This is a genomic window from Sphingobacterium sp. UBA1498 (genome assembly GCF_002325125.1).
Lineage (GTDB): Bacteria > Bacteroidota > Bacteroidia > Sphingobacteriales > Sphingobacteriaceae > Sphingobacterium.
This window is the reverse complement of the sequence record NZ_DCRG01000004.1, coordinates 1-230,686: the sequence shown is the minus strand read 5'-3', so window position 1 is coordinate 230,686 and position 230,686 is coordinate 1. Positions and strand designations below refer to the sequence as shown.

The 230,686-nt window shown below is 41.0% G+C and carries 177 protein-coding genes (1 of these 177 cut by a window edge); 126 read left to right on the top strand and 51 right to left on the bottom strand.

The annotated features are described in order from the left end of the window. A protein-coding gene (locus B3139_RS03895; RefSeq protein WP_293879962.1) for a hypothetical protein crosses the window boundary here: on the top strand, window positions 1-72 show its 3' portion. It extends 324 nt beyond the left edge of the window; only the last 72 of its 396 coding nucleotides appear in the window; its start codon lies off the left edge, out of view; it ends in the stop codon at window positions 70-72. Window positions 73-82: 10 nt separating this feature from the next. On the opposite strand, the gene B3139_RS03890 is transcribed toward B3139_RS03895, so the two are convergent. The 5 genes from B3139_RS03890 to B3139_RS03870 all read right to left on the bottom strand — a co-directional run bounded on the left by B3139_RS03890 (window position 83) and on the right by B3139_RS03870 (window position 5,094). Then, on the bottom strand, window positions 83-1,711 hold the full coding sequence (locus B3139_RS03890; protein WP_293879960.1) for an ABC transporter ATP-binding protein: 1,629 nt from the start codon (window positions 1,709-1,711) through the stop codon (window positions 83-85). Between the two features lie 3 nt (window positions 1,712-1,714). Next, entirely contained in the window at window positions 1,715-1,984 is a 270-nt protein-coding gene (locus B3139_RS03885; protein ID WP_293879958.1) for a PqqD family protein, read from the bottom strand. Between the two features lie 168 nt (window positions 1,985-2,152). Next, the gene (locus B3139_RS03880; RefSeq protein ID WP_293879956.1) at window positions 2,153-2,617 is read right to left on the bottom strand and encodes a S24/S26 family peptidase; all 465 of its coding nucleotides are present in this window, start codon (window positions 2,615-2,617) and stop codon (window positions 2,153-2,155) included. Further along, a complete protein-coding gene (locus tag B3139_RS03875; protein ID WP_293879954.1) occupies window positions 2,617-3,537 on the bottom strand; it encodes a DUF5106 domain-containing protein in 921 nt (306 codons plus the stop codon). Before B3139_RS03875 ends, B3139_RS03880 begins: the two co-directional genes overlap by 1 nt. A gap of 78 nt (window positions 3,538-3,615) precedes the next feature. Further along, window positions 3,616-5,094, bottom strand: a complete 1,479-nt coding sequence (locus B3139_RS03870; RefSeq protein ID WP_293879952.1) for a hypothetical protein — start codon at window positions 5,092-5,094, stop codon at window positions 3,616-3,618. 205 nt (window positions 5,095-5,299) lie between these two features. Between B3139_RS03870 and B3139_RS03865 the strand changes: the two genes are divergently transcribed. From B3139_RS03865 to B3139_RS03845, 5 genes are all read left to right on the top strand, one after another. Continuing rightward, a complete protein-coding gene (locus B3139_RS03865) occupies window positions 5,300-5,821 on the top strand; it encodes a 3'-5' exonuclease (RefSeq protein ID WP_293879950.1) in 522 nt (173 codons plus the stop codon). A 367-nt stretch (window positions 5,822-6,188) separates the two neighbouring features. Next, the gene (locus B3139_RS03860) at window positions 6,189-6,653 is read left to right on the top strand and encodes an adenylyltransferase/cytidyltransferase family protein (RefSeq protein WP_293879948.1); all 465 of its coding nucleotides are present in this window, start codon (window positions 6,189-6,191) and stop codon (window positions 6,651-6,653) included. Between the two features lie 36 nt (window positions 6,654-6,689). Then, on the top strand, window positions 6,690-7,112 hold the full coding sequence (locus tag B3139_RS03855; protein WP_293879946.1) for an adenylyltransferase/cytidyltransferase family protein: 423 nt from the start codon (window positions 6,690-6,692) through the stop codon (window positions 7,110-7,112). A gap of 5 nt (window positions 7,113-7,117) precedes the next feature. After that, on the top strand, window positions 7,118-8,116 hold the full coding sequence (locus B3139_RS03850) for a mannose-1-phosphate guanylyltransferase (RefSeq protein WP_293879944.1): 999 nt from the start codon (window positions 7,118-7,120) through the stop codon (window positions 8,114-8,116). A gap of 227 nt (window positions 8,117-8,343) precedes the next feature. Continuing rightward, on the top strand, window positions 8,344-8,835 hold the full coding sequence (locus B3139_RS03845; protein WP_293879942.1) for a hypothetical protein: 492 nt from the start codon (window positions 8,344-8,346) through the stop codon (window positions 8,833-8,835). A gap of 62 nt (window positions 8,836-8,897) precedes the next feature. Here B3139_RS03845 and B3139_RS03840 read toward each other — a convergent pair whose 3' ends face one another. Further along, on the bottom strand, window positions 8,898-9,509 hold the full coding sequence (locus B3139_RS03840; protein ID WP_293879940.1) for a DNA-binding response regulator: 612 nt from the start codon (window positions 9,507-9,509) through the stop codon (window positions 8,898-8,900). Further along, window positions 9,506-11,419, bottom strand: a complete 1,914-nt coding sequence (locus B3139_RS03835; protein WP_293879938.1) for a 7TM diverse intracellular signaling domain-containing protein — start codon at window positions 11,417-11,419, stop codon at window positions 9,506-9,508. Before B3139_RS03835 ends, B3139_RS03840 begins: the two co-directional genes overlap by 4 nt. A gap of 175 nt (window positions 11,420-11,594) precedes the next feature. Between B3139_RS03835 and B3139_RS03830 the strand changes: the two genes are divergently transcribed. The 19 genes from B3139_RS03830 (at window position 11,595) to B3139_RS03740 (ending at window position 30,117) form a co-directional block, all read left to right on the top strand. Then, on the top strand, window positions 11,595-12,089 hold the full coding sequence (locus B3139_RS03830) for a hypothetical protein (protein WP_293879936.1): 495 nt from the start codon (window positions 11,595-11,597) through the stop codon (window positions 12,087-12,089). Window positions 12,090-12,285: 196 nt separating this feature from the next. Next, window positions 12,286-12,807, top strand: coding sequence for an ArsR family transcriptional regulator (locus tag B3139_RS03825; RefSeq protein ID WP_293879934.1), 522 nt, complete (start codon window positions 12,286-12,288; stop codon window positions 12,805-12,807). A gap of 47 nt (window positions 12,808-12,854) precedes the next feature. Next, on the top strand, window positions 12,855-14,237 hold the full coding sequence (locus tag B3139_RS03820; protein ID WP_293879932.1) for a nucleotide sugar dehydrogenase: 1,383 nt from the start codon (window positions 12,855-12,857) through the stop codon (window positions 14,235-14,237). Window positions 14,238-14,263: 26 nt separating this feature from the next. Next, complete coding sequence (locus tag B3139_RS03815; RefSeq protein WP_293879930.1) at window positions 14,264-15,442, top strand: galactokinase family protein; 1,179 nt, start codon at window positions 14,264-14,266, stop codon at window positions 15,440-15,442. A gap of 27 nt (window positions 15,443-15,469) precedes the next feature. Then, a complete protein-coding gene (locus B3139_RS03810; RefSeq protein ID WP_293879928.1) occupies window positions 15,470-16,228 on the top strand; it encodes a sugar phosphate nucleotidyltransferase in 759 nt (252 codons plus the stop codon). Beyond that, entirely contained in the window at window positions 16,218-17,258 is a 1,041-nt protein-coding gene (locus B3139_RS03805; RefSeq protein ID WP_293879926.1) for an NAD-dependent epimerase/dehydratase family protein, read from the top strand. The genes B3139_RS03810 and B3139_RS03805 overlap by 11 nt, the downstream gene beginning before the upstream one ends. Further along, on the top strand, window positions 17,255-18,385 hold the full coding sequence (locus B3139_RS03800; protein ID WP_293879924.1) for a glycosyltransferase: 1,131 nt from the start codon (window positions 17,255-17,257) through the stop codon (window positions 18,383-18,385). The genes B3139_RS03805 and B3139_RS03800 overlap by 4 nt, the downstream gene beginning before the upstream one ends. Then, a complete protein-coding gene (locus B3139_RS03795; protein WP_293879922.1) occupies window positions 18,385-19,626 on the top strand; it encodes an oligosaccharide flippase family protein in 1,242 nt (413 codons plus the stop codon). Before B3139_RS03800 ends, B3139_RS03795 begins: the two co-directional genes overlap by 1 nt. Beyond that, window positions 19,623-20,720 (top strand): EpsG family protein, encoded by a 1,098-nt coding sequence (locus B3139_RS03790; protein WP_349676333.1) that lies wholly within the window; start codon window positions 19,623-19,625, stop codon window positions 20,718-20,720. The genes B3139_RS03795 and B3139_RS03790 overlap by 4 nt, the downstream gene beginning before the upstream one ends. Next, window positions 20,710-21,882 carry a glycosyltransferase gene (locus tag B3139_RS03785; protein ID WP_293879920.1) on the top strand — a complete coding sequence of 391 codons (1,173 nt, stop codon included), beginning with the start codon at window positions 20,710-20,712 and terminating at the stop codon, window positions 21,880-21,882. Before B3139_RS03790 ends, B3139_RS03785 begins: the two co-directional genes overlap by 11 nt. A 5-nt stretch (window positions 21,883-21,887) precedes the next feature. Beyond that, window positions 21,888-22,784 carry a hypothetical protein gene (locus B3139_RS03780; RefSeq protein ID WP_293879918.1) on the top strand — a complete coding sequence of 299 codons (897 nt, stop codon included), beginning with the start codon at window positions 21,888-21,890 and terminating at the stop codon, window positions 22,782-22,784. A gap of 6 nt (window positions 22,785-22,790) precedes the next feature. Then, the gene (locus tag B3139_RS03775) at window positions 22,791-23,825 is read left to right on the top strand and encodes a polysaccharide biosynthesis protein (RefSeq protein ID WP_293879916.1); all 1,035 of its coding nucleotides are present in this window, start codon (window positions 22,791-22,793) and stop codon (window positions 23,823-23,825) included. A gap of 13 nt (window positions 23,826-23,838) precedes the next feature. Continuing rightward, complete coding sequence (locus B3139_RS03770) at window positions 23,839-24,261, top strand: WxcM-like domain-containing protein (protein ID WP_293879914.1); 423 nt, start codon at window positions 23,839-23,841, stop codon at window positions 24,259-24,261. 12 nt (window positions 24,262-24,273) lie between these two features. Further along, window positions 24,274-25,389, top strand: a complete 1,116-nt coding sequence (locus tag B3139_RS03765) for an NAD-dependent epimerase/dehydratase family protein (RefSeq protein WP_293879912.1) — start codon at window positions 24,274-24,276, stop codon at window positions 25,387-25,389. Window positions 25,390-25,420: 31 nt separating this feature from the next. Beyond that, complete coding sequence (gene wecB, locus B3139_RS03760; RefSeq protein WP_293879910.1) at window positions 25,421-26,560, top strand: non-hydrolyzing UDP-N-acetylglucosamine 2-epimerase; 1,140 nt, start codon at window positions 25,421-25,423, stop codon at window positions 26,558-26,560. A 4-nt stretch (window positions 26,561-26,564) separates the two neighbouring features. Beyond that, a complete protein-coding gene (locus tag B3139_RS03755; RefSeq protein WP_293879908.1) occupies window positions 26,565-27,758 on the top strand; it encodes a glycosyltransferase family 4 protein in 1,194 nt (397 codons plus the stop codon). Between the two features lie 3 nt (window positions 27,759-27,761). Further along, on the top strand, window positions 27,762-28,367 hold the full coding sequence (locus B3139_RS03750) for a sugar transferase (RefSeq protein WP_293879906.1): 606 nt from the start codon (window positions 27,762-27,764) through the stop codon (window positions 28,365-28,367). A 5-nt stretch (window positions 28,368-28,372) separates the two neighbouring features. Next, window positions 28,373-28,969 carry an acetyltransferase gene (locus B3139_RS03745; protein WP_293879904.1) on the top strand — a complete coding sequence of 199 codons (597 nt, stop codon included), beginning with the start codon at window positions 28,373-28,375 and terminating at the stop codon, window positions 28,967-28,969. Window positions 28,970-28,980: 11 nt separating this feature from the next. Beyond that, window positions 28,981-30,117 carry a DegT/DnrJ/EryC1/StrS family aminotransferase gene (locus tag B3139_RS03740; protein ID WP_293879902.1) on the top strand — a complete coding sequence of 379 codons (1,137 nt, stop codon included), beginning with the start codon at window positions 28,981-28,983 and terminating at the stop codon, window positions 30,115-30,117. A gap of 70 nt (window positions 30,118-30,187) precedes the next feature. Here B3139_RS03740 and B3139_RS03735 read toward each other — a convergent pair whose 3' ends face one another. Beyond that, a complete protein-coding gene (locus B3139_RS03735; RefSeq protein ID WP_293879900.1) occupies window positions 30,188-31,291 on the bottom strand; it encodes a nucleotidyltransferase family protein in 1,104 nt (367 codons plus the stop codon). Between the two features lie 337 nt (window positions 31,292-31,628). Here B3139_RS03735 and B3139_RS03730 point away from each other — a divergent pair, with 337 nt between their 5' ends. From B3139_RS03730 to B3139_RS03700, 7 genes are all read left to right on the top strand, one after another. Further along, the gene (locus tag B3139_RS03730) at window positions 31,629-32,411 is read left to right on the top strand and encodes a polysaccharide biosynthesis/export family protein (RefSeq protein WP_310078965.1); all 783 of its coding nucleotides are present in this window, start codon (window positions 31,629-31,631) and stop codon (window positions 32,409-32,411) included. An 8-nt stretch (window positions 32,412-32,419) separates the two neighbouring features. Continuing rightward, window positions 32,420-34,813 (top strand): GumC family protein, encoded by a 2,394-nt coding sequence (locus B3139_RS03725; protein WP_293879898.1) that lies wholly within the window; start codon window positions 32,420-32,422, stop codon window positions 34,811-34,813. Window positions 34,814-34,944: 131 nt separating this feature from the next. Further along, on the top strand, window positions 34,945-35,637 hold the full coding sequence (locus B3139_RS03720; protein WP_293879896.1) for an outer membrane beta-barrel protein: 693 nt from the start codon (window positions 34,945-34,947) through the stop codon (window positions 35,635-35,637). A 27-nt stretch (window positions 35,638-35,664) separates the two neighbouring features. Continuing rightward, window positions 35,665-36,960 (top strand): SUMF1/EgtB/PvdO family nonheme iron enzyme, encoded by a 1,296-nt coding sequence (locus tag B3139_RS03715; RefSeq protein ID WP_293879894.1) that lies wholly within the window; start codon window positions 35,665-35,667, stop codon window positions 36,958-36,960. A gap of 32 nt (window positions 36,961-36,992) precedes the next feature. Then, complete coding sequence (gldN, locus tag B3139_RS03710; RefSeq protein WP_293879892.1) at window positions 36,993-37,976, top strand: gliding motility protein GldN; 984 nt, start codon at window positions 36,993-36,995, stop codon at window positions 37,974-37,976. Window positions 37,977-38,241: 265 nt separating this feature from the next. Continuing rightward, entirely contained in the window at window positions 38,242-39,204 is a 963-nt protein-coding gene (locus tag B3139_RS03705; RefSeq protein WP_293879890.1) for a nucleotidyltransferase family protein, read from the top strand. Window positions 39,205-39,335: 131 nt separating this feature from the next. Next, window positions 39,336-41,249: a polysaccharide biosynthesis protein gene (locus tag B3139_RS03700; protein ID WP_293879888.1), complete on the top strand. Its 1,914-nt coding sequence runs from the start codon at window positions 39,336-39,338 to the stop codon at window positions 41,247-41,249. A 69-nt stretch (window positions 41,250-41,318) separates the two neighbouring features. Here B3139_RS03700 and B3139_RS03695 read toward each other — a convergent pair whose 3' ends face one another. Both B3139_RS03695 and B3139_RS03690 read right to left on the bottom strand, forming a co-directional pair. Then, window positions 41,319-41,501, bottom strand: a complete 183-nt coding sequence (locus tag B3139_RS03695; RefSeq protein WP_293879886.1) for a hypothetical protein — start codon at window positions 41,499-41,501, stop codon at window positions 41,319-41,321. A 277-nt stretch (window positions 41,502-41,778) separates the two neighbouring features. Then, window positions 41,779-42,150, bottom strand: coding sequence for a hypothetical protein (locus B3139_RS03690; protein ID WP_293879884.1), 372 nt, complete (start codon window positions 42,148-42,150; stop codon window positions 41,779-41,781). A 390-nt stretch (window positions 42,151-42,540) separates the two neighbouring features. Here B3139_RS03690 and B3139_RS03685 point away from each other — a divergent pair, with 390 nt between their 5' ends. Further along, a complete protein-coding gene (locus B3139_RS03685) occupies window positions 42,541-43,497 on the top strand; it encodes a hypothetical protein (RefSeq protein WP_293879882.1) in 957 nt (318 codons plus the stop codon). 41 nt (window positions 43,498-43,538) lie between these two features. On the opposite strand, the gene B3139_RS03680 is transcribed toward B3139_RS03685, so the two are convergent. Continuing rightward, window positions 43,539-43,817, bottom strand: coding sequence for a hypothetical protein (locus B3139_RS03680; RefSeq protein ID WP_293879880.1), 279 nt, complete (start codon window positions 43,815-43,817; stop codon window positions 43,539-43,541). Between the two features lie 38 nt (window positions 43,818-43,855). Here B3139_RS03680 and B3139_RS03675 point away from each other — a divergent pair, with 38 nt between their 5' ends. Then, entirely contained in the window at window positions 43,856-44,455 is a 600-nt protein-coding gene (locus B3139_RS03675; RefSeq protein ID WP_293879878.1) for a hypothetical protein, read from the top strand. A gap of 80 nt (window positions 44,456-44,535) precedes the next feature. Further along, the gene (locus B3139_RS03670; RefSeq protein WP_293879876.1) at window positions 44,536-44,862 is read left to right on the top strand and encodes a hypothetical protein; all 327 of its coding nucleotides are present in this window, start codon (window positions 44,536-44,538) and stop codon (window positions 44,860-44,862) included. Between the two features lie 448 nt (window positions 44,863-45,310). On the opposite strand, the gene B3139_RS03665 is transcribed toward B3139_RS03670, so the two are convergent. Then, window positions 45,311-45,760: a hypothetical protein gene (locus B3139_RS03665; RefSeq protein WP_145328111.1), complete on the bottom strand. Its 450-nt coding sequence runs from the start codon at window positions 45,758-45,760 to the stop codon at window positions 45,311-45,313. A gap of 881 nt (window positions 45,761-46,641) precedes the next feature. Between B3139_RS03665 and B3139_RS03660 the strand changes: the two genes are divergently transcribed. The 4 genes from B3139_RS03660 to B3139_RS03645 are packed head-to-tail and all read left to right on the top strand — an operon-like array spanning window position 46,642 to window position 52,214. After that, a complete protein-coding gene (locus tag B3139_RS03660) occupies window positions 46,642-47,019 on the top strand; it encodes a hypothetical protein (protein ID WP_293879871.1) in 378 nt (125 codons plus the stop codon). A gap of 1 nt (window position 47,020) precedes the next feature. After that, window positions 47,021-47,647: a TlpA family protein disulfide reductase gene (locus B3139_RS03655; protein WP_293879869.1), complete on the top strand. Its 627-nt coding sequence runs from the start codon at window positions 47,021-47,023 to the stop codon at window positions 47,645-47,647. Window positions 47,648-47,690: 43 nt separating this feature from the next. Continuing rightward, window positions 47,691-50,846, top strand: a complete 3,156-nt coding sequence (locus tag B3139_RS03650) for a SusC/RagA family TonB-linked outer membrane protein (RefSeq protein WP_293879867.1) — start codon at window positions 47,691-47,693, stop codon at window positions 50,844-50,846. A gap of 12 nt (window positions 50,847-50,858) precedes the next feature. Beyond that, on the top strand, window positions 50,859-52,214 hold the full coding sequence (locus tag B3139_RS03645; RefSeq protein ID WP_293879865.1) for a RagB/SusD family nutrient uptake outer membrane protein: 1,356 nt from the start codon (window positions 50,859-50,861) through the stop codon (window positions 52,212-52,214). Between the two features lie 44 nt (window positions 52,215-52,258). On the opposite strand, the gene B3139_RS03640 is transcribed toward B3139_RS03645, so the two are convergent. Beyond that, window positions 52,259-52,654 carry a hypothetical protein gene (locus B3139_RS03640; RefSeq protein WP_293879863.1) on the bottom strand — a complete coding sequence of 132 codons (396 nt, stop codon included), beginning with the start codon at window positions 52,652-52,654 and terminating at the stop codon, window positions 52,259-52,261. A 107-nt stretch (window positions 52,655-52,761) separates the two neighbouring features. Beyond that, entirely contained in the window at window positions 52,762-53,388 is a 627-nt protein-coding gene (locus tag B3139_RS03635; protein ID WP_293879861.1) for a Crp/Fnr family transcriptional regulator, read from the bottom strand. Between the two features lie 305 nt (window positions 53,389-53,693). Between B3139_RS03635 and B3139_RS03630 the strand changes: the two genes are divergently transcribed. The 10 genes from B3139_RS03630 to B3139_RS03585 all read left to right on the top strand — a co-directional run bounded on the left by B3139_RS03630 (window position 53,694) and on the right by B3139_RS03585 (window position 60,108). After that, complete coding sequence (locus tag B3139_RS03630) at window positions 53,694-53,819, top strand: hypothetical protein (RefSeq protein WP_293879859.1); 126 nt, start codon at window positions 53,694-53,696, stop codon at window positions 53,817-53,819. Window positions 53,820-53,898: 79 nt separating this feature from the next. After that, entirely contained in the window at window positions 53,899-54,822 is a 924-nt protein-coding gene (locus B3139_RS03625) for a hypothetical protein (RefSeq protein WP_293879857.1), read from the top strand. Between the two features lie 179 nt (window positions 54,823-55,001). Next, window positions 55,002-55,961, top strand: coding sequence for a histidine kinase (locus tag B3139_RS03620; protein ID WP_293879855.1), 960 nt, complete (start codon window positions 55,002-55,004; stop codon window positions 55,959-55,961). Window positions 55,962-55,988: 27 nt separating this feature from the next. Beyond that, entirely contained in the window at window positions 55,989-56,741 is a 753-nt protein-coding gene (locus B3139_RS03615) for a LytR/AlgR family response regulator transcription factor (RefSeq protein ID WP_286727192.1), read from the top strand. Between the two features lie 30 nt (window positions 56,742-56,771). Then, window positions 56,772-57,077, top strand: a complete 306-nt coding sequence (locus tag B3139_RS03610) for a hypothetical protein (RefSeq protein ID WP_286727193.1) — start codon at window positions 56,772-56,774, stop codon at window positions 57,075-57,077. A gap of 401 nt (window positions 57,078-57,478) precedes the next feature. Further along, window positions 57,479-58,123: a DUF6266 family protein gene (locus B3139_RS03605; RefSeq protein ID WP_293879848.1), complete on the top strand. Its 645-nt coding sequence runs from the start codon at window positions 57,479-57,481 to the stop codon at window positions 58,121-58,123. A gap of 82 nt (window positions 58,124-58,205) precedes the next feature. Further along, window positions 58,206-58,748 (top strand): DUF6266 family protein, encoded by a 543-nt coding sequence (locus B3139_RS03600; protein WP_293879846.1) that lies wholly within the window; start codon window positions 58,206-58,208, stop codon window positions 58,746-58,748. Window positions 58,749-58,776: 28 nt separating this feature from the next. Then, complete coding sequence (locus B3139_RS03595) at window positions 58,777-59,163, top strand: hypothetical protein (protein WP_293879844.1); 387 nt, start codon at window positions 58,777-58,779, stop codon at window positions 59,161-59,163. Then, window positions 59,082-59,636: a peptidoglycan-binding protein gene (locus tag B3139_RS03590; protein ID WP_293879842.1), complete on the top strand. Its 555-nt coding sequence runs from the start codon at window positions 59,082-59,084 to the stop codon at window positions 59,634-59,636. The genes B3139_RS03595 and B3139_RS03590 overlap by 82 nt, the downstream gene beginning before the upstream one ends. Window positions 59,637-59,715: 79 nt before the next feature. Then, entirely contained in the window at window positions 59,716-60,108 is a 393-nt protein-coding gene (locus tag B3139_RS03585) for a hypothetical protein (RefSeq protein ID WP_293879840.1), read from the top strand. 248 nt (window positions 60,109-60,356) lie between these two features. Here the strand turns inward: B3139_RS03585 and B3139_RS03580 are convergent, their stop codons facing one another. Beyond that, complete coding sequence (locus B3139_RS03580) at window positions 60,357-60,725, bottom strand: hypothetical protein (protein WP_293879838.1); 369 nt, start codon at window positions 60,723-60,725, stop codon at window positions 60,357-60,359. A 323-nt stretch (window positions 60,726-61,048) separates the two neighbouring features. After that, on the bottom strand, window positions 61,049-62,116 hold the full coding sequence (locus tag B3139_RS03575; protein WP_293879836.1) for an AI-2E family transporter: 1,068 nt from the start codon (window positions 62,114-62,116) through the stop codon (window positions 61,049-61,051). A gap of 193 nt (window positions 62,117-62,309) precedes the next feature. Here B3139_RS03575 and B3139_RS03570 point away from each other — a divergent pair, with 193 nt between their 5' ends. Next, window positions 62,310-63,221: a hypothetical protein gene (locus B3139_RS03570; RefSeq protein WP_293879834.1), complete on the top strand. Its 912-nt coding sequence runs from the start codon at window positions 62,310-62,312 to the stop codon at window positions 63,219-63,221. A 105-nt stretch (window positions 63,222-63,326) separates the two neighbouring features. On the opposite strand, the gene B3139_RS03565 is transcribed toward B3139_RS03570, so the two are convergent. Next, window positions 63,327-64,331 carry a hypothetical protein gene (locus B3139_RS03565; RefSeq protein ID WP_293879832.1) on the bottom strand — a complete coding sequence of 335 codons (1,005 nt, stop codon included), beginning with the start codon at window positions 64,329-64,331 and terminating at the stop codon, window positions 63,327-63,329. A gap of 436 nt (window positions 64,332-64,767) precedes the next feature. On the opposite strand from B3139_RS03565, the gene B3139_RS03560 reads away from it, so the two are divergent. Next, window positions 64,768-65,334 (top strand): hypothetical protein, encoded by a 567-nt coding sequence (locus B3139_RS03560; protein ID WP_293879830.1) that lies wholly within the window; start codon window positions 64,768-64,770, stop codon window positions 65,332-65,334. Between the two features lie 225 nt (window positions 65,335-65,559). Here B3139_RS03560 and B3139_RS03555 read toward each other — a convergent pair whose 3' ends face one another. Further along, entirely contained in the window at window positions 65,560-67,257 is a 1,698-nt protein-coding gene (locus tag B3139_RS03555; protein WP_293879828.1) for a hypothetical protein, read from the bottom strand. A 555-nt stretch (window positions 67,258-67,812) separates the two neighbouring features. On the opposite strand from B3139_RS03555, the gene B3139_RS03550 reads away from it, so the two are divergent. Beyond that, window positions 67,813-68,988 carry a TlpA family protein disulfide reductase gene (locus B3139_RS03550; RefSeq protein ID WP_293879826.1) on the top strand — a complete coding sequence of 392 codons (1,176 nt, stop codon included), beginning with the start codon at window positions 67,813-67,815 and terminating at the stop codon, window positions 68,986-68,988. Between the two features lie 174 nt (window positions 68,989-69,162). Here B3139_RS03550 and B3139_RS03545 read toward each other — a convergent pair whose 3' ends face one another. Together B3139_RS03545 and B3139_RS03540 are read right to left on the bottom strand one after the other, a co-directional pair. Further along, entirely contained in the window at window positions 69,163-70,845 is a 1,683-nt protein-coding gene (locus B3139_RS03545; protein WP_293879824.1) for a RagB/SusD family nutrient uptake outer membrane protein, read from the bottom strand. Window positions 70,846-70,861: 16 nt separating this feature from the next. Then, on the bottom strand, window positions 70,862-73,840 hold the full coding sequence (locus B3139_RS03540) for a SusC/RagA family TonB-linked outer membrane protein (protein ID WP_293879822.1): 2,979 nt from the start codon (window positions 73,838-73,840) through the stop codon (window positions 70,862-70,864). Window positions 73,841-74,136: 296 nt separating this feature from the next. Between B3139_RS03540 and B3139_RS03535 the strand changes: the two genes are divergently transcribed. Next, window positions 74,137-74,301: a hypothetical protein gene (locus B3139_RS03535; RefSeq protein ID WP_293879820.1), complete on the top strand. Its 165-nt coding sequence runs from the start codon at window positions 74,137-74,139 to the stop codon at window positions 74,299-74,301. Window positions 74,302-74,329: 28 nt separating this feature from the next. On the opposite strand, the gene B3139_RS03530 is transcribed toward B3139_RS03535, so the two are convergent. The 9 genes from B3139_RS03530 to B3139_RS03490 all read right to left on the bottom strand — a co-directional run bounded on the left by B3139_RS03530 (window position 74,330) and on the right by B3139_RS03490 (window position 87,683). After that, window positions 74,330-74,710, bottom strand: coding sequence for a response regulator (locus B3139_RS03530; RefSeq protein ID WP_293879818.1), 381 nt, complete (start codon window positions 74,708-74,710; stop codon window positions 74,330-74,332). Further along, window positions 74,685-76,952, bottom strand: a complete 2,268-nt coding sequence (locus B3139_RS03525) for a PAS domain S-box protein (protein ID WP_293879816.1) — start codon at window positions 76,950-76,952, stop codon at window positions 74,685-74,687. Before B3139_RS03525 ends, B3139_RS03530 begins: the two co-directional genes overlap by 26 nt. A gap of 240 nt (window positions 76,953-77,192) precedes the next feature. Next, on the bottom strand, window positions 77,193-77,735 hold the full coding sequence (locus B3139_RS03520; RefSeq protein WP_293879814.1) for a DUF3347 domain-containing protein: 543 nt from the start codon (window positions 77,733-77,735) through the stop codon (window positions 77,193-77,195). Window positions 77,736-77,749: 14 nt separating this feature from the next. Beyond that, window positions 77,750-80,263 (bottom strand): zinc-dependent metalloprotease, encoded by a 2,514-nt coding sequence (locus B3139_RS03515; protein ID WP_293879812.1) that lies wholly within the window; start codon window positions 80,261-80,263, stop codon window positions 77,750-77,752. A 19-nt stretch (window positions 80,264-80,282) separates the two neighbouring features. Continuing rightward, on the bottom strand, window positions 80,283-81,707 hold the full coding sequence (locus B3139_RS03510; RefSeq protein WP_293879810.1) for a RagB/SusD family nutrient uptake outer membrane protein: 1,425 nt from the start codon (window positions 81,705-81,707) through the stop codon (window positions 80,283-80,285). Window positions 81,708-81,719: 12 nt separating this feature from the next. Further along, on the bottom strand, window positions 81,720-85,328 hold the full coding sequence (locus B3139_RS03505; protein WP_293879808.1) for a SusC/RagA family TonB-linked outer membrane protein: 3,609 nt from the start codon (window positions 85,326-85,328) through the stop codon (window positions 81,720-81,722). A gap of 31 nt (window positions 85,329-85,359) precedes the next feature. Next, window positions 85,360-86,523 (bottom strand): FecR family protein, encoded by a 1,164-nt coding sequence (locus tag B3139_RS03500; protein ID WP_293879806.1) that lies wholly within the window; start codon window positions 86,521-86,523, stop codon window positions 85,360-85,362. A gap of 56 nt (window positions 86,524-86,579) precedes the next feature. After that, a complete protein-coding gene (locus tag B3139_RS03495; protein ID WP_209579346.1) occupies window positions 86,580-87,164 on the bottom strand; it encodes an RNA polymerase sigma factor in 585 nt (194 codons plus the stop codon). Window positions 87,165-87,341: 177 nt separating this feature from the next. Continuing rightward, the gene (locus tag B3139_RS03490; protein WP_293879802.1) at window positions 87,342-87,683 is read right to left on the bottom strand and encodes a helix-turn-helix domain-containing protein; all 342 of its coding nucleotides are present in this window, start codon (window positions 87,681-87,683) and stop codon (window positions 87,342-87,344) included. Between the two features lie 273 nt (window positions 87,684-87,956). Between B3139_RS03490 and B3139_RS03485 the strand changes: the two genes are divergently transcribed. The 8 genes from B3139_RS03485 to B3139_RS03450 all read left to right on the top strand — a co-directional run bounded on the left by B3139_RS03485 (window position 87,957) and on the right by B3139_RS03450 (window position 101,350). Then, the gene (locus B3139_RS03485) at window positions 87,957-88,511 is read left to right on the top strand and encodes an RNA polymerase sigma factor (RefSeq protein WP_293879800.1); all 555 of its coding nucleotides are present in this window, start codon (window positions 87,957-87,959) and stop codon (window positions 88,509-88,511) included. A 46-nt stretch (window positions 88,512-88,557) separates the two neighbouring features. Then, window positions 88,558-89,598: a FecR family protein gene (locus B3139_RS03480; protein WP_293879798.1), complete on the top strand. Its 1,041-nt coding sequence runs from the start codon at window positions 88,558-88,560 to the stop codon at window positions 89,596-89,598. Between the two features lie 159 nt (window positions 89,599-89,757). Beyond that, window positions 89,758-92,964 (top strand): SusC/RagA family TonB-linked outer membrane protein, encoded by a 3,207-nt coding sequence (locus tag B3139_RS03475; RefSeq protein ID WP_293879796.1) that lies wholly within the window; start codon window positions 89,758-89,760, stop codon window positions 92,962-92,964. Window positions 92,965-92,969: 5 nt separating this feature from the next. Continuing rightward, a complete protein-coding gene (locus B3139_RS03470; protein WP_293879794.1) occupies window positions 92,970-94,565 on the top strand; it encodes a RagB/SusD family nutrient uptake outer membrane protein in 1,596 nt (531 codons plus the stop codon). A gap of 12 nt (window positions 94,566-94,577) precedes the next feature. Beyond that, window positions 94,578-95,453 (top strand): endonuclease/exonuclease/phosphatase family protein, encoded by an 876-nt coding sequence (locus B3139_RS03465; RefSeq protein WP_293879792.1) that lies wholly within the window; start codon window positions 94,578-94,580, stop codon window positions 95,451-95,453. Between the two features lie 8 nt (window positions 95,454-95,461). Next, entirely contained in the window at window positions 95,462-96,262 is an 801-nt protein-coding gene (locus B3139_RS03460; protein ID WP_293879790.1) for an endonuclease/exonuclease/phosphatase family protein, read from the top strand. A 385-nt stretch (window positions 96,263-96,647) separates the two neighbouring features. Then, window positions 96,648-99,698, top strand: a complete 3,051-nt coding sequence (locus tag B3139_RS03455; RefSeq protein WP_293879788.1) for a SusC/RagA family TonB-linked outer membrane protein — start codon at window positions 96,648-96,650, stop codon at window positions 99,696-99,698. A gap of 5 nt (window positions 99,699-99,703) precedes the next feature. Then, on the top strand, window positions 99,704-101,350 hold the full coding sequence (locus B3139_RS03450) for a RagB/SusD family nutrient uptake outer membrane protein (protein ID WP_293879786.1): 1,647 nt from the start codon (window positions 99,704-99,706) through the stop codon (window positions 101,348-101,350). 160 nt (window positions 101,351-101,510) lie between these two features. On the opposite strand, the gene B3139_RS03445 is transcribed toward B3139_RS03450, so the two are convergent. Genes B3139_RS03445 through B3139_RS03435 form a run of 3 tightly spaced genes read right to left on the bottom strand, consistent with a single transcriptional unit; the run spans window position 101,511 to window position 107,505 of the window. Continuing rightward, window positions 101,511-102,437 carry a hypothetical protein gene (locus B3139_RS03445; RefSeq protein WP_293879784.1) on the bottom strand — a complete coding sequence of 309 codons (927 nt, stop codon included), beginning with the start codon at window positions 102,435-102,437 and terminating at the stop codon, window positions 101,511-101,513. Between the two features lie 2 nt (window positions 102,438-102,439). Continuing rightward, window positions 102,440-104,299: a RagB/SusD family nutrient uptake outer membrane protein gene (locus B3139_RS03440; RefSeq protein ID WP_293879782.1), complete on the bottom strand. Its 1,860-nt coding sequence runs from the start codon at window positions 104,297-104,299 to the stop codon at window positions 102,440-102,442. Window positions 104,300-104,310: 11 nt separating this feature from the next. Continuing rightward, window positions 104,311-107,505, bottom strand: coding sequence for a SusC/RagA family TonB-linked outer membrane protein (locus B3139_RS03435; RefSeq protein WP_293879780.1), 3,195 nt, complete (start codon window positions 107,503-107,505; stop codon window positions 104,311-104,313). A gap of 335 nt (window positions 107,506-107,840) precedes the next feature. Between B3139_RS03435 and B3139_RS03430 the strand changes: the two genes are divergently transcribed. Further along, the gene (locus tag B3139_RS03430) at window positions 107,841-108,866 is read left to right on the top strand and encodes an Rpn family recombination-promoting nuclease/putative transposase (RefSeq protein WP_293879778.1); all 1,026 of its coding nucleotides are present in this window, start codon (window positions 107,841-107,843) and stop codon (window positions 108,864-108,866) included. Between the two features lie 110 nt (window positions 108,867-108,976). Here B3139_RS03430 and B3139_RS03425 read toward each other — a convergent pair whose 3' ends face one another. After that, window positions 108,977-110,041 (bottom strand): glycoside hydrolase family 43 protein, encoded by a 1,065-nt coding sequence (locus tag B3139_RS03425; RefSeq protein ID WP_293879775.1) that lies wholly within the window; start codon window positions 110,039-110,041, stop codon window positions 108,977-108,979. Between the two features lie 242 nt (window positions 110,042-110,283). On the opposite strand from B3139_RS03425, the gene B3139_RS03420 reads away from it, so the two are divergent. Then, window positions 110,284-113,460, top strand: a complete 3,177-nt coding sequence (locus B3139_RS03420) for a ligand-binding sensor domain-containing protein (RefSeq protein ID WP_293879773.1) — start codon at window positions 110,284-110,286, stop codon at window positions 113,458-113,460. A 2-nt stretch (window positions 113,461-113,462) separates the two neighbouring features. Then, a complete protein-coding gene (locus tag B3139_RS03415) occupies window positions 113,463-114,227 on the top strand; it encodes a response regulator transcription factor (protein ID WP_209579360.1) in 765 nt (254 codons plus the stop codon). A gap of 89 nt (window positions 114,228-114,316) precedes the next feature. Here B3139_RS03415 and B3139_RS03410 read toward each other — a convergent pair whose 3' ends face one another. From B3139_RS03410 to B3139_RS03390, 5 genes are all read right to left on the bottom strand, one after another. Continuing rightward, window positions 114,317-115,855 (bottom strand): family 43 glycosylhydrolase, encoded by a 1,539-nt coding sequence (locus B3139_RS03410; RefSeq protein WP_293879770.1) that lies wholly within the window; start codon window positions 115,853-115,855, stop codon window positions 114,317-114,319. A gap of 70 nt (window positions 115,856-115,925) precedes the next feature. Then, window positions 115,926-116,927 (bottom strand): DUF4973 domain-containing protein, encoded by a 1,002-nt coding sequence (locus B3139_RS03405; protein WP_293879768.1) that lies wholly within the window; start codon window positions 116,925-116,927, stop codon window positions 115,926-115,928. Between the two features lie 79 nt (window positions 116,928-117,006). Further along, a complete protein-coding gene (locus tag B3139_RS03400; RefSeq protein WP_293879766.1) occupies window positions 117,007-119,025 on the bottom strand; it encodes a RagB/SusD family nutrient uptake outer membrane protein in 2,019 nt (672 codons plus the stop codon). A 10-nt stretch (window positions 119,026-119,035) separates the two neighbouring features. Continuing rightward, window positions 119,036-122,104: a SusC/RagA family TonB-linked outer membrane protein gene (locus tag B3139_RS03395; RefSeq protein WP_293879764.1), complete on the bottom strand. Its 3,069-nt coding sequence runs from the start codon at window positions 122,102-122,104 to the stop codon at window positions 119,036-119,038. 88 nt (window positions 122,105-122,192) lie between these two features. Further along, complete coding sequence (locus B3139_RS03390) at window positions 122,193-123,587, bottom strand: IPT/TIG domain-containing protein (RefSeq protein ID WP_293879762.1); 1,395 nt, start codon at window positions 123,585-123,587, stop codon at window positions 122,193-122,195. A 356-nt stretch (window positions 123,588-123,943) separates the two neighbouring features. On the opposite strand from B3139_RS03390, the gene B3139_RS03385 reads away from it, so the two are divergent. Further along, on the top strand, window positions 123,944-125,038 hold the full coding sequence (locus tag B3139_RS03385) for a PAS domain-containing sensor histidine kinase (RefSeq protein WP_293879760.1): 1,095 nt from the start codon (window positions 123,944-123,946) through the stop codon (window positions 125,036-125,038). Between the two features lie 147 nt (window positions 125,039-125,185). On the opposite strand, the gene gldM is transcribed toward B3139_RS03385, so the two are convergent. Beyond that, a complete protein-coding gene (gldM, locus tag B3139_RS03380; protein ID WP_293879758.1) occupies window positions 125,186-126,721 on the bottom strand; it encodes a gliding motility protein GldM in 1,536 nt (511 codons plus the stop codon). A 30-nt stretch (window positions 126,722-126,751) separates the two neighbouring features. Continuing rightward, on the bottom strand, window positions 126,752-127,564 hold the full coding sequence (gldL, locus tag B3139_RS03375; protein WP_209579368.1) for a gliding motility protein GldL: 813 nt from the start codon (window positions 127,562-127,564) through the stop codon (window positions 126,752-126,754). A gap of 323 nt (window positions 127,565-127,887) precedes the next feature. Here gldL and B3139_RS03370 point away from each other — a divergent pair, with 323 nt between their 5' ends. The 4 genes from B3139_RS03370 (at window position 127,888) to B3139_RS03355 (ending at window position 132,563) form a co-directional block, all read left to right on the top strand. Further along, entirely contained in the window at window positions 127,888-128,973 is a 1,086-nt protein-coding gene (locus B3139_RS03370; protein WP_293879755.1) for a mechanosensitive ion channel family protein, read from the top strand. Window positions 128,974-129,059: 86 nt separating this feature from the next. Then, on the top strand, window positions 129,060-130,142 hold the full coding sequence (locus tag B3139_RS03365; RefSeq protein ID WP_293879753.1) for an endonuclease/exonuclease/phosphatase family protein: 1,083 nt from the start codon (window positions 129,060-129,062) through the stop codon (window positions 130,140-130,142). A gap of 103 nt (window positions 130,143-130,245) precedes the next feature. Next, window positions 130,246-131,388, top strand: coding sequence for an acyltransferase family protein (locus B3139_RS03360; protein ID WP_209579370.1), 1,143 nt, complete (start codon window positions 130,246-130,248; stop codon window positions 131,386-131,388). Beyond that, window positions 131,385-132,563: an aminopeptidase gene (locus B3139_RS03355; RefSeq protein ID WP_209579371.1), complete on the top strand. Its 1,179-nt coding sequence runs from the start codon at window positions 131,385-131,387 to the stop codon at window positions 132,561-132,563. The genes B3139_RS03360 and B3139_RS03355 overlap by 4 nt, the downstream gene beginning before the upstream one ends. Here the strand turns inward: B3139_RS03355 and B3139_RS03350 are convergent. Beyond that, window positions 132,560-133,816 carry a tyrosine-type recombinase/integrase gene (locus tag B3139_RS03350; RefSeq protein WP_293879748.1) on the bottom strand — a complete coding sequence of 419 codons (1,257 nt, stop codon included), beginning with the start codon at window positions 133,814-133,816 and terminating at the stop codon, window positions 132,560-132,562. The two genes, B3139_RS03355 and B3139_RS03350, sit on opposite strands and share 4 nt — an antisense overlap. Before the next feature lie 470 nt (window positions 133,817-134,286). Here B3139_RS03350 and B3139_RS03345 point away from each other — a divergent pair, with 470 nt between their 5' ends. Continuing rightward, entirely contained in the window at window positions 134,287-134,733 is a 447-nt protein-coding gene (locus B3139_RS03345) for a response regulator (RefSeq protein ID WP_209579373.1), read from the top strand. After that, window positions 134,709-135,545, top strand: a complete 837-nt coding sequence (locus B3139_RS03340) for a helix-turn-helix domain-containing protein (RefSeq protein ID WP_293879745.1) — start codon at window positions 134,709-134,711, stop codon at window positions 135,543-135,545. The genes B3139_RS03345 and B3139_RS03340 overlap by 25 nt, the downstream gene beginning before the upstream one ends. A 10-nt stretch (window positions 135,546-135,555) precedes the next feature. On the opposite strand, the gene B3139_RS03335 is transcribed toward B3139_RS03340, so the two are convergent. Next, window positions 135,556-136,170 (bottom strand): helix-turn-helix domain-containing protein, encoded by a 615-nt coding sequence (locus B3139_RS03335; protein ID WP_293879743.1) that lies wholly within the window; start codon window positions 136,168-136,170, stop codon window positions 135,556-135,558. Window positions 136,171-136,513: 343 nt separating this feature from the next. On the opposite strand from B3139_RS03335, the gene B3139_RS03330 reads away from it, so the two are divergent. The 10 genes from B3139_RS03330 (at window position 136,514) to B3139_RS03285 (ending at window position 153,021) form a co-directional block, all read left to right on the top strand. Further along, a complete protein-coding gene (locus B3139_RS03330) occupies window positions 136,514-139,492 on the top strand; it encodes a sensor histidine kinase (RefSeq protein ID WP_293879741.1) in 2,979 nt (992 codons plus the stop codon). Between the two features lies 1 nt (window position 139,493). Next, the gene (locus tag B3139_RS03325; RefSeq protein WP_293879739.1) at window positions 139,494-140,246 is read left to right on the top strand and encodes a hypothetical protein; all 753 of its coding nucleotides are present in this window, start codon (window positions 139,494-139,496) and stop codon (window positions 140,244-140,246) included. A gap of 33 nt (window positions 140,247-140,279) precedes the next feature. Further along, a complete protein-coding gene (locus B3139_RS03320) occupies window positions 140,280-140,933 on the top strand; it encodes a response regulator (RefSeq protein ID WP_209579378.1) in 654 nt (217 codons plus the stop codon). A 108-nt stretch (window positions 140,934-141,041) separates the two neighbouring features. Further along, window positions 141,042-141,791: a response regulator gene (locus B3139_RS03315; protein ID WP_293879735.1), complete on the top strand. Its 750-nt coding sequence runs from the start codon at window positions 141,042-141,044 to the stop codon at window positions 141,789-141,791. A gap of 26 nt (window positions 141,792-141,817) precedes the next feature. Then, on the top strand, window positions 141,818-142,834 hold the full coding sequence (locus B3139_RS03310; protein ID WP_209579380.1) for a ParM/StbA family protein: 1,017 nt from the start codon (window positions 141,818-141,820) through the stop codon (window positions 142,832-142,834). 3 nt (window positions 142,835-142,837) lie between these two features. Beyond that, on the top strand, window positions 142,838-143,917 hold the full coding sequence (locus B3139_RS03305; RefSeq protein ID WP_209579381.1) for a HEAT repeat domain-containing protein: 1,080 nt from the start codon (window positions 142,838-142,840) through the stop codon (window positions 143,915-143,917). A 10-nt stretch (window positions 143,918-143,927) separates the two neighbouring features. Continuing rightward, window positions 143,928-145,436 carry a glycosyltransferase family 2 protein gene (locus B3139_RS03300; RefSeq protein WP_293879732.1) on the top strand — a complete coding sequence of 503 codons (1,509 nt, stop codon included), beginning with the start codon at window positions 143,928-143,930 and terminating at the stop codon, window positions 145,434-145,436. A 6-nt stretch (window positions 145,437-145,442) separates the two neighbouring features. After that, on the top strand, window positions 145,443-148,313 hold the full coding sequence (locus tag B3139_RS03295; protein ID WP_293879730.1) for a tetratricopeptide repeat protein: 2,871 nt from the start codon (window positions 145,443-145,445) through the stop codon (window positions 148,311-148,313). A gap of 20 nt (window positions 148,314-148,333) precedes the next feature. Then, complete coding sequence (locus tag B3139_RS03290; protein WP_293879728.1) at window positions 148,334-150,742, top strand: aminotransferase class V-fold PLP-dependent enzyme; 2,409 nt, start codon at window positions 148,334-148,336, stop codon at window positions 150,740-150,742. A gap of 11 nt (window positions 150,743-150,753) precedes the next feature. Then, window positions 150,754-153,021 carry a DUF4838 domain-containing protein gene (locus tag B3139_RS03285; RefSeq protein ID WP_293879726.1) on the top strand — a complete coding sequence of 756 codons (2,268 nt, stop codon included), beginning with the start codon at window positions 150,754-150,756 and terminating at the stop codon, window positions 153,019-153,021. A 400-nt stretch (window positions 153,022-153,421) separates the two neighbouring features. On the opposite strand, the gene B3139_RS03280 is transcribed toward B3139_RS03285, so the two are convergent. Further along, entirely contained in the window at window positions 153,422-155,374 is a 1,953-nt protein-coding gene (locus B3139_RS03280; protein ID WP_293879724.1) for a fimbrillin family protein, read from the bottom strand. A gap of 43 nt (window positions 155,375-155,417) precedes the next feature. Beyond that, a complete protein-coding gene (locus tag B3139_RS03275) occupies window positions 155,418-155,585 on the bottom strand; it encodes a hypothetical protein (RefSeq protein ID WP_209579387.1) in 168 nt (55 codons plus the stop codon). Window positions 155,586-156,889: 1,304 nt separating this feature from the next. Here B3139_RS03275 and B3139_RS03270 point away from each other — a divergent pair. The 20 genes from B3139_RS03270 (at window position 156,890) to B3139_RS03175 (ending at window position 180,890) form a co-directional block, all read left to right on the top strand. After that, window positions 156,890-157,720, top strand: a complete 831-nt coding sequence (locus B3139_RS03270; protein WP_209579388.1) for a helix-turn-helix domain-containing protein — start codon at window positions 156,890-156,892, stop codon at window positions 157,718-157,720. Window positions 157,721-157,970: 250 nt separating this feature from the next. Further along, window positions 157,971-160,214 (top strand): LruC domain-containing protein, encoded by a 2,244-nt coding sequence (locus tag B3139_RS03265; protein WP_293879720.1) that lies wholly within the window; start codon window positions 157,971-157,973, stop codon window positions 160,212-160,214. 118 nt (window positions 160,215-160,332) lie between these two features. After that, on the top strand, window positions 160,333-160,698 hold the full coding sequence (locus B3139_RS03260; RefSeq protein WP_293879718.1) for a response regulator: 366 nt from the start codon (window positions 160,333-160,335) through the stop codon (window positions 160,696-160,698). Further along, window positions 160,698-161,894, top strand: a complete 1,197-nt coding sequence (locus B3139_RS03255; RefSeq protein WP_293879716.1) for a sugar transferase — start codon at window positions 160,698-160,700, stop codon at window positions 161,892-161,894. Before B3139_RS03260 ends, B3139_RS03255 begins: the two co-directional genes overlap by 1 nt. A 20-nt stretch (window positions 161,895-161,914) precedes the next feature. Beyond that, window positions 161,915-162,655: a TolC family protein gene (locus tag B3139_RS03250; protein WP_293879714.1), complete on the top strand. Its 741-nt coding sequence runs from the start codon at window positions 161,915-161,917 to the stop codon at window positions 162,653-162,655. A gap of 4 nt (window positions 162,656-162,659) precedes the next feature. After that, a complete protein-coding gene (locus tag B3139_RS03245) occupies window positions 162,660-164,816 on the top strand; it encodes a hypothetical protein (protein ID WP_293879712.1) in 2,157 nt (718 codons plus the stop codon). A gap of 6 nt (window positions 164,817-164,822) precedes the next feature. Next, window positions 164,823-166,268, top strand: coding sequence for an O-antigen ligase family protein (locus B3139_RS03240; RefSeq protein ID WP_293879710.1), 1,446 nt, complete (start codon window positions 164,823-164,825; stop codon window positions 166,266-166,268). Next, window positions 166,249-167,163 carry a glycosyltransferase family 2 protein gene (locus B3139_RS03235; RefSeq protein ID WP_293879708.1) on the top strand — a complete coding sequence of 305 codons (915 nt, stop codon included), beginning with the start codon at window positions 166,249-166,251 and terminating at the stop codon, window positions 167,161-167,163. Before B3139_RS03240 ends, B3139_RS03235 begins: the two co-directional genes overlap by 20 nt. Next, window positions 167,163-168,344 carry a glycosyltransferase gene (locus tag B3139_RS03230; RefSeq protein ID WP_293879706.1) on the top strand — a complete coding sequence of 394 codons (1,182 nt, stop codon included), beginning with the start codon at window positions 167,163-167,165 and terminating at the stop codon, window positions 168,342-168,344. Before B3139_RS03235 ends, B3139_RS03230 begins: the two co-directional genes overlap by 1 nt. Further along, on the top strand, window positions 168,313-169,446 hold the full coding sequence (locus B3139_RS03225) for a glycosyltransferase family 4 protein (protein ID WP_293879704.1): 1,134 nt from the start codon (window positions 168,313-168,315) through the stop codon (window positions 169,444-169,446). Before B3139_RS03230 ends, B3139_RS03225 begins: the two co-directional genes overlap by 32 nt. Next, entirely contained in the window at window positions 169,427-170,032 is a 606-nt protein-coding gene (locus B3139_RS03220; protein WP_293879702.1) for an acyltransferase, read from the top strand. The genes B3139_RS03225 and B3139_RS03220 overlap by 20 nt, the downstream gene beginning before the upstream one ends. Continuing rightward, entirely contained in the window at window positions 170,029-170,970 is a 942-nt protein-coding gene (locus B3139_RS03215) for a glycosyltransferase (RefSeq protein WP_293879700.1), read from the top strand. Before B3139_RS03220 ends, B3139_RS03215 begins: the two co-directional genes overlap by 4 nt. Continuing rightward, window positions 170,963-172,411: a lipopolysaccharide biosynthesis protein gene (locus B3139_RS03210; RefSeq protein WP_293879699.1), complete on the top strand. Its 1,449-nt coding sequence runs from the start codon at window positions 170,963-170,965 to the stop codon at window positions 172,409-172,411. Before B3139_RS03215 ends, B3139_RS03210 begins: the two co-directional genes overlap by 8 nt. 111 nt (window positions 172,412-172,522) lie before the next feature. Further along, window positions 172,523-173,665, top strand: coding sequence for a hypothetical protein (locus B3139_RS03205; RefSeq protein ID WP_293879698.1), 1,143 nt, complete (start codon window positions 172,523-172,525; stop codon window positions 173,663-173,665). A gap of 27 nt (window positions 173,666-173,692) precedes the next feature. After that, entirely contained in the window at window positions 173,693-174,544 is an 852-nt protein-coding gene (locus B3139_RS03200) for a glycosyltransferase family 2 protein (RefSeq protein ID WP_293879697.1), read from the top strand. Window positions 174,545-174,582: 38 nt separating this feature from the next. Next, a complete protein-coding gene (locus tag B3139_RS03195; protein WP_293879696.1) occupies window positions 174,583-175,767 on the top strand; it encodes a glycosyltransferase family 2 protein in 1,185 nt (394 codons plus the stop codon). Between the two features lie 13 nt (window positions 175,768-175,780). Then, a complete protein-coding gene (locus B3139_RS03190; RefSeq protein WP_293879695.1) occupies window positions 175,781-177,598 on the top strand; it encodes a PAS domain-containing sensor histidine kinase in 1,818 nt (605 codons plus the stop codon). Window positions 177,599-177,608: 10 nt separating this feature from the next. After that, window positions 177,609-178,667 carry an endonuclease/exonuclease/phosphatase family protein gene (locus tag B3139_RS03185; RefSeq protein WP_293879694.1) on the top strand — a complete coding sequence of 353 codons (1,059 nt, stop codon included), beginning with the start codon at window positions 177,609-177,611 and terminating at the stop codon, window positions 178,665-178,667. A 120-nt stretch (window positions 178,668-178,787) separates the two neighbouring features. After that, window positions 178,788-179,918, top strand: a complete 1,131-nt coding sequence (locus tag B3139_RS03180) for a hybrid sensor histidine kinase/response regulator (RefSeq protein ID WP_293879693.1) — start codon at window positions 178,788-178,790, stop codon at window positions 179,916-179,918. Window positions 179,919-179,945: 27 nt separating this feature from the next. Continuing rightward, a complete protein-coding gene (locus tag B3139_RS03175; RefSeq protein WP_293879692.1) occupies window positions 179,946-180,890 on the top strand; it encodes a UDP-glucuronic acid decarboxylase family protein in 945 nt (314 codons plus the stop codon). Window positions 180,891-180,917: 27 nt separating this feature from the next. Here the strand turns inward: B3139_RS03175 and B3139_RS03170 are convergent, their stop codons facing one another. Next, a complete protein-coding gene (locus B3139_RS03170; RefSeq protein WP_209579406.1) occupies window positions 180,918-181,712 on the bottom strand; it encodes a tyrosine-protein phosphatase in 795 nt (264 codons plus the stop codon). 493 nt (window positions 181,713-182,205) lie between these two features. Here B3139_RS03170 and B3139_RS03165 point away from each other — a divergent pair, with 493 nt between their 5' ends. From B3139_RS03165 to rfbA, 5 genes are all read left to right on the top strand, one after another. After that, on the top strand, window positions 182,206-184,206 hold the full coding sequence (locus tag B3139_RS03165) for a polysaccharide biosynthesis protein (RefSeq protein WP_293879691.1): 2,001 nt from the start codon (window positions 182,206-182,208) through the stop codon (window positions 184,204-184,206). Window positions 184,207-184,403: 197 nt separating this feature from the next. Next, a complete protein-coding gene (rfbB, locus tag B3139_RS03160; RefSeq protein ID WP_293879690.1) occupies window positions 184,404-185,459 on the top strand; it encodes a dTDP-glucose 4,6-dehydratase in 1,056 nt (351 codons plus the stop codon). A 2-nt stretch (window positions 185,460-185,461) separates the two neighbouring features. Continuing rightward, the gene (gene rfbC / locus B3139_RS03155) at window positions 185,462-186,016 is read left to right on the top strand and encodes a dTDP-4-dehydrorhamnose 3,5-epimerase (RefSeq protein ID WP_293879689.1); all 555 of its coding nucleotides are present in this window, start codon (window positions 185,462-185,464) and stop codon (window positions 186,014-186,016) included. A gap of 5 nt (window positions 186,017-186,021) precedes the next feature. Then, window positions 186,022-186,882 (top strand): dTDP-4-dehydrorhamnose reductase, encoded by an 861-nt coding sequence (gene rfbD / locus B3139_RS03150; protein WP_293879688.1) that lies wholly within the window; start codon window positions 186,022-186,024, stop codon window positions 186,880-186,882. Between the two features lie 67 nt (window positions 186,883-186,949). Further along, complete coding sequence (gene rfbA / locus B3139_RS03145) at window positions 186,950-187,816, top strand: glucose-1-phosphate thymidylyltransferase RfbA (RefSeq protein WP_293879687.1); 867 nt, start codon at window positions 186,950-186,952, stop codon at window positions 187,814-187,816. A gap of 32 nt (window positions 187,817-187,848) precedes the next feature. Here the strand turns inward: rfbA and B3139_RS03140 are convergent, their stop codons facing one another. Further along, a complete protein-coding gene (locus B3139_RS03140; protein ID WP_293879686.1) occupies window positions 187,849-189,783 on the bottom strand; it encodes a tetratricopeptide repeat-containing sensor histidine kinase in 1,935 nt (644 codons plus the stop codon). Window positions 189,784-190,019: 236 nt separating this feature from the next. Between B3139_RS03140 and B3139_RS03135 the strand changes: the two genes are divergently transcribed. Continuing rightward, window positions 190,020-191,054 carry an acyltransferase family protein gene (locus tag B3139_RS03135; RefSeq protein WP_293879685.1) on the top strand — a complete coding sequence of 345 codons (1,035 nt, stop codon included), beginning with the start codon at window positions 190,020-190,022 and terminating at the stop codon, window positions 191,052-191,054. Window positions 191,055-191,100: 46 nt separating this feature from the next. Here B3139_RS03135 and B3139_RS03130 read toward each other — a convergent pair whose 3' ends face one another. Together B3139_RS03130 and B3139_RS03125 are read right to left on the bottom strand one after the other, a co-directional pair. After that, window positions 191,101-192,450, bottom strand: a complete 1,350-nt coding sequence (locus tag B3139_RS03130) for an amidohydrolase (protein ID WP_293879684.1) — start codon at window positions 192,448-192,450, stop codon at window positions 191,101-191,103. A gap of 114 nt (window positions 192,451-192,564) precedes the next feature. Further along, window positions 192,565-193,461: a helix-turn-helix domain-containing protein gene (locus tag B3139_RS03125; RefSeq protein ID WP_293879683.1), complete on the bottom strand. Its 897-nt coding sequence runs from the start codon at window positions 193,459-193,461 to the stop codon at window positions 192,565-192,567. Between the two features lie 284 nt (window positions 193,462-193,745). Between B3139_RS03125 and B3139_RS03120 the strand changes: the two genes are divergently transcribed. Further along, a complete protein-coding gene (locus B3139_RS03120; protein WP_293879682.1) occupies window positions 193,746-196,802 on the top strand; it encodes a beta-L-arabinofuranosidase domain-containing protein in 3,057 nt (1,018 codons plus the stop codon). 58 nt (window positions 196,803-196,860) lie between these two features. On the opposite strand, the gene B3139_RS03115 is transcribed toward B3139_RS03120, so the two are convergent. From B3139_RS03115 to B3139_RS03105, 3 genes are all read right to left on the bottom strand, one after another. Further along, a complete protein-coding gene (locus B3139_RS03115) occupies window positions 196,861-197,874 on the bottom strand; it encodes a DUF4625 domain-containing protein (protein ID WP_293879681.1) in 1,014 nt (337 codons plus the stop codon). Between the two features lie 44 nt (window positions 197,875-197,918). Next, window positions 197,919-198,395: a DUF4625 domain-containing protein gene (locus B3139_RS03110; protein ID WP_293879680.1), complete on the bottom strand. Its 477-nt coding sequence runs from the start codon at window positions 198,393-198,395 to the stop codon at window positions 197,919-197,921. Window positions 198,396-198,610: 215 nt separating this feature from the next. After that, a complete protein-coding gene (locus B3139_RS03105; RefSeq protein ID WP_293879679.1) occupies window positions 198,611-200,779 on the bottom strand; it encodes a TonB-dependent receptor in 2,169 nt (722 codons plus the stop codon). Window positions 200,780-201,013: 234 nt separating this feature from the next. On the opposite strand from B3139_RS03105, the gene B3139_RS03100 reads away from it, so the two are divergent. The 18 genes from B3139_RS03100 to B3139_RS03015 all read left to right on the top strand — a co-directional run bounded on the left by B3139_RS03100 (window position 201,014) and on the right by B3139_RS03015 (window position 230,405). Continuing rightward, window positions 201,014-203,491, top strand: a complete 2,478-nt coding sequence (locus B3139_RS03100) for a tetratricopeptide repeat protein (RefSeq protein WP_293879678.1) — start codon at window positions 201,014-201,016, stop codon at window positions 203,489-203,491. Between the two features lie 7 nt (window positions 203,492-203,498). Then, window positions 203,499-205,289: an HSP90 family protein gene (locus B3139_RS03095; protein WP_293879677.1), complete on the top strand. Its 1,791-nt coding sequence runs from the start codon at window positions 203,499-203,501 to the stop codon at window positions 205,287-205,289. A gap of 86 nt (window positions 205,290-205,375) precedes the next feature. After that, the gene (locus B3139_RS03090) at window positions 205,376-206,437 is read left to right on the top strand and encodes a hypothetical protein (RefSeq protein ID WP_293879676.1); all 1,062 of its coding nucleotides are present in this window, start codon (window positions 205,376-205,378) and stop codon (window positions 206,435-206,437) included. A 114-nt stretch (window positions 206,438-206,551) separates the two neighbouring features. Further along, window positions 206,552-207,025 (top strand): LIC11966 family surface protein, encoded by a 474-nt coding sequence (locus B3139_RS03085; RefSeq protein ID WP_209579428.1) that lies wholly within the window; start codon window positions 206,552-206,554, stop codon window positions 207,023-207,025. Between the two features lie 213 nt (window positions 207,026-207,238). Beyond that, window positions 207,239-207,970 (top strand): hypothetical protein, encoded by a 732-nt coding sequence (locus B3139_RS03080; RefSeq protein ID WP_293879675.1) that lies wholly within the window; start codon window positions 207,239-207,241, stop codon window positions 207,968-207,970. Between the two features lie 36 nt (window positions 207,971-208,006). Further along, window positions 208,007-209,584, top strand: coding sequence for a signal peptidase I (gene lepB / locus B3139_RS03075; protein WP_293879674.1), 1,578 nt, complete (start codon window positions 208,007-208,009; stop codon window positions 209,582-209,584). Between the two features lie 516 nt (window positions 209,585-210,100). Next, window positions 210,101-213,034, top strand: a complete 2,934-nt coding sequence (locus tag B3139_RS03070) for a SusC/RagA family TonB-linked outer membrane protein (RefSeq protein WP_293879673.1) — start codon at window positions 210,101-210,103, stop codon at window positions 213,032-213,034. 21 nt (window positions 213,035-213,055) lie between these two features. Beyond that, a complete protein-coding gene (locus B3139_RS03065; RefSeq protein WP_293879672.1) occupies window positions 213,056-214,573 on the top strand; it encodes a RagB/SusD family nutrient uptake outer membrane protein in 1,518 nt (505 codons plus the stop codon). 14 nt (window positions 214,574-214,587) lie between these two features. After that, window positions 214,588-215,259, top strand: coding sequence for a hypothetical protein (locus B3139_RS03060; RefSeq protein WP_293879671.1), 672 nt, complete (start codon window positions 214,588-214,590; stop codon window positions 215,257-215,259). A 1-nt stretch (window position 215,260) separates the two neighbouring features. Continuing rightward, complete coding sequence (locus tag B3139_RS03055; RefSeq protein ID WP_209579433.1) at window positions 215,261-216,298, top strand: DUF5007 domain-containing protein; 1,038 nt, start codon at window positions 215,261-215,263, stop codon at window positions 216,296-216,298. 29 nt (window positions 216,299-216,327) lie between these two features. After that, on the top strand, window positions 216,328-219,489 hold the full coding sequence (locus B3139_RS03050) for a SusC/RagA family TonB-linked outer membrane protein (protein WP_293879670.1): 3,162 nt from the start codon (window positions 216,328-216,330) through the stop codon (window positions 219,487-219,489). A 13-nt stretch (window positions 219,490-219,502) separates the two neighbouring features. Continuing rightward, window positions 219,503-221,005, top strand: a complete 1,503-nt coding sequence (locus B3139_RS03045; RefSeq protein WP_293879669.1) for a RagB/SusD family nutrient uptake outer membrane protein — start codon at window positions 219,503-219,505, stop codon at window positions 221,003-221,005. Window positions 221,006-221,016: 11 nt separating this feature from the next. After that, on the top strand, window positions 221,017-221,772 hold the full coding sequence (locus B3139_RS03040; RefSeq protein ID WP_209579436.1) for a hypothetical protein: 756 nt from the start codon (window positions 221,017-221,019) through the stop codon (window positions 221,770-221,772). A gap of 9 nt (window positions 221,773-221,781) precedes the next feature. Next, window positions 221,782-223,389, top strand: coding sequence for a DUF5008 domain-containing protein (locus tag B3139_RS03035; RefSeq protein ID WP_293879668.1), 1,608 nt, complete (start codon window positions 221,782-221,784; stop codon window positions 223,387-223,389). Window positions 223,390-223,409: 20 nt separating this feature from the next. Then, window positions 223,410-225,143, top strand: coding sequence for a LamG-like jellyroll fold domain-containing protein (locus tag B3139_RS03030; RefSeq protein WP_293879667.1), 1,734 nt, complete (start codon window positions 223,410-223,412; stop codon window positions 225,141-225,143). A 15-nt stretch (window positions 225,144-225,158) separates the two neighbouring features. After that, window positions 225,159-227,168: a M60 family metallopeptidase gene (locus B3139_RS03025; protein ID WP_293879666.1), complete on the top strand. Its 2,010-nt coding sequence runs from the start codon at window positions 225,159-225,161 to the stop codon at window positions 227,166-227,168. A gap of 9 nt (window positions 227,169-227,177) precedes the next feature. Continuing rightward, the gene (locus B3139_RS03020) at window positions 227,178-228,947 is read left to right on the top strand and encodes an alkaline phosphatase family protein (RefSeq protein WP_293879665.1); all 1,770 of its coding nucleotides are present in this window, start codon (window positions 227,178-227,180) and stop codon (window positions 228,945-228,947) included. Window positions 228,948-229,001: 54 nt separating this feature from the next. After that, window positions 229,002-230,405 carry a discoidin domain-containing protein gene (locus tag B3139_RS03015; RefSeq protein WP_293879664.1) on the top strand — a complete coding sequence of 468 codons (1,404 nt, stop codon included), beginning with the start codon at window positions 229,002-229,004 and terminating at the stop codon, window positions 230,403-230,405. Window positions 230,406-230,686: the final 281 nt, after the last annotated feature.

Sequence of the window (230,686 nt, the reverse complement as noted above, 5' to 3'; positions counted from 1 at the left end):
GTATTGATACAGCATGCCGAAGAGACCTATCAGATCGATATTCTTCCGGGGAAACAAAAGAAAGCCAAATGACTGCGCTGTTTTAATCCAGGTAAATGCGCTGCTGGCACCGCTCTGCCAGATGAAGGTCGTGTGTCACAAAGAGGCACAATTTATTTTTGCCATACTCCAATAGGCGCTGTATCAGTGCATCAGCTGTTGTGCGGTCTAAGGCCGAAGTGACCTCATCGAAGAGCCAAATATCGCCGTCATGCATCAATCCACGCGCGATAGCAATGCGTTGCGCCTGTCCTTCCGATAGGCCGATGCCAGATTCGCCGATGTGGGTGTTTATACCATCGGGGAGATCAAAGACAAATTCAGCCCCTGCAATGCGCAACGCCTCTTGCATATCTAAGGAACTATTTTCGTTGGCGTGCAGTAGTATATTTTCACGAATTGTGCCGCTAAAAAGCGAATTTCCCTGCGGTATATAGGCAAAGTTGATGCGGTGGCTGGCAGACAGCTGCCTTTCGCCATCCCCATCCCGAAGTGTAATCTGTCCCTTTTCCGCTTTCAGTAGAGCGAGCAGCAACCGGATCAAGGTTGTTTTTCCCTTTCCACTCGGCCCGATGATGGCGGTAGGTTCACCTGCTTTCAGGGAAAGATTTAAATTTTGCAGCACCCATTTATCTTCATAGCGGAACGACAGATTGTTGATGCGGAGCTCCTGCGTATGATGCAGACGTTGCTGTGGCACTTGCGGTTCCATTTCACCCGCCTGCAGTTCCAGTAGTCGATCCGCGGAGACGCGGAACCTGACAAAGCCCGGAATATAAGCGATCAAGGCGAGTATAGGCGATTGTATACGCGCCACCAATTGGAGGAATGCGGTCATTGTACCAAAAGAAATCAGTCCCGATTGCAAGCGGTATATCCCCCAGATAAAGGCGATGAGATACCCTGCGTTCATGGCCACCTTCATGGCGCCCTGTGTATACGTGGAGAAGTTGATCTGGCGCATTTTTAGCGCGAAAAGCTGTTGCTGGCTCTCGGTCAATTTTGCCCTTCTTTTCGGAAAAGCGCTCATTGCCCGGATGAGCAGCCGAAAGCGGAGATTTTCCTGCAGCACGTTCGCGAAGTTACTTTCCTCCGCTTTTACTTCCTGGCTGAGCTTGCGCATTTTGCGGAAATAAAGCTTCGAAAAGACAAAGAGCGGTGATATGGCGAGGATCATCAGGGCCAGCATCGGATCCATATACCATAGAAATCCGACCGAGGCCAGTAACTGTATTGCAGTTAATACAAAAGACAGTAGGGTATTGGCGATGGTATTGGCCACTTCCTCGCAGTCCGTCTGAATACGGATCTGTATATCGCCCGTATGCCAGTTTTTGATCAGCTTCCAGACGGATAGCATTTGTGCGTCGAGCATGTTGCGCTGCAGTTCGAGCGTCAGCATGAGCTTCATGCGTTCCATCAGTCGTCCGGAATAACCTTTGATGACAACGTTAAGGGCAATGGTGGCTATGATGCCGATCAGCAGCCATTTTAGCGGAAGCTGACCCGGCGCTGTTGCCGTATCGACCGCTTTTTTGGATAAGTACACAAAGAGCAAGGAGAGGACGATGCAGATCAGCTCCAATATAAAATAAAGAGACAAGCGGCTTCGATACCCTTTGCTGATGGACCATGCCCAGCGCAGGTGTTGTTTCAGGCTGCTGCTGTTCATTTGCTATTCTTCGAGCAATCCCTGTTTTTGAAAATCCTGGAGCAACACTGCTGCATCTGACTGTGCCTGTTCTTTACTGACGTCATAATTTTCACACAGCAGCTCTACGATGGTATCCGGGTTGAATTCTTTTCCCTTGAGTTCTTCCCAAAGCCAGGCCGCCGAACTGTTGAGTGTATATACGGTTGACAGGTCTACCATGTCCTGGCTGGGGTCAACTATCAAATGATCCGAACCTATGGTTCTTAAAATTAAATCTGATCTTAATTTCATAACTATTTATTTTGTATTCGCATAGCGAATCCAGGCAATTTAAGGCTTGTGCATACTTTATACCTGGATGCTGTTAATTAATTCTACTGTTTAAAGTAAGCATATTCATTCAAATATAGACGAATTTCGAAGCTTTTTTTGTTTTTTTTAAGCTAAAGTTAATGCTTTTTATATCATCCTTTTCAGTTTGGCAATAATTCGGCGTAGTAGGCGGATGTGATACCAGCCTAAGCCCCGCAGTCTTGGCCACGTGCTGTGGATTGGTATTGCTCCCTCTTTATCCTTTGGATAATGCATATAGGCAACTGCGATGATGTCGGATTCCGCTATGTATTCGTGGAGGGCAAGATTCCCATCCCCGGCCAATACATATTGGCCCTTTTTCTTTGCTACCAAGCGGTGAAAGACAAATTTTCCGTTGTCTTTGGCGAGTATATTACAGCCTAGAGGAAGCGATTGCCCCTGGTAGGCCCGTAGCATGACCGTATCTCCGTCATGTATAAATGGGTGCATACTTTGCCCCTTAATGCGGATGCGGACTTCTTTGCCCGCATGAAGCATACGTTGTACTTCAGCGAAATAATCTGCGTTGGAGACAATTTTTGATTTACTTTTTCCGGTCTGCTCTTCCATTACTTATGGGCATTGACAAAATACTGTATCACGGGTTCCAAGTAGGTATCTTTCAATAAGACCTTTTTGTTTTCATCCAACAGATAGATCGTTGGTGATGCTTTGAGGTCATATAAGTTGGCCGACAAAATCTGGCGATCAGTATCCAATCCATTGATCCATTGATACGACAACTCCGATTGGTATTGTTTCCATTTGCTGCGGTCGCCCCACGGATCGATGGCCAACACCTGTATCTGCAGCTGTGTAAACAGCTGCACGAGCTGCGGGTTGTCCCGAAGTTGGTGTATTGTTTCTTTACAATGCGAACAGTCCGGATCGTAAAACATTAGCAGCATAAATTTTGCATCCGTCTCCGACAGCTTTTGCTTTTGGCCGTTGGGCAGTTCAAAGCTGAAGTCGGTTGCTGTATGTCCAACGTTATTTTGGCGTACGAGTGTATAGATTGGGCGGTAAGCCTCTTTTTCCAGATCAGTGAGCCTATCTGTGCTGATCAGGTAGCGCAATACCGATTCATAGGCCCTATCGTTGCGCATGGGCGAATTGCCATCATACAGGTAGTGTTCGTATTGTTTGATGAAATAGTCAAAACTCGTACGGTTGACTTTGGCTTTGTCAAGCATCATTGCCACGGCCTTATCCCGCGTGGCCGAGTCAGGTGTTTTTGTCAAAAGTCCCAGAAAATCCGCCAATTGCTGTTCCCCTTTTTCCGGGTTCTTGACGAGCGCCGTATCCTGCATGTCAAATTGATCCCAAAAATGAAATAAGGCACTATCCGCCACACTGATTGATGTTACATTTTGGGCGCCTGCTTCCGTCTTTTCCTTGGTGGTACCTGTACAGGACCAAAATAATAGGGCGAGTGCGCCAATCGCTAGGAAGAGTGCGGTCGATAAACGTTTAAAATTAATGCTTTCCATGTATTTTAATCCCAATGCTATATCCGTTTAATACAATATAATCATAAATTTTCAGAGCGCCACAGTTGGCCCCTCTCTTTACTCAGCTCCGAGCGCGCGAAGCAGGCTTTTCTTTCCTTCCGAATCTTTTAGCAAATGGACATGATACTTTGCATCTAACAGGTTTGCGGCAGATTTTTTGGCGAGATAGCGATCCACATATTGTGTTGCATGTTGCCGTATAAATCTGCGGCAGTCTATATTAACGCTGATGCCCTTGTCAAAATTGCCATAGGTAAGCCCCGTTACAGCATCATTCGACGAGATGGATTTGATACTATTTTCGTTCAATCCGCTGATATTCAAGGTGAGCGCCGGGTAGTAGAAGTCCGATTGATTGGGAAATTTGACTTTCACAATCAACTTATTCCCTTCGATACGGCTGCTGATTCGGCTGTTTTGTCGGTTGTAATTGTATTCGTAATATTCCTCTTGCGAAGGAAACCACAAAATGTCTTTACCGTCTTTTCCATACGTATTGTTCAGCCAGAGCAGGAGCTGGGCCCAGTCATGATCCGTTTCGTGTACACCAATATGGACTGCCTCGCGGTGAGCCACATCTTTTGCTGCAGCATCGTTGACCAGTTTTTCTACCTCGGCGGCGCGATTGACAAATACCCGGGCCAAGGTCTTTTGCTGCAAGGGTGAGTTGACCTGATACGGGATGAGCTTATCGGCACCAGTCTGCGCTGTCATGGTCTGTATCGCCGGGAAGCCAAGTGCCGCCTGCAGGTATGATTTATTTCCATTGGGCTCGGCCAAAAACTTGATGTTTCGGCCATTCAATCTTTTTTTGGTGATTTGTTGTGCCAGGTCAAAATGCTTGATTAGCGAGTCGACATTGTTGACAGCGGCGGTATTGAGGTCGTGGAAGGCAATCGCATTGCCATCGTTAAGCATTTCGATCACATTGTTCCATCGAAGACCAGATTTCATGTAGAAGCGAAAGAAGTTTTCTGTAAAGCCTTTCTTTACGACAGTTGGGTCGTTCATAAACTCCCATTCCGGTGCCAGCGTGGTGGTAAAATGGAACCTGACCTCATTGCCAAAACCATCCGTGCTTCCCAGTGTTTTGCCGAGCAGGTAACTGTTTGGGGGCATATCATCTGCTTCCAGATGCTCAATGTCAAAATAATATTTCCTTTGTATGTCCGAGCGATCAATCGGTTTGCCATTGATGGCTGCCCAGGTCATGCTGAATGCCGATTGCTTGCAGTCGTCCTGTGTGAGCATAAACAATAAGCTCTTGTTATATTTCAGTGGCGGAATGTTTACAATTGGCGTTTCTGTTATCCCGTGTCCAGGTTGAAGTTCGATGATGATCTCCGCTTCTTGTCCGGTCTTTTCCTCACCAAAAGGATAGGCATACCGCTTTGTATTTCCGCTGTTATCTGGCGGTGATACCTCTTTTCCATCTCCGTTTTTACTGCCCGAGTAAAGATCTTTTTTTAGGCAAGAAGACAATAGGCCACATCCTAAAGTAAATAGGATAGCTTTTGTGTAAATAATTTGGCGCATATGCAAATATAGGCCTTCTTTTTGGATTAACTATTTCGTTAAATAAAAAAATAATAAAGTTAGTCCATTGGCAAAGTTTGATCCATTAGCGAAGCGTGAGCCTGTAGGAACATTACTGCACGGCGTACATGGACCGAATTGGAGCGGGGAGTTTTGGTAGAACGAAAAAAGTAGTAATTTTACCTTAACTTTAGAAGGAGCGATTATGCAATCAGGATTAAGTTTTACCGCAATAGATTTCGAGACAGCCACAGCAAATCAGAATTCGGCCTGTGCCATTGGGCTGGTGGTGGTTGAGCAGGGTATTATTGTAGATGAATTTTATTCCTTGATACAACCTCCCAATAATCAGTATATGTGGCAGACGACACGTGTACATGGTATTCGTCCCCGAGATACGGCGCAAGCGCCCACGTTTAAAGAACTGTTTCCCCAGATTTATCCACTTATTAATAATCGAATTATGGTGGCCCATAACGAGTTGTTTGACCGCGGTGTGCTCCGCAAAACGATGCATTTTTACAATTTGCCTTATGATCATTTGGGTTTGCAGGAAAAATGGGAGTGCACTTTTAAAATTTATCAAGGAAAAGGATTTAAGCCTGCGCGGTTAAATGCTTGCTGTGAGGTACTTGGTATTGAACTTAACCACCATGAAGCGCTTTCTGATGCGAGAGCCTGTGCGCAATTATACCTAAAACATGGAAATGTTGCATCGCTAGTTTAATCTAGTAAAAGTTCTTTTTGTTTAATTAGCTATTTGTCGCATTAGAACGCCCCGAAGCCGTAGCCGCTGGAACTGTGATCCTAGTTGGAACCGAAAAGATCAAAATAGTAGAGAACACGAATAATTTATTGCATAACAAGGCGATCTATCGAAAAAATGGGTGAATTACATAATCCCTAAGGTGATGGAAATGCTCCAACTCATATTATTAATTTTATTAAGAACCTTAATTAATGTTGTTAAATCTCCTCAAATCAATAAGTATATAATTTTCGAACCAAATCTTCCCGCTGTTTGTTATAAGATATATCTTATCTTTGATAGATGAATACAATAAATTTTCTATTCCATTAAAATCAATGTGACTATGATAAATATTCCAGAAAAAGGGATGCGTATAGGTATTACGTTCAGTGCATTCGATCTGCTGCATGCAGGGCATATCAAAATGTTGGAAGATGCAAAAAGACAATGTGACTATTTGATTTGTGGATTGCAGACAGATCCGACTCTAGACCGTCCAGAAAAAAACAAGCCTGTTCAGACCGTGGTTGAGCGTTATGTACAGCTTAAAGGATGTAAATATGTGGATCAGATTGTTCCTTATGCTACAGAACAGGATCTCGAAGATATCTTACGTTCCTTCAATATTGATGTACGTATAGTCGGTGATGAATACCGCGAGAAGAACTTTACCGGGAGAGCATACTGTGAGGAAAAAGGGATTGAGCTTTATTTTAATAGCCGAGATCACCGCTTTTCAAGCTCTGGCTTGCGACGGATTGTGGCAGATGCCAGCTCAGACCGTGAACCTGCACTCAAAACTATCTAATGCACGCGCATCAACCTTTTAAGAACAGATTGTAAGATGAAAATTGGAATTACCTTTGGCGTGTTTGATTTATTACACGCTGGCCATATTATGATGCTTGAAGAAGCAAAAAGAAATTGTGATTACCTGATTATCGGTTTAAATACGGATCCATCAGAAGTCTTTCCCGAGAAAGCAAAACCAACACAGACCATTGTAGAACGTTATGTGCAGTTGGAAGGCTGCCGTTATGTGGATGAAATTATTCCCTATGAGACCGAACAGGATTTGATTGATATCATCAAAGCTTTACCGATTGATATCCGTATTATCGGTGAGGAATATCGGGATAAAGATTTTACGGGGCGTTCTTATTGTGTGGAGGAAAATATCGATATCTATTACAATAAACGTACACATCGTTTTTCGAGCGCTGGTCTGCGCCGTGTGGTTGCTGCTAAAGAGGGTGAGAAAAAATAAATATTATGAGCAATATCATTCACGTTGTTTTAACAGGTGGTGTAGGGAGCCGTCTATGGCCACTTTCACGGAAAAGTTACCCCAAGCAATATCTTTCGCTTTTTAAGAATGGATCGTTGTTTGAAATGACTGTAAAGCGCAATCAATCGTTGTGTGGACAGGTCATAGTGGTTGGAAATCGCGACAATCATAACTTGAGTAGAGAAGTGATGGAAAACAATAAGATTGATTACATCGATATTGTTGAAGCGACTCCGCGTAATACCGCTGCTGCAATTGCCTTTGCTGCCTTTGCTGCGCAGCCAGATGATATTTTGGTCGTTACACCGTCCGATCATGTCATTGTTGGGGATGAAGCGTATGCTGCGGCCATAAAAGAGGGCGTTGAAAAAGCCAATAAGGGGTATATTGTTACCTTTGGTATTCAACCAACTCGCCCTGAAACGGGGTATGGCTATATCGAATATAAGGAGGACAAAGTATTGTCTTTTCGTGAGAAGCCAAACCAGGATACGGCGGAGGATTTTATTGAGCGTGGAAATTTTCTTTGGAATTCGGGCATGTTCTGTTTTCGGGCAGATACCTTCTTGGCGGAACTACAAAATTTTGAGCCTAAAGTGTATGCAACAGCCTACAACGCGTGGAAGCATCGGCAGAATGGCGAATTGGATCTTCAACTTTCAAAAGATATTCCATCCATTTCCATTGACTATGCAGTGATGGAGCGCTCCAAGAAAATTCGCGTTGTGGCTACAAGTTTCCAATGGTCAGATTTGGGCTCTTTTGAATCGATGTATGATTACTTGAAACAAACCGGTCACTCTGTAGATGAGAACGGTAATATGGTTATCGGTACGGATATCTATACTGCATTTGTAGGATTGCGCGATAGTATTCTTGTGCACACCAAAGATGCGATCTTGGTGTTGCAGAAGGAAAAATCCCAAGATGTTAAAAAGATTTACAATACATTGGAGCGTCATCAGTCGAAGTTGATTGATTAATGGGCGCCATTATTTTCAATTTCGAATTATACTCACGTTTTTTGTCAATTAGTTGAGCTAGTATAACATATTAAATCACTAAAAGGCCTGCCACACCGGTAGGCCTTTTTGCCCTGTTAAAGCCTAATTTGTAATTGTCCCTTTTTTGTCCCCTTTCCATTTTCGTGTGCTATAGGCGATTACCTTATTTTTGGGTTCACCTATTCCTATTCATAAACTATTTTATTATGGTAACTTTTATAGCACTTACGGTACTTATTTTGAGTTTCCTTTATCTAATCTTAAAAGCAAAACAAAGGCAGAAGCAATTTCACGATGCTGTTTCAATGGAGGTCCACTACCTGTTTCAGGATAGACCCGGTCAATATAGCGGCGACTACCGGACAAAAAGTGGCGTTTTTGTTTTTCGTACCGAATCGAAAGACGACGCACTCAGAAATTTGGTGATCAAAGCGGTCAAACCCAGTCATCCTGCTTTAGTTGTCAATCTGGAACAAATTGTCGTGGTGCCTTTTGAAAAGAAGAAGGAAGGGACCTCCGACGTGTCCGTACGATTTAAATTGCTTAAAAAGAAGGGTGAGCTCACCGCATTGGAAGGAAAAGGGATCCGCATCTCCGGGGTGTTGAATTTTGGTAACAGCAAACCAAAAACGTTTCGTACCGTATTGAAGATCGGTGCGCCTTATCAATCTAAAGACCACCTGCATCAGACGAAATAATTTGCGTAATTCTTATTTTATGGGAAAGGGTTTGCTTTATTGCAAACCCTTATTTTTTTGTCTCAGAATTTGAGTAGATGCTGATGTTCGATCGCCCAAGACAGGAGCGCATTGTTTTCTTCATTGAGATCCAGTTTTCGGCAGATGCGGTGTCTTGTGTTTTTGATGGTATATGGACTGAGAAATAGTGATTCGGCAATATATTTGGTGGTATGCCGCAGGGCAATCAGCTTCAGGATATTCAGCTCGGCCGGAGTCAATGTCTTGAGTTTTTCCACGGCCTGATTTTTAACCGTTTGTTGTTGCAGGCGCTGGATCACCATGTGGGTGCCTGCATAGAGCCGGTTTTCTCCTAGTGGTTTAATGATGTAATTTTCAGGGTGTAATGCTGCTGCGCGATCGATACTACTTTTGGACTGATAAGAAGTGATAAAGATTAGACTGAAATGCTTGGTTGCGGTATATTTCTCCATTAACTCAATGCCATCCAGTAGGTCGTTAAGCTGAATATCACAGAGTACCAGATGGGGCGAGTTTTGCTCCATGTATTGTTCCACTTCGTCAACGGTAAGCGCAATATGCAATTCCAGGCCGGTGTAGAGTGAATTAAGCTGATATTCAATAAATCGGGCAATGATCATTTCGTCTTCTACAATTAATACTTTTAGGCTCATATGATATTGTTAAATTCAAATAAATATTTAAATCCATTTTGCGGGTTGATGGTCACTGTTCCTCGTATCTGTCGTGTTAGATCCCTTACTAAACCAATTCCGAAAGACGCTTCAGAAACAACGGCTTTGGCGCCCACACCATTGTCCTCAAACCGCATGGACGTTCCAAATTCATTTTTGATTATACTCAAATGAATCGCGGGCGCATCGACAGCACCCTGAGGAAAAGCATATTTATAACTATTTGTCATAAGCTCTGTAATGATGAGCGCTAAGGGTATAGAGGTTTGGGTTGTAATCAGCCAATCTTGTCCAACATCGACATGGATAGCCACAGTGCCTTCGGGATCATGCATTTGTTTCAGGTAGTTAACAGTTTCAATCACTAAAATGTTCAATTTCAGCTGACTATTTTGATTGTATACCAGCAACTGGTTAACGAGCATCATGGCATGTATTCTATCCTGCATGGATTGTATGGGCTGCATACTCTGGTTGCCATGGTCGGACCGGTACAGGCTCCCCAAACTATACAGCAGCTGGAGGTTGTTTTTAACCCGGTGGTTGACCTCGTCAATGAGTGTTTCGATGTAATGGTTTTTCTGAAGCAATTGAATCTGCTGCTCGTAGAGCGCATCATTGGCCTTTTTAAGCTCGGCTGTTCGTTCAAGAACGATGGTCTCGGTGGTTTTATGGTGCTCCAGCTCTGATTTCCGTATTTTCAGCCGAATGCCGATTAAGAGGATCATCGTGATGCATAATACAAAAAACTGCGTCATTATGGAGACATATTGGATGGACTGTTCCTTTAAGATCAAACCACAATAGATCAATATGCCGATGCCGATAACGAGAAAAATACCCGAATAAATCAAGAAGCGCTGCATCCTGTCTATCTTTTTCCAGAGGGATATAAATAAACTCGAAAAAAAGAGGACATAGAGCATTCCCAAAAAGAGGTTAGTCCAATTGCTCTGTTTAAAATTGGCGAAGCAATAGTTGTTGATCAAGTTAGCTGCCGACATCACAAGTGCCAGCAGAATGAGGCCGAGCATGAGCCTATAATACTGATGGCTTATTTTTTTGAGATTTAAGAAGGCAATCGTCAACAGAGAGAAGCTTATTCCAGCCAGATTTCTAAATACCGATACCAGGCTCCATCCAAGTTGAGGGTTGTTGGGAAAGAATAGATCTATAAATTGATTTTGCAGCCCATAGCTATAAAATCCGATAAATAACAAAAAGCAAAAGATCCAGATATAAGGCCTGTAGCGCGAGACGAGCCATGCAAAAGCAATGTACAGCAGCAATACAATAATGGCCCCTTCCATAAACGCATGGATGAGATTGATGCCCTGCACCTTCTTGAGGTAGTCTTTCTGTGTTTGTAAGCGGAAATCATAAAATGGCGTATAGCCTTTAATATGTTGTACACGCAGTAAAAGGGTGTACATCGTATTGCTGTTCAGGTGGATGTTAAAATGGTCACGTCCGCCTTTAGGCGATAATGATGTATGCTTTCGAAATAGGCCGGCACTTCTGCTGTCGATGATATTTCCCTTTATGTCCAGTATGTTGAGGTCTACGAAAGTGAGGTTGTCAAATGACAGTACATAATCACCTGTCAATGCGTTGTTGTTAAGAAAAATCACCTTTTTTAACCAAAAGATATTTTTTTCCTGATTTTTTACCGGTTTGAACTGAGCGAGTGGTACAAAAAGGTGCCTATTGGCGTAGTAATAAGCTGGGTCGGTTTGCTGTGCTCTTTCCTGCGTTATTACAATGGGAGATTCCTTTGAAATGTAGGTGTCTTGAACCGCACTATTATGCGAAATGATAGCATTCATCCCAAAGTGGATTGCGACGGTGCACAGCAGCAGTATTAGGATGAAAATAATATTTGGCTTCATACAGCAAAACAAAAGTGCATTATTTTCAATAAATCTAATAAGCTTTTATTTTCCTAATTGTAAATAAGACCCTAGGGTCTCTGTTCTGATTGCAATTATGTCTTTATTTTTGCCCTACGCATTTAGTTACAGACGAGCGCAGTATATTTTGACCTAGACAACATTTGATTACTTGATGATGACTTATTTATATATAATTCTGTTTATTGCGATTGTGTATGCCCTATATAAGCTTTTTGCTTCGGGCAAAAAGCCAGCAGACATCTCCTTGCAAATGTATTACCGTTTTCAGGAACATCCGGGGCAGTACAGCGGGAGACTAAGTTCGACCCATGGCGCATTGATTTTTCGCGCAGAGCGGTATCACGATGATGTGCTGAATATTGTGGTAAAGGATGTGCGTTCGACCAATCAAAAGGTCGAGGTGAAGCTTCAGCAGCTGCTCGTGTTGCCCTTCAAATCAGATCAGAATTCTTCATCAGAAGTATCTGTCCGTTTTCGTATCGGTTCTGGCAAAGCTGGTCGTGTTGATTTGAAAGACTACATGGTAAAGGTGCATGCGCAGGTGACCTATCAGAATGGCGAGAAGAAAGCCTTTAGTACAACACTGCCCATGGAAGGTGTGTATGCGATCAGTCCTTCGGCCAGTCAAAACGAATTTAAAAGTTAGTTTTTACGTGTTTTTATTCCATATTACATACCTATTTAACCTGAAGAGACCCTACTTGCCGGGGTTTCTTTATTTTAAGTAACGTTCCACGTGGAGTTTTACATTTATTGTTAAGTTATCAAGTAGTTAATACTAATTTAATTTGGAGCGGTAAACTAAAATGAGTACTTTTGTTACTCAACTTAAATGCTATTCCATGTTGGATACCTTAATTACATCCAAGACACGTTTAAAGTTACTAATCAAATTTTTTGTTTCGGCAGGCAACCGGGGTTACCTACGAGGTTTGGCGGACGAATTCAAAGAATCGACCAATTCAATTCGCAAGGAATTGAATCAACTGACCGAAGCCGGCTATCTAATCCGGGAGGAAAATGATAATAGGATATTTTACCAGGCTAACATCAAGCATTCGCTATTTTCATCGCTTCAGGGGCTGATCCATAGTTTTTTGGGTATTGAAACGTTTGTGGACCAGATTTTAGAGCGAGCTGGCGATGTGCATGAAATTGCACTATTGGGCGACTATGCCAAAGGTGTTGATTCGGGGCATATTGAAGTGCTTGTTGCCGGCGAACAGCTTAATTTAACCTATTTAATGCAGGCTGCAGCCAAAGCTGGCACAATACTTGGTAAGAAGGTGACCGTGTACACAGAAGTACCCAAAAATGTACAAGGAGTCATTGTTCTCTATCAAAAAGTAGACACGCCTGTTTAATCATTGAAAGACATTGATATCAAAAAATAAGAATTAACTGCAATAAAATGAAAGAAATTAAAAAAATAACCTGTATTGGTGCAGGTTATGTAGGGGGGCCTACCATGTCGGTCATTGCACAGAAAAATCCCAATGTGCAGGTTACAGTAGTTGATCTCAATCAGGCGCGTATCGATGCCTGGAATGATGCCGATCTGGACAATCTTCCCGTTTATGAGCCAGGTCTTGATGCTGTGGTGGCAGAAGCACGAGGACGTAATCTTTTCTTTTCTACCGAGGTCGAGAAAGCGATCGACGAGGCCGATATGATTTTTATTTCTGTCAATACACCAACCAAAACTTATGGTAAGGGAAAAGGGCAGGCAGCCGATTTGAAGTATATTGAATTATGTGCGCGTCAGATTGCTTCTGTTGCTAAAAATGATAAAATTGTTGTTGAAAAGTCGACTTTGCCTGTGCGTACCGCAGCAGCATTGAAAAGTATTTTGGACAATACCGGTAATGGGGTCAATTTCCATATTTTATCTAACCCAGAGTTTTTGGCAGAAGGTACTGCGGTCACTGATTTGCACAATCCAGATCGCGTTCTTATTGGAGGCGAGGATGCAGAAGCGGTACAAGCTTTGGTGGATGTGTATGCCGAGTGGGTTCCGCGTGAGCGCATCTTAACCACCAATCTATGGTCTTCCGAGCTTTCAAAACTTGTTGCCAATGCGTTTTTGGCGCAACGTGTTTCCTCAATCAATGCCATTTCAGAATTGTGTGAGGTTACTGGAGCCAACGTGGATGAAGTATCCCGTGCTATTGGTCACGATAGCCGTATTGGACCTAAGTTTTTAAAAGCTTCCGTTGGTTTTGGTGGTTCTTGTTTCCAAAAAGATATTTTGAACTTGGTATATATTGCTCGCTCTTACAATCTTACTGCAGTAGCAGACTATTGGGAGCAGGTGATTATTTTAAACGATCATCAGAAAGCGCGTTTTGCACAGAATATTATCCAAACCATGTACAACACGGTCAATGGTAAGAAGATCGCGTTCCTGGGTTGGGCATTTAAGAAAGATACCAATGATACCCGGGAGTCTGCGGCCATTTATGTAGCCGATCATCTATTGGACGAAGAGGCACATGTAGTAGTTTATGATCCCAAAGTGCCTGCAGAACAAATTTACAAGGATTTGGATTATTTAGGTACACGCTCAACAGATGATAATCGACGCTTAGTAACGGTTGTTAATGATCCTTATCAAGCGTTACAGGGTGCCCATGCTGTTGCAGTATTGACCGAATGGGATGAGTTTAAAGGATACGACTGGGCTAAGATCAAAGAGGACATGAAAAAGCCTGCCTTTGTTTTTGATGGGCGCAAAATATTGGATCGTTCCCTGTTAAATAGTGTTGGGTTTGATTATTATGCTATTGGCGAATAATATATAAAAAAATTATTTCATAAGTCATGCACAAGGAAATCCAATCACTGTTCCCAGAAACCAAAGTTACTGATATTCGCCATGTATATAGCCCCTACCGGGTTTGTCCTGTTGGGGCGCATATTGACCATCAGCATGGACACGTGACCGGATTTGCGTTGGATCATGGTGTTGATTTTTATTATACACCGACGGAAACTGGTGTTATCAATTTGTTCAGCAGCGACTTTGAGGGGCAGGTTATTTTTCCCATAGATGCGATGCCTCCTAAATATGAGCATTGGGGGCGCTATATCCAGGCGGCTATTTATGTCCTGAAAAAGAATTATGAATTGCATGTAGGTATACAAGGCTTGGCGTCGGGATCTTTACCAGTGGGTGGATTGTCATCTTCATCTGCGGTGCTACTTTGCTATATTATGGCTTTGGCTGATGTCAATCATATTTCGCTGGATGAACATGCTTTGATTGAATTGGCATTTCAAGCTGAAAAAGAGTATATAGGTTTAAGTCTTGGAAAATTAGACCAGAGCTGCGAGGTGCTTTGTAAAAAAGATCATCTGTTGTATTTGGATACCAAGGATGACTCCTATAAGCTAATTCCTCAGCCTGCGAATATGCCCGAGTTTGATATTTTGGTTTTTTTCAGCGGATTGACCCGTACATTAGTAAATACAAGTTATAACACACGGACAGATGAATGCAAAGTTGCGGCTTATTCGTTGATGGCTTATGAAGGCTTACCGTATGGTGACTACGCTGAAATGCGTCTGCGCAATGTCGAAAAATCTATCTATGAGAAATGGAAGGATCAGCTTCCAGCTACCTTATCCAAACGTACTTTACACTATATGTCGGAATTTGAGCGCGTGGATCGCGCTGTGGAGGCATTTTCCCTAGGCGATTTGAAAGGATTAGGAGCGATTATGTTTGAGTCCGGTGATAGTTCCATTCACAATTGGGAAGCGGGATGTCCAGAAATGATAGCTTTGTATGATGCGATCAAACAAGCTCCGGGGGTCTACGGTGGACGATTTAGTGGAGCTGGTTTTAAAGGCTGTTGTATTGCGTTGGCTGATCCAGCCTATCGTGATCAGGCTATCCACGCCATTAGTGAAAGCTATTTGGCTGCATATCCGGAGATGGAAGGTAAGTATGAAGTGCGTGTCTGCAAGACGGCCGACGGTTTACGGCGGGTTAGTTAATGATGATGAAATCAAATAAGACTTAATATGAAAACGCTGATCTTAGCGGCTGGTTATGCCACACGCTTATATCCATTGACCAAAAATTTTCCTAAGCCATTGTTGGCTATTGGTGGACAGACAATTTTGGATCGTTTGGTTGCGCAGTTGGATAAGCTTGCTATTGTTACTGAGCATATTGTAGTAAGCAATGCGACATTTTATCACCATTTTGAGGATTGGCGATCTGTAAGCAACTATCAGAAAATAGTGACCGTACTAAATGATGGTACAACGAGTAATGAAAACCGTCTCGGGGCCGTAAATGATATTTTATTCGCTATTAAGGAATTATCTATTGAAGAAGATTTACTGGTTTTAGCTGGGGATAATGTTGTTACATTTTCTTTTGCGGATTTTGTCCAGTTTGCAGGGGTAAAAGGTACAAGTTGTATCACCTGTCATGAGGAGCCTTCAATTCATGCCTTACAAAAGACAGGCGTGTTAAAAATGAATGAAAATCAACTAGTCGAAGCCATTTATGAGAAACCGGAAGTTCCGCCATCCCATTGGGCAGTTCCACCATTTTATTACTATAAAGCTGGTGATTTGCCTCTAATTCAGACAGCTGTGGAGCAAGGCTGCGATTACGATGCACCAGGTAATCTGGCTGCATGGCTTTGTACTCATACAGATGTATATGCGTGGCCTATTAACGGCAGAAGGTTTGACATCGGCGATCTGGCTGCTTATGAATTTGCACAAAAAGAATTTGGAGAATTAACAAAAACAAGTGATGAATTATAAGAAAATATTGGTAACCGGTGCCGCGGGATTTATCGGCTTTCATCTGTGTAAACTTTTAGCGGAGCAAGGAAATGTTGTCGTAGGTTTAGATAACATCAATGATTATTATGATGTTAATTTAAAGTATGCACGTCTCCATGAATTGGGGATAGATCGCTCTCAAGCTGAACAGTTTAACCATAAAGCGACTTCAGGTATTTATACTAACTTGACATTTCTACGGATGAATTTAGAAGACAGAGAGGAATTACCAACGCTTTTTCAAGAAGAGTCTTTTGATGCTGTTGTTAATTTGGCGGCACAAGCGGGCGTTCGCTATAGCCTGGAAAATCCAATGGCTTACGTTGATAGTAATTTAGTGGGTTTTGTCAATATTTTAGAATGCTGCCGCCACCACAAGATTGGCCATTTAGTCTATGCTTCTAGTTCATCCGTTTATGGGGAAAATGGAAAAGTTCCTTTTTCTGAGGAGGACCGTGTAGACTATCCTGTGAGTTTATATGCCGCCACAAAGAAAGCCAATGAATTGATGGCCCATACCTACAGTCACCTTTATCAAGTTCCAACGACGGGTTTACGATTTTTTACGGTGTATGGACCTTGGGGTAGGCCGGATATGGCACCTATACTTTTTGCTTCAGCTATTAGTGATGGGCGCCCTATCAAAGTATTCAATAATGGCGATATGAGCCGCGATTTTACTTATATCGATGATATTATTGAAGGAATTATAATTGCGCTTAATAGCCCAAGGCAAATAGCAAAAGATCATTCCTTCTATCAAGTGTTCAATATTGGGAACGGCTTTCCAGTTTCGTTAATGGAGTTTATTGAAACATTAGAGTATAGTTTAGGAGAAATAGCTGAAAAGACTTTATTACCAATGCAGCCAGGAGATGTTCCGAGGACCTGGGCAGATACAAGGAATTTAAATAAATTAGGCTATCAAAGCACTATATCCATTAGCCTTGGTGTAAAAGAGTTTGTTAAATGGTATAAAGGTTATTACATTAATGAAAATAAAAAATGAGGATAATTATTAATACTGCTACTATACATTTAGGAGGTGCTTTACAAGTCGCGATTAATATTATCAAGAATAGCTTTTTGCAAAGTTCTTCCGAGATTTACTATATCTCAAATCGGGCCGTATATGATGCCTGTCCTACTGACATATCAAAGACTCTCATCGTTGATCAATCTCCTGCTTCTATTTTACGACTAAAACTTAAACGACAAATAAAATCTTTTGCAAATTCCTTAAATCCAGATATTATTTATTCTGTTGGGGCACCCTCATATATTAATTTTAAGCAAAAAGAGGTGCTCCGTTTAACAAATCCATGGATTATAAATAGTTTAGACTCCAGTGTATATCAGATTTATAACTTTAGGGAAAGATTGTTAATGAAATTAAAAGTAATTATTCAGCGATTTTATTTAGTAAATGCTATTTATTATATAACCCAAACTAATGATGCTAAAGATAAAATAGTCTCGAATCTAAAGAAGTGTGCCGATAATGTTTTTGTTGTAGAAAATACTTTTTCACTTACATTCAAGGAATATATTGGTAAGAACTTTGCTAGAAATTATGATTCTACAATTAACGTTCTATCAATCGCGGCTCCTTACCCACATAAGAATTTACTCTTACTTGTAAAAATCGCGAAGTTATTAAAAGAAAGTAACGACCATAAATTTCAATTCTTTATTACCTACCCAGTTGAAGAATTTATGCATTCCGCGTTATATAAAATGATAAAGAAGAATAATGTTGAGAAGTATTTTACGAATTTAGGTAAAGTAAGTCTATCAGATTTGCCGGATATATATAAAAAAACTCATATTTTACTTTTGCCAACTTTACTTGAGGTATTTTCTGCCTCTTTATTGGAGGCTATGGTTTTTAATTTACCAATAATTACAACAGAATTTTCATTTAATACGGAAGTGTGTGGCAATGGAGCTTTATATTTAAAAAACCCATTTGATGGGGAGGAAGCATTAGATAAACTACAAAAGCTGATGAACAAGAGCTTTAGGGATGAATTGTTGGAAAAGAGTAGAAAAAATTTTGAAGAAAAAATTACTTGGGAAAATGTTTATGATAAACATTTCAAAATATTGCAAAATATTTATAATTCAGACAATTGATGGGAACGATATTAAAGAATAAAACTTTAAATCAAGCATTTCTTTTATTTGGTTCCACAATTTTCGGAATGTTTTTTTTACTCGGGGCGAATTTTTTTCTAACGAAGCTAATCTCTCCACATTCATTCGGAGATTACTCTTTTATACTGAATCTTTTTAACTTTTTACAGGTTATTTTTAATTTTGGTTTTTTTTATTCGATAAATAGAACATTGTCTTTAGCAGATACCCAGGAGAAAGAACGAGAAATTTATGGTTTAGGAATTTTTTTTGTTGGTATTCTAGCTTTACCGTTAGGGTTATGCACAATGATCTATTGTCGGATTTCTTTAATTAATAACCCGCAAATATATAATTTGATAACAGGTTTGATACCATTTTCAGTGATATTTTTATTTACAAATTTTAACGAATTAATTTTACAGGGTGGGAATCGAATTGGGCAACTTGCATTTTCGCGATTTGTTCCTAGGTGTTTATATTTTCTTATTCTTTGTGGTATTTACTTTAAGGGTAAGCAATTGGGACTTACGACTCAAAGTTATTTGTTTTTGAATATCGCTTCAATGGCGATAGCATATATTTTAATCATTATTGTTGTCAAGCCCAGCTTTTTAAATCTTAAGAAGAATTTAATAAATATATTCAAAATAAATAAAGATTTTGGATTAAACGTATATTTAGGGGCAGTTGTATCTTTGGGAGCTTCATCTCTATCGGGAATACTAATTAGCTATTTTGGCGTGTCAAATTTGGAGGTTGGTTATTATGCAATAGCATTACAGTTTACTGCTCCACTGACTTTGATACCAAATGTTATTGCCACTTCATCATTTAAATCATTTACCCAAAATAAAAGCATTGATAAAAAGCTGTTCTTAATCACCATTTGTATTGCTTTCTGCTCATTAATTTTCCTATTCTTTTTTTCGGGGAAAATCATAGAAATAATTTATGGTAGTTCTTATCGTCATGCAATACCCTTAGTTAGGTTGTCGTCATTTGGAGCAGTGTTTTATGGATTGTCAGATTTTTTTAACAGATTTTTATTGGCAAATGGGCAAGGAAAAACTCTCCGAAATGCATCATTCTTTGTTGGTTGTACTTTATTAATTTGTAATATTCTATTTATCAAACTTTTCGGTGGAATCGGTGCTTCCATAGGATATGTTTCCGCAGGAGTTTGTTATTTAATTATAATAGTTTATTATTATAGGAAATTCTTAAGGAGTAATGTATGATAATTATATTTTCGATATTTATTATAATGGCTATTTTTTGTTGCATTAATCCTAAATCCAAAACTTTATGCGCCTTGTTTTTCGTATTTATGTGGATACTTTGGGGCTGGAATTGTTGGAATGGAGATTATGATGCATATAAAATGTTATTTGAATCGTCGGGGGATATGTATAGACGAAACATAGTTACCGAATATGGCTTCAATTTGTTAAATGAGTTTTTTTTATATTTAGGATTTACTTTTCAAGGTTATATGATCGTCATTTCCTTTGTGGTATTATATGTTTTCTATTTATTTACCCAACGGATATGCCCCTATCCGGCATTTTTCTCACTTATATACTTTGTTATATTTATAATGGAGTACGTTTTCACACGAAATTACATAACCCATGCGCTTCTAATCACTGCTATTATGGTAATTTTAGGAGATTCACCTAGAAAAAAGTTGATTTTTTTGTGCCTAGTTTTAGTTGGTGGATCATTCCATAGAACAGGTTTGTTATTTTTGCCTTTTTATTTTATAATTGATCGTGAAGAGTCTTTGAATATCAAAAAGGTAGGCTTGGCTAATGGGGTAGCTTTATTGCTGTCCGTTATTTTGTTTGGACAATATATTCTACCTCTGCTAGGAGACGTTGCACAAAATAAATTTGCTACTTATGAATCAGGAGGAGGATTTTCATCCATTTTCTTTGCTCATTTAATTCTTGTTATATTGACTGTAATCCTTTTAAAAAAGCTTTTACAAAAGATATCTTTCGGCGAGAAAGAGAGAAAGCAAATAGTTTTTATTATAAACTTTAACTTGGTGTCATTGTTTTATTTAAGTTTATATTATCATGTGCCCTATTTTGGGAGATTTATGAGATGTTTATTCTCAATTGACATTCTTTTTATGCTGTATGCAGTTTATTTCTTAAGTAAAACGAATTACATTGTAAAATCAAGAGTAATTTTGGTATCAGTATTGGTTGCTTTATTTATAATGTTTTCAAAAAGTACTTTGTCACTCACTTTGTATCCAATTCTGAAGAAGAATTTAATTTTCGGTGTTGAAAATTACATACCAGATTTGAATCATGTTAAGTAAAAGAAAGAAAAAGTATGCTATGATTTTCTTAGGCCCGTTTCCTAAAGGAAATGTATCGACACTAAGAATAATATCTTATTGTAAAGAGCTCGTTGAGCAAGGGCACTACGTCTGTGTTTATTTATTGGCACCGACTAAGGAGTCGGGTGTTAATACTGAAAGGAAAGGGCAATTTAATGGGATTGACTTTATTTATGTCTCAAAAGTTACTTGGAGAAGGAATAATGTATCTACCTTAATAAAAGGAGGGTATTATATGTATGGTGTTTTCGCTGCTTTATTTTTGCTTTCAAAAAATAAGACGGATTGTATTCTGACCTACTATTTTAGCCCAATATCGAATCTAGTTTTTGGCTTGTATGCAAAAATTAGGAGGATAGAATTTATCTTAGATAAAACTGAATATCCTAAGAATTTTTTTAATGCAAGTTCCCTAAAGAGGAAATTTATAGAATGTAATTTAAGAGCTTTTGATAAAATAATAACTATTTCTCACGAGCTAAAATCATTTTATGGTAGAATTGTAGGTAATAAAAATGTTTTTTTACTGCCAATGAGTATTGATCCTCAAAGGTATAGTGATATTATTCCATATAATAACTTACATCCTTATATAGCAGTAGTTTTCGGAACTCATAATCGAGATAACATATTGGATTCTATTAAAAGCTACATAGAGTTTTCAAGCTATAAACAGAATAGAAAGGTAGAGCTTTTTTTGATCGGAAATTATCAAAAGTTAATAGCCAATCACCCATCTTTAAGCGAAATGGATTGCCTTATCAAAAATACACCAAATATAAAAGTAATGGGTATGATTGATAACGCTCTTATTCCTTCTTTTCTAAAGGGAGCTTCTTGCCTTTTATCTACTCCCGTTAAGTATATTTCTGGGGGATTTCCAACAAAATTAGGAGAATATCTGCTCTCGGGTAAACCTGTTGTTATTACGAATGTTGGTGAAATACCATTTTATTTAAAGGATAATGAAACTGCGTTTTTATGTAATCCTGGTGATATTACTGGAATCGCCAAAAGGATAGATGATGTCTTTGAAAATTATAATAGGGCTAAGATTGTTGGGGATAATGGGCGAAATCTTGCACTTACTGTTTTTAATGCAAAAACATATATAAATGAATTAATTGACTTTATTAATTAGATAAAATGAAAAAAAAACTATTGTTAATTTTGTTCTTCTATTTTACTCAAGTTATTTACGGACAGACTAAAAGAGACTTTTTGGTCTTCGACGCTATAATGATTAAAGAGAAAGAAAACCTTTATAAATATGGATTTAGTAAAATAAATATGATTTATGAAGATTCTTTACTTGTGATCAATAGGTCTTCTCCTAATAATCCTAATATGCGACTATTCGATAACACTAAATTTAGGAGATCTCAACGTTATATTGATAGCAAATTTCCAATATGTGTTGATATTGAAAGATGGACACTTTATGAGAAAGATTTAGATACAAATATTCCCAAGTTTTTAAATGTCACTAATATATTTAAACAAAAATATCCGTCAACAGATTTCGGATTTTATGGTGTTTTACCTTTTGCGGATTTGTATATCTACGATAAAGTGGGACCACTGAAGAAGGATTTTTTGGGTAGAAGCTGGTTGAATAAGAAAGGCGAGGACTGGTGGAGTACTTGGAATAAAATAAACAACCAAATGAGTGCTATTGCCAGAAAGAATGAAATTGCATTTCCAAGTTGTTATACAAGGTTTAAAGATAAAGACTCATGGTTACAAGCCACAAAATTGCAAGTTCAGATGATAAGAAAGCTAAATCCTAAGATTAAAATCTATGCTTTTCTTTGGCCTCAATATTATGCTAAGGGAACAAGTGCAGATGAACAATATATCGAAGATGATTTTTGGAATTTTCAGCTAGAGAATATATATAAATTATGTGACGGAGCTGTAATTTGGATGCCACCTTTCAATAGTAGTGATAGAAAGAAAATTAATTGGAATAGAAATCAATCTTGGCTTGTCACAACGAAAAAGTTTTTAAATAAGTATAGTATTAAATCTAATATACAATAAATAGTAATGGAAATTAAAGATAAAGTTTTGTTGATAACAGGTGGTACTGGATCCTTCGGAACAGCTGTTTTAAATCGTTTTTTGAAAACGGACCATTTTAAAGAGATTCGTATCTTTTCTCGCGATGAGAAGAAACAGGATGACATGCGCAACCTTTATAGAAATGATAAAATCAAATATTACATCGGCGATGTACGAGATTTTACTTCGGTTGAGCCCGCTACTAGAGGCGTAGACTACATCTTTCATGCGGCTGCATTGAAGCAAGTTCCATCCTGTGAGTTTTTTCCAATGCAGGCTGTGAAAACAAATGTGGAAGGTACTCAAAATGTTATCCGGGCTGCTGCTTCTAACGGTGTGAAAAAAGTAATCTGTTTGAGTACAGATAAAGCTGCTTATCCTATCAACGCGATGGGTATCTCCAAAGCTATGATGGAAAAAGTCGCTGTTGCAGAAGCTCGTAATTTAACAGATACTGTAGTGTGTTTAACACGCTATGGGAATGTAATGGCATCTAGAGGTTCTGTAATACCTTTATTCTTAAATCAGATTCAAAAGGGCGAGCCTATTACCATTACAGATCCTAATATGTCTCGTTTCTTTATGTCTCTTGAAGATGCAGTCGATCTAGTATTGTTCGCTTTTGAGCATGCTAACCCAGGTGATTTATTCGTTAACAAAGCGCCTGCTGGTTCTATTGGGGATTTGGCAAAAGCTTTAATTGAGTTGACAGGTAAGGAGGTTCCAATTAAAATTATCGGTACCCGCCATGGAGAGAAGCTTTATGAAACGCTTTGTACCCGTGAAGAAATGTTGAAAGCGGAAGATATGGGAGATTTCTACCGCGTTCCAGCAGATAACCGAGACCTAAATTATGCGAAATATTTTTCGGAAGGCGAAGAGGACGTTTCGAAAATTGAAGATTACCATTCTCATAATACTGAACAACAGGGTGTTGAGGGACTGAAGAAACTTGTCTCAAAACTTCCTTTGATTCGTAAAGAAGTGTTCGGTGAAGACGTCATGCAATATCCATACTAAGTAGTTTTTAATTATGTTAGATTTTATTCAAGGGGGGATAGCTAAGGATCACCGTGGTCAGATTCGATTTGTCAATGACTTTGACATGTCCCAAGTAAAGCGTTTTTATATTATTAAAAATACGGATCTTGACCTTGTAAGGGGATGGAGGGCTCACCGGATAGAACAACGCTGGTTTTATGTGTTGTCTGGAAAATTCTCAGTTGACGTGGTTCAAATAGATGACTGGGATCAAGCCTCTACCGATCTTCCTGTGGAAAAAATCATACTTGACAATACAGAAAATAGGGTATTGCACTTGTCATCAGGTTATGGAACTGCATTTCAAGCTTTGGAACCAGAATCGGAGTTATTGGTTTTTGCTGATTATGGCATTGAAAATGCTAAAAATGACGACTATACATATCCTCTAGAATATTTTATAAATAGAAAGTAACTTGTTTTAAATATGAAAATCGGGATAACTGGCCAAAATGGATTTGTAGGCCGCCATCTATATAATACAATTGGATTGCTTGATACAGAATTTGAGCGAATAGAATTTGATAAAAAATTCTTTGAAAGCGATGCTGAGCTGGACAAATTTGTAGCGCAATGTGATGTGATTGTTCATTTAGCAGCAATGAATAGACACGAAAGCGAACAGGTAATCTATGAAACCAATGTTGCTTTGGTAAACAAACTGGTGGGAGCATTGGAAAGGACAGGATCTAAGGCGCATGTTTTGATTTCATCTTCTACACAAGAAGAACGTGATAATCTTTATGGACGTTCTAAACGAGAGGGACGCGAGGCATTAAGATCTTGGGCAGAAAAAAACGGTGGTAAATTGACCGGGTTGTTGATTCCAAATGTGTTTGGATCTTTCGGTAAACCTTTTTATAATTCGTTTATAGCAACTTTCTGCCATCAGCTTACGCACGGAGAAACACCTAGCATCGCCACTGACGGTCAGGTAGGTTTGATCTATGTCCAAGAGTTGGTCGATTTTATTATTGAAGAGATTCGTAAAGGAATGCATAGTCCTTTATGTATTGTCGAGCCAACTTCGTCAAAGAAGGTTTCTGAGGTATTAGAACTTCTGGAAAGTTATAGAAATTTATATCTAGAAAGAGGTGAAATTCCCACATTGAAGGATCGCTTTGAACTAAACTTATTCAACACATATAGATCTTTCATGGATCATCGTGCGGTTTATCCGCGCAAATTTCAGTTACATACAGATCCAAGAGGTACATTTGTCGAAATTATTCGGATGGGTATAGGTGGTCAATCTTCTTACTCCACAACAGTACCCGGGATTACAAGAGGTAACCATTTCCATACGCGCAAAATAGAGCGTTTTGCTGTAATACAAGGAAAGGCACGCATTCAGTTACGTAAAATGGACAGTGATGAGGTAATGGATTTCTACCTGGATGGAACTGAGCCTTCTTATGTTGATATGCCCATTTGGTATACGCATAATATAACGAATGTGGGTGAGGAAGAATTGATAACAATGTTCTGGATTAATGAACCTTACGATCCAGCAGATCCAGATACCTATTTTTTAGAAGTGTAGAAAAATAAAAGCTTTTTAGCTCAATTAGTATATGAAAAAATTAAAAGTAATGACGGTTGTGGGGACACGACCAGAGATTATCCGATTGTCAAGAGTGCTGTCAGCGTTAGACGCTTCAGATGCTGTAGACCACATTATTGTACATACGGGACAAAATTATGATTACGAATTAAATCAAATCTTCTTTGAGGATCTCGGATTACGCAAACCAGACTATTTTTTAGATGCGGCAGGGAAGACGGCTACTGAAACTGTCGGTAATATCCTAATAAAGATAGATCCGCTATTAGAGGAGCTTAAACCAGATGCATTTTTGGTATTAGGGGATACAAATTCTTGTCTATGTGCAATTCCTGCTAAAAAACGTCACATCCCTATTTTCCATATGGAAGCGGGAAATCGTTGTTTCGATCAGCGTGTGCCCGAAGAAACTAATCGCAAAATAGTAGATCATACAGCAGACATTAACTTGACCTATTCTGATATTGCAAGAGAATATTTGTTGCGTGAAGGTCTGCCGGCAGACCGGATCATAAAAACTGGTTCTCCTATGTTCGAAGTACTTAACCATTATTTGCCCCAAATCACTGCTTCTGACGTATTGACTAAATTGGGTTTAGAAGATCGTAAGTTTTTTGTTGTTTCTTCGCATCGTGAAGAAAATATAAATAACGAAAAGAATTTTAAGGGATTGATGGAATCACTGAATACAATCGCAGAGCAATATGGTTACCCTGTAATTGTGTCAACTCATCCGCGTACACGTAACATGATTGACAAAATGGGGATTCAGATGCGGCCTGAAATACAATTTTTAAAACCGTTGGGTTTTCATGATTATAATGCATTGCAAATGCGATCTTTTGCTGTTCTTTCAGACTCCGGTACAATCTCTGAAGAATCATCAATCTTAAATTTCAGAGCGCTAAATATTCGTCAGGCTCATGAAAGGCCAGAGGCTATGGAAGAAGCTTCGGTTATGATGGTCGGATTGTCTCCAGAGCGTGTATTGCAAGGCTTAGTTCAAGTACTAAGACAAGACGTGGATGGCCAGCGAAATTTCCGTCAGGTCGCCGATTATTCAATGCCTAATGTTTCTGAAAAGGTGGTAAGAATCATCATTTCCTATACGGATTATATTAAAAGAACGGTTTGGTCAGAAGAAATCTAATAAAATGAATATTGTCTTTTTAACGCTAGTAGAAATTAACTCCATAGAAGAACGTGGGATTTATCAAGATCTGTTACGGAAATTCCGTGATGAGGGGCACAGTGTTACCATAGTAACTCCTGTGGAAAGAAGACGGAATATTGCGACTAATTTCAAAAAAAAGGACGGAGTAGAAATTCTGCAGGTTAAGACGTTGAATATTCAAAAAACAAATATAATTGAAAAAGGTATTGGTACGCTTGCCATAGAATACCAGTACCTTTCTGCAATTAAGAAATATCTTTCCGATAGAAAATTTGATTTGGTTTTCTATTCTACTCCTCCTATTACTTTTGCAAAAGTCATTGAATACATTAAAAATCGAGACCATGCTAAATCTTACCTTTTGTTAAAAGACATATTTCCGCAAAACGCAGTGGATATGGGAATGTTAAAAAAAGGAGGTATTATACATCGCCAGTTTCTAAAGAAAGAAAAGAGATTATATCAGATATCTGATACGATCGGATGTATGTCTCCAGCAAATGTTAACTTCTTATTGCAGCATAACCCCGAAATATCTTATGAAAAAGTCGAGGTTAATCCAAATACGATCGAGCCTGTCACTGTGGATTATACAGATGAACAAAAGGTGAACATAAGAGAAAAATATGGAATACCAATAGATAAAAAGGTATTCGTATATGGGGGTAATTTGGGCAAGCCACAAGGGTTGGGTTTCTTGTTGGAAACAATAGAGGCTACAAAAAATGAAGAAGTGTTCTTTTTAATTGTGGGAGACGGTACCGAATTTCCAACGATGAAAGCTTGGTTTGATAATCGTCAACCAAACCATGCGAAATTGCTGCAAAGATTGCCAAAAGAAGATTATGATAAATTACTTGCTGCATGTAATATCGGATTGATTTTTTTAGATAGAAATTTTTTAATTCCCAATTTTCCATCGAGATTATTATCATATCTTGAAATGAAAATGCCGGTATTAGTGGCTACAGATCCAAATACAGATATCGGCGATATTGTAGAGAAGGCTAATTGTGGATACAAAGTATTGGCTGGTGATCAAATCGATATGCAGGTCAAAATTAGCAATTTATTAAAAGCTGATTTGAAAGAAATGGGATCTAACGCTGAAAAATTGCTAAGAGATGAATACCTAGTCAACCGGTCCTACCAATTAATCATAAAAAAAATATGAGATATGTATAAGCTATTTTTAAAAAGATTGATTGACTTTATTGTAGCATTTCTAGCGCTCTTGATTTTGAGTCCTGTTTTTATCATTGTAACTATAGGTTTGTATTTTGCTAACGATGGAAAACCTTTCTTTTTCCAATCTAGACCAGGCTTAAATGAAAAGATCTTTAAGATCATCAAGTTTAAGACAATGAATGACAAAAAGGATGCCGATGGAAATCTTTTGCCGGACGCTGACCGTCTAACTCCGATTGGCGCATTCGTTCGAAAAACTTCGCTGGACGAAATTCCTCAACTTATCAATGTACTTAAAGGAGATATGGCGATAATCGGACCAAGGCCATTATTGATACAGTACCTACCGCTATATAATGCAGTACAGCGGAGACGTCATGAAGTTCGGCCGGGGATCACGGGTTGGGCCCAGATTAATGGACGAAATGCAATTTCATGGAGTAGAAAATTTGAATTAGATATATGGTATGTTGATCATGTTAGCTTCAAAACAGATTTAAAAGTTTTCTTTTTAACCTTCAAAAAGGTATTTAAAAGTGAAGGAATATCTGCCGAGGGACACGTGACGATAGAACCCTTCAATGGAAAGAATTAAGTTTTATGTATTTATTTGGCGCAAGTGGACATGGCAAAGTAATTGCTGAGATTTTGGAGAGCAAAGGACTTGGGGTCGATGGTTTTATCGATTCAGACCCGAATAAGTCACTTGTATTAAATTATAACGTGGTAGATAGTATTCCATCGAAAGAAGTGGAGTTGATTATTGCCATAGGGAATAACCACATTCGAAAGAAAATTGTTAACGAAAACCCAGATCAGTTATATGGTATAGCTTTCCATAGAAATGCGAATATTTCGCCAAGAACGACTATCGGAAACGGGACCGTAATTATGGCGGGTGCAACTATTAATGTGGATGCTTTAATTGGAAAACATTGCATTATCAATACGAATGTGTCTGTTGACCACGACTGTATCATTGAAAGTTATGTTCATCTATCGCCCAATGTCGCTTTAGCTGGGAATGTTTCAGTGGGAGAAGGTACACATATTGGTATAGGAGCATGTGTCATTCAAGGCGTTAAGATAGGCTCTTGGTGTACTGTCGGCGCCGGAGCTGTCATCATAAGAGATATTCCTGACGGTTGTACCGTTGTAGGGAATCCCGGCAGAATTATTAAAAATAGCAAGAATTAATTTTATATATCATGTCAGATAAAATATGGTTATCTTCTCCTCATATGGGGGGGAATGAATTAAAATACATTCACGAGGCATTTGATGAAAATTGGGTTGCTCCTCTTGGACCTAATGTGAATGGATTTGAAGAAGATCTTGAACGATTCTTAAATGAAGATGTTAAAGTGGCCGCACTTTCTGCTGGAACTGCAGCCTTACATTTGGCTTTGATAGAGTGTGGGGTAGGGTATGGCGATGAAGTCATTTGCCAGTCGATGACTTTTTCTGCTTCGGCCAATCCAATTGCCTATCAAGGGGCGACTCCTGTATTTATTGATTCTGAAGAAGATACCTGGAACATGTGCCCAATCGCTCTGCGTGAGGCGATAGAAGATCGAATTAAATTAGGAAACAAACCGAAAGCAATAATAGTAGTTCATCTATATGGTATGCCTGCCAAAATGGATGAAATTATTGAAATAGCAAGGGAATTTGATATTCCTGTCATCGAAGATGCAGCGGAAGCATTGGGATCATCATATGACAATCGCTCTTGTGGTACGTTTGGACGTTTTGGTATTTTAAGCTTTAATGGGAATAAAATCATTACAACTTCTGGGGGTGGAGCGTTAGTTTGCCATACAAAAGAGGACAAAGATAAAGCGGTATTTCTTTCTACACAAGCACGTGATAACGCACCACATTATCAGCATTCACATATTGGATATAATTATAGAATGTCGAATATCTGTGCTGGAATTGGAAGAGGGCAAATGGAAGTGTTGAAAGATCGTGTGTCTGCGAGACGTGCAATGACAGCATTCTATTTGAATTTGTTTACTAATATAGATGGAGTGGAAGTATTATCTGAGCCAGATGATAAATTTTATTCTAATCATTGGTTATCGGCAATATTAATTGATCCTGATAAAACCGGTGTAACACGTGAAGATCTTCGCCTAGCCTTATTGGAAGATAATATAGAATCCCGTCCTTTATGGAAACCGATGCATCTTCAGCCTATTTTTGAAAATGCTCCTTATTATGGCGGACAAGTTGCTGAGAAACTTTTTGAAAACGGCCTATGCTTGCCGTCGGGTTCTAATTTGACAGATGAGGAAAAGCAACGCATACAGACAGCAATCTTAAAGGTGTTTTCTAAATAAAGATCGTTTTTAATTGAGGAAGGAGTTTTTGGACCATGATCAAAAACTCTTTCTTTATTTTATTGAACTATTAATCCTTGTCAATTCCAAACCATTTGGAATAAAGATACGTAGTTTGCATAAACAATGCCTCCTGAGGTGCATAGGGGAGGTAGCGAAAAAGGTTATTCCATAATCTCTTTAGTCCATTAGGATGACTCGATATAGCAGAAATTACTTTTCCATTACTATGGCGATCATCATAATAGCCAAAATTCCCGCCATGCCATATTTCTTCCAACATCCAGTCAGCCTCTTTTCCTTCAAGTAATGGAAATGGCAGTGATGATTGGGGTAGGCCTAAATATTTTACCAAGAGGATATGAAGCAAATGTATCCAATTCAATATGCCGGATCGTTTATAGATTGTTTTCAAAGCATCAGTGTCTATAGCAGATATCGTTTGCGCATAGAGGCGTGCAGAATCACAAAGTTGTCGTAACCCCACGCCATAAAAAAGTAAATGTTTTAATATGTGAGCATTAATTTGAAATAATTGGAGCTCCGGAGCGAGAATCTTAATAGGAGTTTCATTTATAAAAATAATCTGTTGTTTGTCACGAAATGAAACCTGTAAATTTTTCAAGTACCTACTCTTAAGTGGGCTTGAAATATCAAAAAGGTCTTTGTGATGTTCGATTGATACATGATTTAGGAAATAATCCAAGCTGAATCCAGATTTGTCATTTATAGTGATTTCTTTCTCTTTTAAGAATTTACGGGCTTTGTCGTAGGTGTTATTTTCAAAATACCAGTCGATGTCTCCGCAGATCCGATGCTTTGGATTGTTGTAAAAATAGGCCACGCCTTGGCCTTTCATCAATAGGGGATGGATATCTTTCGCGGTAAACTCCTTATATTGGGAAGATAAAACACTATTCATTCGCTCATTTTCCCGCTCGATTTGATCAATTCGAACGGTCCATTTTAATAGTAAACTTTGGGGCGGAAGCTGATCCTCATTTAAATAATTGAAACTGTCAAAAATAATTCCCTCTATGGTATGTTTACTAGCATAGAATAAAATTTGTGACCAATCTTCCTTTGTCAATGGTTTTTTAAGAGACAAGGTTCCTTTTTGCCATAATCCAATACGTAAAAGCTGAAACAGAATCTCTCTAAGCTGTTTATCCATCGGTGTAAGTAAAGTTTAGTCTCAAATATAAAGATAATTGTAAAATGAATGCTTGTATAATACTGAATTTATGTTGAGCTAATATAGTTTTGCAAAACCTTTCGTATATTTAAAAACAAATTCATGTATTTAGTATAACATTTGCAATAAATGATTAACCTCTAAATTTAGAAAAGTAAAAAATAAAAAGTATGAAAATATGAATTTAGGCATAAATATTGATGTCGTGATGCCATTCGTTAGATAGCTATTTAAAATTGGCTATTTTCCGTTGTTTAAAGGAAAATGTATATTTTTGTCCTGGGTGAAAAATCAATTTTGTAATTTAAAATAGAACATGCGATTATTTTTTAAGTATGGTTTTACATTAGCATTTTGTGTATTTATGCTAATGATGTTGAATTCCTGTGGATCACGCAGGAGTATGGTGTATTTTCAACCAGACTCGAGTCAAATTAATACCGTGTATGAGCAATACGTCCCAAAGATTCAACCCAATGACATCTTGACGATAGTAGTCACAGCAGCTGATCCAAAGGTGACTGCCCCATTTAATCCTTTAAGTACAATGATGTCAACGAATCTGACACAACAGACTGACTTAGCTCTTCGTCCAACATATACTGTAAATGAAAATGGAAACATTTCATTTCCCATTCTTGGAGAAGTTCACCTAGCTGGTATGACACGGACTGAAGCTATTGAAAAGTTACGTAATGACTTGGGGCAGTATATTAAGGACCCTGGGGTAAATATAAACTTCAATAATTTTAGAGTTTCAGTTTTAGGGGAAGTTGCAAGGCCGGGTTCATTTGTAATGCCTACTGAAAGAGTCACTGTTTTAGAAGCATTAGGCATGGCTGGCGATTTAACTATTCGCGGAGTGAGAGAGAATGTTTTGCTGATCCGTGAAGTTGATGGACAAAAGACTATGCATAGGTTAGATCTTACTCAACAGAAGACTTTAAGTTCACCCTATTATTATTTGGCTCAAAATGATGTAATATACGTTGAACCAAATAAAGCACAAATCAATAATTCTAAGCTAGGCAGTAATACAAATGTGATTATTTCTATTGCTGGACTACTAATTACTGTAATTTCAGTATTGACTCGTTAATCAAATTCATGGAACATAAAACTATACCTTCAAAAGAAAATCAAGAAGAAGATATTAATTTAAGACAGCTCTTCGAACAATATATGTACTATTGGAAATGGTTTATCATTTCAATAGTTGTTATGATTGGCTTGGCTGTAGTTTATTTGCGTTATGCTCAAAAGAGTTATAGCACAACTGCCAAAGTTCTATTGAAAGACGAAAAAAGTGCTTCTGCAGGTGAGCTTGCTGGAATAGCAGAGCTTTCTAGTAGTCTAGGTCTTGGAGGAACGAGAGCGGCTTTTGTCACAGATCAGATTGAGGTTCTTTCTTCAAGAAGATTAATGCGCAAAGTGGTTGATCAACACCATTTGAATATAATTTATGCCGTAAAAGGTAATATTCGAACATCTGAAGTGTTGGAGCGTGACATGCCATTTACTGTTGAACTTGCAGGAAATGCTGACAGTGCAAAAGTCAATATCCAAGTAACGTTGAAAGAAAATCTTAGTATTACTGATCTTATCTCTGGAAAGAAGTCAGCGGCTGGTTTTGACAAAGCCATCAAAGTTGGGAAAAGCACTCTTATTTTTAGAAAAAATGGAGGAAAGTCAATCTCTCCAGAAAACGAGTATGTAATTAAGATCGTACCTACGGATTGGGCTATTGATGAAAACTTAAGTGCTATCGCTATTGCACCAAGTAAAGAAATGCAATCTTATATAGTCAATTTTTCCATGGTATCAACCACCAGGAAAAAGGCAGAATTAATTATAAATACGCTGATCGACGTTTATAATGCAGATTTGACTAACGATAAAATGCGGATGACCAGAGCAACATCCGACTTTATCAATAAGCGTTTAATGCTGATCTCCAAAGATCTTTCTGGTGCCGACGAACAAGCTGCTGAGTTTAAATCAGCGAATTCGATGGTAGATATGGCGACAGAGGCAGGTGTCTTTTTAAACACGGCTTCTGATAACGATAAGAAGGTGTTAGAGTATCGTACGCAGTTACAGTTGGTAGATCACATGAATGATTACCTGAAAGGCCAAGAAGTGGGAAAATTGCTTCCTTCAAACATCGGTTTGCAAGATGCTTCCATTGCAGGATCTATTGAGGCTTATAACAAGTTGGTCTTGGAGCGTGACGATTTATTGAAGTCTGCGTCTGATCAGAACCCTACTGTTATAGCTTTAAATGAAAATATAGCAGAAAGTAGTAGCAATATTCGGAAATCACTCCAAAATTACCAGCGAGTAACCAAATTGGCCCTGAATAGTATTCAACAAAAAGCTAATGAAATAAAAGGCCGGATTAGCTCTATTCCTAATCAGGAGCAAGGTTTCAAAAAGATTTCAAGACAACAGCAAATAGTAGAATCATTATATTTGCTTTTATTACAAAAAAGGGAAGAAAGTGAAGTTAGGGCCGCTGCCACTCCAGATAATTTAAAAGTAATCGATGCCGCATATGAAAATGGTGTACCTGTAGCACCTAAAAAATCATTTATTCTTGTCGGTGCATTAGTATTAGGTTTTTTAATTCCATTCATAATTCTCTATCTGAAATTTTTGCTCGACAACAAAATTCACTCGCGTAAAGACATTGAAGATATTGTTAAAATTCCAGTTTTGGGGGAAATCCCTACGGCCGAAGATACAATTGTGCATCTAAATGACCGTTCGTCGCTGGCAGAAGCATTTCGGATTTTACGCACCAACATGAGCTTTATGTTCGGGGCTGAAAATAAAGATGCGTCTAAAGTTGTTTTCGTAACATCTACGATCTCTGGAGAAGGAAAATCATTTGTGACAACTAACCTTGCTCAAATTCTATCCATGTCTGGTAAAAAAGTGGTTTTGATCGGTGCCGATATTCGAAGCCCAAAAGTATTGGATTATTTGGGCCTGTCACACCTACAGCATACTAATGTGGGGATTACACAGTTTTTGATCAATCCGGAGATGGATGTTGATAATATTATTATTAAAAAGCCCGGAAACTATGATTTTGACGTGATTTATTCTGGCTATATCGCACCAAATCCGGCAGAATTATTAATGAATGGACACTTTGATGATGTGATCAGGTATGCGCGTGAGCAGTATGATTATGTATTGGTGGATACAGCGCCAGTGAGTTTGGTAACAGATACCTTATTAATTGCCCATAATGCTGACTTAACGTTGTATGTATCCCGAGTAGATTATCTAGACAAACGCCTACTTCAAGTGCCACGCGAACTATATGTAGATGGCAAATTGAAAAATCTTGCATCTGTCGTAAATGATGTCGACTTTGCGCGTGGTTATGGTTACGGTTACGGTTATGGCTATGGTTATGGCGACAAAGGGTCTAAAAAAACGGGCTTTGCAAAAGTTTGGCAAGGTTTGAAAGATCGCTTAAATATAAAATAATGGTCTATATAAACTAATTTTGGCCTTATTGTTGTTCAATCCCAAGTCGTAGAAATCGGCTTGGGATTTTTTATTTGATACTATTATAAAGGCTAGGCCGTTCTTATTAATATCTTAATACATTCAACCAAATGAAAAAACTTCTATTATTTAGTTTTATTGCTGTGTGTTGCCTTATATCCAGTTCTGTTTCTGCACAATTCTCCAAGCCAGTAAGCATTGGAGCAGGTGCTGGTGGAACAATCAATTTGACAGATTTAGGTAATGTAGAATCTAAATTCGCTTTTTATGGGGAATTGGACTATTTGATCACGCCATTTATTTCAGTCGGGCTGCATGGCGAGAAAGGAACTTTAGCAGGGAATGGTTACGAGAGCGATTTCAAAAATCGCTATTTTGCAGGTAACATCAACGGAAAAATCCGCGTGGGTCAATTTTTGGAAGGTGCAAAAAATTATAGCTATTACACCTTGCAGGCAAACACACTGTCTCGTATCCTTTCAAACGTGTATGTAGGCGCGGGAGCTGGATTGGTTAAAAACCGAATCTCAAGAAATATTTCAACGCTTTATGCCAATTATCTGGAGTCGGTAGGAGGAGAGATCAGCAAAGATGCAGGTGAAATTCATTTTGTGGTCCCATTAAATGTTGGGGTCGATATTCCTTTCGGACGTACATTATACGGACCGCAATGGGCAATTAATGTGAATTACCAGCATACATTGACATTTAACGATAACCTGGACGGCATAATAAATAAAAATAATGATCAATATGGATTTGTTTCTGTAGGGGTGAAATATGCATTTTTCAATCGTAAATAGGCCAGTTTAAATCTAAATAAAATAATAATGAACATACTAAAAAGTTATAACGGGAATCGTTTCCTCGCGCTTTTTTCTTTTGCTATATTAATAGGTTTTACAGCGTGCAAATCGAATACAGCGATGTATAAAGCGCCAAAAGTAAATGCTTTTAAAGGCGGAAAATTACCACCCCCTCCTGGAATGGTTTACATTCCGTCAGGAACCATTTTGTTCAAAGGATCGTTGGATAGCGGCAACGTGGGTAAAAATGTAAGTGTGAGCGCCTTTTTTATAGATGAAGCGGAAGTAACGAATAAACAATACCGTGAATTTGTTAACTGGGTGGCAGACTCGGTTGCTGTAACCGATTATCTAAAAGATGACCAATATTTTTTGGATATTGCAGGCGAACAGCTGGGACAAAAGCGGATCAATTGGGCGAAAGTAAAGAAGATATCACCCATTTGGAAAAGTAACGATCCTGCTATCCAGGAGCGTATCGCCCCTATGCTTGAAATGCAAGGGAATAGACGGGCACTCAATCCTGAGATGATCAGATATCGTTTCTCTTACCTTCAATCGAAAGGGAATGTAAAAAAGAAATATGTAACGGATACTGTGGCCGTAATGCCAGTAGAAGATATTTGGACTAAAGATTTTCCGAATGCGCAACTTGCGTCCTTAGATGCCAATTACTTCACTCACCCTTCTTTTGATTATTATCCGGTAGTGGGGGTTACTTGGAGGCAGGCGCGTGCATTTACCGACTGGCGTGCAAATGAAATGGCCGCTACGGTATTGAAAAATTCCTATCTCAATGGGTATCAGCTTAGCTTAAGCCTGCCGACAGAGGCGCAATGGCAATATGCGGCATCGGGTAAATTGGATCCACAGGATACGATTGCGGGATCGCGCATGACCATTGATGGAACAGAAGGTAAAAAGAAATTGGCTGTCAATTTTAAACAGGGTGAAGGAACATATTCCCGGGATGGTGCAACTTTTACGCTTCCAGTGAAATCGTATATGCCGAATGCTTTTGGTGTCTATAATATGGCTGGTAATGTGTCTGAATGGACGCTAGATGCTTATAGCCCCTCAGCAGTTGTTTTTGTGAATGACTTAAACCCAGCGCTACTCTACGATGCTGATGAAAAGGATGGCGATGCGTTGAAACGTAAAGTGGTGCGCGGCGGATCTTGGAAAGATAACGGGGAGCAGTTAAATAGTGAAACCAGAAACTACTCCGTAGATTATGAACCACATTCTTATATAGGTTTCCGTTGTGTCATGTCGGCATTTGAAATGCCAACCGTACAAAGTAAAACGCGTAAATATTAATTCGCTGTGGCTTACTATAAAAATCGATAACGATGAAAAAAGAAATAATATTGATAGCGGCGATGGCTTTTGGAGTTGGGTCATTGTTTGCACAACAAGAAACCACAATAGATACTGTACCTGCACAGCAGCGGATGTTGCAAACGGGTGCCTCAACGCCTATAACTTCAGGAGAGGTGATTCAGGATACTATCCCACTAACGGATGGCTTTTATCAGGCCAATAGTATGGAAGATGCTGTACCTTTTGCTTATCCCGAGGTGAATAAAAAGAATATTCGCTTTTACAAACGTGTGTGGCGCGATATTGATCTCAAGGATGAAAAAAATAATCTATTGGCAGTGCCAGGCAATTCATTGATTGAAGTGATCATGAAAGCCATTGAAAAGGGAAAACTATCACTCTATAGTCCGGATGATGATTCGTTTAAAGGGCGATTAAGTGCGCAAGAGGGCATGGCTCGATTTGCAGATAGCGTACTGGTTCCAATCTTTGATGGCGAGGGTAATCAGATTGATTCGAAAATGGCACTGAATGAATTTGATCCTGCACGGGTGACTAAATTTCGTGTTAAAGAGGATATCTTTTTCGACAAACAGCGTAGTAGATTAGAGACACGCATCATTGGCGTGGCACCCTTAATGAATATCACCACTTCAGCAGAACTAGCAGAATCTGTGGGGGCAACGCCGGCATTCTGGTTGTATTTTCCGCAATTGCGTTATAGCTTGATACAGGTCGATATTTCTGATCCGGATAAGGGGCTGTATGATATGACCATGGACGATTTCTTTGTGCAGAACAAATTTGCAAGTACAATCGTTAGGGAATCTTCGCCTGGAATGTTGCAAAATCTGAAAGATACGGAAAATGGAAGCCAACAACTCGACGGTAAAAAAGTGGAGGAAAAGCTGGATGCCTATAAGAAAAGACTGTGGAGCAATCCGAAAGGCGTAAAGGCAGAAGAGCTTGAGGGAAATAAGTCTGAAGTAGAGACAAAAGAAGAGAAATTATAATAAATACGATAAGCTACTAGCGGTGCCTCTCTTTAGAAAAGATGAGGCATCACTATTTTAGGGTCCTATAGGGTTCTTTTTAATCAATTCTTCATGGTTTATTCATGGGAAAGGATAAATAATGGCATATGTTTTGTTATTTTATGCTTCTATTTTCCTATAAATTCTCGAACGCAAAATATGAAATTAGTCCTTCATCGTAAGGAGGAAAGTATTTTTTAAGGCATATTGAAAACAACAAACAAACAGATAAGATCAAATAGTCATGTTAAGAAATGAAATGTATTCGCAAAAACCCATTCTAGTCATCTTGGCTGCAGGAATGGCCAGCCGCTATGGTTCTGCAAAACAAGTAGAGTGCTTCGGTCCCTTTGGTGAAAAAATTATCGATTATTCAATTTATGATGCGATAAAGGCTGGATTTGGAAAAGTCGTTTTTGTGATTCGGGAGGAATTTTTGGATGTAATGAAAAGTAATGTCGGGGATAAACTGCCGGATTCCATCGAAGTTGCATACGCTTATCAGGATTTTGACTTGAAAAAATTTGGTGTAAATCGCATTATAGAACGGCAAAAACCTTGGGGAACTGGTCATGCTGTAATGAGTGCCGAGCAAGAAGTGGATAGACCGTTCTGTGTGATCAACGCTGATGATTTTTACGGCTATGATGCCTTTCAGAAAATGGCTACTTTTTTGCAGCATCAAGCCAATGATACAGAGATGGCATTAGTTGGATTTGAGGTTGGAAACACCCTCTCAGACTTCGGGTATGTGTCTCGTGGTGTCTGTGAAGTAAATGCTACGAATCATTTACAAAGCGTTACGGAGAGAACGAACATTTATCGAAAAGATGAGGCTATTGTCTACGCACAAGAAGAGAAAGAAACTGTATTACCCGAAAATACACGGGTTTCGATGAATTTTTGGGGATTTACGCCCAAAATATTTGAGGTTGCACGTGCCTTATTTCCTGACTTTGTGGAGCAAAATCATGAGAACCCCAAAGCGGAATTCTTTATTCCTGATTTGCCAGATTATATGGTGAAGCAAGGTGTTGCGAACTTCTCTGTGCTTCCAACCGACGCAAAGTGGTTTGGTGTCACGTATAAGGAAGATAAGGATCAGGTGCAACAAAGTATCCATCAATTAATCGAGCGTGGTGATTATCCGCAACGCTTATGGCCGGAGAAAAAAGTGGTCGATGAAAGTATTTATTTGGATTTTTAGATAGCCTTATTTCATTACAACAGAAAGTAGAGTTCTCCTAGTATGTAGGAGAACTTTTACGATTTATATGCCATTTAATTGGTACATTTACGCAAACTTAAACCTCGGAAGGGAATTTTAATAGATTTTAAATGAGTAATTTATGGAGGGAGGGCTTGTCCGTTAACAAGCCACGTTGGGTCATTCTTTTAATAGATATGATCATAGTAGTTGTATCCTTTCTTGCCAGCTATGTACTTATCTTCAAACACAGGGGCGGCGTTGAGCCCGATGCGTTGCGCATACAACTCATTTTGGTCTCTACCATTTATCTGATATGCTTTCTTGCGCTCGGAACATTTAAGGGGGTTATACATAAAACCGGTCTCCGCGAATTACAACGGATGGTATTTGCGATTGGACTGGGCTATTTTTCTTCTGTCCTTGTATGTAAGCTACTGGAATGGACGCAGCCTTCTTTCTTGCATGAAGCCTTTCCTTTTTCTGATACCCAGCTGCTTTTTCATGCACTGATAGCGGGATTTGGAATGACGTTTAGCCGCGTGCTTTACCGGGCATTGTACCATGAGCTGATGTGGGGAGGTAAAGATAATCGTATTCCCGTGATCCTTTTTGGCGCCGGAAATATGGGCAATACCACCTTTCACTTTATCCATACAACATCACGCACCAAATACCGTATTGTGGCCATTATGGACGATAATCCGCATCGTATCGGCAACCGTATTCAAGGGTTTAGAATCCACGATATCAATAAATTGGATAAAGAGTTCGTCAATCGGCATGGGAATGCTGCTGAACTGATTGTTGCTATCGACAATCGGTCGCCCGAACGCTTGAGTAACGTTTTTAGGCTGGCGGAACCGATTCCCTTAATTGTCAAAATTATTCCGGATACGGCACGTCTGTTGGCAGGCGAGGTGGCAACCCGCCAGATCCGAAGCTTGCGCATCGAAGATCTACTGGGGCGAAAAGCCATTGATCTGAACAACCCGTCCATTGCGGCAGAGATGAAGGATCAAATTGTATTGGTAACGGGCGGTGCGGGTTCAATTGGTGGTGAACTGGTGCGCCAGCTTGCACATACGGATCTCAAACAGCTGATCGTGGTGGACCAGGCAGAATCTGCGCTGTATGATATTCAGCAGGAGCTGAGCGCGTCGGCAAATTTTGATCGGTGCCTGTTTATGGTAGGTAATGTCAGGGATGCGCTATTTATGGAAACTTTGTTCCAGGTTTACGGACCGACTTACGTCTTTCATGCTGCAGCATATAAGCATGTTCCGCTGATGGAGGCCAATCCTTACGAATCAATTTTAACGAATGTATGGGGGTCTTATAATGTGGCACAATTGGCGGACAAGTATGGGGTATCTAAATTTGTGATGGTGTCTACGGATAAAGCCGTGAATCCGACAAATGTGATGGGAGCAACAAAACGTGTCGCTGAAATTGCGATATCCACCGTCAATAGCAACTCCAAAACGAACTTTATCGTGACGCGCTTTGGCAATGTATTGGGTTCTAATGGTTCGGTCATCCCGCTATTTGAAAAGCAGATGCTCAAAGGAGGGCCACTCACCATTACCGATCCAAATATTACCCGTTATTTTATGACCATACCTGAAGCCTGTCAATTGGTGCAGGAAGCTGCAGTAATGGGTAAAGGTGGGGAAATATTTGTTTTTGATATGGGTGAGCCGGTCAAGATCATAGATCTCGCCAAACAGATGATTCGTTTAAAGGGCTACAACTACCCTGAAGATATTGATATTAAGTTCGTCGGTCTGCGCCCGGGAGAGAAAATTTTTGAGGAGCTGCTGGCGAATGGCGAAAACACCGAGAAGACCTATCACGAAAAGATCATGATCGCAAAGGTGAATACACCCGATTTGGATGTGCAAAAGGCGAGAGTAGAGCAATTGTGTGCGCTGGCAAAAACCGCCGATCCGAACACCGATAAAATGAAATTGGTGCAGCTGGTGAAAGATATCGTGCCGGAATACCGCTCTCAGAACTCTGTTTTTGAAACGCTGGACAAATAGCCATTTCCGAAAAGGAATGGCTTTAATGCGACAAATTGCAGCTATAACAGCGTTTAGTGCAGCTGGTATTTAAACAGTATCTTTTTTGTATAGTTCCTCATAGAGTTGTATAATCTTCGTCTGAATTTGCTTGATTTCTTCTTCACGTTGTCGTATTTTTTTTGAAATTTCAGCACACTCATCTTGTTCTTCTGCTTTACCTTTGTTATGTTGAGGCAATACATGTTGAGCTAATAACTGTGCAGTTGTCACATTTAATACGCTTGCGATTTGGTTTAAACGAGAGAGCGTAATCGTGGTAACGCCTGTTTCGATCTTTGAACAGCGGGATTAGATAAGTTCAATTTTTTGGCAAATTTTATTTGTTCCCAGCCTTGCTGTATCCGAAGTAATCTAATTGTCTTCCCTATGTTTTTCATGAAAAAAATAATTTATCGTTAAGTTATTAAGTTATAAAAATGGCTGTGACCCTGCACAGCTCAAACAGCAATACCTCTGACGCTGATCGGAAAAACCGCAGTCAAAAGAGCTAGAAAATATAGGTCGGCATCCAATTATAGCCCGCTATTAGGTCAGGATTTTCATTCCAATTGAGATGGGGATGATAATATACGAAAGTCCTAAATAATACATGCTTATAACCAAATCCGTAACGATAGGGAACTTTGTGCGCCTTTAAAATGCCGTCAACAACGATCTTTCTTAAAATGGAGTTAATCCGTTCAGCTGTAATTTCGAAACTATATTCCTTCGAAAAGTCCGCAGCCATTTGATAAATTGTCCGTGGCCGGAAGAAATAATTGGTTGTTGTAGCGACAAATAGGACAAATTCATTTTCTTTTTTAAACTGCTCTCGTTTCTTTTTATTAATACTATTTTTCTTTTCAAGCTTCTTTTTCATATGTTTAGGAACTGCGCGTTTTAAATTGGAAATAAATACCTCAATTTGCTCACAGCCTTGTTTAGCCACCACCTTTTTTGGTTTGACATAAATCGTGTGCATAGTAACCACGAACCAGGTATCGTCGATAGGACACTCCGGATCCGGATCTGGATGAGCAAGTACGGTAATTTATAATCTAAGAATAATTTTAAAGATAGTTATAATAACTGAGAGTTATTATATGCTTGATTATTTATTTTGTTAATAAAATCGGAAAAACGACTTGACCCAAATTTATTAAATTATATCAAAACCAGATGTGACATTTTTTTTTGTTAAATTGAACCGAAAATAATCTAATTTTCAAATAGCAAAATAAAATCAATTATTCATTCCTAAATTTTTAAAATGGAAAACCTGAAAAACACATTTGAAGAAATAACATCTTCGTGGGTAACTCAAAATAATGCTGGTGACTTTATAATAGAACCACGAAAACAAAAAAGGCTTGGCGATTATTCTATTAAATTCCATGAACTTAATTTGAATGATTTTACCGATGCTATCGTGGTTTTCACCAAAGCACTCTATTTCGGGAAATCCCATGTTTTAGTTCAAGACGAACATTTATTGATGTGGACCTGGGGTGCAAACCTTGTTACTGCCACTGTGCTAGAAGGATCTTTCGTTGGCAAGGAAATAGACTATGAAAAGAGAAGGCTATTTGAAACCTTTGTGAGATCGTTTATTCCATTGCCAAATTTTGGCAGCCCTTCAAATGAACTTGAAGCAAATCTTGAAAACTTTTTGAGAAATAGATCTGTCCTTCAGGGATATTTAGGATTTCCATTTTTAGAAAGGATCTTAAAAGAGAAATGCGGGAAATTTGTTGATCTAAATGGAAACGTAATTCAGGATTTCGTAGTAAATAGATCCAATGGCAAAAAACCAAGACCATACATAGTTAACGATCCCTATAAAAATAAAATATCAAGTATTGAAGATCTTTTATACTTTTATTTAAAAAACATTGTTTCGCAAGAAATTAAGCTTAAAATAGAAGATATACTTGAGCACCTGTTACCTTCATTCGATTATCCACATAAGGAAAAGCTACAACATGGCGCTCAGATAATTTATTCATGGAGGAACTCCTCTTTGCACGGCGCAGAAAATCTTCAAACTATAGGTGGAATCTTGTTGTCTATCATACTTTTAATAGAAATTGATTCGATAAAGGAAGAATTTGAGATAGTTCATAAGGAAGCATTGATGAACTACAATCATTTTAAGAAAACCAAGTACGACGCATATTATACACTTTCTCTTCAGGAATATTATCCTTATAATCATCAATGGATATAGATTTAAAAGAGGTTTAAGCTTTTTTTAAACCTCTTTTAAAATTAGGTAGATGACACCCCGGTAAAGACCCCGTTCTCAAAATTTAAATAACGGCTCAGTTGACCTTGGAGAAACTGTACCTTTTCTGTTTTTCCGGATTTTCCGTTAACCAATAAATTTCCATTCATATTTAGGTCACCTTCTATCCTGACCAACCCTCTAAAAAATGCAGCATAGCAATTGGAACCAGGAACGTTCTGAACGCCTATAATCCCAGCGTTTATATCTGTGCTTCCGGAGCCTTCAGACCTTCGAAGGAACCCCATGATTGCTGAATACATGTTGTAACCTCCATAATTCAGATTGACTGAAATCTATTTTGGAGCAAACATTTTCGCATTTTCTACGATTTATTTTTCCGGATGCAGATGCTGTTTTTGATTTGAATAGACCCTTTGATTATCTTGACAAAGAGTTTGAGCAATTATTCCCTCCGGAAAGTAACGGTAAGGGAGTTCGTTATGTCGATAAGCTCGTCAAAGTCTATTTAAATGATGGGAGCGAACAGTTTGTGCTCTGCCATGTGGAGATACAGAGCAGCAAAGGAAATGGTGATTTGGCCGAGCGCATGTTTCGCTATTTTTATAGAATATGGGATCGTTATAAAGTTCCTATTACGGCTATAGCTATTCTGGCCGATGAAAATGGACGCTATCGGCCGGAGGTATATAGGCAAGAATTTATGGGCACGTCATTGCGCTATGATTTTAACAGTTACAAGATCATGGATCAGCAAGAGTCGGTATTGCGATCAAATAAGAATCCATTTTCTGTAATTGTTCTTACTGCTCTTTTGGCTATCAAGAACAAGAAAATAAGCGATGAAGGCCTGAAAGCGATTAAACACGATCTTTATGATGAAATGATAAACCGGGAGATGGATAAGGATACGCGACAAGGGTTATATGATTATCATTGATTTAATTTTTTTTAATAGGAAATGATGCTGTAATGAGCATAGCTCATTACGGTTCCTAACTTACTACGTAAGTTTTGATAATGAGGAAGTTTTGGGTATATTTCCTCAATAGATTAGTTCTCGATGGCAGAGGAGAGATCGATAAATTGCTTTTTGTAGGCAATTTATCTAAGTTTGAAAAAGAAATAGAAACAAAAATAGGAAGGAGCGATACTATGGGCACTCAAGAATATTTATTAGATAAAGCTGAAAAAAAAGGAATTCAAAAAGGAATTCAAAAAGGAAAGATTGAAGGAAAGCGGGAAGAAGCTATTGCCATTGCATTGGAGTTTAAGAAAATGGGTTTACCTATTGCTGATATTGCTAAAGGCACCGGTCTTTCTATCGAAGAGATCGAAAAGCTGTAATCAAATACTTTTAAAGTTTATAGATATTTATTTTAAGCCATTTCCGAAAGGGAGTGGCTTTTCATTTTAAAGATGCTATATGCTCTAAAAACTCCCCATACATTAAGTAATGATAGAGGAGTACCTTTTATAAACTAAATATATTATGAAGAAAATCTGTTTTTATGTAGATGAGGTTGACTTTTTTAGTAATAAAGCGCCCTAATAAATTAAGGCGCTTCGCTAAATGTTGGTATATTTCAACCGGCTGATCTAATATAGAACTAATTTTTTGAAATTGAAAAATTAAAAATATCTTTTTGCTGTTTGTTTCTCTCCGTTTTTGGGCTATCCTAACTTAACCCAATTATTGGTGGCTCGCCGTCGCGGTAGAAGTAGTCGAAGAGTTTGCAGTATTAATCGTGTCGCTTCTTTCGTTGTTCAGAGATAGTATAGGATTCTTAAATAGTTATTCGTATAGCTGTTCAAATGCATCTATCAGTTTCATATTTTGAGATTTCGCAATCGAAAAAACTTCATGAGCATAAAAATCATCTGCAGTTTGATTTAGTACTTTCGTGAATCTTGTATTTTCAATGCCTGCTTTTTCTGAAACTTCTGCTTGTGACGATACAAATTGAGTAATAAATTTTTGGTAGGTATTCAACTTCTTATTGTTTTTTACTTTGCCTTTTTGTTTTGCAAGATATTTTTTATGGGCTGTGTTGGCGATTTCGGATAATGCATTTTCACAGTCTTTGTCAAAGTCGTTCGATAGTAGTTTTACAGCATTATAAAAGTTTCGGCCTTTTACTACTGATAAATCACTATTTAGTTGGAAAGACTCTAATGGATTTTTATCCGATAAAATCGCTTCAAACTCTTTGTTTAAAGTTTTCAAAAACTTTTCGAACTTCATTTTATATTTCTGTTAGTTAATGTCTTGAATTTATATCGCAATTTTATTTGCGATTATGTTTAGTATTGTTATATTTGTATTATAATCAGTTCGCTGATTTAGTCTCGGGCACGAAACGGCAAATTTCAAAAGACGTGAGACGTAGGGTTTGCGACCCCCCATGCTTTTTGTATCTTTACAACAAGGAGGGGCAAGCTCCCCTATTGGAAACTGCGTCTGGGTTCTTTGCCGTACCTGTGTTCAGTGGAAGATAGTGGGGCTTGCCTCTTTTATATTTATAGATGTTAGCTACTTTCTTCCCTTGAGACTCTTGTTTATAACCCAGCTATTAAATTATGAGGCAAAAAGAGTCATTAACTACAACAAAACGGCAGCAGATCAAGGATCAGCTTACCCAGCCTGCAGTATCACTGCTCATCAAGAACAAATACTGCCCACCAGAATAGCCTCTCAAAAGCTTAAAATCTACAATGGCCGATATCCCCTGGGTATCGAATGGATATAAAAGCCGTAATGGCCTATTTATAGCATACCAATTGTTGATTTTGCCGGCCTATTTTTTTAGATCCACGCTCTAAAATTGAACAGCCCTCATCTCTTTTATCTTCGCACTTTAAAAGTAAGGGTTTCCGATTTCAAAAGCAAAGATTTAAGAAAAATACTGTTATAGAAATTCTATAAAAAAGGTCGGTTTTTTATTTTACCAACGGACGCGGTATCGTCTCTATCAAATTACGTGTAACTGTCCTGCACCGCGCCCGATAACCTATTTCTTATTTTTTAACCGCTGTGACCTGAACCCATTCAGGTTCCCACAAAAAAGCTGATTTCGGTCGGATAGGGAATGCCATGTGCTATGGTCACAGCTAAAAACTAAACAGATGAAAGCCATTTATGAAGATCTCCTGCATCTTGACAGGCCATTTTACGAGATCCATGAAGACGGTTACGATCCATTGAAATGTATCGAAAACTTTTGGGATCATTATTCGCTAGTCACGATACGCGAAAACCTCTATGCATTGGATCTCAAATGCAAAACCCTCGGCGAAGCTACCGAAAGCAAATTAGAGGCTCTACAGCAAACGTTGTTTTTGTCGGATATTTTGCGCGCGCTAATAGCCTATTTCCTGACGCATAGCCGCCATTTAGATACGGGCCAAATTAGACTGTCAGCTCTGGAAGCGAATATGGAGGAAATCAGACTGACCAAAAAAATCAACGATTTTTTTCAAACCATTAACCAACCAAAACCTTAAGATGATGAAAACAATACTATATAATTTACACAAGGCTTTTAAAAGCAAACGAGCACGAGCGACGCTGCTGTGTTTGGTTTCTATGTTTAGTTTATCTGCCCAAACGCCCCGCAAGGACAGCGGGGCCAATGGGCTTCCTGCAGTTGCACCGATCAATGTAGGCGATCGGGTTCCCGAAGATTTTTATACCCGACAGTATAAAGTTTACACGAATGGTAAGGCTACCACTACAGATCTAAAACATCTGAAAGGTAAGCTAGTCATCTTGGACTTCTGGGCCTCTTGGTGTGGAATGTGTCTAACCCAGATGCCAAAAGCGGAGAAGCTGAGCCAACGGTATGCAGACACGCTAGCAATGGTGCTTGTCAATACCAAACATCGCCGGGATGATCTACAAAAAATTAAAAAGACCTACATCGAAACCTTATCTCGGATAGGAGGAAATTTGCTCCCTACTGTGTATGATGATGAATACCTGATACGCTTGTTCCCACATGCTTCAATTCCGAGGTATGTATGGATCTCGCCACGCGGTAACGTGCTAGCAATTACAGGTCATACATTCGTAAATAAAGAACAGATTGATAATGTAATTGACTTGTTGAGGGGGCAAGGTAATTATGAATAAGTGGTTAATTTACATGCTCTTCATTACATTATGCTTCATGCAAATGGAATTAAAAGCGCAGCTCAACTATACTGGAACAGTAGTAGATGAGTCAGCCCACCCAATTGCCGGCGCAAGCATTACGCTGTTAAAAACGAAAACGCAAACCAGGACGGATCACGAAGGAAAGTTTCACGTATCGGCGACTGATCTTAGTGAACGGATATCTGTCAGCTACATGGGGTATGAAACGCGTATACTGGCGCTTACTGAATCCAAAAATAAGAACTTTTGGATCGTTCTCACCAAGAAAACAAATCAGCTTGAGGAGGTGATGGTCGAAACAGGTTACCAGCGCATTCCCAAAGACCGGGCTACTGGGGCCTTTGCACAGGTTGATGATAAGATCCTAACACAAAGGCTGTCGTCCGGTAATATCATGGATCGCTTGGAAGGAAATTTTTCAGCCCTGCAAATGGATCGGCGTAAGGGTACAAATCAGATCAATATCCGTGGTATAAATACTCTTTCGGATGCTTTGATGGGACCGCTTATTATTGTCAATGACCTGCCTTTTGAAGGGGATATCAATGCCATCAATCCGAATGATGTGGAGACCGTTACGCTGCTCAAGGATGCGGCCGCGACATCAGTATGGGGTGCACGGGCTGGAAATGGTGTTATCGTGATCAAACTCAAAAATCATAATAAACAGCAGGGAACAGCGGTGGACTTTTCGTCTAATCTGACTATGACCGCAAAACCCAACTTGATGTATCTACCTAAAATGTCTTCCGCAGAGTTTATCGATGTGGAAAAAATGTTGTTTGATAAAGGGTTTTACAATACGATATTGAATGGAACAAATTCCAATAGGGGTATCGTCTCTCCGCTTGTTGATGGACTGTATGATCTTTCCAAAGGACTGCTCACGCAGGAGGAGATGAATGCACGTATCGAAAAATATAAGACATTGGATTACCGCAATGACCTGCTCCGCTACGTCTATCGTAATGGTGCCCTAAGCCAAAATAATATCGCCCTGTCAGGCCGTGGTGAACAGAGTGGTTACCGGGTAGGAATCGGCTACGATAGAAATATGCTCAGCAAAAGGGAGAGCAGCAATCAACGGCTGGTGATCAATGGAAGTTATCAGCTGAATTTCTGGAAACGCTTTAGGCTGGAGAGCAACTTGCTTTATTCCAATATGAAAAATAGCTATAATCCGGACCTCGTTGATTATCCGATAGGTGTGGGCGGGGGTAGGACTAATCTGTATCCTTATGCGCAGTTGATGGATGATGCCGGCAATCCGTTGGTAATTCCATCACAGTATAATTTTAGGTATATGGAGTCGGTTGCTGATCGCAATGAGGGGTTGCTCGACTGGTTTTACCGGCCTTTGAATGAATTTGGTGTTTCCAAAGCCAATAACAATACCAATTATTGGAATGCAGGGCTTAAACTGTCGGTCAAACTGTGGAATAGTTTGGAGATTACTGGTCAGTATGGTTTTGAAGGGCAATTGGGGGAGAACCGGACCTTACGGGGACAGGAGTCTTTCTTTACGCGTGATCTGATCAATCGCTTTACACAGATCGGTAATGGGACCGTAAAACGGATTGTACCGCTGGGAGGGATACTGACCAATGGGAACAATGATTTCACCAGCCATAAGGGGAGAGTGCAGCTCAATTTTGCGAAAAAATGGAGAAATCTGCATGAGCTTAATTTCTTTGCTGGGTCAGAAGTATCTACTCGGACAGAGGAGAGTGATCTTTTTACAACTTACGGATTTGATGAAAAATTGTATATCAGCCAATTGGTCAATCCTGTAGATGCCTATCCAATTTATGGTGGCCTAAGTGGCTTGAGCCGAATTCCTTATACAAATGGTTTTGATAAACTGACTCGGCGCTATGTTTCGTTATTTGGAAATGCTTCGTATACTTACAAGGGGCGTTATATCTTTTCAGTTAGTGGGCGTAGGGATGCATCTAATCTATTTGGAGTAAATGCCAACAATAGATGGAATCCACTGTGGTCGACCGGTCTGGCTTGGAGAGTTTCGGACGAAGCTTTTTTTCCAAAGAATAGTGTTATCAATAGCCTAAAACTACGGTCCACCTTGGGGCATAGCGGAAATTCGGGAGGCATGACTACAAGTCTACCCATCTTGACATATATGGCAGGTCTGAATACTGATGTAAGTACTTTTCCTCGTGCAAAAGTATCCATACTACCTAATCCATCGCTTCGCTGGGAGGACGTACGGATGATCAATGTCGCCTTGGATGCGGCACTTTTTAATAATAGAATCTCACTATCGGCAGATGCTTATTTCAAAAAATCTACCGATCTCTTCGCTTCTGATCCTATAGATCCAACCTACGGTTTTACAACGGTAAGGCGAAATGTAGCCGTTGCATCTGGAAAAGGAATCGATATCGACCTGGATGCAAAGTTGCTGGATGGCAACTTCAAATGGAAAGCGAAAGTACTTTTTACGATCAATAAGGATAAGGTGGATAAATATTACGGCGGAACATGGCGCGCATTGACATTTACTTCTTCTGCTGGAAGAAATCTATCGCCCGTAGAAGATAAAGCACTTTATCCTGTATTTTCTTATCGCTTTGTGGGGCTCGATCCAATGAGTGGTGACCCTCAAGGATCTTTAAAAGGAGAAGTGTCCAAAGATTATACCAAAATGTTGGCAGATTCCATACAACATTTGGTCTACCATGGAACAGGTATACCACCATATTATGGATCATTAAATCAGACCTTCAGCTGGAAATCCTGGATGCTGACTGTGAATATTGCCTATAAGTTTGGCCATTTTTTTCAGAAGGAAACCATACGTTATCAGGATTTATTTAATAGTTGGCGTACACATGGTGATTACTCACAACGTTGGCAGAATCCTGGAGATGAATTGTGGACATCGGTACCTTCCATGACTTATCCGGCAAATTCCAACCGGGACAATTTCTATGCCTACTCTGAAGCAAACATTGGAAGAGGTGACCTAATACGTTTACAGGATATACGACTACAATATCAGTGGAAATTAGCAAAGAATTATCCTATACAGTGTTATGCTTCGGTAAATAATGTGGCTTTGCTATGGAAAGCCAACAAATGGGGGATAGACCCCGACTATAATAATATGCCTCCGGCTCGAAATTACACTGCCGGGGTATCAGTGCATTTTTAAATAACGATGGATATGAAATATATTATTTATACAATGATGATTTTGCTTCTGAGTGTTTTCTCCCAATCTTGTGATAAATTTTTGGATGAAAAGCCTCAGTTGTCTGCAGCTACTCCAGATAAGGAAGAGGACTTAAGGGCGCTGTTAGATTTTGAATCCCAGATTAATCTTTATTATCCTGGCTTGATCGAATTAGGGACGGATGATTATTATTTGGCTGATGTCGACTATGGAAAAATGCTAGCAAGCTATCAGGAAGCTTATACTTGGGATAAGGAAATGCTCTCTATGGATGTTGATTATTGGAGATTATGTTACAACACCATCATGATTGCTAATATTGTATTGGAGGGAGTAGAAAGATTGCAGCCAATCAAAAATATGGATATCCGAGGTGAAGCCATGTTTGTTCGCGGACTGGCACATTTTTATGTCGCTCAGTTATACAGTCCTCTATTTGATAAGGATACAGATAGTCCCTATGGGGTACCAATCCGGTTGACTTCTGATTTTAATGTGCCTGTTACCCGAGCGACAGTGCATGAGACTTATAAACAGATTATTGATGATCTTAGTGGTGCAATCCCATATTTGAAAGATCAGGCTGCTGAAATCAATAGGCCGAGCAAACGTGCCGCTTATGCAGCCCTAGCCCGCATTTATCTTAGTATGTCGGATTATGTACAGGCTCGATATTATGCAAATGAAAGTCTGAAACTAAATGCTGATTTAATGGATTTTAATGCAATCGATCCGACACCTGCTTTTCCGATTAATCCGAAGAATGTGGAGATGATCTATTATGGCTCAACAATATCGGCCAGTAGTGTGTTACATAATAGCACGGCACGAATACCGAAGTCTATCTATAATTCATTTGCAGATAATGATCTTCGTAAATCGCTTTTTTTTAAAACTGTCAACACAACAGAATATGCATTTAAAGGTTACTATTCGGGGAGATCAGCTTCCTATTTTGCCGGATTTGCAAATGACGAACTTTACTTGATCCGGTCGGAATGCAATGCCCGGCTGGGGACTACAAAAGAGGCGTTGGATGATATGAATAAGCTTTTGGAAAATAGAGTCCGTAAGGGGACTTTTGAAAAGTTGGTGGTTTCAGATACGAAGGATCTTTTAAATCTGATATTGAACGAACGGCGTAAGGAAATGCTATTTCGTGGTGTACGGTGGTCTGATCTGAAGCGATTGAATGTAGATCCTGATTATGCGATTGATCTCTATCGTGAAATAAATGTCAACGGAAAAATAAAAAGGTACGAGCTGCCTGCAAATGATTCCCGTTATCTATATCCCATTCCAGCCGAAGTGATTATGCAAAGTAATATTCCACAAAACCCACGGTAAGAAAGGAAAGCAGGCTTTCTGAAATTGAAAGCCTGCTTATTGTTTTACTGACTAGAACGAAAAGCGAGAACAGTGTCATTCGTTGAAGGAGTAGGGGTAGAAGTCGCGTCTTGAATTTCGCTTTCTACAGTTTGACCCGAAGGTTGAACATGGGACATGTCTGGTTGACCAGAACCATTGTCGGGTGCTGAGATAGAGCAGATTTCTTCTGTTTTATCCCCACATTCAAATTTAGGCGTCAATGCATAGTTAGCTGGATTTGTAGGATCCGAATTGACCAGCTCATTGTTGTACCAAGTCTGGTTGGCTCTTGTTGTTGTAGTTTTTGGCTCTACTTTCACTTCTTCTTTTTCCGTAAAACTTTGAGTACCGTATGCAAGACCCAATCCTAATACTGCTAATGTGCCGGCACGTAGCCAGCTGTTTCTTTTTGTTGCCATGGCAAAAAATTTAGTTTATAAAATGTTTATTAGAGCCAGCACGCATCGCTGGCTCTGATACAAAGTTGCATGCTTCGTCAGTCTGATATGTGCCTGTTCTATAGGTGCTATTTTTGCGCATATTTTCCAGTAAGCAGAAAATACTGAGCCAGCTGTACTGTATGTCGTGATATGCCCAGTAGATCGGCCTGCTCTTGCTGTGTAGTGACAGCTTTAATTTCGGGCAACAGCCGGGTAAAGTTAAGGTAGCGCTCAAAAGGAGAATAGCCCAATGTGGCCTGCCTTAGCAAAACCAGTTGCCTCTTCTTTTTATTACCCAGTACGTCAATCAATGTATCGATGGATTTTTCCTGTTCCTGAAACTGCCGCAACACATGGTGTGGGATCGCAATAATAATTCCCGGACGGAGGGCCACAAGATCGCCCTTGTGTAGATTGTGCGTATAAAGATGGTGGGTTGTCATCAGAGCCATATTCGGAATAGCCAGGCTCAAGATACGGCGCTTGCCGGTTTCAGCGTTTTCTTCAACCCGCGCCAGGAGGCCTTTCGCGACAAAATAGGTCATCTCCGTATGACGGTCAGCTGGACTGAGCTGCTCGCCTCGTTTAACGATCTTGACTTTGAGGTTGTCCTTTACCCACTGATAGTGAAAATGATCTATTGTATGGTATTTCCCCCAAAAATCAAACAATAGTTTTAGTGCAGCCTTGGGGCTACGCGTATCTGCTGTCATCTTTTGCTTTGGTTTATCTGGTTTACTGTCAGTAATATATGTTGCGTTAACAAAGCTATGATGATTGAAAATCAATAACGAAACTACGGCTATAAAGCTAGTTGCTCCCTATAAAACCTCCTTTGCCTCCCGAATCCTACACAAAAAGGAAAGTTTGGGAACCAAGCAGCGGATGAGGGCGATGTCCTTTAACTCCTCAATTATTAGTTGAAAATTTACTTCCGATCGATCCACAGTCTTCAGTGCCTGAAGCCGTTAAGCTGTTGCGAGAACAGTCGATGGTTTTATCCGTTACTCAAATCAACGTGGAAATAACAACACTATTGGCCCAATTTGGGCTATACAATCCGCAGCCACTCTCCATCAATGACCTGATGCTGGGCATAGATGAGGAGGAAGATGGGGGAAAATGCAATATCGTTTTCCCTTAACAATCTAATGATAAAGACTATGCTTTGCCTTATTCTTAAGGCATGGCATAGTTTAACGATTAACCTTAACGTATTTTTTATGCAATTTACTTGGAAAGCTGCCATGCAGGCTTACAGCGAAAAGGACTGGCGGGACTTCGTTTTTTTCTCAGCCAATGTGCAACATCTTTTGGGTATCTATCAGCTCGGTATCCAGCAAAATCTACACCGGGAGGTGATCAATTTCTCGGTTCGGCAGGCAGAAATGGCCCCTGCTAAATTCCAGTTCGAGGACAAAACCTTTTGGCTCTCGCCGCCAGAGCGACCACAAGTTATCCTGAGCTTTCATTTTGGTTACTATCGGGCTGTTCCGGCCTTTCTGGTTCAGCGCGGTTATAAACTCTGCATTCCCGTGGCGAAAGAAGTCATGATCCGTCAGATAAAATATTACGAAGGCCTGCTCGGTGAGCAATGGGAGGAGCAGGTTATATTTTTAGAGGCGGAAGATCCTTACCTGTTCTTTAAATTACGTCGTCAGATGGATCTGGGCTATCATATATTCTGCTACCTCGATGGAGGGGTAAGTGCCGCAAAAGATTTACAGGCACAAAAATTAAGCGAAATCCCTTTTCTAAATGGCAGCATTAAGATAAAGCATGGGATTCTACATATGGCTTTTTTGCTTCAAAAAAATATAACAGTTTTAATTGCCAAAATAGCAGTAGAAAGTGAGCCCATAGTTATTTGTACATTGAGCCATTGGTATCCAAACTGGTTTCCGAGCGCCAGGAAGTTTACAGACTATTTTAGCCGCATCATTTATGAGGATTTTGAAGAAGTCCTGTTGGAATATCCGGAGGCTTGGGAAGCCTGGCTTTACCTGCATAGGACCATGTCACCGAGCTCGGATGTAGCAACCTGGTCGGCAACTAATCGCATAATTTCATTTAGCATGAAAGAGAAACAGCTGTTGTTTGATAAGTTTACTTACCTGAGTTATCCCCTTCCTGTAACGATTTTATAAGAAAATAGGGGAATTCTTGTTTAAACATGGTTGTATGATTATCTTTATACTATCAATTATAAATCAAAAATTAATAATAAATGCATAGGTTCTTTCAAAGAAAATGGTTGTTTCACGGCTGTTTCTGGATTTTATATAGCTTTTATTTTTTTGTTGTAAATGCTCTTGGCAATTCAAGAATGACTCTGGGAGCTTCCCTCATCACCGTATTTTATTGTGCGATTATCTTCTATGCGGTGTATCTGATCTTGAAGTATGTTTACGATCGGGGGCATATACTGGAAACTATAGTGTTGATGATAGGCTTTTATTTACTCTCCGCCCTGATCGTGTACTATGAATTGTATGGAAGATTTGGACTGGAGATTATAAATAATAGGTATGTCATAAATAAACACGCTTTTAGCTGGGCGAAGTATATCCAGACCTTTCTCGTCATGCATAGTAATTATACGGTGATGGCGGTGGGCTATTATTACTATAAGAGTAAACTTCGTGAATCAAGTGATAAGCTTGAAGCTGTAAACGCACGTCTCGCTGCAGAATCAAATATGAAATCTTTTCAATATACGACCTTATCTGCACAGGTGCATCCGCATATGATGGCGAATATCTTTAGCCATTTAAAAAATAAGGTAGACCCATATGATATTGAATTGGGTAAACAGCTTTCGGAACTTTATCGCTTAATGAAATTCTATATGGAGGCCCATCATGTGGAGGGGGCAACCCATATTTTATTAGCGGATGAAGTGACAGCACTGAAGCAGTACCTGTCGATACAGGAGAAAGTCGAACCAAATCCTTTTTACATAAAACTTTCTTGCTCGGGTAACCTGATGCGATTTAGTATTGCACCAACAGTAATGCAGACGCTTGCTGGTAACTTATTTAAGCATGCGGACCTGTGGGATAAAAATCACCCGGCCAAAATCGACATTCTTGCCGGCCATGCCGGTTATCGGATTACGGTTAAAAATAAAAAACGAAGCGGACCTCAGATGATGCCAAGTCACGATGTGGGACTTCGAAATGTACGAATACGCATGGAATATCTCTTTGGAACTGACTTTTCGATGGAAGAAAATCAGGACGATGATCATTATGAACTCACGTTATGCGTGCAGCGCTATAAATAATTAAAGGAATAAAAAATGACGGAAAATATGAATAGAATATGGATAGGAATCATCATTGATGACCAAAAGTCGCATATAGACCATCTGCTTGAGATGGTCGAAGAGATTGGCTATGTGCAGATTGCCAAAACATTTAGTGATCCGCAGGAAGCCCGGATTTTTCTGCGTGCCAACAAAGTGGACTTTATGATCCTCGACGTGGAGCTTGGAAGGATTAACGCTTTCGATTTTTTAAGAACCTTGCCCAGCTCAAATCTAAAAACGATACTTTATACTGCACACCGCCAATACGAAGATCCGGGATATGATCTCGGTGTCGTTGATGTGTTGCTTAAAGAGGTGTCTAAGAGTCGTTTCTATGCCGCACTGCGCCGGGTGGATGAAGCGCTCGCTAAATTGATCCCACTCGCTGATCACGACTCACTGGAAAATTATACCTATTATTTTATGATCAAAGGGCCGGTGCGTTATCAGCGTACGGAGGTTCGTATGAAAGAACTTGTTTATGTGGAAAGTAGCAATGGACAGGTTAAATTTCACATGATCGGGGGTAAAACACTGAGCTGCAGCAGTACCATGCGGGAAGTACTGGCGGGACTGCCGGTTAAGTGGTTTAAGCAATGCCATCAGAGTATTGTAATTAATATCAATTTTTTTTACAGCTATGGGGTCGGCGGTGTCTTGATGACTGAAGGGACGAAAAAAACACTTCCTGTAGGTGATAAGAAACTGTATGCGGACTTCTTTCGCTTCATTAACTCCAATATCCTTGGTGGATAAGTGTATTTGTCATTATAAACAATTAGAAATATGAGAAAAGATTCGTTTAACAATATCGGCCGTAAGACAGATGCGCATCTCTTGCAGGCTTTACATATACTCTTTACAGAAATACAAGTATTAAAAAGAGCAATACAGGATAGCTTTCAGACAGCGGATTCTACTGTCGAACTTCGTGATACAGCATTTGTCAAAGACACCGTAGGGGTATCAGACCGTACGTTGCTGCGGTATCAAAACTTAGGCCTTATTCAGGTGTACCAGCGCGATAAAGGGGGCAAAAAGTATTTTAAGCTTGACGACGTGCTCAGGCTCAAACGTTATTTAAATGGCTGATGTTAAATTGCAGTGAAGCTCCAGGCTACTGGGGCTTCGCATCTGCTTCTGCCTTTGTTCGCCCCTGCTATACCCTTTGTTCGCTATTGTACCTAGTTAGACCCTAGTTCAGACCGGGTGTCCCCCTATCGGACTAGGTTTGAACTAGGGAATCTGTCGGTATTTGGTAGGTTATTCCCAAAAGCAGGCCATAAGCGGTTCCGTAGCAGGTCTTTACGGGGCATGCGTCGTGTTTACTGGCGGTCGTCGGACAATTGGTAGGCAACCTTCGGACAAGCGTCGGACAATCTGTTCTGTCCTGTATTTTTCTGTTTATGAATGTCTTATGTTTGTTCTGTCAAGCAAGAATACCGGTATAAAAATCTTGGCGATTTATTTTTTAATCCTTAAAATTTTTAAAAATGGGAACAATAGTAAACGGAGCAAACGGGGGCTTTAGTGGTAAGGCTGGCTCAGTGATCGGTGCCAGCTGGAAGAGCATCAACTACATCAGAGGACTTGCTAAAAAGAGCAACAAACCTTACACGGAAGCACAGCTGATTGTGCAGGCAAGATTTAAGACGTTGATGCGTTTTCTGCTACCGATCAATAACTTTCTAAAAATCGGTTTCGGCCAGAAGAAGGCAGACCGTCTCACGCCACTTAACTATGCTTTTCAGCTAAATCAGGATCTGGCTATTCAGGGTGTCTATCCTGATCTAAGCTTGGATTATAGCAAGATCAGAATTGCCGATGGAATCTACGGTGGTGGTGGAACAGTAGAAGCGGGATTCGATTCAGATGCCCTAACAGTGGTCTGGTCGACGGCTAATAACGATGTCTACGAAACAAAGGGAGACGATCTATTTTATGTAATCTGTTATCATCCGGTAAAGGATGAATTTATGACTTCGCCGACTGTGCCGAAAAGGCAAGATGGGGTGGTCACATTTGTCGTGCCCGAACACCTGCTGGGTGATGCTGTGCATATCTGGTATTTTATGTCCGACCGGACAAAGACCAAAATCAGTAGAAGCAGTTATCTCGGTGAAATAATGCTCGCATAAGCTGGATCAATTGCCAGGGGATCATTTGCCCCTGGCAGATTTTGGAAAGGAAATTTGAACGTTATCATTAGTACAGTTTCAGATGAAAAAAAGAAAACAAAATAAGACAATAGGCATGCTGCTGACACAGCAGAAGTTTTACCTGGCGAGCCAATATCTGCTGCCATTGGCATCGATTATTAAGGATGGGTTTGCGCAGCGTGTACAGCGGGAAAAAGCAAAGCAGCTGTCTGCACGCAATCTGGCGATGGCGCATGCTGTAAAATATGCTGTCAAGGGTGAGTACCCCCAGTTGTATGTTGATCCGGCTCTTATCATGCTATCCGATGGCCCCGTACAGAACGTAAGCGTCGAAAGCATTACGCTAGAAAATAATGCCTTGCGGCTGAATTTTGACGGTGGTGAGATTACAGCCTTAAACCACGATGACGAGCTGCTACTAGTGGTTTATGATCCAATAGCCAGAGTTGCTATCCGTAATGAGACGCTAGTAACGCGCTCGGACTCAGGGTTAGTGCTCGAACTACCGGATTACATGCAAAATGTCGGCCTCGATGTCTTTATCTTGGTGCGCGACCGGAATCGAAACCGCTATTCGCGCAGTCAATATGTAGGTAAGATATAACTATTTTATATCATTAAATTATATCACTATGAACAGTGTAGAAATGAAAGGACCATGGTATGGTCTAACACAAAAACTGCCGATTGAGCCCAAGTATCTGCTTGGTATGGCAAGTATATTACTGGTAATTATTTTCCTATTTGTTGGGAGTATATTACAATTTTTCGACCCGGCATCAGCTGCGCTTGATCTGGGGGTACTGTCCCTGCTTTATTTTGGGCTAATGGCCGGACTGGTCATTATCTGTTGCTGCACTTGGTTGCAGGAATATCTATGGAGACCCTTTAAATATTATAGACAGGATATTTATTACCATTTTAATCAATTGAACTCATGGCAACAATCCATTCTTTATTTCTCGGTTTTTTTTCTATTGCTCTTTGCATTTCTGCTGCTACTGGAAATGCTGTTTTAGAGGAAACGTATAGCAATGCTAGTGTACCAAACACCAATCTGCTTAGGCAGCAGATCTATGAAATTGCAGCAAATGAAATTGGGGTAAGGGAGATCGGAGGCGATAATAAGGGGCCAGAGATTTCTAAGTACCTGGCCTATGTAGGCCTAGATGAAGGTTATGAATGGTGTGCCGCATTTGCCAGCTGGTGTTATGGGCAGGCTGGTCTTTCAATACCGCGCAGTGCATGGAGTCCTGCGCTCTTTCCGAAAGCACGTCGTCGCCCACAAAGCCAAATCGATAAGGGATATGTCAAACAGGCTGATCTATTTGCTATCTATAGCAGCCAATTGAAACGGATCCATCATGTAGGCCTAGTTAAAGCGCTGCATGGTCCTTTATTGATTTCGGTAGAAGGCAATAGCCATGATCGCGTGGAATCGCGGCGGCGTCCACTTGCTACTATTTATGCTATCGCAAACTGGATCAATTGAGGAGGACGCTGTCATGAACAAATACACAATTTCAGTCTTTGGCAGCCTAGTGTTTTGCCTCTTAGTTATAAGCATTGTAATGGTCATAAGTTGTAGCGTTTTCCGGGGAAAGCGGCAGCTGGAAGAAAATTCTACGCAGCGCTATAGTCAATATGAACAGTGGGATCTGGCCTATCATCAGAAACAGCAGGATAGTTTATCTTCTTATTGGTATTTTAGTACGGATAGTCCATTGTGGTTTCACCCGGATAATGGAATATGGGCTAAGGGCGGAAGACTTTTCTCAGATCAGTCGAACATAAAGCGAAAGGAAGAGAATTTGCAGCTGCGGAAGGCAAACAGCGAAGCGGCAAGCGTTTCGGATTCGCGTGTGAAGCGAGAAAATAAGGTGGTGTCAGCTGAATTTTTTGCGATAGGGGGCGTCATGCTAGCTGTGCTAGGGTATTGGATCTGGTGGCGGCGGAGAAAGTAGGTTCATAGATTTGAGGCTCAAATTGAAGTTCGCCTTAAAAAACATGTGTTTTTAAGGCGAACTGTTTTTATAAAATAAATTTATGAGCAACTGGGAAATGTATCCGAAGTAATCTAATTGTCTTCCCTATGTTTTTCATGAAAAAAATAATTTATCGTTAAGTTATTAAGTTATAAAAATGGCTGTGACCTTGCACAGCTCAAAAAGCAATACCTCTGAAGCTGATTGGAAAAACCGCAAGCAAATAGCTAGAAAATATAAGTTGGCATCCATTTGTAGCCCGCTATTAGGTCAGGACGTTCATTCCAATTGAGATCGGGATGATAATAAACATAAGTCCTTAATAATCTAGGGATACCAAATCCGTAATGATAGGGAACGTTGTGTGTCTTTAAAATACCGTCAGCAACTATCCTTTTTAAAGTGGAGTGAATCCGTTCTGCTGTAATTTCCACCTGATATTCATTCGAAAAGTCGGCGGCCATTTGATAGATTGTCCTTGGCCGGAAGAAATAATCGGATGTTGTAGCGACAAATAAGACGAATTCCCTTTCTTTTTTATGTTGCTCTCGTTTCTTTTTATTAATACTGTTTTTCTTTTCAAGTTTTTTTTTCATATGTATAAGAAATCCACGTTTTATATTGGAAATAAGCACCTTAATTTGCTTAAAGCCTTGTTTAACCACAACCTTTTTGCTTTGACGTTAATAGTGTACATAGTTGCTACAAACCAGGTATCGTCGATAGGACACTCCGGTTCAGAATCTGAATGAGCAAGTATGGTAATTTATAATCTAAGAATAATTCTAAAGATAGTTATAATAACTGATAGTTATTATATGCTTGGTTATTTATTTTGTTATCCAGCTACTCCTTTTTCATATAAATTTCCTTTTGAGACGAAAGGATACTTAATTTAGGCATTATGATTGGCGGTTACTCAAGCCGGATCATTCTCCTTTTCGAGGTTTTCGATTTCTTCGATCAGCTCGCCTGCTGTCTCTTGCTTCAATACCCGCATGACATAGATCTCATTGACAAAATTGACGATAGCGACCAAGATCGGGGTAGCAAAAAGTAGGCCTAAGGGGCCTGTGAGTGTGCCCATTAGCAACTGAAAAAAGAGCACCATAGCAGGCGGTAAGGACAGCATCTTCTTCTGGACAAAGGGTGCGAATACGGCGGACTCTATAATTTGAACGCCAACAAAAATGGCTATAATATACAAGGCCGTTGCGGGGCTATCCAGCAGACCGACCAATGCAGCGGGTACCAGTGCCAGTGTAGGACCTAAATTGGGAATGAAGGTCAACAGTCCTGCAATCAAGGCCAAAATTAACCAAAGGTCAATACCTAAAATAAGCAACGAAATCGCTGTGAGCGTAAAAACAAAAAGCATATCTAACAACTGTACTTTCAGCCATATCTTCAATTGCTCACCTACTTTATCTAATACCGTTTCTACGGTTTGCTTGTTTTGATCTGGAAAGAGGCTGAGGATGCCGATCATATACTCTCGAGGAGAGATCATAATGAATATGCCCAAGAATAAGAAAGCATAGAGATCTCCAAAAAAGCCAAAGGTGCCACTGAATACCTGGGGCAAATGCTGAATGACGGTATTCATCTGATCTTCGGCACTATCAATATTGTCGATGAGATAAGAACCCCAGTGTGTATTAACAAGATACCGCTGTAAATTGTCAATCATTTCGGGTAATGTAGCAGCGAGTTCTTTATATTGTGTTACAGCAGTATTGCCAATAAAATAGGATATGCCACTACAGAATACAACCACCCAAACGATAGCGAGTAGCAAAGATATCCTGGTATTGCAGCCGGTCCATTGCCTTATTTTGGCAGAGATGGCATGAAAAAGTATAGAAAATAGTATTCCACCAAATAGCAAGAGTAACAACGTGGTTGCTTTGACGAATAGAACGGTCATCATCAAAAAGAGTAAAACAACGATACATACAGCTGCAGTTTTTTTGTAAATATAAGTCATAGGCAATTTGAGTATTAAAATTAATTTGTTTTCTACGAAATACGGATGATTGAATATAGAGTGACCTCCACAGAGAACATGCTACTGTTAGGATTTGTTTCAATAGATCGCAAAAGGTAGTAGCTTGCTAAATATATTAGTTTTTTTATTGTTATTTGCTATCTTAGTATTCTTAACCAGTTAATAAAAAATTATGAGTCTAAGATCAAGGCGTGTAGACGACCCCCTGTGGAAATCTATCCTGGAGCAAACATTTTCGCATTTTTTACGATTTATTTTTCCGAATGCTGATGCTATTTTTGATTTGAGCAAACCCTTCGATTATCTCGATAAAGAGTTTGAGCAATTATTCCCTCCGGAAAGTAATGGCAAGGGGGTCCGTTATGTAGACAAGCTCGTAAAAGTTTTCTTAAAGGATGGCAGCGAGCAGTTTGTACTGTGTCATGTAGAGATACAGAGCAATAAGGGCAGAGGCGATCTGGCCGAACGCATGTTCCGTTATTTTTATCGGATATGGGATCGTTACAAAGTGCCAATTACAGCTATTGCGGTCTTGGCAGATGGCAACAAAAGTTATCGGCCGGGGGTCTTCACCCAGGAGTTTATGGGAACATCATTGCGCTACGACTTTAACAGTTACAAGATCCTCCATCAGGATGAGTCATTATTAAGAGCCAATGAGAACCCATTTTCTGTCATAGTCCTAACCGCACTTATGGCCATATTAAACAAGAAAGTGACCGATGAGGGATTGAAAGAAATAAAGCATAATCTCTATGATGAAATGATGAAAAGGGACATGGATAAAGGCACTCGCCAGGGGCTATATGATTTTCTAACTTACTACGTAAGTTTTGATAATGAGGAAGTTTTGGGTATATTTGAACAAGAGATAAAAACAAAAATAGGAAGGAGCAATACTATGGGCACTCAAGAATATTTATTAGATAAGGCTGAAAAAAAGGGAATTCAGAAAGGTAAGATTGAAGGTAAGATTGAAGGTAAGATTGAAATGCTTAAAGAGCTAGGTTTTACTATTGCTGAAATAGGCCAAAAACTTGGTCTTTCCAATGGTGAGGTTGAGAAATATTTCAAAGGAGCATAGAAACTGTATTGGTATCCATCTTTCAGTTAGATCAGATGTAGGGCTTGAAAAAAGTAGATAACGTAGGCAAAGAGAAAGGCAATATGGAAGGAGGGCTAGAAAGCATCATCGTGATGCTTTCCAGCTTTGAAATAATTTAAATTTTTCCGTTAAAACAGTAGAAATATCGCTATACAGCGTTTCATCAAATAAAATATCATTTAGAAACTGGTCTGTGGCGCTAAAATTCTGCTCATAAATCTGTTCAAAAACTTCAGCCTGATTTAAAATATCTAATATGATGGTGCGAATGTAAAGCGATACACGATTACCTTCAGGATCTTGTACTATTCTATTTGTTGTAATATGATATAAAAAACTCGAGAGCTGATCAATAGCTACCAGTTGATTTTTCCAAAGATGACTCTTGAGATGATGTTCAACAAAATCCAAAATAGTTTCTGCATCCCCTTTTAGGGGCAACTGATATACATCCTCAGTAAGTTGTAGAAACCGGCTGTCAAATAACCATTTGATAATTGAAGTGTGTGCTCGCCTTAAAAAAGGAAAGTTCTCAAAATCATTCTTGCGATCATAGAAAACTCTACTTACAATTTCTGACTCTTGACGTATTGATATCCAGCTATTATAGGATAGCTGGTTTTTTGAACTTTTAGTATAGTTCAAAACAAGTTTTTTTTCTTCCTCTATGGACAATTTATAGCTCCAGGTGTCATCATTGACATGCTCTGGGGGACCCATTACCATTTCTGTTTCTTCCCGGGATGCGCTCGGTGGAGGGAGTACATCCCAAAAATCTTTAGGTTTGGGATCAGGATGTTTATCAGAATGTTCTCTATGCGTAAAAATGATGCTGGATAAGTAAGCTTTAAATTTATAATTGTCGTTACGAGGGCTAATTGGGGGCTGATAATGATCATTAATAATATCGTAAGCAAACCAAAATGATATATTTAATGATTTACAAATAATGCTTTTTGTCCCCTGATTGCTAGTGATTGTTTTTGGCAACTTTCCTAAACCATGATGTTCAAAAAATTGTACCAAAGAGGTATCTGTTGAGGCTAGCCCAACTAATTTGATTAACTCGCTTTGTTTAAATCCACTCATAAAAATATGTTTATATCTTAAATCAATCCATTATTTAACATAAGAACCTAATTATTTGCAGCGGATACACTCATCACATTAAGTGTGAAGATGCGCAAGCTCTTTATCTGAGTAATACAATATTACAAAATGTCAAGTTTACCTGGGCTTGTTAATCTACAATTGGTAAGGTTGAATTTGTATTTGGTATATCCCAAGAGATTTTCTCAAGCATGTTAACAATACTGTGGCCACATGTAACTATTTTCATTAAATAACCCTTTTTGCATGATGTATATTCAACCATACTCAAAATGTTTCTTTTTATATTTAAAGCATATAAATAATTTTGTTTAGCCATTTCCGAACGGGAGTGGCTTTTTCATTTTAAAGATGCGGTAATATTTGGACGGATATATTTTCTTTTTCTATATTTACGCAATTTATTAATCAAGAAATGAAAAGAATTTTATTAATCATTAGCCTATTGACATTTGCCCTTCAAGGGTTTAGCCAACAAAATTTTGACCATATTGAAGAACCTGAATATATAGGGGAGGCGGTATATGTAAAAAGCGATGGAGCACCTCTTCCACTTGAAAAGCAAAGTGTGAAAATCAAAAGTAAAGCGAGTGCTTCCATGTACATTATTGGTATAGGTAAAGTAAAATCGAAGATGGTCGTCAAAGGCGGAACTTCTCCGGTAATAATTCCATCGAATCAACCTGTGACTTTTATTGTTAAGAGTTTTGATAATAAGTCTGATCCACTTTCGATTGTGAGCGTTGTTAAGTTCGAAACCACTAAAAAGGAACGTAAATTTCAAATTGCTGAGGTCGGGACATTTTCAGGGGGATCAACCGGTAATGAGGATTCCGTGGCCTATCAGGCAAAAAAATTCAAAGACAGTTCTTACAAATTGAGTATTAACGGTATGGAGCAAGGTGAATACGGAATTCTTGTGTCTAACCCCAATGCATTAAACAATAGCAACACAATAATAGCTTGTTTTTCTGTGCAATAAGAAATGAATTTTTCGGTAATAAGAATGGGAAGCAATTTGTTTCCCTTTTTTTATGGAAAGTTTTTAGTCTTTGTCGAGGAAAATGTGAAATTTGTTGATTTTCCTAATTTTAGAAAAGCGAACGACCTATATCAAGTAGATCAAAAGATTTTTAATATAATTCAATGATGATTTTAAAGTAGATTAATTTGTTGACATTCTGTTTTAGTTTAACTATTTATGCTTCTAGTTTATAAAATCGAGAGAACAATTGATATTAAAAATATCAGAAAGTAGATTTCCCTCAAGTTCGATATTTCCTATTTCGATCTCATTTGATATGAAATAGTCTTCAATTGACACATCGTAGGTATGCAGGTAATCAATTATTTCATTTAGAATGAACGTTAAATAATATCTTAAATTGGAAGCTATATGTTCGTTGTTTGTATTGGTTGCTGCGTCATGAATTATTTCGTTTCGTAGGCGGTATATTCTGGTAAAGTGTATTTCAAGGTTTACTTTATGTTTGGCGAGATATTTTGTTGCTGATAATCTCCCACCATTTTGATTAAACCACATACTCAATTTCTTGGTCCTATAGCTCAATAATGGATATTGGGTTGATAATTGTGAATCGATTTGTGCATATAGTTCAGTATTGAGGAAATTATTTAATTCATTGGTGAAGGCTGGGATCTTTTCTTTGTCTTCAGTACTTAGTTGATTTATATCTTTTAAAAGAGCAAAGCAATTTCGTTTGACATATGCTCTAGCATGGGCATTTATAAAATGATCTTTTATTCTATTAATTGTGTTTTGACCTTCATAGTTTGAAAAAAGATATTCGAGTCCGATCCAATAGTTTATGAACTTATGTTCGACTTCGGTTGATTGATTGCCAAGCCTAAGATATCTTACAGCAGATTTAATTTTGTCTTTTGTCTCAATGGGTATTATAGTGTTATTTAATATTACAGGCATTTTACTGGTAAACTGCTGATAATGATCCATTGCGACTTTATATTTTCCATCTAAAATGTTTACATTGTTTTGAAATGCTCCAAATGCAGGATTATCGTTATCGACTACTAAAACACGGTTATGGATATTTAGGTACTCATCAGAAAGCCCAAGATTTACTACATCTAGGTATTCGGATAGAATACTTCTAGCCCTCTTTAATGCAGATAGATAATCTGTAGTAGTCACAATGCATTTTAGGAATTTTCTATTTGTATGTTGGGAATTAAAATTATTAAATTCGCCCTGGCGATTAGCTGTCAGTTCTATTCCTTGAATGGTGTCTTCTAATTGAAATCCCTCCGACACGATATCAGTAATCGCATTGTATACCTTATCTGTCGTATCCATTCTGAATATCACTGTAAATTCCTTAGGTGAGTGGTTTATTTTGTGCTCAAAAATATCAAAATGTGTGTCAAACTCTTTATCCTGAGTAAGAGTATTTACAAAGATGCCGTATGCAATTTTATAAAGGTAACCTTTAGAGTAGCCAATCGCAATTAATTGGCTCAATAATATATTTAATGTGATATCGATCTTTTCCAATATCGCCATTGAATTATCATTCGTAGCAATTAATTGTTTTAACCCCACAATTATATCCGATAAATAGTTCTCGTTTTCTTTTTTTAGTACATTAAGACACGAAATTACTTTAAGATAATTGTGTTCATCTATATTTTTAAATATAGTATTTAGATATTTTTGTGATATGCTTCCAAAATTTAAATAGTTGGGATCTAATGCAAGAGATTGTATACATTCATCAATTAAGGCATGTTTTTTAGCTTCCTTAGCTTTGATGGTGTGGAAGTGTTTTATTCTCCCATTCTTATATTCCTGCAAGCAATAAAGGAGTTCTTCCATTACCGTTAATGGATTATGGAGTCTAACTCTATAGGAGTCTATTGTTCCCATATATAGCATTTCAACAATTTTTTCAATGAAAAAGCGTTGAGTTACTGTAAGCCCACTATTTTTGTGATTGATTACTTGCATTTTAAAAAAAGTTGTATCTTTGTAATAGGTTTTATAATTTGAGATAAAGATACGTTAAGTATATTAAAGATAAAAAAGGAAGACTAGGTTATCTTGGTTCTGGATACAATTCCGCAATTTAACTCTCTTCCTTAGATATTGTAAAGGGTTATCATTTAATGGTAGCCCTTTTTATATTCCTTGCATTACACCTACAATTCTAGGATAAATAGTATAATAATTCAGACTGATCCGCTATTTCCGAAAAGGGAGTGGCTTTAATTATATAAAAACTCCCCTTTAATCAATTGATGTTAGAGGAGCACCTTTTATAAACTTAATAAATTACGAAAAAATGTTATAGTAAGTAATATAGCATGCTAATAAATGAATGCGCTTCGCTCATGTTAGTATATTTCAACCTATATTCGATTTAAAGATAACCTATTTGATTATTATATCGAACCAGGGCAAACACTAGCCTTACGATTTAAAATGACTGCAGATCAAAATGTAGAACTAATAGGTTATGAAGGTCCGCTTGCTGTTGATAATCAGCAGTTCAAAGATTTCAATTGGGGGAAGAATCCGCGCGCCTTTTATCAAGGTCTGGAAAAAATGTTGAAAGAGAATACTATTTCAGCAAACAAAAAGCAGGTTGTTGCGGAATGGGATTCGGTGCAAAATGATGTAAACAAGCGTTTGGCAAAATCCAACTTCTCCGTCAAGTTAAAAAACCTGATCCGAACGGATGTTGCGCTCTATTATGCCGTTCAATTAATGGATATGGAAATGGATCGAAATAGTTATTTAAGGAACAATCCGACAAATACCTTCTTACAAGAGCCACTCCCTCATGATTATTTTGATTTTATAGCGCGCTTAGACCTTAATGATCCGGCTATTTTGACACAAAATGAATTTTCTACCTTTATCAACCGATTCGAGTATTCGACACTATTTAGTCGTGATGCCTTAAATGGTAAACGCCAAAAGGACTTCTATTTTGTATTGGATTCGGCAAATCGAAAAGCAAACCCTACTATAGCCAATACGTTGGTCTCTGAAGTAGCAAAACTACGTACATTACAATCTGCACTAAATGGTGCTGCCGATGCAGCCGCGATAGCAAAAACTACTGATCAGTTGCGGGCCATATTGACGAACGAGGATCTAAAAGGTGAAGCGCTCAGTCTGGCAGACCGTGTATGGAAGTCCAGAAACGGCTATGTACTACCCCAAACCGATGCTGCCGCCGTTTTTAAAAAAATGACAGATAAGTATCGTGGTAAAGTCGTTGTCGTGGACTTTTGGGCACAGTGGTGCGGCCCCTGCCGATCGGGTATTGAATCAACGCAAGGGAAACGTCTGAAACTCAAAGATCATCCGAATGTGGTGTTTGTTTTTATAACAGATAGTGAAGGGACGCCAGATATGGAGTTTTATAAAGACTATATTGTTAAAAATAGCATGTTTGAATCTTATCGGGTTTCTGCAGATGAATATAGGGCCTTACGCGAATTATTTAAATTTAACGGAATTCCGCGCTACGTACTCATGGATCCGGATGGCAGAATTAGAAATGATGATTTCCAAATGCATAACCTGACAACTGAGCTCCCAAAAAACTATCCGCAGCTGTTTACATATCAATTCATGGAAGGGATTTGATTTCCTGTTTTTTATTATGGGCCATTTCCCAAAGGGATTGGCTTTCCCTATATCATGACTTGCTCAGAAGAAACAGGGATGATTGAATCAAGGGTTTAGTGTAAAATTGAAGAGCCCAGCCTGTTTACTAAATCAGACTGGGCTCTATTCGTTTAAATCGATTCTTTTCGCGCTTTAATAGCCAGGGTTTTGTGTCAGACTATTGTTGCCTGCAATGGCCTTATTGGGTACGGGAAAGCGATTCAGATGGGCCGAAGTGCTGGGATTATGATCCCACCATTTTTCTGTGGTGAATGCTTTCCATCGGATCAAATCGGTACGCCGGCGTCCTTCGCCTAAAAATTCAATACTCCATTCATCCAAAATACGGTACTTGTCGATGTTTGTAACTGTTACGGGATTCGGATCCTGCTCTTGCGCAAAATTTCGTTTTCGGACAGTATTGAATAGTGCTGCAGCTTTTTCCTTATTTCCTAACCTGAATTCACATTCGGCAAGCATATAATAAATTTCGGCAAGACGAATAGCGGGTAGATCCGCTCCCCAGCGTAACTCATTGTTAGCCAAATTGGGAATAGGAACCTTAACAAGACGGACGCCAGTGTTTTCTTCACCTTCGGACATCTTTGAGGGCAGCTGGTCAATGGAGCTATATTCTTTGCCAGGACCAACTTTTGAAAAGTGAGCTACCTGGTCGACAAAGTCTAGCGGCTCATCTTTATATTCTTCACCGCCAACAATGGTCTCGCCGCTTGGGGTCTTATGCGGGCCTACGATAAACATACCTTCGTATTGATCTGCACTATGATAGACATAGGGTGCTTTGCGGAGATCGCCTTGGTCGAAAGTTTCAAAAGGTGAACCTAGCTTAAAGTCTGCTGCATAAAGGGAGCCATTGGGTTTCTTGGATGGGGTCAGGTGGGCGCCATTGTTGCCGCCCATATCTTGGTCGAAGAACTGCTTGGTATTATAATGGTAAAAATCTGCATAAAACCAGTTGTATTCAAGTTTTTTAAATTCAGATGGCATAGACCAAATCATCTCGGGCGATTCGTGGTTTTTAAATCCATGTACGCCGTTCCATTTGGTATCCAAGCTGTAGTCGCCATAAACTTTATTGACAATATCCTGAGCTAACTTTTGGCTTTCAGCGTACATGGCTTTCCCGATATAGGCCTCTGCATTGAAGTAGAGCTGTGCCAGCATGGCGGCAGCTGCAGCTTTTCGGATTGCCCCTTCTTCTCTGTCGCCGGCCTTCTTTGCCGGTAGATTCTCTATCGCTGCTTTGAGCAGCTTCTCGATATGTGCAAAGAGCTCCTGATCGCTATTGCGCGGCAGGGATTCTTGGTCTAGGGATTCGAAAATAGGCATACCGCCAAAATAATCTAACCCGCGCAGATAGAAATAGGCGATCAAGGCATCGAGTTGCGCCAGGTCTGCTGCTTGGCGTTCTTCTGTAAGTGCAAATTTGCTGTAGTCCAGTTTGCTCAGGTCGCTCTTTGCATCAAGCGCCAGGGCAACACCCATCAGCGTACCGCGCCAGCTTTCCCAAATCCAGTTTTCATCTGCTGTCCATTGGTGGTAATGAAACCTTTCATTTTCGCCTCCATTGTACCAATGACGTCCTTTCGTGGTGATGGCAAAATTGTCCGCTGTGTATTCCTGCAAGCGCCAGCGGTCTTCGCCCATATACCATTTGGCATGGGTAAATGGTCTAAATAAGGCAGCTTTGATGTCTTTTTCACTTTTAAAAAAGGTGTCCGGTGTGACCGAACTATAGAATTCTTGATCCAATTTGGTGCATCCGGATAGCAGCAAGGCTACGGATAGGGTGGCTATGGAAATATATTTTTTCATGTTTGTCCTGCTAGCTTTAAAAATTTACTTGTAAACCCATCATAAAAGTCCGTGTCTTGGGATAGACATTGCGCTCTTCGAAGCCCGGTTCGAGACCATTGATATTGACTTCCGGATCTAGCCCCGTATAGTTTGTAAATACAAAGAGGTCGCGTGCGGTGGCATATATCCGCATGGACTTTAAGGGCTTGATCCAATTCTGGTTAAAGCGGTAACCGATGTTGAGTGCGTCAACCTTAAGAAAGGTGCCTTTCTCTAACCAGTAATCACTCAGCTCTTTTTCTCCCTTGATATTTTTATGTTTGTCGTAGGCTTCTTCCAAAACATTCTGACCTTTTACATTAGGTAGGCTATAGTACATGTTGATCATATTGAACACATCGTGTCCGATCCAGCTGCGCATGTAGATACTGGCATCCCAGTTTTTATAGCTGAACTGGTTGTTCCAGGAAAGCTGTAGTGTGGGAATGGCATTGCCGACAAACGATTTATCTTCGGGAGTTTTTTTACGGTCACGTACATCAAATGCGTTGCCTTCCTTATCGTAAAGTTTCCAATAGCCATCATCGGTGAACCCTGCAAATCTCCAAATAAAGAATTGCCCGATGTCTTGGCCTGGATATAACCTTACCGCAGATCCTGGTGAGCCGGGGGCCGGAAAGTCCTTCCGGTCGGTAAAGGTCTGACTACCCCACAAGGTGTTGAGCCTACTTTTATTATGTGAACCCACGAGGCTTGTTGTGTAACTGAAATTTTCGTTGTCTACGGCTTTGAAGTTCAGTTCAAACTCGTACCCCGTATTTTGCATACTGCCTACGTTCATAGTGGTTTTGTCGTATATCGCAGGGGGTTGGGATACGCTGATCTCATAGATGAGGTCATCAATTTTTCGCTTATAGATATCAAAACGGCCACTTAAGCGATTGTTCAGTACAGAAAAGTCCAGGCCAAGGTTGTATTCTTTTTTGACCTCCCATTTGATATCGGGATTTTGGTTGTGTCTCACGCCATAGGTTCTAAACCATTTGCCATCTTGCAGAAACCAGGTGTCGGCACTATACATCCGTGTTGCCACTTTTGCATCAAAGCCTTCATTGCCCGTTTCGCCATAGCCTGCGCGGAGTTTCAGGTCGTTGATAAAATTAACATCTTTGAGGAAGGGCTCCTGTGATATGCGCCAGCCTGCGGACAGTCCGGGAAAGAATCCCCATCTGTTTTTAGGGGCAAATTTGCTGGATCCTTCATATCGTGCCGTAGCAGTGAGGATATAGCGGTCTAGATAAGAATAGTTGACACGGCCAAAGAAGGCGGCAAGTTTGACCCATGGGTTTTTCCAGGATCCAAGACCTGCCCGACCGTCTGGTAAATAGGTACCTGTACCCATGTCGTTTTCGGCAATACCATCCACAGGAAAATTTGAGTTTTCGGCAGAAAACCCTTGTCCATTGAAATCTTGATAGCTGTAGCCTGCTACTGCATTTAAAGAATGTTCGGCCCATCGGTTGGTGTAGTTGGCGGTCCACTCAAAGATGCGGTCATTGAATCGGCTATAATATTGTTTGGCAAATCCATCCACATTATTTTCCCGCGAAATACGATGTTGCGCCGATCGGTAATAGTTGCCATGCTCGCTGTTGTTTTTTACGCCGATGGTCGCACTGGTGGTCAGGTGTTCTGTGAGGTTTAATTTTAAGGTCGCATTGGCCAACAGGTATTTGAATTGCTTTTCATCGCTGCGTAGGCGGGCTTCTGCAACAGGATTCCAGGTGTCATATCCTCCCTCCAATACATTGTATCCGCTGACATCATTGGCGTCGTAAGGTGTTTGGGTAGGATTCATCACCAGGGCCATATTAAAAATGTCATTGTTGTTGAAGATGTCTCCGTTAGATCCAAACGCTTTCACTTGGTTGTAGCTTACATTGGTACTCAACTCCGCAAAGCCGTCGAAAAATTTAAATGCACTGTTGATGCGTCCGCCGATTTCTTCCCGTTTGGACGTGATCGCCATCCCTTTGGCGTCGCGTTTGGTAAACGTAGTATAGACATTGGCGTTTTCGGATCCGCCGCTGATGTTGGCGACCTGCCGATGGCTAAATGGATTGTTATTAGTAACTTCATCATACCAGTCTGTACGGTGTCCGAGGTCTTCACCGAGCCCATATTCGACAAATTTCTCTGCCGATAATACCTGTGGACGTTTGCGGATGGTTTCGACAAAGTATTCGGACGTAAAATTCACTTGCGCCTTGCCAACCTGAGGTCTTTTGGTGGTGATCAGGATGACACCACCGGAAGCCCGGGTGCCGTAGATCGCTGCCGCAGAGGCATCCCGAAGTACGTTGATGGTTTCAATATCTTCTTTCGCAACGGAGTTGATGTCGCCCCCGGGAACACCGTCAATAACCACCAGGGGACCCTGTGAGGCATTGACCGAATTGACACCGCGCAATTGCAAAGAGATACCTGCATTGGGATCCGTGCCGTTGTTGGAAAGTACACTGAGTCCGGGTACTTTTCCCTGAATCGCCAAGAGCGGTGATACAGCCCCCGCGACCATGTCTTTCTGCTTGATGCTCGATACGGCACTGGTCAATTCTTTTTTGTCGAGTGTACCGTAACCCACCACGACAGCCTCCTCAAGCTGCTGCGTGTCTGACAGCAATTGCACATTTACACTGGAAGAGCCATTATAGGCAATTTCCCTGGAGGTAAAGCCAATCATTCGGATGATAAGGACGACATTTTTCTCCACATTATTCAATGTAAATACACCGTTGGCATCCGTAGAGGTACGGGTGGTGCCACCCTTGATGGTGACAGTGGCACCAACAATGGGGTTGCCCTGCTCGTCCTTGACACTGCCCTTGATTGTAGTTTGGGCTTCCTGAACATAGGGGGCATGGGGCAATGCGTAAGCGGCTCCAGCAGATAAACTGCTGCTGAATAGCAATAATTTAGTAGCCACTTTAAAACTGTTCATTTTAAAATTCATGTGCTAATGTTTATTAATAAGTATTGGTTGTTTACGCTGAAAGGGAGAGACGCGATCTTTGTAGCATGGTCAAGATGCTTTTCGGACTCCAGATAACATAGTTATGTTTAAATTCAAGATACTGCATATAATTGGTGTGATTTGAACCCTAAATGTACAGCATAGAAAGGATAGGTATTGCCTGTTGAGACAATATGAGGATATTTTGAGAAGATTTGATGTATTTACTATTGCAACTATATTGCTTTTATTTTATATTTGCAACTACATTGCATTTATGTAAACTATACCTTATCATGAAACCTATAAAAATAATCCTGGCATGTATGCTCTTATCTGCGCTATTAGTATCCTGTAAAAAAGATGGGGAAACGCCTGAAGCTATTGCACCGAAAGTAGAAAACGTAGAAATTGGCTATGCCAATAATAAGCAAGCAATCCGGGGGCGGGATTTTCATTAATAGTCCTTGAGTCAAATAATTTTTTTACTTATGCCGGCTCCTCTCCAAAGGGTATCGATCTTAAAACGTCCTTTGTTAAGGGTTTTGGAAGAAAAGAGCGCACCATGCTGTTGTCTTCCGCTCGGCTTCGGTCTCTTAAATCTACCGAAGAAGTTAGCATATGTATATTTAAGTTTTCCTTGTTGGGGTAATCTTGCATCGCTTCCAGAAATTCCCAGCCATCCATAATGGGCATATTGATATCCAAAAACACGAGATAAGAGTTTTGCTGATTTTTTTGGATATAATCAACCGCCTTCTGTCCATTTTCTAAAATAACAACAGCCGCATCGGGATAGACGCTCGAAATGATTTTTTCATGTATAAAATTGATAACAGCGTCGTCATCTATCAGTAGTATCTGTTCCATGTTCGTGATGAATAAGGTTTGTTTTAACGGTGATTTGCGCAATCACTTCATCTAATTCTTTTGCGGAATCCATAATCAGATCCATAATTTCGGGCGTAGATTTTCCACCCCCGTCTAATTCCCTTGAAAGGTAAATTAAGCTCATGATACGTATCAGTGGAGCGCGGATGATGTGAGACTGCATCCAGGCTATTTCATGAAGGGTGTCGTTCTGTTTCTTGATTTGATCCATAGCCTGACGGGAAGCCGTAATGTCTTGTATTGTGCCCTCAATTTTAACGGTATTCCCCTGCTCATCTGAAACCAATCTCACTTCTTGATGCACCCATTTCAACTTTCCCGAAAGGGTAATGATTTCGTGCTCAAAGCTTTTGGTCGTTCCGTGCTCAAGATGAAATAAGGCATTACTCTCCATCAGATGCCCATGTTTAAGCGGCAAGGTCTTTTTTACATTTTCTGTCGTTGGAATAAAGGTGTCAGGTGAACAGTCATAAATCGTGTATACCTCCTCACTCCATTCGGATATATCTGAATCTATGGGTCTAAACCAATAGCCTAACTTAGCGATTTTTTGTGCGGTCTTTAACTGTTCATAAGCCGTTTGTAACGCTTGTTCTGCAAGCTTTTGTTTGGTAATATCCTTCCCTACGGCTACAATTGTTTTGGATTCCGCTGCGACAGTAGCGGACCATTGTAACCATTTGACTTCGCCCTGAGCCGTTAAAAACCGGCCTGAAAAACGGTCGGTCAGTTGTCCGCTTATTAATAATGATAGCGCTTCAGCTGCACGTGCCTGATCATCGGGATAAATGAGCTCAAAAATTGCTGTAGTGTACAGATAGGGCTTTTGATACCCCATTAGAAGATCAAAAGCGGTATTACATTTCTTGATATAGCCGTCAAAACCAACAATACAAAGTGGATCTGAAGATATATTAAATACGTTACGATATTCTTCTTCTGTCACTTTCTGTTTGACAAGTGGGCCAAGCTTTTCACTTATATGGGTCAACAAAGTGATTTTCTCCGCAAGGACGGCTGGCGAAGTTGTGGAAAAACATACGATGCAGCCCAGAAATTCATCGCCGTACATGATCGGTAGACCAATGCCTGTGGAAAGGCCCACCATCTGGGCGGCTTCAGCGCGTAGGAAATGCTGATTTTCGCTGAGATTATCCCAAACAAGCACCTTTTTTTCTTTCCAGACACGGCCTGCCAAATCCGATCCTTCTGTACAGGAAGTAAAGCCCTGTGTCTGTTGGTAAAAGAGGTCGAACTTACGCTGCTGTACTGATCTCGAGACGAGGTGTAACTCACTGTGGTCTGGCGCAACTAACCATATTTCGCTCATGCGTATTTTGGGGAGCAGTACAAGCTGCTGAAGGGCCTGATCGAGCGAGGATACCAACGATATAGACTTTGAAAATGTTGACATCAGTTCGGTAAAAAGATCATTAACGATTTTCTCTTTTATTTCGGCAGTAACTTCGTGTGTGGTGGCGATAATCCCTTCAATCAGCGGTGTATTGAGGTGGTTGGATAATTCCGTTTTAAACCAGCGCAGATCGCCGTTTGCATCAGGAAATCGATACGCATTTATACTAACAGACTTCGACTCTGTTATTTTGCCAAGCTGCTCCTTGACGTGGGGGGCATCTTCTTCATAGATAAAATCAAATGCATTTTTGCCTAAGAATGCGTCGGCCTCAATCCCCAAAACGGTACTGGAGGTCGGGGCTACATATTTATAGTTGCCTTCCAGGCCAATGATGGCAACCAGATCGCGGCCATTTTCAATCAATGACCGATATCTTCGCTCGCTGAAGGAAAGCTCTTCATAAGCCTTGGTTAAATTTCGCTCTTTTTCATAGAGCTCCGTTAAATCGGTGGCGGTAACGATTTCCGCTCTCTTGCCCTTGAAATCGATGGTGTTGCCCTTAATCTGTACATACATGATGCGACCATCACGTTTCTGATGTCTAAATATACTTTTCTTAAACTTTGTACGTCGACTTTTGGTTCTTTCTACGGCTTCCTCCAATTTTGGAATGTCTTCTCGCGGGCGAATATCTTTGATCGTCATCTGCTTAAACTCTTCCTCGCTATACCCGTAATGATGGATGGCTTCTTTATTTACTGCAAGAAAATGCAATGTATCCAGATCATAGATCCACATGGGAAGAGGTACAAGGTCAAAAACTGCCCGGTCAAAATCAGATTGTTCGATCGCTACACTTCGCATACAAATTTATGGGTATATATGACAGTAGATTGTCGTGTTTCTAAATATAACAAAAAAACGGCCACAATTAAATAACATGCCGAAAGAAATTATCAGCCAAGTTTGTGACGCTTTAGCGTCTGTTTTGATAAAAGGGAAAATGTTGGTTGGAAGTAGCGCTTGGAAATGTACGGACATCAAAAAGAAAGAGGCTATCTAGATAGCCTCTTATAGATATTTTGCATAGATTTTGAGCGATAATTAATGGCAGGCAACGGGCTCGGGATAATCGGCTGTTGCCATTCCCTTGACCACTTGGCCACAATTGCGCATCGAGGCTGCGTACGGATTTTCTATCGTCTTGTCGTAGCTTAACCAATACCCTTTTTCCATCGGACAGTATTGTAGGTAGACGGCCTCGTCGGTACATTTCATCGTCTCCATAATGGTAAAGAGGGATTGCGTAAGGGCAGAAAAAGTCGCTTTCATGGCGGTTAGATCTTGTGCGGCTTTCAGGACGGCTGCATCGGCCTTCATGGTTTGGCTTACCTTCTTTAGACGCATCATGTCGTCGAGCTGCAATCCTTTCAGCCGAAAGTTCTGAACTTCTTTTTCCAACTGAACGGCATGTGCTTTGCCGCTGGCAAAATTTTCATCCTGGATGTCCTTTTTTACCTCCATATAGCTTTTAAACAATCGGTCGCGTTGTGCTTGTGCGACATCTTGCCCGTGGCTGGATTGACAGGAAATCATGAGAATACTGATCAAGCAGGTGATGTAAATTCCTTTTAGTTTATTTTTCATGCGTTTATTTTGTTTTAAATGGCTGATGAGCGCTCGAGTAAGCTTTGATTTTGAATGCGTTTAATTTCGAGCAACATCAGCTCGAGGTGTTGTTTATTTAATGGATCTTTTTGTTTTGCGACAAGTTGATTAATTGCCGGTACGAGAGTGCTCAGATAATTTCGGACATACAGCTGTACATCGCTGCGCTGTGCTTGTGAAATGATATCGGATCCTTGTGCGATTTTGGGATTGATAAGTTGATTGACTTTTTCAAGAAAATAGCGTTGTTGTGCGCGTTTAAATACGGCCACACGGCTGTCTTCCAGGGGCAGGGTCCATACCGCTCCGCCAATATCATTCAGATATTCGTTGAGGCCGTAGGGATTTGTACTGGCGATAGACTTCATGTAGACATTATAGAGCATGCCGGGACTCATCAACATATTCAACATTTGTTCTTGCTGATCGCTGATCTCCTTGTTGGCATCTTTGCCGATCAGATCCTGAATGTCTTGGGGATATAACCATAGGGGTGGAGTAAATACATTGTCATTGACATACTGCATGGCCGATTTGACCTTTTCTCTGGGGATGGCCGCATAGACGGGGCCAGCTTGGCCACGTACTTTTTTTGTAATCTGCTGACTGCCTATATTTTTTAAGACATGGTACAGGTAACGGTCGAACTGCGCGCGCACGGCTTTATGCATATCCTTTAGGTTGCTGTAATCGTCGCCGGGTTCATTGGTCCATTCGACCAAATTGGAAACCACACGCTTTAGATTTTTGATTCCATATCGGCTAGCCAGCATGGCATCGTCACCAAGATCTTCTTTTTGGCCGCGTGGGTCTTCGTCGTTCCCTTCGCCGCCAAACCACAGCTTGGGATTGGCCGTTAGGCTATCGGTCACCTGTTTGCTGAGGTAGAGTTGCTCGTCTTCGCCGCTCGAAAATTGGGGTAGATATTGGTACCCCCATTGGATGGCCCATTTATCGTAGCTGCCGATACGGGGATAGATGCCGGCTAGCCCCACACCGTCTTCGGGCTGTGCCACGTAATTGAACCGTGCATAGTCCATGATGGATACGGTATGGCCATTTTTTTCTACCCACTTCTTGTCGCGCAATTTTTCTACGGGCGTTTGGCTACTGGCGCCCATATTGTGACGAAGGCCCAAACTATGCCCTACTTCGTGCGACGACACAAAGCGGATCAGCTGCCCCATCACTTCGTCATCCAACTGCATTTTTTGTGCTGCCTTGTTCAATGGGCCCACTTGCACCATAAACCATTGCTGAACAAGTTTCATGACATTGTGATACCAGCCTACATGGGCTTCGATAATCTCGCCACTTCTGGGATCGGATATGCGTGGCCCATAAGCATTCGCTTTTTCGGAGGCAAAGTACCGGATCACAGAGAATCGGGCATCCTCAAGGCTCATGGTGGTATCTTGCTCAGGCCATTCTTTGCCTACAATGGCGTTTTTGAATCCGGCTTGTTCGAATGCCTGGTTCCAGTCGTTGATGCCGGCAATCAGATACGGGCGCCATTTTTTTGGGGTCGCCGGATCGATATAATAGACGATCTGCTGTTGAGGCTCTACCAGTTCGCCTTTTAAGTAGCGTTTTAGATCTTTCGCTTTGGGCTCGAGACGGTAGCGCTGTATAAAATTCAGGGCTTTGGACCGCTGGTCTTTGTCGGTGAACAGAATATACTTGTTGGCAAAATATCCTACGCGGTCATCGTAAATCCGTTTGTTCATCGGTACTTTGGGCAGCAGAACCATAGAGGTGTTGGTGGTAAAGGTCAATGAACCGGTTGCGGTTGCTGCGGGCGTACCTGAGGTGGAGCTGTAGGTTTTGGTGGTCTTTACTTCCAGATTGATGGGAAATACCTTCATATCGGTAATGAAAGAACGGTCGTCGGCCAAGGAGGATAGCTTATTTTCGCTTTTTATTCTGCTGTCAAAGGAAAGTGCGGCGTTGTCTTTTCGGAATAGGTCGGTCACCTCCACCAAATAACTGTTGCCCCCTGCTTGTAGTCCTTTGATATCCAAGATAGCGATAATGGGATCTTCCTGCGACTGGATCAATGCCGTACGAATGGCATCGTTTTCGGGCGCGTCCTGTTTGTAAATTGCTGCCCGCAGCTGGATACGGTCGCCCAGTCCTTTTTCGAAGTAAAGTGTCTGCTCATTCAGCTTTTCGCCACCATACATCGTAAATCCCTGTGGTGCCGACACCAGACGTGTTACGGTCAGAAAATAACGGTTCAATATACTATCGGGTATTTCCAGGTACCACTTCTTTTCGGATTCGATGACATTAAAAACGCCTGAACGGGAAATTCTTTTTTTATTTAAAATTTTACTGTAGGCCTCATAGAGGTCATTTTTTGTTTTTAGCGTATCTGTTTTGGCCGCTGTCTTCGTATCGGTCTTACTAGCCGTTTTATCGGCTTTCTTTTCCACGGGTTGCTGCGCTTGGACTATACAGCCAGACAAAAGCAGGGCGAGGGTACTAAAGATAATTTTGTTTTTCATGTGTTTGTTATAGCATCTATTAAAACGGTACGGCTTCGTCTGTATTTAACCGTAAGTTTGGGTTTAACTTCATGGCATCCAATGGAAATGGAATGATGTACATCCTGGAGTTTGGCGCCAGCGTATAGGTCTTTTGCTCGACCGTCTTATTGACAATCGGGAAGACACGGACGAGTGTCTTGGCATATTCTTTTTCGAGATTTAAGCGTTTCAGGTCAAAGAAACGGTGGTACCCAATAGGCAATTCCCGACGACGTTCGTTGATGACCAATTCCATCACTTCTTTTCGTGTTGTCGGAACCGGCAGGATCGCCTTCTCGCCTTCGATACGGGTTTTGCGTAAGGTATTCAATAGGCTGATGGCTTTGGCATATTGATCTTGACGGGCGTAACATTCGGCCAGCATCAGGTAGATTTCCGGTGTTTTTAATCCTACGGTAGGGAAGAAAAATGCGGTGTACCTGACATTGTAGTAACTTGCGCCGGCGCCGATATCCAGAAAGCTGGCATTGGTCTTGGTATAGAATAGGCTAAAGCGCTTGTCTTCTTTATCGAACATACTCGTCAGCTCGGGGCTCAGCATGTAGCTGTACCCAAAGTTCATTTCGGTGTACCCGTTGATATACATGTAGCTCAATACTTCGGGATTATTTTCGGCGATGATAGGCGTCTTGCTTGGTCCGCCTAATTTTTCGTACTGCACCAGGTCAATGAGCTGTCCATTCAACTGCATGGCTTTTTCGGCAGCCGCCTGTGCTTCGGCAATCTCCCTTTTAAAAAGGTGCACCTTGGCTTTCAATGCATAGGCAAAGGCCAGCGATGGGTGATAGGGATTGGTGGGTTTTTCCTGCAGATGGGGTATAGCGTCGTCAATATCCTTTTGGATAAAATCGTATACCTGCTGTACGGTTGCTTTGGCTGGTTTGGCCTCCAGGTCATATTTGTCCATGATGCAGACACCGCCGTCCTGCGCTGCTGTGCTGGCATCATAGGCCTTGGCGTACACATTGATGAGGTGGAAATAATCAAATGCCCGAAACATCTTGGCCTCGGCTTTGGCCAGGGTTTTCAATTGGCTATCACCTGTACTCTCGTCGACCAAAGAAATAATCATGTTCCACTGTGCAATGTATTTGTAGCACTGGTTGTAAAAGCTCGATGAGTTGATTTGACTGACCCTGTCTTCCTTTTCCTGAAACAAAAAGTTGATGGTATTGATGTTCGGCGTCAAACCGATCACATTGGATTCTTTGAGGTATTGGTCATCGACCAGGTACTGAAAATTATTGACGGGGTAGCCTCTATTGGGATAGGCCACCAGATCGTAATAATCTTGCGTAGTGCTTACCAATTGGGATCCCTTTGGTGTAATGTCGAGGTATTTATTGCAGGCGGTAAAGGCTACCAGAGTCGCACATGCCGCCATTATGGTTTTTATAGTCATCGTAGATTCGGGTTAAAAAGTTAATGCAAGTCCCATCAGGAATGATTTGGCCAGCGGCAAATTGCGTGTGCCACTATTGAGCGAATAGGATTCTGGATCGATATCATTGCCGGCAGCGCTCCATGTCCATAAATTGTTGACCTGCGCCGTCAATCTGACGTTTTGCATCCCGGCTTTATGGGCCAATTGCTTAGGCAATTGATAGCCTACGGCTATGTTTCGCAGTTTGATGTAATCTGCCGAAACGATCTGCTGATCGCTATAGCGCCATAGGGTAGATAAGTTTCCCGCATAGGTACGTAATTTGTCTGGATAGTCGACCAGTAACCGGGGATAGTCGTTATCGGCCCCTTCTGCCCAGCGGTTTACCAAACCTGCGTTGGTCAGTTTATCGCTTGCGAAGTCAATGGCATCTTTGCGCAATTTATGTCCACCGGAGAAGACAAACATCGCCGAAAGATCAAAAGCTTTATAGCGCAGACGCTGATTGATGGATCCTGTATATTTTGGAAACAGTGTCCCTAAGTTGACCAATGCATCGGGTGAATTGATATCATTGATCTTTGTAGGGGTGCCATTTTCATCAAAAACAATATTGGATTCGCCGTTTTGATCCAGAAAATAGGGATAACCATTCACCATGCCGGCATAGCGATAGGCCATGATGGAATTGTAGCTATTTCCTTCAAAAAAGTAATTACTGGGTGAACCAACATAGGACTGCGCGGTCGATGTTAATCCATTTACTTTTTCGACCTTGTTTTTGTTGAAGGAGAATACCAGTTGGGTGCTTGCTATTAAATCTTTCTTTTTGAGCCACACGCCATTGATGTTAAACTCGATCCCTCTGTTGCGTAAGGCCCCATTGTTGATAACACGTGAATTGGCTCCGACGGTTGGGTCGAGTATAGCACTGATCAACAAATCGGAGCTGTAGCGATTATAGGCATCGATAGTCGCGGACAGGCGGTTGTCTAAAATTGAAAAATCTACACCGAAGTTTGTCGTTGCTGTTTTCTCCCAGCGCAACATGGGATTGGGCAACGATTTTTGTTCGAGATACTGCAGGTAGGGAAACAGCTTATCCGATTTCCAGGTGGCCGTACCATAGCTGGAACTTTCCTGGTCGACGTTGCCGGTAATGCCGTACGTTGCACGCAGCTTGAGCGAGTTTAGCCAGTCGCTGTTTTTCATAAAGTCTTCGTTGCTGACATTCCATCCTGCTCCGACAGACCATAATGGGCGGTATCTAAACTTTGGATCTACCCCAAAGAGATCGGCCTGATCGACGCGTATGCTTCCCGTAAGGTTGTATCTGTTGTTATAGGTATAACCGGCATTGGCATACAGCGAGGTATAGCGGTGTAAAGTTTCTTTTTGTGCACCGCCATTTAAGTCGCCCAAGCGGACATTGCCCCCATAGATATAACTCGATATACCGGTTTTACTCAATGTGGCCCAGTCGATGGTGGTGGAGGTCAATGTGACGGGATTGTACCCCACAAGCAATTGTTGGATCGGGCGCGGTGTATGCGACTGACGCATCTCGAAGCCGGCCAGGGCGGTTAGCTGATGCTGACCATATTGGCCAAAGGTATTGTCATAATTAAATTGATTCCGGAACGTATAGTTGTACCGTTTGGATTCGAATTGATAGTAACGGCCTCCTGCTGGCAGGTTTTTGGTGTATACTCCCGTCGCTGCATTGTAGCTGACCATTGCGTTTGAGGCAACACGCATCATGTAGTTATCTTCGTCGTAGAAGCTTTCACGGGAAGTTTGCCCCAATTCATAGGAAAACTGTGTTTGAAACGAGAGTCCTTTATAAATGGTGGCCCGCAACGCTGTAAATGCGCGAAGACTTAGATTCTTGTTGCTCTCGATGCCTTCGCCTAGGGCTTCAAGCACATTAAAGGCGGTACTTTTTAAATTTGGGTTTGCAGCAATCTGTTGTGCTGTCTCGCCGTTAATGGCCGATCCGGGTCCGACGGAACTGGAAAGGTCAACGTAAGGCGCATACACGAGGTTGCCATCTTCATCTTTGATGCGTGTATACCGTGGCTGTAAAAACAGATCATTGTAGACACCATCGGTTTGTTTGTTGACACCGTAGGTACCGTTCAGTCCCACTGTCGCATTTAACCATTTGGTGATGTTGTAGCTGGATTTCAAATACAGGTTGAATTTCTCATTCTTCTCATGGAGCACCTGGCCCTGTCCTTTATCGTAGTTAAACGAAACAAAGGTGTTGCTTTTGGTGGAATTTTGTGAAATGCTGGCGTTATACCGTTGGCGTGATTCATTCTGCCAGATATTGTCGGTAAATTCTTTAATATAATCGTTGTTGCGCCAGGTATTGATCGTCGCATCGCGTTCTTGCTGGCTAATGGCCCCGGTAGATTCTTTACGGAATAGATCGTACAACGGTGAATAATATTTTAAACTTCCACTACCCAATCTTCCATAGTAATTGAACAAAGATTCGGTATTCGCATAGCGCGATCGTTCTTTGTTGTAGACATCGATTTCATAGTCGATCAGATCGGATGTGCTGGCGTAATGCATCTTGGCGATATCCGGTTTTTGCGTGATGAACTGATCGACATTGAAGTTGACGGCAACTCCTTGGCCTTTTCCTCTTTTTGTGGTGACGACTATAACGCCATTGGCTGCGCGGGCGCCATAGATGGATGCTGCCGTTGCGTCTTTGAGTACGGTAACGGACTCGACGTCATAGGGGTTGATGTCGCTCAGGGTGAACTCGGTGGGTAAGTCGTCCACAACGATAAGCGGATTGGTAGTGACACTATTGGAGTAGGTACCGATACCACGAAGGATGGGCTTGTCTGCATCAGAACGTGTTGGGTTTTTGATATAGGTCAATCCGGCCACCTGGCCTTCGAGCGCAGAAACTAAGTCGACGTTGATCTGTTTGTTTAACTGGTCATTGTTGACCATGGTATATGCTCCAGGGCTACGCTCTTTGCTGATGCGCTGATATCCTGTGATCATAATTTCGTTGAGCATAGACTCTTTTGCGCTCAGCATGACCCGCACAGGCCGCGCCATTTGCTCTGGACTGAAGCGCATGACCTTTTCATTAAAAGACACATGGCTAAAGGACAGCTGGATGTCGGCGGAGCTGGCAACATTCAGTTCAAAATCGCCATCTCCGGAACTCATCGTCTGGCTATTATCCTGTAGATTATGAATAGACACGCCGGGAATAGTATGGCCCAAACTGTCGATTACTTTACCGCGTACAAGCTGACCAGTGGTGGATGCCGCTTTGCGATAAAGGATGATGCGCTTGTTTTCCAGACGGTAACTGAAGGGTTGATCCTTAAACAAAATGGACAACGCGTCCTCAACGCTCGAGAGTTTAAGGTTGACACTGATCGGACGGGCTGATTTTAACAGGTTGCCGTCAAAAACAAATTCGTAGCCGTAGCGATCCGATAGGCTTGTAATCACTTCTTTGACCTCGGCATTTTTAAAATTTAATTGAACCTGTTGAGCATGTAGTTCGTAGGGATCAATCATGCTCATCAGGGCAATTCCAGCGACCAAACTCAAGTATTTCCGCAAAAATACCGGTCGCTTTGGGGTTAGGTAGGACATGGTAGATGTAGGTTAATGTAAAATTTAGTTTTTATTTTTTATACGTAGTTTTTAAGGTGATTTTTTTATTGTCCAATTGAAAATGGAGGCCGCTTGCTTCGTTTAAGAGGTTCAACATTTCCTGTAACGGTATATTTTTTCGGACCTTCATATAGATCGATTGATCGGTAGGTAGTGTGATGGTATCGACTTCGACACCATACCATCTGGACAAATCAGCGAGGATGACCCGGAGCGACTGATCGCGGTAGTCAAAGTAGCCTGCGGTCCAGGCGGTAGCTTGCTTTGGCGCGACCTGTTCCCGATGTATGCCATTGTGGTCGGTGATGGCTGTTTCCCCGGGATGAAGCACAATGCGCTGAGCCGTTCCGGATTTGCTCAACGCGATCCGGCCGGACAGCAGGGAGGTGGTGACCTGTCCGTCACTCGCATAATTTCGTACGTTGAAAACGGTGCCCAGCACTTCGACGTTTGTGGCTCCAGCGTGTACAGTAAATGGTCTTTGTGCCTGGTGAGCTACATCGAAATAGCCTTCTCCTTCTAGAGAAACTTCTCTTTTGACAGCATCAAAAGGAACCTGAAAGGTGAGGGTAGATGCTGCATTCATCGTAATCTTGGTGCCATCTTCCAAAATAATCCTAAAGTCGGAATTGGGGGTATAGATGGTTTGCAGACTTGGGGTTTTTCCTGTTGCGGTGACTTTAACCGTTTGGCTGTCGATACGAGCAAATGCGATTTCGCCGATCTGCCAAGCCGAATCTGTTTTTGGTAAAATGGCGATTTCTTTGCCAGACTTATCTTTAACATATAAGGTAGGTGCTGATGGTGCAGCAATATCGGAAGGTGCCACGCGCTGTGCGAGGTAAAACCAGGTGGCCAATCCGGCAACCAGTAGAATGGAAGCGGCGGCCCACCACTGCTGTTTGTATCTTAAACGAAGCGGTTGTTTGTTCGTTTGGTTTAATCCTTCTGATTGATTTAGCCTATCTTCCAATCTTTCTTTAATACGGGCGATATGGGACGCAAAAGGTGGATCGATTTGATGTTCGTCAATATCGATCGAGGCCAAAGAAGTGAGCTGTTCGAGCTCTTCGTCGCTGGCACGTTCAAAATAGTGGAGCAGTCTATCGAGGTCGACACGATTGATACTTCCATCTAGATAGTTCTTGTAAATATTGTCTATTTTTTTTGCCATATCTATAAGTTAATACGCAACTTATTAGCAAAAACACTATCGTTGTGGTGTTTTTTTTAAAAAAAATAGAATGTGACAAGAATTGCTAAAATCTCTTCATAATGGTCTTGCACAAATTGGCGGATATGTTGGTTGGATTTGACCATGGCATTACTCACGGTGGATACAGAAATATGCAATTGCTTAGCAACCTCTTCGTAGCTTTTCTGCTCTATTTTGCATAGCACAAATATTTCTCTTCTACGCTCACTTAGGGTGTTGAGCGCTTTTTCTAATAATGCGGATTGTTTTTCTTCGATATCAACCTCTTTTTCCATTAGGTAGAGCTGCTCAAAATGCTGGTATAAATTTTCCTGCATCGCGGCTTCCTTCGCTAATTTTCTATACCAGGAGATCACATCATTTTTAGCAATTGTAAAAATCCAGGATTTAAAACTTCGAGTGGGGTCAATGGTCGATCTTTTTTGCCAGACTTTTAGAAATACATCCTGCACGAGCTCTTCACTGACCTGCCGATCTTTGACCATTCGAAAAATAGTGGAAAATAGGGCATGGCTATACTGATCATATAAGGCAAAAAAAGCTTGTTCGTCGCCATGGGAAAGCGAAATCAATAGCTTATTTTCTGCAGTAATATCCATAGTAAACTTTTCAACGGTCAGATCCTATGCGGTTTAAATCTGAAGCCAGCTGTCAAATTTACAACTTTTCGGCTTAATACTTCCTATTGCGGGCAATAGTTTTCTGCCGACAGTATGCTATGCTGTAAAATGTGGATAGGCTGGCTGTAGAGGACTGTTGACTTCCGTTACCGGAGCTTATGGCCTTGGATTATCTTTTTCTAATTGCTCATAGAGCTCAATGATTTTTTTGCGGAGCTGGATAACCTCATCGCCTTTTTGTTGTAGCTTTTCGTTCAGGAATCTTATTTCTTTGGTGTAATCTTTAACGTCGTCTGTCTCCGAATTGGATATCAGCTGCACCAATGTCAAATTAAATATCTTGGCGATTTGATTTAACCGAGAGAGGTTAAGATCTGTAATCCCTGTTTCCATTTTTGAAAATGCAGGAATTGAAACGTCTAATTTCTTTGCTACATCTTGTTGCGTCCAACCTTTTTGTTGCCTGAGCAACCTGATCTTTTTGCCTAGTGTTTTCATTTGAAAATTTGTAATGGGTTAAGGTACGAAAAAAAATGCATAAACAATTTTTTGATGCGGTATTAAAAAAGTAAGGGCTTAAATCTGGATAAGAAGCGGACACTCGGTCGGGCTTATTTTTAGTTTGATTATTGATTTTAAATTTGTTATACTTGCCATGAGGGTTTCCAGCTCTTGTCTTGATGAAATAGACCTAAGTGATAACATAACCATTATTTCATGTAAGATTAATATTAAAAAGAGGAAATTAGCGAAAAATTTCTACCAGCTTTTATGTCTTGGATTGGATTTATACAGGGTAACCGAAGTTCATTTGAGGAAATCTACGATACTTATATCGATGATTTGTACAGCTATGGTAAGCAGTATCATTATGATAAAGATACCGTGTTGGATTGTATCCACGACCTTTTTGTGCACTTATTTGATAATCCAAAAATAGCGAAGGACGTTCAGGTGAAATATTATCTTTTCGCGGCGTTGCGGCGGAAGCTGCTGCGGCTGAAGGTGGAGACTGTGGCTATCGACTCGCTTTCGGAAGACATGTATTGGACGAATAGCCACGAACTTGAGCTCATCAACGATGAGGTGGAAGCCGGTGTCGTGAAAGTAATCAAAGAAAAGGTAGATGCATTGCCGAAGCGGCAGCGGGAAGTACTTTTTTTGCGCTATTACCTCGATTTTTCCTACGACGAGATTGCGCAAATGATGGGGGTAAATGTGGAGACCTGCAGGACATTGACCTTTCGGGCAATCAAGCAATTAAAAGTGGAATTGAAGCCCATTGAACTTTTTACTATTTTTTATATTTTTTTTAATAGATTTTAGTCTATGTTTTTGAAAATTATGCTCTATAGTTATAAAAGCATAGTTTGTGAAAACCAAGAAGGAAAAATTTAAGCACATATTCAACCTCACGCCAGAGCAGGGCCTGTCGAAAGAAGATAAGGCAAAGCTCTTTGAGCGGATTGTCCGCAGTACAGCCAAAAAACGTACGCGTAGGTTGCTATTCTATGTTGGGCCGCTCGCAGCTGTGGCGTGCCTGTTAGTCTGCTTCAAGCTGTTCTTTCCAAAGGATGCAGCAATGGAGCCGACGCTAGATATCGAAAGGATAGCATCCATCAGCCAAACGTTGAATACACACAAAGATAGCCTCCAGCTTATTTCTGTTGATCCGCATACCGAAAGCCATGCGATTTCATTTTTGAACGTAAAGGTTTCATCTGACATACTCGACTTGATGGGGCCTGAGCCTAAAGCAGCTACACCTCAATACCATACCCTATTTGTTCCTTACGGAAAAAGGCAGGAGTTTACGTTGCCAGACCACTCCAAGGTATGGCTCAATGCAGGTTCATACCTCACCTACAGTCCAGATATGCTGGGCAAACCCCGCGAAGTATACCTCAATGGCGAAGGGTATTTTGATGTCGCTCATACGGGTACAACGTTTATCGTTAGAACAAAAAACGCATCCGTAAAAGTTTTGGGCACCAGCTTTAATCTAGCGTCGTATGAAGAGGATAAAAAAATGGCTATTGAATTAATTACGGGCAAGGTCGAACTGAGCAGTCCGCATTTCAAAGACATCACCATGGTGCCAGGTCAATTGATTACATATGATCTGCAACGGCAGAAAGTCATCGTGGATAGTAAAGCGGAAGGGAATGAAATTTTATGGACTAAAAAGCAGCTTGTACTAGACCGTCTGTCTACGAAAGATCTGATCAAAAAATTGGAACGTATTTATAATGTACGCATTCATGCTGACCCATCGGTGCTGGAAAATGCAACAGTCTATTCTGGCAGGATCAATCTGGATGTTGATATACTGACTTCGCTAAGTACGATATATGCACTGAGAAACTATAGGATAACACAAGTAGAAAAGGAGGTGTGGATAAAAAACAATTGATTACTAACCATAAAATTGGATAAAGAGGAATTGCGGTCCCCTTTATCCGTTTAAATTAAACGTTTCTAAAAATTTAATTTCATCAAAATTATGAAAAAAAAACAGGTGGGACAAAATCTCTCCTCTAGACAATTATTGTCACCTAAAATTAGGTATAATATGAAGATAGGATCCCTTGCCATTACAGGAGTTTTACTTTCTGTCAGTGCACTCGCGTTTCCCCAGCGAATAACGCTCAAAATGAAAAATGTACCCTTGAAGCATTTTCTACAATCTGTTCAAAAACAGACTGATATTGCGCTGCTTTACCCTGAAAATTTATTGGCCGACAAACGGATAAACGTCGATATTGACAAAGAGGAGCTGGTGCCAGCGCTAAGGCAGGTGCTCCGGAAATTTAATTTGACGATTACACAGGGGGCTGGGCAAATCACTGTAATACCCGACCTGACTGCCCGCAGTCAGCCAATCAGCAGACCGGTTGTTTTCCAGGAAAAAGTAACGGTCAAAGGGCGCATTTTTAATACGGCTGAACCTCCTGTTCCTCTTTCGGGTGTTACGGTAGCTGAAAAAGGCGGGATGGCCACGTCGGTTTCGGACGATGAAGGCTATTATTCGATCACGATAGCTAAAGGGAGCAGGTTGTCGTTTTCGGCAGTTGGCTTCTTGACCAAAGAGGTGCTGGTGAATAAGACTGAAGCGAACCTTACGGTATCGCTTAAGGAAAATGTCTCGGATCTGGATGAGGTGGTGGTCGTGGGGATGACGGAAATGCAGCGAAAACATATAGCCAGTTCTGTCGCCTCATTGGATATTAAATCCAATATCGAAGGAAAACCTATTACCAATCTTTCGCAGTCGCTGCAGGGCGGTGTTACAGGACTTACCGTTCAGCAAGGCTCAGGCCTGCCGGGGGGTGATGCGGCCAGTATTAAAATACGGGGTATTTCGACGTTAAATAATTCGGACCCGCTGGTGCTTGTCGACGGCGTACCCATGGATATGAATCATATCGATCCGGTAACGGTGGAGAGTGTAACCATATTAAAAGATGCGGCTGCAGCAGCTATATATGGTGCCAGGGCGGCGAACGGTGTTATTTTGGTGACGACCAAACGCGGAAAAGCGGGGCAGATCAATGTGCTCTACGATGGTTACTACGGTCAGCAATCGCCGACAATCCTCCCTGAATTTGTGGATGCGCCTACTTACATGCGTATGTATAACTATGCGCAGGTGGCCTCCGGAGGGCAAATATTGTATACGGATGAGCAGATTAGCAAAACCGAATCTGGGGAAGATCCCATCAATTATCCGAATACCAATTGGACGGATATTGTTATCGATGATTATAGTCCGCTAACCTCCCATTCTTTAGCTGTGAGCGGTGGAAATGATGTGGCGCGATTTGCGGTAACGGGCAATTACATGTACCAGAAAGGGATGTTGCCGCTCAACAAGATGGATCGCTTTAATATCCGTGCGAATACCTCCGTATCGCTTTCGAAGCGGTTTTTGATTAATCTGGATGTTTTGGGTATCAGACGGAATACCTTGTACCCAAACCGAACCATCGATAATGGAGGCAGCAGAATCTTGGACGACCTTTATCGGCTGCCGCCTACGGTACTGCCCAAATATCCACAAGAGGAGGGATGGCCAACCATCTATGGTCGGTATGCGGATATTGTCAACCCACTGGCTTATGAGGAGGTTGGCGGTACCCTTGGGTATCAATATGATCAGGCAACAATCAATCTACAGCCAAAATGGTCTATTACTGACAATTTAAACTTGCGGGGGCAGTTTAGCTATAGGCTCAACAGTGATGTTTATAAGCAAAACCGGGATAATTTCTATTTCTTCGATTATTATACCAAACAGTTGGTACAGACCTGGGCGGTACAGCGGAATGCATATTCGGAGACCAGAAATACCTATTATTATTTGAGCGGCGCGCTGGATTACAACAAGACGTTCAAAAAGCATAATCTCTTTGCCATGGGTGGATTTTCTGTTGAAAAATTTAATGAGGGTTATTGGAAAGAATCGTCGTTGGTGTCGAGCTACGCGAAAGCAAATTATTCGTACGACAACCGCTATCTTGCCGAGCTATCCTTTCGTGCAGATGGTTCTTCCAAATTTGGCCCTGGAAAGAAATATGGTTATTTCCCGTCCATCGCATTGGGATGGAACCTACATAATGAAGCCTTTTTTAATGTGGATGCGATCAGTAATCTGAAGCTGAGGGCTTCGTATGGACAGTTGGGCAATGAGAATATTGGTTTATATCTGTACCAAAATCTTATCAATGCGACCAATGGAACAGAGTCTGTATGGGGTAATCCAAACATTACCTGGGAAAAGGTGAATATCCTGGATGTGGGCTTGGATCTGTCGGTTTTCAAAAATAAACTTTCTTTGACCTTTGATTATTACGACAAAAAAACGAAGGATGTGCTTCTGAAACCTACTGTGGCACCTTCCGGCGCTATTGGTTCGGCTCCTTTGAATGCCGGTAAGGTGAGCAATACCGGAATGGAACTGTCGCTGAATTATAACGATAAGCTCGGCGATGACTTTAGTTTTTCGATAAGACCGGGCATCTCTTACAATAAGAATAAGATCACTGAACTATTGGGTGGTCCGTATTATTCGGGTATCTCGACGAATGAGGTGGGGTATGCTATAAAGAGTCATTATGGTTATGTAACGGATGGTATTTTGCAATATGCTGATTTTGCTGCTGATAAAAAAACAGCATTGGTTCCGGCGCTCGCGGGCGAAGGCCCGGGCGATATCAAGTATGTTGACCTTAATGGCGACGGTATGATTGACGAGAGCGACCAAAAAGTGATCGGCGACCCTACGCCGAGGATCAATTATTTTAGTAATGTAAGTTTCAGTTACAAGAACTTCGATTTTGAGTTTTTGTTGCAGGGGGCAGGTAACCACGATTATTCGGCGAATCTCGGGGGTAAATCTGCCGGCTACTTATGGCATCCGCTGAATTTGAGTGCCTCGGGTGGTATCCCAACAACCTATCGGGCGGCGAATACCTGGCGCGAAAATAACCAGGATGCCATCTATCCTCGTTTGCTGGCAAATCCGGCAAATAACGTGCTGCGCAGTGACTTTTGGTTGTTTAATGCGAGGTACCTCCGTGTAAAATTTATTCAGGCTGGGTACCGATTGAATAGCGCCTACCTCAATAAATACGGAATTAAAAATGCGCGCTTTTACATCAATACGCAAAATCCTTTTCTCTTTACCAAATTGAAAATGGCTGATCCGGAGTCGCAAGGGGGATCGTGGACCTATGGTATGATGCGTATATTTTCTGTTGGGTTAACGGCTAATTTCTAATAAACATGAATACAATAAAAACTAAGATAAAATTACTGAGCCTACTTGTGGTGGTCCTGTCAACTAGCTCATGTGAAAAATTCCTGACGATCGACAGTCCGGACGGTGTATCGGACGAGCAGTGGTGGAATACAGAAACAGATGGGTATAATGCCTTGGGAACTGTTTATGCGGGAATACCGGGGGGCAGTTCTGGGCGGAACATCATGTATTATGCTGGACTTACGGACGAAGCCGTACAGCGCGGTGACTTTAAAGGTGATTACGACGGTTTCACCCGCGGCCTGGCCTCTAGCCGCTGGGGGGTGTCGAATAGCTTATGGGCAGATGATTATACGTGTATCCGCCGGGCCAACAGGTTTTTGGAAAACATAGACGGGGCTTATATTGATGCCGAACTGAAAGAAAGGATGAAGCTGGAGGCTAGGGCATTGAGAGCGTATTATCACATGGAATTGATGTTGGTGTTTGGTGATATCCCCTTATTGACTCAGTCTTTGACGCCGACGGAAAATCAGTCTTCTCGAACTGCTCAAAAAGAGGTATACGATTTTATTGTAGCCGAATTGAAGGACTGTGCTGCCAAGCTGCCGGCAAGTTATGTAAATGCTGATCGGTGGCGGATGACAAGTGGTGTTTGCCTGTCGCTGCTGTCGCGACTGGGATTGTACTATAAAGATTTTGAACTTGCGAAGGCTTCGGCAAAGCAGGTGATCGACTCCAAAGTGTATAAACTCTGGATCAGTACGACAAATAAAAATGACAGTTATTCGGAGCTCTTTAGCTACGCGGGTGAACTGAATGATGAACGGATATTTTTTAAAGAAAATGGCTGCGCGAATGCCTGGACATCTTTTGCTCCTTTTGGTATCGGGGGCGAGACTTATCTGTCGCCCACGAATACGGTAGTCAATAATTTTGAAACCAAACAGGGCAAGACCATCCAGGAGCTTGGACGTGACTCGGTGCTGATCTATCAGCGTAATCCAAATTATAAAAACAACAGGGATCCACGGTTGGCAGCGTCGGTTTTTTCACCGAACGATAAATTTCAGAACCAATATACCCTTGATCCTTTTTATAATCCGACAGATAAAATCGGTGAAACGAAGTCTACTGCCACAGGGTATTGGATAAAGAAATATATTGATGCCAGAGATCGTCAGGCTAAGAGCGGAAGTCTTGATTTTATGATCATACGCTATGCTGAAATATTGCTCAACTATGCGGAGGCAATGATAGAGACGGGGCAGTGGAGCAATGCTGAAACGCTTGCTGCGATCAATGAAGTGCGGGCAAGGGCCGCGATGCCTGCGGTTAACAGTGGGATATACGGCACGCAGGCAAAAATGCGCGAGCTCATCCGTCGGGAGCGTCAGGCGGAACTTGCTTTTGAAGGAGGCCGTTATTTCGATATCCGCCGTTGGGGAATCGATGAAGCTGTAATGAACGGTGAGGTCTTTGGAGCCACAAACCCTAAAACGGGAGAACTTGTGCGTGTACAGAGCCGTACGTACAAAAGAAATCGCGAGGGCCTGTGGCCTATTCCAGAGGCTGAGATCATTGCAAATCGCAATATGGTGCAAAATCCAAATTATTAATATTTCATACTGATGAAAAAGAAAATAAAGATCGTTTTGTTGGGCCTGCTCCTGCTGCAGGCTGTTGTGGGCTTGCAGGGATGCCGCAAGACCTATAGTCCAGGTGATTGGAATTTGCTGCCGGCGAAAGAGCCAGAGCAGCCCCAGGAGCCCGATGATACAGCTACCAAAAGTTTGAAAGTGATGTCGCTCAATATGAATGTGGGTACAACCGTTGCGAACTTTGATGCTATGTTGGATCTGATTAAAGAATATGATCCTGACCTATTGTTTTTGCGGCAGGTGGATAGTGCGACGACCCGGGCGGGGAAAGTAGATCGTCCAGCTGCCATCGGGAAAGCATTGGGTATGGTATCCTATTTCAGGAAAAATATAGATTACCAGACGGGGGGATTTGGGAATGCCGTGTTGTCCAAATTTCCGGTGAAGGAGAAATATAGCCAATTGTTGAGTCGTGAGGAGGGGAGTACGGCCGAGCTTCGGAGTATGGTGATGGTTAAAGTGGAGGTGGAGGAAGGGCATGCACTGTATTTTGCGGGCACTGAGCTGGATCCATCGGTTGCCAATAACCGGGCGCTTCAAGTCGTTGACTTGCTCAATGCGACGGAGAAATTGATGCAACCCGTGATTTTGGTCGGTAATCTCAATGAACAGGAGTCGGCCAATGGTCCTGTACTATCTTATCTTAAGGGCAGCTTTACCTTTGCGTGTTTAGGTACTGGGTGCCCCTGGAATGCACCAAAAGATAAACCCACAGGTGTATTTGACTATATCACCTTTAAGAATACGGACGATAAGCTCCAACTCGCTAAATATGGCCCTTTTTCTAAATCGGCCAATAACTTTCTGCCAATGACTGCAGAGTTCAAATTAAAACTTCCTAAATAAATTATACCATGAAAAAAATAATTCTTGGGGCGATGGCCCTGTTAAATTTAATGAGCTGCAGTGGGGATGAGAAAATAGATCTTACGCCCCCTGCAAAGAAAAAGTTGGTCACCATGACGTACAATATTCACCATGGGGCACCTGAAAATTCGGAGGTGGTCAATCTGGCTAATATTGCTGCGGTGATAAAAAGCAGTGGAGCGGAAGTTGTTGCACTTCAGGAAGTGGATGTCAATGTGGCACGTTCGGGTAAAGTGAATCAGGCTGCGGAGCTGGCAAAGCTACTGGGAATGGAATATCATTTTTCGAAGTCCATTGATTATAATGGTGGTGAATATGGTGTGGCTATTTTAAGTAAGTATCCGATGACCAACAAGCGGCGGGAGTTGCTGCCCATGCCGACAGCGGGCGAACAACGCAGTATTGCTGTGGCCACGGTGACTCTGCCCGATGGCAAAAGCATTGAATTTGCATCGACGCATCTGGATCTGAATGTGCCTAACAGGACCGCACAGGCTGAATTTTTGAACCAGCTGAGCACTTCGTTAAACAAGGCGCTTTTTGTAGGGGGAGACTATAATGCAATACCGTCGAGCAGCGAAATGCTCAAACTTAAAGAGCGGTTTACTTTGTCTTGTATGAGCAGCTGTCCGCTTTCATTCCCGGTTAAGACACCGACGAAAGCCATTGATTTTGTTTTATTTAATGCTCAGGCCGCCAGTAGCTATACCTTGGTTTCATCCGTTGCGCTGACCGGTCAATATGCATCGGATCATTTGCCTGTATCGGTTGTATTTCAATACGATTAAGAAACAGCCAAGAGCGCTGGATATCAAGAAAGATGTGGCGTCAGTAGTAAGAAAGATTAGGCTTTGATAAAGAGAAGATTGAGACGTTGATCATGAGGATTTGGCGGCCTAGTAAAAAGGGTGCAGTAAGGGAGTCTTGTATTGGACTCCCTTTTTTATGTACTGATGTAGACTGCTTTTTTCTATTAAATTTTTCATGCAAAACCGATTTTGCCAAACGAAATGCTTTTGAGATTTGTTTAATTCATTGTTGTAAACCTGCAAAACAGGCGGCGCAGATGTGCCTGAGTTATTCCAACGAACTATTTATATATAATGCTAACTATTAAACAAGATGCGATTTTGGCTAAAAGCTAAAACGTTTTAAAACCAACAATTATTAGACATGAGCAATGTTGATTTAAAGACAATGGTGCGCTTGACTGGGAAATCCAGGTTGTTTTTCTCACTGATTGTGCTCGCAGGTACGATCACTCACGCACAATCAGCTCCGAGAGCCATTTTGGAGAGCCGTTTCCTGAAGGAGACGCAAACTAACCAACAACAATTAACAGGTAAAGTGCTGGACAGCAATGGAAAGCCAATTGCAGGTGTAACGATCACCGTCAAAGGAACTGCTAAAAGTACACAGTCTGACGCATCGGGAAATTTCACGCTGGATGCGAAGGCGGGGCAAGTACTGGTGGCGACTTCCATCGGCTACAAAACCAAAGAAGCCTTTGTGGAGGACAGCAGTGTTTCGATTCAACTGGAGGCTGATCAGAGTCAATTGGATGAAGTGGTCGTTGTCGGATACGGTACACAAAGGCTAAAGGAGGTCACTTCCTCCGTTGCGCATGTGAGCGCAGACCAATTTCGTCAAAGTGGTGCGCGAAATCCCTTAGATCTTATACAGGGTAAAGTGGCGGGTTTACAGGTGTCCAGAAGCGGTTCTAACCCAAATTCAGGTGTAGCGACGCAATTGCGCGGAGCAATTTCTGTGACCGGAAGTGCAAGTCCTTTATTTGTAATTGATGGAATACCTGGCGGAAATCCGGATCTGCTCCAACAGGATGATATCGAGTCTGTGGATGTTTTGAAAGATGGTTCGGGCGCGGCGATCTATGGTACCAGTGCCAACGCAGGTGTCATATTGATTACGACCAAGCGAGGAAAGCCGGGAAAATCGGTATTTAACTATTCCAATTATTTTCGAAAGGAATTTGTGTATAATAGACCCGATTTTTTGACTCCACAGGAATTCAGGGATAAGATTGCATCGGGCGAATTAAAACAGCCGGATTTTGGCCACTCAACAGACTTTTTTGAAGATTTGGTCAACAAGGATAATTTTTCACAAAATCACAATCTATCCCTGTCTGGTGGCAATGAATCGACCACATATCGTGGTAGTGTAAATTTCAGAAATCTGGAAGGTATCGCCAAGGAAAATTCGCGGAAGGAATATACGGTGCGCGCCAGTATTAATCAGAAAGGTTTGAATGACCGCTTGAATGTATTGATGAACATCGCGACGAATACCAACAATGCGAATCTGCTGGGCGGGGGCGGCTGGGAGAGTGAGGCGACTAAAAATCCCACCTTGTCAAATTTTAATGACGATGGATCGTATCGTTACGACCGCACAAGCACAAATGAATTTGCACGCTTATTTACGGAAACCAGTTACCGGAAGCAACAAACATCGTCGCTGGATGGAAAGGCGGATCTTACCATCATTGAGGGACTAAAAGCCAGCGTGTTTGGATCGGTGCAACGCAACTCGTATATCGATGGTTCGTATCGGGCATTGAACAGTGAAGCGTCTATGGAAGATGAGGATTATCCGGGTGGAGGCTATGCTTCGAAATCGAATTTGCTGAATGAGCGGTATGCGTTTGAGCCTACACTCCAATATAACACAACCCTTGCTGAGAAGCATAGCATAACAGCATTAGCTGGCTATAGTTATCGTTATGAGAAAGATGAGGGGCAGAGTGCAGATAATAGGGGTTTTATAAATGATCGTTTTCATGAGGATAACCTTTCGGAAGGGCAAGCATTACGCGATGGTCGTGCTAATATGGACAGCTACAAGAATGACAATACGTTGATTGCTTTTTTTGGAAGGGTAAATTATACGTATTCCGATAAGTATATGGCTCAGTTTATCCTTAGACGAGAAGGTTCTTCTAAATTTGGTGCAAACAATAAGTGGGGCAGTTTTCCTGCCGTATCGGTAGGCTGGAATATCAGCAATGAAGACTTTATGCAGGATGTTGATTTTATCAACAATTTGAAGCTTCGTGCGGGTTATGGAGAAACGGGAAATACAGGGTTTTCCAACAACGCTTCCCGATTGACATTAGGGGGCGGCGGAAAGTACCTATACCCCGACGGAGCCTACCGGGAAACCTACGGTCCTGATCGTAACCCCAACCCTAACTTGCGTTGGGAGACAAAAAAGGAGACGAATATCGGTGTCGATTTCACGCTATTCAGCAACAAACTTTCGGGTTCGATTGATGTTTTTCAGCGTAAAACCGTTGATCTGTTGGATACGTACACTACACCTCAACCACCTTACATACGAGAGAATGTCTATTCCAATGTGGGTACCCTTTCTTCCAAAGGTATTGAATTGGCGCTAAGTTATCGCGCTATTGAACGTGACAATTTCAAATGGAATATGGACTTTACAGCGAGTACGTTGAAGAATGTAATGGATAGTTACTCGAATGATATTTTTACGGTTAAGTATAAGGAGTTTGGGGACATCGGCGGAGCAGGTGCCCTCGGCAACGCATTTACCACCTATGAAGGACATCGCATCGGGGAGTTTTTCGGTAAAAGATTTGCCGGATTTGATGCGGATGGGAAATGGCTATTTTATAACCGAAATGGTGAGGCGGTAAGAAATGATCAGATTAATAATTCTCGGGATGATCTCAACGCTTCGGATTTATCGGTGATCGGAAATGCTGTACCCAAATATTATCTTTCGTGGACAAACAATTTTTCCTATAAAAATTTTGACCTCAGGGTGTTTATGCGTGGGAAATTTGATTATGACATCTTAAATACGACTGCGCTTTCGTATGGTAATAAAGTGTGGTCGGGCAACCTGTTGAGAGATGCTTTCACCAAATACAAAGATATAAACGATACCTATATGTATTCGGACTATTACCTCGAAAGTGGAAGTCACTTAAAAATTGACGAAGTCACCTTGGGCTATCGATTTAAATTAAAAAATGACAGCTGGGTAAACAACCTGCGTGCTTACATGACTGTACAAAACCTGGCGACGATATCCGGTTACTCGGGCAACGATCCGGATTTGGTATTGGATACGGGTTTGGGGAATGAAGTGAATGGGCAGCGCTTGGGGATTGACAGCCGCGGTCCTTATCCGAATACGCGGTCGCTTTTGTTTGGTGTAAATTTTAGTTTCTAATTCCTATGAAAAATATTTTTAAAATTTTAATGCTTGCGTGCGTCGTCAGTGCGTCAAGTTGTACAAAATTGGATGAAAATGCTTACGATGTTATTGTCGCAGAAGATTTTTATGCAAATAAGAATGAAGTGATTTCTGCTGTATTGCGACCGTATACCCACGCCAACGCCTGGATATCGCCCTCGGGACAGGATGGCTGGTGGCGTCCAGCCGAATTATCGGCCGATCAATTGGCCTGGCCAACAAAAGGGCGGCATGGAGAAGATAATGGAAAATGGAAACGCCTTCATTACCATACTTGGACGGTCGATGAAGGTGGGTTGAATCAAGCCTGGGTACTGATGTACTGGGGGGTAGGTCTATGCAATAGCCCCATCGATATTCTTGAAAAATCTGATGTGGCCAGTATGGGAATTACAACGGAAGAAAAGAATCAATACATTGCCGAGCTTAAGCTTTTACGCGCATTGCACTACCTGAAGCTGATGGATCTTTTCGGAAATATTCCGATAACCACAAAAGCGCCCACTACTGCTGAAGAACCTCTTCCGGAGCCCTCTTCTACCAAAGAAGTGTTTGAATTTATTGAGAAAGAAATTCGAGATAATATTGACTTAGCCCCAAAATTATCGCGGGCGATGTTGGGTCGGGTGTCGCAGGCTACAGGGTACGCGATGCTAGTCGAACTATATTTAAATGCTGAGAAATGGTATGGACAGCCGAGATGGGATGACTGTATCGCGGCAGCTGATAAGTTGATATCGGGTGACGGGGGTGGTTTGAATGGTGCCATGGAATTAGATCCGAATATTAAGGACGCTTATGTTCCGACGAATGATCTCTCCAAGGAAACCATTTTTTCTATCGCTTACGATTATAAAAAAGCTGATTTTTCGGCGGGTTTTCCGAGTGAGTTCTATCATTTTGTGCAGAGTGAAATCTATGGTGGCGGCAGAAACGGAAATAATGGGATTGTATTGGTTCCCGGTGTTTTCGGTCAGTATGCAGCAAATGATCTACGGAAAAAGGAATGGTTTTTAAGTGGCCCAATGGTGAAATTTGTGGACGGTAAAATGGTTGAAGGATCGGAAGAGTATAAAGGTGAACAGCTTGTCTTTGTGGATTATATTCGTCGGGCAAAATCGGGGGGTACATCGTCTACCATGAGCGACGGTGAAGAAAACAGTGGAATCCGATTTAATAAATATAAAATTGGAAATAACGTCGAAGGGAATGTGAATGGCGTTGTTATACCTGTTAATGAAAATTACAACAATACCGATTGGAATGTGTATCGCTTGAGCTGGATTTATTTTGCGAAAGCCGAAGCGCTGATGCGCAAAAGCGGCGGTACGGCTTCACAAGTTGCAGTAGACTTGATTAATAGGTGCAAAAAACGGGCATTTGCTGATGCCGACTGGGCGGCAGCACAATACAATACGAGTACACTGACGTTAGATGAGCTTTTGGCGGAGCGTGGGCGTGAGTTTATTTTTGAGGGGTTCAGAAGGCGTGATTTAATCCGTTTTGGTAAATTTCATACCGCAACGTGGTGGGATCATAAACCTACTGCTGAAAACAAAACGGTGTTTCCGATACCTCAACAGCAGATATCGATGAATCCCAACTTAAAGCAAAATCCTGGTTACTAGGATGCTTCGGGTTAGGAGCGGTGTATTTCTACGCTATAGGGGGATACATCGCTTTTTTTGGTCCAAATAGGTGGGTAATTTACATTTGAATAATGTTATTATGTTAGGGGTACCAGCAGAGCTGCGGTACCCCATACTATAAAGGGATAAAAGGGACAGATTAGTTTTGACGTTTAATGCTGATGTTTAGATAGCGATTGTTGTCATATCCGCTCAAAGCATTGACGATAACGACACCATATTTTTCGTCTGGTGTCTTAAAGTAGAACATGCTGCCCACTTTAAGATCATTTAACGAAAGATTGGTCGTTTTGCGGGAAATTGCATTGTTCTGAATAACTGTTCCAGACGTTAAGGTATTTAGAAATGTGGAGGCCTGATTGGTCTGTATACCGGAAAAATAGGTTGCCCGGCCTTTTCCGGATAGATCCGTAAAGTCGAAAGCTTTAAAGGGAATCGGACTGGCTTGTAGCGAATAGATATTATAGGAATAGGTAATGCCACCATTGGCTTCTACTTTATAGGTGCGATACATCCCCAGATCGATTTTTCCTGCATTCGCTTTGGCTTCAGCATAGGTATATGTTTTCCCTTCCATCAGGTCAATAAAGCAAGCGCTGCTTTGCGCTGTGCTATCTGGCATATAGAGCACGCGATTGTTCAGATGGGCGTAATCTGATAGCACATTATAGGTCACTGAAGTATAACCATCGCCCATAAATACGCCTTCGCTGTCCACCGCCATTATTCGAAAAGTGGTAAGACCCACCTTATCGGCCTTAATTTTATAGACATAGCGGAAGCTTCTTTTTTCGCCGTCTGCCAATGGGATTTTGAGTGCCGCTGCACCGGCGCCATTGTAAAAGATCCATACCTGATGCATGTCTTTGGAAGCTGAGCTAATCGTAAAATCGACATAGATGGAGTCTCCGGAAGCAACATCCTTGTAAGTACCAATACTAAATTCATTTTCTTGGTGCAGGGTCACTTTAACATCCGTAAACTGATTGAAAATATTGTCGCCTTCCCGTTTGCAGGAAAGCAATATGCTGAAGAGGATAAGGAGCAAAAAATATTTCTTTTTCATAATTAGTTGTTTAGTGGATCGAATGTACCGCCTTCATAACCGATTGTTTGTTCGAGCAATGGAGAGGAGCTCATAAAGGTATTTGGTAGTGGGTAGAAATAATAATAATCACGGAAAGCAAAGGCTCCATTTGCGCTTTCTGCGCGTAAATTATAGGGATATTTGAAGTAATTCAATACGGTATCTCTATTGTTCATGTCCAAACGCTCGCGATGCATGATCCCGGCAGCGTTCTTTGCTTCTAATATTTTCTTTAGAGCATCGGATTTGGTTTCGAACAGATACGTTTGGATCGTTCCTTCGAGGGTATGCATGCGACGCGTCCGTCGTAGGTCGTGATAGCGCTTTCCTTCAAAAGCGAATTCAATTTGCCGTTCGTTCATCAGTAGATCGCGCATCTGTTCTTTGTTGGCAGCGAGAGACAAACCGTAATCGTATTTCCCCTGTTCGATGCCGGCACGTTGCCGGATACTACGGACCAGTTCTTTCGCGAGCGCCAGATCGCCTGTTTCATTTGCTGATTCAGCATAATTCATCATGACTTCGGCAAATCGGATTTCAATCCAGTCCATACCATTGCCGCCTATGTCATTGAAAATGCCCACAGATGCAGATGAAAGTGATGGATTGACAAATTTTTTGCAATAAAAGGATTTTATGGAGGACTCTCCGTCTGCATTGGTGTAGTTCCACTGTTTTCGTCCGGTCTTGCCGCTCAATGGCCAGTCTGCACCGTTATAGACGATGGTGTTTTTGAACCGTGGATCTCTGTTTTTCCAAAAAAGCGCATCATCATACAGGAGGTTATCCCCGTTGGCGGGTGTGCCATCTTTCATGCGATAGGCTTTGAGCAAAAGGGTGGTCGGAACATAATAATCTGCTGGTGCTCCGCCTTCGGAGGCGGGGCGCGATGCGCGTTCGACAATAGTGTAACGCTTAGGTGATGTGGCAGAATAGGAACGAAGTAGTACCGCTTCTGTATTGGCTATGCCTTCTTTTAAAAAGATTTCATTATAGTTGGGCATTAAGGCCCGCCCAGTAGCTTGACAGAGTTCATAGGCTTCTTTGCTTGCCTGAAAAGCAGTTTGCCAACGTTGTGCTTCGTAGGGATGCGCTGCATTGTCGGTTGGATTAAACTGTGGACTGGCCCAGTATAGCAGCGCTTTGGCTTTCAGCGCTGCTGCTGCTGCTTTGGTAATTTTACCGCGGCCAGTGCCATCGTCCCAGGTTACGCCATCTAAATTCGTCATTGCAGCATCCAAGTCGCTGACGATTTGTGTAAAGCATGCTTTTGCGGATACCCGACCACTTAACTCCAGTTTGTCTGGATTTTGAGGGTCGAGTACAAGGGGCACGCCACCGTAGAGCCGTGTAAGCTCAAAATATACTATGGCGCGTAGGGCATAAAACTGTCCTAAAAATTTCTTCTTGACCTCTGGTGGCAGGGTTCCTGCTGGAATATAGGCGATCGCATTGTTGCAGCGTGCAATGTCAAAGTAGCGGTTATCCCCAATATTGGTACCCTGGTATTTGGTGGCAATGTATTTGACATCATTAAGTGTGATTTCCCCACTCAGACCCAATACTTTTTTGCTGGCTGCATTCGTTCCCGAAAAGTAGTTTTCGTCACTGGCATAGTGCATCTGCATATCGTTTGTTGTGACTTCATGCGGATGGGTAGGCATGATCATGCTATAGGTACCAGCCAGATAGTATTCAATGGCACCTTCGTTGTCCCAAATGCGGGCGTCCAGACCACCATGATCTACGAGCTCAAAAAAATCATCTTTACAGCTCTGTGTCATCAGGGCTGTACTCGACGCCACCAATAAGGCTATTATGTATGTAAAATGTCTTTTCATGTCTTAAAATTTTAAATACCAAAGTTTAAACCAAAGGAAATCGTACGGATTGTGGGATAATTGTACAAAGAAGAGGAATAGGGGTCGCGGTGTTTAAATGGTGCGACAATGGTCCATAGGTTATTACCCGACAGCATCAGCTTGAGCGAGCGTACATTGATCTTATCTGTAAAGGTTTTAGGGACACTCCAGTTGAACACCATATTGTTGATCCGGATGGTTGTACCATCTTCTGCCCAGAAGGTAGAATTCCACTTTTTCATCATCGCAGCATCGTCATATCGTGGGAATTTTCCATTGGGGTTTTCCAACGACCAATGGTCTTCCCAAAAACTTGGAACATTCACGAATGCAGTAGGAGCGGTCATGGCTTGGGACTCATAGAATACTTTTCCGCCAAATACGGCCCTGAAATTGGTGTTTAAGGAGAACGATTTATAAGCCAAGCCAACGGTGATCCCTGTTGAAAAAACCGGCGATGTATTATCAAACATGGTGGTTAGGTCTTTTTCGGTGATCTTGCCATCGCCATTGGTGTCTTCGTATACGGTCCAGCCGACCTGTGGTACTTTGCCGTCGATGGTATAGTTGGGGTTCTTGGCCAAGAAATTATCCACTTCCTGTTGTGTACGTAACATATCCTGATAGATCAGTCCATAATTTGAACTGTTGTATTTACGGGAGTCTGTTCCCATTTCCACCTTCCAGTCTGGATAGGAGAAATCCCATAGCTGGAATTTGTTGAAGTACATTTGGGTCGTGTAACTTGCCGAATAGCCAAAGTTCATATTGGTGGAAAGTTTGAATCCGTTGGAGAAGGTGTTTTGGTAACCCAAGGAAAATTCGGTACCCCAGCCTCTTCGTTTCTGGTAGTTGACGACTGGTGCTTTGAATCCGGCGTACATCGGAAAATTCTCGTCGTTACCTTTGTCAAATACATCGTACGAGTTTCGGAGATAGTATTCGAACCCAAAGCTCAGTTTGTTGTCAAACCAGCGGGATTCTATTCCGAAGTTGAAGGTACGGTGTTTCTCCCAGGAGATATCGGGATTGGCAATAATGGTTGGGTTGAGTGATGCGACCGGAGTTTCGCCGTAGAGATAGCCTGTATTGACGAGGTCGACACTGAACCGTTCTTGCCATAGCCGCGCTAACACGCGGTCTTCACCTACCAGTCCATAGTTAGCCCTTAGTTTTAAGTAGCTGAGATAATTGAGGTCTTTAAAAAATTCTTCGTCACTGACCACCCAACCAGTCGCTACCGTGGGGAATACCCCCCAGATATTACCTTTCGCAAAATTGGAGGAGGCATCGACACGGGTGATCACTTCAAGTAGATACTTTTTCTTGTAATCGTAATTGAGCCGTCCAAAGAAGGATCGTTTGACGGCTTCGGTGATTGATCGGTCGGACCGCGTGAAAGTCGATTGGTCGAATGCCCAATATTCATCTAAATTTAGCAGCTGTTGATTGGTCCAGTAAGCGGATAATCCTTCTGCATTGGAAGCCGACTGTTCTGCACCTACCATGAGATCAAGGCTATGCTTTCCAAAAGTATTTGCATATTGTAATACGATATTTCCCTGGTAACTATTCCCTTTACCCAAGGAGGGTAAAATTCTTGTCTTGCTACCGTCCATACGAAACACTTTGTCTACGGTGTTGGTGTAGAACTTGTTGTTGTTTCCTGTGCGTACAAACTCGTATAGATCGTAAGCCGGGAGGTATTCTTGACCACTGGAAGATGTTCCCGAATTGGAGATCTGTATGCGGGCGCTGAATCCTTTGAGGTATTCTGGCGCATAATTTAGGGAGGCGTTAATGTTATAATTTGCGTTGCTGCGTTTTTGGTAGTAGCCTGAGTTGATAATTGCCAGTGGATTGGTATTGCTATTGGCATTGATGTTACTGAAGTTTACCGGTAGGCCATCGATCTGTATGGGTACCCATTGCGGCGTCGTAATCAGGGTTTGATAGAAGTTTTGATCGCGGTCGTCGGATAGGCTGTTTTGGCTATTGGTCTTTGTATTATTTACATTAAAGGCAATATCAGCTTTTAAACCATCAATAATTTGTGTGTTGAAGCCGGATCGGAATGAATATTTCTGTTGGCTCATACCTGCATAGTTACCGTCTTCTTTTTGATAGCTTCCGCCTGCAAAGAAGGTTATCTTTTCACTTCCACCGGAAATGGATAGGTTATGGCGTTCCATTTTAGAGGGTTTCCAAAGTTCATCATACCAGCTTTTGTACGGATTTGTTTTTAAATAGGCTAAGTCTTCATCCGAAAAGAATTCTGTGGGTTGGACATTATTGAGTGCGTAGGTTTCGTTCAGTAATTTGGCGTGTTGATAGGCTGAAAGCATTTTTGGCTTTACCGTAGCGTCTGAGATACCGAGGTAACCGTTGTAGGTGAGCTGTGTTTTTCCTACCTGCCCTCTTTTGGTGGTGACGAGGATAACCCCTTTTGCTCCGGATGCCCCATAAATGGCTGCGGATGCGTCTTTAAGAATTGAAATGTTTTCTACCATGGACGCATCTAGGTTTTCAAAGACATCGGATGATGAAATAATACCGTCAATAACATACAGTGGCTCATTGGTTACCCCTTGCAATTTGGCTTGGTCTGAGGCGAAAGCATTACGAACATTGAGGGTAACTGCTGCGCCTGGCCTTCCCGAAGACTCGCTTACGCCCAATCCTGCGACGCGGTCGCGTAGGGCTGCTGCAATATTGGCTGCCGGGATGTCCTGGATTTCTTTTGGGTCAACAGAGGCTACGGCACCCAAGACTTCGCGCCGTTTTTTTGTGCCGTATCCGACCACGACAACCTCATCTATGCTGGTATTGGATTCGAGCCGGATTGTGATATTGGTTTTGCCCTTCGTGTCTATTTCTTGTACTTTATAGCCCACATAGCTCACAACAATAACTGTATTGTCTGCAGGAAGGTTGATATGGAATACCCCATCTTCTCCTGTTTTTACGCCGGCTTTGCTGCCTTTGACCAGAATAGTTGCGCCGTGGACAGGCTTGCCGTCTTGATCAAGCACACGTCCGGTAACACCGGCAAATTTTGTGGAAAGCAGAAGTGGCGAATTTGTTGTTGATAATGCAAAAACCGGGGCTGGTGAGAGCGCAAGCAGGGGGCAAAGAAGCTTGATACTCCGCTTTAGCAAAGATTTTTTGAAAAATGGATAATTCATACATTTAACTTGTTTATAATAGGTTTTAAAAAGCGTTTTACGGCAGATTAATTGGTTATCGTGCAAACCTGAACAAGTTCGTATTATCCACTATTTTGCGTGGACGATATTCCATTAAAGAATTGCTTTGTAACAGGTTTGTTGGGTAATGATAGGGGTAATTTTTTAATCAACTGTCCTGAACTGTTGGCTCGGCTGTAAATGAAATGAGCGCAGCTACTTAAAACATTTTTTGGAATGGCCAAAATAAAGGAAGTAATATATTAAACTTATTTACTAAATATTTTAGTTTTTTTTTGTTATATTTGTATTGATAACCAAAAACTTAAATTATCATGGCAAGATTAAAATCGATCGGTAAATATGTTGATCCCCGTACTGACTTTGGTTGGAAGCTTTATTTCGGGCGAGAGGAAAATAAGATTCTTTTAATCGAATTCCTCAATAGCTTATTTGAAGGTGAGAAAATAATTTCCGATTTATTTTATAAGTCAATAGAGTATGATGGTGATCAAGAAGATATGCGAAGGGTTGTTTTTGATTTACATTGTATCGGTACAGATGGAGAGATATTTATTATAGAGATGCAGCAATTATTTCAGGAATATTTCAAGGATCGCGCTGTCTATTATACGTCACGTTTGATTAATAAGCAATTGTCAAAGGGGAAGAAGGGTAATGATTACTGTTTACCTGTTATTTATTTTATAGGGGTTTTAGAATTTAAACTTCATGGGGAGGATGAGGCTTTTCTTTTACGCAAGACTGATCGTCCTTATTTCTATGATGTCGCATTATGTGATAAGACAACGCATGAAATCTTTTATAATAAGCTGGGGTATAAACTCGTTTCTTTGCCGATGTTTAATAAAAAGCCCGGGGAGCTTCAATCAGTCATGGATCAGTGGTTATATGTACTTAAACACTTGAGTACCATGGATAAATTACCGTCTTTTTTGGATAAAAGGATATTTGGCCTTATCTTTGAAATAGGAGAAATAGGTAAATTAACAGAGGAGGATCGGATGTCATACGAATCGAGTTTAAAACATAAGCGGGATGCAGAGAGCGTTTACAATTCAGCTATTCGGTCTGGCGAAGCAATGGGTCTTAAGAAAGGTCTTGCTAAAGGTCTTGCTAAAGGTCTTGCTAAAGGTCTTGCTGAAGGTCTTGAAAAAGGTCTTGAAAAAGGTCTTGAAAAAGGTCTTGCTGAAGGTCTTGCTGAAGGGCTCGCGAAAGGAGAGCATAAACAGGCTTTGGAATCTGCTCGAAAGATGCTAGTGAAGGGCTATAACAAAGCGGATGTTAGTGATATTACAGGTCTTTCTATTGAAGAAATTGAAAAACTTAAAATGGTTTAGTCATTTTGATCTAATAGGTGCATGGTTTTTAAATCCAGTTAATAAGAGATTTTGTCTTTATATAAGCGATGTATTTCTACTGTGTAGGAATACATCGCTTTTTTGTGTTATCACTTTTTTAATGTGGGTCCATGTACGATAAGCTTGCCATCAGCGGTAATTTCCATCGGGTCTATAAAAACCAGTCGTTGATGCCCCGTTGCTTCGGTGCGACCGTGATAGACACAATACCGCTGCTTGCCATCCCGCGAATAGGCTATGCTATTGTGACCAGTACCTGTTACCAGCCCATTTTTTTGTAAAATGGGATTGTTTGAGGCTTTTTTAAATGGGCCTAATGGACTTTTCGAAGTGGCATAACCGATTGCATAATTTTTGCCATCGAAATTATTCGCCGAATACATCATATAATACGTGTGGCCTTCTTTAAAGAGATAAGAGCCTTCTGTCCACCGCCGATTTACTTCTCTGCTGGTTACCGATCTGCTCTCCCAATCGTCCGAAACGCCCATTGTTAGTGGTGGACGCAACAGTAATTTAGGCTCGCCAATGATACCGGAAAAATCAGGTTTAATTTCTACGCCGTATACCCAGCTTTCTTCCACCTTATCATACCAGCCTTTCTTTTTTGCCCAGGTGGCCACCTCGCTTTCGACCGGATGTTTGTAGCAACATCTGGAATAATAGAGGTAAACCCGGCCATCTTCAAACCAAAGATTGGCATCGATAATGGGATAGCCTGGATCAAAAATTGGCCGATCGTACCAGTCGATAAATGGCCCCGTGGGTTTATCTGATACGGCAACACCGATCCTGAAATTCTCAAGTTCTCGCGTCGGATTATCTTTCCATTGGGCGCTATACAGCATATAGTAACGACCATTTCGCCGGTATACTTCAGGTGCCCAAAATGCATCTATTCCCCATCCGTTTTTATTGTCATGATGATAAACCTGCCCCTCAAAAGTCCAGTCTTGCAGGTTGGTGGATGAATAGGCTCCAAAGCCTTTGTCTACATCGCCGCCGGTGCCATACATATAATATTTCCCATCGGAATCCGTCAGGACGAAAGGATCACCGAAAGCGATTGGTAAAGGATTTTGTATTACGGTCTGTCCCTTTAACACAAAAGATAATAGTAGGATAAATAACAATAATGGAAGTGGTCTTTTCATCGTCATGTATAATTGGTGTTAAATTCTTCAAAAGAAGTCAAAATTTCATTCCTTTTTTGCTCAATCTTTTGTCGTTTTGTCTCAAAGTGAATAGACTTAGCTAACATTTTCTTGATTTAGACTGCGCTGTACCATTTTTTGTTTCACACGGCTATTGGCTGTCCGCAATATCATCACATGTGCTCTTGTCATTTTTTGGTACATTTGATTATATTTGAAAGAACCGATTGCCAACATAGATTATGTCTTATCCTACTTTTTTTGTTTGGCTGATCCTGCAGTTTAGTGTGGTTGTTTGTCATGCCCAATATTATTTCAAGCACTACCAGACGCAGGATGGACTTCCTCATCAGGCTGTTCGCTCCATCTTACAGGATGGCAAAGGCTTTATGTGGGTTGGCACGCGTGCTGGTCTGTGCAGATTTGACGGCTACAATTTTAAGCTTTGCGAAAATAAGGATGATCCTTTTAATAACATTGGCAACAATGTAATCAATACTTTGACCGAAGGGCAGCCAGGAATACTATGGATCGGTACAGGAAAGGGAATGTATCGGTACGATACCATTGGTGAGGTGATATCGCAGGTTGATCTGATTCCGCAGGTGTATATCGAACAGGTAATTGCCAATGGGGATGATATCTGGTTTATTGCCAATTCGTCGCTTTGGCGCTATAGCATAAAAAAGACCATGGTCAAAAATTATCAAATACAGACTACTGCCTTATTTTTGGATGGTGCCAAAAATCTGTGGACGGGTAATAAGCAGGGGGAACTCCGTATTTTCAACCCGCGTGGGGTGCTTGCGAAAACCATGAAAACGGTGAACTTTAACAGGCCTTCGAATATGAATACCATTAGTGCTATTTTCCCGCTTGATGATGGTGCCGTACTCGTTGGATATTTTGGAGCTGGGCTTAAGCGCTATGATTTGGATAAGCAAACAACGAATACCATTGTGCTTAGTGAAAAGGAGGATAGTGCTATTTTTGTGCGGGATATCTGTAAGGGAAATAATGGCGATTATTGGATCGCAACTGAATCTGGAGTGTATATCTATAATCCCAATATCAAAAAATGCCGGCATCTTGGCAAGCGTGCTGATGACCCGTATGCGATGACGGATAACGCGGTCTATAAAGTATGCAAAGATAAAAGCGGGGGGATGTGGCTGGGTACTTTTTTTGGTGGACTGAACTATTGCTCGCTTGAAAACGCACGTTTTCGGAAATACTACCCTATTGTGGGACAGAATTCGATATCAGGATATGCCGTCCGTGAGCTAGTTCCTGATCGGGATGGTCACCTCTGGATTGGCACGGAAGATGCCGGTCTCAATAGGTTTGATCCGCAGAGGCAATTTTTTAGGCACTATCCAACAACAGGTGAAAATGCGCTTTCCTATCCGAATATCCACGGTCTGCTCGCTGTGGGAAATGATCTTCTTGTGGGACCCTTTCATCGGGGATTGGAGATTATGGATATTCGGACAGGGCTAATCCGTCAGCAGCATCGTGCTATCGGTCTACCCGCCGAATCTGGCAACGATTTTGTGTTGAGCATCTTTCAGACAAGTGACAGCACGGTATTAGTGGGTACTGCTTATGATGAGAACGCCGGCCTGTTCAGCTACGACCTCAAAAGAAAGACTTTTGATCGCATCAATCATATCCCTGGTCGTCCTTATGTGCTAAGCATCCGGGAGGATAGAAATGGGTTTATTTGGGTGGGCACCATGTCGAACGGTGTTTATTACTATCATCCCAAGTCGGGTGTACAGGGGAATATTCGATTTGGGAGCAGCACTAAAATAGGTCAGATTCCCGAATTTCCGGTATATGGTATCCATGAAGATAGCATGGGGGCGATCTGGTTTGCCACGGAAGGTGGTGGGCTGATCCGCTTAAGTCGAGACCGAACGTCAACTAAAAGATACGACACTGCTGCGGGCTTTCCGACCAATGTGTATTTTAGTATACTGGAAGATGATTTTCAAAACCTTTGGATAAGTTCGTTGAAGGGGATTTTGTGCCTGGATATTAAAACGGGGGCCTTTAAAAACTATCAGCAAGCCAACGGATTGATCACTGATCAGTTTAATTTTTGTTCGGCTTACAAAGACAGGTCTGGTATCTTGTATTTTGGGTCAGTGAAAGGGCTGATCGCCTTTGATCCCAAAGATTTTTTAAACACTGGACCTCGCCCGGCTTTATTTATTACTGGCCTGGAGATAGACAATAAAGCTATCCATCCTGGTGTGGAAAACAGTCCAATCAAGCGTTCGGTAGTATACCTCGACAGTATCTGTTTAGCTTACAACCAAAATAACTTCAGTATTGAATTTGCTGCGCTCAATTATGCTTCTCCGGCCGTTACCAGATATGAATATATATTGGAGGGGTTAGCTCAAAAACGCACAATTCTTGCTAGCAATAGAAAGGCTTATTTTACGGATATACAACCGGGTAAATATATTTTCACGGTGCGGGCGAAAAGTAATACGGGCAGCTGGAGGAGTATTGAACGTAGGCTTGTGATTATTATAACGCCGCCATTTTGGAAAACTTTTGCCGCATACAGCTTCTATACTTTGCTGGTGATCGTGCTTTTGGTTTTGATTGCTTTTTATTACCATCGATGGGCCATTCGAAAAAATGTGGCTAAACTTATGCGGTTTGAACATGAAAAGGAACGTGAAATCTATGCGGCTAAAATTGAGTTTTTTACGCATATCACGCATGAAATACAAACGCCGTTGACGTTGATCCTTGGTCGTGTGCAGGGCATGCTACGAAAAGTTACGGATAGCGACACTATCCGTAAAAACTTGTTACAGGTTGAAAAAAATACATTGAGACTGACCGAACTGACAGCGGAATTGTTGGATTTTAGAAAAACAGAATTGCATCAATTTGGGCTCAATTTTGTGAAAACAAATATTGTTGATTTGTTAAAAGAAGTGATGTCTTCTTTTGAACAGATCGCCGAACAGAATAATATCCGTTTGAACAGTGCTTATCCGGAGGATGATGTCATCGCTTTTGTCGACCGTGAAGCTACGGTAAAAATATTGAACAATCTACTCTCTAATGCTATAAAATATGGTCTCACCTACGTGAATGTGCGGCTGGCAGATCCAGATATCGAAAAAAACAGTTTTAACATTACGGTAGAAAATGATAGTGAACCTATTCCTGATAAATATGCAAAAAAGATCTTTGAGCCGTTTTTTAGGATAGAAAATAGTCTTGGGTTTGGAACCGGGATTGGTCTTTCGCTGGCCAAGTCGCTCAGCGAGCTGCACAAGGGTACGCTCCAGCTTATAGAACATGGTGGTAGCCTTGTTGTATTTGAATTGGTGCTGCCGCTACGGCAGGAAAGGGAGTTTGAACTTAGCAGTTGGAAAAAAATCAGATAATTATGAGACAGCACATATTGATTATTGACGACAATTTAGAAATTCTGGAATTCTTGTCTGAAGAATTGAATGAAAATTATTGTACACACACCGCTGACAACGGTGAAAGTGCAAAACTTATCTTAGATAGCGAAATGATTGATCTGGTTATCTCGGATATTATGATGCCGGGAATCGACGGTTTCGAACTCTGTAAATTCATAAAATCGAATCTGAACTATTGCCATATACCGGTACTATTGCTGACTTCAAAAAATAGTTATACGGCGCATATTGAGGGGCTTGAAGTGGGTGCCGATGCGTATGTTCAGAAGCCTTTTCCTTTGGAGCTTTTATTGGTGCAGGTGGACAATCTGCTAAGAAATAGGGTTAATGTAAAAACTCATTTTGCTCATGCGCCGTTTGAAGATGTCCGTTTGTTGGCGCCTTCGAAGCTGGACGCTGAGTTTTTGCACAAGCTGGATGCTTATATCAAAAAAAACTTTAGGTATCCGGAACTTGGTATTGATGAACTTGCTGAACATATGTTGATGAGCCGGCCTACATTTTACCGAAAAATAAAGCAGCTTTCTGCGCTTTCGCCCAAGGAACTTGTCGATAAAACGCGTTTAAAGAAAGCGACTGAACTCATGGCACAAAATGAATTTAGTTTACAGCAGATAGCAACCCTAGTAGGGTATAGTTCACAGAGTATCTTTAATAAGAACTTCCAAAAATATTATAAGGTATCTCCGTCGGCTTACCTGAAGTCAATGCCGAGATCCTAATTCTACATAACGATAGGGGATCAAAAAGGGGCAATCCAATAATTTTTGGACTGCCCCTATAATTTTCAGTAATCATCGTTTAGTGTATGCTAATCACTATTGCGGAATATGCCTACTTCCGCCAGGCCGGGCTGCTGTTGATTGTCGTACCCTGACTTAGGTATGAGTTTAAAATAGCGAAATTGCTTGGTCTGCGCCAGGTCGATAAACTGCCGCAGGAGATTGACATCGCTCAAGGTAAAGGTGCCCAGGTTTTCCCAGTTTTGATTGTCATTGCCGACATGGATTTCCAATTCTTTGATCTTTCTGTCGCCATCTTTTTGATGGATTACAAAACCATCTATGGGTTGAGCCTTTCCGATGTCGATGGTGAGGTAATGGTCGGGGTACTTTGTTGGATTGACTGAATAGCGGGTTATCCATATGGAGTTGATATTGTCATCGATCACTGCGGCAGCCACCCGGTTGTTATTGGGTTCTTCGGAACTGAAGCCAGCGACAGTCCATCCTTTCTTGGTATATATTTTCCGCCATTTTTCTCCTGCTGGACGCTTTTGTTTGAGTGCAGGATTGGCCGGTAGACCGAAGTTTGGCGAGCCATCTGTATGCCAGGAAAATCGCTGGATGTAGGGTCTGCGTGTGGCATTGCCGTCATTGGCTACATTACGTGCATGATAAATCATCCAGTCTTCTTTTCCATCAGGAGATTTAAAAAAACCGTTGTGGCCGGGACCATAAATGCTACTTTCGGGTCTCATGGAAAATACGGGATGGTTGCGTTTTGTCCAATCTGCTGCCTGTAGTGGGTCTCCGTCATCTTTTAGCTCAAGTAGGCCTAGGCAATAGCCGTCGGACCAGTAACCGCTGCCCGAATAAACGATATAGACTTTGCCCTGTGGATTGATCAACACCTGGGGGCCTTCGTTGATTGGATTTCCGTTTTTCTCCCATGCGTAGGTGGGCGTGGCAATCATGACCTTTGGTCCTGAGATTGTCCAGGGGTTGCTCATGGGAGCTATATAAATGTTTTGGGGCGGTGCGCCGGCATTTCCGCCCGACCAGATCATATACATCTTTCCGTCATGCCGCAAAATGGTTCCGTCAATGGCCCATTCGCTTGTGCTATCGGAAATCTTACCTTTCATTTCCCAGTTGCCCTGAACGGGGGTGGGAGAAGAATTTTCGAGCACATACATTCTGTGGTTGGCATTGCTGCCATTATCTGCTGCAAAATAGAAGTACCATTTACCATCGATTTCATGCAATTCGGGTGCCCATAAATTTTTTGAATAGGGCTGATCTGCAGGGGGGGTATAGACTTCATATCGACGTGCGGAAGCGAGTTCGGACATGCTTTTGGTTTCGAGGATAACGAGCTTACTTCCCTGGGTATAGGTATAATAGTAAGTACCGTCTTTTTGGATTACCCAGGGGTCGGGACCTCCGGGCATGAGTGGATTGGAGAAAGTACTATCTAACACTACTGTATCGTCGGCAGCAGAATCTACAGGTTGCGTATTGCTTTTGGGGATGGGCTCGAAATCGTTTTTAGGATTGTTTTTTTGGCAGGCAGATACCCATAACATGCTGCTCATCATAAAATAAAAGGTTACTGTCATTCTTTTCATGGATGTGTTTGTTTAAAGATTTTCAATTGAATTGCATCGCTTGATTGATCAGCATTTACCCGGACGTATGCTACCACTGTATGGCCTGGTCTTCATCGGGAATAAGCGTGTTGCGTGATCGTTCCATCGTCATGCTTCCTTCTGCGCGGTAGCGTACGGGCACACCGGGCATGGTGGTGATATCGTCATATTTGTATTTTAGGTTGACGGTGCAGTACTGTTTGACCAAATATTTTTTGGTGGCATCTGCGATTTCCCTTAATTGGTACGTGGGCTGCCCGAGCATTTCAAAGTTGATGGATTTGTCGGCGGCATACACATGAAGAGTACCCGATTTGATACCGTTAACATCTTCCGAGGGTTCCATAAACTCCATGATAATCTTGTAACGGCCCCGATCTTCTGATTTCTCTTCCAGCACTCCGGCGTAGAAAAACACTGCTTTTTCGTCTACCACCCATGATGTTCTGACGCTGGATACAAGTGGATTTTTAGTTTGCCCGTCGGCATAGACATTCATGGATGTAGCTGAATAGTTGCCCGAATAATTATTAAATGGCTTGACATAGAGCAATGCTTTGCGCCATCCTTTGCGCTTATTGGTCACATAGGAGGGGTCTTCCTGAATGGACAGTGGAAGTACATAGCGTTCGACCAGATCAAGGTTTTCAAACTTAAATTTGATCGGATAATTTTCGGTATGTGCTCCTTTGGGGATCAGGCAGCTCTCCTTGGGCAGTGCAAAAAACTGTTCGGGAAGCTGTTTAAAATATAAGTCTTTGCGGTACTGATATTTTTCCTGGTTAAAAGTGGCTAGTGTATCGCTATCAACAGCCACCTTGACATAGCGGTCTTTGTCGTTCTCGCGGGAGCCGCTCAGTATGATAGGCAATTTGTAGGTGACTTCGCCGGTCTTGTTGTAGCGCAGATACACTTCAGATACACCTTCATTTCCAATTGGGGCTTTAAAAGACACCATCTGTGTATACAGTTCTTCCTCCCATTCATCGTTGCACCCCGTTTGGAACAAGGCCAAGACTAGGGTTAAAATATAGATATAAGGATTTTTCATGTGTTTTTTTTTAAATGCTTAAATAAGTATGCAATGTCGATTGCGGTATTTTCTATCTAATTCTTTTTGGCTGGTTTAATTAATCGAAAGAAGGCCATCCCGGTGCCTGCGTCATGCGTCTGTTTTTGCGGAGCTCATCCCAGTCGACGGGCCAGAAGTACATTTTTTTAGAAAATATAGTCTGGAGTTGTGGTACGCGCACAGGGGTATAGAATAGGTCGGCATTGTCTTTGGTCATATACACATTGTAGCCGTAGATCTGTTGTGCTTCATCTATTGGAGCATCTTTCCATCGGCGTAAGTCGTAGTAGCGCTGATTTTCGCCCAGCAATTCGATCTGCCGCTCACCTTTGATTTGGCGGCGTAACGCTGCCTGATCGGTATATATGGCGTTGTCATAATTGGGCACTCCCGCGCGGATACGAACCATACCTATACTGTTTTTCATCTGATCAATATTTCGAGTGATCTGATGCGTAGTTTTGCCGTCCCAGCTGGCAATCATATGGGATCCATTGATCTCATTGAGCGCTTCAGCATACATGAGCAGCAGGTCGGCATACCGTATGGCGATTTCCACTTTGGGGTATATCTTGCCGCCATTGCCTGTGGCATTATCTTTTGGGTTGACAAATTTCATCATGCCTATCCCCGTAGGTAGCCAGCGGTCACCATTGATCATGCCCTCATTTTCACCCCGATAATAGAAGATCTGTTTGTTCGTGACATTGGATAAGTTGGAGGTGGCGCTAGACATGGTCCACAGCGTGCCACTATAGGCCACTGAAGCATAAAATCGTGGTTCTCGATGGGCAAAGTCTTTCCAGACATTTTCCAGGAGTGGCTTGAATTGATCAAGTTCAGCCTTTTGCACAAACATATTTGCTCCGTATTTCTGCCGGATTTGCTGTCTATTAAATGTGGTTCCGTCATTCATGGCGTACGCATCACATTGTTTTAAGGTAATGCCATGGCAGTTGTATCCGCCGCCCACCTGGGGCATCTGGTGCCTTGTCAGCGCGATAATACCATGGTTTTCATCGGTTTGATTTTCCCCTCTAGTAAAGATCATCTCTGGATTTTCGGACGCATATAGATCACCGTTAAATACGGCGCGATAGGATTCGAAGGGATCAATATTGGCCCACCCTTCCGGAAAGTTCTTGTCGGAGTATTCTGGATGATGTGGGGGTGTGATGGTGGCTGGATAGTCGGTAGTACCTTTGGCTTTAAAATCGGCTGTATAGAGCTTGTAAGCATTTAAATCGATCACATCTTTGGCCGCCGCTGCTGCGCGTGCCCATTTATCTTCGTTGTATTGTGCCGAAATCAGCGCACGGCCTTTATCGTCGGTAAAGTCGCTCATTTCTGCGTTACCATTGGCCAGGGGGCTTGCCGCAAATAATAATGCTTTGGCGCGTGTGGCCAATGCTGCTCCACGCGTAGGACGGGCGATATTGCGATTGTCGCGTTTTAGGGGTAGATCTTGCGCTGCCAGGGCCATTTCTTCGGCAATAAAGGTGGCTACTTCATCGTAGGTGTTGCGCGGGTAGGCTAGTTTGTCGTAGCTTTCGTCGTAGTCTACGCCTTTGTCTGGCATAATTGGTACTGGACCATACTTGCGTAGGAGTAGCCAGTACAGGTAGGCACGGATAAAGCGTGCCTGCGCCTTGTAATCTGTTACCTGTTTTGGTGTGAAAGCTCCGCCTTCAGCCATGCTGTGTATCATGACTGAGGCTTGACGGATTCCGCCATAGGACTGTGCCCACGATTGACGCTGCCAGGTATAATCGTACTCTCCAAATTTAAATCGCCGGTACTCATCGCCGTTGCCCCCGGCGGATTCATTGTAGAACATATCGTCCGAGTAGTTGGAGATGGTATAATTTCGATGGCCCATTTCGAGGTTGTAGTCCAATAGTTTGTTGTAACAGTTTCCGAGCCATTGCTCGGTATAATCCTTGCTTTTAAAAATGCGATCTTCGCTCTGTCGGTCATCAAAAAAATGCTCAACATCCAGGTATTTGGAGCAGGAGCTGATGGATAGACATAAACTGACGCTGAGCAGCAAGGGTGCGAGTAGTGTTATTTTCTTCATGTTTCTATCGTTAGAGGTTGATGGTAAGTCCGAGGGTGATTGTTTTGGCCAGTGGATAGGCTTGACCATTGGAACTGTTCATTTCGGGGTCCCACAATTTAAATTTGGAGAAGGTCAGCAAGTTGGTGCCCATGGCATAGAGCCGTGCCGATTTGACGCCTATTCTTTTTGTGAATCCGTTGGGTATGGCATATCCTATATCGAGGGTTTTGAGCCGTAGGTACGAACTCTCGCGGAGCCAATAGGTTGAAGCGCGGTAGTTATTGGCGCTACCGCCGTAACTGAGTCTGGGGTATTGGGCATTTACATCTTCGTTGACGCCAAGTATCCAGCGGTTGGATTCGACAACATCGGTCAGAATATTTCCCCAGTCGCCCTGGCTGAATGGGTATACTGTATACCCGTTAATAAAGAAGGAGGATTTTCCGGCACCCTGGAAATGTACGCTGGCATCAAATGATTTGTAGTTTGCTGATAAGCCAAAGCCATAGACGAGGTTAGGGTAACGCGTAGCGCCGATGGGTACGATATCGGTGTCGTCGATTTTCCCATCGCCATTAATATCCTTGTATTTGATATCTCCGGGGGCAGTACGGCCAAAGTTTTGGGTAGCACTGTTTCGGATATCTTCATAGTCTTTAAAAAGTCCTAAGGCGATGAGCCCTTTGTTCTGATTGACCCGAAAGCCGGAAAGGGTGGTGTATGGATAGTTGCTGAACTGATCGTCGGCTTCGAGGATGGTGTTTTTACTGTAGGTCAGGGTGCCACGCGCCGTTAGACTGAGCTGATTGATCTTTTGGGTAAACCGCATCTGGCCATCAAAGCCTTCGGATCGTGTAGAACCGACGTTGGCCCTGGGATCTTGTCCTTGTAGGCCGACCACAAAAGGGATATATTTACGTTCCATGTATATTCCATCACGTTGTTCATGAAAGTAGTCGAGCTGTCCACCGAATTTGTCATTGAAAAAAGAAAAATCGAGTCCGAGGTCGTGTTTGGTGGCAATTTCCCAGGTAATGGAATTGGAGGCTATACGGGAATAGGTGAGTCCAGGGTAAAGGTTTTTGCTTTCGATATCGCCCCAATTGTAGCCGAGATTTTCATCGGTGCTAAAAGAAGCTAGATAGGGGAAGCGTACGGGCATGGCGTCGTTGCCGACCTTACCAAAAGAGTACCTGATCTTGAGCATATTCATCCAGCTAAGCCGCTCTTTGATGAATTTTTCTTCTGCTATATTCCATGCTCCGGAGACGGCTGGAAAGAGGTCAAACTGATGGCCTTTGGCAAAATTCTCTGATCCGTTGTAACCGAAATTGAAGTCGAAGAAGTAGCGCGACTGATAGCCATATGTAAACCGACCTGCGAGCCGCTGATTTCGGCGTTCTATGCCCTGCATAATATCCTCGCCATAATTGGAGGTGTTGACGCGTTTTTCTTGTGTATACTGTACTACTCCGCCGAGGGTATGATCTTTGAGTTGTTTGTTATAGTGTAATTCACCTTGCATGGTCTCAAAGCGGTCGCCGGTGGCATTGGAGCGCTGTGTGAGAAGCTGCTCGGTAATTGTTCTTTTGAGTACAAGCTCGCCGTCGGAGTTGCGCAGCCGTTCGGCCATCCAGCCTTCTGGCCATTTCATTCTGCGGATATTATTGTTGTTGTTGATGTCGTAACCAAAGCGTCCTACAAAACGTAACCCCTTGGTCAGCACATCGAGGTTTTGCTCTAGTGTAACGTTGGTCTGCAGTTTGTTTTCCCAATTTTCGATATATCCCTGCTGTGTGATCAATACCCAGGGGTTCTGCTTTTCTGCCCCACCTCTGGATGCAACACGTCCATCGCTGTATTTAATGGGAATAGAAATGGGATTCTGCCCCATGAGCGAGGCCCAGATTTCATCATATGTGCCGCCGGGAAGGTTTTGTTTGCCCAGCGACCCGCTGATACCCACGCGTAGCAAAGTGGATTTGGTGAGGTTCATATCGATATTGGCGCGGTAATTCCATCTTTTATAATTGGCGTTGGTATTATAATTTTTGAGGTTTTCGTCGGTTTCGTACATTCCGCCTTCGTTGATGTAACTTCCGGAAACAAAGTATCTTGCCAGTGAGCCGCCACCGTCGAAATTGAGCGAGCTACGTTGTGTAAAGGCACCGTCCTTTAAAAACATGTCCATCCAATTGATGTCGGGGTATAGATCAGGATCGAGTCGATTTTTTATGAGGAAGAGTTCCTCGTTGTTGTAAAATGGCTCTTCGTTGCGGGTGATACGTGATTCATTCATGAGGCTTGCATAGGTATGCCCATCGACATAACTCGGTGTAAATGTTCGTGTATTGTAGGAGGCCTCGTGTTTGCCGTTGATGCTCACGCGATCCGTTTTTCCTTTTTTTGTGGTGATCAAAACAACACCATTGGCTCCCCTAGAACCATATATCGCGGTTGTGGAGGCGTCTTTGAGGATCGAAAATGATTCGATATCCTCAATACTGATTTCGTTTAGGCTACGCTCGAATCCGTCGACAAGGATTAAAGCGGAGGTACCGGCGCCAAATGTGGAGATACCTCTTATCCAGAATTCGGACATGTTGCTTCCGGGCTGGCCGCTAGACTGCATCGCCATCACACCTGCTACATTTCCTGCCAGTGCATTGGTGATACTCGAGGTTGGTGTCTTTAGCTGGGAGAGATCAACAGTAGTGACGGCACCGGTAACTGTGGCTTTCTTTTGTGGTCCGAGCGCGGTGACGATGACCTCGTCCATGGCTCTATGGTCCGCTTCTTTTAGTATAATATCTATTTTGAGGTCATCTTTGATTAATATTTCCTGTTTTTCGTAACCGAGCATGGCAAAGACCAGCCATTGGTATTTGGATGCTTTGATGGTATAGTTTCCTTTGTTGTCGGTGGCTGTTCCGAGTCCGGGTTGGTCTTTTATGGTTACCGTGACGCCGCTAAGCGGTTCCTTCGCCTTGTTGCTGACAGCTCCGGTGATGGCGACCGGAATGCGCGAGCCATTTTGCGCATGGTTGAGCTTAACGGCGATCAGAGCCAGTAGGAGCAGTAGAATTCTTTTTTTCATTGGTTTATTATTGGTCAATACGCCTTTCGGACGCTATCTTTAGATTATAGCGTACGGAATGGATCTGTTTGTATGCTTTTAAATTTTTTTATTCGATCGATATGGTGCGGATACGTTTATTATTGCGCTCGGCAATGTAAAATATCTTACGTTCTTCGTCGTAGGCGATTCCGGTGGGATCGGCAAACCGGGCTTCCTTGCGCGGGTCGCCATCAATATAGCCGCTTTTACTACCATCGGGGGTGGGGCTACCCTTGCCTGCGAAAGTGCTGACCACACCTGTGGGGGCTAACGTGCGGATACTTTGATTGTACTGGTCGCAGAAGTAAAAATCATATTCATCGGCCTGTCCTGCATAGTCGGGATTCTTGACAAATACACCTTGATAAGCACGCTCGATCCTGGCGGAGGTGCCGATGGCATCGACATCGCCTTTGGCTGTAGGACTACCGGCAAAGATAATGGGCGGTTGTAATTCTCTGGTCGTCCAGTCGTACACGCTTTTATAGATACAACCGTAGGAAACGATGTATGCGTAGTTACCTGTTGGATGAAAAAAGATCAGGGAGCTGTTATTGGTATTTCCGCCGATTTTAAAGAGTTCCTTGGGTCCGAGTTCGTTGAGGAAAGGGTCAAATACAGCCTTTTTGATGGCTATACCGGCATATCCATTGTAGAACATGTTATTGTGAATGGGGTGTGGGGCGCAGGAATAGGCGGCAGGATCATAGAGATATGGATGTACCCGGCGGTAGTTTTCGGAGCGGAGGGAATAGGCAATGGCGACCTTGGTTCTGGCCGTCAGATTCTGGTTGTCGTCGGTGAGGAATAGGGTATCTGTATTTGCACTCAATGTGGTGGTCTGCATTTTCGTGAAGCCGGCCTGTCCATTGGTAATCAGTGTGGAAACTGTTTTTGTTTGCAAATCTACGCGGCGGACGGCTCTGTCCAGTTCGGTTACGAAGAGTGCATTGCTTTCGGGCTCGTAGGTGATATAGGCTGGATAGGCAAATCTAGCCTCATCAAAATTACCATCTATAATGGATGAATTACCGTTTTCATCCACATTGCCGACAAGGGTGCCGACAGCGGTACTTTTAGCATACTGGAATTCCTCGGGGAAAATGTGTTCAACTGCTTCTCCTGCGCTGCGGGTAATAACCACTTTTACTTTTCCGGAGCTGGTGTACCGCGGGATCATGCAATAAATCTGGCTGCCATTTGACCCAACAACTTTGAGTTCCTGCTCACCAATAAAGACCTTGATTTTGTTGACATCGCTGCCGAAATTACTTCCTTCAATATACAGCCTTGTGCGGACGGCTCCTTTTTTTGGGGCGAAATCGGTAAAAACGGCCTTGCCTGAGATGCCCTTGTCTGGATCTTCACTGGCACCTTCTTTTTCCTTGCAGGAATTAAAAAGGAGACCGAAAATCACAGCTAAGCTGAGGTACATGAAATGCTTTTTATACTTTTTCATCATTCATTCGGTTAAATTCTGCCGATTTTCAAACTACGTGAAGTATGTGTTTGATTTTCTCTAGATTCGCGTTTGTGGACAGCGAGAATTAAGAGTAATCGTGAATTTGGTTTATAAATTGGTTTATCTAATACTGCTAATTTCGGCGAATGCGCAATATCAATCCATTCAATCTTTTGTTGATTTGTCTCAGGCCGCGCGCGCCGCTAATTTGTTAGGATACTGGTATATGCGTTTTTTGCAGCTATTTTTTAATTTTTCTTTGTGTACAGGAGTGCAATAATGGCATTATTTCTGTTGCGTAAATTTGTTTAGAATTCCCATATATTTATTGATACACGAACATTAAATTTTTGTTTATGCCTTTTGATGAGCACCTTTTGCTTTCGGTACTGGAGCAGTCTCCGCTAGCTACGGCTATCTATGATAGTGCGGACTTGAATATTGCCTTTGCCAATCAGGCGATGTTGAATACCTGGCATGCAGACAGCTCGATTATAGGACGTACTTTAAGCGCTTGCTTTCCCAGTTTTGAAAAAGAAGGATTTTCATCTATTTTAAAAAATGTATGGAAAACCGGAATTAGCTATCGGGCCAAGGACACACCTGCCGATATCGTATCCGGGAAAAATATTATCAGACGATACTTTGATTTCGAGTATAAAGCGTTGCTGGATGAGAAGGGAAATACCTATGCTATTTTACATTCGTCGTGGGATGTTACCGAAAGAAAGCTTGCCTATGAGAAAGCCGAAAGCCAGAAGGAGCAAATCTCTTTCAATAGAAAATTGGATCTCCTGTCCAATACGCTTTCCCATGATTTAAAAAATCCCTTGTCTATTTTGAAGATGGGAAACGATATGTTGCGTCAAAAGGATATCACTTTACCGGAACATGTTCAGCAAAAGTGGTATGAAAATATGCGCGGTGCGATAGAGAATATTCAGTCTATCATTAACCAAACGCTGCAGATCAATAAAATACGTGCTGTCAATCCCGTTAAGGAATGTATCGAGATGGATAAGAAACTTGTTGAATGGGTTGCTGAAGCGAAGCTTATTTATCCGGCTTCGCAGCTGGCATTTAGGTTGGGGAATCTCCTCCAGCTGGAAGCAGACTGTAGTGTGGTATATCAGATCTTTTTTAATTTGATCATTAATGCTGTAAAATACGCCAAGCAGACAGAGCAGGATTATCTTGCTATCTATAGTGAAAATACGAGCAAAGGGACTGTCTATTATTTGGAAGATAATGGGATCGGTATTCCGGAAGAAGATTTGGAGCTTGTATTTAAAGCGCATGAGCGTGCGAGCAACACTGTTGAAGCGCAGGGATCGGGAATAGGACTTTCATTGGTAAAGGAGTTGATGGAACGTTTGGACGGTACTGTTAATCTTTCCAGTAAGCTAGGTAAGGGAACGGTTATTCGCTTGTTTTTTCCGCATCATTCATAGGAACTATGGTATACACAGGAACAACTATTTGATATAGTTTTTCGCGTTCATTCTTTAAAATAAAAACAGAGCTACCCATTTTTGGTAGCTCTGTTTTTGTAGTTTTTAATAGCTAAAAAAATTTAAATGCAAGTATATTTGGCAACTTTAGTTTGCCGTTAACGCGACAGCATTCAGTTGTCTTGATGTACCGTCAGGACCCACTGCAACAATATTATCGAATATTACACGTGTACCTGGTACAATTCCACTTAAGGCAGAAGACATGCTTGAACTCAACTGTCCTCCGGATGTCGATAATACGATGGCATCGGCCCGTGGCTTAGCAATGATCATCGTAAACTTGGTTACCCTGAAGGTGGCATCGAAGTCAAAGTTATCCAATTTTGCGAACAGTGCATTTTGCGCTTTAAGGGCCACGGTAGCCATGGAACCACCTGTTTTGCCAGCAAATTTGGCAATGGGGTCTGGAATGCGTTTTACACGAAATTCGGTCGAACTCAATGTCTGTGTTTTTCCAGGTGCTACCTCAGCAGAGACTGAAATATGTGCTGTGCCCGGAGAGCTTACCTTCACATTGTATTTGCCGCCACCAGCACTAGAAATGCTGCCTCCGCTCATGCTGACACGGATTTTATCGGCTGGCGTTCCTGGGGCTGATACAGAAATGGGGTTGTTTACACCGATATATAGTACATTCATCTTGTCGGGTGATACAACGGCCGATGGACGTGCTACTTGATAGGTCTGTACAGGGGTGCGATACTCTTTATATGATCCGTCGGTCTGTTTGACTTTGATCACGCCGGTCCAGGTATAGATTCCTTCACGGCTGGTATTGACTGCATATACCCCTTTTCCATCAACTACTTGAAGTGTCGATCCATTGACCGAGATTGCGGGTTGAGATTTGGAATCGGATGCTGTAAGAAATACTTCTGCTTTGTAGGGCTGGCCCTGTACTAAGTAGGATGTTGGGGCAACAGCAACTGCTGCAAATTTATCTAGATTGACCACCGCCTGATCCATTTTGCCCAAGATAAGTTTAACTACATCAGATTCTGCATTCTGCGCGTCTGTTTGTATTTTCGTTAAAATGGTCATCGCAGCGGTTAAAGGGGTGCCGCTACCGAAATTGATTTCCTCCCATGATTTTTTGCCATTGACGGCTTTTTCTGGATCTTTTGCCTCCAAGGAAAATGATACCATCTTTTGTTCTTCAGGTGTGAGCAGGGCGAGCAATTTTGTGCGCGTAGCATTGATTTTGTCTTTTAACACGGTGCCTTTTTTCTCATTGATCATAAGATTTGGGGAGATGTCTTCGTTTTCACGCTGGGCTAGATCGCCTTTTTCTTCGTCATATCCACCGCCCTGTTTGACAAATTCTTCTTTTAAGGAGGCGATATACTGGTTGAGTTCGCCGATAATTGCCTGAGCTTTTTTTGCCTTGTCATAGATGGGCTTCGCACGTGCGGGCTCTTCTTTCAGTTTGGTGTTTTCAAATGCATTGAACAGTTGCTGTACTGCTGTGCTGACATTCGATTTGGATGTTTCGAGACTGTTGTTGATATTTTTGAATGCATCCAAGATAGAATCCGGTACATTGAGCGCCAATAAGGCGAGCAGGACCAGATAGAGGATGCCTATCATCCTTTGTCTTGGAGTTTCTCTTCCTAATGCCATTGTTTTTGATTTAAGTAATACAAGAATTAATTACACACGCGGCTGATTCATCGCGCTCAACATATTTCCATAGATGGCATTCAAGGCATTGAGGTTTTTCGCAAGTTTGCCTACTTCATCTTTAAATGCTTTGGAGTCATCCAGTGATTCATTGAAGTTTTGCATGGTAAAGCTTAGATTCTCATAAAACTTGTTCATCGATTGTAAATGGGAGGCCGAATCGCGCAATTCGCGTTCGTACATCTCATTCAGCTGGCTTAGGTTTGTTGTCAAACTTTTTACCTGCTGGTGGTAGTTGGACGTATCGCCTGAAGTATTTGACATTGCGACCAGGTTTTCGGATGCTTTTTCGAAGGCGAGGCTTAGGTTGTCAAACTTAGAAGTCGCTGTTCGTAGCTTATTGGTGAATTCTTCTGTTGCTAATGAGACATCAGAAAGCTTGTTTATGGCAGCTACTTTTTCACTAAAGTCACGTAGGCCACGGCCTAGGTTTTCAATGCTTGCTGGTTCGATATTGGCATCGGCAAACATTTTATCTAAAGCTGCAGTTGCTGAGGGGCCGGCCGGCTGGGCGACAACAGTTGTTGCTCTTTGTGGCAGTTCACCATTAAATTTTTCGTCCAATTCAGGATAGACACGGGTCCAGTCGGGCTCGGGTGGGGGCGGATTGAACCCCATTAAAAAGAAAAGGAAAGCCTCTACGCCCAAACCGATTCCTATCATATAATTGGCTGTGGTGCCACCGATATGCAGGATCTTAAACAGTACTCCAATGATGACGATACTTGCTCCCCAGGATATGGCCACATTTAGCCATCTTGAATTGTCTTTTTTCTTGCTCATTTTTTTATTAGTGTTTGGTTTAATTTTCTTGGAAAGTTAATTGTGCTAACCTATTTCCATCATCAATAAACGGTAAATGTGTTTTCTGTAGTATATCTTCTTGCTGATGTACATATTTTGTTAGTTGCCTTGCAATAGGCTGTCTAGACTCAAAAAACATACCAAAAAGAGTTTCCGAGCTGCTGCAAATTTAAACAGAACGATGGTGTTCAAAACCGACATGAGAAGTCTGAATTGATCTTTCTCAAATTAAAGCAAACGTTAGCCCTTCTTAACAGTTATTCTTTCATAAGAATAAAACATAAACACAAAGATAGAACAGCATGATGAACGAAACATTAATTCAACTTTCACAGCAATGGCCTGCCTGGCTCTGGAATATTGCATTAATTCTATTTTCATTTTTAGTAGGTTTTTTGATTAAACTGATTTTTATACCGCTTTTGCGACGACAGGCCATTCAGCAGGAGTCTTACAGTGTGTTCCGTTCCTTTGTCAGAAGATTTAACCGTGTACTGAGTGTTTTTATACCTTTGATTTTATTTAACAGTTTGTTGCCTTTTGCTCAATTTAACGACCGGACGCTGCGTGTGGTGAGTAAAACAAATGAACTTTTGCTGGTGAGTTTCTTTGCACTAGTATTGATACAGGGGATTAAGGTTTTTGAAGACTATCTTTACCATCGTTTTGATATCAACAAAGAGAATAACCTGCGCGAAAGAAAGATCAGAACTCAGATTGTCTTTATCCGAAAAGTGGTTGTTACGCTGATTATTGTGATCTCTCTGGCGATTATTTTGCTAAGTTTTGATAGTATGCAAAAAATTGGTGCTGGTCTGTTGACGGGCGTGGGAGTGGGCGGTATCATCATTGGGTTTGCAGCCCAGAAGTCTCTAGGGAATCTACTGGCAGGCTTTCAGATTGCTTTTACACAGCCCATTCGCATGGACGACGTACTTGTTGTTGAAGGCGAGTGGGGTCGTGTGGAGGAAATTAACCTCACTTATGTGGTTGTTAATATCTGGGACAAGCGCCGCTTGGTATTGCCGATTACTTATTTTATTGAAAAGCCTTTTCAGAATTGGACGCGGACTACTTCTGAGATATTGGGGACTGTATTTATCTATACAGATTTTACTGTACCTGTACAGCTATTACGTGAGAAACTCACAAGCCTACTCAGCGGCCACCCGCTTTGGGATGGTCAGGTCAATGTACTACAGGTGACCGACTTCAAAGAGCGTACCATGGAGATCCGGTGTCTGATGAGCTGCCGCAATTCGGGCCAGGCTTTTGACCTACGCTGTTACATCCGGGAAGAAATGATTGCGTATATCCATACGAACTTCCCTCATACGTTAGCCAAAACGCGGGTGGATTATCAGGAGGGTTTGCACAAAGATTCCTAATTTCTGCGGAGCAGTCGAAGATGATGGTCTCTTGAAAAAATATGCATAATTTGTTTAAGTTTGTTTAAAATGTTAGTGCTAGCGATATGCTGATTTTCTATATTGTAGTCTCGAGTATATTGATTATACTGAGTGTATTGCCCTTTATCCAAAGCCAACACTGGATCTTTCGGGTAGCTGAGTTTGTGAAGTTGCAGCTGTTGGTCTTTCAGGTGCCCGCCCTTGCGTTGGGCTTTTATTTGGTAGGCGATGATCCTTGGATTTGGTGGCTTCAGGGTATACAGATCACTTTGGTTGTATACCATAGCTATATATTGATACGCTATACCAAATTTTGGCGGAGGGAAACGTATCAAAAGGGCGAGGATGCATCGGATAGCATTAAGGTGATCTCTTGTAATGTATTGCAATTCAATACAGCGTATAATCGCTTTATCGAGCTGATTCAGAAGGAGAGGCCACATATTTTTTTGACCATGGAAAGTGATGCTGGATGGGAAAGAGCCCTGCGTGTGTTGGAAAAGGATTACCCTAATTATGAGAAGGTAACATTAGACAATACCTATGGCATGCATTTTTATACTAATCTGAAAATCAATAAAAGTCAGGTACATTATTTTGTAGCTGATGATATTCCTAGTATTGAGGCCGAACTGGAAACTCCTGATGGGTATCGGTTTGTTTTTTTTGCTGTTCATCCACCGCCACCAAGTCCTACAGAAGAAGAAAATAGCAAAGAGCGTGATGGCGATCTGCTCAGTGTGGCGAAACGGGTAAGAGATTATAAAATGCCGGTGGTTGTGACCGGAGATTTTAACAATGTAGCCTGGGCTAAAACTTCACTGTTATTTAAGAAAACCAGCAAATTGATTGACGCACGTATTGGTAGGGGCATTCTATCTACTTTCCATGCCAATTATTGGTTTTTCAGAGTGCCATTGGATCTTTTATTTCACAGTCCAACGGTATTTATCGATAAACTGTTTATTTATCCGTCTGTAGGCTCGGATCATTTTCCAATGGGCTGTTCATTCTTTATCGACCGCTATTCTGAGGAACAAGCTGAGGCGATCGAGCATCTGGAAGCTGGGGATATGGCCGATGTTAAAGAAATGATTGCTGCTGGAAAAGAGGAGGAGAGCGATAATCGAGTTCCTGATGAGGGATAATGAAGTTGCATTTGGAACGGGTTTCTTTTAATGAAAAAAAGGATGGAAGTTGCCGGAAAATGTTTAATTTAACGGTAATAATCAAAATAACCGAATCCAATTTATGGAAAGAGAACATTCTCCCCCTTCGACTTTAGGTTATTTGACTTCAGAGCAGCTGTTGTCGAAAACAATCGATTTTTTGCGTTTTCCGTTGATTGTTGGGGTTGTCTTTATTCATACAGATTTTTCAAACATTATCATTCAAGGCTCGAAGCAGGTTGATTTGCGTCAATTTGCTGTTTTTGCGCAGGTTTTTCTTCTCTTTTCGAAGCTCGTGTTTGAGGTGTGTGTACCTCTTTTCTTTTTTATCTCCGGTTTTCTTTTTTTTTATGGTACAGCGTCTTTCACGTTTTCGGTTTATTTTAATAAGTTACGGAGGCGGGTACATAGTTTGCTGATTCCATATATTTTTTGGAATTTGGCGGTACTACTTTTTTTCTTTTTGGCACAGACTTTTTTTGGAGGCCTTTTGTCGGGTGTCAATAAACCTATAATCCAGTATAATTTGACCGATTGGCTTTGGTCTTTGTGGGACACGTCACATGTGCATGTGAAGGCAGCAAAAAATTTACCTATCAATTCGCCTTTTTGGTTTATCCGTGACCTTATGGTGGTTTTACTGCTATCTCCGATCATTTACTTTTTAATTAGGAAAGTGGGTGTATTTGCCGTACTGATACTTGGGGTAGTCTGGCTTTTCAAACCCTATTTTTATCTGCCTGGATGGAGTACTGTATCCTTTTTTTTCTTTTCGGCAGGGGCTTATTTTAGTTTACATAATAAGAACTTTGTGCTCGTTATGCAGTCATTTTTACCCTGGTCTGTTTTATGTTATGTGCTGCTGATCATAGCAGCATTTTATGGTTTTGGAAAAGGTGGGTGGAGTTATCTGTATTGTGCCAATGTATTATTGGGATTGCTATCTGCGGTTGCAGTGACAGGCTACTTTATTGAAAAGGGTAGCTGGCGGCCAAATCACTTTTTGGTTAGTGCGAGTTTTTTCATATTTGCTTACCACCGTTTGCCGCTGGTCTTTATTATCAAATTTTTGTTTATTCAGGTTAGACCGCAAACGGATGTCGCTCTGCTGTTTTTGTATTTCGTTTGTCCAGTCTGTGTTATTCTTTTGGGCTTATTATTTTTTTGGGTTATAAGCATGCTATTTCCCCGCTTTACTGCTGTTATCTGTGGAGGTAGATTATGAGAAAAAAACTAAGAAAACGGATCGTATTAGCCATCGCAGCTACTATTTTGGTAGGTATTGGACTTTTTTATAGATTTTATTATCTGCAAAGTTCACCATTATTGCGGTCAGAATTTGTCTTTACTGATTTGATCCGGTTGAAAAGTACAGCAGTAAAGAACCAGGGTGCCTCCAATACCTGTTGGTCTTATACTGGGAATTCCTTTCTTGAATCAGAAATGATCCGAATGGGTAAAAACCCTGTGGCGATTTCGCCGCTATTTACGGTCCGGATGGCTTATCTGGAACGTGCGCGGAATTATCTTCGCCTGCATGGTGGATTAAAATTAAACGAGGGCGGGCAGCTTCATGATGTGATGGATATGTTGCGTTTACATGGGGCGATGCCGACAGCTGCCTATACTGGTATTAAAGCGGGGAAAAGCCCGGGGGATTTTAAGCGCATGCGCGCTGTTTTGAATAGCACACTATCTGGGATGGTAAAGACAAGGATATTGAAAAGCAGTTGGGAGCGAGAAATTGATGCTGTGATGGACGACCATCTGGGGAAGTTGCCTGTTCATTTTGACTATCAGGGTAAAGAGTTTACAGCGCGTAGTTTTGCTGATCAGGTTATTGGGATTGATCCAGATCAATATATCCATATTGCTTCCGTTATGACCGCACCTTACTACAAATCTTTTGTGTTTTTGATTCCCGACAATTGGTCTTTCAGTCAATTTTACAATATGCCTATGGAAGATCTATCCACTGTCGTTGATGGGGCTTTAAAAAAAGGTTTTACGGTAGCGTGTACGATCGACATCTCGGAGCCAGGTTTTTCTTGGCCTTATGGCATCGCTTATGTCCCCCAGAAATCAGTGTCAATGATGACAGCGGAAGAAAAGAGGTATCAATTTGTGCGGCCTCAACCTGAACGCAAAGTCGACGCTATGATACGTCAAAGAGCATTTGACGCGTGGGAAACAACAGATGATCATGCACTACATATTATAGGCTTAGCAAAAGATCAACATGGGAGAGCATACTATGTCGCTAAGAATTCTTGGGGCAGGGGCAATGCCTTCCGGGGGATTGTTTACCTCACGAAAGAATATTTTCGCTATAAAAGCACAGCCTTAATGGTTCATCGAGATGCCCTTGATGCGTCTCTGAAAAGCAAATTTTACAATTAGCTGCTTGGATGTCTTTGTTGCAACCTGCTTCGATCTTGATACATGTTTTCTAGGTAAGTTCCTAGGGAGCGGGTGCGTTCGGTATCCACATTGCTAATATACCGTTGAAACATTTGTTCGGTACTATGTCCTGTGGCATCCATCAGCAATGCTGTCGGAATTTTACCATAAAAGTTTGTGGCAAAGCTTCTTCTTCCGATGTGGCTGGTAATTGCATCACATTTTGGGATGAGTTGTTCTGACGCCCGGAATCCTTTGCGCTTCCTTACCTTGACGAGTGTTGTAATGCCTGCAAGGCGTGTCACCTCTTTGATTTGCTCATTATATTTTTGGGCGGTCATTTTGTGAGGGAAACTATGCCCATTATTTGACATAATGATTAATGCAGTAGGGTGAAGTGGGAGTAAGATGTTTTTCTGTGTTTTCTGCTGGGTAAAGGATAAGCAGGGTTTGCCATCAAGAATTTCCATCATATCGAGATTGAAATTCATAAAATCAGAGACACGTTGTCCTGTGTAACAGCTGATTATCAGCCAATCTTTAGCGGCCTTTAGATGGACGGGTACGTCCACATTTTTTATTGTGCTAATTTCGTCTTCATTGAGGCTGATAGCACGGTTTATTTTTCTGACTTTGGGTAGTTCCAATTCGTAAACAAATGTTCTGACGCCTCGTTTCTCCAAAAAATTAAGCACTGTTCGCACAAAATGTATCGTGCGGTGGATGGTGCTTATACTATAGTTTTCAGCTTCACCATATGCAATAAATTGTTGTACAAATAAGCTATTCACTTGCTCTAACATAAGATGTTTCTGCTGAAATCCTTCAAATCGTTTCAATAAACGGAAGAAGACCAGATAGCGTTTGTGTGTGGTTGGGGTAATCAGGTGTATTCGGCTTTTAATAAAATTGTCGACACTTTGCAAGAGCCCTCCTGCTGGCAGTGAGGGTTCGTGGTCTATACAGCATTTTTTGACGAAACGGTTGACTGCCCGTAGGGAAAATTCTTTTTTATTGGACTTTAATTCAGAAAGATACATTGCTATTGAAATCTTTAGTTCGTCCAGCTTTGTATTGAGCTTTTTGAGACTTTTTAAATAAATATTACTGGGTCTTTGTTTTTCTTGATCCCATTGAGACGGCTTAATTTTTAAAGGAGTTTTAATAAGGATTTGCTGTTGTTGCTCGTCAACGAATGCAAGGTAGATGAAAGATATTGAAGTAGGATTCAATAAGATAAAATTAAAAATCATGAGGTAAACTTTTTGCTATTGTCTGAGCATAAAGATACTAGATTATACAGATTAGTCTAATTCAGACTACAATTCTATCTATTCAAATATAACTATTTTTTTTTAACTAATTACAAGATATGCCTTTAAAATAACCATTTGGTCATTGAATGTTTTTAATTGTATAAAATACACGTTGAAAATCAAAAAGTTTTCCACGTATCTTATTTGTAATCAGATTGTAATGTTTTTTTTCTAGTCTGAATTAGACTAATAATTTACAATTAAAATAGCTCATATAAGCTTGTTGAATAAATTAATAGACCGAAATATGAACAGTAAACCGAGATATGTCGCGCCGAAAATTGAGATGCTTTTAATTGTACAGGAAAGTTTTGACAAGACGATAAACATGTATTTCAATAGTAGAGCAAAGTACAGCCAAAGTATAGATTATAAGGCGTCAAATTTATAAAGTAACAATTACCTCCATGGACAAGAAACTAAAACTTGCATTTGTAGATGATAATGTGTTGCACCTAAAAGTAATTGAACATTTGGCCAGGGAAATGGGAAATTATGAGATGTTATATTCTTGTCACAATGGGAAGGAGCTGGTTCATTTCCTTGATAAGAGTATCGATCACCCAGATGTATGCATTCTGGATTTGCATATGCCGGAGATGGATGGTATGGAAACGGCTCGTTTATTACGACGTCGATATCCGATGATTCGTTTATTTGGCTATTCTGCTAGCGAAAGTGCAGATGAAAAAAAGAGATTTCTGGATAGTGGCGTCAAGCTTGTCTTTTCAAAACAATCTCCCCGAAAAATGTTAACATCCATCTATCATTATACCATGCTCTGTGAAAATCTGGATATTATTGATTTTGAGAAAAATTTATTTAGGAAATGGAATTTTGTAAGCCAATTATAGGAAAAGAAGAGCGACAGTTTGATGTGCTTCATCTCGCTGAGTATCGTGGTGAGCAAACTAAAAGGCTACACAATGCGTCGGTATTTTCAATCATTCGAACCTGTTTGCCTGTCCGTATAAAAATTTGTCCCATGTTATATGATTTTGATGCAAACGAACTCATATTTATCGGACCACAATACGAAGTTGAGCTTGCTGAAGCTAATGCTGCTGACGGATATTTGCTGTGGTTCACCGCAGATTTTTACGAAAGGTCCAAAGCTGATACAGAAATACTACATTCGGGATTATTTTTTGGAAATTATCCTTTTCTGTCTATGCGTGAATGCAGATCGGATCTGGTTTTTAAGCGACTCATCGTGGAGCGTTTGAAGGAATGTGCTGCGGATTGTGGAGTGGATATGATGATTGCGCATCACTGCTTTGAATCGTTGTTACTGGATGGGTATCAAAAAATGTTAACGTTGAATACATCGACGTCATCTGTAGAAACTCCTTCCATTCAGTTATTTAACAGATTTTCGATTCTGCTGCATAAGCACTACCGCGAATATACCAGTGTACAATATTATGCAGACCGTCTACATCTTTCGCCACGGAAGTTGACGGAACTGTGTTTGTCAGTTACCGGCAAATCGGCTAAATGTGTGATATCTACTGTGGTGACTCAGCAGGCATTGCGCTATATACAGCATACTGATCTATCGATATCTCAGATTTCTTATGAAATGGGTTTCTCGGATGAGTCGAATTTTCGCAATTTTTTTAAAAGACAGACAGGGAACAATCCGCTTTCCTTTCGTCAGATTTAATTAGGGGAATCTATTCTTGCTTTTTCGACTCTTTTTTAAAGTAGAGGTAAGGACGTTTACTGGCGGGCATTCTTTGAGTTACTTTCGGTAAAGCCTTTTTGTCGAGCAGCCCACTGCCTAAATGTTTCAAAAGTAAGGCGTACAATCTGTCAGTCGTGAAGGTCATCTGATAATCTTTTCTGAAATCAATGATCATTGCATCAATTGTCTTTGGGCTATCAAAATAGTCTGATTCGTGGACGATCTTGGCAATTAAATCACGCTGCTTGCGATGGTATTCGCTTCGATTAACCCTTTCATCCATCGGTAATTTTAAGTGTTTTAATTCTGTACTCGCTGTGTAAGCCTGTTTAAGTCGCTTTAAATGGGACAGGTTTTCTTCTTCGATTTTTAAAGATAAAGCTGGATCAAAAAAGTCTGTAAGGCTAATAGCAAATGGCGTGCAGATTTTTGAAAGACTGTCTACGGATAGCGAGCTCGTTTTGCGGTAAGCACTCCTAATCGTGGATGTGGAAACGTTTGCAAAGCTTGCTAGGCTTTCTATCGTCAATCCAGTTAAATCAATAATTTCAAGTATTCTTTTTGAAATTAATTCTGCTAATTGCTGATCTGATATTTTTCCCATACTTAATCTTTTCTCTGCAATTTTATCTCAAGAGCGTATTATAATACTATTTAGTCAATAAGTTCAATAGGTACACTAGGGTCTAATGTGGCATGTTTTGAAAACTAATGGACAAAGCTAGTTGAATTAAATGAATAACAGCGTGTAAAAATTGGGGATTATCGTGTGTAAATTCCCTATTGTGAAAAGATTCTGGGTATTATAACCATCATTAGCTCTGATTTTGTTATTTCTACAGATTTTTAAAATCTCTTTGGAGGAAAATTTTATATCGATTATTAATATATAATTATTTTCAAAATAGCTATATTTGATTTGTCCATATTATTGAACTTAGTCTATTGTGTTTGAAAAAGCGCTCAAAATTCTATTGCTGTTAAGCACTTATTTTGCTATGCCTGTGTTTAATATGGCATGGGCATCGGGCTATCATGAAATTGAAATTATTTCAGGAGTCGATCCCTTTCACCGTAATATCGAGTCCGCGAGTCGCGATAAGCAGGGGTTTATCTGGTTTGTTGCCGGAAGTGTTCTTTATCGATATGATGGTGTTGCAATAAAGCCTTTCCATGAACTTTATATAGGGCCGTTAGCTTTTACAGAGGTGAACAAACTTACCGCTGATAATCGTGGGAGGCTGTGGTTGGAGACGCGGGATGGTCTGTTTATCTTTGATACCCAGCAATGGCAATTTATCAGGCAAAATGCGTTTTCAAAAGGATTGTGCGGGGAGCATGTTATCGCCATTTTTAACAAGGGTAATACTCTTTATGTGGCCACCCGATCGGGGGTTGTCTGGCAGATTATCGGTTTTAAGAAACGGAAAGTTCTAGAATTTAAACCTGCATTATCGGAGTTGCGGCGGCCGGTGGGGCACTGTATGCTCGCCGATGAAAATAGGCTTTGGTTTGCTTACAACAGCTCACTTTATTGTGTAGACTTAAAAAAGGGTGAAACGCAGCGTTTTCAAATGCCTAAAACGGTATATCAGGGCTTAGATGATATTTTTTTATTGCAAAATGGGCTGTTGTTGCGGAATTATGGTTTAGGTTACATGACTTTTGACGGGCAGCATTTTGCTAAAACTCATCTGAAAGGGCTCCATACAGGCGACATGCGCGATTGGGCGCACTGGTCGTTTGCAGATGGGGAAAAGATTATATTCGTTTTTGGTGACGGCCGTTATTTTGAGTTTAAAAACAACCAAGAAATGACTGCTTTGCGTCAAGATCGGCACGCTATCCGTAAGGATCTGTTTAAGTCTAAACTCAATCAGCTTGATTTCCATGATCATGAGGGCCTTTGTGCTACGGAGCATGGCTTGTATAGCCTGACAAGAATTGCTTTCGACCTGAACTATTGGAACACTGGTACGGCTAGATCAATTGTCAAACAGCAGCATGTGTATTATGTGGGTGGCTATGGGCCGTTGAAATATTTTACACTGAATGACTTCGCTATTCATGAATCGGCTCCGTTGAATAATTATTATGCTTTCCTGCCTTTGAGCCGCGATACGACGCTAGTAGGACTGGAGGGTAATTTTCTTGGTTTGTTGGTGCACGGAAAATTTAGCTCTTTATATTATAAAAAAGCCAAGGGCGTTATCGAGGACTTGTCCACCATGGTGTACAGCCTCTGTCAATATCGGGATGGCAACTATCTGGTGGGGACATCCTGTGGGATTTGGGTTTATGATCGGGATACGGGAATTGTGAGTCCGTTAAGGGATAAAATGGGAAAGCTGGTCGGCATGGGTGAGCGGATCAATTCCATTCAGCTACGGGGACAAATCATCTCCTTCACTACTGAAAATGGTTATTTTGAATATTTAGCGGGTGGACTACGTAAAATCTATCCGAATAAGCGTGAGAAAATCCAGGTATATAGCCATTCCTTTCGGCACAACAAGGTCTATCTGGCAACGAAAGGAAAAGGGCTTGTAGCGATTGATGCTATTACGGGTCAGGTTGACAACTACAACATGCGTATTGGTCTGGCACATAATGTGGTCTATAATATGGCTTGGGTAGATGACTTACTATTTTTGGGAACATTCAGGGGCTTGTCGGTTTGGGACGGTAAAAATTTTTATAATGCTTATGCCATGCACGGTCTTCCATTTGAGGAGTTCAATCAGCCTTCCATATTAGAAGATAGACCGAATGGACAGTTGTTTATCGGTGGGGTATTGGGATGCATTTCCATTAGACCTCAGCAATTTTTGTATAGTTTGAAGCAGCAAACTGTACCGCAACCGGTATTGGGTACAATTTCTATGGGTAGTGGCTCGAGCAATATCATTCGTTCATATACTCCAAATGCTGGTCAGGATACTGTGCTGTTAGACAAGCAAATTGAATTTGTCAACCTCCGGATAGCCAAAATAGATGCTTATAAGCAAAATTACAAAATTTACTTTCGCCTTCGCCCCCTCATAAAATCCTATCAGGAATTGTCGGCATCGGGGGAAATCAGTCTTTCCGATCTGAAAACAGGGGAGTATGAACTTGACGTAAAGACGGTAAGTGACAATGGGCTCAGTGTGAAAAGCAAACGATGGCTTTTTTATAAAAAGCCGAATTTTTATGAGACACAGCTTTTCTATGTGCTGATTACTTTGGGGCTTGGAGTCCTACTTTATATTCTTGCCATTATGCGATCATCCCAACTCAAGAGAGACAAAAAGCTACGGCTGGAACTTGCACGCGATTTGCATGATGAGGTTGGAGGCTTGCTTACTGGAATCGCTATGCAGACAGATCTGATGACGATGGATCAGCAGATTGGAGGTCGACATCGGTCTTTGGAAAAAATTGCAGTTTATAGCCGGGAAGCGGTTCAGACGATGGACGATGTAATCTGGGCGATAGACTCACGCAATAATAGCGCAGGAAGTTTAGAAGACCGGATGAGGTTTTTGGTCTCGCAGATTTTACCCATGCAAGATGTGGATGTACAATTTGATATCAACTTGCACAGTGCTGGACAACTGCCCCAATATGTTCGGCAGAATGTATACCTTATATTTAAAGAGGCTTTACATAATATATCTAAGCACAGTCCCGAGGGGAAAGTGGATGTATTTTTAAAAATTGATGCTCATCAGCTGATTTTAAGACTTTCCAATACCCTGCAATTTACGGGGGGAGCTGCATCGGATACGAGGTACCCTCGGCGTGGTCAGGGGATATCCAACATGAAACGCCGGTCTGAGGCTATAGGTGCTAAATTAGATGTGGAAAGGAGCGGCAGCTATTATCATCTGCAATTAGTTGCGAAGCTGAATGTGAAAAAACTTTTTTTTAACCTATTTAATTGATATGATGCAGCATAATCCTCAATTCTGGATAAGTTTAGGCTTTGCTATGCTTGGGGGATTGTTTTGTGCATCAGGCCTATTATTCCGTCTTTTTCGCTTCATCAAATACCGGGAGGTGGGGGAGTTGCTGCTCTGCGTGGGTGTGATGGCCTTGATCTGGCATGTGTTGATTTATTGCATGATCTATACCGGAGAAATTCAATATTATCCGCGAATTTATAACAAAGGTATTCCTTTTTACTACTTGGTGGGGCCTTGTTTTTATTTCTATGTTTGGCTCAAATTTACGACGAACGCAACTTTGCCGAAATTTTGGATCCTGCATTTATTGCCATTTTTCTTTGGATTGGTTGATATCATCCCTTATGCACTAGCACCTGTAGCGGAACAGAAGCAACTGCTCAAGATGCTTGTGGAGGATATCCCTTTGGGTTTTAAGCACCACTATGGTTTTGTAGATCAGCAATTACATTATATGTTACGATTTGCACTCGCGATAGCCTATGCTATCGGGCAATGGCGGATGTACTATATTTCTGATGCCGCTTCTAAAGCAGTAAAAAGAGAAGTGCTGATTTTTAATTGTGTATACAGTACCTATCTTTTGCTTCAATGTAGTATGGTATTGGCTATTATTTTTAACAGCAGTCAGGAAGCCTATATTCTTAAGAGCCTGGATAAGCTGGTGTGGGTAAGCTTTTGCTTTCTATTGTTTAGTCTGTGGTTTGTAGTGGATGGCATAAAAAAAAAGTAAGTTATTCAACTCATATATACTGATATTATTCTTATGCCGAACACAAAATTTAGATTAGCTATCATTGAAGACCGTATGCCGGTACTTGAATCATTACGTTCTTATTTTGATGATAATAATACGCAATTTGATCTATTGATTGCTGCCCGTGAATTTGATGAGCTGGTGTATGCCGCCTGGAGTCCTGAATGTTTGGATGTGTTGCTTTGTGATATTGGATTACCGAATAAAAGTGGTATCGAAGTGACTTGGTATATAAAGCGTAAGTTTCCGCATATACAGGTGGTCATGTTTACTGTGTTTGATGATAAGGAACATATCTTTCAGGCACTTTGTGCGGGTGCGTCCGGTTATCTGCTTAAAAGTACGCCTTTACCTGAGATGGAACAATTGTTGGTGGAAGTGATGAAAGGAGGCTCTGTGATGAGTCCGCAGGTGGCTCGGCTTGTAATTTCCCATTTTAACCCTGCACTCGACCATAAAATTGATTATCGGCATCGGGAACAGCTTACTCCGCGTGAGATCGAAATTGTTTCTCTGTTGCAACAAGGATATACCTATAAAAAAGTTGCTGAAACTGCGTTCATAAGCGTGGATACGGTAAAATTTCACATTAGAAATATCTATGGAAAATTACAAGTCAACAGTAGGTCCGAGCTTATGCTGAAATATAATAAGCCAATTTGACGGTTATTTTTTTCTGAAAAACCACCCGAATGGGTAGGTAAATACTTTGCTTGTATTTTTAAGTTTGTGATGCCATTTTAAAGCAACTTAATCTATTTAATTAAAAGTATGCAAATTCATGATGTCAAACCTAAGCAAACCAGGGTGTTTTCGGTATTGCATGCAGATAGCGATCTGCTTATGCGAAAAATAATTTCCAATGTTTTTTCTAACGAAGCATTTCAGCTGGATTCTGCTGCGAATGGAAAGGAAGCATTCGCTCTTTTGGAAGCGCGGGATTATCAGTATGATATTATCATTACCGAAATGCATATGCAATATGCAAACGGGTATGAGATTATCAATAAGGTGATGAAAGAATCTCCTCGGACGCGGACAATTATCACATCGAACATGAGCTACCTTCATATCCGTGAAGGGCTGGAGATTGTGCGGGAAGACTGTTTTAAAAAGCCACTCGTGGTGGGCAAACTACTCGAGCGGGTGAAGCATATCATGGGGGGAGATCCGGAGGTCATTCCTGCACCTGAGATGTGCTACAAATCGACCGAGGTGAATCAAATAAGGTTGGAAACTTGTGATGAAGCGCAAGAACTAATGGATGTGCCCGTATCAGGAAATGTACAAGATATAGTAAATGTGCAAGAGTTAGCTCCTGTATTGGAGCTTCTGGCAGAGCAGGATTTCGTTCATGTACAGGAGCGGTTGGATGCGCAAGAAGCTGTCATGAGTGAGCTTTTTGTGGCTGAATTTGTGGCGAAGGAAGAAACTTTAGCTATAGATGTCGCTACAGAGCCGCATGTTCTGCTTGCTTTTGAGCCGAAAGCACAGGTGACTTCAGGTAGAAGATGGTGGTAAAATAACGCTTATATACGAAAAATTATATGTATACAATACAGTCTTTCTCAAGCCTGATGCAGGCGACCAATTCACCATTGGTAAATACGGCCAACTCGCTATTGACGGGATTAAAAATAAGGATGGGCGAGCAATGGTATATATGTGGTAAATTGGCCCTAAACGAAGGGAACAGCCCAAGGAGGCCATTAAATGCATCTCCGGACTCATTGGAATGCCAATTGCTTTTTAAAGCAGCAATTTTGTCGAGCGGTGTGAGTGCCAACACCCCGCTGATGGTTACCGTAGGCCTGCCCAATAGTACCTACCGCCTGTATCGGGAAACTGCAGAACAAACGCTTCGTGGAAAGCATATCATCCAGTCGGATCCTGGAGTGTATGGTGAGGAGGGATCTGGCACGTTGCCGATAGATGTTACACAGGTGGATGTATTGCCTGAGATTGTGAGCTGTATGGTAGCCCTGCGCAGAGGTGAAAGCTGTGAAAGGGGTGCTTTTTTTATTTTTAGCTTTGGCTTTGGGACATTGGAAACAGGGTTGAGTACAGATGAGGGCGTGGTGGAAAATGCTATGGGAAGTGCTCCGGGGATGCATTATGCTGTTAATATACTACGCGAACAACTTCAGCAGACTCATGATTTATCCTTCCAGAGCATGCAGCAACTTGATGAGGCTTTTCGAAATGGCTATCTCTATATCAACCGCAGAAAGTATGATTTGCAAGAATTGCGTAAAAAAGCTATACAGACGTATTATGCTGAAATTGTTTCACCCGCTTTAGGAGAGGTGGTCAATGATAGAAACCTCGCTAAATCAAATCGCATATTTTTATGTGGGGGCGGTGCCCACTATGGCGATCTGATCGACTGCATTTTGGAAGAGTTTGGCGATATTGCAGGGGTTAAAATTGTCGAGCATCCAGAGTCGCTGGCTGTCAAGGGTTATCTGCTGAACTCCATGCGTTACATTCAGGATCAGTCCAAACTGCCGATGGGTATTGATATTGGGAATATCCAAACACGTGTAGCCCTAGCTGAAAACTAAGGTATGACGGTAGACCAAACATTTATTGCAGTAATTCAGGGGATTGTGGTCACTTCCTTTATTGGAACTTTTGTTGCTTATGCAGTGATTATGATTCTTCGTTTTCGAACAGCAAAAGCACAGCGTCGTCAGGATAAGCTGGACCAGCTGATTGAAGATCGTATCTTGCCGCAGTTTATCCAGGAAATGGGCACAGAAAGTGTACAGGTGTCCATTGACCAGTCCGTTTTGGATGAGCTTGCGCTGATGGACAAAGGGAACCGTCAAACCCTAATTGATACCTTGATCCGGCTTCGATGGCATGTGGCCGGAACAAATGCGCTGATGCTGCATCGCATTTATGTTTTACTTGGGCTGAATCTGGATTCGCTCCAAAAGATGAAATCGCGGAAATGGTACCGCAATGTTCAGGGGTTACACGAACTGACGCTTATGGACTATGCGATTTCGGACATTGATATTCTCCGATTCAATCTGAGTGAAGTGTCTGAGCTGCGTTCTGCAGCCCGAAGCGCATTTATGCGTTTTAGTAAAAATGAACCTTTTCGCTTTTTTGATGAAGTTCGGGATCCATTGAGTATCTGGGAATTGATTGGATTTTTTCGGATTCTCGAACAATCCCGCGATACGGTAAAATCAAACTTTGCAAATTGGATCCGTTATTCGCGCAATAAAACGGTTGTTATTTGTTGTATGAAGCTTGCGGCACACGAGCAGAGTGTGGAGGCTATCGATAGTATTGAAGGTTTGCTGAATGTGAACGATCATAGCTTGCGCTCGCATGCCATCAATGCGCTGGGACATTTAAGAGCTGTGCATACACAAGAAATACTGATAAAAATGTATCCTAATCAGCCGGTAGACTGCCAGTGCGAAATCCTGTTTTCACTTGGCATGTTCCGGACGCCACGAGCGATGGAATTTCTGACGGAACAATTTCAGTCGGCCTTTGATTTTGAAATCGAAAATCATGTTGCGGCAATACTCGCCCGGTTAGTTCGCAACAATCAATTGGTATGGAATCCGCTCAATTTGCCTTCCCGCAAACAGCGTATTCTAAACTATTATCTGCACGAACAATAACTTATACGATATGATCCAAGACATAATTGACGTTTTCCAACTTTTTATATTTTCCTACAGTAGCCTGACCATGGTGATCTACGTCATCATGGCGGTGCTATCGTATAAGGGAATTATGCTGTATAGGCGTAAAAATAGAGAGCATTATACGCAAAATGTGATTTCGAGTCCACTCTCGCCCGGGATTTCGGTCATTGCCCCGGCTTACAACGAGGGTTTGACGATCATAGATAATGTTTATGCGTTAATGCATCTGAATTATCCTTTGTACGAAGTCATTATTGTTAATGACGGTAGCACGGATGATACCTTGGAGAAGTTGGTGGCGCATTTTGAACTTAGGGAGGTAGATCTGCCCTACAATGAAAAGATCAAGACGAAAACTGTGAAGCGTTTTTTTCGCTCTACTGAGCGCGCTTATGAAAAGCTGCTAGTCATTGATAAGGCGAATGGAAAAGGCAAAGCAGACGCTTCGAATGCAGGTATCAATGCCTCAAAATTTGATTATTTTCTCTGTACAGATGTGGATTGCATTCTGCATGAAGATACTCTTTCCAGGCTTATGCGCCCCATTTTAGACGAAAAGAGCCGGAGCCGCTTAAAAGACATTCAGGTAATTCCCGATACGGGGTATATCCATGTGGAGAACAATCAACGCCGTGTCATTGCAGTGGGTGCACCCTTGCGAATGATCAATTCTTCTGAAGTGGATAATGGTGTGATCACCCGTTTTAAACCGCCCCATAAGGTGCTCCCACGTTTTCAGGAGCTGGAATACATTCGGGCTTACCTGCTTTCTAAAATGGCTTGGAGTTCAATTAATTGTGTTCCAAATGTTTCGGGGGGACTTGGTCTTTTTGATAAACATATTGCGGTTAAGGTTGGTGGGTATGATCCACGTTCATTTGCGGAAGACATTGATATGGTGACCCGCATGAGTGTTTATATGATACAGAATAATCACAAATATGCAATTCGCTATATTCCGGTCTCACTTTGTTGGACTGAAGGTCCCCAAACCTTACCGGTTTTTAGCCGGCAACGTGTACGCTGGGCACGGGGACTGATCCAGATCATGCTGCTTCATCGGCATGTTTTGTTTAATTTTAAATTTAAAAGGCTCGGTCTTATCGTCTTTCCTTACAACTTTTTATTTGAATTTTTGGCGCCTATATTCGAAGTATTGGGATTATTGTTTTACATCTATCTTATTGTTATCGGTGCGATTAATTGGGAAAATACATTTACATTACTGGCTTTTCTTTATATGTTTTCTGTACTGGTAAGTTCGATTGCTGTGCTGTGGGATCAATTAATTGAAAGGCATTATCGGAATACAGGTGAGGTGATTGGACTTTGCCTCACGGCATTTGCCGAGCCGTTTATTTATCATCCGCTCATCGTTTTTTTTAGTATCAAAGGCTATATTCAGTCGATGTTCCGACAAAAGCTGGTATGGGGGAATATGCAGCGTAAAGGTTTTGCAAACCAAAAATCGACCGTCAAAAATCAAGTTTAAGCTACCATGAATTTCCGTTATCCTATTTTTATTCTTTTGCTACTGTCGACTCAGTTGTTGCGAGCACAGACCTGGAATTCTGTACGTGCCGAAAAATTGTACCAACAGGCTGTTATAGAAATTAAATCTTCCCAACAGCATAAGGCATTAAAGTCACTGGAAGATGCAATAAAGCTAAATCCGGCGCATATTGATGCGCAGGTTCAACTTGCTCGTATTTATATGGCCCAGAAACGCTATGATCAGTCCATTCGTACGGCACAGCTGGTACTGCGCGCGTCGCCTGGATATGAAGATGTATATTATTATATCATTGGTTCTTATTTATCGAAAAATAGACCTGGGGAAGCCTTGCGGTACGTCGAAATGGGATTGTCGCGTTTTGCTGCCAACAAAGATTTCGGAATCAAAAAGCTCAATATATTGGATATGCTCAAGCGCTATCAGGATGGAGACTCTTGGGCGGAGGTGCTTATGCGGCGGTTTCCGACTGATCGGAACGTAAGGCTCGCGATGGCAGGGCATTATGAAGCAAAAGCGGACTGGTATAAAGGGAATAGAATGGATAATCTGGCCAATTCTTATTATGAAAAGGCGCTCGAGCTTGCACCAAAGAATACTGATCTCATTGAAAAAATGAACAACCTTGTATCTCAGGGTGGCGACTACGACGCTCGTATTGCCAGGGTAAATGCGCTATTGAACAGCGACAGTAAATCGTACAATGCGCTATTTCAAAAGCTCAGCCTATTACAGGAATCACATCGTTATGCTGAGGCTTTAGATGTGCTTCGCGTGATCTTACGCTATTATCCTAAAGATAAAAAAGCCCTTGACCTCAACAATAGTTTACGAAAAGAAGCCGCTGGTTATTATCAGAATACGGATACTTATGCGCTTTACCAGTCGATTTTGGATCAGAATCCGGGAGATCGCGAAGCCTTGGAAAAGGTAGTTGGCATTGCTGCTTCTCGTGGGGAGACGACGCAGGCGCTGTATTGGGTAGACCGTGCCTTACAACGAAATATAGGTGATCGTGTACTGCTACGTCGAAAAATGGATTTCGAATATCAGTTGCACCGTTATCAAGCCGCGGCAGATATTGCTGTTAAGCTTTATGGAAACAATAGCGATAAAGCTTTCCGGTCGGAAGCCATACAGATGATCAACGCCTGTGGTCATTATTACCTGCAACAGCAACAAGCGGATAGCGCCATGGTTTACTATGATCGTACGCTTGGGCTGGAACCTAAGAATATGGCTGCTCTGCAAGGACGTATTTCGGCGCTCCTTGTTCAAAATAATATGGCGGAGGCCTTGCGGGAGCTGGACCAAGCGATCAGTTATTATCCCAACGATATCGATTTGCAGTTGAAAAAGGCCGGTTTTCTGGCGCAGTCCGGTAAAATACAACAAGCTGTGGCTTTAAGTGAAAAATTGTACGTCCGATATCCCGAGAATTCGAAACTTAAATCACTTTACCTGGAACAACAGTTGGCCGCAGCCAATGCCTGTATACTCGTTGAGGAGTACGGTGAAGCGGAAACGCATCTTCGCCAACTGCTGGGTGAAGATCCTGATAATAAAGAAGCCCTACACTACCTGTCTAATATTCTTGACCTTAGACGACGCTATCCGGAAGCTTTGCTCGTTGTCCAGCGGTCCCTGCAAAGTTATCCGGGTGACCGTGACTTTCTTCAGAAGAAAGCTTCTATACTCTACAACAGTGCACAGTATATGGCAGCTGCTGAGGTTGCCACCATGCTTCGGACAGAATATCCCTACAATCAAAAATATCGTGGTATGGTACAGGACGCCTGGATGGCGGCTGGATTGGTTTTTCAAAAAAAGGCATTGGTCGATAGCGCGATTTTCTGTTACAACCGCGTGCTGGAGGGGAACCGGACAGATTCGCTCGCCCACATGAATAAAATAGGTCTGTTGATGGGAAAAGGAGATTTTGCGTATGCCCTGCGTTGTGTGGATACGGCGTTACAGCGTTTTGAATATGCCGAACCTTTTCTACTAAAAAAGGTAATTGTACTTGATAGTTTAGGGCGATTTGCTGAGGCTGCTCAGTATGCCGACACCCTTTCCAAGCGCTTCGATCAGCGAAAACATAGGGAATATGCTGCTTTTTTGCGCAGTAAGACTATGCAGCACGCTTTTGGACTTTCTTTGCTGAACAGCTCCTTTTCGGGTGTTGATGATAATCCGGCGCCTCCTGCTTACCGTATTGCAACTTTATATTACACCCGTCGTTTGTCGCCAAAAATAAGTTATGGTGCACAGCTATTATTCACAGGAAGGCAATCGGGTACGGGAATTATGGGCGAGGGAGACCTGACATATACGGCGAGTAAATTGCTTTACTGGAAGGCTTCGATCGGTATTTCCAACAATGTGTTGCTTCCTAAATATAGGTTAGCCTACTCGCTTTACCGGCAGTTGGGAAAAGGTTTTGAAGGGGAGATTGGTACTCGTTTTCTCGAAGTTGTGGAGGTCAAAGCTTTATCCCTTGTGGCGGGTGTGAGTAAAAGTTTTGCCCCTTTTCTGCTAAATGCAAGAATATTTGCCATCAAGGAAGAGAAGGATTTTTACCTAGCTTTTCAGGCTGGCGCAAAATATGAGCTTACTGAGGCTGATTTATTACAGGCAAATTTTGGAATGGGAACGTCGCCTGATGACAGAAGCAGGCTTATTCTATTACCTGAATTGGGTGGTGTTATGAGCCGAAGTTTAGGGGCAGGGTATAGGCGTACGATAAACTATCGCACTTCCTTAGGTCTCAATGGTACTTATACGAGTCAAAAAATTGGTACGGCAACATTCCGTAATCAATATGATCTACTGTTGGCTTTACAGGTGAAATTTTAACTCTAGCCGATAATTGAACAATGAATGGTACAATTTTAATTTTAGGTGCCGAAGGGTACTTGGGTTGGCCGTTGGCCATGAAAGTTGCCCTGCATCATCCTGACCAAAAAATTATATTGCTAGATAATGGCTGGCGCAAAAGCACGGTTGCCCATCTGGGATTTGGTCCTTGGCTGCAGATTGGAGACCTTTCCAGTCGTATTGAAGCATTTGGCCGAAAGTACGGTTTAGGGAACATGTGCGGTGTGCATATTGATGTTTGTACGGATGAATTGACGGATCTGATTCGTCGCGAAAGACCGCATACGATCTATCACTTGGCTCAACAGTGTTCGGCCAGTTACTCGATGTTGGGGTTACAACAAGCGCTTTACACGATACGAAACAATGAAGAAGGTAATATGCGTCTGCTTTGGGCAGTACGTGAATATGTTCCGGAAGCGCATATCATTAAGCTTGGGTCTTTTGGCGAATATGCTAAGGGTGGGTTACCAATAGCTGAGGGGTACTTTAAGCCGGGTTATAAAGGACAGCTTGCTTCCACGCCATTGCCTTACCCCAGAGCGGCCAATGATATTTATCATGTTTCGAAAATCAATGATTCAAATTATGTGGCAATGGCTGCACGTACCTGGGGGCTTCGTATCACCGAGGTAATGCAAGCAACAGTTTTTGGTCTGTTAACGGCAGAAATGGATGCTTCGCCAGATCTATTTACTCGTTTTGATTATGATCCGATATTTGGGACTGTAGCCAACCGTTTTATCGCGCAGGCAGCTTCTGGGGCTCCGATGACAGTATACGGAAGTGGAAAGCAACGTACAGGGCTGATGGCTCTGACCGATGCGGTTAACTCGCTGGCCCGATTTGTGAAAGATATTCCATCGCTGGGCGAGCACCGTGTGGTGAATCATGTTACAGAAACGCACTATTCCATTCTTGAACTTGCCCAGGATATTGGTGACATCGCTGGGGCTATGGGTTTGGATCCTGCGATTTCTTTTGTAGCTGATCTTCGGGGAGAAAGTGCTGTTAAAAAGGCTGTATATACGATTGAAACAAGCTTGCAGGGAAGTAGTTTATATCATAGCAATTTTCCTACGGTAATTGAACAATCCATCTGTCTTTTGCAACAGTATAATAATAGGCTTCAATCGCATCATTTTACACCGCATAGATCCTGGAACGAACATGTTTATGGGCGAAATTGTTGTTCCGAAACGCAAGGTCTGGCAAAAAAAATAGCGGATGAAGCGTATTGGGATCAGATCAGAGTGAATATATTTCCTTCGACCAAGGTAAATCTGAATCCGGGCTGCCTGGCTACCTTGCCTCAGGATCAGCTCGAAACGATTAGTTATCAGGTCAATGGTAGTCCACTCGCTTTATATGCTTTGGGAAGGGAAGCTTTTGATTCCATACAAGATGAATGTGCGCAATTGTTTCCATCTGATGGATATCGCTGTAATGTGACTTCTAGCACATCTCAGATGATGAATTTATTGGCATTGGCGCTTTTACGAAGACTTCGAGTGGATGGGAAGGGAAGTTTTCAGGTACTGACGAGTGAGCATGAACATCCGGGGGGGATTGGCCCCTTTGAACAATTGCCAGAATATCAGCTCACTTATGTATCTGATGTTATCCTTAATGATGCTGCGGAATTTGAGCGATTTTTGCACGAGATGAAACCAGATGTCGTTTTCTTGTCGCATGTCTATTATCCTACAGGACAACTGATGCAGGATAAGCAGCGTCTGAGCAGTATAAAAAGGGTTGTCCCGAATGCAATTCTAATTCTTGATATTGCTCAGTCATTGGGTATTCAGCAACTTCCTTTTGGGGATGCTGATGTGTTGATCGGAAGTACACATAAATGGCTACACGGTCCTTTGGGAGGAGGCTTAGCTTGGTTCAAAGAGGAATTTGCACGTTGGCTGGGCGCTTTATACTGGAATAAGCAGCATCTTTTTGAACATCCGCAAACACATGGCTTCAGTATTCCAGGGGGGCAGGATTTCTTATTGTATGAAAGGTTGAGGAAAAGTCTAAAGCGTTATGGGGAAATTGGACCAAAAGCTATTTTCGATCGTAGTACCTATCTGGCGACTTATTTTAAAAGTGAGCTTGACAGTATTCTGAACGATGCAGACATTACGCATTGTTTTAAGGGTGATGATGTATCTCCGGTCGTATGTCTGTTTTTGTCCGCTTATGATCCTTATCCGCTATACGAATTTTTGAGAAAGAAAGAAATCCATATAAAATGCATTAAGCATTGTATTATAGAGGGGCAATCTGGGCATTTGCTCCGGTTTGGAATACCTTATTATGAAAACTTGCGCCGGCTGCGCATGGTGCTTGATACGATAGCTTCTTTTGTGCACTGTGTTGTTATGGACAAGCGGGCGGAAGATTTTGTTGTTTAGTTTAATGACAAATGATGAAAGATACGAATTATAGACTGAGCTTGTTCATTGTTGTTGCTGTGTTTTTAATCAGCAGCTGTATGGCACAGCAACTGGACATTGTACGGGATAGGAAAGCTGAAACTGAAATTGTTATTTCTGAGCATCCCTCAGTTTTGGAGCGTAAAGCTGCGCAGGTACTACAGGATTATGTCAAACGAATTACTGGCGCAGAGTTAGCGATATTGTCGAGCCCTTCTGGGACGAAAAAACACGTAGTATATATAGGGAATACTTTTTATCAGGAGGCGATGGGAAAGAAGGTTGTGCTTGGTCGGGAAGGTTTTGAAATTATTGTTCGGGAAGGTCAGATTTACCTAACAGGAGGTTCAGGGAAAGGTTTACTTTATGGTGTATATGAGCTTATTGAAAAACAGTTTGGTGCACGGAAATATGATCAAGGGCCAGCTTGGGTTCCTAAGCGGTCGAACCTGTCGCTTCCTCTGAATTTCCATTTTTGCTATGAGCCGCCACTACGTTATCGGGAATCCTATTATCCGGCTTCTGCCGATGGTGAATACTTGGATTGGCATCATTTGCATCGATTTGAAGATCTGTGGGGTTTATGGGGACATTCATTTTTTAAAATTATACCACCAGAAAAGTATTTTCGTCAACACCCTGAATTTTTCGCTTTCACAAATGGAAAGCGTAGTGCAACGCAACTCTGCCTAACAAATCATGAAGTGCAGAAAATTGCAATCAATTATTTACGTCAGGCCATTGCCGATAACCCTGATGCGGTCTATTGGTCTATAGCGCCAATGGATGGAAAAGGTTACTGTACCTGTGATCGCTGTACAAAGGTTGATCAGGAGGAGGGAGGGCCTCAGGGTACGCTGATCCGATTCGTGAATGGAGTGGCAGCCCAATTTCCGGACAGGTATTTTACAACGTTAGCCTATGGCTATACTGCAGAAGCTCCCAAAATTACAAGGCCATCTTCCAATGTTTATGTGATGTTGAGTACCATAGATGCAACGCGGGAGCGGGGGTTGGGGGATAATCCCACAGCTACATCTTTTCGGAGGCAGCTCAACGACTGGTCAAAAATTTCTTCTAATATTTTTGTGTGGGATTATACTACGCAATTTACAGCGTATTTAAATCCTTTTCCGATGTACGATCATTATCAGTCCAATATTGCCTTTATGAATCAGCATGGTGTGAAAGGTGTTTTTGAGCACGGATCAGGACATACGCTGGGTGATATGTCTGCGTATGCGAGTTATGTGCAGGCTAAGAGTCTGTGGAATCCTGAGCTGGATCCGATTGAGGTTGAAAATGATTTTCTGGAGGGGTATTATGGTCCAGCTACAAAAAGTGTTAAAAAGTATCTCAATCAGCTATTGAATGCACGAAATACGAGTCGCTCGACTCTCGATATATACGGTAACCCGATTCTTTCTCGCCGTGGATATCTAGGGCCGGAAAAGATGAGAATGTATAAAGATCTCTTAGAGGACGGGCGGAAAGCTGTAATTGGAGATCCAAAATTTTTAAGTCGAATCGATTTGATTACTCTAGGGTTAGAATATGCTTCTTTGGAGCAGGCAAAGGCATATGGTGATCATCCGCTCGGCTTTTTAACCAGCAAAGCCGATGGTCAATGGATCGTCAATCCCAACTGGATTAAGCGGATTGATCTGTTTTTGGACTGTGCACTTCGCGGTGGAGCTGTCGAGTTGGCTGAAGTCAACGGCAGCCTCGATCAATATCGGAAGCAATGGTTAACACTATTAGATAAACCCTATCTGCCGTCCTTGCTGCAGGGTGTACATCCCTTTTTCAAACCGCTATTTTTGCAGGATTTCCCCGCTAACGGAAAAATAACATTGAATGATGGACTATCTGGTACGATCGATTACAATTACAATTGGCTCTTGTTTGATGGCAAGGATGTGGAAATTATCTTTCCTTTCTCGCGGGAAACACAGCCCGCGCAGGTTCATCTTAATTTTCTGTTGGATCCAGCACATTATCTTTTTCTGCCGGATGAAGTAAAGGTGGAGAGTTCAAACGATAATATATCTTATGTGCGCATCGGAACACATAAGATCGATTCCAGTGTAATCCGTGAAGGTCCAATTTGTTACCCCGTTTCATTTGGATTGAAAACGCAACCTGCACGTTTTTTAAAGGTAAAACTTTCTTTTTCACAAGAATTTCCATCTTGGTTTGAAGGTTCTAGGCATCGTAAGCCGCTTTTTGCTATAGATGAAATTCGTGCGAGTGATTAGATGTAGCTGGGCTAAAATTTATTTAACCGCTAGATTTCCCTAAGAAAAGTTATAATTTCATTAGGGAAAAGTTTTCTGCTTGGGGTATTTTGTATTTAGAATTTGATCAGTTGGATGTATGTAAAGGCAGGTGCTGTACAGGTTGGTGAAAAATAAATGGGGCGAACGCCTTCGCCCCATTCTATCCATTAATATTATCAAGTCGAACGCAAAAAAAATGACTTGATGGCCCAAATTTAAAAAAATAATATGGAATTGCTCCTGTTAAAAAATGCTAAAATCATGTGAAAATTTGCCAAGTAGTTTAAGTACTACATTTTTCAAAAAAAAGACGGCTAGAATTTCTAGCCGTCTTTGTCTGGTTGCCGAAGCTTCAAAAATTATTATATGCTTATAATTTTTAGTTTGTGCGTACGCAGCGAACATTCTTAAATGATGTACTCAATACATTTGCTCCTAATGCACTCACACCATTGAGAAGTTGTCCTGTATTGTTTGCCATATGGAATCTAGTACCTAATGCCAGTGGAATCAATGTTAATCCCCGGCCGGCATTACCATAATATCCCCAGGTGCCCGCGCCTACTAAGCCGACGATATTTGTACCTTGTTCATTTGTCCAAAGCGTTGTTGCTCTGCCGTAACTATCAAGTAAGGGTAGATTCAAGTTTGCCACTTGGAAGTTTGCAATATCAACACTAAGATCATTCAAACCAACATTTGCTAAACCTCCGTTTCCAAGTAGGGGCAAGATATTGACATTTGATATCTCACCATTGTAGTAGAAGCGCAATCTATTAGAAGCGCTATTTACGTCGCCAAAGGCATTGGATCCTGAAGTAGGAGCTCCATTTGCGCCAGATGCTAGTGTGTATTGACCGTAATTGTATGGACTAGATGGTGTTAAAGATGAATTCGGCGCTGCAGTATTTACCAGCGAAGATGTTGCATTTGTCAACAGGTTCGTAATTATATTTGCAAGTCCTGTAACTCCTGTTGCATCAACCACCTGGCCCAGGCCTCCTAATGCACCCGTGAGTTGATTTACTTCAATATCCCCGCGAACCATATTGGTAAAGTCTGCTTTAGAAGGTTGTTTCCAGAGACCTGCGGGATATACCAAGGCGCAAGGATCACCATTATTGGTGGTGGTCGTCGCAAATTGTCCGGGAACAATACTTCCAAAAGCGAAATATCCATTAGCCCTAGCCGTCAATTGATTATTTGCATAGAACGCGTAGTTGCGACCATTGCCATTGTTGCCTCTGTAAAACAGGTTAGACCGCGCCCATTTTACAGTTCGGCCCCCGTAATTTGTGACTAATGGAGATTCCACCACGTTCAACAACAAGCGATGACTGTTTCCTAGTTGCGGTGTTACCGAAAAGGGGAAGTTAGAAGCGGTAGCAAAATAGGTGCGAGCTAGGCTTCCGTCGACATGGCTAATGTTTAAATTTTGGACTTGTACATTAATTGCATTTTGTGCAGCAGTAGATGCTGTATACACGTAAGCAATTTTTGAATCATTAAATGCCGGATCGATGTTTGTAAAGTTAGCGTAAGTTAACGTTGGGGTGAAGCTCGCGCCTGCTGTGATAGTTCCATCAAGCAATGCAATGCTACCTGTGGCTAAGTTTAATCCGGTAACATTGACTGTAGGATTACCTGTGATATTACCAAAAACCCCTTTGGTGTTCAATTCAATTCCGATACGTGAAAACTTATGGCTGAATTGGATATTGATGTTTGAATTAGTCGCCAGATTTACTGTTCCGGAAGCATAAAGCACATCTTTATTTTGTGCAAGGGCAATCGATCCATTTGTTGGTGTAAGTGCAGGTTGATCGTTATCTGAAGTGTTGTAAGAAAGGGCTATCCATGTATAAGATGTGGCGGAATTAAGCCCTTCGATAGTACCTGCTGTACCTGCTACCAGCTGTTTGGCTGTAACCAGCGTTGTTCCCGAATAGATATAGACAACATATTTTGTACCTGATACCATATTTTCAGTGGCGCCAGGGGCGACATCCGCGGCTAATCCGCCAGATCGCTTTACCGCTATCGCATCATTGGTAATGGTTGGTAAATTGTTGTCAGTGGAAACAACCATGTCTACATCGGAAAATGAATGGATTTTGCTCGTCGTTGTGCTCGGTTTCGCCGAGCCAACTTTTACTGTGCCATCATTGCCGCTGGTTTTGATGCCTCCCACCGCGACAGTGAGGACATTTGTCTTGTTGTCGACATTTTCAGTCTTGTTGTCCTTGGAGCAACTCGTGATTAATGTACCGGGGATTGCTAGCATTGCCATCGCAACAACCCAGTGAGCTCTTTTAGTCAGATGAAATCTCATTTTAGTGCTTTTTCGTGTTGTTAAGTAATGTGATGATCATACGTTAAGCACCCTCTCCGGTAGTAGTACCGTCTGGACCTGCTCCCCAACCGTCGGTTTGTGGTGTTGAACCTGGTTGTGCCTGAGAACCTGCAGCAATGCCTTGCTCAAGTTCAACTACGTGCTCTTTAATGGACGGAGCTACGTACATTTTTTTTGCGTTCTTATTCATGATGATATTATTTGGATATTCCGCACTATTGTCAGTGCGGGTTTAAATTTAATGGACAATTTAACCCTGATATCTTCAGAAATGCCTAGGATCTAAGAGCTTGCCTTTGCGTATAGGCAATTATATTGCTATTCTAGCCTGGGTATTTCTAGTTATTTTTCTGTTTTTTTGGTTTCTAATTTAATTGTTAATACTTTAATTGCTTATATGTTAGTTATACTTTTTTTGAATTGAATTGTAATATTACGACTTAATATCAACTTGTGCAAAAAAAAATTGTAAACTTTTTATAAATCTCTGTTGGTTGTGCAATAAAACAACTTTCTTCATCGTTATGTATGTATCTGTTATTTGTGATAAATTATTGTTTTAAGGCAATATGTCTTCGTTTTAAACAGATATGGCTAGCTTTCTATATGCTAACTTTCCATTGAACAACTTGTTTTAATGTTTTGTTTGGAGCTTTGTTGATTTATTTTAACCTATTTGTTTTTCTGTAATTAATTTGTTTTAACATTAATGCTTTTTTAAACGCTTTGAGCTTTTTTTTTCTGTAATTGTAGAAATGTATTTCTTTTATTGATATTTTTAGGTCGTTTTTTATTTTTCTTGAAAAAGTATAAATACGCGTTTTTTATCACTTAACTTAACTGTTTGTGTTTTTTTATTATGTAATTTTTGTTATTTAGTTGTTATTTTATAAAATAATATAGTTTTTGATTTAAATTTAAATGGTTTATATTCTTTTCTGTATTATTTCATTTTAGGAAAAATTGTATTGACAACCAATCTGTTTTTCTTTTTTGCTTATTATTATGCGTGTTAGAACAATAGTCGTTCTGTGCCATTATACTTTTTGAAATTCACCTTAGATTCGCTGATTTTTGGAGGTTTCGTTACTTTTTTGTTCATTTTACAAGTGTTTATCTTTTAAATTATCATGCATATAGGTCTCTATATCCTGGCTAATACAAGTCGTGCAAAATAAGGATGGGGGCGGTGATAGGTTTGCTTGATAGATTAGTTGGTTAGGAAACAATTTGCGGATATATCTGCATGTCAAAACCAATTTTAACCATTACTTGTTTCTTGCTGTAGCTACACCTTTTGTAGTTTTCTAAATGTAGTTAGTGATTGCCTGCTTAGGAAGATGTTTCAGGGGGATGTTATATAGCAAATGTACTTGAAATGCGTTTCATGATTTGAAAATGCATTTTTTTGTGTTCGGGATTTATTTGCTAAATTGCTCCCTATTTCAGCATTACGAAATGGTTGTCAGGCCTTATATGCAGTAAATAATAATTATGGAATTTGGAGTTCAGCGGGTCATTGGTGTAGCGCAGGAGCCTTCGGAGGTAACGGATGCAACAGCAAAAGAAAATTATGTGGTTCTTTTTGTATCAAAGGGCGGTTGTAGTATGCGGATTAATAAACAGATTACGGAAATTGAAGAATACTGTTTGGTTTTGATTCCGAGGGGAATAAAAATTGAAGCTAACCCAGATGAGTCGCGACCTTTTCTAATTATTTATTTTTCGGAAAGCTTTTTTGCCCGTACAGCGGTTGATACTGCGTTTCTGAGGAACTTCAAATCGTTTAATACAAACGAATATAACTACCATGTGCTGCGTGTGCCTATGGAATATGCGACCTACTATGAATTTGTGGGTATGCAACTTAAGCTATCCAAGCAGAATTATAATCAGGTGATATATCGCGATTTGGCTCACAATATTGTTAAGCAAATTGTACTCTTGGCGGCAATATATGCTGAAGACAGACAGTCGGATGAACTGGTGGGACAGAGTGAAGATATTAAGCTCGTAAGGCGTTTTCAGGAGTTGGTGGAGCAGTATGTAAAAAAAGAAAAACGTGTAGCTTTCTATGCTGAAGAGCTAAATATCGCAACTAAAAAATTAACTAACTTAACGAAAGAGTTGCTGGGGGCTACGCCAAAAGAACTGATTACCGAAGAGTTGCTTCGAGTGAGTAAAAAGCTGATTACCGAATCATCACTCAGTATTAAGCAGATTGCTTGGGAACTCGGTTATGCAGACGTTAATAACTTTAGTACATTCTTTTTGAAAGAAACGGCCTTGACGCCAACTGAGTACCGTAAACGTTGGCATGGATAATATTCCTAACTTATTATCTTTCTGTTGCTATAACCTAATTTTGTAGTTTGTTATGCGACAGTGTAGTTGAACCGCTACAAGATTTGCAATTTATACTGGAGTTGCGCATTTTGTCATCTACTCACTAAAATTAGTTATATCTTTGCTTCAAGCAGTTCGGCATTAATAGTATTGTATATAAGCCAAATATTAAAGTCCTGTTTCGGTCAACCGATAGAGCTGTTTGATATTGATCTATTATTATTTAATTATGTATAACATAAAAAGCTTTAATCTCTTCTTGGTGGGTCTTGCAGGGATTACGCTCTTCGGGGCAAGTTGTTCAAAAGTGAAAGATTTGTACAACGACACTGCTGCGGCCTCCGATTCTTCATCCTTATTTCCTGGTGGCGTTAAGGTGCCAACTGATTTTATGTGGAATTCGACACGTGCTGTGGATGTGCGCGTTGCTGTTGACGATAAATTCAGCGGTAAATACTTTTATCGGGTGGAATTTTTTGATAATGATCCGACGTTGGGTAGTGGGGCGAATCTGCTGGCTGCGGGTCAGGCGAAATTAGGGCAGGATTTTGTTGGTAAGCTCATGATTCCGACGATTGCGAAATATATCTATTTGAGAGAGACATCTCCATTAGGTATTGCTGCGATCAGTATGATTGAGGTTGGACAGCAAAATGCGATCAATGTGGGTGGAGTCAGCGCGGGTTCGTCTAGTAAAGCGAGTGTTTTGCGTGGTGCTACGACAAATACTACATTGGTAAGTGGCGGATTAAGAGCGGCAGCGGTGGAAGCTACACCGGTTGTAGTTCCTTCGGATGCAATCGCGCTATCGGGTAATTCGACAATTTCTGTCGAGTCCAATAAATCGTATGTTGTTAAATCTGGTGTGACTTTTACAGGTAGAATCGATGCGAACAATGGTACGAGCAATGTGAAAATTTACGTGCAGGGATCATGGAAAAATACAAGCTTTGAGTTGAACCTTGGAGGTAATAATGGGCTCTACATTACGCAGGCGGGTTCCATTGACCTAGTTAACGTAACGCAGAATACGGTGGGAGGCTTTGTCAATTATGGCTCGGCTTCACTTTCCAAAATGGAGACAAAGAATAATACGCTGTATGTCAATTATGGTACGCTTACTGCGGATAAAGCAGATATCACCAATGGTAATTTCACAAACTATGGGGTGGCTACAATCCAAAATCTGAGCAGTACCACAAACGGTACAGTGGTGCGTAATGAGGGAACACTTACTGTACAGAACGCTACCTTGACAAATGCAACTCTGGAGGCTGTTTGTCATACAGTAATCAATTCATTGACGACTAATGGTGCGACAATTTCGGTGGCTCAAGGCGCTTTATTAAGTTTAGACAAATTAGATGCCGGTGGTACAAAAATCAATTTGGCTGCAGCTTCTATTTTGGATGTGAAAACTTTGGCTAAATTTAACAGCCAGGCGAGCACCATGACTGGGCCAACTTCGGGTCAGGCATTGGCCCGTCTTAAAAAGGTTGATGTAAGCAACCAGTGGATGGCCATTACGTATGGTGGTAACCTAGAGGTAGCTTGCTCAGATCATACAGCGAATGCACAATGGAGCACATATTATGTGATCAATAGTCCAGCTAAATTAGTTCCTTACGATAAGTCTACCGTAGTAGTTGCAGGGACTTCTTGTAACGCAGGTGGTAATAATTCAACTGGCGGCAATCCGACAGACCAAACAGTTACTGAGGTTAATTTAGGGACTTATTCTTATGTGTTCGAAGATAAATGGCCCGCTAAAGGCGATTATGATATGAATGATTGCGTATTGGATATGAATATCACCAAATTTCAAAATACGGCAAATAAGGTGACAAAAGTGGCCTTAAAAGCGAAATTACGTTCGATAGGTGCCTCAATCCGTTTTTCCACTGCTGTGCAGCTGGATGGTATCGCAACAGGAAATGTAAAAAAGGTTACGTATTCCCGTACAGATTTGGTAGGGAATGCCTTACCTCTTGGAGCAAACGGAACGGAATCCGGCCAAACGTATGCTGTCCTTCCATTATGGGATGATGCGCATAAGGCTTTTGGAGTGTCAGATACACGCTTTATATCGACTCAATCGGGTCAATATGCGCCGGTGGAGGTCATCGTAACGGTTGAGTTCAATACGCCGATAGATAACTTTACTTATGGGACATTAAATACCTTCATTGTAAACTTCAATCAAAACCTTGCTGGCCGAAATGAGGTGCACTTGGTTGGTTATAAAGCAACAGACAAAATCAATAAAAGTTTGGTCTTGAAGGAGACAGGTAGCCTGTTGTCCGCTACAGATCCATTTAAAACCAAATCGAATGAACCATTTGGTTTGTTGGTGCCAGTCTCTTTTGTATACCCATCCGAAGGACAAGCGATTACCGTTGCTTATCCGCTCTTTGAGTCTTGGGCAACAAGTAGTGGTATTCAAAATACAGATTGGTATCTACATAAAAAATAATAAAAACACTAACTTCTGCATGTACCAGAGCATCCTTTTAAAAAGGTAAATGCTTTGGTATTTGTAGTATGTTTATGGTATGCAGTTCCAAAGCAAAGCTATTAAATCATAAAGATTGATGAAAAAGAAGATTCTAATAATTGACGACAAACCAGCAATTGGTCAATTGATTACACTTTACTTAAATGCAGATTATGAATTTCGTTTCTTTAGCAATGCGATAGATGCATACAATTGGCTTAAGGAAGGTAATGTCGTTGACTTAATTTTATCAGATTATACCATGCCAGAAATGAATGGATATGATTTGCTGCTTATGATCAAGCAAAATGAATTTCTGAAGACTATTCCGGTGATCTTTTTGTCAGGCGAGGATAATTCCAATACCCGGATCAGTTTGCTTGAAGCTGGGGCTGATGACTTTATCTTAAAACCGTTCAATCCGCTTGAATTAAAGCTACGGATTAAAAAAGCATTAAAATAATGCCTCAATATAGCGATTATATATACTTTGGTGATAATCTCGAAACTTTTGATTATTTTCATCAACGAGTCCAAGAAATATTGGGCGTTGAATTGAAGTTTTTTGATTCATTCGAAGCCATGGATATGTATTTTCAAGCACATGAAGGGCAGTTTTTTTCAGTGGTCTTCTATGAAAAAAGCAAAAGTTTAAATAAAGATCTATCGAGGTTGACAAAGCTTGTTGAGCATGGAAAAGATACATTACTGATCTTGATTGGAAATGATCTTTCCCGTTTTGAGAAACAATCTTATTTTGATGCTGGTATCACAAATACCATTAGTCCACGTGCACATGCGGATGTTTTTGAATCGGTTAGAAAATATATTAAACTTTATTTCGAAGCGACAGCACAGACTGAAAAATTTGAACCCACTCATACATCTTTTCCTCAATTAGGAATTCCTTTAGGAAAAAGATTATTTGATATAGCAGTTTCTTCACTTTTAATCCTACTACTTTCACCGATATTGGTAATTGTTTATCTAGCTGTTAAGATGGAAAGTAAAGGTTCGGCAGTCTATAAGTCGAAACGCATAGGATCCGGTTATTACATGTTTGATTTTTATAAATTCAGATCCATGTACCCCGATGCTGACAAACGTTTAAAAGAGTATATGGCCCTTAATCAATATTCGGATGTATCATTAAGTATTAATCATAGCCCTTCGGCCACTATGATAAGCGATGGTGATGCACAGCTTTTTACAGCAGATGAGTTAAGAGATGTTTTGATTGATGATGAAACTGTCGTAAAAGGCTCAGATGGCACAGGAAGGCAAAAAAAAGCAGCTTTCTTTAAGCTTGAAAAAGATCCACGTGTGACTAGGGTAGGGCGCATTATCCGTAAATATAGCATTGATGAACTGCCCCAGTTGTTTAATGTACTTAAAGGAGATATGTCTATTGTAGGAAATAGGCCTTTGCCACTCTATGAAGCAGAGATGCTGACGACAGACGATAGTGTGGAGCGATTTATGGCACCAGCCGGAATAACTGGTTTATGGCAGGTGGAGAAGCGTGGCGATAATGGAAGTATGTCTGATCAGGAAAGAATAAAACTGGATATTGACTATGCGCAGCAATATTCAGTGTGGATGGATTTGAAGATATTATATAAAACGTTTTCCGCATTTATTCAAAAGGCGGATGTTTAATAACATAAATATTTATTTTGATGAACTTATTGCTTAAAAAGGCTTTCTTACTGTTAAATTTGCTAACAGTATGCCTATTGCTAAAAGCACAATCTGTAATGGATCCAACAGACATGGTCGATTTTACAAAGCTGAAATTGCCGCCATTGGAAACACTCTATCAAAATGCCAAACAAAGTCCCGGGGTGGAGATGTATGAGGCAAAAATGGAGGCCCAGGCGAATCAGTTAATAACCGAAAAGAGAAGTTGGTTAAAATATTTCAGGGTTGGTGGATCTTGGCAGTATGGTAATATCGCAATTAATTCTGCATTCACAAATGAGTATACCCCATTGTTCTATCAGTCCTCCGGTGTAACACAAAGTTCATATTATGGAACTGCAGGGGTCAATATTCCTTTGGATGACCTGTTCGATCGAGGTAATAAAATCAAACGGCAGAAGATGGAACAGCGATTTACACAGTTGGAATTGGATAAATGGCTCGATGAGCAAAGAATTCGCATCGTCAATTCTTATACTAAAGTAAAAACAGCTCTATCTACTCTCAAGAAAAAAATAGAAGATTACAATATTGCTCTAGCGAATTATAAGATGACTGAAAATGAATTCAAATCGGGCAATGCAAATATTAGCGATCTGAATACGGCTAAGAAGCTAGAGACAGAAGCGTACGAAATCCTAAAAACCAACGAATCTATTATTACGAATGAAATTCTTACTTTAGAAATCCTGAGTAAGACAAAAATTATAAGCCAATAGCATCATGAATATTTTTCATTATATTTTTCGGGCCATTTTCAGAATTAAGTGGTGGCTATTGATTTTGCCGCTGGGTTTTTCTTTATTAGCGATCTATCTGACCCGTCAAATGGACAGGCAATATAAAACCGACATTACTATCTATACAGGTGTTATTTCGAGTTACGGGAGTGATCCTGGTGAATCTAATGCATCACAAGACTGGAATGTCTTAAACAATTCGATTCAGAATATTATCAATACCATCAACTCGAAAGAAACGATTAAAAGGCTTTCCATGCAGCTATATGCGCGCCTAATGATTCATGGCGATCCCACTAAAGATAATGTATATATTACCGCAAAACATTACAAAGAACTTGTTGCAATTACGCCGAAAGATGTACAAAAGCTGATTGATAAGCGTTCAGAAGAGAATACGGTAAAAAATCTGGAAAAATATGAGATAGCAGACCGCAACAATTTTGTCTATGGTCTTTTCAACTGGAATCATCCTTATTTTAGCTATAACGCTCTTCGCGAAAATATTAAAATCAATAGGGTCGACAATAGCGATATTTTACAGATAAACTATCAGGCAAATGATCCGGGGGTTGCTTTTCAGACACTGGAGATTTTGAGTAAAGTTTTTGCGATAGAATATACCAACTTGCAATTTGGTAGCACCAATAATGTCATCCGGTATTTTGAAGCGGAGCTTGAACGTATAGGCCGCGAACTTCGTGGACAGGAAGACTCGCTCACCATGTATAACGTTGAAAACCGGGTGATCAATTATGACAAACAAACGGAAGCAATTGCTTTGTTGGATAAAGAGTATGAACTACGACATCAGGATGTACTGTTTGTTTATAATAGTTCACAGGCGGCGATAAAACAACTTGAATCGGGTATGGATGCTAATATGCGTGCGATCAAAAATAATACAGAGTTTTTGGCGCGTATGAACCAGATTGCAGATATCAACTATAATATTTCAAAGATACGGACGTTAAGTGTAGATTCGCTTAAGCAAAAACAGGGTGGAGCTGATTTAGATGTGCTGTCCCACGAATTGGATCAAAAGGAAAAGGGCTTCCGTTCGTTTATGGATCAATACACCTCGGAGAAATATACTAAAAATGGCTATCCGAATTCAAATTATGTGAAGCAATGGGTAGAAGAACTTTTACGTTTTAAACGCTCGGAGGCGGAACTCAATGTCGCACGTGATTTTAAACAAGAGCTAGATCACAAGTACACGCAATATTCGCCGATTGGCTCTGTCTTAAAGCGTAAGGAAAGAGGTATATCTTTTACAGAACAATCTTATCTGTCGATCTTATCCAGTTTGAATGCGGCTCGTCTAAGATTAAAGAGTCTCGAGATGAATTCGGCTACGCTTAAAGTGATCAATCCGGCAAGCTTTCCGTTAAATGCACTTCCACATAGCAGGAAATTGATTGTATTTGCTGTCTTTTTTGGGACCGTGGCATTTATACTTGGTATTTTGCTTATTATTGAACTTTTTGACCGCACGCTAAGGGATAAAACGCGTACTGAACGGATTACAAAGGGAAAAGTAATTGCGGCATTGCCCAAACTTGGTAAAAGCGGTGCCAAACAGACTAAAATCGAAGAAAGAGCGATACATGTTTTGGCCAATAGATTATATGGTTTTTACAACAACTCGAATCCTATAAACTTTATCAATATCGTCAAGTTCTCTTCTACACTAGATTTGGGCTCACTGACAGATATTTTAACAGCCTACTGGCAGGGATTGGGTATCAATGTACTAGCTTATAAAGAAGGAACAGATTTTAGTGCAGAATCGAGGGAATATTTAGTGGATGATGCGTGGGCGGAAAAGCTGAGTAATTATGATATTTCATTAGTCAAGCATGGCTCTATGGCATTACGTCCTATCCCTTCTCTATTTTTAGAGCGTGGGATGGCCACGTTATTGGTATTAAGGGCTGACTCGGTATGGAAAACAGAAGATGAGTTGATGTTTGCAGATCTATTGCAACGTTCGGCCGGTAAACCGATTGTCATCTGTTTAATGAATGCAGAAAAATATGTTGTGGAAGAGTTTACAGGAATGTTGCCTCCGTTTACCTTTTTAAGACGCCTGGAATATCAATTGGGTAATTTTGGTCTGACATCGCTGGGAAAATAGTGGGATATGATGCAGTATGATCATACAAAATCGATGATAACCAGCCGGCATTTGCTCCTGCTGTTCCTCATACTCGGGGGATTGGCAGGAACTTGTATTTTTATTTTTGCCGGTTTGTCATTGGCTATGGTGTTCTATATGTTGCCTGTATTTCTATTGGTTATTATTGTCCTACTGTCTTCGCCAATAAGTTGTTTCTTCCTATTGTATATTGTATCCTACCTGGTGATGGGTTTTGGACGCTATATCACATTTCCGCTTCCGGTAGGAGTCATACTTGATCTTTTGATTTTATTTAATTTTTTCTCGCTAGCTTTACACTTTATTCGGGGAAATCCTTTAGGCAAGGTTTACTTTAATTCTTTTCTCCTGATCTCCATCTTTTGGATGCTTTATTGCATGCTGGAGATTGTAAATCCAATGTCCACTTTTGCGAACTGGATCACGACAGTCCGTAGCATTGGAATGCATATTGTCTTATTTCAATTATTGGTTTTTATTAGTCTGGATAACATTCCCAAATTGCGCTTATTTTTTAAAGTTTGGGGTATACTTGTTCTATTGGGAGCTTTAAAGGCAATAGGCCAAAAATATATTGGTTTAGACCGATTCGAGTCAGCTTGGCTATATACATTCGGCGCTCATACGCATGTTATTTATAGTGGGATCCGTTACTTTTCATTCTTCAGTGATGCAGCAAACTTTGGCTGCCATATGGGGTTGGCTATGGTTGTTTTTACGATCTTAGCTATTTATGAGAAGCAGGCAAAAAGGCGTTTTCTTTATATTGTTGTTGTCGCTTTTGCGGCTTACGGGCTAATGATATCCGGGACGAGGGCCGCTATTGCCGTTCCTTTTGCAGGCTTTGCTTTCTTCATTATCCTTGTGAAGGAGTGGAAGTGGGTAATCTTTGGTCTTTCTTTATTAATAATGGCTTTTGCTTTCTTTAATTTAACGACCATTGGCAATAGCAGTTCCGATATTCGTCGTATGCGGACGGCTTTCTCTTTTTCAAAGGATGCTTCTTTCAACGTTCGCTTGGAGAACCAGAAAAAAATGCGAACCTTTATGGGCGACCATCCTTTTGGGATAGGATTGGGCGGGTCTAAACATGCGAATGAAGGAGATGCAATACATGGTATCGCAACCGATTCTTCCTTCGTTTTTATATGGGTAGAAACGGGGTTCGTCGGTCTTATAGGCTATATTATTTTATGTCTAACGATATTGGGATATGGCATATATTACGTGCTTTTTCGACTTAAAGATAGGGGGATCAAGTCTATTGCGATGGCGGCTACATCTGGTCTTGCAGGAATTATGGTCGCTGGGTATGCGAATGAAGTGCTCCATCAAATGCCTACTGGGCAGACCGTATACATTCTAATGGGGGTTATTATGCTTTCGCCTTATTTGGACAAAAAACTGAGCGATGACATTAGAACCGTATAAAATATCTTTCATAACGGTCAATTATAATGGATTGGCTGATACGATTTCTCTGCTGGAAAGTATTGTGAATGCGAGATTATCTTTTGCATATGAGGTTATTGTCATTGATAATGGTTCGGTAAAAGACGAATATTGCCTGCTAAAAAATCAATTTCCTTTTATAAAGGGCTATTATACTAGTATGAACCTGGGATTTGCAGGAGGAAATAACTTGGGGCTGGAAATAGCTATTGGCGAATTTATTTATTTCTTAAATAATGATACACTGCTTCCAGAAAACGCCGATAGTGAAATTTTGGGTATGTTAGAAGTATTTGCGCTAGATTCACAAGTAGGTGGAATTTCACCTAAGATAATGTATTATCAACCCAAGGGAATGATCCAATTTGCCGGGTGTACACCACTAACATCAATTACCCTACGTAATAAACAGATCGGTTATCGGGAAATGGATAGAGGCCAATATGTTACAAGCATTGAGATTCCCTATTTACATGGTGCAGCTATGTTGGTACCCAACAGGATTATCAAGGAAATTGGCGTGATGTCGGAGCTTTTCTTTCTTTACTATGAGGAGTTGGACTGGAGCTGTCGGATCAATAAAAAGTATAAATTAGTATATTTTGCAGCTGCACATATCTATCATAAAGAAAGCGCTTCCACGGGCCAGGACTCCCCATTAAAAACATTTTATCTGACACGTAACCGCTTGTTATTTGCTTATCGAAATAGGTCGGGGATAAGCCGGATTTTGGCTGTTTTTTATCTTATTGGGATAGCGAACAGTACAAGATTGATTAAATTTGTTTTTTCGGGTATGTGGAGGCATGTTGGTGCAGTATGTTCAGGAACATGGTCTGGGATTAAATTATTTTCTAAAGAGAGTCTATGCTGATGGGAACGGTTTTGTTTATTATTGAAACATTGATTTTTATACCTTTCCTGGTCTGGATCATGTATTTCTTTGTTTTTTCAGTCGGTTATCGCATTCCTAAGAAATTATTCTTTGAACGATCGAATACTCAACATCGATTTCTTATTATATTTCCAGCATATAAGGAGGATGCAGTAATCGTTGATAGCATACGCTCTTTTTTAAAACAAGACTATCCTCAACAGCTTTTCGAAATTATCGTTGTTTCTGATAGTATGACGAGAGAGACAAACCAGGAACTTGAAGATTTAGGCGTTCGAATACTTATTCCTACGTATGAAAAAAGATCCAAAGCCGCTGCTCTAAATCTGACAATGAAAGTTATCAAAGAAGAAGATTTTGATGGCGTGGTTATATTGGATGCTGATAATTTAGTTTCTCCAAATTATCTAGCACTTGTCAACGATTGCTTTGCATCTGGCGCGGTTGCCATCCAAACACATCGCATAGCAAAAAACAGCAATACCGATACCGCATATCTCGATGGGATCAGTGAGGAAATAAATAATTCAATTTTTAGGCAGGGGCATGTGAACCTGGGGTTACCCGCCGCATTGACGGGTTCGGGCATGTTGTTTGAAATTAAGTGGTTTAAAAATACGATGGCTAAAATAAGCTCCATGGGTGAGGATAAAGAGTTGGAGTATTATTTGCTCTTAGATAAAATATTTACGGTGTATTTGGAAGATGTGTATGTACTAGACGAGAAAGTACAGAACCGTCGCGATCTGTCCAATCAGCGAAAAAGATGGATTGCTGCTCAAATTGACACTTTTTTGATTACTTTGAAGCGATTTCGCACAATAATTCGTACCCGTAACTGGCCTATGCTCGACAAACTGATCCAATGGTCGATTCCACCCCGCATTATTTTGCTCGGAATGGTTCCTATTTTGGGCTGTATCGTCTATTTGGTAGCTCCAGCATTGGCCTATAAATGGCTTATACTCTATGGCTTGTTTATCGTGTCACTTGCTCTAGCCATACCAAATAAATTTTATACGAAGAGGACTCTGCTCTGCTTTTTAAAATTACCATTTATTTTTATGGCAATCTTACGTAGCTTTATGGGAATCAAATCGGGACGTAATACTTTTGTGCATACACCGCATGGCGAAAAAAAAGAAGACTATAGTAATTGAGGCACAACGAATCTTTCGCCTTAATAAACACGGAATGGATTTTGTGGCTTTGGAAGTAATCCGTGCGCTTCAAAAGTTGGATACCTTTAACCGGTATATTATTGCTGTCGGACCGGGAGAGGACCGCTGTTTGGAAGGTTCAGCAAATTTTGAGATTAAAGTTTTGGAAAGCTCTAATTATTTTATTTGGGAGCAACTTCTCTTACCTAAACTTATTAAAACCAGCAATGCGGATATCCTGCACTGTACCTCCAATACTGCCCCATTGGGGTTATCTATTCCACTGGTACTTACGTTACACGATATCATCTTTATGGAGAAAAAGATTGGTAGTAATTCGTCCATGTACCAAAATTTGGGACGTATCTATAGGCGTTGGGTCGTGCCGCGTGTATTGAAAAAGGTTCATACCGTGATCACTGTCTCTAACTTTGAGAAAAGAAATATCGAAGCGGCCTTTCCACATCTACAGAAAAAAATTATCACGGTCTATAATGGTGTAAGTTCAAGATTTAAATCGATGGATATACCATCGGAAAGCACATTTTTAAAGCTTGAGAAGGGGGCTTTTTGGCTTCTTTTAGGTAATACCGATCCCAAAAAAAACCTGAGGAATACCTTGATGGCTTATGCTTTTTATTTGGAGAGAAGCAAATACAAGAAAAGGTTGCTCCTGGCCGATTTAGATCACACATATTTGGAAAAACTATTAAAAGAACTTGATCTGTTGACAATAAAGGATTTTATTGTAGTCGAAGAATATATAGCTCATGATAAATTGGTTGAGGTTTACAATGGTGCTTTTGCTTTTTTGTATCCTTCTGTCCGGGAAAGTTTTGGACTTCCGTTGCTTGAAGCTATGGCTTGTGGCACACCTGTGGTTACTTCCAACACATCGGCTATTCCTGAGGTAGCCGGGGATAATGTGGTATATACAGACCCGATGGATATCAAATCCATTGCAGCAGGCATGTTGAAATTGGAAGATGAATCACAGTTATATAGTTCACTTGTTAGTAAAGGTTTGGAGCGAAGCAAAGCTTTCAGTTGGGAGTATACTGGAAAACATACATTAGCAATATATGAAAGCGTACATTCATAATCATCCCAAATTTAAGCGCTTGCTGCACTGGTTTATCATGAATCCTGTGCGTACACGGCCGCGCTGGTATGTTCGCATGCTGCAGTTCTTTTATGTTAAACGGGGGGCTGGTTCAGTCATTTATCGTAGCGTAAGACGTGATCTTGTTCCTTTTCGTACATGTATTATAGGGTCCCGATCCGTGGTCGAGTCATTTGCTGTATTGAATAACGCTGTCGGCGACTTGTTTATCGGCAACAATAGCCGAATAGGAATTTCGAATACGATCATTGGGCCAGTGACGATTGGTAATAAAGTGAATATCGGTCAAAATGTACTTATTTCAGGATTAAACCACACTTATGAAGATGTAACCAAAGCTATTGCAGACCAGGGAGTCAGCACCGCTGCAGTGACGATCGCTGACGATGTCTGGATCGGCGGGAATGTCGTTATTTTAGCCGGTATTAGCATAGGTGAACATGCTGTAATAGGTGCGGGCTCCGTGGTTACAAAAGATGTTCCGCCATATAGTGTTGTCGTTGGAAACCCGGCCAAAATTGTGAAAAAGTACGATTTTAATCTTAATGCCTGGATCAAACCATGAATGAAAGACCGTTGATTAGCATTATAATGCCTGTCTATAATACAGCTATGTATGTTGATCAGGCTATACAGAGTATTATTCATCAGGAATATGCTGATGTTGAACTTATACTAATCAACGATGGTTCGACCGATCAAAGTCTCTCCATACTGGAAAAATGGAGTTCATGCAATAACCGTGTCAAATTATTTTCCCAGGAAAATCAAGGTCTATCTGCAGCCAGAAATAGAGGCCTTTCTCTTGCGAACGGCCAGTATATTTATTTTATGGATAGCGATGACCTGCTGCGTGCAGATGCACTATCCACGTGTGTGGATTATTGTGAAAAGAAAGACCTCGATTTTGTTTATTTTGATGCTACGGTTTTTGCGGATAATTCGGATAGCTCAATACTAAATGATTTTAATTATTCCCGACAAAAAATGCCGGCTTATACTGTTTTAAGTGGGCCGGACGCATTGCAACAGCAACTGAACGCAAACGACTTCTTCTCTTCACCTTGTATGTATTTAATTCGTAAAGACATACTTGATCGTAATGGATTTGGATTTGAACCCGGTATTGTGCATGAGGATGAGTTATTTACAGTCTTATTGTATCTAGCGGCAGCTCGAGTCGCTTATATCCCAGAGCAATTTTTTCAGAGGCGTGTCAGGCCGGATTCCATTATGACAAGCCGATTAAAGCTTTTTAATATAACATGTTACTTCACAGTTGCCCTGCGTTTGAGGGAGTACGGACGAAAACATTCGGATAGCAGACAAATTATTGAGTTGTATCTGCATCGTATGTTGGACGCAGTGGTATGGAAAGCACATGTGCTGTCGATTGCTGAGCGCTGGAAAGTATTTCTCTTGGTTTTGAAGCATTGGCGAAGATATGTTTCATTTAAAACTATGGGAGTTCTACTGTTTAAGAAAGGCTTTTTGCATGGATAACATAAAAAAGGAAATCGTTTCTGGAGTATTTTTCACAGCATTGGCCAAATACGCGAATTTGGTGATTTCGCTGGTCGTTACCGCAGTTTTAGCACGATTGCTCGCACCAGATCAATTTGGTGTAGTGGCCATAGCTACGGTGGCCATTGCTTTCCTAAATTTAATAGCTGATTTCGGACTGTCTCCTGCAGTTATACAGCACAAAGAGCTGGATCGAAAGGCATTAGGCTATTTATTTTCCCTTTCTGTATATATTGCTATCACTTTGTCAATACTATTCTTTTTGTCTGCTGGAATTATCGAAAAATGGTATGCACAACCTCAATTGAAACCAATCTGCCAATTACTAGCGCTAAGTCTATTTTTTTCGGGAATAACCGTCGTTCCAAATGCCTTATTTTTTCGCGATAGGTTATTTAAATCGATCGCTTTACGAAGTTTGATTGTACAAATTATCGGCGGAGGATTATCTATAATTGCTGCTTTCAAAGGAATGGGGGTATACGCGCTTATTTTAAATCCGATATTCTCATCACTATTGATTTTTATTATTTCATACTTAAAGTATCCATTAAAATTTAGCCCACGTTTTTCATTTCAACCTCTTCGGCCTTTATTTTCTTATTCTATTTTTCAGTTTTTATTTAATATTATCAATTATTTTAGCCGAAACTCAGATACCTTATTAATTGGTAAATATTTGGGCATGGTACCACTGGGGTTTTATGACAAATCTTATCGATTAATGTCGTTGCCGCTCCAGAATATTACACAAGTAATTACACCAGTGATCCATCCAATATTAAGTCAAAAAGGGAAAGATAAGCACTATCTTGTTGAAGCAAATCTAAAATTAACCAGCTTGTTGTCATTAATCGGCTTCCCACTTTCTATTTTCCTGTTTTTCTCAGCTGATGAGCTCATTTTATTGTTTTTTGGTCCACAGTGGGGGGGGGCAATCTCCTCCTTTAAGATATTGAGTTTAACGGTTGGGATCCAATTGATCCTATCCTCATCTGGCTCTATTTTTCAAACAGCGGGAGATACCAAAAGTCTGTTTATATGTGGGCTGTTTTCAGCAATATTAAATGTTTCGGGAATACTATTTGGTGTTTTTTACGTTAAAAGTATCGATGCAGTAGCCTTGTGTTTGTTAGTTACATTTAGTGTGAATTTTGTACAGACTTATTGGTTAATGTATCGTGTGGTATTCAGACAAAGTATGACGTGCTTTTTTAATAGCCTATGGCGGCCGATCTTATTTACATTATCGCTTGCGGTTGTTTTTCATTTCCTCATTAGCTACTATTTGCCAGATAACTTGGCATTTCGCTTACTATTTAAAATTGGAATTTATCTTTTTACTATGATCTTAATGATTTGGTTCGGAGGATATCGAAGTCAACTGCTGGCATTTTTACGTAAGTCACCACTTGAGTAAGATTAACTTATTAAGCATTTTTCATGGAAGCATTTTGATCATTTTTTCTTGTATTCATATTCTTTTCGTATTTTCCAGTCCAGCAGCAAAAGTATTTAATAACAATCAAACGTGAAGATCCCAGTGAAAGATAAATCGTATAAGGTACTTTTTTTAGTATTTCATGGTTTTAGCGAGTACAACGGTATTAGTAAAAAGATTTGGGGACAAATACACGGTTTGAAGTCTATCGGTGTGGATGTTAGTCTGTGTTATTATAGCGTAGAAGCTGATGGATCGCGTGTATGGATGATTGGAGACGAAATTCTGGTTGATTTCGGTAAAGGTCCATTAGCCAAAATACGTAAACGTTTAGACTATCGGGCAATTTCTGAATATGTACAGCAAAATAAGTTCGCGTTGATTTATATCCGATCCGACCATAATGCTAATCCTTTCACATTAAACATGGTGAAGAACATGCGTCTTTCGGGCGCAAAAGTGTTAATGGAGATTCCTACTTATCCCTATGATCAGGAATATTCGACTTTGCGCATGCGTCTCGAATTGACAATCGATCGTCTTTATCGTAAAAAGCTTGCAAAGCAATTGAATGCTTATGTCACTTTTTCTGATGCACAAATGATTTTTGGACAGCGCGCAATATGTATCTCCAATGGTATAGATTTCAACACCATCCCAGTTCGGAATCCACAGGCGGCAACAGAAAAGCGAGCTATCCATTTGCTTGGGGTTGCGGAGATCCATTATTGGCATGGATTTGATCGGCTGGTCCGTGGACTCGGTCTTTATAAACAAAGTCATCCTGATTGTCAAATCATTTTTCACCTGATTGGGCGATTTAGCAGTGAACTTGAACGCACATCTATTTTAGATCCTATAATGGATTTTAATTTGCAGCAACATGTTGTTTTACATGGCCCGCTTTGGGGTGACGAATTGGATGCCATGTTTAATCTGGCCGACTTTGCAATCGGCAGCTTAGGCCGTCATCGTAGTGGTATACAGGTCATAAAAACCTTAAAAAATCGAGAGTATGCGGCGCGTGGAATTCCCTTTATCTATTCGGAATCTGATGCTGATTTTGACTGTCAACCCTATGTACTCAAAGCGAGTCCTGATGAATCCGCTATTGATATCACTAAGATCCTGGAATTCTTAAAGAGGGAGAAATTTAGCCCAACCTGTATTCGCAATAGTATTTTGGACCTATCATGGGGCGAGCAGATGAATAAAGTGCTGCAAGAAATTTAATGTTTTAATAAAATAACTGACACTAGGATGGCTAAATGGTATACGCAATATGCGAACGTCTACGACTATGACATGAGTTCTGTAGATGACGATATAATCGAAAAAATTGGGTCACAGATCAAGCTTTTTTCAAGTTCTGACCCGGTTGTAAGTATCGTGGTCATCGCCTATAATGAAGAAAAAAAGCTTTTAGCATGTCTTTGGTCTTTAGCAAAACAACAATGTCATTTGCCTATGGAATTAATTGTCGTTAACAATAATTCTACAGACCGAACGGAATCACTTTTAAAACGACTTGGTGTGACTTATTACAATGAACTAAAGCAAGGCCCCGGTTTTGCTAGGCAATGTGGTCTTGACCAAGCTAGGGGTAATTTTATGCTCTGCGTCGATGGCGACACTATGTATCCACCAAACTATGCTGAAACTCATATGAAAGTACTGGATAGACCCGGGGTATCGGCAACATTCAGTTTGTGGAGCTTCTTGCCGCTAGCTGGGCAGTCAAGAACTTTCTTTTGGTTTTATGAAGGACTTCGGGATATTTACCTCAACCTCCAATATATAAAAAGACCTGAATTGTGTGTGCGGGGAATGGTTTTTTCCTTTAAGACAGATTTTGGCCGCGAGGTGGGGTTCCGGACGGATATAAAACGTGGTGAGGACGGGTCAATGGCATTAGGTCTTAAACATTATGGAAAGCTTAGGTTTATTCGCAGTAAAAAGGCGCGCGCGCTGACTGGGCAGAATACGCTGGGTGCCGATGGATCTCTCGCAAAAAGTTTTCTTGTGAGGTTGCGTAAAGCTATAAGATCGCTAAGCGGACTGTTTTCGGGTAAAAAGCATTACCAGGATGAAGATTCCAACAAGATTCAGTAAAAATAATTGTCTATTTTTGTCTAAAATCTATCAGGCCTATGATTCAATTTGTCTTCTGGACGTGTATATTCTTGGTGCTATATACCTATATCGGTTATGCTATTGTAATTTTCATACTAGCCAGGTTATTTCCATACCCCATTCAGAGAAAGGAGGGCGAACAAAACAGCGAGGGAAAGCAGTTTCCTCCTTTGACGCTATTTATTACCGCTTATAATGAGGCGGAAATTATCCCTGAAAAAATGTCAAATTGCCTTGAACTTGATTACCCAGTAGACAAGTTACACGTCCTATGGGTTATAGATGGAAGTACCGACCACAGTCGTGAGCTATTGAAACAGTATCCGATGGTAGAGATTGTCGGGTCACCCCTTAGGAAAGGCAAAACTGCTGCCGTTAATCATGGCATGGAATATGTGAAAACTCCAATTGTTGTGTTTAGCGATGCAAATTGTTTGCTGAATGCAGAGGCTTTGAAGATTATTGCCGACCAATTTAGTGATCCAACAATCGGTTGTGTCTCTGGCGAGAAAAGGGTGGCTTTTAGCAGTGATGACACTGTTTCTTCAAAAGGCGAGGGAGCTTATTGGAAATATGAATCGCTGCTAAAAAGGCTAGACTTTGAGTTCTATTCTGCTGTAGGAGCTGCGGGAGAACTATTTGCAGTGCGTAAAGAATTATTCGATTCAATGGAAGAAGATACCTTGTTGGATGATTTTATGCTATCGATGCGTATTGCACAAAAAGGGCATCGGATTGCCTATACATCGAATGCCTATGCTGTCGAGTACGGGTCGCTGAACATGGAAGAAGAAGGAAAGCGGAAAAGACGTATCGCTGCAGGTGGATGGCAGTCTATAGGAAGGTTGCTTCCGTTATTAAATGTGTTTAAATTTGGGAAGCTGAGTTTTCAATATATTTCACATCGTGTGCTGCGGTGGTCTGTCACACCTTTTGCCCTTTTTGCTCTCTTCCCCCTGTCGGCCATTCTTGGATACCGAAGTTCATCATCTTTCAATGTGTTTTACGTCATTTTTGCGCTTCAGTGTCTCTGCTATCTTTGTGCGGCTTTGGGATATGCGCGGCGAAATAATCCCAATAGTTCGAAATTATTTTATATCCCGTATTACTTTTTGTTTATGAACATCAATGTGATGCGTGGAATTTACTATTTATTTAGCAGGCGATTTGTTGGCGGGTGGGAGAAATCTCAAAGAAAATAAACCTATGAATGTTATGGAGAAAAAAATATTACATGATTTAAAGTTCTTGGAGAAGATACTGAATATAACTTGCGATACGTTATTGTTAATCAACCGTGATAACATCTGCGTAGATGCAATAATGAAAACAAATAATCCAATTTTAAACCCCGACGTCGATGTAATTGGCAAGAATATTTTGTCCCTTTTCCCTCAACCGACATCGAGGCTCATTGAACAGGAATTTGCATTTTGTCGTCAAACAGGGGAAACCTCCAATCTAAATTACGATCTTCCAACAGACGAACAGATGTATTATTTCAAATTTCTGATTCACAAATTTGATGACGAACATTTAATTTGCCAGTATCGGGATATTACTCAAAGGAGTAATATGAAGTACCGCCTTAAATCGGCCCTTACCGCACAGCTTGAAGTGGGAAAGGTTGCCATGATTGGCCATTGGACCTATGATCTGCAGCATCAGGAATTAACGCACAATGGTTATTCGAATTTACGTAAAAGGAATCTGGAAACACCTGAGAAGCTCACTTTGGCGGAGCTGCTCACTTCTGTCCATCCAGATGACAGAAAGGGAATGGAGGCATTTCTACATAATGATTCCATTGAGTATAGTACATTTGAATACCGTATAAAGCAATCTGCTGCTCCCATCACTTATGTGAGGGCGACAAAATATGCCAAACGCCTTGAAAACAATGTATATGTAATAGAAGGTTTTTCGCAAAATGTAAGTGATTTTATTAAGAACAGAAATGAACTTGAAATGGTGCTTGCAGTGGTTGACAATGCACCGTATAGTATTTTTGCATGTCATAAAAATGGAAATATGGCTTTCGCAAATAAAGCATGCCGGCAGCAAAACGGTCTGAATGAACAGGAAGATATTACTGGCTTAAAAATCTTTGAATGCCTACGTGAGTTCACAACGCAAGAAGCTTGGGATTTATCGGTACAAAAAATCATTTCAGCTTCGGGTTATTATCAATACCGCTGTGATACGCTATATCCAGAATTGGATATTATCGGCTCAGAATGCAGTTCGCTGATGATCAAAAATGGCAATGGTGAAGATATTGTCTGGACCATCAAGCGCGATATCTCTGATCAGTTACGTTATGAAGAGCAACTCTTGCGCTCAAAAGAAGCTGCAGAGGAATCCGAACGATTAAAGTCTGCCTTTATCTCCAATATGAATCATGAAATCCGTACGCCGCTTAGCGCCATCATGGGGTTTGGAAGTATTATTGCAGATACGCCAGATCCTGAATTGCGAAAAGAATATGGTGAGCTCCTCAACGCTAATAGTAACCAGTTGTTGCGTTTGATAACCGACGTGCTTGAAATGTCACAAATGGATGCAGGTAGCGTTAGGCTAAAGAATTCGGATGTGTCTCTTAAAGGAATATTGAATGAGTTGTCATTGAGTTTTCTACCCAATGATGACCAGCCAGCCATAATTTTTGACATTCCTGAAAGGGAGGTCGTAGCGAGACTGGATCGTGGTCGGATCATTCAGGTCCTTGTCAATCTTATTAATAACAGCTTAAAATTTACACCGCCCGAAGGTGCTGTCCATGTCGGTTATATGTTAAAAGATGATCATATAGAATTCTATGTAAAGGATAATGGTATAGGAATAGCCAAGGAAAATCATGAGAAGATCTTCAATAGGTTTTATAAGATTAACTCATTGGATAAGGGGACGGGTTTGGGTCTTGCGATTTGTAAGGGTATCGTTGAGCAGATGAAGGGGCAGTTAAGTGTTGAATCGGAGCTTGGAGAGGGAGCAACTTTTAGCATAAAATTTCCCCTATTTGAACAGGTTTAAATAACATAATATGGCGCAAGAGTTTGAATTTAGACCGTTTAGTATATCCGGCGCATTAGTTAGAATTGTAATTGTTATCGTTGCACTGCTTACTTCATTGTCCTTTTTAGCGTTGTTAATCTCGCCACAGACCACTGTTTTTTTTCAATGGATTGGTGTGTTTTTGCCAGCACTTGTCGGTGGTAATTTGCTTTTCCTTATTATTGGCCTTTACAGGCGTAGTTGGTATAGTATTTGTCCGTTAATAGCACTATTGGCCAACTTTCATTATTTCGCAAAGATAATTCAAGTAAACCCAGTGGAACAGAATGAAACGGCAGACATACGCTTGGCGTCGTATAATGTCCGTGAATTCAAAATGATTTATAATTTATCTTCCATGGAACAGATTGCTTCCTATATTGAATCACAGCAAGTAAATACGTTATGTCTGCAGGAGGTACCGGCCGAGTGTTCGGCGTCGGAATTGAAGGAGGTATTTGGCCAATTTCCATATTTAATAATGACAGAAAGCAATTCAGGAAACAATCAGCTTGCTATCTTAAGCAAGTTTCCGTTGGACTCAGTGCAGACTGTATCATTTGAGGAACGTCCGAATTGTGCGATTTTCGCCGATCTTTCTTTTAAGGGTGAAAAGATCCGAATTGGAACTTGCCATTTGCAAACGACAAATTGGAACCAGGTAAAAGGAAATCTATTGGCTGCCGAAAATGTAGTGGTTAAATGGTGGAGTGCGATTAAAACAATGTCGGGAAATTTCAGGTTGAGAGGTGCTCAGGCAGATCGTTTAAGAAATTTAATCGATAAATCACCTTTTCCTACACTTATTTGTGGAGACTTTAATAACAGCCCTAATTCGTATAGTTATCATAAAATTAAAGGAAATCTAAAGGATGCTTTTTGCGAAGCAGGTAATGGATATAGCTATACCTATGCCTATTTGATGAAGCTCTTTCGAATTGATTTTGTATTCTTTTCTGGCAATGAATTCCGGGCTATAAATTACAGAACAGGAAATGTAGATTACAGTGACCATCTTCCTGTACTGGTTGATTTAAAGATAAATTGATATTGTATAATATTTTTGCTACACAAATTATTGCAGCAATTAATAGCGTAATATTGGTTTATGAATGGTAAAGAATGATTAGATCCTTCTAAATAATATCTAATTAAGCTATAATGATCTATGGAAATTGATTTTTCAACGTATAATATTCTCATCGTAGAGGACTCTGAGCTGAATCTTTTTGTATTAAAAGAAATCTTGGAACGCGAACATTTCAACGTATTCTCTGCCTCAGGTGCTAAAGGAGCATTCGAAAATTTGGAAAATAATCGAATTGACCTTATTTTAATGGATGTTGTCATGGGCGAAAAAAATGGATTTGATCTAACAGCGGAGTTGAAATCCATGGAACAGTATAAACATATTCCGGTATTGTTTATCACGAACTTAAAATCTGCTGATGATGTTGTGCGTGGATTTGACAGCGGCGGTGTTGACTATGTGTCGAAGCCCTTTAATAAGAAGGAATTGCTTCAACGTATCAAACATCAGATTAAACTGATTGAATCGGGCAATACCATTTCCAAACAGACGGCACAGCTTCAGGAAGCAATATTAAACCGGGATAGAATGTATGCTATTCTGGCACATGATCTCCGAAGTCCAATATCTTCATTAAAGATGATCTTAAATATTTTGACCATGAGCCCCGAAAGCAGTAATACTGGGTATGCCGATATGGTCAATACGGGTAATGATATCGCTGAGCAACTTTTTAGTGTATTGGACAATTTGCTCAAATGGACTAAAAATAGCTTGGGTGTACTAAGTTACATGCCTCAGGAAATTGAATTTGATGAAATGATCAAGGGTGTAGTGGAGACGCTTCAACCGACAGCCAAGCTGAAAAATATCGACATACAATTAACCTTACAATCCAGTTTGCAGATCTTTTTTGATGTGGATATTATGAAAAGTATGTTGAGGAATCTTTTGATCAATGCGGTGAAGTTTAGTCACGAAGATTCCCTGATCAATCTCAATTTATATCGCGATAAGGATGATGCTGTTGTCGAATTTATTGATACAGGTGTGGGAATGAGCTTGGATGCGCAGCGTCAGCTACATGACCAAATTATGGAAGAAGGTAAGATTACGCCTATGCGGGAGAAAGGTAAGGGTTTGGGACTGTGGGTTGTTTACCATTTTATCCAACAAAACGGTGGGGTCTTCTTTTTCGAGTCGGAAGAGCATATTGGCTCACGTTTCGGCTTTCGTGTGCCACTTTTGGATAACCCATCTAACCATTAAAAATTCGACAGTATAAATCACTAATTTATGTATAACCTAAAAAAAAGAGTACTAGTCTCGGGAGGAGCTGGATTTATAGGTTCACATCTTTGTGAACGTTTGCTTAAGGACGGGAATGAGGTCATCTGTATGGATAATTTCTTCACTGGGGATAAATCCAACATCGTTCACCTGTTGAAAAACCCGTATTTCGAGCTTGTGCGGCATGATGTGACAGAACCTTTTTTGGCTGAGGTGGACGAAATATATAATCTTGCCTGTCCCGCCAGCCCAGTTCACTATCAGTATAATCCGATAAAAACGATTAAAACATCTGTTATGGGGGCAATCAATATGCTAGGACTTGCAAAGCGGGTAAATGCACGTATTTTACAGGCTTCTACAAGTGAAATATATGGCGACCCACACATCCATCCACAGCCCGAGAGCTATTGGGGAAATGTGAATCCTATTGGTATCCGTTCCTGCTATGACGAGGGAAAGCGATGTGCCGAAACGTTGTTTATGGATTATTATCGGCAACATCATATTGCGATAAAGATCGTCCGGATTTTTAATACCTATGGTCCACGCATGCATCCGCAGGACGGGCGAGTAGTATCCAATTTTATTATGCAGGCCTTACAAAATAAAGATATTACCATTTATGGCGAAGGAAATCAGACCCGAAGTTTTCAATACGTAGATGATTTGGTGGATGGAATGATAAGAATGATGGCTGCAGAACCATCTTTTATAGGGCCAGTAAATATAGGTAACCCCAATGAATTTACTATACTTCAATTGGCGGAACAGGTGATCTTACAAACCGGTTCAAAATCGAAAATTAAGTTTTTGCCATTACCTCAAGATGACCCACAACAAAGGAAGCCTGATATTGAAGTTGCCAAGAATTGCTTGGACTGGAATCCCACGATCCAACTCGAAGAGGGATTGTCGAAGACAATAGATTATTTTAAAACATGTTTATAAAGAGTTTATAGTGATTGTATCTGCTGATTATACAGCGATCACTTGACCTTTATGCTGATCGATATGATCAAGAAGTGTTTCATTTAAGATGGGTGAAGTTCTTAACATCTCACGAATGGGGTATTTTTCAACTATATTTTTTAAAGCATCAAGATGGCGTTGATGATGGAGGTCGGTACCGACAAAATCATACATACCGGATTTCAATAGGGTCATCGCGATGGCTTTAACATCGACCCCATAGTATCGGCTCAAGGAAAGTAGATTTAACTGGAGTAAGCAGCCTGCATCTTTGATCTGCTTATAAATGTTAAAGTTGCTATGGTAATAATTATAACGTTCAGGATGAGCTAGAATAGGTTTGTAACCTAATTTTTGAATATTTAAGATGGTATGAAACAAAGCTTTCGATTCGGATAGATAAGACATTTCAATCAATACATAACCGCCTGGCATCACGCAGAGCTCATTTTCACGGATCAATAAAGAAAGATTTTCATCAATCATATGTTCAGCTGCGCCGAATATATCCACATCATTGCCAGATTTCTTTAATCCCGCCACCAGTGAATCTTTCGCGTGTTCAATACTAAACTTGGTGTTTTGATGTACGCCGGCCATGATATGTGGGGTACAGATAAACTTTTTAAGGCCTAAACGCTGCAGCTCCTGGATATAATGTAAGGATTGTTGCACAGAATTACTTCCATCATCAATACCTGGTAACAGGTGGTTGTGCATGTCTACTTCTAAAAATTCCAACTGCGCTAAAGAGCGGATTGATGAAGTCTTTTTCCCAAACAAATTACTAAAAAATCCCATGATGCAAATCTTATTTTTGTTGTGCAAATAGTGCAGTAAAGGAGTGGCGTTTCAAGCTATATAAGGTGAAGGGTAAATTACAAATTCCTTTCCATGACTACGAGGTACCTCATGCAAACAATATGCCAATAATTATATTGATATGCATAAGGTCGAATGGTATGCTATAAATTTCCGACAAGTGATGTTAGAGAATTATTTTTTGTAAGTCTAATCTGTTAAATATGATGCGCTGTTCTATGAATTAGAATCTATTCATGTTATTATTTTTTGAATGTAACAGTTTCGGTATAATAGTTGCTTAGTCCACGATGATAAATTGATCGAATGAATAGGGTTCTTTTTAATGATATTTTATCGTAGGAGCAATTTGAGTGCGAAAATTTAACTATCTTGCATTTCCTTTATAAAATATTATAACAAAGCCATATCAGATAGTGTCCGTTTGTCGCAGACACGGTCAGTAACATTTTAATAAAATAAGAGAAAAGCTATGATGGGTTCTCTAGGAGATTTAAGAAGGCGCCTGAGAAAGGACAATCCAAGATGGGTCATTTTAATGATCGACATGTGGTTTGTGTTTGCAAGCTATGTGTTTTCTAATTATGTGGTCAACAACTTCAAGGGAGTATTTGATATCGAATTGATGTTAAAAAAAGTTGTCGTTATATTGCCAATTTACCTCTTGATGTTCTTGTGTTACGACACCTTTCGAGGAATTGTTCGACAAACAGGCATTCGTGACACTATTAAAATATTTAAAACGGTGGGATCCGCCTATATCCTGTTGATGATTTTCACGTTTATAATCAAAACTATCTTTGATAAAGGAACCTTGGCGGGAGATTATCTTAGATTGTCGTATGGCGTATTGACTATGCAGGCTACAATTTTGCTGGTCATTATGGTGGGGGCGCGTGTAATCTATCGGACTATCTATGAATATCTTTTTTTGCCGGGTAGGAAAGGGGAGAATGTGTTGATATTTGGTGCTTCTAGACCAGGGCTAGTATCGTTTTCTCTCTTAAAAGAAGACCAGCGGACGAAGTATCAGGTGGTCGCTTTTGTCGAAGATAAAATATCACGGATAGGTAAGCGCTTGGCAGGTTTAAAAATTAAAGATATTACCGAAATTACGAAAGAATATGTGGAGAAATGCCAGATTACTCAGGTAATCATTGCGGTTGAAAATAACGATCCCGAACGGCTGGAATACGTCTCAGATTGGTTTCAAAATCTTGGGCTTGAGCTGAAAATAATGCCACCAGCCCGGATATTACTTAACTCCGGCGCCAAACGTGAAATTCGGCCGTTAAAGATAGAAGATCTATTGGGGCGTAAACCCATTAAGTTAGATCATCCAGAAATTGAAGACGAAATGCGTGGTAAAGTTATTTTAGTAACAGGCGCAGCTGGATCTATTGGTTCGGAATTAGCTCGACAGATTGCAAGAAGACATTATAAGAAGTTGATACTTCTTGATCAAGCAGAGTCCGCAATTTATGATGTACAGCAATCTATTAAGGCTACCTTTGCAGAGCATTTGCATTGCGTTGTTGGGGATGTACGGAATTTTGCATTTATGCAACGGATATTTGACGAGTATAAACCTGATTTGGTGTTCCATGCAGCGGCTTATAAACATGTGCCGTTGATGGAAGCTAATCCTTACGAGTCCATCCAAACTAATGTATTAGGGAGTAAAATCGTTGCGGATCTCTGTATGCGATATGGTACAAAAAAGATGGTCATGGTATCCACAGATAAAGCGGTAAACCCCACCAATGTTATGGGAGCCACCAAACGTATGGCTGAGATTTATGTGAGTAGTTGTAGCGGTAAGTCTGATACAAGCTTTATTATCACTCGGTTTGGTAATGTACTCGGGTCAAATGGTTCGGTTATACCGTTATTTGAAAAGCAGATGGCTGAGGGAGGTCCGTTGACGTTAACTCATCCAGACATCACGCGTTTCTTTATGACTATTCCTGAAGCTTGTCAACTCGTTCAAGAAGCGGGTGTGATGGGGAAAGGAGGTGAGATTTTTGTATTCGATATGGGCAAGTCTGTTAAAATAATCGATTTGGCCAAACGGATGATCAAATTAAAGGGGTACCGTTACCCTGAGGATATTGACATCAAAATTGTAGGATTGCGCCCCGGAGAAAAGATTTATGAAGAACTTTTGGCAAACAATGAAAATACTGTGAAAACACATCATCCAAAAATCATGATCGCAAAAGTAAATCATGATGAACTTTCACTTAAAGCGGATCGTATTAATGCCATCTGCCAACAGATTTTGGATGCCGATACACTGCTGCCCGATTTTATGGGCCTTGTCGCTGCGATGAAGGAAGTAGTCCCAGAGTTTAAATCTCAGAATTCGGAATATGAAGTGTTGGACACGGTCGCGGATAAGAAAGAAATCGAATTAGTTCATGGGGAACCCATAGAGGTACCCGTATATTCATTGGTAAAGAATGTGTTGTAAATTTTATTTTAGGCAGTTAACATTTTAGTTTGCTGATACGATATCAAAAAAGCTCTCTTATTGAGAGCTTTTTTGATTTATTCGGTTTACTTATGGATTAAAACTTGTCAATTCTCAAAAATCATCCTAATTTTAACGAACTATTTAGCGAAGTTATCACTTGTAGGCGAATGGTCTAAACTATCGAGAGTCATTATATGAATAAAACAGTTTTAATTACCGGGGGGGCCGGATTTATAGGTTCACATGTTGTACGTGAGTTTGTGCTGAAGTATCCAGAATATCAAATTATCAATCTGGATGCATTGACCTATGCCGGCAATCTAGAGAATTTAAAAGATATCGAGCACTTACCAAATTATACTTTTGTTAAAGCAGATATTACGGATCAGCAGCTCATTTTGGATATTTTTCAAAAATATCAGCCGGATGGAGTTATCCATCTGGCAGCGGAGTCTCATGTTGACCGTTCGATTGTTGATCCAACGGCTTTCGTGATGACCAACGTGATTGGAACTGTCAATTTATTGAATGCAGCCAATGCAATTTGGAAGAATAATTTTGAAGGGAAACGTTTTCATCACGTATCTACCGATGAGGTATTTGGTGCGCTTGGCGATACGGGATTTTTTACGGAAGAAACAAAATATGAGCCCCATTCACCATATTCCGCTTCGAAGGCTAGTTCGGATCATTTTGTCCGGGCTTATCATGATACTTACGGTTTACCTATTGTTTTAACAAACTGTTCAAACAATTATGGACCTAATCATTTCCCGGAGAAATTGATTCCTCTTTGCATTCACAATATTTTAAATAATAAGCCTCTCCCGGTTTATGGTGATGGAAAATATACCCGCGATTGGTTATATGTGATTGATCACGCAAAAGCTATCGATCTCGTTTTTCATGAGGGTAAAAATGGTGACTCTTATAATGTAGGTGGATTCAATGAGTGGCAAAATATAGATCTGATCAAAGAGCTATGTAAACAAATGGACGAGAAATTGGGACGTGAAGAAGACTCTTCGATGCAATTAATTACTTTTGTTAAAGACCGTCCCGGACACGATTTGCGTTATGCAATTGATGCAACCAAGATCAATAAGGAATTGGGATGGTATCCTTCAGTAACTTTTGAAGAAGGTTTGTCGCGGACGATAGATTGGTTCTTATCTAATCAGGAATGGCTGGAGCATGTGACATCGGGCGATTATAAAAAATATTATGACAATCAATATAAAGACGCATAAGCATGAGGTATACGGAGACAAAACTGAAAGGATGTTTTATACTTGAACCGACAGTTTATGAAGACGAAAGAGGTTATTTTTTTGAGTCATTTAATGAGACAAAGCTAACAGCAATACTTGGTTATAAACCTCATTTTGTGCAAGACAATCAATCCAAATCACAGTTTGGTGTCGTGAGGGGGCTACATTTACAGGCCGGCGATCATGCTCAGGCTAAGTTGGTTCGAGTCGTGGAAGGAAAAGTGCTGGATGTTGCTGTCGATGTTCGTCCAGGATCAAGCACCTTTGGACAACATATTACTGTGGAGCTTTCAGCTGAAAATAGAAAACAGCTATTTGTTCCGAGAGGTTTTTTACATGGCTTCTCTGTATTATCAGAACATGCAGTTTTTTTCTATAAATGTGATAATAACTATCACAAAGAATCGGAAGATGGCGTAAATCCATTAGATTTTGAATTGGCTATAGACTGGCAAATACCCCATGAAGAAATGATTCTCTCACAAAAGGATCAGGAAGCACAATCTTTTGAAAAATTGCGCCTGAAATTAATTTAGATGATATGCGAATTGTGATAACAGGAGCTTCAGGTCAACTTGGTTCGGAACTAAAAGATCTTTTACTGTATAATACAGTAGATGAGTGTTATTTCTTAGATCGAAAGCAATTGCCATTGGATCAAATTCAGATCATACAGCAAATTTTGGGGATGTATCAACCCGATTTGATTATTCATGCAGGAGCATACACAGCGGTGGATAAAGCTGAGACGGATCAGGTTATGGCAAATTTGGTCAACCATTTAGCTTGTGAAGAGATTGCTCAATACTGCCGTATCCATAATGCCAAACTTATAGCTATTTCTACAGATTACGTTTTCGATGGATCATCTGCTTCTCCTTTGACTGAGCATGCGACCACTAATCCCATCAACGTATATGGACAAACTAAGCTTGCAGGGGAACTGGCCATTCAGAAATGGCATCCTGAAGCAATCATTATACGGACTTCCTGGGTGTATTCCTCCTACGGTAAAAACTTTGTAAAAACCATGTGTCGCCTAATGACCGAGCGACATGAAGTTAACGTAATCAGCGATCAAATAGGGAGTCCCACTTATGCAAAAGATCTAGGCCTAGTAATTTTGAAAGTTTTGGATTCTGCCGAATGGAAAGCTGGTATTTACCACTATAGTAACGAAGGCGAAATTTCGTGGTATGACTTTGCTGTAGCAATACGTGACTTCCGTGCGTTCGACTGTGAAGTCAGGTCAATTCGAACCACTGCATATCCGACGCCTGCTCGTAGGCCGATGTATTCCTTGCTTGATAAATCAAAAATAAGAAATACGTTTGGAATACAAGTTCCTGACTGGAAAATAAGTTTGGGCAACATGCTTACTGAAGAATTTAAAGATAAATAGATTGACGATAACAGGAGGCTTTGTCGACATTAGTATCGTAAAGTCTTCTTCCCTAAATAACATTAAAATGAAAGGAATTATATTGGCTGGCGGCTCAGGCACGCGATTGCATCCGCTGACGCTTGCTGTAAGTAAACAATTGATGCCCGTATATGATAAACCCATGATATATTATCCGTTGTCTACCTTGATGCTGGCTGGAATACGTGAAATTTTGATTATATCCACTCCACAGGATCTACCTAACTTTAAAAAGTTATTAGGCGATGGATCACAATTAGGGTGCCGTTTTGAATATAAGGAGCAACCTAGTCCAGACGGGCTTGCACAGGCATTTTTGCTGGGAGAAGAATTTATTGGTGATGATAAAGTAGCCCTGATTTTAGGGGATAATATATTTTACAGCTCTGGACTTTCAAAGCTATTGCAGTCTTCTTCAAACCCTGATGGCGGAGTGGTCTTCGCCTATCCAGTGCAGGATCCGGAACGGTATGGAGTCGTCGAATTTGATGAAACAAATAATGTGATTTCTATTGAAGAGAAGCCGCAATTACCGAAATCAAATTATGCTGTTCCGGGAATTTATTTTTATGATAACGAAGTGGTTAGTATCGCAAAAAATATAGCACCTTCCCCCCGTGGCGAACTGGAGATAACAGATATCAATAAAGAGTATCTACGCCGCGGTAAATTAAAGGTCGGCATTTTTGATCGTGGTACAGCTTGGTTGGATACCGGAACGATCCAGTCTCTCATGCAAGCAGGCCAATTTGTGCAAGTGATAGAGGAGCGGCAAGGAATGAAAATAGGAGCAATAGAAGAAGTTGCCTACAGAATGGGTTACATTGATAAGCAGCAGCTACTGAAAATTTCTGCGCCACTCTGTAAGTCAGGTTATGGAGAGTATTTGAAAAGAATTGTTAAAGGCTCTTAACTATCCCTAAATAGCATTCTGCNNGCAGAATGCTATTTAGGGATATGAAGGGTAAACGTACTTCCAAAACCTTCGCTGCTCTCCACTGTAATCGAGTAGCCCATTCGGTTTGCAAACTCATGACAGAGCATTAAACCGATACCAGCACCCTTTTCTTCAAATGTGCCTTCTAAACTAGTTTGTTGTTTCTGCATACTTTTAAGTGCGGTAATTTTTCGCTCGTCCATTCCTACACCCTGATCTGTAATCGATATAAGAACTTCACTATCGGTTTCACGCTGATTAAAAACAATGGATTTGCCACTAAAGCTAAATTTGATTGCGTTGTTGAAGATATTTCGAATGATAAATTCAAATCGTTTAAGATCACTACGAATGGTCAATTGCGGGGAAATACGGACATCTATAACTAAATTTTTTAGATTAATCCGATCAATGAACAATTCCTCACATTCTTTTACAATTTGAAATGGTACAATTTCCTGCATGTCAAGCTTTTCATTCGCCATCTGCTGTGAAGACCAAACGAGTAAACTGTCGAGCATTTTGGACGCTGTAGTGACTTGATTACCAATAGTAATTAACATGCTTTTGATTTCGTGAGCTGGAAGATCGACAATTTTTGATACAGAAAGTAGCGCTTGAAAAGTTGATAAAGGACTTCGAAGATCATGGGATACGACGGAAAATATAGTAGATCGAAATCGGTCTGCCTGAACCAGTTCTTCATGTTGATGCCTGATCTCAGCAGCTTGATCATCGACCTTTTGTTTTTCTTTCCGTAATAACCGGTTCTTTTTGACCAATAGCAGAACCAACACAAAAAAGATTAATAGAACAAAAAAGGTGGCCAGCCACATCAATTTTACCCAATGTGCTTCACGTTCGATGGAAGCGTTTTCCAATATTAGATTTTTATTTTCGAGCTCTTTCTTTTCGCTTTCATATTTCTCCCGAAGTTCTTCCCTAATTCTTACACGTAAGACCTCAGCATCTTCATGGAACTTTCGATCCGAACTATCTTGATCGCTGAGAATTAAATGTTCATCTTGCTCTTTAACAGCCTTCGCTATTTTATCAAAATCACCTTGAAGTTCTTCAGTTAGATTGCTAAGCCCACTTTTAGCAATGATGCTTTTAATGAGGGTAACTTCTTGTGTAGCCAAATCAAAGCGTTTTTCTTTAACGTAGATATTTGCACGATTGATCCTGGCATAACTTTCACCTACGGGATCTTTTTTCTTTGAAGTAATGTCGATGGCAAGATCGGTATAGTATGTGCTCCATTCGAGTTTGTCTGCTTTTAGGTAAAGGTAGCTCAATAAAATGTAGGTATTGAACAGGTCAACCTCAGGGGCGTTTGCTTTACAGAATTCAACTGTTTTAACTAAATAATCGATCGCATTGGATACATCTTTCTTTTGCTCACCATTGAGTGCTTTCTGCGCATAAATATTGCCTATATTGGTCGATATGTTTGCACGATTTCGAATATCATGAATTTCTTTGGCCAGATCTAATGCGCGTTGGTAATATTTTAAGGCTTGTTCTGGATCATAACTCTTATTGAATACATTGCCAATATTCAAGAAAGAAAGCATCATCCCCTTTTTGTCATTTCGCTCTTCTCGTCTTTTGAGCACCCTAAAGTGGGTTTTAATACTTTCGTCAAAGTTGTTTAATTTCAGGTAAATAACTCCTTGGAGGTTGAGCAGGTCAATTGCCAATGCCTCAAATTTCTTTGTTTCCGCCAGATCTAGTCCCTTGGATACAATCTCCTGTGCGTCTTGAGGAGTACTCTTATAAATTTCTGATGCGACTTTGTAATAGACTAATATGCGTGCAGAATCACCACTAACTGTTTCAAGCTGTTTGTTGACTTTATCTAAGCCTGTACTTTGTGAAAATACATAGTGGGAAGATAACAAAAAGAAAGTGGTAAAGAAGAGTAAGTAAATTCGGTTCATTCAGATTTTTTTTCAAATATAATTAAGTTTCTGATAATGTGGAGATCATCGGAAAATTAGGTTTTCGATGGATAATAATGTTGTGATGTATATTTAGAAAAATATGAAATATGAGCTTCTGTGTTACAAGAAATAGTTTATACCCTTTTTTTAGAAAATTTTAGGTAATATTTTTAATATAAGCCGCCTTAACGAGGTCTGAAAATCTGTCAGAAACCGCGTATATTTGCAGCCAAATGTTGGAGTCCAAAAGAATTTATCAAATCGATCTGTTTCGATTTATTGCAGCATCAGCAGTAGTGTTTTATCATTATATGTATCGCGGGGCTGCTGCTGGAAATATGTCTCTTTTACGTTTTGATGGCATTGGTGACTATGTCAAATATGGTTATCTGGGCGTCGACCTATTTTTTATCATCAGCGGTTTTGTGATCGCTTTCTCGATCAAGCATCTATCGTTGCGTAAATTCTGCTATTCTCGATTTAAACGCTTGTACCCAATGTATTGGATTTGCTTGCTGCTGACCTTTGTGATTACCTATTTTTTTGGCGCGCCGCGTTATTATGTAACATTTAGTCAGCTACTGGCCAATCTGACGATGACGCAGAAATTATGGGGACAAGGCGATGTAGATGGTGCCTACTGGTCACTTTATGTTGAGTTGAAATTTTACCTGATCATAGTCTTATTCCTGATTCTAAATCAATTTAAAAGAGTAGGATTAGATTACCTGGTTTATTTTTGGCTGTTATTGTCGAGTCTACGTTTTTTTTTCGGACCGTCCGAAATGTATGATGGACTCCACGAGTTTTTTTTACTCGATTGGAGTGCCTACTTTATTGCGGGAATTATATGTTGCCAAATTTTTTTGCATGGAGTAAAAATAAAGCATATGATCGCCCTACTTTGGTGCTTGTACATTTCGATCGACAGCGCTATTGGTCGAATTCACTGGCTGGAGCGTACTTTTCATAGTGATTTTTCTCCTTATATCATTGGGACCGCCATTGTCGTGTTTTACTTACTTATGTTACTGGTTTCCTGTAAAAAACTTCAGTTTATTAATTCGTCCAAGTTTGTTAAAATTGGCATGTTGACCTATCCCCTGTATTTAATCCACCAGCATATAGGGTTTATCATTTTTAATCAGCTCTATCCGTATATCAATAAATACGTGCTCCTTTCGGCTGTTGTAATGCTGATGCTAGCACTTGCTTATTTCTTAAGTGATCGTATTGAACCGTGGATTATAAAACGTTTTAAGAAATAAATAGGCGGCCGAGCGTAGGATCTATAAAGGAAATACTGCCTTCCAACTAGAAGACAATATTTCCTTTATAGATCAGCGATTTCACTGGAGATATTCTTGAAACTGCTTCTGCGGAACAGCTGGCTTCGAGTAAGGCAATATCTGCACTATCTCCGACTTTGGGCCATTGCATATTGCCTTTGTCGTCCAAAGGAGTGGGACCAGCAGTGGCAAGCTTGAGCATGCGAGATAAGCCAAATTCAGTTGTTTGGCCATAAACCTGAGCCGCAAGATTGGCTTTTTGTAAGACACTACCCGTACCAAATGTGTTCCAATGGTCTACAATACTGTCATTTCCCGTCATCACTTCAACGTTGTTCTCTAGTAAGGTTGGGATTGGCATAATTAATCCACCGAATGGAATTGTAGAAATAATGCCAATTTGTGCGTCGCAAAGTTTTTCTGCCATTTCTTGTTGTTTGGATTTTTCCAATCGACCCAATACAAAACAATGGCTGATGTAGGTCTTACCTTTAAGAACTGGATTCTCGTTCACTTTGTTAATTAAGTACTCTACGGTTTTCAAGCCTGATTCACCCGATTCGTGCAAATGAATGTCAATTCCCTTGTTATGATCTAATGCCAGCTGAACCGTAAAATCCATTGTTTTTTCAATAGCCCCATCAATGGAAAATGGGTCGACTCCACCGATAAAATCAATATTGGTTTTGGCGGCTTCCTTAAGGTAGGGCACCGAGTCAGTATAGTATACACCGTGCTGCGGAAAAGCAACCAGTTCAGCCCCGAATCCGTCTTTCTTGTTTTCCAGTGCCAGTTGTAGCTTACTTAAAGCGTCTAGTTTGGATGTCGGTTCGATATTAACATGACTGCGTGCGAAAGTAGTACCATTACCTTGCAATAGTTCGATCAGCTTTTCTGCTTTATAGGTTGCATTTTTTAATAGTTCGGGCAGAATTTTCTGTTCGAGGGCAATCATGCCTTTTACACCTCCGGCCCTTTGCCTTACTGCCTGCCACTTGTCACCATAATAGGTTTTGTCCAAATGGATGTGCATATCGTGGAAAGAGGGTAGCATCAAAAGCCCTTTTGCGTCGATAGCATCGGAAGCATTAATATTGCAACTTATAGCCTTGATCTTCCCGTTAGCAATCTGAATAGAAAATAGGCCTGTCGTTGTTGAAATCACATGGCCACCAGTATCGTACTCAAAGCCCGTTTCTAGCAACACATTTTTTAATGTATAGTTTTTTTGCATCGCGGAGTCGCTCAATAGGTTTTGGTTCACCATTTTATGTCGGTTTTCTGCAAATAACATTGCTGGTATAAGTGTCGAACCCGCAAGTGCTAACGTAGAGTTTCTAATAAATTCCTTGCGGGTAAAGGCCATTGATTTCATAAGCGCATAGTTGTCTAAAAAAAGCATCTGGTATTGTAGGTTACAAACCTATAGGACTGTCGTGCTATTTTTGCTGGGAGATATCTGCCATTTCTTGTGTAATTTATCTATTTTTCATTTTCTTCTTAACAAACTTATTGTCTCCCCCGCTTGACGATTGTCTCTAAAGTCACTGGGACTGGTACCTATCTGCAGTTTAAAGAAATTCGAAAAATAAGCTTGATCTGCGAATCCCAACTCAAAGGCAATTTCTTTGATGGATCGTTCGGAGCTTTGTAAGAGCCGTTTTGCTTCAATGTTTATTCGTTGGTGGATAAGCTGTGTAGCTGATATTTTTAAATGCTTTTTACATAGAATATTAAGATAATTAGGTGAAATATTAAGTTTTTCGGCATAAAATGCAACCATTTTCTGTTCCCTGAAGAATTCGTCAATGAGCATATTAAATTTAGCAAGTCGCGGAACAGATTGATAAACCTTGAATTCGGTGAACGCAGACTCTGCTTCTCGACTTACAATCGCGGCAATGACGCCCGCTCGGGCACTAATTAAAGGAATAAGTGAGTTTTCTCTTTTCAATTCTTGTTTGACGGATTCAAATTCATAAAGTAATTGTGCAAAGGAATCTGCAGAGAGATCAATGACAGGATGGTTTTGATAATTGGTAAAAGAAAAGCGAAAAAAAGGTGCAAAATGTTCAAAGAGAGGGCGCTCAATCATGAGTTGGTAAGCTATAGTATCGGCATAGATATGCCACTTGTGCATTTGGCCTGGAAAGAGAATATGGACCTGATGATCTTTTATCCTATAGTCGATAGAATCGATGGTATGTACGCCAGAAGCTTTATGGAACAGATTAATGATAAAAAAATCATGCTTATGCGGTTTTTCGATAAGCCGTTCGCCATGGAGTTCGTTAAATAGGAGTTCTTCCCGTCCTGCTGTCTGTTCTTTTCGGAAACCATCCAGACCAATAACTGGCACCGAAATTTTTGAATTTCGCTTTTCCATAGAATATCTTATCAAATCTAAAATACAAAATACCTTCGAGTATTTGGGGATACGTGGTATTATAGCGCTTTCTTTCAATTGAGGATAGCGTTATTAGCAGGAGTGTTAGTTAAAATCGGGAGAATATCGGCTAAAATAAACCTATATATAATGAGCTTTTGTGATTAATTTTATAAATGTCAGGGAGACATCAATGAAGAGTGTCAGTCATGTAGCTAAGCACACTCAATTGTGCCGGGCAATACGTAAACCGAAGATTATGAATACACGAAATAGATAATATTATGAAAAGATATAAATTACATGTCGCAATACTTTTTACGATTTTTATCAAAACGATAGATGTCGCGGTAGCGCAAGGTGGAGATCAGATATTGGATGGAATTGGTGAGACAGGAATGGTGGCCCGTTATGTCTTTGATGGGGATTTAAAAGATTGGTCAAGAAATGGTCTGCATGGTAAATTTCAAGGAGAGAAAGCATTATTTGTAGCTGATAAGCAATTTAAAAAGGTATTGTCTCTAGCCGGGGGAAAAGATGATTTTGTCGTATTACCGTCGCAAGTACTCTCGGATTTGGAGTCTATTAGTATAACAGGCTGGTTGTACTTGAGGGCAGCGCAGCCTGAACAATATCTTTTTGACTTCGGACAAGATCTTGCGAGGCATTTTGCAGTAACACCGACAGGAACAGCGCAAAAAGCTGGATATTTGGGTGTTATTTCTCAAAAGAAGACTGAAGTAAAAAGTGCAGCGTCTCCTTCGGTTCCGTTGAACAAATGGGTGCATCTGGCCATTGTGGTCGATGTTACTACAGGGTCTTTACAAACGTATTTGGACGGAAGGCCCGTTGGAGAAGTCAAAAATATTCCGCAAGAACTGAGCGCAGTTTTTGGACAGCCGGGAAGCAAAAAGAAATTACAGATTGGAAAGCCCCTATTGGGCGGCAATTCGAGTTTAAATGCTTTGCTCCATGATTTCAGGGTCTATCGGGTGCCACTTAGTCGAGCCCAGATTGCCACGATATATGGCAATGCATTGAAAGGTGTACACGAAGATACAAGCACCAAAGGCAAGCCCGAGGATGATTTAACTAGATTTCCGATGAATAAAGCAGAATTGTATAATGCTTATTTAATTGGAGTCGCAGATGTCAGCGTAGAAACGGAGGTTGGAGAATTGCCACGATTGCCTAATTATGTCGTCGGTACTTATAAAGATGGTATGGTAGGGCCGAAAGTACGGGTGCTATGGCCGTCTCCAACCGATAATAGCACAGTTTTACAGCAGACAGCCTACACGATAACTGGACGTATCCCCGGAACGGATCTTCAACCAAAAGCAATTGTTAGTGTCAAGGGAAAGATAAAGTCTAGCATCCCTAACTTAAAATTGGAATCCTTCCATTTGGATCAGGTGACTCTTAATGTAGACGAAGGACATCATCACACCAAGTTTATTGAAAACCGTGATAAGTTTATGGATACATTGGCTACATCAGATCCCAATTCTTTTCTTTATATGTTTCGTCACGCTTTTGGACAAAAGCAACCAAAGGGTGCAAGGCCTCTGGATGTATGGGATAGCCAGGATATCAAATTACGAGGTCATGCAACTGGACATTACCTAACAGCAATTGCGCAAGCTTACGCCAGTACAGGGTATGACAAAGCCCTTCAAGTAAAATTTTTGGGTAAAATGGATACGATGATCAATGAACTTTACGCTTTGTCAAAATTGTCGGGTGTACCGAAGCAATCGGGGCAGGCATATGTCGCTGATCCAGCGGCAGTGCCTATTGGTCCTGGTAAATCAGCGTATGACTCTGATTTGAGTGATGAAGGAATTCGTACAGATTATTGGAACTGGGGACTTGGATTTATTAGCGCCTATCCTCCCGACCAGTTTATAATGCTTGAACATGGAGCTAAATATGGGGGGCAGAAGAACCAGGTTTGGGCACCTTATTACACCCTGCACAAGATCCTGGCCGGTCTGATGGATGTTTATGAAGTAAGCGGAAATAAAAAAGCATTGGAAATCGCACAAGGCATGGGTAACTGGGTGTATACGCGTTTAAACAATATCCCGACCAAAACATTAATCAACATGTGGAATACCTATATCGCAGGTGAGTTTGGAGGGATGAACGAAGTGATGGCAAGGTTGTATCGTGTTACGGGTGAACAAAAATATTTAAAAACCGCCCGTTTATTTGATAACATTGATCTGTTTTACGGTAATGCAGCACATACACATGGACTGGCAAAAAATGTGGATACTTTTAGAGGATTGCACGCCAATCAGCATATCCCACAAATTGTAGGCAGCATGGAGCTATACCGTGTATCAAATGACCCTCAATACTATAAGGTAGCCGACAATTTTTGGTATAAAGTCACCAGCGATTATATGTATAGCATTGGTGGCGTGGCGGGGGCGAGGAATCCGGCCAATGCCGAATGTTTCATTAGTCAACCGGCAACATTATATCAAAACGGATTTTCTGCAGGGGGCCAAAATGAAACCTGTGCAACCTATAATATGCTGAAATTGACGAGTGATTTGTTTATGTTCGATCAGCGTGCAGAGCTGATGGATTACTATGAACGTGGACTATATAATCACATCTTAGCTTCCGTTGCAGAGAATAGTCCAGCAAATACCTATCATGTTCCTTTGCGTCCTGGTTCAATCAAACAATTTGGAAATGCAGATATGCACGGGTTCACCTGTTGTAATGGGACGGCTATAGAGAGCAGTACCAAATTGCAGAATACGATTTATTTTAGAAGTAAAGATGATCAATCATTGTATGTTAATTTGTATATCCCTTCTACTTTGCAATGGAAAGAGCGGGGAATCAGGATTGAACAACAGACAAATTTTCCAAAAGCAGATCATACATCGTTGACCATACGCGGTAATGGCAAATTCGATCTTCATGTTCGGGTACCAAGTTGGGCGACAAAGGGATTTTTCGTTACTATAAATGGAGTTGACCAAAAAATTGCCGCCGATCCTGGAACTTATCTTAGCATAAACCGTAACTGGAAAGATGGTGATGTGGTTAAGCTAAAAATGCCCTTCGATTTCCATCTCGACCCGGTTATGGATCAGCCGAACATCGCAAGCCTATTTTATGGCCCCGTTCTCTTGGCGGCTCAGGAACGTACCGCAAGAAAAGATTGGCGTAAAGTAACTTTAGACGCTAAGGATATTGGTAAATCTATTAAAGGAAACCCAGAAACATTGGAATTTTATATAGACGATGTGCTTTATAAACCGTTTTATGATACCTATGGGCGTCATTCGGTTTACTTGGATGTGAGTTTAAAGTAACGGTAAAAAGGTACACCTTGTCATTTTCTTAAGCTGACAAGGTGTATTTTTCTTGACACTAATCTTCCTCTGCATGCAGTTCGAAAGACAGCTTAACGAGGTCTTGACCTGCAAACTTGGTTTCATAATTTGACAAGTTCCAGTCTGTGCGTGTAATGGTTGCTTTGGTGGAAGCATCTTTTAATTTCCTTAATACAAAGAGCACTTGCTTTTCGCCAGCATTGACGACGCCGGCGGTAAAGTAGGTGATTATTCCGGTTGTTTCTGTAGCATCACTAATTGTTGTTCCATCGGCATATTTTGTTTCACGCGTCTGAAATATCGCACCGTTTTCACCAGTGGTGTTAGGATTTAAAATAAATGATCCGCCTAATAGGAATGCTTTGTAGTAATCTGCAGTAGCCTTATTAAGGATGTACTGATTTTGAATCTCCTGCGCTGATGTATCGTATTGTTTAAATTCAATCTTATAAATTTTGGATGGATGCAGGTGCGCATGACCACCGGATAGGGCTTGACCTTTTTCGTTGAAGTTGAGGGTCATGGGTTCTGCATTGCTCTTGTCAGCTAGATCGTGAAAATGGTTTCCATGCGCTGTTCCAGTTACTTCTGTGAAGACAAGTTTAAAGCTCGGTTTTACATCGGCGGCCGTAATCGTTAATGCTGATTCTGCTGTAGTCGCATTTCCGGCTTTGTCGGTGACTGTAAGATGAAAATGATAAGCCCCAGCAGGAGCATCGGCAGGAACATCAATGTGTTCATGGAAGGTAACATTTTTTACGCCGATATATTTACCGTCAGTAAAGGCTTTTGTGAACTTATAAGAGCCACCACCTTCTTGATGAACCTCAATTTCGATTTTAGCAATCAGTGCTTCGGCAAGAATATCACCTTCAAGATGAAGATCTGATCCCGCTTGGACAGTTTTGTTATTGCCACTGCCGATTTCAAGTGTGCCTATCTGGGGTTTTGCAAGTGCTGGGATTTCATCGTTGTCTTTCTTACAGGACGATAGGAAGCCTAAAAGAATTGTACTTAACAGGAAGAAGAAGCGAATGTTTCTAGTTTTCATGTAAAATGGATTTAATTAAATTGAGTTGATAAATATGTATGGTATTACTCGAGTATACGGATGCTGATTCCCTTCTGACTGCTCCATCCCGCCAAGTCAGTCACCTGAATCATAAAATGATAATTACCCGGATCGATATCTGCTGGCACATCGATTTTTAATTCGGCATCATATTGCTGTGGCTGCCCCGGAATATTAACTGTCTTGACCAAAGTGAAGGGCTTGATGGGCGTTTTGATCGCCTCAACCGTACATTCGCCGATTTCAGTGCTATGCGAATGATGGTCAAAATTATGGTGTACGTCAATGCTATAGCTCCCGAGCGCGACGTTATCAGATAGCTTACTGCGGAAAGTAAAACTTGTGCCTCGTTTAATTGTGCTGCATTGTTTTGGGAAAGCCGTTTCCGAATCGATGGCGATGGTGGGTTTTTCGGTATCAATGCTTTCCTTATCTTTTTTACAGGCAACGGCCATCGTAAGTAACACCGCGATAAGTGTATATTTTTGGACTGTTTTCATAGGAGATAGTTTCAATTTTAAATTTTTATTCATTCGTATATCTTTTATTGGTATGCATGTCTGTGTGACGCTAGGTTATTCATTTGTCTTCGTTAAAAATTGTGTAAGAGTTCACTGTACACTTCGATTTACGTAAATCATTGCGATCAAAGGCTTATTTAAAGATGCTATCTTTCGTTAATGTTATTTTTATTCTTTATTCACGGTGGCTCATGTTATGATCGGGACTGTTTTCCAAAGGGAACTCCAATGGATAGGATAAAATTCCTTCCCTGTTCAGGCAAAGAGATCAGCCGATAAAAGCTGGTATGATCCATATATTTCTTGTCAAATAGATTTTGAACCTGTAAGCGTAATTGAAGGACAGATCCCGAAAACCGAAGTTGTGTTCCTGCCCGGAAGTTGAAGACCTGATAAGCTGCTGTGGACTCTTCTGGTGGAACAACGTGATACTGCGCTGCTGTCCATTTGCAATCGACGGAAAGGTAGGTCTCTTTAAAATGTTTGCTATTTTTTGCTGTCCAGCTGATGTCCATCAACGCTGAAGGTGCCGGAGAGAAAGGAAGTGTATAGCCTTTCTTTGCACCCGATAGTTGTTCCGATCGAACATATTCACCCAATAATTCTACTTTCCATTGTTTCAGAGGCTGGTAGCTGAGTTTCAATTCTGCTCCATAACGGCGAACACGGCTTTCCATATATTCAAAGATTTGATTGCCGGCACCATAATATTGATCGTAGCTTGACGTGGGATTAAGATAGATATAATTGGAAAAGTAATTAAAGAATGGCGTAAAGGCGACAAAGACTTTTCTGGGACTCCAGGTCAAGGATAAATCCAGTTGATAGGACTGTTCGGGAGACAATGATTGATTGCCTCTTTCATAACTGAAGTAGTGATAGTTGACACCATTGGCGCCAAGCTCCTGTGCAATGGGGGCCCTGAAACTTTTTCCTACATTAATTTTTGTTTCTAGATCTCCGAATTGATGTGCCGCTCCTATAGACCAAACCAGGCTATTGAAACGACGACTGAGCGCCGAAGCCCGAACTATTCTGCCCGACTGATTATCTTCCAGCTGTGATTCGAACCAATCCTGATAAGGTGATGTCTGAATATGGCTGTAATCGTAACGCAATGCCCCATATATCATGGTTTCGTCCGCGAGTTTGTATTGATCATAGACGAATAGGCCCATTGCCTTTTGGCGAAAACTGGGGATAAGGAAGCTCCAACCATCAATACGGTTATCCTGATACTCTCCATTTGCGCCAATGGTAAGTCGATGTGTGGCCAAATCAAATTGGTCTTTTACAGTGATACTATAGACCTGTTTCTCATATAACCTTTCCAAATTGATGGGAATAGTCATATCTTTTGGATAAACAGGGGGCATATAACCATGCGCGGTGTAATTGTTATATTCTTGCCGGTAATTTTTCTGATAGCCCAGGTCTATCCAAAGCTTATGCTTATCCAGATCGATAAAGTTGCGGTTAATAAGTTTCAGGTGATTGACCGTCTGGCTTGGGAAACCAATGTCACGACTGGATTTGTCATAAAGTACTATATCTACGCCCCTTGGTTCCAAGCCGTGCGCATTGGCAAAGAAGCCAAACTTTGTATGATAATTACTCAGGTAGAAAATCGAAGAAAAACGATCTGATAGATATCCGCCGCGTAGTTGAAAATGTGTCTCTCGTCCCGCAGTGTTACGAACATGCCGATCTTTCAGACGTACCGCATAATTGTAAACATAGACTGTATCTGTGGGGACACGGTAATCGCCATATTCCAGATGCGTGAATCCGCCTCCAAATACCCAATTCCCTTTTCGGCCCTGTGTTTGTAGAGATCCGCCAAAAGTCGCGTTGTTTGACTTTGTCAATAGGTTAAACTGCCCCTTAAAACCTGTCTCCTGTAGTTCCGCTGGCGGTGATAGCCGAATGACACCACCAATGGCATCTGAGCCATACAAAAATGAGCTGGCCCCCTTTAGTACCTCGGCACTCCCTACACTGAATTGATCGATTTCCAATCCATGATCCAATCCCCACTGTTGTCCTTGATGTTTAATTCCGTTTTCTACCGTAGCGACACGATTGAATCCGAGTCCTCGAATCTGAGGTTTGGACTGATTGGCACCTATGCCTATGGCATTGACACCAGGAAGTCGGCTTAATGTCTGCATTAAACTTCCCGCCTGGTATTTTTGTATAGAGTCGGCAGTCAATAGCTGGATCGATAATGCTCCTTCTGCTGCCCGGTGATAACGTCGCCGGCCAACTTTTACTTCTTCAAGATCGATGCTTTTTTCCTGCCCGTAAGATGGGAAAAATAGCTGTTGTGCTGCGATAAGTGAAAAAATGATATACCTATTCATCTATGTGGATTCGATTCGTAAAGAGTAATCTGTGCAATCAATATGTATTACAATTAATATGTATTGCAATTAAGTTGCAACAAATATAGGTAAAAAGATTTTAAAAGCAATTAAGTTGCGTTGTTGTTTTGTGTTATTCTCGTCGTTCCCTCTACAGTGGCAAAGTTTTTGTTACTTTTTAGCGCCTTCAGGGCACAAAAAAGCTTATTTTACCACATACTACAACGATTATATATGAAGTTAAGTGAAGAATATTTCAGTAAAGTTGCTGCATTGCAATCTGCTGAACCTCAATTGACAATTGATCTGTCGAAACCCATTACACCTGATATATGGCTTGATGCTCTCATTCATTTTGAGTATAATATGCAGCAGCCCAGTGCAACCACTCTTTACGATGCATTGTTTGAAAAAGGAACTGATTTTGCTGCAAATGTCTATTTAAACGATGAGGATTATACTTTTTTTATCGATAAAATCAGGGCAATATTGGAACGCTATGCCACTATAAATCCGCAAGCATGGGTCGAGTTGGGGCTACAACATGTTTTATGTCGCCGGCATGCTGTAGAAAAGGAAAAAGCGTCGTTGTATTTAAATAGAGGTATGGAGGCTGGGGTTAAATGGGCGAGACCTCTTTATTTATATTATAATTATTTAGGTGTGTTGGCTGATATTGACCGGGAAACCGCCAAAGCTGAACTTGAATCGCTTGCTTTGGGAGGCGATCTTTATGCAACCGCGTATATTGCCCATATCGATGTATGGACCGATAAATTTGAAGAAGTCTTTGATCGAATTCAGGTGCTTAGACACGCTCAGGAGAAAAAACTATTACGCCATTATTATGAAGCGTTACAATTTTACTACGCTCGTAAAGACAATAAAGCCAAACGCGTGGAGATCCTGGAAGAGGGTATCGCCTTGACCGATTCCCGATACTGCAGGTTTGTTCTGAATGATATAAAACGCGCAGATGCAACTTCTTCCGTTGAACTGGAACGTCTTATACCAGAATATCACGAATTATTTGAATATGGAATGATGGACGCTGCAGTGCAGATAGCGCTCATCAAACTTCAGGGATTAAGTAACACTAATCAGGTAAAGGAGGATTTCGAGCAGCCACTATGGTATTTGCAGAAAGCATACGACTACAATAATATTTATGCAGGCTATCGTCTAGCTTGTCTTTACCTCTATAATGACACACTTCAGGATATCGAAAGGGGCCTATCTTTATTGCAGCTACTCGACCAGCGAGATGATTATGTCGAAGCGCAGGTTGAACTTGCGGAAATACTGTTAGAAGGAAGATTCCTGCCGAGAGATGAAAAATCTGCCTTCCAGAAATTTAGTGCACTGGCACAAAAAAATATTGCCTATGCAAAGTTGCGCATGGGCAATGTGATAGAATCTGGCTATGATGGAATAGATCCCGATTACAAGGTAGCTTTTGCCTATTATCAAGATGCCGCAAAAGATAAACTCCCGCAGGCTTTATATCAGGTCGGCAGGTACCTGAAATATGGCATTCATGGCGAAGAACCTGATTTGGCGGCTGCAATTCCTTACTTCGAAGAAGCGGCCGCTTCTAATAATGTTACTGCACTAACGGAAATGGGATTAGCGTCCGAATTGAAGGCCGAACCAGACTACAAATTGGCTTTTGATTATTTTTCACGTGCAGCTGATCTGGGTTACCCATATGCTTATTATCTGAAGGGAATTTATTTAGAAAATGACTATCACCAGACAGGCGCTCCTCAGCCAGCAGCTGCTTTTGCCGCCTTTGAAGCAGGTGCTAGCATGCAGGATTTAAATAGTATATATGAACTAGCTCGATGTTACCGTGGTGGCATAGGTACGGAAATAAATCTAGATCGGATGATCGATTTATACCAAAAGGCTGCCGAGCGAAACCATGTGCAGGCGTTGACTGATCTTGCCCTTTGTTATGAATATGGTTATGGGCTGAGTAAAGATGCTTTTAAAGCACAAGAATATATTAAAAAGGCGGCTGATTTAGGTTTTCCGTATGCAATCTACGTGATGGGAAGATACTATTTGACCGGCCTTGTGAAACAGGATGTGCCCCTTGGTCTTCAATTGCTGGAAGAGGCTGCACAAAAAAATGTAGGTGAAGCATTGTTGCTGCTAGGCGACTATTTTTTCTTCGACTATGATCAGCGTGAAGAATATGATAAAGGCTTTGATTACTATACGCATGCTGAGAAGCTTGGATATTTGACAGATGGACTGGGTATGTGTTATGAGTTTGGTATCGGAATAGAAGCACAGCCAGCAAAAGCATTTGAGTATTATAAACAGGCCGCAGAACGAGGAAATCAGGAAGCGATCTATCGACTGGGTCGCTGTTTGTATTTCGGAATAGGTGCCGAGATCGATAAAACAGCTGCTTATAGCCAATTTATTGAAGTAGCACAACAAGGAAATGTTTATGCCTGTTATTTTGTTGGCTTACAACTGCTGGACGGAGAAGGTGTACCGACAGACCTTCATGACGGTATTGAATGGCTGATGAAAGCTGCCGATGCTGACCATGCTGATGCGCAATATAAACTGGCCAACTGCTACCTCATGGGAGATGGCGTGGAAGAAAATGAAACGCTTGCCTTGGAGTGGTTTGAACGAGCGGCAGATAATGGACATGAAGAAGCTATTCGATTGACAAAGAAAACGAGAAAGTAACAAAAACATGCAGGAAGAGAAATCATATTCCTTTCAGGTAAACTTGAAAGGAATGATCGCGCTGCTCTCAGAGCACCTATATAGCGATCCCAACACATTTATTCGGGAACTGCTTCAAAATGGGGTGGATGCAATTACAGCATTGAAACACTTGGATGAACATCATCAAGGAAAAATCAAGATAGAATTACCAAACGTTGAGCAACCTAAATTTATGTTCCAAGATAATGGAATAGGTCTCAAGGAGTCTGATATCCACCAATTTTTGTCGGTTATTGGCGAGAGTTCGAAAGGTAAGGACATCAAGGATGCACAGGATTTTATTGGAAAGTTTGGCATTGGACTGCTCTCTTGTTTTGTCGTCAGTGATGAGATTATTGTGGAAACAAAATCGGCGCTTGAACAGCAGCCCTTACGCTGGACGGCTAGAGCTGAAGGCGACTATAAGATTGAGCGCCTGAGTGATGATGATATTCCTGTGGGAACGAAGGTAATTTTAAGCCCCAAAAAACAATACAATTATATTTTTGAAGCGGACTATTTCGAGAAGAAAATTAAGTTTTATGGAGATGCACTGCGAGAATCCATTTCAATCGTGGTAGGAGGTGTTGAAAAGATCATCCATAAGGATGAACCTAAATGGCTTGCTTCATCGGTTTCGAAAACAGATTTGTTAGCGATAGGGAAAGAGCTATTTCATGTCAACTTTTTGGACGCAATTCCATTTGAAACGACTGCGGGAAAAGCAAAGGGCGTGTTGTATGTTTTACCTTTTCGTACGCAATTTAGCAGCAAGCAGCGTCACCGTATCTACTTGAAGCGCATGTTTCTCGCCGAAGAAGATCAATCGATTTTGCCAAACTGGGCATTCTTTGTCCGTATGCTTGTCAATACGGAGGAACTTAGTGCCACCGCATCGCGGGAGTCTCTGATGAAAAATGATTTGCTGCGGCAGGCGAGAAAGGAAATTGCTGCCGTTTTGAAGACGTACCTGCAGCAAGTGAAGAAGATTGATTACGATATTTATATACGTATTATCCAAACGCATTATCTTCATTTAAAAGCATTCGCCCTAGAAGATCCCGATTTCCTAGCAATCTTTTTGGCGGATATCCCATTTGAAACCAACCGTGGACAACGAAGCTTTCAAAATATAATTGATTATCAGCAACAACTCTATTATTGCGCCGACTTTGAAGATTTTAAACAGATTGACCGAATGGCTGATACGCAGGGGATAATGCTTATTAATGCTTCTTATACGTTTGATACCGAGCTACTCCGTAAGATCAAACAAAAATATCCCGAGTATAATATTACAGAGATGTCGCCAAATCAGCTACTAGAGACCTTTCAGCCGATTCATGAAGACGAGCATCATCAATATTTTTCTTTTCAGAAAGATGCACAACGCATTTTGGACGACTACAACTGCATTTTGGAAATTAGACGGTTTAAACCAGTTGATACGCCGGCCATTTTTACAAAAATGGACCAAAATAACGTGGAAAATACGATTAGCCAATTGAAGGAAAATGCAAATCCCTTTGCGCAGGTACTCAAGACATCCAGGCCAAACAAGGTCCAGAATACATTATGCTTAAATGCCGATAATGCATTGATCACCACGCTAATGGATATAAAGGATGCGTATATGCTACGTTCAGTGATGGAAGTCCTGTATGTGCAAGCATTGATTTTAGGCAAGTATCCGGTACAGGAACGCGAAATGAAAGTCTTGAACGAGGCCCTGAAGAACCTCATTGTCATGGGACTGGATAATTTCGTGAATCTTTAAAGCCTTTTTTACGTTTCTCATCCGGTCATTAGAAAAGTTGTTTATAACGGAACTATAATTCATTAAAAGAACACAATAAAATAGAAATGTATACACTTAAAATTCAGAAACTTCGCAATCAAGTTGCGCGAGTAGATAATACATTGGAGAAAGTCAACCTATTGACGCAGGCTATTCGGATTGCTGATGAAAATCAAGATATTGAATGGGGATATGAGCTCCGTTTAGATTTAATTAGCGAAGAGATCGATCTTGCTTTCTCGACCGAATCTTTACCTGCTTTTGCTTGGATACTGCAGGCGTATGATGAAAATCCGGAACGCTTTAACGAAGAGGATTTCTTATGGCAGTATAAATGGATGATGGCCGAACTATATGACAATCCCGCTGTCAGCCGTAAACAGATAGAAGCTGCTCTAGGCGACTTTGAACAACGGTTGATCCGTAATGGTTATGGTAAGCGCGCCATATACAACGAGGAACTCAGTGATGCCCTGGCGCAAAAGGATCTGGCTGCTGTTGAAGTGGCATTGACGAATGTGAATGCTTTGCAAAGAGATGATATGAGTGACTGTGAAGCATGTGAAATGGATGCAGAAGTATCAGCAACATTATTGCAGTATGGCTATGCCCCAGCAGTAGAAAAAGCTTTGCCACTCATTGAAGGACAGTTCACCTGCTCACATGTTCCTCTGCGTACTGCCGTAAACCTTGCATATGAAGGTTACAAGCATGGAGATGCTGAACAAGCAGACAGAATGGCAAAACTCGCAGAAACGGAGGTGTTTAAGAAAGAGAAAGATTCCGCAATATTAATATCAGCTATTAAACTAGCAACATATTTCTCGTATACCGACCTCGGTAAATCCAAGGAATGGATCGAACGATTTTTACCCTGGGCCGATGGACCCGAAAATAGATCCATGTTTCAGTTGGCGTGCTACGTTTGTGAAGCCATGAAAAATTTTAGAGCTGACGAACATTTTATGCTTGAGCTAGGGCAGCAGCATAATCTTTTCCAAGGTAAAACTAGCTACACAGCTAGCGAACTGGCTGGGCATTATAGGAAATTGGCGCATCAACTTGCGGATCGGTTTGATCAACGTAATGGCAATAACAACTTTCGCAATCAACTAGCAGCCTTATAGGTTTCAATAGCTTCTATAAATCCCTGATTTCCGTGATGGGATTGCGCTATGTTCGAAGCTATCTTTGTGTAAATGAGTTCCAAATACTAAAATTTAAAATAAAAATAGATCAATATGATTAAAAAGATGATTACCGGCGTTTTGACCATGGCGGCTCTGACTATGTCGAGTTGTGGGGCGGGAGTAAAAGATCCTGCAGCATACAATAATTCGATTATTACCGTGATCAACGGAAGTGAAAAACATGTGACGGACATGAATGCAGCAATGAATAGCTCCGATTATACCAAAGCTGAACAAGTGCGCACAGAATGGGAGAAGTCTTTAAATGATGACATCAAAAAAGTAGAAGACCTTGGTGATTTTAAAGGTGATGCAACATTCCAAAAAGCAGTGCTCGATGGGTTAAACGGCTACAAGAAGATCGTTACGGAGGATTATCCGAAATTGATTGAGCTTCGCAAAAATAAAACATCCGATGCAACGACAGAATCTGCATTACTTGATAATATCAATAAAGCATTTGAAAATATGGGTAATGGAGTCAATAAAGCTTCAGCAGAATTTGAAAGTAAATATACAAGTTAAAAGTACTCAATCAGCAAAAGCAAAAGCCACATCACAGAAAAATGATGTGGCTTTTGCTTTGTGGGGTATGAATTTCATATTTTTATGTAGTTTTACACTAAGTGCGGAGAAGAAATTCCATTTCAAGCTAATGTAACTCAAAGGTAGCTTTAGCTTGTATAAAAAAAGCGTGTTCATTTCATTTCAAAAGTTATTTATAGCATATTGCCTTGTATGAAAGTCATATCAATCTTATTCAATGTGATTTTATTCACCTTATTGGGGACGTCAATTGTGCGTGCTCAAGAAACTGCAAAAGACCAGGACTACTTGGTACTTATGAATGCCGATACGATTTATGGAAAAATCTCATCTATCAAAGATCATAGACTAAAATTTGAGAATCAGCAAAAAGAAAAGTTAACTTTTCAGCCTGGCGATGTATACCGGGCGTATTGGCAATCGAAAAGGAAAGTTTATGCACCCTCTTATGTGGAAAACGGACTAGAAGTGGTTCCGGGTACATCTCCAGAGATGTATCGCATTCAGAAAGGACTCAGTGAGGGCCCCGCTTTTGCTGAAGTACTCGTTGACGGAGAAATTATGGTTTATTATGTGTCTAATTTGAATCTAGGGGGTGGAGGAGGAATGATGTTTGGTACCGGCGGCGGTGGTTCTATGCTGTCCGTGGGAATCAGTAAGTCTAAATATGCTTATGCATTAAAAAAATCAACCGGTGAAGTGATTGAAATAAATAGTAACACAAATGGCTTTTTTAGCAACAGTAAAAAGAGGCGCACAATTGCTTTGGGGCGTTTGATCAATGACGAACCGGAGTTGTTCGCGGAATTTGAAAATGAAAAGAAGTATGATTATGATCTTTTTATAAAATATATCATGCGATATAATGAACTGCAAAAAGCGAAGGATTCATCAGCATCCGCGGCCAGATTATTTATTTATTAAGAATTTACTCCCTATTGTTGCAATTAAAACAAACTTATGATACTTATCGTTTTTACTGTATTGACCCTCATTGCAGCTTATGGTTTTTGGCTGCTATTTAAAAAAGCAGGCCGTAAAGGTTGGGAGGGTGTTATTCCCGTTTATAGTCAATGGATCCAATCGAAGATACTGGGCAAAAAGGCCTGGCATCTTATTCTATTGATCGTACCAATCGTGAATGTCTTTGTCTTTTATAATCTTTATCTCGATTTTATTCATTGTTTTGGAAAGAGAAGATTTTGGGAGAACTGCGCTGCTGTATTAGTTCCGTTTATTGTTTTACCACTTTGGGGTAAGGATAAAAATGTGCAATTTCTGAGCGGGCTATATGCCAAAAATTTGAGAGCAGCTAACGCCGAAGGTCGCGGAACGACAACGGAAAGTGAATTGGAAATCGCACATGAGTCTTATGTAGATTATAGCAAGAAATACCCCTATAAAAAGTCGATGGTGCGCGAATGGGCCGATGCCATTGTTTTTGCCACTGTTGCTGCCACGCTGATTCGTGGTTTTTTATTGGAGGCATTTATGATTCCTTCAGGTTCTATGCAGCAGTCGCTCCTGATTGGAGATTATCTCTTTGTCAGCAAATTGAATTATGGGCCCCGTATTCCAAATACACCCATAGCTTTCCCTTTTGCACATCATACCATGCCACTTATAGGCGGAAAAGCATTCTCTGAGCTTATTAAAATTCCTTACAAGCGATTGCCCGGATTTCAAGAAATAAAAAGGAATGATGTGATCGTATTTAATGCCCCTGCCGGCGATAAGGTTGCGGTGGAAAATCAAGACATACCCTATTACGATTTGGTACGTAGCATGGGGCGTGAGGCCGTACATCAACAATTTACGATTCAAACTCGTCCCGTTGACAAAAGAGAACATCTAATTAAGCGATGTGTGGGAATGCCCGGAGACAAAATCAGTATGAAAGAAGGTGTCTTGTTTGTAAATGACAAGCTAGGCTTTGTAGCGCCAGAAAGTCAAATGGATTATACGGTTATCACTGATGAGACAGGTCTCGACGAACAGCGCTTGAAAGATATGGGAATAGAAGTTTCTGCCATTCAGCCTGGTGTGTATCTCATCTTTTTAACAAATGACCAAGCGGCTATGGTAAAATCTTGGTCCAATGTTAAATCCATGCAAATGAACTTACGCAAGCCTGGAGAAGCCGAAGCAAATACTTTTCCAAATGATCCTCAGTATAAATGGAATTACGATAATTTCGGACCTTTTGTGATTCCAAAAAAAGGAATGGCGATTTCCTTGAATGCTCAGACGTTGCCGCTCTATGCGCGAGCCATAAGCGTGTATGAAAAGAACCTGTTAGAGCAGAAATCGGATGGCGTATATATCAATGGTAGGCGTACAGATTCCTATACATTTAAAATGGATTATTATTGGATGATGGGCGACAATCGACACAATTCGCTCGATGCTAGAGACTGGGGATTTGTTCCTGAAGACCATATTGTCGGAAAAGCACTATTTACCTGGATGAGCTGGAATGCAGATGGTAATGGGCTTTCAAAAATACGTTGGAATAGAATTTTTAAAGGTATTCATTAACAAAGAAGGAATACTCAAAGCAAAAGGGGAAATGAAATACTACAATCATTTCCCCTTTTATTTTTTTACTGGTGCTTGTAAAGCAACGAAAAACTAATCTTTTGCTGAAGGTATTGATGCCCTTCAGCTACTTCCTACCACTATTAATCCCACCGATATCTCTTTGTATAGGCAACTGATGGTCGACTGAGCAGAGGCAGGCTCCATTGTTCGAGTCAAGGTTAAAGCCAGCAGTCTAAAGGCCAATAACCGGGACGAGAATTGCTTCGACCATCAATTTTCCTTTAGCCATTGACGAATGTTTTGTGCAATCGTTTGTTTCGATTACGCAATCGATTTCGTGCCTTTAAGGATGTCTGACTTTAAAAATATTATTATATCATTGTTACATACTATCAATTATTAATAGGACGAAAAGTCCGGAATTACTTAAAGCCGAAACTAATTTTATCTGAGCCCGATACCATTTTTTCTAGCCGAATAGTACCAATTTTTAATGCCTAAGACATAAATCGAATGAAAAGACTATTTTGTTTTTTATTTCTTGTCCCCATGTTTCCAAATGCGAAGGCTAACCACCTTAATTTTTGGGCTTCAAAACAAGATACTTCTGAAATCAGTGAGGTTGACAAGCGATTACTTAAAGGTCGACTGGCCACCTTATTGCAAAAACAGGGTGTCAAAGACAGTCTCAATTTAAGAAACGTTGAAACACTGCCGGTTGTCAGTATCCCCGAGTATTTGAAAGGGCAAGTTGCCGGTCTCTACGTACAAGAAGCGACAGGTGAACCAGGAGCGCCAAAGAATATGGTGCTGCGGGGACTAGGATCGCCATTGTTCGAAATCAAAGACGCGGTTAATGTGCAACCAGCAGTATTTGTCAATGGAATACCGATGGCGAGAGACAACAACTTTGCTTATTCTATTCAGCAGTACCAATTCAATCGTATTGGTCCAGGGACAGACAACTTTGCTGGAATTGACCTTGCAACAGTTGAGTCTATTGAGGTGATAAAAGATCCTGTAAAATTGGCAAAGCTCGGTCCTCTAGCTGCTAATGGAGCGATTTGGATCCTTACCAAGCCAGGGCGAGAAGGAGAACGTGAAATCTCTATTAACACTTATTTTGGTCTGGCAACAACGCCCGTAGTGACGCCAGTTAATGCGCAGTATGAAAACATGTTTCGGTCGATATTTTATAACAAATATGGATCAGTTACTGACCGCTTGAACTATCCAGGTTATCTAAGCGATTCGACCAACGTAAATTACTATGGACCAGCGAACTGGAATGAGGAGTATTATAGAAATACACCCATTTATAGTGGAGATATAGGTATCCGCGGAGGTAACGATCGTGCAAATTTTTCATTCGTAGGTGGTTATACCAAGAATGCGAGCTCAGCTGACGAAACAAACATTGAGCGGTATAATGCCTTATTTAATGTGAATATGGCGCCGTTTAAATGGTTGAATTTTGGAGCCACAGTCAATGCAAGCCGAAGTTTGAGAGATCGGAATCGCAGCCTCAGAGATCGATTTGGTGAAGCATCTTACGTGCCCGATTTGTCTGTCCCAATTTCGCCGAATAAGGAAATGTATGGACAATATCTAGATATCTATAAAGCCGCCTTGGATAAGAATACGGTCAACTATTTGAATTCACTCGTCACTTTGGATCTTTATTTTCTAAAAAATCTAAAATTTAATACGTCATTGGGAATAGATTATTCTGAAGGTGCAAGACAAGCTTTTTTTCCGGGGTCATTGATGGAGACCAATAACTATATGTCAAGTTACTTTGGTTTTAATCAGCGTTTGGTATATAACAACCGATTGGAATATAATTTGGAGTTCCAAGAGCTACACAAGTTGGATTTGACTTTAGGATCATCTTATACACAAGATCTTTATCGGTATAATTATGCGCGTGCCTATGATGGCCCCAATGATTTTATCAAAGTAAACGTAGTCAATGGTGATCCTAATAAAGCGGGCTATTTGACCCCAATAGGTGGGTTATATGTAAATCGATACAATAACCGTGAAGATTTTAGATTACATTCCCTGTATTTGGCTGCTGGCTATAAATACAAAAATCTCCTCGAATTAAATACCGTATTGCGTTATGACGGCTCTTCGACAATGCAGCCCGATTCACGTTGGTTGATGACCCCTTCATTTGCGGCGAAGTATCACTTAATTCCCGAAAATGAAGACAATTTGTTTAACCATTTAGGGATAAAAGCAGCTTGGGCGAGAATTGGAAAACCAATATTTACAAGCAAGTTTGCCATCGGTCCCAATTATACGGCTGATCTAAATTGGGGATCAGAAAAATCTCTGGTATCCTATAATGGCTTTGCTGTTGCTTCCAGACCTTACTCAGAGGGTTGGGTAGGCTACGATATCAAATGGCCTTATACAGACCATGCCGAATTGACCGTTGATGGAACCCTAATGGATAGGAAAATTGATGTGGAACTTTCCTTGTATCAAAAGAAAGACGTAAATCAATTGATTAATTCACCCATTCCCGCAGAATACGGCTATTCGGGAGAGATTGTGAATGGGCTGAACGTAGAAAATACTGGGGTGGATCTAAATCTCTCGGCCAATGTGCTTTCTAATCGCGAAAAGGTTCAATGGAATACATCACTTAATCTAAATTACAATCGAAATAAGTTGACAGCGCTCCCCGGAGGACGTAAGCAATTGAAAGTGGGTAACCGGTTACTGAAAGTAGGCAGTCCTATTGATCAGTTTTGGCTTTATGAAAATCAAGGATCTTTCGATACTGAAGCAAGTATTCCTGTTCAAAACGGGCAAAAAATACAGTTTGACGGTGTGGATTTCGCTGTGGGAGATCCGATTTGGAAAGATCAGAACGGAGATTTTAAAATTAATGATGACGATCGTGTCCTAAAAGGAAATGCAATGCCAAAGCTGAGCGGTTCGTTTCAAAACTCCTTCAAATACAAAGGTTTCGACCTGAATATGCAATGGTATTTTGCGCTTGGGCATAAAGCGCTAAATCAACGCGCTTCCAATAAATATAACTTTATTAATACTGAAAACACCAATTCATTAGATGGAATTCGTGAAGTATTCCATTGGCAGCAAGATGTTGATCTAACTAAATACCCGATTTATAATCCATGGAGTCCGATTGTTGCCTATCGTGTGGACCAGGACCTGTTTTTAGAAAACGCATCTTTCTTAAAGTTACGATCCTTGACTATAGGCTATGATCTAGCGCAATTGAACAACGTAAAGGACAAAATTAAGACGATTCGTAGGGCTTATGTTTACGTATCAGGAACCAATTTATTAACAATATCCAAGTTTTCAGGAACGGATCCCGAACTGATAGATTTTAATGGATATTATACAGGTTACGGACTGCCGTTGTCCCCAGTAGTTTCCTTAGGGGTTAAGTTAGATCTGTAATAATTTAATAGTAGAAAGATTATGAAAAGATACAATCGATGGGCGGCGCTGTTCTTGATGGCACTGGGAATCACTGCTTTTGCGAGCTCATGTAATAAAAAACTGGATATTGTAGCGTCTAACCTCGGCTCTGAGAAACTGGAGTGGCAATCCATATCTGATACGCGCGCACATTTAATGGGCATATACGGTCTGATGCGTGCGGCACTCGTTGACAATTATGGACACTGGATTTATGGAGAGATGCGCTACGGAGACTTTACACCTTATTCGCGTGCGGATCTTCGTGTGGTACAAGAAAACAAACTAAGATCAGCTTATCCTTTACTTAAGGATCTAACAGATTGGCGTAGATTCTATGCAGTGATCAATGCTGCTTCACTTTTTATCGAACGAGCCCCCGAAGTTATGGCGAAAGATAAGCGATATACTGAGCGAGATATGAAATTCGATGTGGCGCAAGCCCGCACGATCCGTGCCCTGATGTATTTCTATATGGTGCGTATCTGGGGCGATGTTCCGCTGCTAAAAGACTCTTATGATAATGGTTCTTTCACGGAACTAGCAAGATCTACCGAAGCGACAGTTTTAGCTTTCGCGGAAACCGAACTATTGGCAGCAGCTCAGGATTTGCCTTATCGATATGCGTTCGGAACACAAACTTATTATGGAGAGAGTTATGGGACTTGGGTTGGCGTACTCGTCAACAAAATTACAGCATACTCCCTTTTGGCCCACGTGGCGGCTTGGCAAGGCAAATACATCAATGCGGAGGTCTACTCTCGATTTGTTATAGACAACTATTCGCAAGCGAGCCTTGAACTATTGGCAACCCCAGCATTGGTGAATCCGACAGACGGCTTATTCGGACCAAGCACGCGGGCACAGATCTTAGCGATCCGCGCTTCTTACGAATTAGGTGAAGCAACAAATACGGGCCATATCGAATCATTGACGTTAGGGTATCCAATTGTGACCAAAGCCAAACCGGATATTTATGTCAGCCGAGATACGATCAACAAATTGTTTGATGATGTCAACGATACGCGATTTGGTATTGACTCTATCTCGGGATTGGTACGAACCAATTACTTCACCAATTACAACGGCGATATTCCAATTTTCAGTAAGATAAAGGTCATTCGCAACGGTAATGGCGATTCTGATTTTTCCATTTTTGGATCAAACTTAGTGTTTACCCGCCTTGAAGAAATTTATTTACTGCAAGCAGAGGCTAAAGCGGTGCTTAATCAGCGCGATGACGCCATCAAATACCTAAACGTCATTAAAGAGCGCCGTGGTCTAAAACCTTATATCAACAACTCATCTAAGGATTTATTGGAAGAAATCTTCTTGGAAAGAAGGCGGGAGTTAATGGGCGAAGGCTGGAGATGGTACGACCAAATACGTCTGGCAAAGATCAAGAAAAATAACCCTGTCATGAATGATTTGATTCAGAAAGGAGGCATCTATTGGCCTATCTCTTCGGATGTGTTGGAAAGAAATTCCAAACTGGTTCAAAACGCATACTGGAAATAATAGCATAGATAATCATGAAAAACAAACATATTTTTTTAGGCTTATCGCTCATTGTGATGCTTCTAGCCGTCGCTAGTTGTAAAAAAGGCAATACCTATTACGAAGATTTTCAAGTCAAGTATACCGAATTTGATGGAACCTCATTGGAGTTTTTAGAATCACAGGGTAGTACCTATGACTCCTTATTATTAGTATTGGATCGTGTTCCTTCGGTACGCGCCAAATTGAAAGATCCCAATACAAAAACTACCTTTTTCGCGATGACCAACAGTAGTTTCACCAATGCCTTGGAAGCAATGAATGGTGTGCGTAGAGCGGGAAACAGGTCTCCTCTTTATCTTGAAGAAATTCCGCAATTGGTACTCGATTCCTTGACCTATCATTATGCCTTTGAAGGGCAGTATGATACTCCCTACTTACGGGATTTCATTGAAGGTAAAGTAATCAAAGCCATTGATAACTATGATATGACCCTAAAATATAAAGTGACGTCCGCTTCTGGCATTATAGGCGGAGGGCAGCAACAGATCATATTGAGTGATATGAACAAGTCTATTTTTCAACGCTACTGGCAGGAAAGTGCGACCTCTGTGGTGAATATCCGTACACGCAATGGGATGTTACATGTTCTTGCTCCAAGCCATAATTTCGGCTTTAGTAAACTGGCTAAATTATTAAACAAATAGCATGGAAAAGAAAATATTAAAATTCGCAAAAATATTGGCGTTCGGGATGGGACTTTTCATGTTGGCTTCATGTAATAAATATATTCCGGATGATCAAGATTCTTTGGGTACTGATGTGGTCTATAATACACAAGAGTTTATGCCACTGTTGGGAAGGAATACCTTTTACAATAATATCGTCAATATTGGACAGAATACATCACAACCACTTCATTTCAAAATTGTAAATGTGCGTGATATCGACGGACAGCCTTCAACACTTTTTGAAGATAAATTTCCGGTAAAAGTTTGGAAAGGTGCCTATACCGGTGAGGAGAAGTCTATCGCCGAGATTGAAAGTAAGCGTCAGATCGAATATCGTCCTGTTCTCGAGATTCTTGAAAAGTCAGGTAATATAAACTTTTGGGGACAGGCGGTTAATTCAAATTTTGTCAAAGCACAGCCGGACGCTGGATATCTATTTGATATTGAAGTTAGCAACACAGGCGGGCGCCGATATTTGCGGGATTTCAAGTTAAGACCTTATCGTGAACGAGCCTTTGAACCTAGCATAATGGATCCGGTGACAGGATTGTCGCCCTTACCCTATACACATCCAAGCAATACCACCAATTTATTTGGAGAACGAACGAATCTATATATTTTTCCGAGTGAAATCAATGTGTATTTCAATAAATTGGAAAGCAAAAGCTCAGGCAGTAGAACGTTGACCATAAGTTTCTTGGATTCTTTAAATCGCCCAATCGATGTGAAGAAATTTGCAGCGACAGAATGGGATAAATTAGTTCATGGTTTTAACCACAGATTTGAAAATGGTAAGGTCATTTATGATGTTGCTTATCCTATCCCCTTAGCTCCAATTCAAACAGATTATACTTCCGCAGGTGGTTCATCTGCTGTAATGAATTTTAAATTTCGTAGAAAAGGTCAGTTTGGTACAATAGAAGATTGTGGCATCCGGATGCCATTTGCGATTTACGAAGAAGGCGATTGGGAGATACAGTTTCGTTTCACCAATGAAACGCCAAAATTTGACTGATGATGGACGCACTAATTAGCTTTAAAATTATGAAACAATTTTGCATACTATTCACTTTCATTTGCGCCCTTTTTGTGGGGGAGGCATGGGCTCAAACCATGGTCAAGGGTATTGTGAAAGGAAACGATAATAGGGCGCTTGGGGGCGTTTCTATCCGGTTAGAAAATCCTAAACGCGATCTGGGGAAAACCGGAGAAGATGGGCGATTTGTAATTTCAGTACCGAACAGCGGAGTGATGGTATTTTCCTATCAGGGCTATCGTACCGAAAAATATACGATTGTTGCAGGAAAAAAAGAGTACAATGTGACTTTGGAAATGACTACACAAGAACTGGAAGAAACAGTAGTCGTCGGTTATCAACAGCGTAAAAGAGAAACCTTGACGGGATCGGTGGTTACAATTTCTGGTAAAGAAATTCAAGATATTCCTTCAGGTAACTTCGTAGATCTCCTACAAGGTAAGGTGGCGGGTTTAAATATCCAGAACAATACCGGTAGCCCAGGTATGCGGGGAACGATGGCAGTACGTGGGATGTCCAATTTCAACGTTTCAGGGAGTGGAGATAATACGTTTGTGACGCCAACTTCACCTTTGTTTGTCATAGATGGAGTACCTATTGATGATAACTCGGGGTACGAATATGGATTTGAAACAGCAGGACCTGGAGTATCTCCAATTTCCATGATTCCACCAGAAGATATTGAAGATATTACCGTGATGAAGGATGCACAGGCGACTGCAATGTATGGATCGCGAGGCGCTTATGGTGTTATCCAGGTACGCACCAAACGTGGAAATTCGAAGGTTCCCATCGTAAATTATCAAGGCCAGTTTTTCTTGTCCGCAGTGCCGCAATTGCGACGTGTTATTGGTGGTAAAGGCGAGCGCATGGTACGTTTAGAACAGATCTTGATGAACGATACAACATTGGCGGCAGCACTGCGACGTGTCAACGACTCACCGATATTGGCCGATTCCCTGAATCCGTACTTTAATAATTCAACCGATTGGCAGTCCTATTTTTACCGCAATACCATGAACCAGACACATAATGTTGGGATCTCGGGAGGCGAGCGTACATTCAATTATAAAGCCAATATGAACTATTATGATGAAAATGGTATCATCGCCAATACGGGGTTTAAAAGATATACCTTGACCTCCAATATGCAATATGAGCCGAGTGAGCGTTTCAGGATGATGACCAATATCAATGTCAATGTGGCACAAAATAAGATGGGCTCGGGGAATGCCCTGATGCAGACAGGGGTAGGGAAATCAGTCAACACAACCTCACTGTATCCTTCGCCTTCCTTATTTTCTGGAAGCATGGGTGCATTATCAGCATTGGGCGTGGATGACCAAAATAAAACAGGAAATTATTTGGGACAATTGGAATTGCAGTATGTGCCCATTAAAGATGTACGAGCGTCTGTTACCCTAAATTATAACTATACAACAGCAACAAAAGATCGTTATACTCCTGAGATACTCTTAGGAAACTCTTCGGAAGTATACAATTATTATAGCAACAGAAGTAAAGTCTATAACCGGAATCAACTGTCTTATGTGAAGGCAATTAAAGAAAAGCATCTTTTTAATGTCTACGGATTCACGGAAATGGAAATAACAGCCTATTCCGAAGATTTATCGAAGATTCGCGGAACAGCAAATGATCAATTTCAAACGGGCATTAGCTACAATACAAGAAACTCGCTCGGTGGATTGTTGAATTCATTGAATAATTTTAGATCGGTTGCGTATGCGGGAAGTTTCTCCTATAACTACGATTCCAAGTATATTCTTGATTTAACCTATCGAATTGACGGTAGTTCATTGACCGGGGGGGCAACACCTTGGACCCGAAATCCGTCAGCGGGTTTGCGGTGGAATTTCAAGAAAGAGAAGTTTATGGAAAATATGGATTGGTGGGACACAGGTTTCTTAAGAGGATCGGTCGGACGAACGATCTCTCCTTCGGGATCCCTCTCGGATATTTATGGTTGGTATAAGATTGATGACGGTCGCTACAATAATAGACCAACAACCTCTTTGGATTTGGACGTAGCTCCCAATACCGGATTGGTTCCACAATCGACAACTCAGTGGTCCGTTGCTGCCGAACTGGGCTTTTTTAATAGCTCGCTCTATGTAACTTATGAAACATATTATAAGCAATCAGATAAGATACTCCGTAAAAAACCAATTGCAAATCATAACGCGTTCTCCAATGTCTTGACCAACGAGTCAGCTATGGTGAATAGAGGGCATGAATTGAGTATCCAATATAGACCAAGACTAGCGAGCGCTGATTGGGAGCTGAATGCCAATGCAACGTTTGCGATTAATAGAGATTATGTAACATCATTGCCAGATGGAGCACGTCAATTGCTGCAACCGGATGAATCAGGATACGACCTTCCTCAATTTTATCGTTTGGGTCGTAATGCTTTTACCTTTGTGTTGTATGATTATAAAGGAGTTTATACAGCCGACGATCAAGTACCGGTCAACCCATTAACTGGATTACGCTACCGCGCAGGGGGCCAAATGAGTGAAGGTAAATTCTTCCGTGCCGGTGACCCTATCTTCACTGACCTAAATGGTGATTATGTACTCGACGAAAATGATTTAGTGTATGTTGGCAATTCACAACCTGCAATCACAGGAGGTCTATATCTGTATACGCGTTATAAGAACTGGTCTTTGCGTACGCAATTATCCTATACCATAGACCGTGATATCCTTAATACAGCATTGACTGATCGTTTCCGGAATTATTCAGACCCAAGTGGACAAAATTATGGCGATGGAGCGCCGGGGGCTTATGTACCATTGGATGCCTATAATGTGTGGCGCCAATTGGGGGACAACGCAGAATATCCGAATGTTTCTGATTTTACACGTCTGTCCTTGTACAATCCGTATCGTTATAATTCGACCATGTTTATGGAGGATGGATCCTATGTTAAAATTAATTCGGTTACAGTGGGATACAATTTTGACCGAAGATGGGCACGTCGCTTTGGCGTATCATCTGCCCGCATCAATTTGACGGCAAACAATGTATATACGTTTAGTAACTACTCCGGGCCAGATCCCGAATTGGTAACAGGTGTAGGACGCGATGGTTCAAACGGTTATCCAAGCAGAAGAACCTATTCATTGGGGGTAAGTGTACAATTCTAAGTTCGAAGACAACATGAAAAAGAAATTATTATATCTATTTATACTAGCGGCCTCTCTAGGATTGAGCTCCTGTGGAAAGGGTTTTCTCGATATTACACAGATTGATAAGTTGACAGGAAATAATTACTGGACAAGACAGGCCGATGTGGATCAGTATATGGGGGGAATTTATTCTACCTTTCGGGAAGCAACGATGACGAACATCTTTTTTCCGGCATCGGGTGATTTGCGTTGTGCACCGACGAACCGAACAAGTGCGACCAGTGGATCAGGAAGGGATTATATCGATTATCTTAAATATAACGATCTGAACGGTCTGATGGCGCGACAAGGGGAGTTCTCCTATTTTGGCTTTCCAAAAATAACACAATGGAATAGCTTCTACAAGATGGTGCAGAATGCGAATATTATGATCTATCAACTCGAAAACAAAGACATGCCATTCCTCAATGAAAGCATGAAAAAATCGTATAAAGCAGAAGCCATTTTCTTAAGATCGTTAGCTTACTTTTTCATGGTGCGTTTATATGGTGATATTCCTTACTATACGGATATAAATACCAATCCATTGCCTAGGACAAATATGTTCACTGTATTAAAGAGCCTCTCTTCCGATTTAGATGCAACCTATGGAGATTTGCCTTGGACCTATGATGATCCTTCCATTGTTGCTGTTAAAGCTATGCGGGGAGCTGCAATCGCACTGAACATGCATATCAATATGTGGATCGCAGGATTAGGTACCGAAGATAAGACCGTTGTTTATCAGAAAGTAGCCGATTTGGGGAAAGAATTAATGGAAGAAAATGGTGGCGCTTATGCGCTGTTAGACCTTAGTAGAACAAAGGAAATTTTTAAAGGACGCACAAAAGAAGGCTTATTTGAAATTGTGCAGAACTTCAACTATGGCGAAAGTTTTCACTTATCAGCATCTTATTCAGATTATGTCCTCCACGCACCAAATAAAGTGACAACCAAATCCTATATCTTTTACGATCCAAAATTTATGGAAAATATGTATCCACCATCGGCAGACGATCAACGAAAGGTATATTGGTTTGATAAAGACATCTATGCAACAAATGGCGATTTTCAATGCCTAAAATTTTCGAACGTGTTTATGGAAGAGGGCGAAGATAATAATCCCGACGATAACCAGATGGTTTTTCGCTATGCCGACCCCATTTTATTGCGGGCTGAGGCATTGGCTGAATTGGGAAAAGATGAAGAAGCAAGAACTGTTGTCAACGTCATCCGTACACGGGCCAAAGCTGCTCCAATACGAGATAGTGGGGAGGATCTGAAAGATGCGATCTGGTGGGAACGTGTCAGAGAACTCTTGGGCGAGGGTAATTTCTACTATGATTTGGTTCGAACAAAAAAGGTTATCAATTCCGAATATACCCAAGTGCCTATGTCAGTAGCTGCCTTCAATGCAGGTGGTTGGACGTGGCCAATTGACAAAGCTGCGCTGAACAATAATCCTTATATGCAATTAAATAATTATTGGAACTAAAAGAATAGATCATGAAAAAGATTTGGAAATATACTTTTTTAGTCTTGATGGCAGTTTCACTGTTCTCGGCTTGCAAAAAAGAAGATTATATCGATACAGGAGTTTATGAAGCAAAGTTTAATGGTACGATTTGGAATTACCTGGAATCGAGACCAGATTTGTTTGATACATTGATGGTAGCATTGAAAGTTGCTAAGCTGGATGATGTCCTCAAAAATGATGAAGTTACTTTTTTTGCTCCGCCTGATCCCTGCATTTTAAAGTCTGTATGGTTGCTGAATCAGACGTTATTCCGTTCAGGCCAAGACTCCATAACCAAACTGGAGCAGATTAGGCCCGAAGTCTGGCGAAAATACCTGTCCAGATACATTTTTAAAGGCAAGAGCGTTGCCAAAGATTATCGCCAGATCGATACGTTAAACCTGGCCGCTTTCTCGGGTGGGGTATACAAAAACATCGCCGGTGAAGATATGAATATTGGTGTACTTTATAATGATGTGGTCAGTAAGAATGAAAGTTCTGGAGGAACTCAGGTCATTAAATATGCTGGGTATCGCCAACTGTATTTAAACTTTCCGTATACCGTGAGTGTGCCGGAGGAATTGAAGGATTTTTTGGTCCCCTATATTACCGCACCGATAGCCACATCGGATATTCAACCCACCAATGGTGTGTTACATGTACTGAAATTTTCGAAACATTCATTCGGCTTTCAGAGCTATAATTTTGCAAATGAGGCTTTTTTATTGGGAGTACTACCGAAATAACGATATGATATGAAAAGAAATTTAATAACCAAAATACTTGTCCTGATAATCGTAGTAATTACCTTGGCTGCGTGTAGCAAGGATATTGTAACCGGAGCCGATCCCTATGCTGGAGGCAAAGAATCGCTGGGCATTGGATTTTATATTAATTACCCAGATCCGGGAACTGCCAAACCTGGCGAATTAGTAGACTTTTATGTAAAAGGTCTGAAAGGAAAATTGGATCAGATCAATTTTTTTGTAAATAATACTGCTGTCGAAATTGTATCGGCTAAAGACTCTTTAATCACGATTAAAGTACCGCCACAGATTACATCAGGAGATGCCAAGGTGGTGGTCGGTGAAGAAGTTTTCTATGGCCCACGCCTCGAAATAGAAGGTAACACCTCCGTAGATGAAAATTATGGCATGGTGAACGGATTTAGAGGTGCTGTATACGATATTTTACCAAATGCAGGTGGCTTTATTGTAGCTGGATCCTTTTCCAATTTTGAAAATGAGTCAAATTATGAGAATGTTGCAGCGGATAAAAGAGTGTATCGAAATGGAGTCCACTTTATTGACGCGAATGGCAAATCTAACAATAATATGAATTTTCGGCAAGGTACATTTGGAGGAGGTTATATTAGAAGCATAGCAAAAACAAATGATGGTAAATTTATTTTTGCCGGTTCTTTGGGGAGTTTTGCAATGCGATCAGTAGGTAATATTGTCCGCGTCAATAACGATGGAAAAATCGATTCTATGATCGTGGAAGTAATCAATACAGGCAACGATCCTAAAAATTCATTGGACACGGTATCCGCATTTAATGGCGGCGTAAATAGCACAATTATTAGAACGTTTGCCACAAGCGACAATAAAGTGATTGCTGTAGGGAACTTTACTTCGCATTTTAAAATTGATTATAACTATTCTTCTCGCGACACGCGCAGATATATTCTCTCGGCTGCAAAAGGGGTCATTCGTATGAAGGAAGACGGTTCTCTAGACTCCACATTTGCATTGAACAACGCAGGCGCAAACGCACAGATTTTCGATGCAGCGATGATTGATAATGAACGTATTGTTATCGTGGGAGCTTTTACCACCTATAATGGTAAAGTCGCCAACGGTATTGCTTGCATCAAAGCAGACGGTTCTTTGGACGAGACCTTTTCCCTAAAAGGAAACATCAACAGACTATTTGCCCTGAATTATAACAGTAGTCTGAAAAAATTGGCTGTTTCAGGCATATTCACCGGCGCTGGAGCTTCAGGAAAAGTCAATAATGTCGCCCTGATGAATACAGATGGTACCGTTGATGATACTTTTATCTTGCGTGATTTAGGTACAGGTGTTCCGAATTATGCTCAAATTCTAAATAATGGACAGGTGTTGATCGACGGAACACAAAATAGTTATGCGGGTATTCCCAGATCCAATTTATTGATTTTGGAAAAAAATGGTGAACTCCTACAAAAATATAACTCATTGGGACCCTTTGTCGGTTCAGTATCCAAGGTTGTCGAGACCAAATCTTCTTTAGGAGAACCGGCATTGCTGGTGGGAGGAAGCATACTCCAGTTTGGACAGAAAACATACGGAAACTTCTTTCGCCTGGAAATTAAGAACTAACCCAATAAATGAAACTGGTTATGATTAAGTATTTAAGAACTTTTAAACATATATCTTTAGCACTTGGCGTCTTCGTGTTGTGCGCAGCATGTAACAAAGATTTCCCCAACTTGCTTCAAAATTTCAACGAGGCAAAAGATAGTCCCGAGAGCCGCGATAAAGTACTATTGGTGATTGTTGACGGACTTTCAGGTCCTGCTATGCAAAGCATTGCACCCGCAAATATCGACTTGATGGCGCGTAATGGTTTGGTTACCTATGGTAGTCTGGCCGATCCAACAACTGATTTCGAAGTAACCAATCAATCGGTTACTGCCGCATTGCTGACGGGGGTTAATAGTGCTAAAAATAAAGTGGTCGGTACAGATTTAAGCCCGATCGATTTGAATAAATATCCAACGATTTTTACAAAACTGAAAGAAGATGCCATAAGCCGTAAATCGAGCCTTTTTACTTCTGATATAAACTATGGTAACACACTGGGTAAAGATGCTGAAGTAAAGATAGAAAGCAATGATGGGACAGTAGTCAGCGCGGCAAACATAGCGTTGTCAACAACCGAATCCGATCTAAATGTAGTTCATTTAACTGAAGTTGATCAAGCGGGAAAATCGTCAGGTTATACTGCTGATGATACAAAATATGTAGCTGCGGTTAATGTATTGGACAAACAAGTTCAGTCCTTGTGGGAAGCGATCAAAAAGAGAACCAGCTTCAGTACAGAAAACTGGATCGTGATTGTGACCTCAGCTCAGGGCGGAGAGTCTACCGATCCTGTGATCGACTTTACACCGTATGGTGACCATAAACGAGATACCTATACCCTTTTTTATTCACCAAAGTTTGCCCGAAAAGTTATTCCGAGGCCCAATGCTAAAGATATCCCTTTTGTTGCTAATGCAACGCGGTATACCTACGCCAGCAACAATCAGGTTGTTGGGAAACTTGCGGATGCAAATAAATTCAACATGGGTACCGGAAGCGATTGGACGATGACCCTCTTTTTGAAATATAATGTAGCAAATTCCAATTACTATTACCCGATATTTTTTGCTAAACGTGCTCAAGGTTTTACGGGGGCTGGCTGGAATTTCTTTTTGGAAGGAAATTACTGGGGGTTTAATAGTTCAATTGCAGGACAAACATTTGGCCCAAGTATCAATGACGGAGAGTGGCATGCACTGACAGCGGTCATTAAAAGAAGCGGTAGCCAGGATTCCGTGTACGTCTATACCGATGGAACAAATTCGACAGCTTCAGGAAAGATCTCTCAAGCTGTGGCCAATGGCAATAACCTCGATAATACAAGTCCTTTGACCTTAGGTTTCAATCCAGGGGATGGAAATACAGACTGTAATATTTCGATCTGTAATGTACAGATTTATAATCGTGCGTTTTCTGCAGAAGAGGTAAGGCGTTATGGCGGTGTAACAAATATTGATGAAACGTCTCCATTTTGGAATAATCTGCAAGGATATTGGCCAGGCTATGACGATGTCAACACGTCCATACTGACTGAAAAAACAGGTAAGGGAGCGGGCAACTTTAGATTGACAGGTCCGGTTGCTTGGACAAGCTTCAATGAATTGGTGCCATTTTTTCAACCGCCAATTGCGGAATCGTTTTACCGTTTAGTACCTAATGCCGTAGATGTTCCCTTTATGATTTACCAATGGTTGGGCGTATCAGTAGAATCGTCATGGAATTTGGACGGCAAGAGCTGGACACCAAATTATACACAGATTAGAAAATAACCAAATTTTAACCTAATGAGAAAGAGATATTTAGTTTTTGGATTATTGGTCGGGTTGATGGCTTTTGCCTCGTCCTGCAGTAAATATGGTATGGAGTTTCCAGACGGTTATCAATCTGGTGATTCTACAGAAACTCCCTTGTTGACCGATACGACCATGGGCAAAGCAGATAAAAGCTTGTACCATAGAGCTAGGATATATCCCGGATTGGTTGGGGAAAATGTGGCGCGCATTAAGGATACCACAATTGCTATGGTTATGAACCGGAAGTATGTATCGTCCTTTGAATATAAAGTGAGCGTCACACCAGCGCCAATTTACACGACCGGCTTGTATGCACCTGCAGGCGAAGTTATTCGGATCACTGTACCTGCAGGTAGTATTGGCATGACGGTGCAGATTGGCGTGCATACAGATAATATAACGGGCAAAGATGCGCCGCGTAGAGATCCTATTCTGTACACGAGAAAGGAATTATTTCCTGGAACAAACTATATTAAGAACCTTTATGGTGGAACCATATGGATTATTAATCAGAAAGCAAGCACATCTCCTGTCACTATTAAAGTAGCGGGTGCTGTCAAGTCCACAGACTTTATTTTAGGAAAGTCTACCGTGGCGGATTGGAAAAAGCAGGTCCTGTCTCAGGATGTCCCTTGGATGGATCTTATCGGCGAGCGTGTTGCCTTTTCCGTTCCGCGTTCATTGGTTGTCAAATTCATCCAGTCCGGCAAAATGGATCAGGTGGATGAGGCTTTAAGCCTGTGGGATGATACCTATGTCAAAGATTATTACCAGTGGATGGGACTGTCCGCAGATGCGGCCGACCCAAAGAATCGCTATCCAGAATTTTGGGAAAGAGGTGTGATGGATATTCATCCCTCCTTAGGATATGCCCATAGCGGTAATCCTTGGGTGATGCAAGAAGATGAATATTGGCTAGATGAATTGACCAATCCGAATACAATCAGGAAAGGAACTTCATGGGGATCATATCATGAGGTTGGACACAATTACCAAGCGAGCTGGGCTTGGAGCTGGTCTGATTTGGGGGAGACGACAAATAACTTGTTCATATTTAATGCTGCACGAAATCGGGGCATTACCTCTCGGATCGATTTCCATCCTGCTTTGAAGACATCGATTCCCGCGGCTTTAAAATTTGCAGCACTGACTTCTGCAAAGAACTTTTCTAATTTTCCAGTAGATTTGGGTATTGATGCCGACGATCCTTTTGCGCGACTAACGCCATTCCTTCAGATTTTCGATAAGACAACAGGTAAAAACGGCGAGTCTGGCTGGAATTTCTTTCCATATATATATAGTAAAGCACGGAATGAAAATTTTTCCAGTTCATTGGATCAAGGAAAACGGGATTACTTTTATCGCCAGCTATGTAATTTTACCGGGAAAGATTTTAATCGTTTTTTTATTGCATGGGGCATACCGGTAAGTAGTTCAGCCAAACGTGAAATGCGGGAGAAGTATCCGCCGATGGACCGTGCGATCTGGGAATACAACCCATTGACTTTTGCTGGTGGAGACGGTGTATTACAGCCCCGTTATTTCTTGCCAAGTGGCCTTTTCGAATTTACGGCTAATGTTGCTACAGCAACTAACGAAAGCACGGGTAAGTTTAATGCTATGACGGATGGTGATCCAAACACCTATTGGCATACATGTTATTCAGGTTGCAGTATACCGACTAACCTTCCCGTAGAGCTTACCATGAATATGAAGGAAGTGAATGTGTTTAAAGGATTCTATTATAAAAATAGAGCGAATGCGACCTTCGCGACTAAGGTTAAAGTTTTAATCAGTAAGGATAATAAAAACTGGACCGATATGGGCCAATTTGCACTGGCGAGTAGTTCCCAAACAACGGCGCAAAATGCTGCGATGAAAGAGTTTACTTTTTCGAATCTCGTGGAGGCCCAATATGTGAAATTTGTATTCCCGGATCCAAATACCGGTGGTGCAGTTCACGTTGCGATTGCTGAGTTAGGGGTATTTTACGATATATAAACTGATGTTATGAAAAGATTATTCAATATAAAGAAAGTCTTAGTTCTTGTCCTGGGTGCGGCTTTTTTACTTGTTGGCTGTACAAAATATGCCAACCCGCCTGCAGTGTATGAAGAATATGAGCAAAATTTGCAACAACCCGTCAAACGTAAGGTGCTTTTTATCTCTATTGATGGACTGGTGGGGCAAGAGTTGAAGAAGAGTTTACCAACTAATATCTCAGAATTACTGAAGACAAGTAAGTACACGTTCAATGCTTTGGCCGATGAGAATACCAGCAACGCTTCTTCCTGGATGACGATGATGAGTGGGGTGACATACGCAAACCATCATATTACCGATGAGTCTTACATTCCAAGACCAAATGAGGACGATCCCCATGCAAATGTTGCTGGTTATCCGTCTATGTTGTATCGTATAGCAACAGTAGCTCCTTCGATGAAGACAACTGTCGTGTCGCGATCAGTTACCTTGAATGATAAACTGCTTGTGAGTGCAAATGAAACTTATAATGGCGCAACGGATGAGGACGTAAAGACTAAGGTATTGGACTTGTTGAATACGAAAAATAGCGATTTTATGATCATACAATTTACGTCTTTATTGGAAGCTGGAGAAAAAGGCGGCTTCACACGAAGCAATAGTGATTATGAGAACGCCCTAAAAAAAGTCGACGGCTATATCGGCGAAATAACCAAAGCATTGACTGCACGTAAAAATTATCCCAATGAAGATTGGTTGATAATTTTAACATCAAATCATGGCGGAATTGGAAATTCTTACGGAGGGAGCACCTTACAAGAGCGAAATACCTTTGCTCTATTTCAAAATAAAAGCTTTAAAGGTGCGGAGTTGACGGGCAAACCAATGAGTTACGTGCGAATGTGGGGTTATGATGGTACTGGAAATAAACCGCTGGGTGTAAGGGCTGTTAGTGATAATTTGGGGAATTCAAGCGATTATGATTTGGCAACCACAAAAGAATTAACGATTTCTTCGCGTTTTCGGTTTAATTTGAACAACACCATTATTTCATCGACCTATCAGCCCAATACTTATAACTATTGGTATTCAGGTATCTTCGGTAAAGATTCGAATACGTCGTTGGGTACTCCGGGATGGATGTATTATACCTGGGGAAATGATTTACAAGTGAAGATCAGTGACGGTGTGAAGGAGGCTACTTGCCAAACGGCAAAAGTAAATGGTGAGTGGTATACGATGACCACTGTTATCAAAGTCATTGGAAATGATCAGGTTAATATTAAGATCTACAACAATGGTACATTGGCGCAAGAAACGAACACCTCGGGAATGAACGTTGCCAATATTAAGACTAATGATCCTTTGATCTTTGGGTATCGTCCAAGTATATCTTATGATCTAGTCGATTTTGATATTTCAAATGTGTCGATCTTTAATAAAGCATTTACCCAAGATGAAATCCGTAATTCTTTATGTTCTTCAGAGGAGTTGACAAATTCAGCTTTCGCTGATAACCTAAAAGGTTATTGGAAAATGTCACCAGCTGAGGGCGGTTCGATTAAGAATGAGGTGTCAGGCAAAAGTGCCATGGGGCTTAGTGGAAATTTTCAATCCAGAATAACCTCCGAAGTGGTGCCTTGTGATTTAGGAGAAAATGCTGTGTTTATTCAAGCAGCAGACTTTTTTCCGCAAATATTTTATTGGTTGGAAGTGCGGACATTAAAAGATTGGAAATTAGAAGGACAGGTATTTTTAAATAAATATGAAGTGGAATTTCTCTTGCCAAAACAATAAAAATAGATTTTAAACTAAGCTCCATCGACGTGGTGGAATAATCGTTATTTAAAGATGAAAAGGAATTTTAAAATGAGCTGGGCATTTAATGTCATTTTAGGAGCTTTTTTGCTGAGCGTGGGGAGTTGTAAAGAAGAAGAGCTTGTATTTCCTCCGAAAGGGGATCAGGAAGCCATTGTCACCGAGACACGGCCTACGGCAAAACCAACAAATTTGACCTATGTTTCAGCCTTTAATCAAAATATAGAAGTACATTGGCCTGCTTTATCAGATCGAGTTATAAAAGCTCAGGTCAGCTATAAAGATGGGACTTCAGATAAAGTATTGGATGTGACGAAGTTTAATGAGCCTACTATTATTCACTTGAGTGAGTTGAAAAGCTATGATTTCTCTTTGCAGTATTTTACTTCGGACGGTACGGGGTCTAAGATTACCAAAACCTCGTTAAGTCCAAGGGCGTATGAGGTAGATTATAAAATAGAAAATGTTACAGTTCAATCAATTCCAGGTGGGGTCACATTTATCTTTCCCACTACATCACAGCGTGAACTTCCGGGGAAATTGTCATATAGTGTTGCTGGCAAACCTTTTGAGGTAGACTTGAAGGGAAATAATGTAGATACGGTAACAGTGTCAAATCTGACGGACGAGACTCAAAAGATAGATTTCTCATTGAAATTCCAAGATGATCAATGGAAGAGAACAGCGACAGCACAGCCCAAAATGGCTCCGGGTTTGCTGACCTACAAGTTGATTCTTCCTACAGTTGTGCCATATATGGAAGGTACCAATCTTGTTTTGACTTGGGAAAATGAAACTAGAGATCCAGTAACGGTCAATGTGCAGTATGAATTAAATGGGGTAAAAAAGACGGCTGTAATAGAAAAGAGTACAGATGTGAAGGGTAAACTATCGTTTGACGTGCAAGGTAAGGCTACTGAAATAGCCTATACCATGGAAACAGAGGGGATAGCTTCTCCTGTGCAGAAAACTCAAGTAAATCCATTAGGATTGCTAAGTAAAACGATGTGGTCAGCAGAGACTTCTTCAATAGAGACACAGGAAGGCGCTGCAAATGGTAAACCTCAGAGCCTTATTGATGGTGATATTACTACCTTTTGGCATTCGACTTGGTCTTCGGGCAATAATCCGGTATTTCCACATTGGTTTATCGTGGATATGTCAAAGATAGAGGTTTTTGGCCGTTTTGGTATGATTCGTCGCCATAACATTACAACAGGAGGGTTTAAAACTTTCAACATTGAGGTATCGTTGGATAAGATCAACTGGAAGATAGTGGGGAAAGATTTGACATTCAACTCGGCTGATAGTCCAGCTGCATGGCAAGACTACAGTCTAACTCCTGTTAAAGCACGGTACATTCGAATTACGATGACAGCGCCTATGAATAGTGCAACATCTACTCACTTAGCTGAATTTAGAGCATACGCTTATTAAAAGACTTCGTTCGTTTCAGGAAAAAATCGAATAGGTTGAGATAGATTGGATAAGAAAGATGTTCGATCTTGAATTTCCCCAGAGAGTGAGTAACTTTTGGGGATTTTTTTGTTTCAAGCAGCTCGGCTCGTTTTCGACCTAGATTAGTCTTGATTCGATTGTAAATATCTTGAGCGCATCTCGATTGCGTGCCTGAATCGGATTCGGTGTGGAGCTAATACGGAGATAACACCGTTACCACCTTCTTATTCCTTAGTTTGGTTTTTGTTTACCTATAGCTT

Bases quoted from the DNA above. Each gene is read 5' to 3' on its own strand.
- B3139_RS03225 (WP_293879704.1), top strand. From the start codon at position 168,313: ATGGCGAAAAAAAAGAAGACTATAGTAATTGAGGCACAACGAATCTTT.
- B3139_RS03275 (WP_209579387.1), bottom strand. From the start codon at position 155,585: ATGAATAAGAACGCAAAAAAAATGTACGTAGCTCCGTCCATTAAAGAG.
- B3139_RS03580 (WP_293879838.1), bottom strand. From the start codon at position 60,725: ATGAAAAAAAAACTTGAAAAGAAAAACAGTATTAATAAAAAGAAACGA.
- B3139_RS03835 (WP_293879938.1), bottom strand. From the start codon at position 11,419: ATGAAGCCAAATATTATTTTCATCCTAATACTGCTGCTGTGCACCGTC.
- B3139_RS03400 (WP_293879766.1), bottom strand. From the start codon at position 119,025: ATGAAGAAAATAACACTACTCGCACCCTTGCTGCTCAGCGTCAGTTTA.
- B3139_RS03870 (WP_293879952.1), bottom strand. From the start codon at position 5,094: ATGCGCCAAATTATTTACACAAAAGCTATCCTATTTACTTTAGGATGT.
- B3139_RS03030 (WP_293879667.1), top strand. From the start codon at position 223,410: ATGATTAAGTATTTAAGAACTTTTAAACATATATCTTTAGCACTTGGC.
- B3139_RS03355 (WP_209579371.1), top strand. From the start codon at position 131,385: ATGAGAAAAAAACTAAGAAAACGGATCGTATTAGCCATCGCAGCTACT.
- B3139_RS03245 (WP_293879712.1), top strand. From the start codon at position 162,660: ATGAATATTTTTCATTATATTTTTCGGGCCATTTTCAGAATTAAGTGG.
- B3139_RS03100 (WP_293879678.1), top strand. From the start codon at position 201,014: ATGAAGTTAAGTGAAGAATATTTCAGTAAAGTTGCTGCATTGCAATCT.
- B3139_RS03460 (WP_293879790.1), top strand. From the start codon at position 95,462: ATGAAAAAAATAATTCTTGGGGCGATGGCCCTGTTAAATTTAATGAGC.
- B3139_RS03855 (WP_293879946.1), top strand. From the start codon at position 6,690: ATGAAAATTGGAATTACCTTTGGCGTGTTTGATTTATTACACGCTGGC.
- B3139_RS03345 (WP_209579373.1), top strand. From the start codon at position 134,287: ATGGACAAGAAACTAAAACTTGCATTTGTAGATGATAATGTGTTGCAC.
- B3139_RS03700 (WP_293879888.1), top strand. From the start codon at position 39,336: ATGAGTAATTTATGGAGGGAGGGCTTGTCCGTTAACAAGCCACGTTGG.
- B3139_RS03395 (WP_293879764.1), bottom strand. From the start codon at position 122,104: ATGAAAAAAAGAATTCTACTGCTCCTACTGGCTCTGATCGCCGTTAAG.
- B3139_RS03095 (WP_293879677.1), top strand. From the start codon at position 203,499: ATGCAGGAAGAGAAATCATATTCCTTTCAGGTAAACTTGAAAGGAATG.
- B3139_RS03590 (WP_293879842.1), top strand. From the start codon at position 59,082: ATGGCAACAATCCATTCTTTATTTCTCGGTTTTTTTTCTATTGCTCTT.
- B3139_RS03535 (WP_293879820.1), top strand. From the start codon at position 74,137: ATGAAACCTATAAAAATAATCCTGGCATGTATGCTCTTATCTGCGCTA.
- B3139_RS03195 (WP_293879696.1), top strand. From the start codon at position 174,583: ATGATTCAATTTGTCTTCTGGACGTGTATATTCTTGGTGCTATATACC.
- B3139_RS03670 (WP_293879876.1), top strand. From the start codon at position 44,536: ATGAGGAAGTTTTGGGTATATTTCCTCAATAGATTAGTTCTCGATGGC.
- B3139_RS03450 (WP_293879786.1), top strand. From the start codon at position 99,704: ATGAAAAATATTTTTAAAATTTTAATGCTTGCGTGCGTCGTCAGTGCG.
- B3139_RS03285 (WP_293879726.1), top strand. From the start codon at position 150,754: ATGATGAAAGATACGAATTATAGACTGAGCTTGTTCATTGTTGTTGCT.
- B3139_RS03335 (WP_293879743.1), bottom strand. From the start codon at position 136,170: ATGGGAAAAATATCAGATCAGCAATTAGCAGAATTAATTTCAAAAAGA.
- wecB (WP_293879910.1), top strand. From the start codon at position 25,421: ATGAAAAAATTAAAAGTAATGACGGTTGTGGGGACACGACCAGAGATT.
- B3139_RS03220 (WP_293879702.1), top strand. From the start codon at position 169,427: ATGAAAGCGTACATTCATAATCATCCCAAATTTAAGCGCTTGCTGCAC.
- B3139_RS03025 (WP_293879666.1), top strand. From the start codon at position 225,159: ATGAGAAAGAGATATTTAGTTTTTGGATTATTGGTCGGGTTGATGGCT.
- B3139_RS03600 (WP_293879846.1), top strand. From the start codon at position 58,206: ATGAAAAAAAGAAAACAAAATAAGACAATAGGCATGCTGCTGACACAG.
- B3139_RS03810 (WP_293879928.1), top strand. From the start codon at position 15,470: ATGAAAACGCTGATCTTAGCGGCTGGTTATGCCACACGCTTATATCCA.
- B3139_RS03800 (WP_293879924.1), top strand. From the start codon at position 17,255: ATGAGGATAATTATTAATACTGCTACTATACATTTAGGAGGTGCTTTA.
- rfbD (WP_293879688.1), top strand. From the start codon at position 186,022: ATGCGAATTGTGATAACAGGAGCTTCAGGTCAACTTGGTTCGGAACTA.
- B3139_RS03140 (WP_293879686.1), bottom strand. From the start codon at position 189,783: ATGAACCGAATTTACTTACTCTTCTTTACCACTTTCTTTTTGTTATCT.
- B3139_RS03060 (WP_293879671.1), top strand. From the start codon at position 214,588: ATGAAAAACAAACATATTTTTTTAGGCTTATCGCTCATTGTGATGCTT.
- B3139_RS03755 (WP_293879908.1), top strand. From the start codon at position 26,565: ATGAATATTGTCTTTTTAACGCTAGTAGAAATTAACTCCATAGAAGAA.
- B3139_RS03310 (WP_209579380.1), top strand. From the start codon at position 141,818: ATGTATACAATACAGTCTTTCTCAAGCCTGATGCAGGCGACCAATTCA.
- B3139_RS03465 (WP_293879792.1), top strand. From the start codon at position 94,578: ATGAAAAAGAAAATAAAGATCGTTTTGTTGGGCCTGCTCCTGCTGCAG.
- B3139_RS03555 (WP_293879828.1), bottom strand. From the start codon at position 67,257: ATGGGAACAATAGACTCCTATAGAGTTAGACTCCATAATCCATTAACG.
- B3139_RS03505 (WP_293879808.1), bottom strand. From the start codon at position 85,328: ATGTCCTACCTAACCCCAAAGCGACCGGTATTTTTGCGGAAATACTTG.
- B3139_RS03885 (WP_293879958.1), bottom strand. From the start codon at position 1,984: ATGAAATTAAGATCAGATTTAATTTTAAGAACCATAGGTTCGGATCAT.
- gldN (WP_293879892.1), top strand. From the start codon at position 36,993: ATGAAAAAAGAAATAATATTGATAGCGGCGATGGCTTTTGGAGTTGGG.
- B3139_RS03315 (WP_293879735.1), top strand. From the start codon at position 141,042: ATGCAAATTCATGATGTCAAACCTAAGCAAACCAGGGTGTTTTCGGTA.
- gldM (WP_293879758.1), bottom strand. From the start codon at position 126,721: ATGGCATTAGGAAGAGAAACTCCAAGACAAAGGATGATAGGCATCCTC.
- B3139_RS03425 (WP_293879775.1), bottom strand. From the start codon at position 110,041: ATGAAAAGACCACTTCCATTATTGTTATTTATCCTACTATTATCTTTT.
- B3139_RS03090 (WP_293879676.1), top strand. From the start codon at position 205,376: ATGTATACACTTAAAATTCAGAAACTTCGCAATCAAGTTGCGCGAGTA.
- B3139_RS03290 (WP_293879728.1), top strand. From the start codon at position 148,334: ATGAATGGTACAATTTTAATTTTAGGTGCCGAAGGGTACTTGGGTTGG.
- B3139_RS03135 (WP_293879685.1), top strand. From the start codon at position 190,020: ATGTTGGAGTCCAAAAGAATTTATCAAATCGATCTGTTTCGATTTATT.
- B3139_RS03485 (WP_293879800.1), top strand. From the start codon at position 87,957: ATGTCTTGGATTGGATTTATACAGGGTAACCGAAGTTCATTTGAGGAA.
- B3139_RS03325 (WP_293879739.1), top strand. From the start codon at position 139,494: ATGATGCAGCATAATCCTCAATTCTGGATAAGTTTAGGCTTTGCTATG.
- B3139_RS03130 (WP_293879684.1), bottom strand. From the start codon at position 192,450: ATGAAATCAATGGCCTTTACCCGCAAGGAATTTATTAGAAACTCTACG.
- B3139_RS03365 (WP_293879753.1), top strand. From the start codon at position 129,060: ATGCTGATTTTCTATATTGTAGTCTCGAGTATATTGATTATACTGAGT.
- B3139_RS03715 (WP_293879894.1), top strand. From the start codon at position 35,665: ATGAACATACTAAAAAGTTATAACGGGAATCGTTTCCTCGCGCTTTTT.
- B3139_RS03725 (WP_293879898.1), top strand. From the start codon at position 32,420: ATGGAACATAAAACTATACCTTCAAAAGAAAATCAAGAAGAAGATATT.
- B3139_RS03240 (WP_293879710.1), top strand. From the start codon at position 164,823: ATGATGCAGTATGATCATACAAAATCGATGATAACCAGCCGGCATTTG.
- B3139_RS03560 (WP_293879830.1), top strand. From the start codon at position 64,768: ATGAAAAGAATTTTATTAATCATTAGCCTATTGACATTTGCCCTTCAA.
- B3139_RS03840 (WP_293879940.1), bottom strand. From the start codon at position 9,509: ATGAGCCTAAAAGTATTAATTGTAGAAGACGAAATGATCATTGCCCGA.
- B3139_RS03850 (WP_293879944.1), top strand. From the start codon at position 7,118: ATGAGCAATATCATTCACGTTGTTTTAACAGGTGGTGTAGGGAGCCGT.
- B3139_RS03175 (WP_293879692.1), top strand. From the start codon at position 179,946: ATGTATAACCTAAAAAAAAGAGTACTAGTCTCGGGAGGAGCTGGATTT.
- B3139_RS03685 (WP_293879882.1), top strand. From the start codon at position 42,541: ATGGAAAACCTGAAAAACACATTTGAAGAAATAACATCTTCGTGGGTA.
- B3139_RS03880 (WP_293879956.1), bottom strand. From the start codon at position 2,617: ATGGAAGAGCAGACCGGAAAAAGTAAATCAAAAATTGTCTCCAACGCA.
- B3139_RS03455 (WP_293879788.1), top strand. From the start codon at position 96,648: ATGAGCAATGTTGATTTAAAGACAATGGTGCGCTTGACTGGGAAATCC.
- B3139_RS03390 (WP_293879762.1), bottom strand. From the start codon at position 123,587: ATGATGAAAAAGTATAAAAAGCATTTCATGTACCTCAGCTTAGCTGTG.
- B3139_RS03820 (WP_293879932.1), top strand. From the start codon at position 12,855: ATGAAAGAAATTAAAAAAATAACCTGTATTGGTGCAGGTTATGTAGGG.
- B3139_RS03645 (WP_293879865.1), top strand. From the start codon at position 50,859: ATGAAATATATTATTTATACAATGATGATTTTGCTTCTGAGTGTTTTC.
- B3139_RS03705 (WP_293879890.1), top strand. From the start codon at position 38,242: ATGTTAAGAAATGAAATGTATTCGCAAAAACCCATTCTAGTCATCTTG.
- B3139_RS03875 (WP_293879954.1), bottom strand. From the start codon at position 3,537: ATGGAAAGCATTAATTTTAAACGTTTATCGACCGCACTCTTCCTAGCG.
- B3139_RS03750 (WP_293879906.1), top strand. From the start codon at position 27,762: ATGTATAAGCTATTTTTAAAAAGATTGATTGACTTTATTGTAGCATTT.
- B3139_RS03190 (WP_293879695.1), top strand. From the start codon at position 175,781: ATGGAGAAAAAAATATTACATGATTTAAAGTTCTTGGAGAAGATACTG.
- B3139_RS03045 (WP_293879669.1), top strand. From the start codon at position 219,503: ATGAAAAAGAAATTATTATATCTATTTATACTAGCGGCCTCTCTAGGA.
- B3139_RS03795 (WP_293879922.1), top strand. From the start codon at position 18,385: ATGGGAACGATATTAAAGAATAAAACTTTAAATCAAGCATTTCTTTTA.
- B3139_RS03215 (WP_293879700.1), top strand. From the start codon at position 170,029: ATGAATGAAAGACCGTTGATTAGCATTATAATGCCTGTCTATAATACA.
- B3139_RS03845 (WP_293879942.1), top strand. From the start codon at position 8,344: ATGGTAACTTTTATAGCACTTACGGTACTTATTTTGAGTTTCCTTTAT.
- B3139_RS03730 (WP_310078965.1), top strand. From the start codon at position 31,629: ATGCGATTATTTTTTAAGTATGGTTTTACATTAGCATTTTGTGTATTT.
- lepB (WP_293879674.1), top strand. From the start codon at position 208,007: ATGATACTTATCGTTTTTACTGTATTGACCCTCATTGCAGCTTATGGT.
- B3139_RS03300 (WP_293879732.1), top strand. From the start codon at position 143,928: ATGATCCAAGACATAATTGACGTTTTCCAACTTTTTATATTTTCCTAC.
- B3139_RS03320 (WP_209579378.1), top strand. From the start codon at position 140,280: ATGCCGAACACAAAATTTAGATTAGCTATCATTGAAGACCGTATGCCG.
- B3139_RS03410 (WP_293879770.1), bottom strand. From the start codon at position 115,855: ATGAAAAGAATGACAGTAACCTTTTATTTTATGATGAGCAGCATGTTA.
- rfbB (WP_293879690.1), top strand. From the start codon at position 184,404: ATGAATAAAACAGTTTTAATTACCGGGGGGGCCGGATTTATAGGTTCA.
- B3139_RS03125 (WP_293879683.1), bottom strand. From the start codon at position 193,461: ATGGAAAAGCGAAATTCAAAAATTTCGGTGCCAGTTATTGGTCTGGAT.
- B3139_RS03830 (WP_293879936.1), top strand. From the start codon at position 11,595: ATGATGACTTATTTATATATAATTCTGTTTATTGCGATTGTGTATGCC.
- B3139_RS03110 (WP_293879680.1), bottom strand. From the start codon at position 198,395: ATGAAAACAGTCCAAAAATATACACTTATCGCGGTGTTACTTACGATG.
- B3139_RS03210 (WP_293879699.1), top strand. From the start codon at position 170,963: ATGGATAACATAAAAAAGGAAATCGTTTCTGGAGTATTTTTCACAGCA.
- B3139_RS03120 (WP_293879682.1), top strand. From the start codon at position 193,746: ATGAAAAGATATAAATTACATGTCGCAATACTTTTTACGATTTTTATC.
- B3139_RS03470 (WP_293879794.1), top strand. From the start codon at position 92,970: ATGAATACAATAAAAACTAAGATAAAATTACTGAGCCTACTTGTGGTG.
- B3139_RS03235 (WP_293879708.1), top strand. From the start codon at position 166,249: ATGACATTAGAACCGTATAAAATATCTTTCATAACGGTCAATTATAAT.
- B3139_RS03585 (WP_293879840.1), top strand. From the start codon at position 59,716: ATGGTCATAAGTTGTAGCGTTTTCCGGGGAAAGCGGCAGCTGGAAGAA.
- B3139_RS03035 (WP_293879668.1), top strand. From the start codon at position 221,782: ATGAAAAGAAATTTAATAACCAAAATACTTGTCCTGATAATCGTAGTA.
- B3139_RS03515 (WP_293879812.1), bottom strand. From the start codon at position 80,263: ATGAAAAACAAAATTATCTTTAGTACCCTCGCCCTGCTTTTGTCTGGC.
- B3139_RS03055 (WP_209579433.1), top strand. From the start codon at position 215,261: ATGGAAAAGAAAATATTAAAATTCGCAAAAATATTGGCGTTCGGGATG.
- B3139_RS03405 (WP_293879768.1), bottom strand. From the start codon at position 116,927: ATGAAAAATCCTTATATCTATATTTTAACCCTAGTCTTGGCCTTGTTC.
- B3139_RS03565 (WP_293879832.1), bottom strand. From the start codon at position 64,331: ATGAGTGGATTTAAACAAAGCGAGTTAATCAAATTAGTTGGGCTAGCC.
- B3139_RS03435 (WP_293879780.1), bottom strand. From the start codon at position 107,505: ATGAATTATCCATTTTTCAAAAAATCTTTGCTAAAGCGGAGTATCAAG.
- B3139_RS03500 (WP_293879806.1), bottom strand. From the start codon at position 86,523: ATGGCAAAAAAAATAGACAATATTTACAAGAACTATCTAGATGGAAGT.
- B3139_RS03230 (WP_293879706.1), top strand. From the start codon at position 167,163: ATGGGAACGGTTTTGTTTATTATTGAAACATTGATTTTTATACCTTTC.
- B3139_RS03775 (WP_293879916.1), top strand. From the start codon at position 22,791: ATGGAAATTAAAGATAAAGTTTTGTTGATAACAGGTGGTACTGGATCC.
- B3139_RS03015 (WP_293879664.1), top strand. From the start codon at position 229,002: ATGAAAAGGAATTTTAAAATGAGCTGGGCATTTAATGTCATTTTAGGA.
- B3139_RS03430 (WP_293879778.1), top strand. From the start codon at position 107,841: ATGGCAAGATTAAAATCGATCGGTAAATATGTTGATCCCCGTACTGAC.
- B3139_RS03660 (WP_293879871.1), top strand. From the start codon at position 46,642: ATGAAAGCCATTTATGAAGATCTCCTGCATCTTGACAGGCCATTTTAC.
- B3139_RS03570 (WP_293879834.1), top strand. From the start codon at position 62,310: ATGAGTCTAAGATCAAGGCGTGTAGACGACCCCCTGTGGAAATCTATC.
- B3139_RS03415 (WP_209579360.1), top strand. From the start codon at position 113,463: ATGAGACAGCACATATTGATTATTGACGACAATTTAGAAATTCTGGAA.
- B3139_RS03475 (WP_293879796.1), top strand. From the start codon at position 89,758: ATGAAGATAGGATCCCTTGCCATTACAGGAGTTTTACTTTCTGTCAGT.
- B3139_RS03765 (WP_293879912.1), top strand. From the start codon at position 24,274: ATGAAAATCGGGATAACTGGCCAAAATGGATTTGTAGGCCGCCATCTA.
- B3139_RS03665 (WP_145328111.1), bottom strand. From the start codon at position 45,760: ATGAAGTTCGAAAAGTTTTTGAAAACTTTAAACAAAGAGTTTGAAGCG.
- B3139_RS03740 (WP_293879902.1), top strand. From the start codon at position 28,981: ATGTCAGATAAAATATGGTTATCTTCTCCTCATATGGGGGGGAATGAA.
- B3139_RS03785 (WP_293879920.1), top strand. From the start codon at position 20,710: ATGTTAAGTAAAAGAAAGAAAAAGTATGCTATGATTTTCTTAGGCCCG.
- B3139_RS03650 (WP_293879867.1), top strand. From the start codon at position 47,691: ATGGAATTAAAAGCGCAGCTCAACTATACTGGAACAGTAGTAGATGAG.
- B3139_RS03550 (WP_293879826.1), top strand. From the start codon at position 67,813: ATGACTGCAGATCAAAATGTAGAACTAATAGGTTATGAAGGTCCGCTT.
- B3139_RS03635 (WP_293879861.1), bottom strand. From the start codon at position 53,388: ATGACAGCAGATACGCGTAGCCCCAAGGCTGCACTAAAACTATTGTTT.
- B3139_RS03080 (WP_293879675.1), top strand. From the start codon at position 207,239: ATGAAAGTCATATCAATCTTATTCAATGTGATTTTATTCACCTTATTG.
- B3139_RS03085 (WP_209579428.1), top strand. From the start codon at position 206,552: ATGATTAAAAAGATGATTACCGGCGTTTTGACCATGGCGGCTCTGACT.
- B3139_RS03440 (WP_293879782.1), bottom strand. From the start codon at position 104,299: ATGAAAAGACATTTTACATACATAATAGCCTTATTGGTGGCGTCGAGT.
- B3139_RS03165 (WP_293879691.1), top strand. From the start codon at position 182,206: ATGATGGGTTCTCTAGGAGATTTAAGAAGGCGCCTGAGAAAGGACAAT.
- B3139_RS03185 (WP_293879694.1), top strand. From the start codon at position 177,609: ATGGCGCAAGAGTTTGAATTTAGACCGTTTAGTATATCCGGCGCATTA.
- B3139_RS03610 (WP_286727193.1), top strand. From the start codon at position 56,772: ATGAGAAAAGATTCGTTTAACAATATCGGCCGTAAGACAGATGCGCAT.
- B3139_RS03860 (WP_293879948.1), top strand. From the start codon at position 6,189: ATGATAAATATTCCAGAAAAAGGGATGCGTATAGGTATTACGTTCAGT.
- B3139_RS03735 (WP_293879900.1), bottom strand. From the start codon at position 31,291: ATGGATAAACAGCTTAGAGAGATTCTGTTTCAGCTTTTACGTATTGGA.
- B3139_RS03445 (WP_293879784.1), bottom strand. From the start codon at position 102,437: ATGAAAAAGAAATATTTTTTGCTCCTTATCCTCTTCAGCATATTGCTT.
- B3139_RS03170 (WP_209579406.1), bottom strand. From the start codon at position 181,712: ATGGGATTTTTTAGTAATTTGTTTGGGAAAAAGACTTCATCAATCCGC.
- B3139_RS03605 (WP_293879848.1), top strand. From the start codon at position 57,479: ATGGGAACAATAGTAAACGGAGCAAACGGGGGCTTTAGTGGTAAGGCT.
- B3139_RS03495 (WP_209579346.1), bottom strand. From the start codon at position 87,164: ATGGATATTACTGCAGAAAATAAGCTATTGATTTCGCTTTCCCATGGC.
- B3139_RS03065 (WP_293879672.1), top strand. From the start codon at position 213,056: ATGAAAAGATACAATCGATGGGCGGCGCTGTTCTTGATGGCACTGGGA.
- B3139_RS03815 (WP_293879930.1), top strand. From the start codon at position 14,264: ATGCACAAGGAAATCCAATCACTGTTCCCAGAAACCAAAGTTACTGAT.
- B3139_RS03200 (WP_293879697.1), top strand. From the start codon at position 173,693: ATGGCTAAATGGTATACGCAATATGCGAACGTCTACGACTATGACATG.
- B3139_RS03340 (WP_293879745.1), top strand. From the start codon at position 134,709: ATGGAATTTTGTAAGCCAATTATAGGAAAAGAAGAGCGACAGTTTGAT.
- B3139_RS03545 (WP_293879824.1), bottom strand. From the start codon at position 70,845: ATGAAAAAATATATTTCCATAGCCACCCTATCCGTAGCCTTGCTGCTA.
- B3139_RS03255 (WP_293879716.1), top strand. From the start codon at position 160,698: ATGCCTCAATATAGCGATTATATATACTTTGGTGATAATCTCGAAACT.
- B3139_RS03265 (WP_293879720.1), top strand. From the start codon at position 157,971: ATGTATAACATAAAAAGCTTTAATCTCTTCTTGGTGGGTCTTGCAGGG.
- rfbC (WP_293879689.1), top strand. From the start codon at position 185,462: ATGAGGTATACGGAGACAAAACTGAAAGGATGTTTTATACTTGAACCG.
- gldL (WP_209579368.1), bottom strand. From the start codon at position 127,564: ATGAGCAAGAAAAAAGACAATTCAAGATGGCTAAATGTGGCCATATCC.
- B3139_RS03305 (WP_209579381.1), top strand. From the start codon at position 142,838: ATGACGGTAGACCAAACATTTATTGCAGTAATTCAGGGGATTGTGGTC.
- B3139_RS03790 (WP_349676333.1), top strand. From the start codon at position 19,623: ATGATAATTATATTTTCGATATTTATTATAATGGCTATTTTTTGTTGC.
- rfbA (WP_293879687.1), top strand. From the start codon at position 186,950: ATGAAAGGAATTATATTGGCTGGCGGCTCAGGCACGCGATTGCATCCG.
- B3139_RS03865 (WP_293879950.1), top strand. From the start codon at position 5,300: ATGCAATCAGGATTAAGTTTTACCGCAATAGATTTCGAGACAGCCACA.
- B3139_RS03350 (WP_293879748.1), bottom strand. From the start codon at position 133,816: ATGATTTTTAATTTTATCTTATTGAATCCTACTTCAATATCTTTCATC.
- B3139_RS03180 (WP_293879693.1), top strand. From the start codon at position 178,788: ATGGAAATTGATTTTTCAACGTATAATATTCTCATCGTAGAGGACTCT.
- B3139_RS03070 (WP_293879673.1), top strand. From the start codon at position 210,101: ATGAAAAGACTATTTTGTTTTTTATTTCTTGTCCCCATGTTTCCAAAT.
- B3139_RS03825 (WP_293879934.1), top strand. From the start codon at position 12,286: ATGTTGGATACCTTAATTACATCCAAGACACGTTTAAAGTTACTAATC.
- B3139_RS03250 (WP_293879714.1), top strand. From the start codon at position 161,915: ATGAACTTATTGCTTAAAAAGGCTTTCTTACTGTTAAATTTGCTAACA.
- B3139_RS03655 (WP_293879869.1), top strand. From the start codon at position 47,021: ATGATGAAAACAATACTATATAATTTACACAAGGCTTTTAAAAGCAAA.
- B3139_RS03595 (WP_293879844.1), top strand. From the start codon at position 58,777: ATGAACAGTGTAGAAATGAAAGGACCATGGTATGGTCTAACACAAAAA.
- B3139_RS03520 (WP_293879814.1), bottom strand. From the start codon at position 77,735: ATGAAAAATAAACTAAAAGGAATTTACATCACCTGCTTGATCAGTATT.
- B3139_RS03530 (WP_293879818.1), bottom strand. From the start codon at position 74,710: ATGGAACAGATACTACTGATAGATGACGACGCTGTTATCAATTTTATA.
- B3139_RS03745 (WP_293879904.1), top strand. From the start codon at position 28,373: ATGTATTTATTTGGCGCAAGTGGACATGGCAAAGTAATTGCTGAGATT.
- B3139_RS03690 (WP_293879884.1), bottom strand. From the start codon at position 42,150: ATGAAAAAGAAGCTTGAAAAGAAAAATAGTATTAATAAAAAGAAACGA.
- B3139_RS03620 (WP_293879855.1), top strand. From the start codon at position 55,002: ATGACTCTGGGAGCTTCCCTCATCACCGTATTTTATTGTGCGATTATC.
- B3139_RS03260 (WP_293879718.1), top strand. From the start codon at position 160,333: ATGAAAAAGAAGATTCTAATAATTGACGACAAACCAGCAATTGGTCAA.
- B3139_RS03385 (WP_293879760.1), top strand. From the start codon at position 123,944: ATGCCTTTTGATGAGCACCTTTTGCTTTCGGTACTGGAGCAGTCTCCG.
- B3139_RS03575 (WP_293879836.1), bottom strand. From the start codon at position 62,116: ATGACTTATATTTACAAAAAAACTGCAGCTGTATGTATCGTTGTTTTA.
- B3139_RS03525 (WP_293879816.1), bottom strand. From the start codon at position 76,952: ATGCGAAGTGTAGCGATCGAACAATCTGATTTTGACCGGGCAGTTTTT.
- B3139_RS03540 (WP_293879822.1), bottom strand. From the start codon at position 73,840: ATGAATTTTAAAATGAACAGTTTTAAAGTGGCTACTAAATTATTGCTA.
- B3139_RS03020 (WP_293879665.1), top strand. From the start codon at position 227,178: ATGAAAAGATTATTCAATATAAAGAAAGTCTTAGTTCTTGTCCTGGGT.
- B3139_RS03115 (WP_293879681.1), bottom strand. From the start codon at position 197,874: ATGAAAACTAGAAACATTCGCTTCTTCTTCCTGTTAAGTACAATTCTT.
- B3139_RS03280 (WP_293879724.1), bottom strand. From the start codon at position 155,374: ATGAGATTTCATCTGACTAAAAGAGCTCACTGGGTTGTTGCGATGGCA.
- B3139_RS03640 (WP_293879863.1), bottom strand. From the start codon at position 52,654: ATGGCAACAAAAAGAAACAGCTGGCTACGTGCCGGCACATTAGCAGTA.
- B3139_RS03420 (WP_293879773.1), top strand. From the start codon at position 110,284: ATGTCTTATCCTACTTTTTTTGTTTGGCTGATCCTGCAGTTTAGTGTG.
- B3139_RS03360 (WP_209579370.1), top strand. From the start codon at position 130,246: ATGGAAAGAGAACATTCTCCCCCTTCGACTTTAGGTTATTTGACTTCA.
- B3139_RS03615 (WP_286727192.1), top strand. From the start codon at position 55,989: ATGAATAGAATATGGATAGGAATCATCATTGATGACCAAAAGTCGCAT.
- B3139_RS03805 (WP_293879926.1), top strand. From the start codon at position 16,218: ATGAATTATAAGAAAATATTGGTAACCGGTGCCGCGGGATTTATCGGC.
- B3139_RS03890 (WP_293879960.1), bottom strand. From the start codon at position 1,711: ATGAACAGCAGCAGCCTGAAACAACACCTGCGCTGGGCATGGTCCATC.
- B3139_RS03295 (WP_293879730.1), top strand. From the start codon at position 145,443: ATGAATTTCCGTTATCCTATTTTTATTCTTTTGCTACTGTCGACTCAG.
- B3139_RS03720 (WP_293879896.1), top strand. From the start codon at position 34,945: ATGAAAAAACTTCTATTATTTAGTTTTATTGCTGTGTGTTGCCTTATA.
- B3139_RS03370 (WP_293879755.1), top strand. From the start codon at position 127,888: ATGATGAACGAAACATTAATTCAACTTTCACAGCAATGGCCTGCCTGG.
- B3139_RS03050 (WP_293879670.1), top strand. From the start codon at position 216,328: ATGAAACAATTTTGCATACTATTCACTTTCATTTGCGCCCTTTTTGTG.
- B3139_RS03270 (WP_209579388.1), top strand. From the start codon at position 156,890: ATGGAATTTGGAGTTCAGCGGGTCATTGGTGTAGCGCAGGAGCCTTCG.
- B3139_RS03105 (WP_293879679.1), bottom strand. From the start codon at position 200,779: ATGAATAGGTATATCATTTTTTCACTTATCGCAGCACAACAGCTATTT.
- B3139_RS03510 (WP_293879810.1), bottom strand. From the start codon at position 81,707: ATGACTATAAAAACCATAATGGCGGCATGTGCGACTCTGGTAGCCTTT.
- B3139_RS03770 (WP_293879914.1), top strand. From the start codon at position 23,839: ATGTTAGATTTTATTCAAGGGGGGATAGCTAAGGATCACCGTGGTCAG.
- B3139_RS03625 (WP_293879857.1), top strand. From the start codon at position 53,899: ATGCAATTTACTTGGAAAGCTGCCATGCAGGCTTACAGCGAAAAGGAC.
- B3139_RS03040 (WP_209579436.1), top strand. From the start codon at position 221,017: ATGAAAAAGATTTGGAAATATACTTTTTTAGTCTTGATGGCAGTTTCA.
- B3139_RS03680 (WP_293879880.1), bottom strand. From the start codon at position 43,817: ATGTATTCAGCAATCATGGGGTTCCTTCGAAGGTCTGAAGGCTCCGGA.
- B3139_RS03780 (WP_293879918.1), top strand. From the start codon at position 21,888: ATGAAAAAAAAACTATTGTTAATTTTGTTCTTCTATTTTACTCAAGTT.
- B3139_RS03490 (WP_293879802.1), bottom strand. From the start codon at position 87,683: ATGAAAACACTAGGCAAAAAGATCAGGTTGCTCAGGCAACAAAAAGGT.